Consider the following 230,686-nt stretch of genomic DNA (forward strand, 5'->3'; position numbering starts at 1 on the left):
GCATCGGCATCTAGTTCACGCAGTTGCGCACGTGCTTCTTCGACTGTATCGCATCGCATCCCTGCACAGAGGTCTTCGGTCAGTTCGCGCTGAGTTTCACGCAGTTTCGACAGTTCCCCTGCTCGCGTGAGCGCATCGCGCGCTTCGGCCCAATCTTCGACTCCAAAGTGACGGGAAAATTCGACGGTCCGATTACGATGAATCTCGGCTTCCTCTTCCAACTCCGAGAGGGCTTGTGTGGCCGTTGTCAAACGATCTGTGAGGTTGGCTCGCTGATCTTCGCGGCTCTCCGCTGCGCGCTGTCGCCGGGTGATGTCACGCCACAGATCAGTCGCTGGCAGATCGGTAGGCATTTCGAGGCGAACCGCCAAATCGCAAGCCTCTTGTTCAAACCTTTCGCGGTTGGATTGCATGGTTGTTATCCGGTGGGTCAGTTCACCGATGCGGCCCTGATGTTCACGCAGCCGTTCGAGCTCTTCGAGGATCGCACGCATCTCGTCGACAGCGGGCGGCGCGTCGGCCATCCAAGTGTCGGCACAGGCGGCTTCCCACTTTACCTGCCATTCGGCGCGCGCGTCGTCTGCCTCTAGTTTGTTGCGCTCACGTCTGGTCAGGTTCTGGCGGGCCTCGGCCTCGGTCTCGCTCAAAGCCTCAACCTTAGACACCTGGTCCAAGAGAGATTGGGCGGTTTCAAGAGCTAGGGCCAGGCTCGTATCTTTGGGTATTTCGCGGCCCGCCTGTGCAAAAGCGTTCGAAACATCCAAACGCGCCTGGGCGACGACCTGCACGCGCCTGGCAAGATCGCGCGCCTTGTCATCGTGCTTGACCAGGGCATCCTGTGCTATGTCGAGCTTGTCGAGCCAAGCGCGGAAAGTTGGCAGGTCGATGTCGGTAGGGAGAGCGGGGGAGACGTTGGCAGCGATTCCGGCAAGCCGTTTCGCCAGGTTTTTGCGCCGTTCTCTGGCCTCGGCCGATTTCACTTTTGCAGCGTCGACTTGTTGTTGGGCTTCGACCAACGCACGCTCGGCCTCGGCTGTCTTTTCGGCATGGGCGCGCTGATCCGCAAGGGTGGCAGTCACTTGGTCGTCGAGGCGCATCGCAACTTCAAAGCGCTCTGCCGTTTCATCCGTCAGATTCGCACGGTGGTGCGACCATTCGAATTCCCGACGTGTTCGCACTTGAGCTGCCTCTTCCAGAGTAACCACGGCAGTTGTTCCGATTGCATCGCGTCGAGCGAGAGCTTGGGTCACAGACTGTTCTAGTTGCTCCAGCCAATCATCCGCCCGGTCGACCGCCCTATCAGCCTCGGCGATTTCCGCGTCCAGTTGCTCAAGAGTGGCGCCGTCTGGCGGAGTCAAACTCGCCAGTTCATCGTTGTTTCCCGTCCAGGGTGAAAGCGCAGACAGGGCCGAATTCAAACGTGCTTCCGTCTCTTCAAGCTCGGTGCTTACACGATCGTGTGCGCCTACAGGATCGTCGCGGCGAAGGTTTTGCACCAACCCGGCCAGCCCACCCAAATCTGACACGCTGCCTCCAGCCTCACGTAAACGCCGTTCAGCGCGCTCGAGGTCATCTTTAGCACGCTGCAATTCTCCAGTCGCGGAATCGCTCGCGGTTTCCACACCAGAACATTTTTCGATCAGCGCGCGCAGGCGCCCCAGGGTTCTTGCCTCGGGCAACAGCGTGGTCGGATCCGCTCCAACTTGCCCAAGTCGAGACAGGCAATCATTGACTGCTCCGGCCTTAGCTTCGAGCTCTCCGCGCCGTTTGGGTAAGTCCTCCACGGCGGTGTCATGGGCCGATTTCAACTGTTCCGCCGCCTCGATGTCCTCGCGCGCATTCAGAACCGGCCCGTCGGATGGGAGATCCTTTAATTCGGCTATCAACCTTGCCACAGTCTTTTTCGCGGCCTCAAGTTGGGTGGCAAGGGCGGTCTCCCTGCGGTCAAGTTCGGGAAGCTCGGCAAGCCATCCCTCTGGAGGTTCTGGTAGTGAACCGTAACTGGCGATCTCCGCCTCCAGACGGTCCAGCCGCGGCAAAAGCGGTAGTGCTGCGATGTGGCGGTCGGTCTCGATTACATCGGTCTGTGCAGCTTCTGCCGCCTCGCGCGCCTTTTGCCAGGCATCTTTGGTCCGATCGCATTCAGTCGATAGGCGAGCATACTCGGAAGCAGCAGTGTCCAATTCCTTAATCTGCCTTCCCAAGTCGTCGTAGGCGGCACAAAGATCGCGTAACGCACCCTTGCGTCCGGTTCTGTTCAGGAACCCCTCCGACTCTGCATTCAATTCGTCCAACTGCGCCGCCAAATCGGTCATCCCGGCGCTTGCCTGAAACAGCAACTCACCGAGATCCCCCTTGCTGGCGAGGATGCTTTCGCCTCCTTCGTCCAGGGTTTGCCGATTCAGCGAGAACATCGCTGCATAGGATGTGCGGTCGAGTCCTCGCAGACCGCCATGCAACAATGCTTCACCTAGCGGTTTACCGCTGGCGTCAAGCAAAGAATTGTCACGTTTCTTTACCCGAAGCAGTTCATGCGTCTGCCCGTTGATGTCTAGCACGACCCCCAACTGCATTGACGGGTAAGGGTGAAGAAAGTCCATGCTGCTTCGAACAGAGATCTGGAACAGCATGTCCAGCCAGCCTTCAAGCAGGGTGGATTTTCCGGCCTCGTTTGCACCGTAGATCACGTGCAGGTCGGGGCTTCCGGGTGTTGGAACGGGAAACGACAGGCTCAGATCAGTGAACTTGCCAAAACGTGTGAGGTCGAGCCGGTTCAACCGCATTGTTCAGCCACCGGTCTCTTCGAGGCGCGCAAGCACTTCCATTGCACCTTGCTGCATCGCATCGACAATAGTTGCGGCCGTTTCTTCCTCGCTATCACCCAGGAGCCCTCGCAACTCGCGCGGAAGATATTTTAGAAGTCGTTCCACGTCTTCCAAAACAGCCGGATCATTCGGGGGAAGACTTCGCTGAGCGATGATCTGAGCTAATTCCTCTACCGCGCCTCCAGTGGACGCATTGCTTGCGGCGGACAACGCAAGCTCGATCTTGTCGATCCAAAGTGACCCGATCGGCTCGGTGACATTCTGTGCTTCCGCGAGTAGAAGGTCGAGGTCACGTCCCGCTCGCCAGGCCAGTGGTGTCGTTCCAGTCAGCACAGGCCGGACAATCAGATGTTCGGCAGCATGTTCCCGCCGTGCCGAGCGCAAAGCATGCTTCAGTGCCTCGGTAAGGTCAGGCCAGTCAGACAATTGGTGGCAGTCCACCTCGAGCCGTTCGAACTGGGCCACCGCGATGTGACGCTCCTCCAGCTCGACCGAACCGTCATCGGCGACAGAAACTAGCGTCACCGACTTGTTGCCTGCCTCGCCGATGTCGCGCCCCTGAGGAATTCCTGGCATGACGACAGTTGTTGTGCCGGCGTCAACAGATCTTTGGTGGATGTGTCCCAGCGCCCAATAGTCGAACGCGGTAGCTTTTAGGTCGGCCAGCGTGCAAGGTGCGTATGGATCATGTCCCTGAGCCCCGCCGAGGGACGTATGCAACATTCCGATATTGAAAGCCCCCATCACCGGCGCCCCAAAACGGTCCAACAGAGTTTTTGGTGCATGGGGGTCACGAAATGAAACCCCGTGAACAGCAATTGAATGATCGTTCCAGTAAGTCTCGACGACCTGGGCTTTGCCTGGGAAAACCGTCACGTTTTCCGGCAGGGCCAGCTCACGCGTGATCTTAGATGCCGCATCGTGGTTGCCGCGGATAATGAAAACCGGAATGCCCGCTGCGTCTAAGCGCTCCATCTCTAGAGCGAGGAACCGAGCAGTTTTCATTGATGTTTGACTGCCGTCATACAGGTCGCCGGCAATCAGCAGCGCCTGGACATCTTCAGACTCGCACAGATCGACCATCCGCCTGAATGTGGTTCGTGTCGCGTTCCCGACTACTTCGGCCAGTGCTTCGTCGCGCATGGCTAGAGACTTTAGCGGTGAGTCCAGATGAATATCTGCAGTGTGAACGAACCGGAAGGCCAACATATTTCCCCAATAAACACTAAACCTATGAGAGAAATTGAAACCACGACGTCGTGACCGTCAAGGCGGAAGTATTGAGCTCGCTTTCTGTTAACGAGAATACGGGAACACAAACGACGTATCGTTTCCCTCGGAATCCCCAATCATCCCTTCGCTATATCGAAAACATGCAGTGAGTGCTGCGTCAATTCTGAGAGGATAGCGATGACAAAGAAACCGCACTTAGACACCCGGATGGCGATGTATGTCGAACGGAGGGTGCTCGAGCTGAAACCTACCAAGAGCCAGGCTGAGATAGCCGCGCAGGCTGGATACACCAACGCCAACATGATCACGATGATCAAGCAGGGGAGCTCCAAGGTGGCCTTGGATCGCGTTCCGGCCCTGGCGCACGCTCTGGAAGCAGATCCGGCCTTCATGATGCGGCTCGCCCTGGAGCAGGCAATTGGCCGGACGGCAGCCGAGGCAGTCGTGGAGGTATTCGGGGAGCCCGTCACAGCGAATGAAGTCGGCTGGTTGCAAGTGATCCGCGAGGCTTCCAACAACACCGATCCCAGGCTGACGAGCAGGTCACAGGCTGCGATCAACGCGATCTTTGGGAGATAGAAACCATGCGTGACAAGAATGACGATCTGACACCCAACGAACGCGCCTGGCTGCGCTTTCTGCGCGATGTTAGCAATGACAGCGATCCCGGCATTACCCTGCGCCGGGTGCAGCTATTGCGGCGCCTATGCGTGCCTCGGAGAGCTTGATGAAAACGCATAGCATGACAGCGGTAAGGAATGGTTGAAGTGCTGAGCTTCGTCGGATCCCTCTAGAAACATGAAAATTGTTAGTGATGTTCTAGTTGACGGTCACGAAAACGAGTTCCGGCAAAACCACCTCCCATGCATCGCGGCGGAGCGTATGGTGGAAGGCTTCACCTGAGTCCTCTTTGCTCCATTTAAGGATGGCGGCGATTTCACCCCTCTCAAACCGGGTATTTGGCGGCGGTGCGAAGGATCTGGACATGCGGCTTAGCACTTGCCCCTTTTCGTTGTGCAGCAGCCAACGGTCGCCGTCCTTTTCCAATACTACTGCATCGCCAACACGTGCCTCATTGATCGCGGTTAGTGAGGAGTGGGCCGGATGCAGGCGTCCAGCAAAGGAAAGATCAACCATCCGTGCCTCAGCTGCTTGAAAAAAACGGCGGGGACCTGGCAACGCCTTCATGTCGGGTGTCACGCGACGGGTCAGAACCGAAGGTGCTTCTGTTGGTAGGTATTCGTGGTTGTCGTTGCTCATCACGGCCAAGCTGCGGCGAGCACGCGTCATGGCGACGTAGAAAAGTCGGCGGGGGGCGTCCTGATCTTCTGCTTTAGAGGGACGCTCCCATCCACCATCTAGGATGATCACATCGTCAAACTCCAACCCCTTCGCACGGTGAGCCGTGAGTAGCTTCAGACCTCGCTGTTCGTTCCAGCTATCTCGCGCCCATTCTGCGAACCATTCGACTATGTCTGGGACAGGCAAGCTTCGCGAGCCGACTTCGCGTGCCAGAAGGCCTAGTCCTTCTCCAATTCGGTTGGTCCACAGCGAGGGAGGAATTGTGTTCAGCACTTCGGTCAATTGTTCGAGCGAATAAAGTTCTGTGGGGGTCTCGCGTAGGGCTTTGACAAATGCCTGTATCTCGCGCATCCGCCAGAGGCTAGGCATGTTTTCGTTGGCCATTTCGACAGGTATGCCGAGGTTTTCGGCAAAGTCGCGCACTGGTATCAACTTGCGCCAATCGCGTGATATAATCGCGGCGCGTGACCACGTCCAATCGGGGTCGAGACGAGAGAGGCGGATCAACTCGTCTAGCGCAGCTTTAGCCTGCTCGTCGTTCCCAGCAGGGCACTCAAGGATCTGCACACGGCCCTTAGCGACTGGATCCAATTTGGCCAGAGATCCACCGGCGTCAGCCTTTGTCCGGGCCTGATCCACGGCAATATCATGGCCAAGTTTCATGCGAGCGGCTGCCCCTGCGATCACCGCATTGGCAGTGGCGATGATGTGGCCGGTGGAGCGGTAGTTCTCGGTCAGAAATGTAGGTTTTGCGGCGTAGTCCTGTTCGAACTGTCGGATGTAACGGATAGAGGCGCCAGAGAACGCATAAATGTTCTGATCGTCATCACCCACTGCAAAGAGACTGAGCCGCAGGTCTGGATCGTCCAGTGTGCGTCCCGCAACGGCGGCGATCAGCGCATATTCGTCGGGTCCGATATCCTGATACTCGTCGACCAAGATCCAGCGATAGCCTTGTATCAGCGTCTCGCGCAGTGCTTCGGCCTCTTGTTTGCCCAGGCCATCGCCGCGCAGCAAGGCGCTGGCCTGTTGCAACAGGCCTTTGAAATCGGGATTTTCATTCGCTTGCTTGCCAGTGAAACTGGCGCCGACCAGTCGCATCGCTAACGAATGCACAGTCGAGACGGTGACGAATGCCGCATCATCCCCGACCAAGCGGCGCAAGCGTTCACGGATTTCAGCGGCGGCATGGCGGTTGTAGGCCAGAACGAGGATGCCGCGCGGATCCTCGCGCTTGATCCGAAGAAGATAGGCAATGCGGTGGACCAGAACGCGCGTCTTGCCCGAACCTGGACCTGCCAAGACCAGCACGTTGGTTTGCTCGCGGTCGTCGCGCACGATCTGCTGCTGCACCGGGTTGCCCAGATCGTCGACAATGGCTTTGTAGGTGGCACCAGTGGCCTGACGGCGGAACTCGGTCCCGCGTCCAGGCATCCATCGGCGCATGAAGGCGTCCTGTTCCAGCACGAAATAGTCATCTGCCAGACGCTGCGCCGTCCCGATGTTTTCCAGCCCCTTTTCCGCATAGGCAGCCATCACATGGGTCTGGATGGTCTGCTCGGTGTAGTGCTCCTCAAGTGGGGCGAAATGCTGGACGGTGAAACCACCCCCCTTGGGGCTTAGATGCATCGTCATGGCAGGGCGGAAGACAGAGAGTCCGCGACCCAGCGTGAGCACCTGCTGTTCGTGCTGCCACAGAAGTGCCCGGTCCATTAGGCGGTTCGGGTCTTTCACGGCGCTGCGCAACAAGGTGTCGCCTGTGATGGCCGACAGCATCGCACCAAGCGTGGTTTCAACTTGAATGTCTTTGCCGCGTGTGCCTTTGGGAACAAGCGACAGAAGATGCGACAGCAGGCGCTGCGCGCCCTGACGGCGCAACTCCGCAGTTTGTGCGATCACGTTCCACGACCGCTGAAGCCGCACAAGGATGCTTCCACGTGCCGATTTGCGTAAGGACAAGTTGCCCCGACCCCCCTCCATGTCACGCCCATCCTGTGCCATGCCACGCACCAGAGCCTCGACAAGATCGGGACGCACCTCGCCATGACCGCGGTGTCGCAATTCCTGGCAGGCGGCGGACAGGTTGAGGGGTATCGGTTCGGTCTGATCGGCGTCGGGGGCCATTTCGCGCATCAGGGCGATCAGGTCTTCTTCAAGCCGCGCGGCCTGTTCCAGCCGCGCCTGTGAGGCATCGGCCACGCCAGAATGCACGAAGATGGTGATGTTGGTGTCGTCGCTGGCAAGCCCGAGCGCCTCCAGATCGGTCAGCGCTTTGCGCAACGCAGCGGTGGAGAGCCCGCTTGCGCCGGCCAAACTGTCGGTGGAAACGCCTTCACCGACGGGCGCGTTTACGATATGGCGAAGGATTGCCAGAAACTGTTTGCGCCGTGCGCCGGAGATGTCAGCCTTTCCAAGTATCGCGGCTGCCGTCTCCAGGTCGCGCACAAGGAGCGAGGCAGGATAGACCTGAACATTGTTCTCTTCGCGCCGTAGCAGGCTAGCCTCCTCGAGCCAGGCGATGGCAGTCTTGACGCGTGTGTCGTCGGTGGTGCTTTCGCGCTGAAACTCACGATCTTTTTCTTCGCGCACGATTTCACCCGGCGTGGCGACGATTCTGCCTTCGTCTCGCGTGCGCACATCGAGCCGGCGGAGTGCCTTGAGGATCGCGCCGATCTCATGCCGCGCAAGGCGAGAGCGGGCGGAAAGGCTGAACTGTTTCTCGACATCTTCGTTGTTGAACAAGAGCACGCAGTTGGCGGGATCGCGATCGCGTCCGGCCCGGCCTGCCTCCTGCATGTAGTTTTCCAAGGACCCTGGCACATCTCCGTGCACCACCAAGCGGATGTCGGGCTTGTCGATGCCCATGCCAAAGGCATTCGTGGCCGCGATCACGCGCAACTCGCCGAGGCGAAACTGTTCCTGGATCTCGCGCTTTTCTTCGGGAGGGAGACCAGCGTGGAACCGTTCGGCGCTGACACCCTGTTGTTTCAGGAACTCGGCCACGCGTTCCGTCGCGCTGCGGGTCGCGCAGTAGACCACGGCGCCCGAGACCCCAGATGCCGGCAAGCCCTCTTCGATCGCATCCAGTATGTCTGCCAATTTGGTCGAACGCTGCGTTTCGCGCACCGAAAAAGAGAGGTTCGTCCGCGAGGCGCCCCCGTCAAGCAGGGTAAGGTCCAGATCCAGCCGTGTTTTGAAGTGCTCCCGTATATCGCGCACCACCTCGGGTTTGGCAGTGGCGGTCAGGCAGAGGATCGGAGCCGGGGCTTCGTCAGAGCTTTCTTTGATGAACCGGCTGACGTAACGATAGTCGGGTCGGAAATCATGCCCCCATTTCGAAATGCAATGTGCCTCGTCCAGCACCCAAAGCCCGATCTCGCGTTGAGCAAGAACGCTGCGAACCGAGGTGCTGCGAAGCTGTTCTGGCGAAATCAACAGGATCGCGGCATCACCCAGTCGCACCTTGTCCAGCGCGTCGTGCCGTTCGGGCAAGGACAGAAGCCCATTGATCGTGACGGCCGAGGATATGCCGACTCTCGCAAGCCCCTGCACCTGATCTGCCATGAGCGCGACAAGGGGCGAGATAACGATGGTCAGCGCACCGGTTTTGTCGAACCGCGACAGGGCAGGAATTTGATAACAGACGGACTTGCCGGTGCCGGTGGGCAGGATCCCCAGAACGCTTTTGCCTGCCATCGCGTCGGCGACGATGCGTTCCTGAAGTGGCTGGCCGAATTCGTCCATGGGTTCGGGGCGGAAGGAAGGAAACCCAAACCAGCGGTCCAGGGCGCGTTTGGGATCGTTGTTCTCGACACACCATTGGCATGAGGCATCGTCGCAGGCGGTCTCTCGAAGGTGACGCACGATCAGCGAAGCCTCGCGGAACTGCATGCGGACCCAGGGCGGCATGACACTGTCGCCACCCGCTACGGAAATCCACGAAAGAGCATAGGCCATGGGCCACGCCAGGTTGGGGTTTTCCAACCGTTCGAGGGTTTGTTTCAGACGATGCACACACACCTGCCCTTCCAGGAGGCGACGGATTGCAGCAAAGGCGTCACGTTCATCGGGCTTGCGAGTGCCGCGCACATGGTCGAACAATGCATCAAACCCTCCACTGCGAGGCAGGCGGGTCGAGAGGAAATGATAGGCGGTCAGCGCGTCAGGTGCGGCTGTCTTGAGCTTTCCAAACGCCTCAATCTGGTCTTGCAGCACCTTGAACACCAGACGTGCGTCTTCTTCGGGGTCGTTGACATGGCCCGATTGCAGCCGCCCGTCGTAATAGTGCTTGACGAGGTGGTGATAGGGGTTGCGCGGGAAGGCCAAGGGGTTGAGCCAGAGCGTGTCGATTGGCGCTTCAGCCAAAGCTGCGAAGTTGGGCGCGGCAGCGGCGAGATGAGGCAGGTCATGGTGCAGTATGTTGTGACCAAGGACATGGTCGAACCCGTCGCAATAGGCTCCGAGCTGCGATAGCGTTGTGGTTGAGGCGTTCTTTTCGACCAAGGCTGGCCGGGAGTCCTCAAGCGTTGTGGCGGCGAACGCGAATATTCTGGCGGAGGTAGGATCAACCTCCAGATCAATCGAAACGCAGCGCGCAAGAAAACGCGAAGTGTTCTGCTGACCGTTCATTGGCATTGCCCGTGTGTTCTCTTTTTCCTTTTTGTCCTTGATGGTTACTGGATTAATGGCCGGAAAGGAATGTTTTTCAGGTTGGTTAGCTCGACGTCGATTTGGCGTAACCACAATCCTTGGACGCGTTTTGTTCGATCCATGACCTATGAGGATAGGAGCATTGCTGAGGCAACTGGCGTGCAGGCGATGGTCCGCGCTGGCAGCAACTATATAAGGGCAACTATATAAGGGAATGTGTTTACTTGGCTAAAGATGGCCAAAGGCGACACGCTGATGTTGACGGCAAAGCCACTATGGCAGCATCAATGCTGTTCGAGAGACGGACAGGGTTTCGATGAACATGCGTAGGCGAGGAATGGCTGAGCCTACGTGCCTCGCCGAATCCCTGCTCGACGTTTACATCGGGTTGACAGACCTTTACATGAGTAAAAAAGTCGGAAACCTTTGAGGCTCGAAAATGGGTGATTTTGCCTCGATTTGGGACTTCGACGTTTACCCTATGTTTACATAAAGTTGACAGATCTGGCTCCAAAACCACGTTTTTCCAGAAAAATGTAAACGTCTGAGACGCGCGAAACCAAGAAATCAAGGGCTTGGCGCATCAGCGTATCGACGCCGGGGCTGTTGATTTCCGCTGAGAAGTGAGCCGGTAAGCCAGATAATTTTCACTGAGAATTGACCCATGTGAGCACATTGCCCCGACGTTTTCGTTTGGGGAGATTTGGAGTGATCGACATGGGATTTTTGAGTGTCATACGACGCTGGGCATTGCGTGACAAAATGCCAATTCGCGAGATTTCACGGCGCACGGGGCTGTCTCGCAACACCATCAAAAAGTATCTACGCGAAGGCGCTGTAGAACCGAAGTTCAAGACACCGCCGCGTTCTAGCAAATTGGATCCGTATGCGGATCGGTTGTCTGCCTGGCTGCTCGCCCAGACACGCAAGCCCCGCAAGGAGCGGCGCACGGTGAAGCAGATGCATGCTGATCTGGTGAAGCTGGGTTATGAAGGATCCTATGGCCGTGTTGCCGCATTCGCGCGGACGTGGCGGTCAGATCGGCACCGTGCGGAACAGACGACGGGACGCGGAACTTACGTGCCGCTGGTATTCCAGCCGGGTGAAGCGTTCCAGTTCGACTGGAGCGAAGACTGGGCCAATATCGGTGGAGATCGGGTCAAGCTTCAGGTCGCCCATATCAAACTCTCACACAGCCGGGCTTTCCTCGTGCGAGCCTATCCGTTGCAAGCGCATGAGATGCTGTTTGACGCCCATTGGCATGCGTTCCGCGTGTTTGGTGGCGTTCCCGGCCGCGGGATTTACGATAATATGAAGACGGCCGTGGACCGTGTGGGCCGAGGCAAGCAGCGTGACATCAATGCCCGCTTCAAGGCCATGGCCAGCCATTATGTTTTTGAACCAGAGTTCTGCAACCCTGCTGCGGGTTGGGAGAAAGGTCAGGTCGAGAAGAACGTCCGCGATGCGCGCAACCGGCTGTGGCAGGTCATGCCCATCTTCAAGGATCTGGGCGAGCTGAACCAATGGCTTGAGGATCGCTGTGTCGCCCTATGGGCCGAGACAAAGCACCGGGAATTGCCGGGTACTGTTGCTGATGCATGGGAAGCTGAGAAGCCCACGTTGATGGCGCTGCCGCCCGCCTTCGATGGATTTGTCGAACACAGCAAACGGGTATCGCCGACATGCCTGGTGACCTTCGAACGCAACCGGTACAGCGTGCCGGCCAGCTTTGCCAACCAGCGTATCAGCCTGCATGTCTACCCCGAACGTCTGGTCATCGTGGCTGAGGGCCAAACCGTTTGTTCACATGAGCGGATCATAGAGCGGTCACATCGCAAGCCTGGCAGAGTGGTCTACGATTGGCGTCACTATTTGGCAGTCATCCAACGTAAACCGGGTGCTCTGCGTAACGGTGCGCCGTTCACAGAGATGCCAGATGCCTTCCGTCGACTCCAGGATCATATGCTCCGCAAAGAGGGTGGTGACAGGGAAATGGTCGATATCCTGTCACTGGTTTTGCATCACGACGAGGACGCAGTTCTACGCGCCGTAGAATTGGCGTTGGAAGCCGGGGTTCCTACCAAGACGCATATCCTGAACCTGCTGCACCGCTTGATTGACAAGAAGCAAACAGACCTTCCAGAGATCGACCCACCAGATGCGCTGGCTTTGGAAACGACCCCGAAGGCAAACGTGGACCGCTACGATGATCTGAGACAAACCGGGAGAAGCGCCATGCGTCATGATCCAGCAGGAGCTTCCGTCGTGATCATGCTGCGCAGCCTCAAGCTGTATGGCATGGCAAATGCAGTAGAGGATCTGGTCGCTCAGGGCGCGCCCGCCTTCGAGACCGCAACACCGATGCTGTCTCAGCTTCTCAAAGCTGAGATCGCTGAGCGGGAGGTGCGGTCAATCGCCTATCACACCAAGGTGGCGCGCTTCCCCTCTTACAAAGACCTCGCAGGCTTCGACTTCAAATCCAGTGAGATCAACGAGGCCACTGTCCGGCAATTGCACCGCGGAGAGTTCATGGAAAATGCAGAGAACGTTGTCCTGATCGGCGGCCCCGGTACTGGCAAGAGCCACATCGCGACTGCCATCGGCGTTCAGGCCATCGAACATCACAGGCGTAAAGTCCGCTTCTATTCGACAGTGGAACTGGTCAATGCGCTGGAGCAGGAAAAGGTGCTAGGCAAAACCGGGAAGATGGCTGAGATGATGACCAAGGTCGACTTGGTCATTCTCGACGAGCTCGGCTACCTGCCATTCAGCTCATCCGGCGGCGCACTGCTATTCCACCTGCTCAGCAAGCTCTATGAGCGCACCAGCGTCATCATCACAACCAACCTCAGCTTCTCTGAATGGGCGCAGGTCTTCGGGGATGCAAAGATGACAACAGCTCTCCTCGACCGCCTCACGCACCGCTGCCACATCCTCGAAACCGGTAACGACAGCTACCGCTTCAAGGCAAGTTCTGAAGCAAGGAAAACGAGAAAGGAAACGCCAACATTGACCACAACATAAACGCTGAGACATAAACAAAGGTGGGTCAAATCTCGGTGAAAATACCGGGTCACTTCTCAGCGGAAATCAACACCCCAGAAGACTGGCCCGAAGCGGCAATACAAGGCCTCACTGCCTTCTGGGAAGCACGGATCGCGCGACAGAAAGAAATCGACGCTTCCATCGCCGCCAAGGCCGACTACGAGTTTCTCTATGACAAACCCTATGAGGACAAAAAGCGCGTTCGTGTTGCCGGGCCGTTTACTGTCGAAAGCCTCTCACCCCACCGCACGCAGGCTGTAAACGAACATGGAGAGTTAGTCGACGAGGTCGACGCGTCCCAAGGCAAGCGCGCCTCTGATGCGTCTGAGGCTGACAACTACCGGGCCGCCATCCTTGAGAACCTCAAGAAGGCCGGGGTGCAACAGGTGGATAAAACCGATAGAGTGGAGTTCACCTCTCTCCAGCCCTGGCCTGGAGAATGGTTGGCTGCAGAGGGCCGATACCTTGAAGGCGACACAGAGCGCAAGGCTGGCATTCTGATCGGCCCAGAATACGGCACCCTGCAACGCGCCGACCTTACCGCCGCTGCGCGCGAGGCCGTGGATGCGGGGTTCGACATCCTGATCACCTGTGCCTTCAACTATGACGCCCATACTGCCGAGTTCCGCAAGCTGGGCCGCCTGCCGATCCTGCAAGCTCGGATGAATCCTGATCTGCACATGTCCGATGATCTTAAGGCAGGAGGCGGCAACCTGTTTGTTGTGTTCGGCGAGCCTGACATCGAGGTGAAAGAAGAAGGCGATAAACTGCGGATCGAGCTGCTGGGCGTGGACATCTTCAAGCCAGCGACTGGCCAAGTGGTGTCGTCCGAGCCGGACGACATCGCCTGTTGGTTCATCGACACGGACTATAACGAGGAATCCTTCTTCGTCCGACATGCCTATTTTCCGGGCGCGGACATCCCCTACAAGCAGCTAAAGACGACCCTGAAGGGAGAGATCGACGAGGAGGCTTGGGACAGCCTGAAACGCACCGTGTCGCGCCCCTTCGCGCGCCCCAAGTCCGGGCGTGTGGCGGTCAAGGTCATCAACCATCTCGGAGATGAGGTGATGAAGGTGCTGGGAGTTTAGAAATGAGTGGAGGTGGTTACCGAGGTGGCTCGACCGTTTTACGTGTGGGAAAAGGAAGTAAGATTTCGCCTCGCGACAGAAGCGATCGAATTGAGGACATTCTCGATGACCGCAGGGCGGGTGTGAAACCTGGTGGTCGACGCCCAAAGAAGAAGAATGCAACATTGAGCGACGACGCTCCCGGCCTACATGTGCTTTCGCCCGAAGAGCGTTGGTCGGTAATGGAGAAGGTTCGAAAGTCGCGACAGATATCGGAAGTCAGAAAGGCTGAGAAGGAGCGCCTTGACCGCAAGCGACGGGATGAGGCCTTCACCAAATTCGTTGCGGACATGCAAAAGCGCGAGCCCGAATGACCCACCGCATCGCCGATACCTTTTACGACGCACTCACCAAGCTGACTCACCAAGAGCAAAAGCAGGTCAAGACGGCCGCGTTCGATTTTCAGATGGATCCGAGCCTGCCTGGCCTGTCGATGCACCGGGTCGACCGCGCTCGAGACCCGGATTTCTGGACTGCGCGTGTTAACCGCGACATCCGGATGGTTATCCATAAGAAAGACGGGCAAGCCCTTCTGGCTTGGGTCGGCCACCATGATGCGGCATACCGTTGGGCCGAGACGAGAAGGATTGAGAGCCATCCCCGCACAGGTGCCATCCAGATCGTCGAAGCACGAGAAACGGTCGAAGAGGTTGTTGTTCAGCGTTACGTCGAGAAAGCTGTTGAATTGCCGAGGCCATTGGCTGAGCAGGACGATGATACACTCCTGTCCTGGGGTGTGCCGATGGACTGGCTGGATACCGTGAGGGATGTGACTGAGGATACCGTGCTCGACATTGCTGGGCGGCTGCCAACCGAGGCGGCGAATGCTATCCTCTCGGCTGCCGTTGGTGAGACACCTACGCCGGCCGCCGTGTCCGCAAACGGAGCGGATCCATGGGCTCACCCCGATACGATGCGCCGTTTCCGCGTCCTGGAAAACGTCGAGGAGCTTCAGGCTGCCCTGGATGCGCCGTGGGAAAAATGGGCTGTCTTCCTACATCCCGCTCAACAGGAATATGTAGATCGCGACTTCAATGGCCCTGCTCGTGTGATTGGTTCGGCCGGAACTGGCAAGACTGTCGTTGCGCTCCACCGCGCGGCACGTTTGGCGGAAGACACTGACTCGAAGGTCTTGCTGACGACATTCAACCGCAAGCTCGCGGACAACCTTCGAGACAAAATCCCGCAGGTGGCGTCGCCGGATGCCATGAAACGCATCGTTGTAGAGGCGCTGCCAGTGCTAATTGCTCGACTGCATCACGAGGCCTTCGGAAATAGCGAGATTGTCGATGAGACATCTTTGCGCCACTTCCTAGTTGAAGCGTCTGTTAACTTGGGAATGTTAGTTGATCCAGATTTCCTGTTCGACGAATGGACTTTGGTAGTCGATGCATGGGACATCCGCACGCAAGAGGCCTACCGCGAACTGCCACGCCTTGGGCGAAAAGTCCGAGTGGCAGCGTCGCGCCGGGACGCCCTCTGGAAAGTTTTTGAAGCCGTCCGCGAGCGGCTTGCGCGGGAGTCCGTAACAACCGAGGCACAGCTTGCCCATGAGCTCTCCGAATTCGGAGCTCTACCCTTCGACCACGTTCTTGTTGACGAAGCGCAGGATATCTCAGTTGCAGAACTGAAGCTGCTTGGTCGCCAGGTCGGCAACAAACCGAACGGTTTGTTTTTCGCCGGTGATATAGGTCAGCGCATATTCCGTGCACCGTTCCCCTGGACGGCGGCTGGTATTGAATTAAGAGGGCGTTCTCGCAGTCTGAAGGTGAATTACCGAACGTCACATCAGATAAGGTGCCAAAGCGACAGGCTGCTTCCCGAAACATTGGTCGAGGCAGACGGCAATGAAGAGTGTAGGACCGGTGTCACCTCGGTATTCGATGGTCCCGTGCCAATTTTCCGTTCTTTCGCCAATTCCGATGCTGAACTTGAAGCGCTTGTCCAATGGGTGCGTGGTCGGCTGTCAGACGACGACGTGCCGCCTTCCGAATTTGCAGTATTGCTGAGAAACGAAATTGGTGCGGAACGTTACGCCGCAGCCTTGTCGGAAGAGAATGTGCAAATCATGCTGATGCATGATGCAAAAGGTGCTGAGTATCGTGCTGTAGCGATCGGCGCGTTAAACGACGGAATAATCCCGGACGAGAGACGGTTGCTATCTGCAAAAGACGAGGCACAACTAGACGAAGTTATGAACACTGAACGGCACCTTCTGTATGTAGCGGCAACACGGGCTCGGGATCACCTTTGGATGTCAGGTGTTGAGCCGGTGTCCGAGTTCTTGGTCGATCTTTTGGAGGAGTGAACTCATGCCATGTCTTCAGAATGGACGCATTCGGTGGCTTAGGAGGCGAGGTTAGAGGGGCAACAATCACTTCTAGTGAACGATTTCAAAACACTCTTCTCTACTTGTGCGTGAAGCTTATCTTTACTCGCAAACGGCACGTTTTTTAACAAACTAAGAAGAACGAATGTATACCCGACAGCTTCCGCCGTAGTCTGCTCCAAGGTGTAAGTCTTGAAGTATTTACTATCTCGACTGGAAATTCTTTTATTTCATTTCAATAAGTTATGAATTTTATTGAAATCTTAGGCGCATCCCTCGTCGCGATCGCTATAGAGTAAATGATTTTGCCAAAATGAAGGAGCGCACTTTGTCCCCGCCGTATACCCCCAAGACACTCGCAGAGCGCTGGAGCTGCAGTTCTGAAACTGTGCGTCAGCTCTGCAAATCCGGCCAGCTCGGATATTTCAGAGTTCAACGCCAGTTTCGCATCCCCGCGCACAAAGTAGAGGAATTTGAGCAGTGCAGGAATACAACATCGGTCGACTCAACAACCGCTTCGTCGTTGTCTGGTATGAGGAAGATGGACGCAGACGCAGGTATCGTCTTGACGCGGACACCCTCGAAAGTGCGGAGGCCGAAGCCCGTGACGTCCTCCTCGCCCAGACAGCCGGAAAGGATGAACTGACCGTTGCAGCGATTTGGAATGCTTATAGCGTGACAGTCGAGGGCCGGCCGGTGCACGAAAGCATGCAATACACTGGCCGTTCTGTGCTGCCTTGGTTTGGAGCATTTCGTCCGGAACAGATAAGCGTGCGGGACTGTAAAGCCTACATAGCCGATCGGCGGCAGGCTGGTATTCAGGACGGCACAATCTGGACACAGCTTGGCAAGCTAAGGACCTGTTTGAATTGGGCTGAGAAGACCGGGCTGATTGATAGGGCTCCCTACATCGAGCGCCCCAGCAAACCGGCTCCCAAGGAGAGGTACCTGACGCGCCAGGAGATTTCACAGCTCCTGGCGGTCGACTGCGCACCGCACATCAAGCTGGCTATATGGCTGATGCTGTCGACGGCGGCCAGGGTAACGGCTGTGTTAGAACTCACATGGTATCGGGTCGACTTCGAACGCCGCCAAATCAATCTCCGCACTGGCGACGGGCAGAGGAAGGGCAGGGCCATCGTCCCCATGACCGAGAGCCTGTATGCTGCGCTTTTGAACGCCCGAAAGGCCGCATTATCTGACCATGTCGTGGAGTGGGCCAGTGGACCGGTAAAGTCGATCAAAAAGGGGTTCAAGGCAGCAGCAGTCGCGGCGGGCCTGCCTGATGTGTCACCACATGTGCTGCGGCACACAGCTGCAGTTCATATGGCGGAGGCCGGCACTCCGATGGATGAGATCGCTCAGTTTCTCGGTCATTCAGACTCTCGGATCACTGCGTCCGTTTATGCACGCTATAGCCCGGAGCACCTGCGTAAAGCTGCCAAGGCGTTGGAGTTCGAATGAAGCTCAGGTTCAACGAACCTCGGATCACTGTCTTGAAAACAACAAAGGCGCCCTTGGGCGCCTTGATTTACTGGTCGGAGTGAGAGGATTCGAACCTCCGGCCCCTGCCTCCCGAAGACAGTGCTCTACCAGGCTGAGCTACACTCCGACCGTGGCGGGTGATCTATACGGGGCTTTTCCGATGCGCAAGAGGATTTTGAGAAGCGGTCATCTGAATCTTCCGTCTTTGAACCGGTATCGGATGGGCTAAGCAGGCCACGCGACTCTCATGGCAGCGGATTCGTTTTGTACAGACGGATCTTGGTGCCTCCGTGGTCTACCACCGGACCGGGTGCCAGAAAAGGCAGACGGGTCGCCCGAGCCAGGGCCGGGGCGCTGGTGACCACCCCGACACGCCATCCGCGAAACCGGGTCATCAGAGACTTACCCAAGACGCCGTAGACAGAGCGCAGACGCTTTTCATCTCCAATTCGCGCCCCGTAGGGAGGGTTCACAATGACCAGCCCGGCGGGTCCCGCAGGGGGTTTGATGTCACTGACGGAAAGCTGTTGAAATCGAGTATTGGCGTTTACCTGCGCTCTCTCTGCATTGGCTGTCGCGGCTTCGATTGCTCCGGCGTTGCGGTCTGAGCCGCAGAATGTAAGAGAACATTCAGCGACGTTTGACTCGCTGCGCATGTCTTGCCAGCGGTCAGGGTCGAAGCCCGCCAGATTTTCGAACGCAAAGCTGCGGGTCCGACCGGGGTGCAGCCCCAGGGCAATCTCGGCGGCTTCGATCACGAAAGTACCCGAGCCGCACATCGGGTCCAACACCGGTTCAGTGCCGCTAAACCCGCAGTCTCGTAGAAACATGGCTGCCATCGTTTCGCGCATTGGCGCTTTGGCAATTGCCTCTTTGTGGCTGCGCTTGTGCAATAGCTCTCCCGAACTGTCGACCGATATCGTGCAGATGTCTTTTTCGATTCTCAGCAGGATCCTGATTTCGGCGTCGGAAGATATCGGAACACCCAGAGATTCTGATATCGCATGCTCAATTCTCTGCCGCGCGGCACCGGCGTGATAAATTCTGGATTTGCGGCTGGTGGCCTCGACTTTGACCGGAACATTGGGCCGCAGGAACTCGCCCCACGGAAATTTGCGCGCGCGTTTGTCCAATTGGGCCAGATGCACGGCTGGAAAACTGCCCAGACGCACCAGGACCTTATTTGCGCCGCGCAAGGTCAGGTTGGCGCGCCAGACCTCGGTCCATGAGCCACGGCAGGTGACACCCCCAGGCATCGTTTTGACCTGAGCGAATCCGTTGGATTGCGCCTCGGCACCGAGGGGGGCTTCAAGACCCGGAGTGGCTACAAGAAAGATTTCGAAGTCTGTGTCTTTTTCCATTCCGGTTGCTTACACTGGAAGCTCAGCGAGCGCGACACGCAATTTTGGGCCGTTTTTTTAGCCAGCTTAATGGAAAAACTCCAAGATTTTGCGGTTTGAACTTAACTTTTGGCGGTAACAGGTTTGCGTTTACGGGCATCCGCGCGTAAAGGGTCCGTGATCAGAATTACGCCTGCGGATTTTGGACCCAATCTGACGCTTTTGCGATGGGCACCTGAAAAAACCGCGTTATTGCATGACCCCGTAAGGGTGTCAGCAAGGCTGGCGCAGGAAAGAGGCTTGGAAGAACGTAGCGGCATGCAAACTTTCAAACTGAAAAAAGGGTTGGACCTGCCGGTAGAGGGCGCTCCCGACCAAACCATTCGTCCGGGTCCGGAATACTCGACCGTTGGCGTTCTGGGTGGGGATTACATTGGCCTGAAACCTAAGATGCTGGTGCAGGAAGGTGATAGTGTCGAGCGAGGTTCACCGCTCTTTTGTCACAAGGATGCACCTGACGCTGTGATGGTTGCGCCGGTCACCGGCAGGGTCGTCGCCATCAACCGCGGTGCCCGCCGGGTGTTGCAAAGCGTCGTTATCGAAGTGTCCGACGCCAATGACATGGGCTTGGATTTTTCGGGTGTGGGCGATGTGGACAGCGCCGAGGGCGTGACTGCCAAACTGTGCGCCGCTGGACTGTGGACTTCATTCCGCACGCGACCTTATTCGAAAATGCCGGAACCCGGTGTCAAACCGAACGCGATTTTCGTGACAGCCATGGACAGTGACCCATTGGCGGCTGATGCCGCCACGATCATTGCCGAAGCGCCCGAGGCCTTTGCCTCTGGGTTGGCCGCGGTCAGCAAGCTAACCGAAGGCAAGACCTATATTTGCCAGAAACAAGGTGACACGATCCCCGGCGCGGATGTTGCCGGTGTCGAGGCCGTGGCGTTTTCGGGTCCACATCCATCGGGCCTGGCAGGAACCCATATTCACTTCCTCGAACCGATTGCAGGGGAAAAGCAGGTCTGGACCATCGGTTTTCAAGACGTCATCGCGATTGGTCGCTTAATGCAGACCGGGCATCTTGACCCGAACGTTGTGATCGCCTTGACTGGACCCGGTGCGCGTCAGCCGCGCTTGATCCGCACCGTGATGGGCGCGTCCACGGACGACTTGACACGGGATGAGGTAAATGTGGACGGAACGCCCCGCATTATCTCGGGTTCGATCCTGTCGGGTAAACATGCCGACGGACCGACCGCATATCTGGGGAGGTTTGCCCGTCAAATCTGTATCATCCGAGAGGATCACGATCAGATTCCGATGGGCTGGATCCGACCAATGCCTTCCAAGTATTCCGTCCAGCCTGTATTGGGCTCGGCTTTTTCCAGAAAACTCTATGCTTTCACGTCCAACCTGAACGGTGGCCGCCGCGCAATGGTACCAACAGGCGTGTTCGAAGAGTTGATGCCACAGGACTATCTGCCCACACAATTGATTCGGGCGTTGTTGGTGATGGATACGGATACGGCTCAGGCACTGGGAGCGCTTGAGCTGGACGAAGAGGATCTGGGCCTTGTGGGCTTTGCCTGTCCGGCGAAATACGAATACGGGCTGGCGCTACGCGACTGCCTGAACAAGATTGAAAAGGAGGGCTGATCCGAATGGGATTGCGTAACTTCTTTGACCGGATCGAGCCGAACTTTACCAAGGGCGGCAAGTACGAGAAGCTTTTTCCGATCTACGAGATGGTGGAAAGCTTCATCTACACTCCGAAAACCGTAACCACCGTTGCTCCTCATGCGCGGTCTTATGTAGATATGAAGCGGATCATGACATATGTCGTGATTGCCACTATTCCTTGCATCCTGTGGGGAATGTGGAACACCGGTTATCAGGCAAATTCGGCCATTGCCGCGCTTGGCCCAGAGTCGGCAACCGGCTGGCGAATTGCAATTCTTCAGGTTTTTGGCATTTCGCTTAGTCCGGACAGCATCTTTGCCAATGTCATGCACGGGCTCATGTACTTCCTGCCGATCTATGTCGTCACGTTGGTGGCAGGCGGTATTTTCGAGGTCATTTTCGCAACGGTCCGCGGGCATGAGGTGAATGAAGGCTTTCTTGTCACTTCGATGCTTTACGCCCTGATCATGCCAGCAACTACGCCTCTGTGGCAGGTTGCCCTGGGAATTATTTTTGGTGTCGTGATCGGCAAAGAGGTTTTCGGTGGCACTGGTAAGAACTTCCTCAACCCTGCCTTGGTGGGGCGGGCGTTTTTGTATTTTGCCTATCCCGCGCAGATGTCGGGCGATGCCGTGTGGACCCCGGTCGACGGGTTTTCCGGTGCGACGGCTCTGGCTGTGTCGGCTGCCGAAGGCTATCAGGCGCTGGCCGCTGACGGTATCACCTGGTGGAGCGCGTTTTATGGCACCATCCAAGGCAGTATAGGGGAAACCTCGACGCTGGCCTGCATCATCGGTCTAGCCTTCCTGCTGATCACCAAGATCGCCAACTATCGGCTGATTGTGGGATGTCTGGCAGGCACAATAGCGTTCACCTGGCTGCTGAACCTGATCGGGTCCGAGACGAACCCGATGTTCGCTATGCCCTGGTACTGGCATGTCGTATTGGGTGGTTACGCCTTTGGTCTGGCTTTCATGGTGACCGAGCCGGTCTCGGCCAGCCACACCAATGCCGGTCGCTATGTCTATGGCGCCCTGATTGGTGTCATGGTTGTGTTAATACGTGTGATCAACCCAGCCTTTCCCGAAGGTATGATGCTGGCCATACTGTTCGGCAACGTCTTTGCACCGCTGATCGATTATTTTGTCGTTCAGGCCAACATCAAACGGAGGGCGCGTCGCCATGTCTGATACGCAACCCCCTGAACGCAAGGGCGTGATTGCCCGGTTTCTGGCGGCCTCACCAGATTCAGTTGGCAAAACAATCTTTATTGCTGTTGCGGTCTGTCTCGTTGCCTCGATGATCGTGTCGGCCGCCGCGGTCAGCCTGCGCCCGGTGCAGGAGGCCAACAAGCTGAAGGACAAGCAGGTCAATATCCTGCAGGTGGCGGGGGTGTATGAACCCGGCGTCAATGTCACCGAAGCATTTGCCGCATTCGAGCCGCATGTGCTGGACCTGGCAACGGGCGATTTTGTGGACGATCAGTTCGAGCCGGCCACCTTTGACGATTTGGCCGCTGCCGGCGATCCGGACCTGAGCGTCGCGCTTGACGACGATCCCGCAGGCATTGGTCGCAAGGCAAAGTATCGGGTCATCTATCTGCTGCGCGACGACAGCGGAGCGTTGGACAAGGTGATCCTGCCGCTGCATGGCTATGGGTTGTGGTCTACGCTCTACGGCTTCATCGCGCTGGAAAAGAACGGCAACGACATTTTCGGCCTGCAATTCTATCAGCATGGTGAGACACCGGGTTTGGGTGCTGAGGTGGACAACCCGCGCTGGAAGACGTTGTGGAACGGCAAGAAGCTGCGCGACGACGCGGGAGTGTTGCAGATCACCGTCGCCAAGTCGCAGCCTGCGGCCGGGCCCGACTATTACATCGACGCCCTGGCAGGTGCGACCCTGACCACTGTCGGTGTCGACAACCTGGTGAGATTCTGGATGGGCGATGCGGGTTACGCGCCGTTCCTGGCCAAACTGCAAGCAGGAGAGATCTGATGTCGCAGACCAAGAAAGAGCTGTTGGTCGACCCCCTTGTCGACAACAACCCGATCACCCTGCAGGTGCTGGGCATCTGTTCAGCTTTGGCGGTGACTTCGTCGTTGCAGGTGGCCTTTGTCATGGCGCTGGCGGTGACCTTTGTGACTGCGTTTTCGTCGATGTTCATTTCGATTTTGCGCAATCAGATTCCCGGTTCGATCCGAATCATCGTGCAGATGGTGATCATCGCCTCGCTAGTGATTTTGGTGGATCAGATCCTCAAGGCTTATGCCTTTCAGATTTCCAAGACCCTGTCGGTGTTTGTCGGCCTGATTATCACCAACTGTATCGTTATGGGCCGAGCCGAGGCATTCGCCATGAAAAACCCGCCGGTAGCGTCGTTCATCGACGGTTTTGGCAACGGCATGGGCTATGGCCTGATCCTGATGCTGGTGGGCATCATCCGGGAGTTGTTTGGATCGGGCAGCCTGTTCGGCGTGACAATCCTGCAAACGGTCAATAATGGCGGTTGGTACGTACCCAACGGCCTGTTGCTGCTGCCACCTTCGGCGTTTTTCGTGATCGGCCTGCTGATCTGGGCTTTCCGCACGTGGAAGCCGAACCAGGTAGAAGAACGTGAATACAAGATCCAGCAGGTAGAGGCGCACTGATGGAAGGGCTTATCTCTCTGGCCGTGAAGGCCGTCTTTATCGAAAACCTTGCGCTCAGCTTTTTCCTTGGCATGTGTACCTTCATCGCCGTGTCGAAAAAGATTTCGACTGCCATCGGCCTGGGAATATCGGTCATGGTGGTGCAGGCCATCACCGTGCCCGCCAACAACCTGTTGCTGTCCTTCCTGCTGAAACCGGGCGCATTGGCATGGGCCGGGTTCCCGGATGTGGATCTGACCTTTCTCGGGCTGATTTCCTATATCGGCGTGATCGCAGCGATGGTTCAGATCCTCGAAATGATTCTCGATAAGTATTTCCCGCCGCTCTACAACGCGCTGGGGATCTTCCTGCCTTTGATCACTGTGAACTGTGCCATTCTAGGTGGTTCGCTGTTCATGGTCGAACGGGATTATAACTTTGCCGAGGCGACCACCTATGGCATCTCATCCGGCTTCGGTTGGGCGTTGGCGATCACCGCGATGGCGGGCGTGCGCGAAAAGCTCAAATACTCGGATGTGCCGGACGGGCTTCAGGGGCTGGGCATCACATTTATCACCGCCGGGCTGATGGCGATGGCCTTTATGTCCTTCTCAGGCGTGAAACTGTAAGGGGGGCGAGAGAATGGAAACCTTTTCGCTCGGCGTTGTCCTGTTCACCCTGATTGTTCTGGCGCTGGTGGCCATCATTATGGCTGCTCGGTCAAAGTTGGTGTCAACCGGCAACGTCAACATCACCATCAACGGTGAAAAGACTATCTCGGTTCCGGCGGGTGGCAAACTGCTGCAAACATTGGCGGCCGAAAAACTGTTTGTTCCGTCAGCCTGCGGTGGTGGTGGTACCTGTGCCCAGTGCCGCGTGAAAGTGCATTCGGGTGGCGGTTCGATCCTGCCGACCGAAGAAAGTCACATTACAAAGCGCGAAGCCTCCTGTGGCGACCGTCTGTCCTGTCAGGTGGCGGTCAAGCAGGACATGGAAATCGAAGTTCCAGAAGAGGTCTTCGGCGTCAAGAAATGGGAATGCACCGTTCGCTCGAACGACAACGTTGCGACCTTTATCAAGGCCCTTACTCTGGACCTGCCCGAAGGAGAGGACGTGAAATTCCGTGCCGGGGGCTACATCCAGATCGAAGCGCCCGCTCATCAGTTGAAATACACCGATTTCGACGTGCAGGAAGAATACCGCGAGGATTGGGATCGCTTCAATCTGTGGCAATATGAGTCGGTTGTGACACAACCGATCGAACGCGCCTATTCGATGGCCAACTATCCGGATGAAAAGGGCATGATCATGCTTAACGTCCGGGTAGCTTCACCGCCTCCGGGCTCAGAAGGAATTCCGCCGGGCCAGATGTCGTCCTACATCTTCAACCTGAAGCCGGGCGATAAAGTTACTATTTCGGGTCCATTTGGCGAGTTTTTCGCGCGTGAAACCAAGAAGGAAATGGTCTTCATCGGTGGTGGCGCCGGCATGGCACCGATGCGCAGCCACATCTTTGACCAGCTCAAACGCCTTGAGAACCGCGACCGCAAGATCAGTTTTTGGTACGGCGCACGATCCAAGAAAGAGATGTTCTTTGTCGAGGACTTCGATCAGCTGGCGGAAGAGTTCGACAATTTCGAATGGCACGTCGCTCTGTCGGACGCCCAGCCCGAGGATGAATGGAAAGGCTATACCGGCTTCATCCACAACGTTCTGTTCGAAGAATACCTCAAGAACCACCCGGCACCTGAGGATTGCGAATACTACATGTGTGGACCGCCAATCATGAACCAGTCGGTTATCAACATGCTGCTGGATCTGGGCGTGGATCGAGAAGATATCATGCTCGACGATTTTGGCGGGTAAATAATGAAACCGGCACTGAGTGCGCCGGTTTTTTCATTCCGGCACCAGGTCGACCTATTTTGCGTAATAGTCCCGATACCAGGCGACGAATTGGGCAATGCCGTCCTTCAAGTCGGTCTGCGGGCGATAATTCGTCAGCTGCTGCAACAGCCGATTGTCAGCCCAGGTGGCATGAACATCGCCCATCTGCATTGGCATGAAGTTTTTGACCGCTTTCTGGCCAACAGCCTCTTCGATGGCTTCTATGAAATCCATCAGACGCACCTTGTCTCCGTTGCCAATGTTGACGATGCGGTACGGTGCAACTGGCGACAAGCTGTCACCGTCTTCGATATCCGCGCGGCTGATCGGGCGAACCGGTGGAACATCGATCAGCAACCTGATCCCGCGCACAAGGTCTTCTACATGCGTGAAGTCGCGATACATATCGCCATGATTGTAGATGTCTATTGGTCTGCCATCCAGTATCGCAGCGACGAACTTGAAATAGGCCAGATCGGGGCGCCCCCAAGTGCCGTAAACGGTGAAAAACCGAAACATCGTGGTCGGCAAATCCCACAGATGGGCATAGGAATGCCCCATCGCCTCATTCGCCTTTTTGGTGGCGGAATAGATCGTCAGTTGGGTGTCGGCTTTTTCTGTTTCGATGAACGGCATGTCTTCGTTTGCACCATAGATCGATGAGGTCGACGCCATCAAAAGATGTTCCACCTTATGCTGACGCGCAATTTCCATCACATTGAACGTGCCCACAACGTTCGACTCGATATAGCTGCGGGGATATTCAAGGCTGTGCCGCACGCCAGCCTGCGCGGCCAGATGTACGATGACATCGGGCTGAAACTCCTCAGCGACCTGCACAAGCCGATCAAAGTTTTCCAAACGGTCTTCAGTTGCCGTAAATCCTGAGGTTTGAAGCAGTATCTGATGTCGACGCTGTTTCAGGGTCACATCATAATAGTCGGTCATCCCGTCGTAGCCGTGTACCTGAAACCCTTCTGCCAAAAGCAACTTGGCCAGATGGAATCCGATGAACCCGGCAGAACCTGTAATCAATACTCGTTTCATAAAACCCTCAGAACTCACTGCAAATTCACCGCTGGCTGGAAGGCTGATCCTATCATCAGATCAACTGCTTGCGAACATCCTGCGGGCATATCGGACAATCTAAGGCTCGTGGTCAACACTTTGCCTATTCAAACAGTTGTTGATTGCGACCACCGAGCGGGGCGGGTAGGGATCAAATGCCATGATGAAAGACTGGATCAGACGGCGGTTCCAATCCGCGGCGAGGGAAAGCTCCAATGCGATGCCATGCGACGTGGCACCAGCAGAAAAAGTGACAGCTGTCGGCGATATTCACGGTCGTCTTGATCTGCTTCAGGCGGTTTTGCCACGACTCGACGATCAAAGCCCGCTGGTTTTTCTGGGCGATTACATCGACCGGGGGGCATACAGCGCGCAGGTACTGCGGCATTTGCATCACCTGAGTGAAGCGTCAGACGGGCGGGTGCAATGCTTGCTTGGCAATCACGAAGAGATGCTGCTGCAATTTGTAAACGACCCGGAACGCTACGCCAGGCTTTGGTTTCATAACGGTGGAGCGGAAACTCTGGCATCTTTCGGCCTCGTATGTCCCGACGAGTTGCACAGTGGCAAGCATCTGCCTGAACTGGCAGAGCGTCTGCGGCACAAGATGGGCGACAGCTTGCTGGACTGGCTTGCAAATCTGCCGCTGACCTGGACCAGCGGCAACGTCACCTTTGTCCACGCGGCGCTTGATCCGCGGCAATCCATTCAATCCCAGGATCGCCAAATCTGTCTATGGGGTCATCCGATGTTTCCACGGCTTGCACGCAGCGACGCGCAATGGGTTGTACACGGTCATACAATTGTAAACCAACCCCGGGTTAAAAACCGGGTTGTGTCGATTGATACCGGTGCCTTTGCCTCGGGCAGATTAACTGCCGTTGAATTAGACAGCGGTAGCATCGGGTTTCTTTCCACCGGTTGAAACTAGCCTACGATCATCTGCTTCATGCGAAGCGCTTCATACTCCAATTCCCTCAGGCGGAAATGCACTACGTCACCGATAGTGATGACACCGCACAAATTGCCATCACGCAGAACCGGCATATGGCGGAAACGTCCCTCGGTCATGGTCTTCAGCACGTCATTCAGCGTATCCTCGGGCATGCAGGCTTTTACATCTCTGGTCATCAGGTCTTCGACCGACTGTGGCAGAGTCTGTCCCGGCGTATCGGCCATGCGCCTCACGATGTCGCGTTCCGACAAAATTCCTTTCAATGCCCCGTTCTGATCGGTCACCAGAACAGCACCAATTCGCTTGTCCTTGAGCGTGTTCACTACCGAATGGATGGTATCATTAGGTCGCACCGAGAACACCGCATCCCCTTTACCCTCAAGCAGTTTGGCCACGGTCGTCTGCGAATGCGACAGGTTTGATTCCGCTGATTGGCTGTAGGTTGTCTTGTCAGCCTTGTCACCGCGCGACGGCGACTGATAAGAAGTTGGGGCCATGAGCAATCTCCTTATGGTTCTTGCAAAGTCTTTCCCTTTCACTTTAGCGCAGCTAAACGACCTGTATAGGGTGCAATTGCACGAGTTGGCCAAACGCAGGTCAGCAGAGGGAGCTTAAGCCTTTGAATGAACTCTATCTTACGCCCCCGGTTGCCGCGCTGATCTTCTTTGTGGCTGTTGTGTGCGGTCACAACTTTCGTATGGCGTGGAAGCAACAGAAGCCCGGGTGGCGGAAACGCGCGTGGTTGTTCGGAATTCCGGCTGGAACTGGTCTTCTGCTGTTGGGTTTCCTTCCATTGAAACTGTAATGCCAATTTGACTCTGGCGGGGACCGCTGTCATATGCCGGGCACAGAATGTCCCGGAGAACGCCCAATGCGTCTTTTGCCCGTACTGGCCTTTTTCACCCTTCTTTCAGGCTGTCTTTTTGACAAGGAACCCGAAGAAGTTCGTCTGTCCGGCGAGACAATGGGCACGACCTACAATATCACCGCAATTGGCGAGGACCTTGACAAAGACGCACTGGCCGCGGCCGTCAGTGATAAGTTGGCAGCAGTGAATGCCAAGATGTCCAACTGGGATCCGAACTCGGAAGTTTCTGTTTTTTCCGCATCGACCAGCACAGATCCGATGCCTGTGTCCAACGAACTCGCGCTGGTTCTTTCGGCAGCGAACGAAGTGCACTCGAAATCCGGTGGCATTTTCGACGTAACCCTCGGCCCTCTGATCGAACTTTGGGGTTTTGGCCCACGCAAGCCCGAAGACCCGGTGCCATCAGATGGGGATATCAACGCCGCGCTGAATGGTGTAGGTCAAGAACGCCTGCTAGCGCTCGATACGGATGCTGGTACGCTTGCCAAGTCAAACGCCAGTGTAGGCATTAACCTGTCCGCGATTGCAAAAGGCTATGGAATTGACGCTGTTGTGGAAACCTTGCAGGCCGCTGGCATCGAAAACTATCTGGTTGAAATTGGCGGCGATCTTGTGGCCAAAGGTAAGAATGACAAGGGCGAAGCGTGGCTCATTGGTATCGAAAAACCTGAAACGGGTTCGCAAACCATCCAGTTGATCATTTCTTTGGATGACAGGGGCATGGCCAGTTCGGGCGATTACAGGAATTTCTTTGAAAAAGATGGTGTGCGATATTCGCATATCATCGATCCGACAACAGGCCGTCCGATCACGCACCGCACCACTTCGGTCACCGTGCTGGCCGAAAACGCGATGATGGCCGATGCCTGGGCAACAGCCATGCTGGCCTTGGGGCAGGAAAAAGGGCTAGCTCTGGCAGAGGAGCATAAACTTGCAGTGTATTTCATCTCGCGGGATGTGACAGGCGGCGAAGATGCCTATATCACTGCCCATAGCACAGCGTTCAAAGACGCGCTGGGATCGAACTGACTGTTGGAGCTGAGATGAGTACCTTTATTCTGGCCTTCATTCTTCTCGCTCTCGTCATGGTGGGCATGTCATTGGGTGTCATGCTGATGGGCAAGACCATCAAAGGCAGCTGCGGTGGTCTAAACGCGATCTCGGGCGCGGATAAATGCGTTGTTTGCCAAAAAGACATCGACCCCGACAGCCCACTGCGCGACAAGCTGCAATGCAAACGTGCCAAGAAGATGCTGGAGCAAATGGACCGCCAGGCCTGACGCTGGTTTTGCTTCGCTCTGCGGATAGAAATGGCTAACTAGGTCCTCGTGACTTGTGGGGAAGGGCGTCAACTTGGCCAAGGCAAGAAACATCCTGTTCATCATGTTCGACCAGCTGCGATGGGATTATCTGAGCTGTTACGGCCATCCGCATCTGCATACCCCAAATATCGATCGTCTGGCAGCCAAAGGCGTGCGCTTCAACCGCGCCTATATCCAATCACCGATCTGCGGCAGCTCCCGCATGTCCACTTATACCGGGCGCTATGTGCATTCTCACGGGGCGTCGTGGAACGGAATTCCGTTGAAAGTCGGTGAGATTACAATGGGCGATCACCTGCGTAAGGCGGGGATGGATTGCTGGCTGGTTGGCAAAACTCATATGCGTGCAGATGCCGAAGGGATGGCGAGGTTGGGCTTGGAGCCTGACAGCCTGATCGGGGCCCGCGTCGCCGAATGTGGGTTCGACGTGTACGAACGGGATGACGGTATGCTGCCCGAAGGTCCGGATGGGTATTATGACCCGGAAGGGGCAAAGGAATACAACAAATTCCTAAAGGCCAAAGGGTATGAGAGCGACAATCCCTGGCATGACTTTGCCAATTCCGGGCTGGATGCGAATGGCAACGTTCTGTCAGGCTGGTTTCTGAAGAATTCACCCGAAGCCGCTAATATTGCCGAGGAAGACAGCGAAACGCCCTATCTGACCGGTCGCGGGATAGAGTTCATGGAAACGCATGATGGCCCGTGGTGCTGTCATCTGAGTTTTATCAAGCCGCATTGGCCGTACATCGTACCGGACCCATACGCCTCGATGTATGGACCGGAACATGTGCTGCCTGTGGTGCGATCCGAGGCGGAACGTCAGAATGCGCATCCCGTGCTTAAAGCCTTCATGGACACAAATATCGGCCAGACCTTTTCGCGGCAGGACGTACGTGAGGCGGTTATCCCGGCCTATATGGGGCTGATCAAGCAAGCAGATGACCAGATAGGCCGCCTGTTGGACTGGATGGAGAGAACCGGGCGGATGGAAAACACGATGATCGTGTTGACATCAGACCATGGTGATTTTCTGGGCGATCACTGGATGGGGGAAAAGACCTTCTTCCACAACGCCTCCACCAAGGTGCCGTTGATCATCTATGACCCGTCGCCCGAGGCGGACGCGACACGCGGTACCGTCAGCGATGCGCTTGTGGAATCCATCGACCTTGCACCGACCTTTGTCGATGCGGCTGGCGGGGAAGTGGCGACGCATATTCTGGAAGGTCACTCCCTGTTGCCTATTCTCTATGGGGAGAAGGACGCATTGCCACGCGATGTGGTGATCTGCGAATATGACTACTCGGCTTCACCAATCGCAAATGTTTTGGACGTGTCGGTCCGCGATGCGGTGATGTTCATGGCCGCAAGCAAGAAATGGAAACTGATCCATTGTGAAGGTGGGTACCGGCCAATCCTGTTCGATCTGGAAAACGACCCTGATGAGTTGAACGACCTGGGTGACAGCGCGGAGCATGCCGGTATGATCGCTGAAATGTACGAGCACCTGTTCGCCTGGACGCGGCGGGCGTCACAACGCACAACCCGGTCCGAGCAGCAATTGATTGAAATGCGAACCAAAAGCCGGGGCAGGGGTGTTGTTCTGGGCGTCTATGATGAAAACGATGCGCCGTTGGACCTGACCGTCAAATACCGCAATCGCAAGGCGCGCCCTTTCCAGAGCTATCTAAAAGACTAACACACTCTGTGTCGGTTAAAATTGTTCATCATTGCAAAGGTGGTTCACCCGTTGAAGTCCAAAGGATAGAAGGTGACCCAAGAGCAGAAAACGGAGTACATCAATGGCCACCCCCAAACCTGTTGTCCTGTGCATTCTTGATGGTTGGGGCCTGTCCGAGGACACAAAAGCCAACGCACCCTATCTGGCAAACACGCCGACGTTTGACGCGATCCTGTCTGAGTGCCCGCATTCAACCCTGATCACCCACGGCCCCGATGTGGGTCTGCCAAGCGGACAGATGGGAAATTCAGAGGTCGGGCACACCAATATCGGTGCAGGGCGTGTGGTCGCCATGGATCTGGGCCAGATTGATCTTTCCATTGAAGACCGGACTTTCTTCGAAAACGAAGCGCTGCAAGCTTTCATCGCCAGCGTCAAATCCTCTGGCGGCACTGCGCATCTGATGGGGTTGATCTCGGATGGTGGGGTGCATGGTCATCTGAACCATATCGTTGCCGCAACCACTGCCATAACGGATGCCGGTGTCCCGGTTGCACTACACGCAGTGACGGACGGGCGTGATGTCGCGCCAAGGTCAGCTCTGACTTACATCGCTGAGTTGGAAGAACGCTTGCCCGAAAACGCACGCATCGTCACCGTAAGCGGGCGGTACTTTGCCATGGATCGCGACAATCGCTGGGAGCGTGTCAGTGAAGCGTATGCTGCAATTGTCAACGGGCAGGGCCGAACAGCAAGCAGTTCCCATGGCGCGGTTGATCACGCCTATAACCAGTCCGAATCTGACGAGTTCGTCACACCAACCGTATTAACGGGGTATGACGGTATTAACGATGGCGATGGTTTCTTTTGCCTGAACTTTCGCGCCGACCGTGCCCGTGAAATTCTGCGCGCCATCGGAGAGCCAGGATTTTCCGAGTTTGCGACAGGACCGCGCCCGAAGCTTTCAGCTCTGCTGGGCATGGTCGAATATTCTGACGGGCACAATGCTTACATGACCACGGTTTTTCCAAAGCGCTCGATTGTGAATACTCTGGGCGAATGGGTCGCCAAGCAAGGGCTTCGGCAGTTTAGACTGGCTGAAACCGAGAAGTACCCGCATGTTACGTTCTTTCTGAATGGCGGTAAGGAGACGCCCGAACTAGGCGAGGATCGCTTTATGCCGAGCTCGCCGAAAGTGGCGACCTACGATCTACAGCCCGAAATGTCGGCCGCAAAGGTTACGGAGAAATTTATCGAAGCCATCGAAGGAGGGTATGACTTGATTGTTACAAATTATGCCAATCCCGATATGGTTGGCCATACAGGTGATCTGAATGCTGCGATCAAAGCATGTGAAGCCGTCGATGAGGGGTTGGCGCAAGTTATTGCGGCTCTTGAAAAGGTCAAGGGAGCGATGATTATCACGGCCGATCACGGTAATTGCGAAGTCATGGTTGATCCTGTGACCGGTGGTCCGCATACGGCCCATACGCTTAATCCTGTTCCCATAGCGCTGGTTGGCGGGCCAGAAGGTGCTGTATTGCGCCAAGGACGTTTGTCCGATCTCGCCCCGACCCTGCTTGAACTGATGGGTTTGCCTAAACCCATGGAAATGACCGGGGAAAGCCTGCTGTCATGAAACCGGCTGCTCTGGCAGTGTGTCTGTTTTTGGCCTTGCCGGCGCTGGCCCAGCCAGACGCTTCCAAGGCTGCTTTGGATGCAGCGCAGATGCTCGAACAGGCGTCCATCGCGTTATCCGAAGCCGAAAGTGCCCGGGACCGGGTCAATGCTCTTACGGAGACGATCCATGCCTATGAGGCCGGGTTGGGTGCGATGCGGGTGGGATTGCGCCAAGCGGCTACCCGCGAGGCGCAACTGAGTGCCGACTTGCGGACGCGCGAAAAGGAAATCCGGCGATTGCTCGGTGTTCTGCAAACCATTGAAACGACTGAACCACCCGTTTTGATGTTACATCCCGCCGGCCCGTTGGGGGCTGCCCGCGCGGGTATTATGCTGTCCGAGGTCACCCCCGGCCTGAACGCCAGCGCGCAGGAACTGGCGCAGGAGCTAAATGAAGTGCAGACATTGCGTGTCTTGCAGCAAAAGGCCTCGGAAACTTTGACAGAGGGTCTGACGGGCGTTCAGGCGGCCCGCACCCGTCTGAGCGAGGCAATCGCCGACCGCACGGATTTGCCCCGCCGTTTCGTGGAAGACCCGGTACGTACGGCCATTCTGATCTCGTCGACCGAAACACTGGATGGTTTTGCAAGTGGTCTGTCCGAGATCTCGGAGGGAGAGATCCTCGACAGCAATGCCAGCGTCTTGGACAGGAAAGGCCGGATATCAATGCCGGTACAGGGCATCTTGCTGCACAAGGCGGGTGAAACGGACGCCGCTGGTGTCACGCGCCCCGGCCTGATCGTGGGGACACGCCCGCGCGCCTTGGTCACATCGCCAACCGCTGCGACAATTCGCTATCGCGGGCCGCTGCTGGACCTGGGGAACCTGATAATACTTGAACCTCAATCGGGACTTTTGTTCGTATTTTCCGGTTTGCAGGAGGTCTATGGCCGGACCGGTCAGGTGATCCCAGAGGGCACACCAGTTGGTCTGATGCCCGGTGAAATGCCGGAAATCGGCGCAATTTTGTCAACAAGCAGTGATGGCACTGGAACTGACCGCTCAGAAACGCTCTATATAGAGGTAAGAGAAGACAATCGCCCCGTGGACCCGGAATCGTGGTTTCGGACCGACAAGGATGGATAAACGCGTATGAAGAAATTTGTGGTGGCCGGTCTGGCTGGAACTGTGGCAGGAATTCTTGCAACAACTCAGATCGCAGGACCCCTGCTGGCGCAGGAGGCCGAGAACAAGGCAAGCGTCTATGAACAGCTGGATTTGTTCGGCGACATTTTCGAACGTATTCGCGCCCAGTATGTCGAAGAGGTTGAGCCCGAAGAACTGATCGAGGCGGCCATTGACGGCATGTTGACATCGCTTGATCCGCATTCGAGTTATCTTTCTCCTGACGACGCCGAACAGATGCGCGTGCAGACCCGGGGTGAGTTTGGTGGGTTGGGTATCGAAGTCACGCAGGAAGAAGGCTTTGTCAAAGTCGTCTCACCTATTGACGATACCCCCGCCGACGCAGCCGGAATCGAAGCCGGGGATTTCATTACCCATGTGGACGGCGAAAGTATTCTGGGCCTGACGCTGGACAAAGCGGTTGACCTGATGCGCGGCCCGGTCGGATCCGAAATTATCATCACCGTCGTACGCGAGGGTGAGCCTGATCCCTTCGATGTCACTATTATCCGTGATACAATCAAGTTGACCGCTGTGCGCGCACGGACCGAAGGCACCAGTGTCGTGCTGCGTGTAACCACGTTCAACGACCAGACCTTCCCGAACCTGCAGGAAGGATTGCAGGAACAGATTGCCGAAGCGGGTGGCATCGACAAGGTGAACGGTTTTGTTCTGGACCTGCGCAACAACCCAGGCGGCCTGTTGACTCAGGCGATCAAAGTCTCGGATGCGTTCCTGAACGAAGGCGAAATTGTTTCCACGCGCGGCCGCGACCCGAATGAGGGTGAGCGGTTCAACGCCACCCCCGGGGATCTGGCTGAAGGCAAGCCAATTGTGGTGCTGATCAATGGCGGCTCGGCCTCGGCATCCGAGATTGTGGCCGGTGCATTGCAGGATCATCGCCGCGCTATCGTTGTGGGCACCAAGAGCTTTGGCAAAGGATCCGTGCAGACGGTCATGCCGCTGCGCGGCGACGGCGCTATGCGCCTGACCACATCGCGCTATTACACGCCATCAGGACGATCAATCCAGGCTCTTGGCGTCAGCCCGGACATCATTGTTGAACAGCCTCGCCCTGCACCTGCAGAAGAAGAGGAAGAGAGCAACGGGCGTACCCGGTCCGAAGCTGACTTGCGCGGCAGTCTGAACAATGACAGCCTGAGCGAGGATGAAATCCGCCAGATCGAGGAAGATCGTGCAAGGGCCGAAGCAACCGCTGAGCTGAGGAAAGAGGATTATCAACTGGCATATGCCATAGACATCCTCAAAGGCTTGTCAGCGTTCACCCCGCACGGGCCGTCCCAATAACCAAACCAATGGGTCGCGTACCACGCGGCCCTTTTCTTTCTGTCTCGCGAGATTTCATTTCATCATCCAGCAGCGCAATCTGAAGGCGTCGCGCAGAGAGCGCATAACCGAATGGATGATCCGATTTCGCAAGCGTTTCAGCCGTCTCCGCGGCTTACCCGTCGGAAAGCGCGTTTCAGCATATCCAACTCCGCGCGCAAAAGGTCCACTTCCGCCCTGAGATCATCGGCGGCGGGCTCTCCTGCTATTATGGAGAAACTCCCAAGTTTATCGACACTGCCTGCGTCGACTATGACGAAGCTGTGCACGCCTTCGGACAGGGCTGTGACGGGTACCGGAACATACAGATTCCATCCGTTGTCTGTAGGTGAAAGCTCAACTCCCTCCAGAGCTTTGCCCAGATATCGAACCTCCAACTCTGGTTGCCGCTCGGCCTCAACATGACCGTGCCAAATACCGTTTTCGAACCGAATGAAGGTCAGGGATGTTTGTGTCATCTTTGATCGTCTCACAAGTCGGCGCGATGGAAACGGCAAAACGTAAGGTCTCGCACACTCATACGGTTCATTTCCGGTTTTTCGAAAATAAGATCCAGCCAGATCTTTTCGATCCTGCGTTCATTCAGGGGCAGGTGAGCCAAGTCAAACTCAACTGCGTTCACGGCGTCAGAAGGGTTCAGTTGCCGCAAAACCTGCTCCATGTTGGGTCCGTGCTGAACATTGAGACGTGCGAACACACCCGATGGTTTTTCGCAGTCAATCAGGGTTTCTAACCGGATCAGATGCTCGCGTGTCAGGTCACGGGCGGCCTCACGCGGCAAGTCGATCGATACTGACAGGAACGACCCCTCGAAACCAAAGACCTCTACCTCCAGACTGAACGGAGCCAGATCACTTGCCCCCCGGTTGCGGATTTGCCGCACGACGATTTCGGTCAATGGGCAGTCGTGAAACAAGCTGACCTGATCGTCCATAACCGTTCTACGGGGAACAGAGGCCATGCCGGATTGCAACAACGGTGCGCGCCAAAGTCCGGGCCGCCAGCTCCAGTCGGTACCGACAGGCCGGTGAAACTGAGTTGATCCTATTTTTGGGCGGAGCAAACGCGCATCCGCCAGTTGGATCAGGCGATCCAGTTGTCCACGCAGACTGCGTGCCTGATCGCGTTTCAATCGCAACTCGGCTTGCGCCGAATCTGGCGCCTGCCGCACAGCCCGGCTCCAGCGGCCGAGCGTCCGGCGATGAATATAGCGATCCAGAATCCTGCGCATGGTCTCTTCGTCCGATAATGTCCTTCTTTAGTCAAAGAAATGAGTAGGAATAAACCCGCAATCACAAAAACACTACTTGAGCGCTACGTTTTCTGGTTGGTGGGTAAGCGTAAAAAAGATAGGTGCCGGATTGGGGGGCTGATGCCGTCAATTCTTGCAATACGTCGGGTCAGTGCTTACCGTCTGTTTCCTAAAAATGGGTTACCCCAGAACAGCCAAACATCAGTTAAGCTATCGATAAGGCCAGGCTATGGAGCCCACATTATTTTCTTTTATTTGGAAGTATTCGAAAAAACAGCAACTTGTCCTGTTGCTGCTAACGGTCCTGTCCTTCCCTTTTCTATATGCGTCGCTGGAGCTGCCGAAACAAATCATCAATGACGCTATTGGTGCGCCGGGCGACACGGTGACAGTCTGGGGCATCACAGTGTCTCAAGTTCAGTATCTGATGATACTGTGCTTTCTATTTCTGGCCACTGTGATCGCCAGTGGTTTGATGAAGATGCGCATCAATACGATGAAAGGCATCTTGTCCGAACGTATGCTGCGCCGTCTTCGCTATACCCTGATTCAACGCTCGATGCGGTTCCCAAAGTCCTATTTCGCGACCACCAGCCAAGGAGAGCTGGTCTCGATGATCACATCCGAGGCCGAGCCGATGGGCGGCTTGATGGGGGATGCGATTGCGCAACCGGTGTTTCAGTTCGGCCAAATGATGACAATCGTCACCTTTCTGTTCATGCAAAGCCTCTGGTTTGGTCTGGCAAGCATCGCGCTGATCCCGCTTCAGGCCTGGTTGATCCCCAAGTTGCAACGCCAGATCAATTTGCTGAACAAGGACCGTATTCAGGAGGTTCGGCGCCTGAGCTCGGAAATCGGGGAAAGCGCGGCGGGCATCAGCGACCTGCGCACGAATGGCGGCTGGCGGTATCGTCTGGCACAGTTCAGCCATAGGCTGGGAACCTTGTTCGAGATCCGGTTCAAGATCTACAAAAAGAAATTCTTTATGAAGTTCCTGAACAATCTGATCACTCAGATGACGCCTTTTTTGTTTTATTCGGTGGGCGGATACCTGGCGATCACGGGCGAGGTGACAGTAGGTGCATTGGTTGCCGCGTTGGGCGCGTACAAAGACCTTAGCGGGCCCTGGAAAGACCTTCTGACCTACTACAACCAGGTACAGGATATGTCCCTGCGATGGGAAGTGGTTACTGAAAGATTTGCCCCGGACAACATGATTCCCGAAGAGCTGTTCATCGGTGAGCCGGAAACCATTCCGCATCTGACCGGTGATATCGAATTGCGCAATGTGACCGTACGCGATGGCGATGGCAAAACCATTCTAGAGGATATTGATCTGACTATCCCACGTGGCGCGCGTGTGGCGATTCAATCCACCCATGCGTCGGAACGCAGTGCATTGGGCCAGTTGCTGACCCGCGAGGTTCTGCCTGTTCAGGGCGATGTGATCATAGCTGGCCACAGGCTGGACGAATTGCACCAATCAGTTATCGCGGCCCGGATCGGTTATGCCTATTCACGCCCGTATCTGTTTGACGGGACTTTGGGCGATAACCTCATGATGTCATTGCGCACCCATCCACAGCACGAGGCAGATGCCATAAGAACCCCGTCCCGTCGTCAGATCGAGTCTGTTCGGGCCGGTAACCCACCAGACTCGCTGGAAGATGAGTGGATCGATCCGGGACTGGCCGGTCTGGACGATATTGATGGAATACGTGATTGGTGGTTCCAACTGGTGGAAGCCATGGGGATTGACGAGTTCATGTTCCGGCGCACTCTGCGCACCCAGTTTGATCCAGAGATACACCCGATACTGGCACAGGAAATAGTCAGGCTGAGAGACTCCATCGCTGAACGGTTGAAGGCAAAAGGACTGGATCGGTATGTTTATCGGTTCGATCCCAACCAGTTCAACCCGGCTGTCCCGCTTGGGGGAAACCTGTTGTTCGCGGCACCGTCGCGCGACATCTCTCCAGACATTCTGGCTGGCGACGCGCGGTTTGTACAATTGCTCAGCACCCATGATCTTGCAGATGACGCGATCAGCATATCGAATGCCGTCATGGATACTCTTGGCAAGACATTTGGGCGGGATGGGGCTGACCATCCCCTGTTTCTGCGGCTTGGCATGTCCAAGGACATGTATCATCGGCTGCTTGACATCCAGGACCGGCGCAAAGCCAAAGGGAATGCTGCGCTGAGCGATCAGGAGCGCGCCTTGCTACTGACAGTGCCTTTCCTTCTGACCGCAGAACAGATCGGTCCTGATTTCCCAGAGGAATACAAGGAAAAAATCCTTGCTATCCGCAAGACCCAGGCTGAACGGTTGCGTGGTGCAATGGACGGTTTGTTCATGTCTGTGGCGCCTGACATCTATGTGCCGCGCCTGACCGTGATGGAAAACGCGATCTATGGCCGGATATCTTTGATGGCAGGTGCCCATGCCGAAGATATCGAAGACATCGTTGCAGAGGCCATGAACGAAGCCGGTCTGCGCCGTCGAGCAGCGGCCATTATTTATGACCTTCCGTCCGGGCTGGGCGGCAACAACCTTCCAACTGTGTTTCAGGAGCGTGCCGCTTTTTCGCGCGCAGGCATCAAACGCCCCGACATTCTGATCCTGGACAAGGCGTTGGCCAGCCACGACTCGGAAAGCCGGTTGCGCACGCGCCTGAAACTGCGGGAGTTGCTGCCCGATTCCATCATGATTTTCATGGAGGATCATTTTGCGCACCCCGAAGCCTATGACTTGTTTGTAGAAATAAAGGATGGACGGATCGACGGCGTCTCGCGGAGCAGGCCAGCGCATGAGGACAGCACTTCGGACGATCTGAGCCGGAAACTCGAGATCCTGTCAGCAACGCAGCTGTTTTCTGGCTTGGATGGCCGAAACCAGCGGCTGCTGGCGTTTTCGGCGCAATGGTACGAGGCCAGCGCCGGACAAGTCATCTTTTCCCGCGGTCAGGCGCCGGATGCGGCCTATTTGTGCATTTCAGGACAGGCCAAACTGGATTGGTCCAACGAGGATGGAACGAAACGGACAATCTCGATCATAGAACCCGGACGGCTCATCGGCGACCTGTCCATCATTACAGGGGAACCACGGCAGCTGGATCTGGTCGCGACGGAAGATAGCAGCTTCTTGCGTATCGGCGCAGAAGAGCTGCGTGCCGTTGTTGAAAGCGATGCTTCGGTCGCTATGCAGTTGCTGCAGACGGTTGCAGGGTATCTGACGACGCTCTCGAACAGGATCAGCGTGACCCAGAACGCCGAAGACATGTTTCCGCCCGTGACAGATGAAACGGCGCAGGAAGGTATTGGTAAGAATGCCTAGAGCGTATTCGGCTCATGCGCGTTTGGTCGAAACAGCCCGCGCCAGACCCGAACTCTGGCGTCTTTTGCTGGGGCTGGCATTGATCGCCGCGCTGGTCAGCGTTTTGAACCTGGTGTTTTTTACCGTGATCACGGGGTTGGGCCCAGCGAAGTGGGGTCAGGAACTTTTGCAAGGCAACACACCTTTGGCGCTGCTTCTGATGCTGGCCAGTTTCGGGTTCATCATTCTTGGCGTGGCAGTGGCCGCGCGTCAGCTTCAGCACCGATCTTTGCGATCAATTTTTGGCCAACGGGGTCTGGTTGCGGCCCAATTTCTGAAAGTGCTGAAAGCCCTGCTTATCTTGGGCGCCGTCGGTGTCTTGCTGCCGCCCTACGGCTTGGGGGAATCTCTGTCAAAGAATCTGCCATTTTCAACTTGGCTCTTGTTGCTTCCGGTCTCGGTATTGGTTGTCCTGATTCAGACCAGCGCCGAAGAAGTTCTGTTTCGAGGGTACATTCAGCAAGCTCTTGCAGCCAGGTTTCAATCGCCCGTCATTTGGATGGGGGTTCCGTCTGTTTTGTTTGCCGCCGGCCACTACACACCGGAACTGGAAGGAGAAAATGCAATTCTGTTTGTGCTTTGGGCATTAATATTTGGGTTGTTTGCATCCGATCTCACAGCGCGATCAGGCACATTGGGGCCAGCTATCGCCTTGCATTTCTTCAATAACATCATCGCATTATTGTTCATTTCTTTGCCAGATAACTTGAGTGGGCTGGCGCTTTTCTTGCTTCCCTTCGATGCATCTGACGCCGAACGGCTTCGTCCCTGGCTGATGGTGGATTTGGCTGTGATGTTCGTATGCTGGCTGGCAGCGCGGCTTGCGCTCAGGCGTTGATTGCATTTCTTCCCGTGGCGTCTTATTTGACGTCAACACCGCACAAGCCAAGGTTCCGACATGAACTGGATCACAAACTACGTCCGCCCCCGGATCAACTCGATCTTCTCTCGCCGCGAAGTGCCCGAAAACCTCTGGCAGAAATGTGACGAGTGCGGAACGATGCTGTTTCATCGTGAACTTGCGGAAAATCAGAACGTCTGTACCCAATGTGACCATCACATGGCGATTACCCCACGCGAGCGATTCAATCACCTGTTCGACGGCGGTATTTTCACTGAGGTTGCAGTGCCAGCCCCCAAAGACGATCCCTTGCATTTCCGCGACCAGAAGAAATATCCCGAGCGTATGCGAGCGGCGCAGAAAAAGACCGGCGAAAAAGAGGCGATGCTGGTTGTCAAAGGAGAAATCGGGCGCACGCCTATCGTTGCAGCAGCGCAGGATTTTTCCTTCATGGGCGGATCAATGGGCATGTATGTGGGCAACGCGATCATCGCGGCCGCTCAAGAAGCGGTTAAGCTAAAGCGCCCACTGATCCTGTTCTCGGCAGCTGGTGGTGCGCGGATGCAGGAAGGCATACTCAGCCTGATGCAAATGCCGCGCACAACCGTAGCCGTCGAAATGCTGAAAGAAGCGAATTTGCCCTATATCGTTGTGCTGACCCATCCCACCACCGGTGGTGTGACGGCGTCATATGCGATGTTGGGCGATGTCCACATCTCTGAACCGAACGCGTTGATCTGCTTTGCCGGTCCCCGAGTTATCGAGCAGACGATTCGCGAAAAGTTGCCCGACGGCTTCCAGCGGGCCGAGTACCTGCTGGATCACGGGATGCTGGACCGTGTCACCAAACGTACCGAGATGCGCGACGAACTGATCACCATCACCCGGATGCTGATGAACCAACCGCCGGCGATCAAAGGTGATCTGCCAGCACCGATCCCGGATGAAACGGCCAAGGTCGCGCAGGCCGAAGAGACCGGAAAAAAATGAACACCAAGACATCTGACGCCATACTCGACCGGATGATGGCGCTGCACCCCAAGATCATTGATTTGACCTTGGACCGCGTCTGGCGATTGCTGGCCGCTTTGGACAACCCGCAGCTCAAGCTGCCTCCAGTTATCCATATTGCCGGAACCAACGGTAAAGGCTCGACCCAGGCCATGATCCGGGCGGGCTTGGAAGGGGCAGGGCGTTCCGTTCATGCCTACACTTCGCCCCATCTAGCGCGATTTCACGAACGTATCCGGTTGGCGGGCGAACTGATTTCGGAACCCGGCCTGACCGCGGTTCTGGATGAGTGCTACGCGGCGAATGGCGGCGAGAACATCACGTATTTCGAGATCACAACCTGCGCCGCCTTGCTGGCCTTCTCTCGCTGCAAAGCAGATTACACTCTGCTCGAGGTCGGTCTGGGCGGACGGCTTGACGCGACAAATGTGATTGATGAACCGGCGGTGACAGTCATTACGCCGGTTTCAATCGATCATGAACAGTATCTGGGCGACACCCTGGGAAAGATTGCCGCCGAAAAGGCGGGCATTATCAAACCTGGTGTGCCATGCATCGTCGGCCCGCAAGAAGACGAGGCGCTGGAGGTGATCGAGTACACAGCCGCCCGGTTGGGCGCACCGCTGCTTGTACATGGCCAGCATTGGCACGTTCATGAAGAAAACGGGCGCTTGATCTATCAGGACGAAACCGGGCTGCGTGATCTGCCGCTACCCAACCTGCTGGGTGCACATCAGTTCCAGAATGCCGGTGCCGCCTTAGCGGTTCTGCGTCATCTTTCAATGGGTGACGCGGCCTACGAGGCTGCCGTATCCAATGCCGATTGGCCTGCGCGTATGCAACGTCTCAAAACCGGCCCGCTGACCGAGCAAGCCCCTCAGGTCGAACTGTGGCTGGATGGAGGGCATAACGCGGCCGCAGGTATCGCGCTGGCCGATGTGCTGGCGAAAATGCCGAAACGTCCCACGCATTTAATCTGCGGTATGCTCAACACGAAAGACGTGACTGGGTATCTCGCGCCACTGTCCAGACAGGTTGCAAGTCTGACTGCCGTCTCCATACCGGGCGAGGCGGCCACGCTCAGCGCCGATGAAACCGCCGCCGCCGCCGCCAAAGTTGGCTTGCCCTCTTCGGTCGCTGCAAGCGTTTCGGATGCGTTGAAGGCAATCACGGATCAAGACCCACAGGCGCGTGTCCTGATCTGCGGCTCCCTTTATCTTGCCGGAAACATCCTGCGAGAAAACGGTTAAGCTTCATCTTTTCGCAAATACTCCGGGGGAGGCGTGCGCAGCGCGACGGGGGCAGAGCCCCCTACTTCCCCCAGTTCTGGTCCTGCATTTCCCGCAGGCGCGACGCAGTACGCTCAAACTCAAAGGTGCCTTCACCTTCGACATACAACATCTCGGGCTCTGCCGCAGCCGAGCAGATCAACCGAACTTTTGCCTCGTAGAGCGCATCAATCAGGATGACAAAGCGCTTGGCTTCGTTGAAGTTATTTCTCGACAGACGGGGGATGTCCTCAAGCACCAGCACTTTAATTGCTTCTGCGATAGCCAGATAGTCTGCCGGTCCCAGCATCCGGCCGCACAGGTCATAGAACGAAGCCCGTGCAACACCATTGCGAAATGCGGGCAGTTCGACAGCGCGGCCTTTGACCTGCAATATCAACGGATCGGCAGGACCGCCTGCAAGATCTTTCCAGACATCCCGTATTTTCTGCCGCGCTTCGGGCCCGATGGGTGTAAAATAGACCGGAGCACCCTCTAGTCTGTTCTGACGGTAATCCGTGGGCGATACCAGTTCCCATACCTGCAACTGGTCTTTGATATGGGCAATAAAAGGCAAGAATAATTGCCGGTTCAACCCATCCTTATACAGCTCGTCCGGATGCCTGTTCGACGTGGTCACAACAACAACGCCACCCTCGTGCAGCAGGTCAAACAAGCGGCCAACGATCATCGCATCCGTAATGTCAGTGATCTGCATCTCGTCGAAGGCCAGCAGGCGGACGGATTTCACAACCTCTCTCGCCACAGGTGCCAGAGCATCTTCGACGTTCTCTTTTCGGGCCTTGTGCATTCCGGCATGGATTTCCTGCATGAAGGCATGAAAGTGAACGCGCCGTGCGGGGATTTCACCCAGCGTGTCGACGAACATGTCCATCAGCATCGATTTGCCGCGTCCGACGCCGCCCCACAGGTACAGGCCTTTGGGCGTTGGCGGAGCCTTGCGGAAAAACCCTCGTTTTACCGGCTCGGCCAGTGCCGCGCGGATGCGATCAAACTGGGGCAAAACGGCTTCTTGAGCGTCGTCGCGCGTCAGAGTTCCATCCGCAACGCGGGCTTCGTAAAGCGAAATCAGATCCGTCATGACCCAGAGCCTTACCCGTGACCCAGCGCGTTGAAAAGATGCCATTTCCCTGACGTATCAAAATTGCTTATCCGTGACCGCAAATCTGTTGAATTGACGCGATCCGTAAATGCAGTACGGTCCGTCGGACCAAACTACCCGAGGTCGCTATGCCGCAATCCACCCGCATGTTGAACCCGATCCTGTTCGTTGGATGCATCATCATAACGGTCAGTTTTGCCGTGCGCGCGTCTTTCGGCGTGTTTCAGATTCCGATTGCCAGCGAATTTGGCTGGCTGCGCACGGATTTCTCATTGGCGATCGCCATCCAGAATCTGGCTTGGGGCATCGGTCAACCGATCTTTGCAGCTATCGCTGAGAAAGTAGGAGACCGAAAGGCCATTGTCCTCGGTGCCTTGACCTATGCTGCTGGTCTGGTTCTGTCGGCCTGGTCCGTCACACCGCTTGAGCATCAGGTTTATGCGTGGCTGGTGGGGTTTGGCATTGCCGGAACCGGGTTCGGCGTGGTTTTGGCTGTGGTCGGTCGCGCGTCCTCTGATGAAAATCGGTCCATGTCGCTGGCCGTCGTTACAGCTGCGGGCAGTTTCGGACAGGTTCTGGGCGCGCCGACGGCTGAGTGGCTACTGTCATTCCTGCCCTGGCAACAGGTCTTCGTCGTGTTTGCCGCTGCGATTCTAGCGCTTGTATTGACCTTGCCCTTCATGCGGGCGCCTCAACCAGCTTCAAAGGCAGAGTTGCAAGAAAGCATGGGAGAAATTCTGGGAAAGGCGTTCCGAGATCCTTCTTACGCTTTGATATTTATTGGATTTTTCAGCTGCGGTTACCAGCTGGGATTTATCACGGCTCACTTCCCCGCATTCGTGACCGAAATGTGCGGCCCGATCCAACCCGGCAGCGTGCTGCATTCCATCGGCATCACATCCACGTCCGCACTTGGCGCGGTATCGATTTCACTGATTGGTTTGGCCAATATCGCCGGGACCCTTTTGGCGGGCTGGGCTGGCAATCATTTTCCCAAGAAATATCTGCTGGCCTCGGTCTATGCCGGTCGGACACTTGCTGCGGCATTGTTCATCGTTTTCCCGATAACGCCGCTGTCCGTCATTACATTCTCGCTGGTGATGGGATCGCTTTGGTTGGCCACCGTTCCGCTCACGTCGGGTCTTGTCGCGCACCTCTATGGTTTGCGTTACATGGGAACACTCTATGGCATAATCTTCTTCAGCCATCAGGTTGGCAGCTTCCTGGGCGTATGGCTGGGGGGGCGTATGTATGACCAGTATGGTGACTATGCCCTGGTCTGGTGGATCGGTGTGGCAATTGGGGCCTTCAGCGCCATCGTTCATCTACCGATCCGAGAGAACCGTCTGGCAGTCCCCGCCTGAGGTAACGTTTCGCGCTCGATCTACGTGCGCGCGCCAGCGGTAATGCCGTGTGGGGTGTTAATCTAGCCGACTCGGTCCGGAAACAATCCGGCAAGGCCTTCGGCCGAGGCGGCACAGACGCCACGCTCGGTGATAAGCCCCGTCACTAGCCGGTTGGGTGTGACATCAAAGGCAGGATTGCCACCTTCCGCCCCGTTCGGGGTGACGCGAACATCGGCAATATCCCCCTGTCCATCCACGCCCATGACATGGGTCACTTCTTTTGTATCACGTTCCTCGATCGGTATTTCCCTCACTCCATCCCGAACCGTCCAGTCAATCGTGGGTGAGGGCAGGGCGACATAAAACGGAACCCCGTTGTCCCGCGCCGCCAAGGCTTTCAGGTAGGTGCCGATTTTATTGCAGACATCGCCTTGTGCCGTGGTCCGGTCTGTACCGGTGATGACTGCGTCAACCAAACCATGTTGCATTAGGTGACCACCTGCATTGTCCACGATGTAACGATGGGGAATGCCGTGTTCACCAAGCTCCCAAGATGTCAGCGCCCCCTGATTTCGTGGCCGGGTCTCATCCACCCAGACATGAAGCGGAATGCCCGCGTCATGCGCATGATACATTGGGCTTGTCGCCGTTCCCCAATCCACCGTTGCCAGCCATCCGGCGTTGCAATGCGTCAATAGCCGCACCGGTTCACCTGCAGGCTTTCGGGCTGCAATATCTTTGATCAGTTGCAGCCCATGGCGACCTATCGATGCATTGATCTCGACATCTTCGTCTGCAACTTCCTGTGCCAGTGCCCAGGCCCGTTCAGCGCGATCACTTGGGGCAAGTGGCATCAGCGCGTCGCGGCATCTGTCCAATGCCCATCGCAGGTTGATAGCCGTTGGCCGGGTCGCGTGCAATACGTCATATGCGGCGTCGAACGAAGCGTCAGAGCTGTCACGGGACATCTGTTCGGCAATTCCAAACGCGGCTGTTGCACCAATCAGTGGCGCACCCCTGACCCACATGTCGCGGATCGCTGTCGCAAATTCATCCAGCGTTTTCAGGGTAACCACCCGAAAGTCATGGGGCAGCCATCGCTGGTCGATAATCCGAACCTCACCTGCCGATTTGTCCCACCAAATTGACCGGTAATGAGCACCCTGTACTTTCATAATTCGGTCTCCGTTTGCGAATAGCCTGATCAGAAGTCTTTCGCAGCCTGCGTTCTTTCAGCGGGCTTGTAAACGGGCGTTTCTGGTTGCAGGCTCGCATTTTAGCTTGCCGATGATTGCACTTATCCTCGGGTCGCTGCGCGAAGTTCCCGCTCTAACGCATCCAGAAACCTTGAACGATCTGCTTTGCTGAATGGTCGGCCGCCGCCTCCGGCCCCCAGCGGATTGGCGGCCCGCAGGTCAGCCATCAAATCACGCATTGCCAATTGCTGGCCTATGTTCGCTGCCGTAAAAGCTTCGCCGTTCGGGCGCAAAACTTGGGCACCCGCTGCGACGCATTTCGCGGCCAGAGGGATATCGGAGGTAACAACTACATCCCCTGCGCCACAGCGCTCTGCAATCCATTTGTCCGCTTCATCAGCACCTTCCGAGACCACGATGACCTGTACAAGCGGGTTTGCTGACGTTCGAAGACCGCCATTCGACACCAGTGCCATAGGCACCTTGTGTCGCGTAGCAACCCGTTCGGCCTCGGCCTTTACAGGGCAGGCATCGCCATCGACATAGAGCGTTGTCACGCCTTTTTGGCCTCTTTTTCCTCCGGTTCTGCAGGTTTCTTCCGCACCTTGAATTCCTCCGGGATCGGCATCCGGTTGAAAGCATCCAGCCCGGCGATCTTGTAAGCCTCGGCCAGAGTTGGATAGTTGAACGTGTTCTGAACGAAGTAATCGACAGTGCCCTTCAGGTTAAGCACCGCCTGAGCGATGTGGATCAGTTCAGTCGCACCTTCGCCCACAATCTGCACACCCAAGACACGGCGGGTCTTCAGCGAAAACAGCATCTTCAGCATGCCGTGTTCCAGCCCCATGATATGCCCGCGCGAGGTTTCGCGGAATCGGGCCACGCCGACCTCATACGGAATGCCACGTTCCTGAAGTTCTTCCTCGGACATGCCGCAGGTGGAAATTTCGGGAACCGAGTAGATACCATATGGGTACCACGGGCTTTCCGGCAGTGTAGGTGTCTCGAGCGCATGGCAGGCAGCCACACGCCCTTGCTGTAATGAAGTCGAGGCCAGCGAAGGGTGACCGATCACATCCCCGGTCGCGTAGATATGCGGAACCGCGGTCTGATATGTCTTGCGGTCTACCTTGATCCGATTGCGGTGATCGGTTTCCAGTCCAACTGAATCCAGATTGAGTTTCGATGTTGCGCCCATGCGCCCGGCTGCAAACAGCAGCATTTCCGCCCGCACGTGGCGCCCGTTTTCAAGGGTCACTTCCACATGCTCGCCCGCATCTTCAATCTTTTCGACAGCCGATCCCAACCGCAGATCAACACCGTTTTCGCGGATTTGATGGGTGAAATCATGGATCAAGCGGCTATCGATGAAATCCAGAAACGTATCCCGCGGCTCGATCAGCGTAACCCGAACGTCCAGCGCCGAGAACATCGTGGCGTATTCGACGCCAATGACCCCGGCACCGATAACAACCAGTGAACGCGGAATTTCTGCCATTTCCAGAAATTCGTCGCCATCGACCACTGTCTTGCCGTTGAACGGAACGTAATCGGGGCGATAAGTCTTGGTTCCTGTCGCAATCAAAAACTTGGCGGCTGTTATTCGGGTAGTCTCGCCAGCATCAGTGGCGACTTCCACTTCGTGCGGTCCAATGAACCTTGCCAGACCGTTCAACGTATCGACATGGTTCCGGTTGAATTGATGTTCCAGCACGTCGACCTCGTGATCAAGGGTCATGTGCAGGCGGGCTTTGAGATCTTCGGCGCGGATCTGGTCCTTGACCCGATAGGAACGGCCATAAAAGCTGCGCTCGCGCCAGCCCGACAGATTCAGAACCGTTTCACGCAATGTCTTGGATGGGATAGTTCCGGTGTGAACGGATACTCCACCAAAACGGTCTTTGCGGTCGATCACCAGAACCCGTCGCTTGAGCTTGCCAGCCTGAATGGCAGCGGAACGCCCCGAAGGCCCGGATCCGATGATGACCAGATCATAGTCGTATTTGCTCATACCTCAGTCTCCGTACAGCGCTTCGGCGTGAAAAACGATGTGGTCTTCCATGAAGGTGGATACGAAGAAGTACGAATGGTCATACCCTGGCTGGAGGCGGAAGGTTGCTTGCTGGCGACGCTCAGCGATGGCTTGGGCAAGCGTTTCGGGGCGCAGCAGGTCAATGAACTGATCATTGCTGCCCGTATCGATCAGGACGGGACCGTCGAAACCGGTTTCCTTCATTAACAGGGAAGCATCGTGTTTGGCCCAAAGGGATTTATCATCCCCCAGATACGCGCCAAGCTGTTTGCGCCCCCAGTCTGCACCCGTCGGGTTCGAGATGGGCGCAAAGGCCGAAACCGAGCGGTACCGTCCCGGAAGGTTCATGGCCAGTGTCAATGCACCATGCCCGCCCATGGAATGACCGGTTATGGCCTGTCGCTCGCTATCGATGGCAAAGTTCTCGAACAGCAAGGCGGGCAATTCGTCGGCAATGTAATCCAACATCCGAAAATGCGGTGCCCAAGGCTCCTGCGTGGCATTCACGTAAAACCCAGCGCCCTGGCCCAAATCGTAGTCGTCGTGATCCGCAACACCTTCACCGCGTGGCGAAGTGTCGGGAAACACCACTGCAATGCCCTGTTCCGCAGCCCACGCCTGTGCGCCGGCTTTTGTCATCGCGTTTTCATGAGTGCAGGTCAGACCAGACAGATACCACAATATCGGAACCGGGCCATCTTTCGCCTCGGTCGGAAGAAAAAGGCCAAACGTCATGTCGCATTGGCATGCCGACGAAGCATGGCGATACACGCCTTGCACTCCGCCGAAACAGGCATTTTCCGAAAGGGTTTCCATCAGGCATCGTCCTTATTCTAGAGTCGCAACATGGCTAACGATCCACGGACCCGGCGTAAAGTCCGAGTGCCTTTGGTGTGAGTATTTTTAAAAAGGTGAAGGTCAGGGAGTTCCTAGAGTCGCAATAACAAGCGGTATTGTTACAATGCTGACGAGCGTCGACAGCAAAATAGCAGCCGAGGCACGCTGTGGGGCAATGCCGTAATGCGCGGCCAACATATAGACATTTCCTGCTACGGGCAGAGCGGACGCCGCAATTGCAATGCTTGCCGGGAATGTTTCGACCGGGATCAGCCAGATCAGGGCGATTGCCACGAAAAGCGGGTGGAGCACCAGCTTGCAGAAACTCAACCAGGCTGCGATCTGAATTCTTTCTGCGGATTTGCCAGTCAGGGACGCGCCGATTGCAAAAAGCGCTCCGGGGGTAGCGGCACCACCGAGAATGGTCAGAAAGCTGTTCAGCGGATCGGGAACCGGGATTTGCAGGGATGACCAGACGAGCCCGGCAGAGATCGAGACAATCATCGGGTTCTTGAGCAGACCCATTCCAATCAGTTTGAAAGTGGCTGGCGTCAGCCTTCCGTCACGCCCACCGTTGATCAGGATCACGATCAGAGACGAGAATACAACCAGATCTACGGTCAGAACCAGCATGACCGGGCCAATAGCTGCTTCGGTGAACAGCACCGCGAGCATTGGCAGGCCAAGAAAGCCAACGTTTCCAATGGCAGCGCACTGTGCTTCAACCGCCGAAGTCGGCACATCAAGGCTGCGAATCCACGCTACGCAAGTGGCTATGCCATAAACAGCGGCGGTGCCTATGAGGTAACCGAAGATCAGTCTTGCGTTAAAAATCTCTGCAAAGGGCAGGGTCGCCGCAAATCGAAAAAGCATTGCCGATAGTGCGAAGAAGAATACGAACTTGGTCAGATATGCGGTTGCTTCGGCCGTAAAGAACCGTGTGCGCCCAGCCCAAAAGCCAAGGCCGATGATCGCAAAAAAGGGAAGTGTACGCAAAAAGATATCGGCCATGGGCCAAGTCCTAACACGGTTTGAAACTGTCGCAAGAGACCTGCGGCACAATTAGAGCATTGTCAGATATTAGAGAAATACGAGAATCCTTGTACCTGAACCGAACGGTTTATAAACTGTATCAGGTATTGCTCGAGGAGATGACATGACCCAGACCGCCACCATCCTGCGCACAGGCCGAAAGTTCGATCAGGTTTTGCGCGGGGCCCGAGAGGTTTTCATGGCGGATGGATTCGAGGGCGCAAGCGTGGATGATATTGCCCGCGCGGCTGGAGTATCAAAAGCAACCTTGTACAGCTATTTCCCGGACAAGCGTCTTTTGTTCATGGAAGTTGCGCAAACGGAATGCTGCCTGATGGCTGAACGGATCATCGCGATGATTGACGAGACCAAACCCGCCCGCGACGTGCTGATGATCGCGGCCACACAATTGACGGCGTTTCTGGTTTCAGATTTCGCGCAGCAAGTTTTCCGGATTTGTGTTGCCGAACGGGACCGGTTTCCGGAACTTGGCCGCGCATTTTACGAAGCGGGGCCGCAAAATGGCCAGCGTCAAATGGCGGAATATCTTGAAAAAGCCGTGGCCAAAGGTGAGTTGGCGATTGAAGATGTTTATATCGCGGCTGAGCAGTTCTCCGAGCTTTGCAAGGTAAGAATCTGGACCCGGGCCGCATTTGGAATTCAGAATTCGTTCAGCAAAGAAGAAATCACCGAAGTGGCGACACAAGCCGTGGATATGTTTCTTGCCCGTTATGGGGTCTGATCCGATTAAGAAATGGCCCATGTCCGGGTAAAGGACACAGGCCATTGCTCACACACCAGAACACTCGATGCAGTTCAGCTTAATGCAATAAGTCTTTTCAAACTCTTTATTTGTCAGAGCGTTGGCGTGGCTTGGGACCCAACGTTGGTCGGAAAGAAAAGCAAATCAGTGTTCGAGTTTGTTGCCCAGCTTGGTGCGCTTCAGCGCGTTAACAGCAGGCCAAGCCAGAAAGCGAACCAGCACAGAGCAAGGCTGATCAGAATATTGCCTGCTGCCAAAAACATTGTGCGTTCGCGGTGAAGCTCGAGCGATTGGTAGGCAAAGCTGGAGAAGGTTGTAAAACCGCCGCAAAACCCGAAAACAAGACGTTTTTGGTCCTCGGCTATGTCTACAGGACCTCCCAAATACCCCACCCAGATCCCAAGCAACAAGCTGCCCAACACGTTTACGAGCAAGGTTGCTAGTGGCAAGTCGTGCCGAATTTTCAGCGCCAGCCAATGGCGCATCACGGCCCCCAGACCTCCACCCAACGCGAACATGGAATGAAGATACAATTCGCTCATGACGGCGACTTTTCAGAGTGAAAATGACGACCAAGGCTTTCGCCAATCAGCGCGGCCGCAAGGCCAAATGAAACTTCCAGCCCGATTGCCAGGGACGTTACCCATAGGCCGCCTTCGGTCATACGTTCAAGATCAGCAACAAAAGATGAGAAGGTCGACAATCCGCCGCAAAATCCAACGGCGCTAAGATGCAGAACATGCGCGTGCACCTTATGGCGCACGGAATACAGCCAGCCCAGAACAAAACAGGCGATCACGTTGATGCCGAAAGTCGAAGTTAGAAAGCTGAGGCCGGGGATTTCTAGTGCAAACGCCTCACGCATCAACGACCCAAGCGCCCCACCGACGAAGACGGACAGAAACATCACGCTTTTTCGTTCACGCAAGAGATAGGATTGTGTACTTGGCAAGGATCGGCCCTTTGTCGTCCGGTTCGCGTGATTTATCCGCTGGATGCACTGGGTTCAACATTTGGGCGGTTCGTAACACGATTTCACGTTTTCGTCCCTATGCAGACATTTTACCGCTGACACTTGAAATAAAATTTCAATCTGTTTCACGTTGAGTTCTGACAGCATGGCTCATCAGCCCGATAAAAACACAAGGAGTTTGGAACATGATTGTACGCAGAATTTTCTTTTTTCTAAGCTGTGTCTGTCTGCCAGTGGTTCTGATCCTTGGGTTCTTCTGGTCGCCTGCCCATTGGCTTCTGATCATTTTGGTGCCGTACGCGATCATCGGTCTTTATGATGTTTTGACGACCAGGCACAACGTCCTGAACAACTATCCGGTTCTTGGCCATTTCCGGTACATGTTGGAATTTGTAAGTCCGGAAATTCGCCAATACTTCGTGGAAACCAACGAAAGTGGACGGCCTTTCAACAGAATTGTCCGAGGGCTGGTTTATTCTCGGGCCAAGGGGCAGGTGGACACACAGGCGTTCGGCACGCAATACGACATTACCGAAACCGGGTATCATCGCGCCAACCACTCACTTGCCCCCAAACATGTAGACAAAAGTGAAGAACGCATATTGCTGGGCGGTCCACAATGTACGCAACCATACAGCGCCTCGCGTCTTAATGTGTCTGCCATGAGCTTTGGCGCGCTCAGCGCCAACGCCATCCGCGCGCTGAACGGAGGAGCCAAGGATGGGGGGTTCGCGCATAACACCGGAGAGGGCGGTCTGTCACCGCATCACCTGGCTGAAGGCGGAGACATCATCTGGCAGATCGGGACGGGTTATTTCGGGTGCCGGACCCCGGCTGGTGGATTTGACAAGGACAAGTTTGCCGAAAAGGCAAGAAAGGACGTGGTCAAGGCTATTGAGATCAAGCTGTCACAAGGTGCAAAGCCCGCCCATGGCGGTGTTCTGCCTGCTGCCAAAGTTGATGCTGAGATTGCCGAGATACGTGGTGTGCCAGAACATCAGGATGTGATTTCTCCGCCCACCCACAGCGCATTCGATGGGCCCACGGGTTTGATGCATTTTGTCCAGCACCTGCGGGAAATGTCAGGTGGCAAACCTGTCGGTTTCAAACTGTGCATCGGCAGGCCGTCCGAGTTCATGGCGATCTGCAAAGCAATGCTTGAAACGGGTATCTTGCCGGATTTCATCACGATTGACGGGGCAGAAGGGGGCACAGGCGCAGCCCCGGTGGAATTTACCAACCGGTTGGGTATGCCCCTGAACGAAGCCTTGATCTTTGTCAGCAACTGTTTGCGCGGTGTCGGAGTGCGTGACAAGATTCGGATCATCTGCTCCGGCAAAGTGGCGACCGGTTATGACATGGTCGAGAAGTTGGCGCTTGGTGCAGACATGTGCAACTCGGCGCGCGCGATGATGTTTGCGGTTGGTTGCATCCAGGCATTGCATTGCAACACAAACCGTTGCCCATCAGGGGTGGCTACACAAGATCCCATCCGCGGGCGCGCCGTGAATGTGCCGCAGAAACGTCGGCGTGTTCATCGCTATCACGATGCCACGCTGGAAAGTTTCCGCGAGCTTTTGGGCGCCATGGGCAAGGAAAAAGCATCCGAGTTACATCCCCGTGATATCTTGCGCCGCACTGCGGACGAGCATGAGCGCAGCTATGCCGAACTTTATACCTATCTGGAGGATGGCGCCTTGTTAAAGGACGACATTCCCGAAGAATTTGCAGATGATTGGAACCGAGCTTCGGCTGCACAATTCTGAAAACCACATTGGGTAGAGCAATGTTTGGTCATGTGAAAGCGCGTCTGTAATTGCCCGCTTTTTCCACCGTCTTATGCGGCTTTCGTTATCTGGGAATGGATCGCGGGTTGTTTGCCACGTGGGTATTGATCTTGCGAATGCTCCATTCTACAGAATCTCGCATCGCGCGCCCCAAAGCCAGATCAAACGCGTTGATCAGATCGGGTGTCTGATCGCTTGCCGCCACGACGTTTTCCTGGAACGAGCTGGACGCAATGATCTTGTCTTCGTATTCGTCGATCACCTTGATGTTAATACGAACTTCGACGCGAATTTTGGTTCCATTCTCGGTGTCTTCGATCACGACCCCCTGAAACTCTCGAAGGTCCGGGGCAATTACGTAATCGGCTCGCAGACCAACGGTTGAGCGTCCAACAGCTGCGACTTTGCCCGAGTTCTCAAAGCTTTCGACCAATAGGGTTTGAACGATCAAGGGCGCGCGATCCACCCAGCGGGCGCGGGGCAAATATTGAACCTGCAACGCGGTAGGTTGAATGGCAATCTGATCCGTGTTCACTGCGGCAGTTGCCGTCGGTTCCTGAACGACGATCTGCTTTTCAATCCTGGGCAGCGCTGAGGAAAAAGTGCTTTTAGGGGTCAGCAGATACAAGTCATTCGGTTTCGCCGCTTGTTTCAACGTGCCCAGACCAGCACAGCCGCCAAACAACACGACCATCAGCATTGCAAGTGCAGGCTTGATCATTGACGGAACTCCGATGCTTGGGTGCCCAGAAGGAAACGTGCCGGATCGCGTTCAACTTTGTCTACGAGGCGATCCAGACTGATAACAAGACGCTGGGATTCTTCGATAAAACGAACAAACTGAGGCAACCCGACACGCAGGAAGTCTGACACTTGTCGGCGGTTGCTCTGCACGATTTCGTCGATGGTTCCCAGCAATTCGGACGCGGAATTTGACGCGCTCAGGACGTCGTCCGAGATCTGATCGATCTTTTCCGTTATGCCCGCGACGGTTTCGGTCACCTGATTGGCCGCCTTCCGGACATCTTCCGCAACAGGTGCCACGTCTTCCTCCATGACACGATTTGCAGAGTCAAAAGCGGCTTCTGCCGAAGCCAACGCCCCCTTGGCGGACTCCATCGCCGTAGTAATCGAGCCAAGCGCCGTATTGGCGTTCAGAACGGTTTCGTTCACAATTCCAAGGGTAACGCTGCCTTCATCAGACAAAACGGTCAACCGTTCAGCCAGTTGCGAGCCTCGCTCGATGAAAGGCTTCACGTCCTGCTGCAAAATGCGGTCCGCCGTCTGAAGAGTTGTTTTAGCTTCGTCCAGCGCGGTCTTGGCGGACCCGGAAGCCGTTTTGACGGCTTCCAATGTTTCCGTACCGGTTTCGAGCGTTGTTTGAGCAGTTTCGATCAGTGGGTCCAGCCGCTTTGAAAACGCGCCAATATCCTGCGCAGCGCTGCCGATGTCATTTGCCACGGATTCAAAACTTGTCAGTGTATTGTCCAGTTTACCTGTGGCCGAAGCAAGATTGTCCAGAATACCGCTCACAGCTTCCCGGTTTTTATCATCGACGACTTTGTTCAGGTTCTCCAAAAGCGTTACGGCTTCATCCAGAACTTTTGGCGCGCCTTCGAACAGGGATTGAATTGTGCTTCGTTTGCTCTTGATAATGCTCTTTTGTGGCAATCGTTCGGCGTTAGCGGACCCCCCTGTCAGTTCGACATAACCAACACCAGTCACACCAAGTGACTGAAGCTGTGCGATTGTATCATTGGTTATCGGAATGTCTGCGTCCACTTCGATCCGCACGCGAACCTTTGACGGATCATTATCATCCAGTTGCAAGGAAACGACCTGCCCGACCGGCAGGCCGTTGAAGTTCACGCCGCTGGCTGCCGACAGACCTGCGACATTGTCAAATAGTACATCGTAATAAGCGTATTGGCGCGTGATCTCAAACTTGGCGAGCCACAGGAAAAAGCCGAATGCGCCCAGCAACCCTGCAAGAGTAAACGCGCCGATCAGGATGTAGTTCGCCCGGGTTTCCATTGCTTTTACCTGTTTTGCCCCTTCTGTTGCGCCGCGCGGGCGCGGGGGCCTGTGAAGTATTCCTGTACCCAAGGATGGTCGACCTTGGTCATGTCCTCAATCGGACCTTCAACCAGTACGCGCTTTTCTGCAAGCACTGCAACGCGGTCGCAGATCGCGTAAAGACTGTCCAAATCATGGGTGACCATGAAAACGGTCAACCCAAGTGCCTGCTGTAACTCACCGATCAGTTCATCATACGCGGCTGCGCCGATCGGGTCCAATCCTGCGGTTGGTTCGTCCAGAAAAACGATCTCGGGGTCAAGGGCCAGCGCCCGAGCCAGCGCAGCGCGCTTGCGCATGCCACCCGACAGTTCTGACGGAAACTTGCCGCAACTCAGCTGTGGCAGACCCACGAGGCTAATCTTCAATGCACCCAGAGACTCCATTAGTTTTTCGCTGAGACCTGTGTGTTCCCGCAACGGAGCCATCACGTTTTGCAGCACGGTCAATGACGAAAACAGTGCCCCGTCCTGAAAGGCAACACCCCAGCGGCGTTCGATCCTGCGGCGGTCATCCTCTGGGCCATTCAGAAGATCGACGCCCAGCACCTCGATTTCTCCGGCGGCGGGTTTGTTCAGCCCTACGATAGTTCTGAGTAATACGGATTTACCGGTGCCCGACCCGCCAACGATTCCCAGAACTTCTCCCTTCCAGACATCAAGATTCAGGTTTTCGTGTACCACCTGGGTACCGAACTGAGTTCGGAGCCCGCTTACACGAATGACAGCCTCACGGTCTTTAGTTGTGGCGACTGATGGCTGTGGTGTATCCCCGGTCATGTCATATTCCGATCTCTGAGAAGAAGATCGAAAACAAAGCGTCGATTGCGATCACCATGAAAATGGATTGAACAACTGATGCTGTCGTACGTTGACCGACACTTTGGGCGGACCCTTTGACCTGCATTGCCTGCCAGCAGGCAATAACGCCAATAACGAGCGCAAAGAACGGAGCTTTGATAAGACCGACCGCCAATTGCCAGACGTCGGTGTTTTCCTTCAAGCGAGTAAGAAACATGCCGGGGCTTACACCCAGGTCGATCCAGCTCATCAATGCGCCACCAAACAGACCCGCGATATCGGCGACAAAACCCAGTAAGGGCAACATGATCAACAAGGCCAAAACGCGGGGAATGACCAGAACTTCGATCGGGTCCAGACCCAGTGTTCGCATTGCGTCGATTTCTTCCTGCACTTTCATCGAACCGATAGATGCGGTGAATGCAGAACCCGAGCGCCCGGCAACAATAATTGCCGTCAACAATATGCCCAATTCACGCAGAACCGAGATCGAGATCAGTTCGACAACGAATATCTCAGCTCCAAATTGCTTCAACTGGGTTGCGCCCTGAAAGGCCAGTACTACACCGATCAGAAATCCCATAAGGGCCACGATTGGCAGTGCTTTGAACCCGGTCTCTTCCATGTGTGTGACCAGCGCTGCCTTGCGCAGTCGCCATGGCATGACAATGGTACGAAACAGCCGATGCAGTGTCAGACCCAGAAATTCGAGGATGGAAAGCGTATCCCGCCAGGCACCTACGGTGATGTGACCCATCTGTGCGATCAAATCCAACAGACTTCGCGGTTTATCAAGTTCACCGGGTTCGTCGGGTATGCTGCGGGTTACAGTATCTATCAGAGTGGCATGTGCCGGTTTCACCCCTTGAAATTCAAGTGTTGCACCTTGCGACGTGAAGCGTTTGCCAAGGTCCGCGATCAGCCAGGCACCGCCGGTATCCAGAGCTTCGACCTCGGACAGATCGAGAACAAGCCTGTCTCCGGTTGGGCGGACAGAGGCAAAACCTTGTTCAACGGTTTGCAGCGATTGCGTGAGCAGCTCTCCGGATATGCGTACACGAGTACCGCTGGAATCGTGTTCTGAGATTATCGAAGGCTGCGTCATGAGGTCATGTGAAGTGAAACATTCAATGACCGCAATGGCTTTGTGCCATTGAACATCTTTTTGCCGCGCCGGATGGCCTTGACGTCACGCCGACCGTCGCATTGAAACTATGCTGAACAGGTGCTTGCCAGAAGTTATCGCGCAGCGATTTTGCCGGGATAATACGCCTTTGTCCGACCGACAAATCGGTTGCGCTATGGCGGGAAGCAATACACATTCCGCGTTGTTTGTTACGGCGCGGAATCGGAGAAGTCGGTATGCATCAGACCAAGAACGTCTTGTTTGTCATCATCGATCAACTCAGAGCGGATTGCCTGTCCGGGGCCTTGGCAGACCATGTGAACCTTCCGAATTTGCGGGCTTTTATGGATGAGGCCGTGACTTTTACCCGCCATTTCTCGGTCACCAATCCCTGCGGTCCCTCGCGTGCATCGATTCTGACCGGCCAATATGCGATGAATCATCGGTCGGTTAGAAACGGAACGCCGTTGCGACACGATACCCCGAACATTGCCACGGAAATGCGCAAAGCTGGTTACTTGCCAATGTTGTTTGGATACACAGATACCTCCGCCGATCCGCGCGTCCATGATCCCAATGACCCTGACCTCAAGTCTTACGAACAGTCGATGACCGGGTTCGTTGAAGTTGTCGAAATGCGCCTTGAAGAATCATATCCATGGCAAGCCCATCTGATGAAAAAGGGGTATCAGTTCGAAAAGTACTGGGACGTCTACAAGCCCGTTTCGCCCGATCGTGGACACCCGCGGCTGAATGATCCCGCGCTGTATCGGGCAGAAGACAGCGATACAGCCTTTCTGACCGATGCCTTTCTGGACGGAATCGCGCCTCATCGTGGAAAGGGTTGGTTCGCCCATTTGACTTATATCCGCCCGCATCCGCCGTTGGTCGCACCGGCCCCCTACAATGACATGTATGACCCGGCGGACATCCCTCTGCCGCACTGCTTGCCGAGCGCAGCAGCAGAAAAAGCGCTTCATCCGTTCTTCGGACCAAAGCTGGATACCTATAGCGCGAAAAAATTCGTTCACGGTTTTGATGACGTTGAACCTACGGACGAAAACAATCGCACTTTGCGTGCTATATATCTTGGCCTGGCAACAGAGGTTGATCACCACATCGGTCGTGTTGTCCAGTACCTGAAGGACAGCGGGCAATACGACGATACACTGCTGGTTATCACCGCCGATCATGGTGAAATGCTGGGGGATCGACACAGCTGGGGCAAGATGACGGTCTACGATGCGGCGTATCACACACCGCTGATGATCCGTTTGCCCGGGAATGAAGCTATGGCGGGAAGCAAGATCACCGTTCCAACCGAGTCTGTGGATGTCACACCAACCATATTGGACTGGATTGGACAGGCTGTTCCGAACGCTATGGATGGACGGTCCTTGCTGCCATTGTTGCGGGGTAATATCCCAGACGATTGGCGCGACTATTCTTTCAGCGAACTTGATTTCTCAGAACCTGAAAACCCGACGTTATGGCAGCAAGAATTGGGGACCGGTAACAGCGACTCGTGTTTGGGAATATTGCGGGATGAACGGTTCACCCTGGTCGAGTTCGCTGCCGACCTGCCCCCGATCCTGTTCGACCATCAAGGTAAGGGCGAATTCGAGAATGTCGCGGAGAATCCGGATTTTGCAACAGATCTCGCACGGTTAGGCCGACAGATGTTGCGCCACCGGATGAAAAATATGGACCACACATTGTCCTTGCACTCGATCACAACTGAAGGCGCAAAATCCTGTCCCAGATACACATCTTAGAACGCGGTTTATTGTCAACGTTCATCTATTCTGGCTGTACCGGACGCTCGGTCACGGGCGGGTTTGTCGAAGTATTTTGCTTTGTGCACTCCCGGATTGCAAAAAGCAATTGAACGAAGACAGGGTCCGAAACGCCTCACCTCAATTCCACTACCCGTGCATGGTTTCAGATGCTAGGCATGAGCCGAGGAGAAGACGAAGTTGGACATAACGGAAAAGCGTATCAAGGCGATGACGACCGCCGGGCTGAACCTGATAGGTCAGGCGCTTTCCATTTATGACAGCAAATTGCAACTGGTGCTCAGCAATCGCCGTTTCCAGGAAATGTTCGGTTTGCCGGACGAGCTTGTTCAAAGGGGTGCTTTGTTTCGGGATACGATCCACTTTCTTGCCAGCCGCGGTGAGTATGGCGACGATGAAAGTGTCGAGGAAATGGTCAATCTGCGCGTCCAGCAAGCCTTGGCGTTTGAGCCTCACTACATGGAGCGCGTGCGTCCCAATGGGCAGGTTGTTTCAATTGAAGGCGCACCGCTGCCACAAGGCGGGTGGGTCGCGGTCTACACCGATATCACCGGAACGCGGCGGGCGGAAAACCTGTTGCGCGCGCGGTCTGAGGAACTGTCGGAACAGTTGCTGAGCCACGCGGAAGAACTGTCCGCAACCAACCGCAAACTTGCGGCCACGATCGCGGCGCTGGAAGAGGCCAAGCGGGAATTGACCGAAATCGAAGCTCGCACACGTATGGTGACCGAGATGATGCCGGCTCATATTGCGCATTTGGACAGCGACGGCCGATACGATTACTCGAACCGTCGCCTGAGCGCCGTCATGCCTGGGCGTCCGTCCGATATTCTGGGGCTTCACATTTCTGAAGCGCTGGGTGCGACCGCCTTTGAACGGGTTAAGGCCCAATTGTTTAAGGCCTATAGCGGAGAGCCGTCGGTTTTCGAGTTCACCGAAGATCAGGATTCCCGACGCATCCGGGTTTCGTTTACGCCGGATGGGGCAGGGGGTGTGTACGTGATGTCGGTGGACATCACCGAAGAGACACAGGCACGCGTTGCATTACAGCAAACCCGCCGCCGGGCGATGGCAGCCCAGATGACCAGCGGGCTTGCCCATGACTTTTCCAATCTGCTCACTATCATCCTGGGGATGCAGTCCCGCCTCGACAAGATGGATTTGCCGGATGGCGCTCAGGAACTTGTGGCCGCAACTCAACAAACCGCGCGCCGGGGCGGGCAGCTGCTGAACCGGATCGCCGACATGACTGGAAACCGAACGCCGCAACCGCAGGCAACGGACATCGGGGGATTGTTGGAAGACCTGAGGATTCTGGCGACACCCTCACTGCCTCGCGGTGTGGGCCTGTCCGTCGTAAACACCTTGCCAAAACAAACATTGATGCTTGATCCGGGTATGGTTCAGGATGCGCTTTTGAATTTGGTCCTGAATGCCCGGGATGCCTGCGGGAGCACGGGTCAAATCACAATCAGTGCACATGCCATAGGTGAGATCTGGATCGAAGTCACGGTTTCCGACACCGGGCCGGGGTTTTCACCCGAGGCGCTAGAAAAGGCACTTAACCCGTTTTTCACAACAAAAGGGAGCGACGGGTCAGGACTGGGGCTGCCGATGGTTTATGATACGGTCAAGCTTGCCGGTGGCGATCTGAATCTAAGAAATACACCATCTGGGGCCTCAGTTGTCATGCGTTTGCCTTTTCGGCCCGCTCCTCCGGCTCAGGGTGGATTGGTACTGTTGGTTGAAGACAGCGAAGACCTGCGCGGGCAGTTTAGGGACATGCTGGTGGATTTGGGCTTTACTGTCATTGAAGCAAATTCAGTTGATGAAGCACTGGCCTTGATATCGAGTGTGAAGGACATTTCGCTGGTCTTGTCGGATATCCGTCTGGAAGGACACGGTACAGGCTTGGACATCCTTGAACAGTTGAAACCGGGGTTGCCGCTTATCCTTATGACATCTCTGCCAAATTCAGATCCGCTGCATCAACGGGCGCTTGCCCTGGCACCTGTTTTGCGTAAACCGTTCTCACAGGCTCAATTGTCTGCTCTGATCCAAACCGAGGCCGCCTGATGTCGCAACCACTGGTGACCATTCTCGACGACGAACCCGAGATACGGCGCATTCTGACGGATGCACTGGAGGATGCCGGTTTCCGGACGCAGAGTTTTTCCCGTGCCAGAGAGTTTGAAGCAGCCCTTAATCGAGTAACCCCTGATGTTTGCCTTGTGGACCTGTCTTTACCAGATACCGACGGGCTGGCGCTAGTTCATCGCTTGGCGCTGGAACAGGGTGCAGCAGTGATCATTATTTCCGGCCGGGCACAGGTTCAGGACCGTGTGACAGGACTGGAGTTGGGCGCGGATGACTATATTACCAAGCCGTTTGACCCGACAGAAGTCGTTGCCCGGGTGCGGGCCAGGTTGCGCGCGCCGCGCGGTCGGACATCACAATCGGACAGGGCAGAATTCAACGGCTGGATTGCGCATTTTGATCGGTATGTTCTGGAAGACGGGTCAGGGACTGAAACACCTTTCAGCCATGCTGAAGGCGAGGTTTTGCGTCTGTTTCTGGAAAGCCCCAAGCGGCTGATCAGCAGGGGGCAGATGCAGGAGTCCTTGGGCGGTGCAGCGGGCGACAGCTTTGATCGTGCTATGGATGTCAGAATCTCCAGGTTGCGTACGAAACTTGGTGAAGATCCAAAGAATCCGCGCCTGATCAAAACGATTTACGGTGCCGGGTATATTTTCCTGGGGGATGTCGACTGGAAATAGTGACGCTCTGGTGGCCAGAGTGTAAACCTGAGTTTCTTTTGTTCCCCTCCGCGTCAGGAGATGTTGATGCAAAATACTGTAAGCATCTGAAAAAAGATATTTTAGTCTTCTCACTTACTCACGCAAAGCTTGATCTTTAATCTTCACGACAGGTTCCAGCAGATACTCCAATACGGATTTTCTACCTGACAAAATGTCAACCTCTGCGATCATGCCGGGTATGATTTCCACCGCGACACCACTTCCGTCGAGCATGGTGTTGCTCGTGCGAATTTCCACAACGAACACCTCTTCGTCGTTCCGCTCTGAACGTGTGACGGTATCGGCGCCAATCCGTACGATTTCACCATCCAGCGCCCCGTATCGCGCAAAATCATAAGCCGTGATCTTTACCTTTACGGGCTGTCCAGCACGCAAAAATGCAATATCTTCGGGCTTTACGTAAGCCTCGACCAATAGTGTATCGTCCAGGGGAACAATCTCGACAAGGTCTTCGCCACTTCGCGCCAAACCTCCAATGGTGGTTCGGTGGATGCGATTAACGATACCGCGAACCGGAGAGCGAACCTGCGCTCGTGCAGCGCGGTCGCGTAGGGCAGGCAAGGCTGGTTGCAAGGCCGCCAGTTCCGCAGTTACAATTGCCAATTCAGTAAGCGCCGCACTTCGAAATCGGCTATGAGCAGCCAGAATCCGATCATCGATTTCATCCAAACCAGTTTGCAACCTGTTGGTCACGGCTTCGGCCCGGACCTTGCGACCGCGCCACTCGGCTTCGCTACGCCGCAACGCCAGCAATGTTGTCGCAGGTTCCATTTGCCTCTCAACAAGCGGAGCAATGATCGCACGCTCCTCCCCAAGTACATCTAGGGTTTCATCTGCCGTCACCTGATCCACTACACCTTCTTCGTGTTCTCGCTGCTTTTGTTCACGCTGACGTTCCAAAATTGCGATTTCTGCCGCCAGCTCTGCTTGCCGACCCTGATACAATGCAGTTTCCGAACGCACGACACTGGGTGCACCTTCCATCAGCTGCGCATCGAAACTTAATTGTGTTCCATCAATTTCTGCCTGCAGGCGTTTAGCACGGGCTTGCAGCCCGAAAACGCGCTGTTGTTCCTGGCTAAGTTGGCTGTCGATTTGTGTGGCGTCCAATTCCATCAACAATGCCCCTTTGTCGACCAACTGGCCTTCGCGCACATGGAGCGACCGCAACACGCCGGGCTCGGCAGCATCGATCACCTGTATGTCGCCCGAAGGCACGATCCGCCCTTCGACGCGCGTTACGTCATCCAACTCGGTCAAATGTGCCCACAACCCGGCCGAGACAATACAGGACAGGATCAACAGCAAGAGCAATGAACCACGAACGGGGGACCGCCCCTGCATTTCGTGCGCCAACTTCGCCAGATCAGGATGCTGCGACATTCAAGTGCCTCCCTTTCTGGCGCATGTGCTGCGTCAGCAAGCTCTTGGGTCCATCAGCTGCGATTTTTCCGTTTTCCAGAACGATAACCCTGTCCACAAGCTCCAGCAGACTGGTTCTGTGCGTTACAATGACCAGGGTTGATCCGGAGGTTGACGCACTCAGGCGTTGAACCAGTTGGGCTTCGGTTTTGACGTCCATCGCACTGGTTGGCTCATCAAAAAGCAAAACCGGAGGTCGCCCGACAAGTGCCCGTGCCAGGGCGATTGCCTGCCGTTGCCCACCGGAAAGCCCCTCACCGCGTTCCGCGAGTTGAAGGTCATAGCCCGACGGATGGCTGTTCACGAATTCTTCGACACCGGCAATACGACCGGCTTCGACGATGTCGCAATCTCTGGGTCGGACTGCGCCGCTGGCGATATTCTCCCGGACAGACCCCGAAAAAAGCCAGACATCCTGCAGGACAGATCCAATATTGCGCCGCAAGTCACCTGGGTCGATCTGACGTATGTCGAGCCCATCGATCATGACCGAGCCTACTCGTGGTGTGTAAAGCCCCAATAGCAGGCGCGCAATCGTGCTTTTCCCGCATCCGATTTGACCTAGAATTGCGACTTTCTCACCAGGCTTTATGGTGAATGACACGCCTCGCAGGGTATCTTCGCTTTGGTCAGAATACGAAAAATACACGTTATTAAAGGCAATTGCCCCTTTGAAATCAGATCGGGTCAGCCATGTGCGCCCCGCCGGGCGTTCGCTTTCTGCGTGCATTAGCGCATTGAGGTTGCGATAGGCGCACCTGGCCTGATTTACGCGGGTCAAAGTCTGCGCCAGTTGACCCAGAGGGGCCAACGCCCGACCGGTCAACATTACCGAAGCCACCAGCGCACCCATGCTGGCTTGCCCGTTTGTAATCAGAAAAACACCAAGAAATACGACAAGCACTTGTGCGGCCTGTTGGGTGAATCCGGTCAGGTTCAGGGCAAATTGCGTGACAGTCCGGCTTCGCGCACCATGCGCTGATTGCTGTTCGATGGCCTGTTCCCATCGTGCGCGCATTTTTCGGCCTGCTGCCGTTGTTTTAATGGTTTCAAGTCCCGAGACAGCCTCAACCAGAACTGATTGCTTGGACTGCCCGTCGGACAAGCTTCGTTCCGCCATCCTTGATAAAATTGGTTGCACCGCCAAACCTGTCAGGAGCACCACCGGTACGGCCAGTGCAGGGATCAAAGCCAGTTGTCCGCCTACCAGAAAAATCGCCAGGATAAACAATCCAATGAACGGCAGGTCGACAACGGCCACCAGCGTCGCGGATGTAAAGAACTCTCGCAGAGTTTCAAATTCGCGAATGGTGCTGGTCATGGCACCGGTAGACCCCGTGCGCGATTTCATCTGGATGTTCAGCAACTGGTCGAAAATGCGCCGGCCCATCAACAAGTCGGCTTTCTGCCCGGCCATGTCGATAAATCCCGCCCGCAGCAACTTGAGGGCAAAGTCAAAACACAGTGCCAACGCCACACCCACGGTCAAAGCGATCAGCGACTCCGTAGCTTCGTTGGGCAATACCCGGTCATAGACCACCATGATGAATACGGACGTGGACAAACCAAGAAGATTTGCCAGCGCCGCTGCTAGCGCGACCTGAAAGTATGACCACCGGTTTGCGGTTAGTGCGTTCCAGAACCAGTGACCGCCATGTGAAGCGGCCCCCCCCAATGTTTCACCGTCGTGATGGCGCCGGAACAGGATTGCATAACCGGTATAGCAGGTTGCCAGCCTGTCTTCGGAAATCTCACCGACACCTTCACCTAGCTCTGGGTCGAAGACCAATAAAGTACCCTTCTGCCTTCGTCCGTGAAAGACAACGGCTCTACCCTCTGCCAACAGCAACAGGGTGGGTGTCAGATTGTTATCCAAGTCGGAAAGGCGCTTTGCCCCATACCCCGCCTGCATGCCCGCCTTTTGCGCGAGGGTGAGAATGTCCCGTATTGTCAGATCCCCTTCTGCGCCACTTTGCGTCGCGTGCAGCGCCGCGAGACTCAATGGCCGTTCAAGTGCCGACGAGATATTCAACAGACAGGCTTCAAACGGTGTAAGCAGCGAAGCATTGGGGGCAGGGTCGGATGCGTTCATTGCGTATTGCCCCAGTCGCCCAATGAAACCCCGAGCAGGTCGAGTATGTCCCCGGTCAGGCTTAGGGCTGCATAATTGGTCAGAAAGTAGCTCTGTTCCGCAAGGATCAAACGTTCCTGAGCATTAACGTAGTCCCGCTGTGCATCCAGAATTTCAATGAGGCTACGACGACCGATCGAAAATTGTTCGCGGGAAGCTACGACATTTTCCGCGTTAGCCTCCACGGCAATCCGGGCTTCTCGTAACCGATCGGCACCCGCTTTTTGATCCGAACGGATAAAACCCAATTCTCGCGTTATTTCGCGGATAAGCTGCTCGCGCGCAAACTCGGTCTCTTTGACCAGCGATTCCGCCGCTGCTATTGCAGCGCGGCGCTGGCCGGTGCTGTCCAGCTCGTAATTGAAAGAAAGATCCACTCCAAAGTTCGCGTCACGATTGTTATTCTGGTTCGCGAATGCGGCGACCCTGACATCAGGGCTGCGACGCGCATGCGCTGCGGACCATTCAGCCTTGGCAGCAAGCAGGCTTGCATCGGACCGCCGAACCTGAGGGCTGTTCATTATGATCTGCATGTCACTTCTTTCCAGTCCAGGTGCCGGAACTGGTGCAGAAAGAGCGCCGGGCTCATCCCCGAAAACCTCGCGGAATCGCGCTTCGGCGCGGTCTGTTCGCGCATGCGCATCAGCCAGTTTTGTGCGCGCATCGGACATGCGCGACCGGGCTGCCAGAACGTCGGCACTCGAACCGACACCGTTTTCAGTTCGGTCGGTTATCTGGCGAACAAGCTCTTCATGTGTTAGAACATTCTGTGCTGCGATGCTTCGAATCTTTCGTTGATCGAGGACAAGTACATAGGTCTCGATAGCTGCGAGAGCAGTGGATGAGGCTGTTTGAATCTGATCGCCTCTGCTTTCCAAGACACGTGCCCGCGCAGCGGTCAGATCCCCTGAGGACGCCCCTCCGTCATAGACCAATTGTGAAACCCTCACATACGGCGATACATCCGCTACATCTGAGGCAATCCTTTCAGATCGTGCGTTTAGCCCCAGCGAAATCTCCGGGAGAAAAGCGCCTTCAGCTGCGTCTTGTTTGGCTTTCGCGATGCCCATTCTGGATTTGACTTGCGCCAGGTTGGGGCTGTTCTCGACCGCCTTTTTCACCCGCTGCCCGAAGGCGCTGTGGCTGAGTGTTTCTGATGGTTTTGTTGCCCTGGCACCGGCTGTTTGGGCTGCAAAGGACATCGCAACTGGCGTCAAATCGGGCGGGCGGGTGCAGGCGGAAATCGAGACCAAAAGCAGACTGAGCGTGACAAGATGCAGTGAATACTCATTAAATCGCATACTGATCCTCCTGCCACCGATGGTCCAGCAGGCTTTCTTTTTGTTGGGCGGCGGCCAGCGCTTCTAGAAAATCTGAAGCATCAGATCGTACGCTTGGCGACGACCTTTTAACCAATTGTTCGGCGCGCAATTGAGCGGTCGTTAGCCACGAAAAATGGGTCAAGGAAACTTGGTGGGCATATATGAGGCGCAGGCCACCGTTCATGGCGAGCAATGACAGATGCGCTGAAGGAACTTGCTGCAAGGCAACCACGTTGACACCAAAGTAACCGTCGAGGCTTTCGTCCGTTTGTGCGCAGGCGAGTGGAGAAAAAAGCCCCATACCGGCTATCGTACGGCACAACTGATTTGTGTTCTCCAGTGATGCTGTGAGAGTGCGAAAGAACGCTTGGACTTTTTGCAGTTCCGGCCCCAACTCTCCGGTTTTGTCAAAGAACGGCTCATCTTCGGGGTTGTCGGTAACCAAGTCCAAGCTTTCGTTGACAAGCAAGTCAAACTTCCCCTCACCGATTTTATCGTGAAGTTCAGGTGGCAGGAATTGAAACGGTGCACATCGCAGTGCAGAAGGAACATAGCTTGCACGCCAATCCCCTTCCGCTGACACGAATGGCGTCGGTTTGTCTGGTGTCACCGATAAGATTGCGACGGGGTAAAATCCCCGGTCGGATTTCAAAAATGCGATTGGAAAAGTGGCTGCTGCCTGAAGGATCTCTGCCTCTGCCACCGGGCAGTCGACCTTATCGCGCGCGAATTCGAACGACGTGTAACGTTTCCAGAACCGATGACCATGTCGTAATCGTGTGATTGGGGTTAAGCCATTCTGTGCCATAACTGCCTCAGGAAAATGATGGGCGCCAATTTGTTTCGAAGCCGCGTCAGGCGGTCGCGCCGGTTGGGTCGGTGTGTATGATGTTGTCCGCGGTCAAGCCGCTGAGATCGCCCAAACCATGGAAAGTGGCGAGGGTTTCGACGTTGGCGTCGCCTGGTGTCACGAAATCAACTTTGATCAGAACACTGTCCGTTCCGTCCGTTGCCATCACATAGAGCTCATCACCTGTAGATGCCCCGGCAAGGCTTTCTACAGCCGTTTCGAGTGTAACGGCATTGAGGTCCGCAAGAACGGTATCGAGGCCTACAAATCCAGTATCTATGCCCAATGTGCCACCGACAGAAAGCAGTTCGAAACCCGTACCATCACCGCGGAGCGTGGCGACATTCAGTCCGCTGAACATTAGGGCGTCGGTTACATCTGCTGCAGACCCAATTGTGAAGCCGGTTATGCTGTCTACGCCATTGATGTTCGGGTTGGCTTCAAAGACAACGACGTCCCGCCCGGCTTCGGTGATGTCAATACTATCATTGCCACCACCGCCGCGAATGATTGTATCCGTGTTTGCCGCGGTTAGGATGTCATTGCCATTGGTGCCAAACTGAATTGCAACAGGGCCACCTTCAGGTGATTTTATCGTTAACTCAATGGGTTGAGCAGCGTCCTGTATTGTCATCGTGAAGGTGACAAGAGGTTGGGACAAATCAGTAAAAACAGTCGCCGCCCCAGCGAAGTTGATGATGTCACCTGCGCCTGGGTTTGCCAGGAACAAATCAAACGCGCTGTGTTCCGTGTCTGATCCGATGTCGAATGTGGCAACGGCTGAGTCGAACTCAAGCTCCGCTGAAAAAGCCAGGCCACCAGAGATGTCACGATTTGCATCGGCATAAATGGCAAACGTAACGGTTGACCCACTGCGTCCGACCTCAGAGATCACGTAGACAGCTGGCTCATGAGCAACCGCCTGATCCGATACAGGCAAGGGATCTGGTCCCCCTGCAACAGTTGCCTGGGCAGAGAAAATAAGATCATCCCCAGCCTCTATGGCGGCGAAATCTGACGACGCGACAGCCAGTGTCCAGGATCCGTCAGCGGTTACTGTCGCGCTACCGACGGAACTGCCGTTCAGCAAGACATCCACGGTCTGGCCGTTTGAAAGCCCGGCAGAGGAACCGCTGACAGTAATGCCTGACGCCTTGGCGTCGGCAAGGGCCACCGCGTTGTTCACGCCGATATCGTCCAGCATCAGAACAGGCCGAAAGTCCGTCGTTACCGAACTGCTTGCCGCAACCGAGCTGTTGCCGGCAATATCGTCAACTGTTGCGGTGATGGTGTGGTTTGTTCCGTCGGACAGCGCGCCTAGGTCGCTGGCTGGCACAGTGATCGCCCAGGTTCCGCCCGATGCAATACCGGTATAGGTTTGCCCGGCAAACGTGACAGGCACTGTTTGGCCATCTTCCGAGGTCGTCGTGCCTGAAATTGTCAGGTCTGTAGCTTGTTCCGTTACATCCAATACGGAGCCAACCGGCAAACTGTCGATCGTGATTGCTGGCGCCGTAAAATCGGTTGTAAAACTTGTCGAGGTTTGGTTGCCATTCCCAGCCGCGTCGGAAACAGAAGCCGTGACGTGGTAGGTGCTCGCATCCTGAAGCCCTGATAGCTCCGCCGATGTGGCTGTGTAGGTCCAGACACCACCGGTTACCGTTGCGGTACCGCTTATATCTACTGTTCCGTCTGCGCGCGCGACCTCCACGGTAATGACCGTTCCATCCTGAGCGTCTGAGGTTCCCGAGACAATCAGGTCGGTACCTTGCTCAGCAGCGTTCATAACAGTGCCGTCAGAAATACCGGTTATTCCCAGGGTAGGGGGTGTGAAATCGGTCGTGAAACTGTTGCTGGCCTGTGACGCCGGATTTCCTGCGGCATCCGAAACGTCAGCCGTGACCGTCACGGTGGCGGCATCAGAGAGGGCCGCAAGGTCGGCAACAGGGACAACTGAGCTCCAAGACCCTCCGGCTGCTGTAGCACTGTAAGATTGACCGTTCAAAGTGACGGTCACGACTTGACCGTCTTCGGCCGACGTTGCGCCCGATATTGTCAGGTCCACCGCCTGTTCGGCAGCATTCATGAATGCGCCGGTCGAGAATGTGTCGATGCTGAGGGTTGGTGCTGTGACGTCTTTCAATAGTGTCACATCAGCCTGAGGGGCTGTCAGCCCGTTTGCGTCGCTGACGTCTGCGGTGATCTGAAAGCTGCCTCCGTCGGCCAAAGATGCCAGATCACCCGCTGGGACTGTTACAGTCCATGTTCCGCCCGTCACTGTTGAGGTATATGTTTGGCCATCCAGTGTGACGGTGACTTGCTGACCATCTTCGACATTGGCGGTTGTCCCGCTTATAGCCAAGCTTGCCGCGGCTTCAGCAGCATTGAGAACTGCGCCGACGGAAAGCGGAGATATCGAAATTGAGGGGCCGGTCAGGTCCACAGGTACAGTAACAAGAATCGGCGCGGCCGGGTTGCCAGCGATATCCTCGACCGCCACAACAATTGCAGCAGGTGTTCCGGTGGATAGACTACCGAGGTCGGAATTGGGGATCGTGACAGTCCAGTTTCCGCCTGTCGCAGCACCAGTGTACACCTGACCGTCGAACGTGACGATGATGGTTTGCCCGTCCTCGGCCGTGGTGGAACCCGTTAAGGTTAAGTCACCAGCCACATCAATCAGGTCAATTGATCCACCCGCAACTGGATCCAGAGAAACACTTGGCGCGGTGAAATCCGTATCAAAGCTTCCGCTGGCCTGTGCGGCCGGGTTTCCAGCCGCGTCAGTCACGTCTGCCGTTACATTTACGATTGCGCCGTCAGGCAAGGCGCTAAGGTCAGCCGCCGGGACGGTTACGCTCCACTGTCCACCGGAAACCGTACCGGAATAGCTTTGCCCGTTCAGTGAAACCGTTACGATTTGCCCGTCTTCAGCATCAGTTACACCGGTGACCGTCAGGTCGGTGGCCTGTTCGGCCAGGTTGAGTACCGGCCCGTCAGAAAATCCGGTGATTGACAGGCTTGGCGGGACCGTATCGATGTCAAACTGAACGGATTGTGTCGACAGCTCAGCCCCCGACCCATCCAGGTTCCTGATGGTCACCGTCGACACCCCCTGTGGAAGCGCGCTGGCCTCGGCGGCTGTCAGAGAGATGCTCCAACTGCCATCGGGGTTGGGTGTCACGGTTTTGACCAGTGACCCTATTGTGACTTCGATAGTCGCAGTCCCTTCGGGAGCGATGGCGTTGGTGCTGACATTGTTCAGTGCAGTGGATTGCAGCTCTGCGAGGTTGAGGCTTGTGTATGTCGGCATGGGTTCGGATACGACGGGGCTGTCTTCACCGCCACCGCCGCCACCTCCTGCGGCCGCAGCCGCCCCGGCCAGACCCAATCCGCCCAACGCCGCGCCGGCCCCACTGATGCCGCCTGCGGACGCGCCTGCTTCCACAGCGCTGAACTGGGCAATCTCCTGAACCACATTCTCAGCGATCATGATGGCACCGCTGTCCAGGATCTGGACGTTTTCAGCCGCCACAATCATTGTGCGGCCATCGGCCATTTTTAGAAGAACATCGCCATTCTTCAACAACTTGACAGAGCGAACGCCTGGAATGGTTTCCGCGAATTGAAAAGCATACAGTTCTTCAATTGTGGCTTGTGATAACGCGGGCAAGGCCATCAAAGTTGAAATCAACCCACCGGCAGCGCCGCGCCCTGCCCAGCGACCAAGTTTTCCATCGATCCACTTACGAATGTGTTGCTTGCGGTCCGTTTCCGAAGGTTCAGCCGCCGGACGGTTGTTGAACTCTGGTGCTTTGGTCATCTTACCCTCACATGTGGTTTCCGCGATCACCGAAAAGGAAGACATGTCGCGCTGATAACGGCTGGTCCATCTGTCTTTCCCACTGGTTACTGTTGCGATCGAAAGTGAAAAATTGAGTTAATCTGAAACCGAACTTCTCGTTTTCACCACAATTCCGCTTTTGTTTCGGTCCGTGCATCAGGTCATCTTTTGGTCAAGGCCAGGGGTGGCGCAGGAGGTGTGGCTGAGATGCTTCAATTCGAAGGTGTGGTGGCAACGGGGAGCGCGGCGCTCGATTCAGGTATCGGCGATACGGCTTTAAAAACGTTTAACGGAACCACGTATCTTTATACCGTCACCGGACCGGGCGGCGGCGTCGCGGTCTGGAGGCTGGTCGAGGGCGCGATGCCTCAACTGGTCGACACGGAATATTACAGCGGCACAATCACGTTTCACGTTGGTCGCAGTGGCACACCAATAGCGCTGGCGGGAACCGAACAACTTGTACTGGATGTGAATATGGCGGTCGGGTTGGTCGGATATGACCTAAACCCGGATGGTACCCTGGACACCCTTACGGAAACCGGATCTCTGACAGGAGGCGGAGATATCTCGGCCATTGTTCAAGTGTCGATCGGACCCATGGATGTTCTAGCAATGGCTCATGAAGAAACGGGTCAAATTGGGACATATCTTGTTAATCCAGACGGAACGCTGAGCCTTGCTGGCCTTGTTGCAGGCTTTAGTGGCGCGATGCAGACGTTGCGCGCAGGAACAGACCATTTCCTGATCTCAAGTGATGCGGCCAGCAATACAGTCTCAACTTATCGGGTCGACAGCATTTCGGGTCAGTTGACCGAGATTGACAACAGTTCGGCCCTCGGAACCCTTGGAATCTCTAACCCGACAGCCATCGAAACGACCGAAGCCTACGGCAAGTCCTGGGTAATCGTGGCGGGTGCAGGCAGCAACTCGCTCAGCGTGCTTCAATTTAACGCTGACGGCAGCCTGAGCGCCACAGACCATATTCTGGATTCGCTCACGACCCGCTTTGAATCCGTGCAGGACCTTGAGGTCGTGGACATCAACGGGCGCGTATTCGTCGTGGTGGGTGGCGGCGACGATGGGCTTACATTGTTCACGCTGACACCGGAAGGCCAGCTGGTCTATCTGGACAGTTTCGCCGACACTTTGACTAGTGGATTGCAGAATGTCGAATCGCTGAGCATTGCACATGTCGGCAATGAGTTGCAGATTCTGGTTACGTCGGAACAAGACGCTGGAGTCACTGTTATTTCGGTTCCTGTCGATGATCTGGGGATCGTGGACAAAGGGTTTGGAACAGTGTCGGGGACGACCTCAGACGACATGCTGAGCGGCAGTATTCTGGATACCACCCTGATTGGCGGAGATGGCGATGACATACTGATAGCTGGAACAGGTGCTACGACTATGTCAGGTGGAGCAGGGGCCGACATTTTCGTGATGCAGTCGGGCAGCGGTCTGACCACGATCACGGATTTTCAACCGGGTGTGGACCGTCTGGACATGTTCGACTATTTGCTGTTGCGGTCCCCTCAGCAACTGACCTTTACCAGCACCACTCAAGGGGCGCGGATAGACTATCGGGGCGAGGTGGTGCAGGTTCAGTCAGCTTCGGGTGGAACGCTGACCAGTACCGATATTTTCGGGGCCGGGTTTGAAGGCCCCGATCACATCCCGGTTGATTTCGGTGATTTCGGCGGTTTGACGCCCGACAGTTCGGATGGCGTGCTTGGGCCAATCACTGTGGACAGCCAATCTGCAAATCCCGGATTGTCGGATGCAGAGATCAAGTTCACTCCTGACGGTGGTGGCACGGTATCTGTCACGGCTGACGATCAGGGGCAATTTGATTTGGACCTTCCAGATGGCACTTTCCCCGGAAGACTGGACGTCGTCAAACATTATTCAACGGCGAGCAAAGAGATCGACGCCCTGGATGCCTTGCAAGTGTTACGCATTTCGGTTGGCCTCGATCCGACATGGGGACCTGCCGATGCGGAAAACCTGATCGCGGCGGATATCAATCAAGATGGAACCATCAATGCCCTGGATGCACTGGCGATCTTGCAGGTGGCCGTTGGGCAAACCACTGCGCATGAACCTCAATGGGTCTTTTTGGATTCAGATGCGGACTTGTCGGGAATTACAAAAAGCAACGTTGATTATCAGACTGGAATGGATGTTGTTGCCATAGACGGCGTGATAACCGCCGATATGACGTCCATATTGCTCGGCAACCTCGAAGCGGCATGAATTGAATTGAACGGTACTGCAACTCAGTCATTGCAAGCCTTCCGCTTGGACCGCAATGTTGGCCCTAGATACACAAACACAAAAGGACAGGCCATGAATCGTCTTTCGGAACGCAGAGCTTTTGCCATCGCGGTCTGTGAAGAAGCTGGGGTGATTGCCGAGAAATACTTCTTGGACAGGAGTAATCTGGTCATCGATCAAAAAGGTGCTCAGGACTGGGTGAGTGAGGCGGACAAAAACGTCGAAACCTTCATTCGCCAAAAGATCATGGATGCCTGGCCGCAAGACGGGATATTTGGCGAAGAACACGGCGCTGCCACCGGTGAGAGCGGGTTTGACTGGGTGATTGATCCAATTGATGGAACTACGAATTTCGTCAATGGCATACCGGTATGGACGATTGTTCTGGCCGGTGTCACCGAAGGGCGCACTGCGGTCGGTGTGATCCGGGATCCGAATATGGACGAAACCTTTGTGGCAACACGTGGAGAGGGCGCGACACTGAACGGTTCACCGATACACGTGGCCTCTGGGGTTGCTCTTCAGGACGGGACGGTTTCTGTGGGGTATTCGAACCGGATCGAAACTCGCCACGTCGTGCCGGTGGTCGCAGCGCTGATCGAGCGCGGTTCCATGTTTCACAGAAACGCCAGTGGTGCATTGTCATTGGCCTATGTCGCAGCCGGGCGACTTCTGGGTTATGTGGAAGAACACATGAACGCTTGGGATTGTCTGGCTGGGCAATTGTTGGTTACGGAAGCGGGTGGTGTTGTCGAAGATCAAGACGCCGACGCGATGATCCGCGACGGTGGGCGTGTGATCGTCGGAACGCCAGATGTATTTGAAAGCTTGCTGGAAATCGCAGAGAACGCTTGGGGTGCTTAACGTCTAGGCCATTGATAACCAAGTGGAATAAGGTCGTAGATTTGTCAGGCTTGCCTGCCAATAATGGCCTTGTGACGGTTGATCGTACTGGCGGTTAATCGGATTTCCAGAAAGTTCACACCACAACAATGTACCGACCGCGCCATGTGTAACGATTGCGAGGTCTCCGGCTCCATGGGCACGAATGATCTCCGACACTGCACGACGAATGCGCCTCTGAGCATCGGCCGCAGTTTCCCAACCGCGAAAGCTAATGTTCGGCTGGGCAAAGAATGCGTCGGCGGCCGCCTCGAACTTTTCCCGTGGCAGGAAACCTGTGGCACTCCGATCATTCTCGCCAAGATCCGGGTGGAAATATAAGGGCAACCCCAAGGGCGCAGCCAGAATCTCACCAGTGTCGCGAGCCTTTCGTTCGCTGCTGGCCCAGATATGGCTGACATTGGCCATAGCTTCACTGGCGGCAAAGGATGCGGCGCGCCAGCGACCTGTCGTGCTCAGACCCCATTCCGTAATGGGGGTATCCGGATCAATAACGACCTCGGGGTGAGTAATGATCAGTAAATCCGGCACCTAGTCAGGCAGAAGTACCGGTCCTTTGCCGGCAAACCCCATCCTGATTTCAGTACCCGGTGCAAGCGGTGCATCAACATCGTCGTGGACCGCAAAAACCTGACCAAATGCGCCGGTCAGTGTGTATTCCATCCGCACGCCAACATAGGTTGCCTTGGCCACTGTAGCGGCGATTCCGTCATCAGAACCAATCACAAGGCGCGATGGTCGTACAGCGATGGTCGCGGGCCCATTTGTCAAACCGCGACGCGGCAGAGTGTGGCGGTAACCTTCGATCTCGATTGTTGCCGTATCATCGTCGGTTGCAATGATTTGACAGTTGAGCAGGTTTGCCTCGCCTATGAAATCGGCAACAAACCGGTCATTCGGGGCGTCATAAAGCTCGCGAGGTGTACCCATCTGAGCGATCGCGGCGTTCCGCATCACGACGATCTCGTCAGAGACGGCCAGGGCCTCTTCCTGATCGTGGGTGACATAGACAACCGTTAATCCAAGGTCTTGCTGGATGGCCCGGATATCCTCGCGCACCTGGCGTCGCAGCTTGGCATCGAGGTTGGATAGCGGCTCGTCAAACAGCAGAACCTGTGGTTCAAGAACCAGCGCACGCGCGACGGCGACACGTTGTTGCTGACCACCCGAGAGTTCGGAGGGAAGGCGATTGTCGAACCCCTTGAGCCCTACCAGTTGCAAGCCATGCAAGGCGCGGCTCCGAGCCTCATCCTTTGCAAAGCCCGAGAATGTGAGGCCGTACATCACGTTCTCCAGCACGCTCATGTGGGGAAACAGCGCGTATGATTGAAACACCATTGATACGTCGCGATCTGTTGCGGGCAGTTTGGTGACGTCCCGGTCGCCAATCATAATCTTGCCAGAGCTTGCCATTTCTAACCCGGCGATCATGCGCAACGTCGTTGTTTTCCCACAGCCTGACGGACCAAGCAGCGTGACCAGTTTTTCCGCTTCGACATGAAGGTTAATGTTATCAACAGCCACAACGTTTTTGCCGAACACTTTCGACACGTTCTCGAACCGTACCGGCGCGGCCTTGGATTGCAGGCTCATGTCAAAATCTCCTAAACATTGGTGCGTGACTGCGTCATTCGACGCCCGATCTGAGTGCGACCAACGATCAGCTGCATCAACGCAACAACTGCCAGCATCACGAAGATCAGCGTCGTCGAATACGCAATGGCTAGACCATAGTCGTTATTCTCGACCCGCCCGATAATATAGCTGGTTGCCATGTCGTATTCGGCACTGACCAGAAAGATCACAGCCGAGATCGCCGTCATCGCGCGAACAAAACTGTAAACAAGTGCGGCCAGTATCGCGGGGCGTAGCAGCGGCAGAATGATACGACGAAATGTCTGCCACGAGTTTGCACCAAGGGTCAGCGACGATTCATCAAGACTGCGGTCAAGTTGCGACATGCTGGCGATGCCCGCACGGACCCCAACCGGCATGTTGCGGAATATGAAGCTGATAACAAGGATAACGCCTGTGCCGGTTATTTCGATTGGCGGAACGTTGAAGGCAAGAATATAGCTGACACCAATCACCGTACCGGGGATAGCAAAGGACAGCATGGTTCCAAACTCGAAAGCGTTCTTTCCTGCAAAGTTCTGCCGGGTCAACAGGTAAGCCGTTACCAGCCCAACCGCCGCCGTCAGAGGTGCAGCAATTGCCGCAATGGTTATGGTGGTCCAGAAGCTGTCCCAAGCGGCGCCGGTCCAACGAATGCCCTCTTCTTCAAATCGTACAGAGAATGCAGTGACGTAGTGCTTTAGGGTCAGGGAGTTATTGACACCCCAAAGCTCGACCACACTGCCGTAGATGATCATTGCATAGACAATGATCGTGAACACCGCCCAGCCAAGGGCGAATACCAGCACGGGAACAGAAAGGCCTGTCGGCATCAAAGGGTGCACGCCTGCGTCGCCTTTGCCTGTTACGGTTGTATAGCTTTTCTTACCCAGCCAAACACGCTGTGCGTAAAAGGCCGAAAGGGTGAAAAACAGCAATACCATGGCCAGAACGGCGGCCCGTCCTTGGTCGTATTGTGCCCCTACGATGGCAAAGAAAATCTCAGTCGATAGAACGTCGAAATTCCCACCCAGAACAAGTGGGTTTCCGAAGTCGGCCATACTTTCGATGAAGCCCAAAAGAAATGCATTGGCAAGTCCGGGGCGCATCAGGGGCAGGGACACTGTCCTGAACGTTTGCCACCTGCTGGCGCGGAGAGTCTGGGCCGCTTCCTCCATAGATGGCGAGACGCCTTCCACCACGCCGATTAGAACGAGGAATGCAATAGGTGTGAACGCAAGGGCCTGTGCGATGAATATACCTGGCATTCCGTACAGCCAGCGCGTTGGCTGCGTGCCGAACAGATCGGCGACGAACCGTGTGACTGAGCCTGACAGGCCAAAAAGCAGGATCAGCGCAAGCCCAATCACAAATGGCGGGGTGATGATCGGAAGAACAGTCAAAGCCCGCAACAGGCGTTTGTAGCGAAAGCCCGAGCGGGTCACGACCAGTGCAAAGCACAAACCCAGGGCAGTCGTGACGAAGCCAACCAGGATGGCAAGAAACAGTGAGTTCCATGCCGCGCCACACCTGGCACCATAAAAACACCCCAACCCCCAAAGCCGGCCATCAAAGAACTTTGAGAAGAAGACAGCAATCGAATATGCGCCATCTTCAGTGACGAAAGCAGCGAACAGCATCTTGGCGATCGGAAAAAAGACAAAGACGGTGACGATGGTAATCACACCGCCAATCGCACTGACAACAAAGACGTCACCGTTGATGGCACCTCTTGCCGCAATGCCTTGGGTCAACAGGAACAGAAAGCTTGATGCGCAAATCATTGCACCATAGCCCATGCCGAATTGGCGATCGCCAAGTTCACCAAAATAGGCTGCCAACCAATTGAAATTGAAACCCCGGATGCCAATCCCAAAGCCCTGTGCAATCAACCAGCCGAAGCCGAGTGCACCGGAAAGGATCAGAACACGGGCATAGAGCGGGTCAGATTTCGCTCGTTTCAACACCAGAAGGGGTAAGGTCAGGGCGATCAACAGTGGGGCCAGCCAAAGCTTCTCACCCTGTGCGATCAGAAATGCAGCGGGGGCATAATCTTCGTCAAACGGGTAGCCGTCAAAAAGCCATTCGAATGACCACAGGCCGCCGTCGACCATATACCACGGCAGCAGGCAAAACCCGACCCACCCGGCGATGACCCAAAAGATCAGAACCGGGCGGGTCTTTTTTGAAGTCCGGTCAATCATTTACTGCGGCAGAACCGAAACCTCTTCGTCCCATTTCTGCAACAGACGTTTCCGTTCGTCTGAGGAACCATACTTTTTGAAGTCATAGTCAATCAGCTTGATCTGACTCATGTCAGGCGCGCTTTCCGATGTTTCTGCGCTCTTGTTCGATGGCACCTGAAACGCGCTGACCTGAAGAGCAAGGTTCTGCGCCTCGGGCGACAGCGCCCAGTCATAGAACTTCTTCGCCTCTTCCTCGTTGCGGGCGCCTTCAATTATGGACATCGAGCCAATTTCGTATCCCGTACCCTCGCATGGCGCGACTACCTTGATCGGGAAACCCGATACGGCCTGGTTTACCGCGTCATGCATGAAGACGATGCCAATCGTGTTCTCGCCACGACCGGCTGCTTTGATTGGTGCCGATCCGGATTTGGTATACTGGTTGATATTCGAATGCAGGCCTTTCATGAACTCAAAACCTTCATCCTCGCCAAAGATCTGCACCATCGAGGCCAGCGTCGTATAGGCCGTACCAGACGAGTTCGGGTTGGCCATCTGAACGTGGCCCTTGTATTCAGGCTTTAGCAGGTCTTTCCAACAGGCGGGTTCGGGCAGGTTGTTGGCCGCCAGCAGGTCTGCGTTATAGCCATACCCAAGTGCGCCGGAATAGATACCTATCGTTCTGTTTCCGGCACTTTCGGCCTGGGAAATCGCCCAATCATGAAGCTGGTCGCGCATTGGCGACAAGTATTCCATTGTCAGGCCCTCTTCAGCGGCCTGCAAATGCGGGTCACCCGTGCCGCCCCACCACACGTCTCCTTTTGGGTTCGAACTTTCGGCGCGAATTTGTGCAAAGGTTTCACCTGACGACTTACGCGTCATGTTGACGTCGATGCCCGTCGCATCTTCGAAACTGCGCGCCATGAGTTGGCACCAGTCTTCCTGCGCGGAGCAATAGAGTGCCAGCTTGTCTGCCTGCGCTGCCGACACAGACGCGGCTATTGCAATCAGCGACCCGACGGCCGTGGATGTAATTTTTTTCATTATTCTTCCTCCCTTTGGTTATTGCGCACCCAGTATCTATTGTTTTGTCAGGCGCTTTCTCATCCAGCTTTTCGAAGCTTGTTAATGACTGACTGGGCGTTCTGATTGCCCGTCAGATTTTTCAGAATACTTGAGAGATCTCTTTCTTCCACCAGCTTTGCCGCTTTCCCTGGTGAAAACCAGTGACGCGTCCGTTCGTCCCGTTCTTTCCAACGCCGTTTCAGTTTTTCAACTACCATTGGATAGAGGGTTACGCGGCAACGAACGCTATTCGCGCCCTCAAAGCGTTTGTCATAGAAAAAATGACCAACTGGCTGTTTCGAGATTGCCCCGACTGCACCTGCTTCTTCCAGTGCTTCAATTTCGGCGGCATGCCAGGGTTTCTTTCCTTCCATCAACCAACCTTTTGGGATGACCCACCGTCCTGTATCGCGCGAAGTCACCATCAGAACACGCAGCTTTCCATCACTGTCCCAGCGCATCGGAAGTGCTGCAATCTGGTCTGTTATGTTGCCGTCGCTCATGCTGCCCTCAATGACACGGTATCAAAAGCGCACCCAGAATAACCTTCAGTCGTTAATGGTGGTCCTTGGGTTTTCACTTTGAAACGGTTCAATTCACACATTCTTGCCTTGCGCTTTAGACTCTTCCGAATTGTCACAACCTACTGAGGGTTATGCAACAAAAATTATTGCATTATGCCCGAAATCCCACAAAGGTGGGGCTTGAAACCTGATTGGGTTGTTGGATGTCCAAAACGAAAATACGTGCCAAAACGATTGAAAAGGGTCGGGGTAGGGTAAAGAAATCCGACCGGCGCCAGCAAATACTGCTGGAGTTGAAGCTTCGCCCGCACGTTCGCATCAATGAATTGGCCCAGCGTTTCAACGTCTCTAACGAGACGGTGCGCAGGGATTTTGACGCCCTGTCGAATGACGGCCTGATCGCACGCGCGCACGGAGGGGCATCTGCCCCGGCACAAGGGCATTATCCAGGTCTGGACGAGCGAGCCAACGCGCGGATTGAGGAACGCGAACGCATAGGTATCAGCGCGGCGGGGTTGGTACGCGATGGTGAAACGGTCATGATCGATTCCGGTTCGACCACAATCGAAATGGCCCGTGCATTGGCCTATCTCGGCACTCCTTGCACAGTGATTACGAATTCTATTCCGGTGGCAATGACCCTCGGCCATGGGGCTGCCGAGGTTTTGCTTTGTCCAGGAGAATATCTGGCAACCGAATCTGCGACGATTGGAACCGAAACGCTGGAATTCCTGTCTCGGTTCAATGTCGACAGATGCATGATCGGCTCGTCGGGTTTTTCGGTTGAAGGCCCTTCAGAAACCGTGCGCGGTTTTGCGGCTGTCAAAAGAATGATGCTGACGCGCGCAGCAAATCGACATCTTTTAATCGATTCAGGGAAATTTGGCCGTAAAGGCCTGTCTCAGGTCGGAGACCTGACCAGCCTGGATTCCATAGTTTCCGACACGAAACCAACAGGAGAATTGCTTAACGCGATCAACGGTGCCGAGGTTGATGTTCTCGTCGCCCCGTAAACACTGAAACGAATGACGAACAGCGGACTGCAAAAAGACCGCGCATGACTGGGAGGAAAACATGAAGATAGACATCAGATTATTGATTGGGGCATCGGCAATTTCGCTTATGTCGCTTTCCGGCACAGCTTCGGCGCAAGATTGCCCGAGGGGTGATCTGGACGAGCGATTTTGCGACGTGGATGGGGATTTGATTGCGGATATCCCCACTGATCCCAATGAGTGGATTGATCCTGACACCTTGATTTTTGCGTATACACCGGTTGAGGATCCGGCGGTCTACCGGGATGCTTGGGTTGAGTTCATTGACCATCTTGAAAGTGTAACTGGCAAAAATGCCCAGATATTTCCAGTTCAATCGAACGCGGCGCAAATTGAGGCTATGCGCTCTGGACGTTTGCATATTTCGGGTTTCAACACTGGATCTAACCCTTTGGCAGTGAATTGTGCCGGTTTCCGCCCATTTACAATTATGGCGTCGGAAGATGGACATTTCGGCTACGAGATGGAATTGATCACATTTCCAGGATCAGGTGTGGAGTCGGTAGAAGACATCAAGGGCGGTAAGCTTGCTTTCTCGTCGCCCACGTCGAATTCGGGTTTCAAAGCGCCATCTGCTATCCTGAAGGGTGAGTATGACATGCTTGCAGATCGTGATTTTGAACCAGTCTTCTCAGGCAAGCACGACAATACTGTTCTCGGTGTGGCCAACAAGGATTATCCTGCAGGTGCTGTCGCCAATTCTGTGATGCAGCGTATGATCGCACGAGATGTTATCAGTGCTGATCAAGTTGTGTCGATCTACAAGTCTCAAACCTTCCCGACTACTGGTTTCGGCACTGTTTACAACCTTCCGCCCGAGCTTCAGGACAAGATTAAAGAGGCCTTCTTCACGTTTGATTGGGAAGGAACCGCGTTACAGGCAGAGTTCTCCAAGTCCAACGAGGCCCAGTTTATCGATATGAACTACAAGGACTTTTGGGACGTCATTCGGAAAATTGACGCGGCAAACGGCGTCTCCTACGCCTGCCAATAAGCCTTGGTCAATCCGGCGGGCCTGAATAGGCCCGCTAATCACCCTAATCGGGGGCAATTTATGCTGCGTCTTCAAAAGCTAACAAAAACCTACAAGACCGGAGATCAGGCACTGAAGGCCGTCGATCTTGAGGTTCCCAAAGGGCAGGTGCTTGCACTGATCGGACCCTCGGGCGCGGGTAAATCGACCATGATCCGCTGCATAAACCGCTTGGTTGAGCCCACAAGCGGCGGTGTTCTTCTGGACGACATGGATCTGACCAAACTCGGCTCGGGTGCGTTGCGGAAAGCACGCCGCGAAATGGGTATGATCTTTCAGGAATATGCCCTAGTCGAACGCCTCACCGTGATGGAAAACGTATTGTCCGGTCGGTTGGGGTATGTCGGTTTCTGGCGCAGCTTTCTGCGGCGGTATCCGCAGTCCGATGTGGACGAGGCTTTCCGCCTGCTGGACCGGGTGGGACTGTTGCACATGGCTGACAAACGCGCGGACGAGTTGTCGGGTGGTCAACGCCAAAGGGTCGGTATCTGCCGCGCTCTGATCCAGAACCCAAAGTTGTTGCTGGTCGATGAACCGACCGCGTCGCTGGATCCGAAGACCAGTCGTCAGATCATGCGGTTGATCACCGAACTGTGTCAGGAACGCGGGCTGGCAGCCATCATCAACATCCATGACGTGGCGTTGGCCCAGATGTTCGTTCCCCGTGTCGTAGGCCTCCGCTTTGGCGAAATCGTGTTTGATGGTCTCCCAACAGGGCTCACCCCGGAAAAGCTGACCGAGATTTACGGCGAGGAAGACTGGGAAGCGACCATCGAAAAAGTGGATGAGGATGAAGATGTCGAGGCAGCAGAATGAGCCATCGAGAACTTGACGATATGCTGGGAAAAGGCTGGCGCAAACCGGCCTTTATCAAAAACACGTTGCTGCGCAGGGCATTGATACTGGGGTTCTTCGCTTACTTGATTGCGGCTTTCATGACCATCGATGTTGATTGGGGAAGGGTCTATGAGGGGCTGGACAGGGGATGGGCGTTCGTCCTTGCCTTTACAAGCCCGGATTTCATTTCACGGTGGTCAGATATCTGGGCCGGCCTTCTGGAAAGCATTGTGATGACCGTGGCCGCGTCGGTTGTTGGTATCCTGATTTCGATCCCGATTGGATTGGGTGCTGCACGTAATATCGCCCCGTTGCCAATCTACATAATTTGCCGCGGCATTGTCGCGTTAAGCCGGGCACTGCAGGAAATTATCGTTGCTATTTTGCTTGTGGCCATTTTCGGATTTGGCCCGCTGGCAGGATTTCTGACGCTGTCCTTCGCGACAATTGGATTTCTTTCCAAGCTCTTGGCTGAAGATATCGAGGCGATGGACAAAGTTCAGGCAGAGGCGATCCAGGCCTCTGGTGCAAGATGGCTGCAATGGATCAACTACGGGGTTCAGCCTCAGATCATGCCTAGGCTTGTGGGTCTTTCCATGTACCGGATCGATATCAATTTCCGGGAAAGCGCTATTCTCGGGCTGGTGGGGGCAGGCGGCATTGGCGCGACACTGAACACTGCTTTTGATCGATATGAATATGACACGGCAGCCGCCATTCTGATCCTTATCATCGGGATCGTCATGGCCCTTGAATACCTTTCGGGGATTATCCGCGCGAGGGTTCAGTAATGCCTGTTCTTGAACGCGACGATACAAAAATCTGGCGCAGGCGGACGACGGGCCAAAGCCTGGTTCGCTGGTTTGGCTGGCTTTTGGGCGTAGCGATTTTTGTCTACTGTTGGCAGCTCATTTCAGAATCGACAACCTGGTTTTTTGTCTGGGACGCGCCCCGTATCGCCAACGATATATGGACCCGAGCAACGCCGCCCAAATGGGACTATATCACCCAGTTGGGTCGCCCGATCTGGGATACCCTGAACATTGCTACTCTGGGCACGATCATCGCTCTGTGCTTGGCTGTACCTGTTGCCTTTTTGGCGGCCCGCAACACTACTCCGTCGGCGTTGTTCATCCGCCCCATTGCCTTGTTGGTCATTGTCTCGACCCGCTCAATCAACTCGCTGATCTGGGCGCTGCTATTGATCGCTATCATTGGACCGGGCGTGTTCGCAGGTGTCATAGCAATCGCCATCCGTTCAATCGGGTTCTGCGCTAAACTTCTTTACGAAGCGATTGAAGAGATTGATCACGGTCAGGTCGAGGCGATCACAGCCACCGGTGCTTCGCGGTGGCAAGTCATGGCGTATGGGATCGTTCCGCAAATCCTGCCAGCATTTGCCGGAATTGCAGTCTTTCGTTGGGATATCAACATTCGCGAGTCCACAGTGCTTGGGCTGGTTGGCGCCGGTGGCATCGGGTTGCAGCTTTCGGCCTCGCTTAACGTTCTGGCGTGGCCGCAAGTGAGCCTGATCCTAATTGTAATTCTTTTTGCGGTCATGATCAGCGAGTGGGTTTCGGCAAAAGTACGAGGAGCGATCATTTGACCGGATTCTCAGCGCAAGAGGCTTTCAAGGCTTACGAAGCCGTCCGGCACCGCCTTCCAGATATAGAACCGAACAACGTGAGCTATCGTCGTATCGAGACTCTTTCCGAAATTATGGATGAGTTTGACGTGTTTCTTCTGGATGCGTTCGGGGTTCTTAATATAGGCGACACGGCGATCCCCGAAACGCCCGAACGGATCAAGTCACTGAAGGCTGCGGGCAAACGTGTCTTGGTGGTGTCGAATGCCGCTGGGTTTCCCCACGCCACGCTGTTGGAGAAATACACCAGACTGGGATATGACTTCGCGCCGCAGGATGTGATCACCAGTCGGGCTACGTTGCTGTCCGGGCTGAATGGCCAACGTGGGCTGCATTGGGGTTTGATGGCGACACCCAGCGCCGGTCTTCGCGACTTGGAAGGTTTGAAATTAACCTATCTGGAAGATGACCCGCAGCCCTATGAATCTGTTGATGGTTTTCTGATGATCGGGTCAGCCGCCTGGACCGAAGCCCGGCAGGCGATGTTGGAGGTGGCATTGCTAAGCCGTCCCCGCCCGGTATTGGTGGGCAACCCGGATATCGTTGCCCCGCGCGAGTACGGCTTTTCCAAAGAACCAGGTCTTTTCGCACACCGTTTGGCCGACCGGACAGGTGTAGCCCCGCAATTTTATGGAAAGCCATTCGGCAATATCTATGATCTTGCTTTTCAGCGACTTGGGCCTGTCAACAAATCCCGCGTTCTGATGGTGGGTGACAGTTTGCATACTGACATTCTGGGCGCGCGTCATGCCGGAGTGGCTTCGGCACTTGTCTCGGATTTTGGATTCTTCGCCGGGCATGATGTCGAGGAAGCGATCAAACAGGCAGCGATCGTGCCGGATTTTGTTGTGACCCGACCTTGAGAATTTGAAGTAATGCGAATTGTAGGAGGAGTGTGAGCGATAGTTGAACTGCGACTCCTATTGCCTTCGAGGGTAGGGAGATCGAGCCAACTCTGCCATCATCCTTTCTCTGAACACTTCGGCTGGCGTTTTCCATCCGAGGCATTTGCGGGGCGTGTTGTTGAGGCGGTCACAGATCATTTTCAGTTCATGATCTGTGACCGCCGTGATGTCCCGCTTTCTCGGCAGCCACCTTCGGACCCGCCGATTGGTGTTTTCGACCGTGCCTTTCTGCCACGGAGAGCAGGGATCACAGAACCACGTCTGCGTTCCGATCTCGGCCTGAAGATGTGGCCAGCTGACGAACTCGGTGCCGCGGTCGAATGTGATGGATTTCCGGGCTAGGTGGGGCAGGTCGCGAACCGCTTTCATGATCTTGCCCATGACCGGCTTCGTGCGCTTGTTCGGGTTCTTCAGCAACACCGTAAACCGGCTGACGCGTTCGATCAGGGATGCCACGTTCGACTGCCCAAGGCTCTGTTTGAATAGCATCAAATCTCCCTCCCAGTGGCCGAACTGGCGGCGATGCGCCACGTCATCGGGACGGAACAGGATGCTGACATCGCGGTCGAACTTGGGTGCCTGACGCTTTCTGGCACGGCGGGGACGGCGATACTTGCGGTGGTTTGGCAGGTACCACCAGAGTTCCTGGCCATGCCTTCTTTCGAGTAGATATAGCGATAGATGGTTTCCTGGCAGACCCTGAGTTTGGCACCCTCATAGATCATCCGGTTGCCGATCTGTTCAGGCGTCCAGCCATGCTTGAGTCGCTCGACAACTTTCCTGAGCAAATGCGGATAGCGGATCAGCTTGCGTTGCCGGGCGCGCCGATCGGCCGCCATCAGATGGGCGGCGGCACCATAGTAGCCGTCACATTTGGGCATGCATTCATCGCTGAAAAAGTTTCGTTTGATCTCACGATGGATCGTGGCCTTTGAGCGCTTCAGCACACGCGCCATCTCGCGAACAGGGACCTTTGCATGTCGCCAGCGTTCGATTCTGCGGCGTTCCTCAATGCTCAGTTGGGTGTAAACAGCTCCCATGGCACAATCTCCTCATTAGATAACTCATTGTTTTCTAATAGGAGTCGCACTTGAAGGTAGCGCACACCCTAATAGTCGAATTTAGCGCATAATGATGATTATGTTACTTGTACGGAGACGCATCCAGTCGGCGAATTTTACCTAACCGAGGTAATACTCACAGTCACGGAAACTCGAAACTGGTTCTTCCGCATCCTAACAATCTAGAACTCAATGCTAAGGGTCACTTTCGAGAACTCAAACCATCTCAGGCTGGAAACACCGCTGTTTTCTTGACTGTTCCATAAACAAAGCTGGTGTCGATCGAAGCTATCCCGCCGATCGGGTGAATTCGGTTTCGAATAAAGTCTTCGTATGCTTCGAGGTCCGATACCAATACCCGCAACTGGTAATCCATTGCGCCGGTCAGCACGTGGCATTCTAGAACTTCATCGATCATCCGAACGCGTTTTTCGAATTTCTGCACATCTGTTTCATTGTGCCGCTCAAGCCGGATGCGGACAAAGACGGTTATAGCCATCCCGTATGCAGCAGCGTCCACATCGGCACTGTATCCCTTGATGACACCGCTGGCCTCAAGGTTTTTGACCCGCCGCAAACACGGTGAAGGAGACAGATTGACCTCATCAGCAAGATCCTGGTTCGTCATACGCCCATCTCGCTGTAACGCTCGAATGATTTGCCTGTCCTTGGCGTCCATCTTATCTCCATTTTTTAGCATAATATGCCAATGTAGGTCCTCAACGTGGCATTATTCGCAACCCATTGCTCAAAGTAAAGGCGCAAAGTGATAACGACTTAGATCAGGAGCCCACCGTGACCCACACAACCGGATTTGCCACTCGCGCCATTCATCATGCCTACAACCCATTTGAAAATGATGGTGCACTGACCCCGCCCCTCCACTTGACCTCAACCTTCTCCTTCGAAACCGCAGAGGCAGGCGGTGAAATGTTTGCTGGCGAGCGCGCAGGTCATATCTATAGCCGGATATCGAACCCTACTTGTGACCTTCTTGAAAAGCGTATTGCCGTGCTGGAAGGTGCCGAGGCTGGGCTCGCGCTCTCCAGTGGGATGGGCGCAATTACCGCCGTACTTTGGACCCTGTTGTCGCCAGGTGACGAAGTCATTGTCGACAAAACACTCTATGGCTGCACATTCGCTTTCATGCGCCACGGTCTGGCAAAATGGGGTGTCACTATTACCCATGTTGACATGACGGACCCCGCGAACCTGAAAGCCGCTGTTTCCGAAAAAACCCGTGTCGTCTACTTCGAAACCCCAGCCAATCCAAACATGCGCTTGGTGGATATCGCCGCCAGTTCAGAGATCGCGCATTCTGTTGGTGCGCAGGTTGTAGTCGACAATACATATGCCAGCCCCTATCTGACCCGCCCGATCGAGCACGGCGCGGACATCGTCCTTCACTCCGCCACCAAATATCTGGGCGGGCATGGCGATGTGGTCGCGGGTCTTGTGGTCGGAACCGCCGAGCAGATTTCTGAGATCCGGCTTGTCGGCATGAAGGACATGACAGGCGCAGTGATGGCACCATTCAACGCAATGCTGATCCTGCGTGGGCTGAAGACACTGAACCTGCGACTGGATCGCCACTGTGCGTCCGCCAAGGTTGTTGCCGATTACCTTCAGGCACACCCTGCCGTCAGTGAGGTGTATTTCCCGGGGCTTGAGAGTTTTGCCCAGCACGATGTCGCACGACGCCAGATGTCGCAGCCGGGGGCCATGATCGCCTTTGAAATCAAGTCTGGCCTGTCCGGTGGCATCAAGTTCATGAACCGCCTGAACATGATCCAGCGCGCCGTGTCCTTGGGGGACGCAGAAACCCTAATCCAGCACCCGGCATCCATGACCCATTCGACGTATACTGCGGAAGAACGAGCAGAACATGGAATCAGCGATGGCCTGATCCGACTTTCCGTCGGGTTGGAAGACGTTGAAGATATCCTTGCAGATTTAGAGCAAGCTTTGCCCTACCCTGCCCGCAGTGCCGCCTGAGTCCCGGAGACCACCATGCCGTATGATCCCAACCAGTTGAAAATCGTTGAACAGCGTCTGCTGTGGCTGTCGCATTGGATGATCCACCATGCCAACCATATCCGGCCCAAGGTTGATGGGATAAAGGTCGGTGGTCATCAAGCGTCGTCTGCGTCGATGGTTTCGATCATGACTGCGCTCTACTTTTCGGCTTTACGGCCCGAAGATCGGGTTGCGGTAAAACCGCATGCGTCACCGATTTTCCACGCGATGCAGTACCTCATGGGCAACCAGACCCGCGAGAAGATGGAAAACTTTCGCGGGTTTGGTGGCGTGCAAAGCTATCCCAGCCGGACAAAGGACATCGATGATGTCGACTTCGCGACAGGTTCGGTAGGTTTGGGTGTCGCGATCACCTCGTTTGCTTCGATCATTCAGGACTACGTCAAGGCCAAAAACTGGGGGGCAGATGCCCCGATGGGGCGAATGGTGGCGCTTGTAGGCGACGCTGAACTGGATGAAGGCAACGTATACGAGGCATTGCAGGAAGGCTGGAAAAATGGCCTGCGCAACACGTGGTGGATTATCGACTACAACCGGCAGTCACTTGATGGCATCGTTCGTGAAGGGTTGTTCGAACGGATCGAGAAAATCTTTGATGCCTTCGGATGGGATGTTGTGCGCGTGAAGCACGGCGTGTTGCAGCGTGCGGCCTTCAAAGAACCTGGCGGCGATCGGCTGCGAGACTGGATTGATGCCTGCTCGAACCAGGAATACTCGGCCCTGACGTTCATGGGCGGCGAGGTTTGGCGAAAGCGCCTCATGGACGATCTTGGGGATCAGGGGGATGTGACGGCGCTGATCGAGCGGCGCACAGATGCCGAACTCGCTGCATTGATGGAAAACCTCGGCGGCAACTGCGTTGAGACCATGGCCCAAACCTTTGCTGCCATCGAACATGACCGCCCTACTTGTTTCTTGGCCTACACGATCAAGGGATGGGGTACGCCAATTGCGGGCCACAAGGACAACCACGGTGGGCTGATGAACAACAGCCAGTTCGTCGCGTGGCAAGAACACATGGGCGTGCCTGCCGGTGAGGAATGGGAGCCACTTGCGGCAGTGCAGGACCCGGAAGCGCTGAAAGACTTTCTGTCGAAAGTTTCCTTCTTTGCCAAAGGTCCGCGACGCTATTTCGATGACAAGCTGGATGTTCCATCTATTGACATCGACACAAGCCGCGAAATCTCGACCCAAATGGCTTTCGGCAAGATTTTGGATGACTTGTCGAAGGGCGACAGTCAATTGGCCGAGCGTATCCTGACGACGTCTCCTGATGTCACAGGCACAACAAACCTTGGCCCGTGGGTAAACCGGCGCAAACTGTTTGCCAGATCCGAGCAAGCCGACGCTTTTATTGAACACCGTATCCCCTCGACGGCAAAATGGGAATTTACTCCTGAAGGGCAACATATCGAGCTTGGTATTGCCGAGATGAACCTCATGTTGCTTTTGGGCGTTGCGGGCCTTTCGCATTCCCTGTTCGGCAAGCGGCTTATCCCGATCGGTACTGTGTATGACCCCTTTGTCAGCCGCGGCCTCGATGCACTCAATTATGCTTGTTATCAGGATGCGCGCTTTATGCTGGTCGGCACGCCTTCGGGCATTACGCTGGCCCCAGAAGGCGGCGCACATCAATCCATTGGCACACCGTTGATCGGGATGAGCCAGGACGGTCTGGCGGCCTTTGAGCCAGCCTTTGCCGATGAACTGGCCGTGATCATGGAATGGGCCTTTGATTATCTTCAGCGCGACGGCGAAGGGCAGCCGGACGAACGCACCTGGCTGCGTGACGAAACAGGCGGTTCGGTTTATCTGCGCTTGACGACAAACCCGATTGAACAGCCTGGCAAACGCGTGGACGATGAGTTCCGTCAAGGTGCCATTGATGGTGCATACTGGTTGCGGAGGCCGGGCCCGAATTGCGAGGTCGTAATCGCTTATCAAGGGGCCGTTGCACCCGAAGCGATCAAAGCCGCTGGCGTGATCGGCGAAGGACGCAAAGACATCGGAGTGCTGGCGGTGACTTCAGCAGATCGGCTAAACGCCGGGTGGACGGCAGCGCAACGGGCGCGTTCGCGCGGCAATCAAACGGCTCGGTCCCACATCGAAACTTTGATGTCCGGTCTGCCGCGCCACTGCAAGCTGGTTACCGTGATTGACGGACACCCCGCGACATTGTCTTGGCTGGGTGCCGTACAGGGACATCAGACCATCCCATTAGGGGTCGAACATTTTGGCCAGACAGGGACAATCGGCGACCTCTATCGGCACCATAGCATTGACGCGGACGCTATCCTGGAGAAGGTGAACGGTCTGACCCATGGCAAGGCTTTGCTTCGCACATGAGCGGCGGTATTGGGCGTCGCAGCTAGGGCCTTACCCTCAGGGTAATTGGGCCCTTTGTGCAGGCGCTCCCTTGGGTTCGAAACCCGGAACGAAAGGCACCTTGTTCGAGCCAAACTTTTGGGATCTGAGAATAAATGCCGTTCAGGTGGAAAACCGCCTTGGCTTGGATGCACTGGATGACATTCTGACCACAGATGTCGACGGCGTATTTATCGGTCCGTCAGATTTGGCCGCGGATATGGGCCACATCGGCAATGCTGGCCACCCCGACGTGGTCGAAGCGGTTTTGGACGCGTTGTCAAGGATCGTGGCAGCGGGCAAGGCAGCGGGCATCCTAACGTTGGACCCCGTGATGCAGCGCAAGTGTCTGGATCTTGGGGTTACGTTCCTGGCCACGAATATCGACGTAACACTTTTTGCCAAGTCTATGCGCGGGGCGGCCGAAACTGCGTTGGAAATGTTGCCAGACCAGTGCGCGTCTGGAAATGCGCGAACAGAAATGGCCAGCAAGTATCTTCAGCAGTTATGCAAGCACTGGTCCCACAAAGGGCAAGTCGAATTTGGCGCAACTGAAGGAAACGTTTCGTTTGAAAACCGGCGCGCGGTTGCGATGAAAGCGACGGACGAAGGGCTGGAAATAGTTGCTTCAGTCGGCCCACGTGAGGATTTGAACTTTTGGATGGGTGTTATAGAGGACCACCTGAAACGCTTTGCGTTTCGCGAGGAGTTCGAGGTTGTTTGGAATGCATAGCGCTGGAATGCAAGGGCAACCGAGCGCGCCCGGGACTTTCGGACACCGCCGCAGGCTACGATTTGTAGTCTGCGGGTATTCGACAAGATCCTGCACCGGATTCTGACTCGGGTAAAACAAGCCGCAACTGCGGATTTTCCAAACCTAAAGCGGCATCATCCTCGACAAACGTCCTGACAGCGGAAACAGACAGGCTTGCAACGAGTGGTAGATGTCCGGCTTGCCGTCAAAAATAGATGTCACTACAGCCCCTGCCCCATCCACTGCTGGAAACCAGCCGCCATGTCGATGATCCACAAGTGTTTCACTCGCATAGGTCCAGAGCTTTCTGTACCACTCCTCGTCTTCTGGCCTTCTGTCTAGCGCGATCAGAGCGGCAACCGCCCCTATGGCTTCGGTGATGGGCCACCAGAACCGCGAAGCATTGGCAACGCGACCATCAAAATCAAGAGTATAGGCCAACCCGCCGCCAGGCAGCCACGCATCATTCAAAGCCTGCGCAATCAAGCGGCGCGCCCTGTACGGAGCATTGGGGTTCGTTCGGCCTGACAAATCCCAATGCTGAAGCTGAAGCCGACCCAATTCGAACGAATGCCCCGGCGTTGTTCCGTAAGGTCTGAACATCGGGTCACCCGCATAATCCCGGTTGATCTGCCAATCAGACGAATAGTGTTCGGGAAGCCGCCAGTTTTCACCGGGTGCAATTTTGCCAATGAAGAAGTCCAGAATGCGACCGGCGCGGGACAGGAAGATTTCGTCTCCTGTGGCTTCAAAGGCGGCCAGCATTGCCTCAACGCCGTGCATATTTGCATTCATTCCGCGATATGTGGAAAACGGCGTCCAATCCCTGTTCCATTCATCGCGAAACAGGCCTGCTTCTTCGTCCCAGAAGTGTTTTTCCAGAACACTTTGGACATCTGTCATTAGCTTGTCTGCATCCGGGTGACCCGCCAGTTTCGCACTTGCCGAGGCAAGAAGGACAAAGACGTGCCCATAGGCAAGCTTGCGGTCATCCTTGATCTGATCCCCATCCAACGCCCAGAGATATCCGCCGTGGTCGCGATCTCGGTGATGGCTATCGAGATATGTCATGCCGTGATCAATGATCCGTTCAGCACCTTGGAAACCGGACAGAAGTCCTAATGCATAAGAATGAACCAACCGGGTCGTCGTGTGCAGCTCCTGCGGCTTGCCGGGCAACGGGCGGCCATCGTGACCAAGTGTATAGAACCCGGGCTCATCCCGGCAGCTCGCGCTGAAGAACGTAAGTTGCCGCATGGCCTGATTCATCAACCAATCGCGATGTCTTGACGTTTCAACCCAAAACCCGGCTTCGGACTGCGACCCCGGCAGCAATAGCTGGTTATCGTTCATCTAAATATCCCGCGGATGGAGTTTTATCGCATGCGGCGAAGCCCAATCTTCCAAATTATCCACCATCTCAGCAAGCCCGTCTCAACGCTGTACCATCCGAAGCAAACAGATGTGCATTCTGCGCTTGAATGCGCAAACCGAGGCGATCCCCGGATTTCACGGGGATATTGCCATGCTTGCGCACCATCATGGGGCCGATCCCCTCAGCATTGACGTAAATGTTCGTGTCCGACCCGAGATGTTCCACAACATCCGCCACGGCCGACAGGTCACCGGTGCCGTTGTCCACAACATCGATATGTTCCGGCCTTACACCCAGTTCTTTCGCCTGAGCGGTAAGGGGTTGATCGAGTATCCTGATTTCAACCCCATTCCCGACATTCACACCTGTTTCGGTTCCCAATACAGGCACAACATTCATGGTGGGTGAGCCGATAAACTGGGCAACAAATTTGTTGGCCGGCCTTTCATAAAGCTCGAGCGGACTGCCGACTTGCTGGATATCCCCTGCGTTGAGAACAACGATCCGATCTGCCAGCGTCAACGCTTCGACCTGATCATGGGTCACATAGATCATGGTCGCACCTAGTTTTTGATGAAGCCGCGCTATCTCCAGCCGCATCTCGACACGCAGAGCCGCATCAAGGTTTGACAATGGCTCGTCAAACAGAAATGCGCGTGGGTCTCGGATGATGGCCCGCCCCATGGCAACCCGCTGACGTTGACCTCCTGAAAGGGCCTTGGGCAAGCGATCCGTCAATTTGGTCAACCCCAGCGTCTCTGCCGCCTGGGCGACCTTTGATATGCGTTCAGCCACCGGAGTTTTGCGGATTTCCATTGAGAAGCCCATGTTCCGAGCGACATCCATATGCGGATAGAGAGCGTAGGACTGGAACACCATCGCGATGTCCCGATCCCTTGGCCTCACATCATTCATGCGCTCGCCATCGATCAGAAAGTCGCCGCTTGATATCGGTTCAAGACCAGCAACCATACGCAGCAAAGTGGACTTGCCGCAGCCTGACGGGCCGACCAGAACGATGAACTCACCATCCTGAATCTCAAGGTTGATGTTGCGCAGGACCTCGACGGATCCATAGCGTTTTGCAACATCACGAAGTTCGATACGTGCCATGATCTGGCCTCCTATCCTTTGACCGCGCCGGACGTGAGGCCCTGCACGAGATAGCGTTGAATGAAGATGAAAAAGAGGCAACTTGGGATCAGAGCCAGCACGCCAGCCGCCATCATTTGCCCCCAATCGACCGAGAATTTGGAAACAAATGTCAACAAGCCAACCGGGAATGTCATCGCGTCGTTCTTCGAGATCAGCATCAACGCAAACAAGAGCTCGGACCACGCGGCAGTAAAGACAAACCCAAGCGTCGCCCCTAACCCGGGCAATGTCAGCGGGAACACCACTTTGCGCAGCGCCTGAAACCGTGTACAGCCATCCATCATCGCCGCATCTTCCAGATCTTTGGGTATGCCATCAAAAAATGACTGCATCAGGAATGTTGCAAAGGGGATGTTGAACGCAGTGTAGACCACGATAAGGCTTGTCAGCGAATTCAGCAGCCCCAGGTCCGCGATGATCTTGTAGATGGGTGCGATGATCATCAGCAGGGGGAACATCTGGGTGACTAGCATCAAGGCGATGATGATGCGTTTGCCCGCAAAAACGAAGCGGGAAAAGGCATAACCCGCCCCAGCCGCGAACAAGGTCGTAAAGAACGCCGCGCCCAGCGACACCACAAGAGAGTTCCGGAAATAGGCCACAAAATCGGTCTGAAAGATAACCGTTTTGAAGTTTGAAAAGGTCACCTCGCTTGGAAACAGGCGGGTGCCCTCTGAAAAGATCAGTGCGTCCGGCGTCAACCCGATCTTGAGCAACCAATAAAGCGGGAACAACGCAAAGATCAGATAGAACGCAAGTGCCGCGTATTTACCCACAACCAGCAGGGGGTTGGGTTTCCTGACAGCTGACATGGTCAACTCCTCAAATCTTGACCAGCTTCTTGCGAAGCCAGAGCAGGATAACGGCGTAAATCAGAAGGATCAGCAACAGCGCCACAGCAATGGTTGACGCGTAGCCGAAGTCCAATTTGCGAAAAGCGGTGGTGAATATGTAGGTCGACAGGATTTGCGTCGAATTGGCAGGCCCGCCGCCGGTCATCACATAGATCAGGTCGGCGAAATTGGCGATCCAGATCGTCCTCAGCATCACGGTGATCGCGATCATCGGAGCAAGGAACGGCAACGTGATCTTGGTGAAGGTCTGCCAGGGGGTCGCGCCATCGACTTCTGCGGCCTCATAAAGCTCACCGGGTATCGATTGCAAAGCCGCCAGCAGTGTGATCGCAAAGAACGGTACGCCGAACCAGATATTTGCAGTGATCGGGCCCCATATTGCAAGCTTAGGATCGCCAAGGATATTGTAGGGCTCTGACAGAATGCCAAGGGCGGCCAGCCAATGCGGTAGCGGGCCGATGACAGGGTTAAAAAGCCACGCCCATGTCAGCGCGGAAAGGAAGGTCGGGACAGCCCAGGGTAGGAAAACAAGCGCCTGAAAAAGTTTCTTTCCATAGAACTGCGTATTCAAAAGCATGGCAAGGCCAAGGCCAAGCAGAAACTGGAACGTTATCGACCAAAAGGTCCAGAACAGCGTGTTCTCCATCGCGATCCAGAACTTGCGGTCTCGCCACAGGTCAACGTAGTTTTCAAACCCGATCCAACCAGACGCAAAAGGCTTTAACAGCTCAATGGATTGGAACGAATATGAGATTCCGATGATTAGCGGAACCATGATCACCGCACCGATCAAAAGAATTGCGGGCGACAAATAGAAAAAAGGCTCGACCATGTATTGCAGGTAGAGCGAGCGTCGTGCCCGGGTTTCCCCGGGCCTGACAGTTTTCTGAATGCGCGAAATCACTGTTTTGCCTTCCACTTGGCATGCTCGTCGGTGAGGAACTCTGCCCACTCGTCCGCGACGTCCTGCGCACTGCGCTGTCCCAACAGGGCTTCCTGACTGGTTTCCAGCAGAAGTGTGCTGCCAAAATAGCCCCACTGCTCCAGGTTGGTTGGCATTGTTGTCGGCACATATTGCTCGCCGTTCAGTTCCTCAAACCAGCCTTTGAATTGCTCGGTCTGGAAATGAGGATCCTGATCAGCGCCTTTGTGGATCGGAATGACGCCAACGCGTTTTGCCCACGTGGCGTTGGCTTCGGGCGTCGACAAGGCCGCAACCAGATCAAAGGCTTCGTCTTCATGTTCAGTCGCATTGAAGATCGACCAGCCTGCGAACCCAATGGTCGGGAAAGCTTTGCCCGAAGGCCCAACAGGCATCGGAATGACCGCGAAATCTTCGGCAGGCATCCGCTCGGCAATAGCGATCAGTGCGTCCGGGTCCTGATCGAGGAATGCACAGGTGCCGGAATAGAAGCCGGCCACGATCTCGTTAAAGCCCCAACTGACGGCATCCTTGGGCGCATACCCGTTCTGATACATATCGATCATGAACTGGATACCTTCGACCGAGCCGGGCTCGTTGATGCGGCTGACACCGTCTTCTGTGAAGAACTCGTTGGTGCCGTTCATGGCCGCCGCGAACATGATCCAGCCATTTGTTCCACCGGGACCACCGCGCAAACAGTATCCATACTTGCCCTCAAGCTCGGACACCGCGGCCGAGGCTGCCTTGAACTCCTCCATCGTAGTCGGGGGAGCGTCGATACCCGCTTCGGCCAGCAGTTTCTTGTTGTAGAACATCGCCCGCAGGTAGAAGCCGTACGGGATCATATAAAGGTCACCCGCCTGGCTGCCCATGGCGACTGTCTTGTCAGTCAGAGAAGCCCCGTGTTCCCATCCGGCGACATGATCCTTGAGACTGACCAGCTGATCGGACCCGGCATAGAGGGCCTGCCAGGTGTCGGGCATTTCAACCACATCCGGGATGTCGCCTCCTGCCACCATTGTTGCCAGCTTTTCGAACGCGTTACCCCAAGGTAGCGATACAATCTCGACAGTGACGTCGGGGTTATTGGCTTCGAATTCATCAACCAGTCCCTGAAGCACCTCTGTACGCTCGGGGCTTGTAATAACCTCGACCAGTTTCAGTGTGGTCTCGGCATAAGACGCCGAACCCATGAACACGGCCGCAGCCGTCATTCCAGCTAGTAGTTTTTTCATGTTTTCCTCCTGTTGATTTTATTGAGCGAACAGTTCTAAGCCGTGCTTTCGGCGAGAGCCGAAGCAAAATCGGCCCATAGATCTTCCGCCGACTCGAGCCCCAAACTCAGGCGCACAAGATTGGGTGAGACCCCAAATTTATGCATTGAGTTCTGTTCGCCAGCCTGAGCAAGCCCGACGCGCGCAGGCAGGATCAGACTTTCGAAGCCACCCCAGCTCACACCGAGGCGAAATAGGTTCAAGGCATCAGAAAGTTTTGCGATGTCGACACTGTCATCAAACTCAACCGACATAAGACCGGACCGCCCGGTCAACCCGGGCACGTCGTTGGCACCGGGTGAGTTGACCCGCCTGACCTGCGGAACAGTGGCCAGGCGATCAACAAACGTGTTGGCCGTTGCTTGATGCTGCATCATGCGTGCGTTCAGCGTGCGCAGGCCGCGCGTCAGCAGGAAGGCCTCAAAAGGTGCCAGTTTGGCGCCAAGCAAAGGAAGTGTCAGATCACGGATGCGGGCGATATGGTCCCGGGAGGCAACCACCACGCCCGCAACCGTGTCCGAGTGCCCCGAAATGTATTTCGAGGCCGAGTGGATGACGATGTCGATGCCCAATGAGAGGGGGCGTTGGAACACCGGGCTTGCCCATGAATTATCGATCATCGTCAACACATTGTGGCGTCTGGCATGCTCTGCGACGCGACGCAGATCCATCGCCTCAAAAACGATCGATCCGGGGCTCTCCAGATAGGCAACCGTTACATCGGCAAGCAGATCGGGGTCGTTCTCGAAACGCTCCGGCGCATGGTAGTCGATATGCACCCCGAACGGGCGCAGGATGCGCTCCATGAACCGGAATGAATCCGGATAGACGTGTTCGACGCAGGCAATCCGGTCACCGGGTTTGACAAATGCCAGCAGCGTTGAGGAAATGGCCGCCATCCCGGAAGCAAATGCAACGGCAGCCTGACCTTGTTCGGCTTCAGCCATGAGCGTTTCAAACGCGGCGACGGTCGGGTTTTCCACGCGCGTGTAGATGGCTGTTTCTGATCTTCCGGCCATCCGGTCTTCAAAACTCTGATAATTGTCAAAGGTGAATAGTGAGGTTTGAACAATAGGAGGCGTGACCGAACCTGCCTCTTCCGGGAAGATAGTTGCAAGACGCGTTGCAAGGTCTCTGTAATCAGACATTCTGACTTTCCATGATTTCTAGGACTTCTGCTTCGACCATGTCCATGATCTCGCCGATAATACGCGCGGCTTCATCTGCACGGCCTGCGACAACTGCTTCAGCCAGCTGCGCATGTATTGGAATTGAGGCTTGACCCAAGTGTGGTTGGCCGAATGGGGTGTCATATACTTCGTGAAATGCTTTCTGAATTTGCCGTATCAACTGCCCGAAAAGTGGGTTTCCGCACGCTTCATGCAGTGCCGCGTGAAACCGGTAGTCGGCCGGTCGCCAATCCTCACCCGCAGAATGAACAGCTATGAGCTCGGCAACGCGGGCCGAAATCAAAAGCCGCTGCGCGTCTGAGCAATTCAATGCAGCCAACCTTGCAGCCTCGATTTCCAGTGGCCGGCGCACGGCGTGTGTCCGCAAAAGGCTTTCGGCTTCGAGCTTCAGCGTGAGTGGGAGATGGATCGTGTTGGCAGATACCTCGGCTGCCAAACGCGTCCCTGCTTTCTTGTTCCGCACAACGATGCCCATGTTCTGCCAACTTGTCAGGGCCTCGCGAACCTTCGCCCGTCCGATTCCAAGCTGATTTGCAATTTCGATCTCTGGCGGCAGGCGATCGCCTACTTTCAAACCTTCCGCTTCGATCATTCCAGAGAGAGCTTCCAGAACGTCCCGGCCACTGCTGCCAGCCGGTAGCACCTTCAAGGTGTTGCCGACACTCTCAGCTTTTTCCTTTAGGGGCGTTCTTTTGACCACGTGCGACTTCTCCGATTCGTGTTTCATTCACTTCTACATTTAATGTAGGACAAAATAAACAATAATGTCCGACAATATAACAACACTTGCCATCCCTACAGATAAAGTCGAAAAAATTTGGTCTCGGTCATTTCGCGGCCGGATCGATACAGCCTTCCTCGCCTGCGGCTTGTTGGCGGGTTGTGGTCTTTGCGTGACCGTCTTTCTTGCTGTATTCCGCCCGAATTGCCGTTATCCTGAAGCGCCCGCCTAACGGTGCCCATAATCGCCGTTAGGTTTTTTTGTCAGCTACGGCTGAATAGTGCTTCTTTACGCCAAGGACCCGCGGTTTCTTGCCCAAAAAAAGATGTGCAAACTTGGCAAGGCTGATCTAACTTTTTAAGTGCGGGGTCGCATCTCCGAATAATATGGATTTAAAACATTGAAACCTGAACACCGCGTATCCGCGGCCCCCCGACATGAACTGCGCAATGTGCGCAATCAGGGGATCGCGTTCCTTGCTTTGGCGTTCTTGTTCAGCATTTTTGTGAACCTGCTTATGCTGACAGGCCCATTGTTTATGTTGCAGGTGTATGACCGGGTATTGGGCTCGCGTGCGGTGGAAACACTGACAGCGTTGTTTTTGTTGGTGGCGTTGCTTTATGCGCTGATGGCGATGCTGGATTTTGCCCGCGGACGCATCGTTGCCCGGTTCGGCGCACGGTTCCAGTCACAGTTGGATGAGCGCGTCTTCGAAGCAACGCTGCGGCGTTCACTTATGCCGCAAATACGATCTGCCCCGGCGACGGCCTTGCGTGATCTGGAATCCATTCGAAACCTGTGTTCGTCCCCCGTTCTGCTGGCGGTGATGGATATACCATGGACGCCTGTTTTTCTGGGCGCGATTTTCCTGTTTCATCCCCTGCTGGGTTGGCTGGCCGTGACAAGCGGTGTTCTACTTGTCGTGATTGCACTGCTCAATCAGGCGCTGACCAGCAGGAAAGTCGCCGAGGCACAATCTGCAGCGGCGCGGGCAAACGCCTTTGCGGAACATGCGAGACAAGCGGCAGAGGTTGTGCGCTCTCAAGGTATGCAGGCGGACGTGACAAAGCGGTGGTTGGACCAGCGTTCGAATGCCTTACGCCAAACCATTTCTGCCAGCGATTGGACAGGCAGTTTTACATCTCTGACCAAGTCGCTACGACTGTTTCTTCAATCTGCAATGCTTGCCTTGGGCGCGTGGCTGGTTCTGCAAAATGAAATGACACCGGGCGCGATGATTGCGGGCTCAATCCTTTTGGGTCGGGCCCTCGCCCCGGTCGAACAAGCGGTTGGCCAATGGGGCATGATCGAACGTGCGCGAACAGCCTGGACTTCCCTCAGCCGGTTTTTGGATCAGACCCCACCCGAAGAGCAGCGGATCCGCTTGCCCATCCCGAAGGCGCAGCTGGAAGCAAAATCGCTGACTGTCATTCCCCCTGGGGCAACAACGCCAACGTTGCGGAACGTCAATCTGAAACTGCAACCGGGCAAGGCGCTGGGTGTCATCGGCAAAAGCGGGTCGGGAAAGACGACACTGGCCAAGGCGTTGCTGGGGCTTTGGAATCCGGCAGCCGGGGAAATTCGGCTGGGTGGTGCCACTCTGGATCAATATGACTCCAGCGATTTGGGCAGCCATATCGGATATTTGCCGCAGCAGGTTACCCTATTTAACGGAACGGTGGCCGAGAACATCGCCCGGATGTCGGAGAACCCGGATTCCGAAGCGGTGGTGGCCGCGGCCAAAAAAGCCAATGCACACGACCTGATCCTGTCTTTGGAGAAAGGTTATGGCACCTTCCTTGAAGGCAATGACAGTCAGTTGTCAGGTGGACAGAAACAGCGCATCGCTCTGGCCCGCGCCCTCTATGGCGACCCTGTTCTGCTTATTCTGGACGAACCAAACTCGGCACTGGACGCGGATGGCACCGAAGCCTTGAACGCGGCCGTGAGGGGGCTCAAGGCGGCAGGCAAAGCCGCCATCATCATGACACACCGTCCGCAGGCCATTTCGGAATGTGACGATCTGGCCGTTGTTGAAAAAGGACAAGTGGTCAGGTTCGGTAGTCGTGACGAGGTTCTCGGCGCAATGGTGCAGAATGCGGGCGCGATTAAGCGCAAGCTTAGCCCCGTAGGTGAATAATGGCAAAAAACACGACCAAGAAGCAGGCGCAGGCCTGGAGTATGAGAATCCCCGCCCTGGTAGGATTCGCCGCACTTGCCATTTTGGTCGGCGGACTGGGCCTTTGGGCAGTGAAGACACGCCTAGCTGGTGCGATCGTATCCTCAGGCGTGATCGAGGTACAAAGCAACCGTCAGGTGGTCGAACACCCTGATGGCGGCGTTGTTGGCGAAATCTTTGTACGCGATGGTGATGTGGTCGCCTCGGGCGAGATGTTGCTGAGACTGGATGATACTTTCCTATTGTCCGAACAGACGATTGTGGAAGCGCAGCTTTTCGAACTTCTGGTCCGGCGTGCCCGGCTTCAGGCCGAACGCGACGGGCTTTCGTCGCAAGAGCTGTCGGCGCAGTTGCACGAGGTACAGGAGGAATACAGCATTGATCCCGACCTGATTGTAGGGCAACAAAACTTGTTCGACGCGCGGGTGGAAACAATGTCCAAGCAGCACGAACAACTGAAAAAGCAGTTGGTTCAGATCGAAAGTGAGATCGAAGGCACACAAGCCCAACTCGTTTCCCTGCGCCGTCAGGTTGAGTTGATCGAGGATGAGCTGGAAGACCAGCAAAGCCTGTTGAAACGTGGATTGACCCAAACCAGTCGCGTGCTGGCCCTGCAACGGGAAGAAGCCAGCCTGACAGGTGAAATAGGTCGACTGGAAGCCGCTGTCGCCCGCCTCAAAGGGCAGATCGCATCAACCGAGATCCAGATCGTTGAACTGACTGCAACCCGCCGGGAGGAGGCGATTACCACTTTGCGAGACGTACAGGCGCAAATTGCTGAACTTTCGGAACGCCGACTGTCCCTGTCCGAGCGGATGGCACGTTTGGACATCCGCGCACCTGTCAACGGAACCGTTTACGGCAGTCAGGTCTTTGCCCTGCAGTCGGTGATTCAGCCGGGCGAACCCATGATGTATGTGGTCCCACAGGATACGCCATTGCTGGTCGCCGCGCGTGTGGACGCAATCCATGTGGATCAGCTGCACGTGGGTCAACCTGTCGCTCTGCGATTTCCGGCCTTCAATCAGCGCGAAACACCTGAATTGGACGGGCAGGTCAAAAACGTGTCTGCCGACACTTTCACGGATGAACAGTCCGGCTTCACTTTCTACCGCGCCGAGGTGATTATGAATGATGGTGAAATGGACCGTCTCAACGGTCAGGAACTTTTGCCGGGTATGCCTGTTGAGACACTGATCAAAACCGATGAGCGCACTCCGTTGTCCTATCTTGTCAAGCCGCTGGCCGATTACTTCAATCGTGCATTTAGGGAATAACGGCAGGGCTATCTCTGGATTACCGCGCTTTCCCATTCGGCCAGAAACCGGCGGCGTTTTAATCTGTCCAAAAACGTCATCAACGCTGGATCCAGCCCGATCGTTTCACGTTCTTCGTCCGTGTCATAAGGTGCCAAAGGCGGGAGGGTATGGCTGCCACCTGCCCGGCTGGATTGACTGGATACAAGGTGACGGACAAAAGACGCGGCAAATTCAGGTACGGGTGTACCTTCAAGCACCATCGCCGTGCGCATCATGGTCGTCTGAAAATCCGACGGCAGAATAACCTCAAGCGTATCCTTGTGCCCGGCGCGCGCATCCGCGTAGCTGCCAAGTACATTGTAGGCGACGGCGATCTCGCCTTTAACAAGGTCGTCAATCATGTCACCCGAACAGCAGTACAGACGCACATCCAAACCGCCCATGACTTCCATCAGACGCCAGAACGTTTCTGACGCACGGGCATCCTGCGTCGCAAACAGATACCCTAGACCGGACTGGCGGATGTCATAAGTTCCCACCCGGCCCCGAAAACTGTCTGGTCGCATTCGAAGTGCTTCGATCAGTTGCTGTCGGGTCTCCGGGATAGGCGCGCCGGAAAAGGCGGCACGGTTGATCACGATGGTCGCGGGCTCGAACGTGAAGGCGAAAAGACTGCGATGCCACTGCGCCCAGGACGGCAGAGATATGTCATCGATCACGCGTCCATATCCGTCATTGGCCAGTTTCAGTTGCAGGTCCATAGCGCTGGAAATGACAATATCGAAATCTTCCGGTGCGGCACGCACGATTCGATCGATGTCGGCAGTACCCGTCACCATATACTCGACAGAAATGTCAGGGTTCTCCTTGATAAAACCGGAAATCATAGGCTCAAACAAAAACGTATCCGTGCTCGAGATGACCCGAATATGCGCCTCGTCTGCTTCGGCGTTGAATACTTGCCGATCCTCCCAGATTTGCGCCAGTGTGACAGCAGGAAACCAAAGGAAGACTAAAGCGATAATGTAACGCAAGCGCCGCCTCCCTGCCTGTTGGACAAGTCAAGCGTTCCACCATGCGCTGTTGCAACGTCCCGCGCGATGGTCAGGCCCAGACCGGACCCGATGGTGCCACTTGCGTTCTTACCCCGTTCGAAACGGCGCGTGAGAGTGTCAATTTCGTTTATGGGGAACCCCGTGCCACGATCTTTTACCCGGATTTGAACCCGTGGTTCCGAAGTGACTTCGATGCGAACAGAACTGTCGGCCGGAGCATATTTCAGTGCATTGTCAATCATGTTGCGTACGGCGTTTTGAATGAGGATGGGGTCACCTGAATACATGACCTGTGGGTCGCCACAAAGCGACAGTGACAGGTCCTTCATCTCGGCAATTGGTGTTAGGCGCTGCACAAGGTCACGGACCAAGGCGTTCAGGTCTATGTCTTCCCGCTCAAGATGATCAGCCCGGAACGTGATCATTGCGTGATCCAACAGCTGACCAGCTGCACGTGAGCTTTCGTCAATGGCGCGCACCATCGAACGCAGCGCCTCGCGGTTTTCTTCTTTTTCAACTCTTTGCAAAGTGGCATCAGCATATGACCTGACAGTGGCAAGCGGGGTGCGAACGCGGTGAGCCGCTTCGGCGATAAAATCTTCTGACTGGCTCAGTGACTGATCAAGCCGACCCATCAATGAGTTCAGTGAAGCAACCAAAGGGGCCATTTCGCGGGGTACCGGCTTTTTGAACGGGCTCAAGTCCTGTGGGCCACGGCGGGTGACAGAGGTTGTCAACCTGTTCAACTGCCCGATGGTCGAGGACGTCGCCCAAAAGGAAAGAGCGGCGGCAAGGGCAAAGAACCCTACGCCCAGAATCGCCGCATTGCGCGAAATCTGGTCCAGAGTCTCCGCCAACGCGTCTTGTGTTTGCCCCAGCGCGACTACGAGCTCGGTTTGCTTATCCAATCCCACCAAAGTCCGGCTGGCACTGACCTGACGAATGGTTTCACCGCGAATCTGACTGAACCTAAAAAGCGACTTGCCGTCATGCGGTCCAATGGTCGGTGGAAAATCCTCGTATCCAGACAGAAACGACCCGTCCTGAAAGATAGAATAGAAGATCCTGTCGTCCGCAGGGGTGCTTAGCATCGCGAAGGCCGCATACGGGATATCGACCTCCAACACGCCTTCCCGCAAAGCGGCCGCATCGAGGATAGAGGCCACTGATGCGCCAAGTATGTTGTCTTGCCCCTGTAGCGCGACCTGCGCAGCATAGTTTCGCACTGCGACAAACAGCAGGAACGCAAGTATGGCCGCGCCACCGATCAGTGTCAGAACCAGCCTGTTCCGCAGTGATCCTGACACATTGGGATCAGGAGGCATGATCCAACCTGTATCCCAGCCCACGCAAGGTGGTGATCTTCAGGTCCGAGGGTTCCAGATGCTTGCGCAAGCGGCCCACATAAACTTCGATCGCGTTATCAGAGACATCATCATCATAAGAAAACAGCCGGTCGGTTAGTTTTTGTTTCGAAAAAACCTGACCAGGTGCGCTAATGAACAATTCCAGCAGGCGCAGTTCACGGTTACGCAGCGACACGGTCTCGTCACCCACCGTCAGATGGCCTGCCAGAGGGTCGAATACGATGCCGCCGACTTCTATCGTTGTCTTCGTATTCCCAGACTTGCGGCGCAGAACAGCGCGGCAGCGCGCTTCAAGTTCGGCATGATCAAACGGTTTGGTGACATAGTCGTCAGCGCCCAGATCAAGCGAGCCGATTCGATCAGAAACCTGACTGCGGGCCGTCAAAACGATTACTGGCGTGTCCAAATGGCTCGCGCGATGCCGCTTGAGGAAATCGCGACCGTCCCCATCCGGCAGCATGATATCCAGCAGGATCAGATCGTATTCCTGAGTTTCAACAAAGGCAGTTGCATCGCCTAATGTGGACGCGTTATCAACCACATGCCCGTCCAACCTCATGCGGGAACTGATCGCGTTTGCGAGGTCTAGATTGTCTTCGACAAGCAGAAATTTCATCGGGCTTTAATACTATTCTCGCGCGTGACAGGTTGATGTCAGGTTGGTGTGTTTTTGTTCTTCCCAATCTGAGCCGCCATGCGGCCCGTTGTCAAATGGGAGGACATCATGACAACTTTCGCACTGGGCCGTCGCGCCCTGATCGCAGCTGTTGCTGCTGTAGGTCTTGCAGGACCCGTTCTGGCTGAAGACCAGCTGGTGGACAGCATCCACTTTCTGATCCCCGGCGGCGCCGGTGGTGGTTGGGACGGTACCGCTCGCGGCACCGGCGAAGCGCTTACCAACGCCGGTCTTGTGGGCACCGCGTCTTATGAAAATATGTCAGGCGGTGGCGGCGGCAAAGCCATCGGCTATCTGATTGAAAACGCCGACAGCAACCACGGGACGTTGATGGTAAACTCCACGCCTATCGTGATCCGTTCTTTGACTGGCGTGTTTCCACACAACTTTCGCGACCTGACGTTGGTGTCGGGCACGATTGGAGATTACGCAGCAATTGTTGTCGGCAAAGACAGCCCTATCAACTCTATGAGTGATCTGCTTGCTGCCTTCGACGCCGACCCGGGCAACACGGCCATTGGCGGTGGCTCGGTTCCCGGTGGCATGGACCACCTGGTCGCAGCAATGGTGATGGAAGCCGCTGGGAAGGATGCGCTTGGCGTGAAATACATCCCATATGATGCAGGTGGCAAAGCCATGGCTGCCCTTCTGTCCGGTGAGATCGCAGCCCTGTCTACGGGTTTTTCGGAGGCCGTCGATTTGGCCAACGCAGGTGAAGTCAAGATCATTGGCGTTACATCGGCAGATCGTGTTGACGCCGCCCCAGACGCGATGACCATGAAAGAACAAGGCATCGACACCACCTTTGTGAACTGGCGTGGCTTCTTCGCGGCCCCGGGCCTGCCCGAGGACAAGCTTGCAGCCTATCAGGCCGCGATTGCAAAGATGTACGACACCCCGGAATGGGAAGAGGTTCGTGCACGCAACGGTTGGGTGAACATCCACAACTCGGGCGATGATTTCCGGTCATTTCTTGAGCAGCAGGAACAACAGATCGGTGATCTGATGAAAAAGCTGGGCTTCCTCTGAATACTACTTTGGCAGAGCGGTAACCCGCTCTGCCATCTCTGACGACCAAAAAAGGAGGGGGTCCCATGGCGCTGGATCGCTGGATCGCGCTCATTCTTCTGGGTGTTTGTATAACATATGGCTACGCCGCTTGGTTCACGATGGACAGTAGTCTGCCTCCTTTCATGCAAAGAAATCCCATCTGGCCAAGCACTTTTCCCAAAGTGCTGTCGATTCTGGGCATCATCACGGCCACGATCATTCTGCTGGGCTTTGAAAAGGCTGAACCCAGCGAACCTGAAATCGATTATCGGCGGTTGGGCGATTACCATCTTGGTCAGGCGATCATGCTGCTAGTTCTGATGGGCGTCTACGCATTGTGCCTGCGCCCTGTTGGGTTTCTGATCTCAACCTCGGCCTTCCTGATCTTAGGATCATTTATATTGGGCGAACGCAAATGGCATCTCATGTTTCTCGTCGCCCTGATTGCCACCGGTACAGTCTGGTATCTGGTTCAGGAAGTCCTTGGCATTTACATGCGCCCCTTGCCCGGCATTTTCGGAGGCTGACATGCTTGAAGGACTTCTGATTGGCCTGCAAACGGCATTCTCACTGCAAAACCTGCTGATGGTCGTCGCAGGCTGTCTGATCGGCACATTCATCGGAATGCTTCCGGGTCTGGGCCCGATGTCGATCATCGCCATCATGATCCCGGTGGCAATTTCCATGGGTGACCCGTCGGCCGCGCTGATCCTGCTGGCCGGCGTGTATTATGGCGCCATTTTTGGTGGCTCGACCTCTTCTATTCTGCTGAATGCCCCGGGGGTCGCGGGTACCGTCGCGTCCAGCTTTGACGGCTACCCGATGGCCCGTCAGGGCAAAGCGGGCAAAGCTTTGACCATTGCCGCAATCGCGAGCTTTGCAGGTGGCACGTTCGGTGCGTTGCTGTTGATGGTCTTCGCTCCTGCCCTGTCCTCTGTTGCGTTGCTTTTCCACTCTGCCGAGTATTTCGCGCTGATGGTTGTCGGCTTGTCCGCCATTGCCGCTTTCGCGGGAACAGGTCAGGTTGCCAAGGCTATCATAATGACAATCCTTGGATTGATTATGGCAACCGTCGGCGAAGGCGCGCTGTTCAACATGCCCCGCTTCACAATGGGCATCATGGATTTGCAGTCGGGTTTTGGCTTTATCACACTTGCAATGGCCATGTTCGCCTTACCCGAAGCTCTGTTTCTTGTTCTCAAACCCAAGGACCTTAAGGGCGAAGAAGGCGAAATCAAGGACCTGCGCATAAGCAGGGAGGAAGCCAAAGCCATTGCTCCGGTGATTGGCCGCCAGTCTATCCAAGGGTTTTTCATCGGCGTTCTGCCGGGTGCCGGTGCAACGATTGCCAGTTTTCTGGGCTATGCGGTCGAGCGTAACATCGCCCCAAAGGCCGAGCAGGACGAATTCGGCAAAGGGTCAATCAAAGGGCTGGCCGCGCCTGAAACAGCAAACAACGCCGCCTGTACCGGCTCGTTCGTGCCGCTGCTGACCCTGGGCATTCCCGGATCGGGTACGACGGCGATCTTGCTTGGCGCATTGATTGCGCTGAACGTGACGCCGGGCCCACGCCTTATGCTGGACGAGCCGCAGATCTTTTGGGCGGTCATCATGTCCATGTTCATAGGCAATCTGGTGCTTCTGATCCTGAATCTGCCGCTGATCCCCTACATTGCCAAAGTTCTCTCGGTGCCGCGCAACTATCTGATCCCCTTTATTTTGTTCTTTACTCTGATGGGGGCCTATATCGGGCAGAACAATGCAACCGAACTGCTGATACTGGTAGGTTTTGGGGTATGCGCAACGGCGTTGAAATTTGCCGATTACCCACTGGCACCACTGCTGATCGGTTTCATCCTCGGCGGCATGATGGAAGACAACTTCTCACGGTCCATGCAGTTGTACGATGGCATCGCCTTTATCTGGGAACGCCCGATGACGCTGGGTCTGCTGGTTATCGCGGCGCTTCTGGTGCTCCTGCCCAGCTACCGCGCGCGCCGTGCACAGGCCCGGGCGGAAGGGGTTGCCGAAGGTGACTGACCCGCTGGCGGGAATACGGGTTCTCGATCTGACCAATGTCCTCGCGGGTCCGTATTGCTGCTACCAACTGGCATTGATGGGTGCCGACGTGATCAAGGTCGAACGCCCCGATGGTGGCGACCTTGCTCGCGTTCTGGGAGCCGATCCTGCCAGAAACAAGGCGGGGATGGGGATCAGTTTTCTGGCGCAGAATGCCGGGAAAAAATCTGTCACGCTGGACATGAAATCGGAAAAGGGCAAGGCGCTGCTGAAACGCCTTGTCCAGTCAGCCGATGTTCTGGTGGAAAACTTCCGGCCCGGAGTAATGGATCGTCTTGGTCTTGGTTATGAAGTTCTGCGCAACGTCAATCCCAACCTGATCTATTGCGCCATCAGCGGGTTCGGGCAGGATGGCCCCCGGCGCGGCGATCCGGCTTATGACCAGATTGTACAGGGTATCAGCGGCGTGATGTCAATCACCGGCGCCCCCGACACGGCACCGTATCGCGTCGGCTATCCGTTGGCGGACACGGTCGGGGGGATGACGGCCGCCTTTGCAGTCGCGGCGGCATTGAACGCCAACCCGCGCGGCACCTACCTGGATGTTGCGATGTCCGAAGCCGTTATTTCGACAATGGGTTGGGTCGTTTCAAATTTTCTGGTCGGTGGCGTAACGCCCGGAGCGCATGGGAATGAGAACACGAGCTCGGCCCCCTCAGGTACATTTGCCACGCTGGACAGCCCGATCAACATCGCGGCCAATCGGGACGAGCAATGGCAGGCACTTGCCCGCTGTCTGGGGCGGGATGATCTTCTGGACAACGCCGATTACGCAACGCGCGAAGACCGCAAAAGAAACCGCCACGCCTTACGTACAGAACTGGAACGAACCCTGAAAACGAAGGCTGCGGCCGAATGGGTGAGTGAATTAAACGCTTTGGGTGTTCCAGCTGGGCAAGTTCTGACCGTACCAGAGGCCCTTGCAGACCCGCAACTTTACGATCGCGGTCTGATTGGCTCTTTACAGGTTCACGGCGAACAGATGCAGCTTGCAGGTAGTCCCGTCGTAATGGATGGCACCCGGCGAATGCCGCAAATCGCGCCACCAAATCTTGGGGCCGACAACAAGGCAGTGTGGTCTGAAATCGGATTGACCGACGCGGAAATCGACGCGCTGCGCAGAGAGGGGATCATATGAACGATGTGTCAGATTGGTGGGCAACATCCATCATCGATATGGAACCTGGCCGGATCGACCTGCGCGGAGAGCCGATTCAAAACCTGATCGGACGCCTTGGTTTCGCGGAGATGATCTGGTTCATGGTACGCGGCGACCACCCATCAAAAGCGCAGTCCCGATTGTTCGAAGCCGCGCTGGTCGCGGCAGTCGACCACGGTCCGCAGGCCCCATCGATTGCGACCGCGCGCATGGCGGTGACCTGTGGCCTGCCTCTTAACAACGCGATGGCGAGCGCCGTGAACATGTTGGGCGACATTCATGGAGGGGCTGGCGAGCAGGCCGTGGAGCTCTACCACTTTGTGGGCCTTTACCCTGGCACTTTAGAGCAGGCAATCAATGCGAGGATCGAAAGCCACGGAAAGATACTTCCGGGTTTTGGTCACAGGTTTCACACACCCACAGACCCTCGTGCGCCGCGCCTGATGGAACTGGTCGCCGAAGCGGTGAAAACCGGTGCTTGCGATGGGCAGGTCATGCGCATTGCGCAGCAGATCGAGGCAGAGCTTGCGCGGCGTAAGGGCAAACCCGTCCCGATGAACATCGATGGCGCAACCGCAGTTATTTATGCCGAGCTTGGGTTTGCGCCACCATTGGCGCGCGGCCTTTTCTGCCTGTCCCGATCAGTGGGTATTCTGGCACATGCCTGGGAGCAGATGCAGCAAGGTGGTCGCAACAAAGGGCCGACCCCACCCTCGTATCGCTGGACGTACCAGCCGGGCTAAGCACTTTTCCGATGGGATCGATTTGTCAACAGATCTGCGGCAGCACGGGCAATAACCAGCTCTTCGTTTGTCGGAATAACCATGGCCACCACTCGGGACAGATCTGTCGAGATGATCCGATCATTGTCCGCGTTGGCATCGGGATCCAGTTCAATCCCCAGCCACCCCATTCCGGAACATACCCTGTCGCGTACAAGACGCGAGTTTTCTCCGATACCACCAGTGAAGATCAGGGCATCAATACCGCCCAATATTGCGGCCATTGCCCCAAGTTCGCGGCGGATGCGGAAAGTGAAATAGCTGATGGCCTGTCGGCTTTCACGGGTATCTGCTTTTTCAAGAGTGCGCATGTCGCTTGAAAGTCCGGACAGACCCAGCAAACCTGATTTGCGAAATAGAAGGTCGGAAATCTCTGAGGCGCTCAACCCTTCCTGATCCATCAGATACAACAAAACACCTGGATCGAGCTGACCGCAACGTGATCCCATTGGCAGCCCGTCCAACGACGAAAACCCCATGGTCGAACCGACGGATCGCCCCCCGATCATGGCACACATCGACGCACCGTTACCCAGGTGCGCGACCACAACCCGCCCCGCGTGCAAAAGTGGCGCGGTTTTGGCCAAATGGTCCGAAATGTACTCATAACTAAGCCCGTGAAAACCATAGCGCCGGACGCCTTTGTCGTAATACTCGCGCGGCAGAGCGAATACGTCGTTCTCCCAGGGGTGATTGCGATGAAAGGCCGTGTCAAAACAGGCAATCTGGGCGGCATTTGGAAAGCGTTCCATAGCTGCCTTGACGCCAGCCAGGTTGTGCGGCTGGTGCAGAGGTGCATACGGAGAGAGCTTGTCCAACTCCTCCAAAGCAGCGGCGGTCAACGGCAACGGCGTATCGATCTCAGGTCCGCCGTGAACAATACGATGCCCAACCGCGGTGACCTCGCAACTGGGGAAGGCACGTGACAACAGGTTCAGTACCCAGTCCAGGGCGGCGGCGTGATCGTGAATATCTCCTGCCGTGCCATTCGCCAGAACTCCACCGCCAGATGACCGCGCCTTGACGGTTGGCTCAGGCTCGCCGATCCGCTCGACCACACCGGTGCACACCATGATTGGATCGTCTTCTGTCACTTCGAACAGGCCGAACTTCATCGAAGACGATCCGGCATTCAGTGTCACGACATGTGTCATGCATACCCTCTGGTTTACGAAAAGGTGAAGCTCAGGAAGTTTACAGATCCGCCTTGGGCCAAGGTTGTGCTTCAGACGTTATACAAGAGACTACGAACCAGCCCACCGCGACAACCCCGGTCTTTTCGAACTTTCAAGAAAGAAAAGATCAATCAGCCCAGCCGTTTCTGTAGCGCCAACATCACCTTCATTCCGGTCGTCCTAGTCGTAATCATGGATTGAACCACCTGCAAGACACTAAGCTGACGCCCCACAAAACGCGGTTTCAAGAAGGTAGCGCACTTCATCACGCGTCGTTTTGCGATCACGCGCGACGATGTCCGCCGCCACTTTGTTTTCGCATGGTCAACCCAATGCGCTTTCTCGGGACATCAACATCGACAACACGTACTTTAACCACCTGCCCGGTCTTAACCACGTCATGCGGATCTTTGACAAACCGGTCTGCCAGCTGGCTGACATGAACAAGCCCATCCTGATGCACGCCGATATCCACAAAAGCGCCAAAAGCCGCGACGTTGGTGACTGTGCCTTCCAAAACCATTCCGGGTTTCAGATCGGTGATTTCTTCGATACCATCGGTGAATGATGCGGTGACGAAACTGGGTCTGGGGTCGCGTCCGGGCTTTTCAAGTTCGGCAAAGATGTCCCGAACCGTCGGCAGGCCGAAATCCTGAGTTACAAATTGTTCCGCCCGCAACCCCTTTAACGCGCCATTATGGCCCATGATGTTTCGGATATCACGGCCGCAGGCGGCAACAACCCGGCGCGCAATGTCATAGGCTTCGGGATGTACCGAAGACGCATCCAGCGGCTCGGAACCGTCCCTGATACGCAGGAAGCCGGCACATTGTTCGAACGCGCGCGGTCCTAGGCGGGCGACGGACAGCAAATCCTTCCGCGATAGGAAGGGCCCATTCAAATCGCGGTGGGTGACAATCGCTTCGGCTTGCGCTGGCCCCAGACCTGATACGCGTGACAGCAAAGGCGCGGACGCTGTGTTCAGATCGACCCCGACAGCATTCACCACATCCTCGATCGCGGAATCCAGAGACTGTGACAGGCGATGCTGATCCACATCATGCTGATACTGGCCGACACCAATGGATTTCGGTTCGATTTTAACAAGCTCGGCCAAAGGGTCCTGCAATCGGCGCGCAATCGAGACCGCACCACGTAGCGAGACATCCAGATCCGGAAACTCGCGCGCAGCCAGTTCAGAAGCGGAATAGACCGAAGCCCCAGCTTCTGACACCACCACTTTTGTTGGTGCTTTCACCGTCTTGGGTAGTAGAGCAAGAGTGTCTGCAACCAATTTTTCGGTTTCACGGCTGGCAGTCCCGTTCCCGATTGCGATCAGTTCGATCTGATGAGCAGATATCAGATTGAGGATACTGGCCTGTGCACCACGCAAATCATTCTTCGGCTGAAATGGGTAAAAGGTGTCAGTGGCAACGACCTTGCCGGTCGCATCAACGACAGCAGCCTTTACGCCCGTACGAATGCCCGGATCCAGACCCAATGTCGCCTTGGCACCTGCCGGCGCGGCAAACAGCAGGTCTTTGAGGTTTCGCGAGAAGACCTGAATGGCTTCGTCCTGCGCCCGGCTGCGCAGATCAGCCATCAGTTCGACCATCATGGACAGCGAAAGCTTTACCCGCCATGTCCAGCCCGCGACTTTGCGCAACCATGCGTCTGCCGGCCCCGTGCCACGTGTCTGTAGATGAGCGGCAACAATCGTCTCGGCCCGCGCGGCACCAAATTCCGGTTCAGGCGCGATATCCAGCGTGACGATGCCCTCTTTGGATGCCCGCAGCATCGCCAATGCCCGATGCGACGGCACGTCTGCCCACAATTCGGCATGGTCAAAGTAGTCGCTGAACTTTGCGCCGTCCTTTTCCTTGCCTTCGATGACCTTTGCGCTGAGCAGAGCCTCGCGCTGCATGAAGCTGCGCAATTCGCCCAGCAGTGCGGCGTTTTCCGTCAGCCGCTCGGTCAAAATGTCCCGCGCGCCGTTCAATGCATCCCGGGTCGTCGTTACCGCCTCGGTGAGGTACGCCGCGGCCAATGTTTCAGGGTCGCAGTTGCGGTCCGCCAGAATAGCGTCAACCAAAGGTTCAAGCCCATTTTCGCGCGCAATCATCGCCTTGGTGCGCCGTTTTGGCTTGTATGGCAGATAAATGTCTTCCAACTGCGCTTTGGTTTCGGCACGTGCTATGGATTGGCTCAGATCTTCTGTCAGTTTACCCTGATCCTTGATCGAGTTCAGGACGGTCTCACGCCGCGCTTCAAGCTCGCGCAGATAGGTCAGCCGCTCGGACAGCAGACGCAACTGGGTGTCGTCCAATCCTCCGGTTGCTTCTTTTCGATACCGGGCGACAAAAGGCACGGTTGCTCCGTCGTCCAGTAGCTTGATCGCGGCACCGACCTGCTCGGATCGTGCATTAATCTCGGTGGCGATGGTGCGGGCGATACGGTCCAATGGGGCCTCCTGAAACGACGCTGGAAGAACTTCTTAACCAGCTGTTTCGGCAAGGGGAAGACCCTTGGTTCAATCTGAACCGGTCACAGATTGACGCCGCTCAGTTGCGGCGTGCAATCGACGATTCCAGCGTTGAGCGCAGTAGTTGCGCATCTAGCGGTTTGTAGAGCAAAGGCAGATTGGCGCGCTTGCAACGCTCGGCCAGTTCAGGTGATCGGTTGGCCGAGATAATGCAGCCGGGCAGAGGGCCAAACTCGTGCGTCAGGGCATGTATCGCGTCGACACCGGTTCTATCGTGATTTAACTGAAAATCGGCAACTATTGCGTCAGGCAGAATGTCAATTTCACGAAGTAGATTGATTGCTTCGTCTTCGCTTTCGCTCTCCAGAACCTCGACCCCCCAGGATTCGATGGTCATGGTCAGTGCACTACGGAGGTTTTCATCATTCTCAATCAACAATACGACCGTGTTACCAAGGACCTTGGAGCCCGGATCGTGGGCCGCAGGGCCGCTGCTGCAAATGGTCTGCTCTTCCTGCGCCAACGGCACTTCGACCGAGAATCCAGTTCCTTTGCCTACTTCGGAATACAGCTGGATTGGATGTTGCAACAGCCCACAGGCGCGCTCCACGATTGCAAGGCCCAATCCCATACCCTCTGCGGCGCTGGCATCAGAATGCAGGCGCTGAAATTCCTGAAAGACGAGGTCTCTTTGGTCTGACGCGATACCGATACCTGTATCCCAGACCTGCAAGGCAATTGCGCCTTTGCGACGCCGCACACCGACCAGAACCTTTCCAACCTCGGTATACCTGATCGCGTTCGAAAGCAGGTTCTGCAAAATCCGACGCAAATAGCTGGCGTCGCTGGTCACGCGCGCGTTCGTGTCAACAAAAGACAGCTCAAGCCCTTTTGCCTGCGCCACCGGGCGAAACGCATCTTCCATCTGCGAAAACAGCGTACTCACTGTTATGGTCGACAAATGCGCGGTGGCCCGCCCTGAATCAAGTTTCGAGATATCCAGCAGCGCTTCCAGAATGTGTTCAACACTGTTCAGCGCACTTTCAGCCTTTCCTGCAACGGTTCTTGCGTCGTCTTTGTCCAGACCGCTGCCCAGCGATGCAACATAAAGCTTTGCCGCTGACAGAGGTTGCAACAGGTCGTGACTGGCCGCTGCCACAAATCGCGACTTGGATGCGTTTGCACGCTCGGCCTCGTTCAAAGCGTCAGCCAGTTCCATCGTGCGCGATGTTACGCGCTGTTCCAGCAATTCTTTGGCCTCATATAAGGCCTGGGCGGATTTTCGTTCTGCGGTTACATCGGTGAAGGATATCACAAAACCGCGGTCGGGCATTTCCTGCGCAAAAACAGAAAGTATCTTCGACCTTCCACGGTGCATCTGAAATTGCAGAGGACGGCGATAGGTTTGCCGCGTCACCCAGTTCAGAAGATCGGCTTCCGTTACCCCCTTCTGGAACCTGATGTTCGCGCCAAGGCGATTGGACAGCGATTCAAACCGGGTTCCCGTCTGAAACTGTGCGATTGGAATGGCCAGCAACTCGCTAGCGCGGTTGTTCCACCCGATCAGACGGTGTTTGTTGTCAAAAATGCAAACGCCCTGTTCAATATGTTCAAGCGTTGCGCGGATCAGCCTGGCCTTGTCATCCAGTATCCGGTCACGCTCCTGCCGTTCGATCCGCATGATATCGGTCACATCGGTTTGCAGAATAACAGTGCCGCCATCCGGCGTGCGGTGTTCGGACACTTGTGACCACCGATTGCCAACAAGCCGGACGTTGAACACCACATGATCGTCCGTGTGCCGATCCAGGCGGCTTTTGGCCCAGTCTGTCGGTGTCATTGTTTCAGGCAGGGACAGAAACCCTGATCGGCTGACCAGTTCGACATATTCGGCAAAGCTCAATCCCGGGCTCAGCCGCTCCTGAATGTCGGGCATATGCAGACCAAAACGGCTGTTACACAGCACCAGTTTTTCGTCGCGATTGAAAAGGGCAAACCCCTCTTGCACCGTTTCGATTGCATTGGCCAGATCCGCGCGTGCGGCTTCGGTGTCCTTGTTCGCCTGTGCCAATCTGGCATTGGAATCGTTCAGCAATTCAAGGGCACGTTCCAGATCATTCGTCCGGGCGCGGACCTCTTGTTCAAGCACGGCCGCACGCTGAAACTGCGCATAAGCTGCGCCTGACGCATCGGTGGATTCTTCTACCCGACGCATCAGCGCTTCGGCGATCTTGCGAAGTTTCTCGTTCTGGCGGTCAACCGAGTCCGACGGGTCAGTAAGATGCTCGATCATGCGTTACTCTTTCTCGGGCGGATAAATCGCAACACCCGTCAGAGTTTGGTTCACATGGATAGAGTTGTACTGCTCTCCGTAAGTTGAAAATCCGACAACGTGATTGCGGGCCAGAATGTCCGAGATTTCGCGTGTCTTTTGCTTTTCCTGCGCTTCCAGTCGGCGGAGAATGCAATCACAGCCCAGAATTGTGTCGGGTTGCCGTTTCTCGGTCAGAAGGCCGATTTCTTCCTCAAGGTGCTCTACCATGTCCCTTGGTTCGGCCAGCGTCAGCACAAGCCCTTCATCAATGGCCGAGAAAAAGACAAGGTCCCCGTTGCCCGCCACCTGCTGAATGGCGCGGACGTGATGCTGCCCACCAATCTGCACAACAACGGGGTGCGCCGCAAAGGTGAATGTCGTCAGTTGTTCCGGATCCTTGCCAAGGATACGGGCGTACTCGCGGGCGGCGGGCTCGGCATTGATCTCCTCAACGATGCGTTTTGCCGGATCCGCCTTGGTTACGACCATACGCCGGGTCGTTGGAACCAGATGATCAGTTTTGAACACCTTGATCGGGCACCGCGTACGAACCTGAGTCAGTATGGCAGCATTGCTCAGTGCCTTGCCCTGATGCAGCACATAGGTACGCCCGAACCGGGTTCCATCACCGGCCGATCCGCCAAACAATGGCACCGGCCCCAAGCCGACGGCCAACTCGGAGGTCAACGCATCCTCTTTGGTCGACAATCCGTCGATCATCAGGAACGTAAACTCATGGCTCCAGTCGGGCGCCGTGACCATCATGGCATTTCGGTTGTGGATCATCTCGTTGATGATGCTTTCCGCCTCAAAATCGTTCAGATCGGAAACTAGGACCGTACGCGTGTCGAAATGGGATTGCGGGAGGCCGATTGCGACGATCTGGTCTTCGCAATAACCGCTATCCGCAAGTTCTCCGGCGGTGGTGCAGCCAACCACCGGCGTAGGCGCAAACACCTGCTCGGCTTTGGCAATGACCGCAGCGGCGTCCGCGTTCGGACTGACGAACAATATCACCAGCGCAAGTGGCTCAGCCCCGATTTGACGTTCGAGCACCCCAAGCGCCTGCCCGGTGTCGTAACGCACGAAAGCCGTTTTGACGATGCCTGTTGCACCGGTCCGGGCTGTCGCCCACCCGACTGCTTGGTCCATCGAGCCTCCTCCCTAAAGCGCGACGATGTGGTGAGAGTATGACGCTTAGCCTTGGTCTTGCAAGACGCTGGCAAACGAAGCTTTCTTTGCAATCAGAACGGCTTGCGTCCGGCTTTGCACACCCAGTTTCCGCATGATTGCCGTGACATGCGCTTTGACCGTGGGTTCCGCAATGGACAGGTCATAGGCAATCTGCTTGTTCAGTTTACCTTCGCAGATCAGTTGCAGGATGCGGGCTTGCTGATTTGTCAGTGTCGCAAGCCGATTGACCGCGCCGGCGTGTTCATCCTCTTCAACATTGATCAGAACGCATCCTTCGGGCACAAAAACTTTGCCGGAATGCACTGTCTCGAATGCCAGGCGAAACACATCGCGTTGGCTATGCTTGGGTACATAACCCGATGCACCCGCCTGAATCACCTGACTGACAACGCGATTATCCGTCATCGAGGACACCACAATAACCGGGGCATTCGCAGCAGCCTTCAGACGGACAAGGCCGTCCAGCCCTTCCACATCCGGCAGGTTGAGGTCCAGCATGACCGCGTCCGGTTTCAGCCCCCCTGATAGAAGTTCCATCGCGCCTTCCAGTCGGTCTGCGGTATGGATTTCGCCGATCTGCGCCACGCTTTGCAAGGTCATCGACAGCGCGTCGCAAAACAGGGGGTGGTCATCGACGATCAGCACTTTCTCGAAGCCAGACCTTACAATAGAGTCAGCAAGCATTTGGTATTGCCTTTTTTCAATCAGATTGTCCCCAGCTTACCCAATTCTAACAACGAAAGTAATCTGCGCCTACTGGCCCAAAGTCGTACATAAGATCGGCGCGGCGACACCTACACCCAAGGTCTAATAGGCAGGGCGAATAACACCGCGTAGCGTAAGCAAAAACACCTGGAGAAGAGAAATGGAGCTTAGTGACAGCCGCGTCATCGCCGCGCCGCGATCCAAGGTCTGGGACGCGCTATTGTCGGTTGAGGTTCTGAAAGAATGCGTTCCGGGATGTCAGGAAATGACGGGCTCGGTCGATGACGGGTTCGAAGCGACGGTGGTGCAGAAAGTTGGCCCCGTCAAAGCGACCTTCAAAGGGGCTGTTACCCTTTCTGATATCGTAACGCTTGAAAGCGTGAAGCTCTCGGGTGAAGGTAAGGGTGGGGCTGCGGGTTTTGCCAAGGGTGCGGCCGATGTCAGTTTGTCTGATGTGCCCGAAGGTACTCTGCTGACCTATACCGTCGACGCACGTGTCGGTGGCAAGCTGGCCCAGCTTGGCAGCCGAGTCATTGATGGCGTCGCCAGAAAAATGGCCGACCGGTTCTTTGAAAACTTTCAGAACGCGGTCGAACCGGAAAAAACGCCCGATCCGGAAACATCGGATCAGGTTCAAGCCGAACCTTCGGCCGAGGATAAAGGCGGCGAAGCAAAAAAAGGTTGGTTCAAGCGCGTATTGGGCGGTTGAACCGTTGGAATTCAGGGAGGAGAAAGTCATGAAAATTTCTATGACCGTGAACGGCAAGGCCGTATGCGGCGAGGTTGAGGGCCGGACATTACTGTCCGGCTTTCTGCGCGAGCAACTGTCATTGACGGGCACGCATGTCGGCTGTGATACGGCCCAGTGCGGCGCTTGCGTTGTACATGTGAACGGCCAGGCCGTGAAGTCGTGCAATATGTTGGCGGTCGAAGCCGACGGCGCTGATGTTGGCACCATCGAAGGTCAGGCAAATGCGGACGGTTCGCTGAACGTGATCCAGCAAGCCTTTCAGGATCATCACGGCCTTCAATGCGGGTTCTGTACACCGGGTATGGTGATGAGCGCCGCAGCGCTGCTGAAAGACAACCCTCGCCCATCTGAGGCCGAAATCCGGAAATACCTGGAAGGCAACCTGTGCCGCTGCACAGGGTACCACAATATCGTCAAGGCGATCATGGCCGCCTCTGGCCAGGACGTCGGCAGTATCGCCGCGGAATGATGCCGCTGCGGGCGTAAATGTTGCGCCCGTGGGACAAGTGAAGGGTGCAACAGCATCCGTTTATGGGAGGAGAACAAGCAATGCCCAAAGACAGTGGCATCGGAGCCAGCTCCAAGCGGCGCGAGGACGTCCGCTTTCTGACCGGAGCAGGCAACTACACCGACGACATCAATGTACGTGGCCAGGCTTACGTATATTTCCTGCGGTCCGACATCGCGCATGGGCGGATCAATTCTGTGGATACATCAACGGCCGAGGGTATGCCCGGCGTGGTCAGGATATTCACCGGCAAAGACTTTGAAGGCGTGGGCGGAATGCCCTGTGGCTGGGAAGTGACCGACAAGCACGGCGCACCGATGCAGGAACCGCCACATCCCATTCTAGCACAGGGCAAGGTGCGCCATGTGGGCGATCCCATTGCCGCCGTGGTGGCTGACAGCCTGGAACAGGCCCGTGACGCGGCTGAGGCTATTGATCTGGATATCGAGGAACTGCCCGCCGTGATCGACATGAAATCCGCCGCGCAGGAAGGCGCGACGCTGGTTCATGACGATCTGAAAAACAACATCTGCTACGACTGGCAGCTGGGTGAGGCCGACGACGCAAAGGTGAACGACGTCTTTGCCAACGCGGCGCACGTTACCAAGCTGGATCTGGTGAACAACCGGCTGGTCGCCAACCCGATGGAACCGCGCGTGGCCGTGGCGGAATACAGCCGGGGCACGGATGAATATACGCTCTATACCACTTCGCAGAACCCGCATGTCATCCGCTTGTTGATGTGCGCCTTCGTTCTGGGTTTGCCGGAACATAAAGTCCGCGTCGTGGCCCCGGATGTGGGTGGTGGATTTGGCACCAAGATATTCCACTATGCGGAAGAAGCGTTCTGCACCTTTGCCGCCAAGGCCTGCAACCGCCCCGTCAAGTGGACCGCCAGCCGGTCCGAGGCGTTCATGTCGGATGCGCAGGGTCGTGACCATGTCAGCACGATTGAGCTGGCTCTGGATGCGGATAACAACTTCATCGGCCTGCGGACCAACACCTACGCCAATCTGGGCGCTTATCTTTCGACCTTCTCCAGCTCGGTGCCGACGTGGCTGCACGGGACGCTGATGGCGGGCAACTATAAGACCCCGGTCATTCAGGTAAATGTGAAGGCGATGTTCACGAACACGGTGCCGGTGGATGCCTATCGCGGCGCTGGCCGCCCCGAAGCAACCTTCCAGCTGGAACGTGTCATCGACAAGGCCGCCCGCGAGTTGGGTGTGGATCCGATCGCCCTGCGTCGCCAGAACTTTGTCACGCAGTTCCCCTATGACACGCCAGTGGCGCTGACTTACGACACCGGGGACTACAACGGGACAATGGACAAGCTTGAGGCTGCTGCCGATCTGGCAGGCTTTGCCGCCCGCCGTGTAAAAAGCGAGGCCAACGGAAAGCTGCGGGGCCTGGGTGTCAACTGCTATATCGAGGCCTGCGGTATCGCGCCGTCGAACATCGTTGGCATGCTGGGGGCCCGGGCGGGTCTTTATGATGCCGCGACCGTTCGGGTTAATGCCACCGGTTCGATCAGCGTCATGGTCGGCGCGCACAGCCATGGTCAGGGGCATGAGACGGCCTTCCCGCAGGTTGTGGCCGACATGATCGGCATCGACGAGTCGATGGTCGAGATCGTGCATGGTGACACCTCGAAGATCCCGTTCGGCATGGGCACCTATGGCTCACGCTCGCTGGCGGTCTGCGGCTCGGCGATGGTTAAGGCGACCGAAAAAGTGATCGACAAGGCCAAGAAGATCGCCGCCCACCTGTTGGAAGCGTCCGAGGCGGATATCGAGCTGAAGGACGGTCAGTTCAGTGTTGCGGGGACCGACAAGTCGGTGGCATGGGGGGATGTGACCCTCACGGCTTATGTCCCGCACAACTATCCGCTGGAAGTTGAACCGGGACTGGAAGAAACCGCGTTTTATGACCCGGCCAACTTTACTTTCCCGGCAGGGGCTTATGCATGTGAGGTCGAGGTTGATCCGGACACAGGTCAGGTCACGATTGAGAAGTTCACGGCTGCGGATGACTTTGGCAATATCGTCAATCCGATGATCGTTGATGGACAAGTGCATGGCGGTATTGGTCAGGGCATCGGTCAGGCCTTGCTTGAAAACTGTGCCTATGACGAGAATGGCCAACTGCTGAGCGCGTCCTTCATGGACTACGCGATGCCACGCGCTGATGACGTCCCGTTCTACAGCGTCGATCATTCAAGCCAAACACCCTGTACACACAATCCGCTTGGTGTGAAGGGTTGCGGCGAGGCCGGAGCGATCGGTTCGCCGCCGGCGGTGGTAAACGCGGTTCTGGACGCACTGAATTCGGGCGGAAAGGCTGTTGATCATATCGACATGCCGATGAGCCCGTCACGCGTTTGGACTGCGATGCATGGTTGAGAGGTTGGGGTGCGAGGGGCCAGCCCCTCGCGCTCCCTGGGATATTTATAGCCAGATGAAGGGCGGATCAGCGCCTTTCGGAAAGGAAGAACGAAATGTACAATTTCGAGTTTGAGAAGCCCTCGACCATTGCTGACGCGGTTGCAGCATTGGCAGCAGAGGATGCGCAGGCGTTGGGAGGCGGGCAAACCCTGATCCCGACATTGAAACAGCGATTGGCGGCTCCGTCCAAACTGGTGTCGATGGGCGGCATTGCCGAGATGCAAGGCGTCTGCGTTGATGATGACGGCTCGGTCTCTGTTGGGGGTGCAACACCTCACGCTGTCGTTGCTCGCGACGCTGCAGGATCTTATCCCGCGCTGGCGGCATTGGCTGGACAAATTGGCGACCCGGCAGTGCGCAATCGCGGAACCATCGGTGGTTCGGTTGCGAACAATGACCCGGCTGCCTGCTATCCGGCGGGTGTGCTGGGATCGGGCGCAACCGTGGTGACCAACGCGCGTCAAATTGCGGCAGATGACTTTTTTCAGGGCATGTTCACCACAGCCCTGGATGAAGGAGAGATCATCACCTCGATCCGCTTTCCGGTTCCGCAGGCGGCAAGCTATCAAAAATTCCTGCAACCAGCATCGCGGTTTGCACTTGTTGGGGTATATCTGGCCCGTTTCACGGACGGCGTGCGCGTGGCGGTGACCGGCGCAAGTGAGGATGGCGTCTTCCGTTGGAGCGAAGCCGAGCAGGCGCTGAACAAGGAGTTTCGCCCGGACGCCTTGATGGACCTTCGGATTAACCCCGCCAACATGATCGCTGATTTACATGGCAGCAAGAAATACCGGGCGCATCTTGTGTCGGTCATGACCAAACGCGCCGTGGAAGCCTGCATGTAGGCATTTCACGACAAGATGCTCAAAAGCCCCGGTTTTTACTGGGGCTTTTTCGTTGAGATATGGTTTTGATGTCTCACCAAGGTCGGGCTGGCCAGCACTTTTCCGTTGTTTGAGGGTCGTGGCCAGTGTCTGCGCAAAATGAAATCAGGCCGCCCATTTCCGGGCGGCCTGATCAAGTCATAAACTAAGCTTTCGCTTTATTCGGCGGCTTGTGCACCTGTAGCGGCGTGTTTGTCACGCTGGCTGTCGCGGAACAAAGCTTTGGCCAGAGCAATACACATCAGACCCATCACAGCAGTAAAGGGCAATGCACCGATGATCATCGCGTTTCGCAGCGCATCCATCGGGTTGTTTTCACCGGCTGCGAGGATCAGAGCGCCGATCACAGCCGTCAGGATGACACCCCAGATGATGCGGTGCTTGATGCCCGTCTCCTGGCTGCCACCCGACATGATGGTGTTCATCACGAGAATGCCCGAGTCTGCCGACGTGACGAGGAATGTCATGATCAGGATCACGCACATCACGTTCAACATTGACAGCAGACCACCGTCAATCATGTAAGATAGTGTCACGAACAGCTTGTTGGTGTTCGATGCGCCGATGATTGCACCTTCTGCAGCGCCTGCCAGTTCCAGATCAATCGCAGTTCCTCCCAGAACAGTCATCCACGCAAAGCACACCAAAGCCGGGGCGAACACACAGCCTACGATGAACTCGCGGACAGAGCGTCCTTTCGAAATGCGCGCGAGGAACAGGCCCACGAAGGGCGAGAACGCGATCCACCAGGCCCAGTAGAACGTGGTCCAACCCGACTGCCAGCCGAACTGACGCCCCTGCTCACCCGCCGCATAAACGGCTGCCAGGGTTGCTTCATCCAACTCGGCTGCAGCCCCTTCCAGGCCGCTCTTGAAACCGTCAAAGCTGCCCCACGCATTGGTGGCTCCGCCCATCAAATCATTGGCATGGGCTTGTGCTTCGGCAGGCAAAGCCGCAGCGAAGGCTTCAACTGACAATGGACCATAGGCGTTGAAGCTGAGCGACAGGATATGCAGGATATAGTCGACCATTGCCGTGCCATAAGTGGTCATGGCAAAGACGAACGAGCCGAAGACGATAAATGTGCCCAACAGGATGATCGACAATACGAGGTTCAGGTTCGACAGGTATTTAACACCACGACCAACGCCTGATACGGCCGAAATAATCGACAGACTCATGATGATGACCAGACCGGCGATCAAACCTACTTTGCTTGGGGTTGGAACTTCGCCACCCAGATCCATGACCCATTCCATACCGGTGATGGCATAAAGCCCGTCGATGAACTGGCTGACACCATAGCCGATGGTGACGGAAACACCGAGGATCGTCGCAACAACACCCAGAACGTCAACCACATGGCCGAAGAAGCCATTGACGAAGCGGCCAAACAGAGGCGTCAGCGCCGAACGGATGGTGAGAGGCATGTCGCGGGTATAAGCGTAATATGCCAGCGACAAACCGGTCACCACATAGATGGCCCAAGCGTGAAACCCGTAGTGCAAGAAGGTATAGCGGTAAGCCGACTGCAGTGCTTCGGGTGTATTTCCAACGACCGCCTCGGATACGACTTCGGGGTTCGAACCCCACAGCCCCAACGGTTCTGCGGTTGCAAAAACCATCAGACCAACACCCAAGCCGGCGCCGAACATCATGGAGAACCATGAGAAGTTTGAAAACTCGGGCTTTTCACCGGGTGTTCCCATCACACGGCGACCCGTGGACGGAATAGCGGCGACAACGGCCAGAAAAACGAGGAACAACCCGACAATGACAATGTAGAAGCTGTTGAAAAGCTCAAGCAGCCGCCCGTTCAGGCTGCCAAGCGTGCCGTTTGCATTTGCAGGGAATACCAATGCCCACAGAACCAGCGCGACCATGATGGCCTTGCTGATCAGGGCAATTGGGACGCTGTAGTTTTCATAAAAACCGGCATCCGCCGTCTTTATCTCAACGTCCGTGAATGGATCGGGTATCGACATATTGCGTTTTCCTCCGTGTGTTCGCCGTTTCTTGTTCTTTGGATTTCTGCTTGGGGTGCACCGCGCGGGACGGCGTAAACAAACATGCCCAATGCACCAAACGATCAGCGAGTTGACTGCAACTCAGCTGAGATTTACGGGGAAGACCACACACCATGTGGGATCGCCCACCGCTCTTTTCCTCCCGGATTGTTCTCGCTTGCAAAAGCTGTTGGCTCGAAGTGGCAAGTCTGTCTGCCGTTGAACCTGGTTGCAGCTTCGCAAGAAGTGGTTGCGCCCTTCAATTCGGGGAAACCTATGACAGAGGTTAGGGCAGCTCACCCAAGATTCCGACACATATGCAACTTGAAACGACGCTCACGGGTACTCGAAACAGATGTTAGCGAGAACAAGTAAAGGGCATGAATGTGGCTCCTTCTACAGTTTCAATACCAGTTTACCCGACTTGGCCCGCGAAACGCATGTGCACAGGAACTCATGCGTTTCCTGCTCTTGCGGGGTAAGTATACCGTCGCGATGATCAACTTCGCCGGAAACGACATCAACGATACAGGTTCCGCAAAGCCCTTCGGAGCAGCCGAAATCAACCTGCACACCATTGGCCTGCAAAACCTCCAGAATGGATTGGTCCTTGCCAACGGGATAGATCGCACCGGTCGACTGGATCTCGATCTGGAAATCGGCGTTCGGGGCGTGTTCAATGTCCGACGCGGCGGCAAACCGTTCAAAGTGTATCGCGCCGCCGCGCAGCAAGGCACCAGCTTCCAATACCGCATTCAGCATCGGTTCAGGGCCGCAGGTATAAACGTCTGCGCCCATCGGCATCGATTGCATGACCGATCTCAGGTCGAACACCCCGTCTGTGTTATCACAATGCAAATGATACCATTCATCCAGTCCAAGCGCCCGGAATTGTGCATCCATCGCCGCGTATTCTTTTGATCGAACAAGATAATAGACACGAAAATCCTGCCCTCGGTTCAGCAGCTCACGTGCCATTGCAACCAGTGGAGTGGCCCCGATGCCGCCTGCGATCAAAGTGACGTGCCGATCATGGCTTTCAAGTTTGAAGTGGTTGCGGGGGCCGCCGATTTCCACGGTCGCGCCCTCTTGCAGGTCATGCATCGCCAGTGAACCGCCTCGCCCCTTGTCTTCGCGTTTGACGGCCACGTTGATCAGGCGTCCATCCTGGCTCCAGCTCCACAGCGAGTATTGCCGTATCAGACCGTCTTCAAGATGGATGTCCACATGCGCTCCGGGCTCGAGGCTGGTGAAGCGCCCGCTTTCGATCTCGAAACAGAAGTCGGAGGTGTCGGGGCTGAGCGGCGTTTTTCGCACAAGGCGGGCGACTTGAGTATCCATCACTTGTCCTGTTCGGTCTCACGTGGCGTACATTCTGCGTCGTTCAGCAAACAACAGGAAAAAAGATAGATTTCAATTGCAAAATTTCTAACATTCGGGTGAATTGAGCTCACCCAGAGTTCAAAAGCCAACAAACCTCCATGTCTCGACGCCACTACAACCTTCCCCCTCTTACGACTTTATCGGCCTTTGAAGCCGCCGCTCGGCATCTCAGCTTCAAGGAAGCCGCGAGTGAGCTTTCCGTGACGCCGGGTGCCGTCAGTCATCAGATTAAGGCGCTGGAAGGTGAGCTGGGCGCGGCACTTTTTGTCCGAAAGCACCGCGGTGTGGAACTGACCGAGGATGGGCAAGACCTGTTTGAGGCACTCGGCGCTTCGTTCAGGCAGATTTCAAAGGTACTTGAAAAGATTCGCAGCAACGATGTCGAGAACCACGTAACCGTTGGGTCAACCACTGCCGTCGCCGCACTTTGGCTGTCGCCGTCTGTCATCCGGTTCTGGCAGGATTATCCGCACGTGAAAGTGAACCAGATGGCGCAGGACAAGGCGTTCACGGACCGGCCGGATATCGACTTGTTCATCCGCTATGGCCGGGACGCGAACGCGCAACTCACGCACACGAAACTGTATCGCGATATCCTGACACCCGTTTGCAGCCCCCAGATGGCCGCGGACCTTAAAGGGGCCAGTCTTGAAGACCTCGTGCAGCGGCGGCTGATCCATCTTGAAACGCAGGACAGTACCTGGACGACCTGGTCATCCTGGTTCCACGACCTCGGGTTTTCTGGGGTTGTTCCGGTGGAATCGCGGGTGAACAGCTATGCGCTTGCCCTTCAGGTGGCGCGTAAAGGGGCGGGTCTTGCGCTGGGGTGGAAACGTCTGGTCCAGCCCATGCTCGCATCAGGGAAACTCGTCGCATTAGAGGAATTCAGCCTACCCGCCCCGGATGATTTCTATCTTGTCGGTCGTCCGGACGATCAGCTTTCGGAAGGAGCGCTGGCTCTCAAGAATTGGTTGCTTACCGAACTGTCTGAAGGTTCGGTTTAGCCTGCCTCAATTTGCCATTAGGTTTTTTAGTATTGAACGTGGGCGGCCTCGGCCGCCAATGGATGCAGCGATAAACTCATTCAAATCACTCAGGAGTGGCCGATGAACAAGCACGCACCGCTTTCGTCTGTTCTGACACCGGTAAACACCGCAAAGGGTCTGCCGAACGAGCATTATATTGATCCCGCAGTTTTTGCCGAAGAACGGGATGCGGTCTTGTTTGCGAACTGGTCCGGCATCGGCTTTGGCAAAGACATTCCAGAGGCGGGAGATGCGTATCCGATCGATTTCCTGGGTGTGCCGCTGTTGATGGTACGCGATCGCGACGGTCAGATCGGCGTGTTCCAGAACACCTGTCGCCACCGCGGCATGATTTTGGTCGACAAGCCGCAAAAAATCCGCGGCGCGATCCGCTGCCCCTATCACAGCTGGTGCTATGGCTTGAATGGTGAACTGCGGACTGCCCCTCATGTCGGGGGCCCTGGGCAAAACACCCATGAGGATCTAGATTTCGCCGAGTTGGGCCTTATCCGCATCCGCTCGTATGTCTGGCGGGATGTTGTCTTTGTCAATGTCAGCGGCGATGCTCCGGAATTCGAAAATGTCCATGGCGAGTTGATGGAACGCTGGAAAGAATTCGATCAACCAATGTATCACGGTGGCGCTGGCGCATCGGTTTATCTTGAGTTGAACTCGAACTGGAAACTGGCTGTTGAGAACTACTGCGAAAGCTATCACCTGCCTTGGGTTCATCCCGGCCTGAACAGCTATTCGCGTCTGGAAGATCACTACAACATCAACGAACTGGGCAAGTATTCGGGTCAGGGCACCTATGTCTACCGCCAGTTCGAGGGTCACGATGGCGAAAAGCTGGATGATTTCGAGAACCTGAGTGAGCAGTGGACTGACGGCGCGGAATATATCGTCGTTTACCCGAATACCCTGCTGGGTGTTCAGCGTGACCACGGCTTTGCTTTCCTCATCGATCCGATCACGCATGAGCGTTCGAACGAACGGATTGAGCTCTACTACGCCAAAAAACCCGAAGACGCGCCCGAACACGAAGCACTGCGTGCCAAGAACGCGCAACTGTGGAAGACGGTGTTCGAGGAAGACGTCTTTGTGGTTGAAGGCATGCAGAAAGGCCGTCACGGCGTGAAATTCGATGGCGGTCGTTTCTCGCCCGCGATGGACGGCCCGACCCATTGTTTTCACCATTGGGTGGCCACGCAGATCGAAAAAGCCCGCGCTGAAGCGTAAGCAATCCTGAAAAGTCGATCTGGTCAGGCCTGACTGACCAGATCGCAGGTCGGTTGCAAACACTATAGACGGGACGGCGTTGCCGTCTTTTCTTTAGTATTGGGCAGCCGGTGTGAAATCGCTGAAAGGATCACAGTGGATCTGAACGAACTCGATAAACAACTCTTGCGAGCCCATACGGAAAAAGATGTACCCGCATTGATCCGGCTTTATCACCAAGCGGCGACTCTGGCCGAACAACGTCAGGATCATGAAGCCTCGTGTTTTTACCTGACCCACGCATTTGTGTTTGCGTTGGAATATGGCGCGCCGGAAGCAGATGAGTTGAACCTAAAGCTGTTTGAACGTGGCCGCGCACACCGATTGACGTTCTGACGAATTCGTTTGCTTAAGCGTATTGCGCCGTCAGGCATTCTCCAAATTTGAGTTTAGCTGACTTCATTCGATCTCGAATTTTGTCGACATTGTCGATGGGTCAGTCTTCATGAAAGAACAAGCGCGAACGAAAACGCGCGAGATAGCCAAAATGCGAAACGAAGCTCAGGCCGTGGTCATCGGCGGAGGAGTGATCGGGTGCTCGATCCTGTATCATTTGACCAAACTGGGATGGTCCGATGTAGTTCTGTTGGAGCGGGACGAGCTGACCTCGGGGTCAACCTGGCACGCAGCCGCCAACATTCACGGATTGCACGACAGTACCAATATCAGCCGCATCCAGCATTACACGATGAGCCTGTATAAAGCGCTGGAAGCTGAAACCGGTCAAAGCTGCGGCGTATTCCAGCCCGGCTCGCTATACCTGGCCCAGACAGAAGAGCGCGAACATCAGCTGAAGCTACAGGCCGCAAAGGCCAGACTGTATGGCATGAATTTCTATGAGATCAGCATCGAAGAAGCCCAAAAGCTAAACCCGCTGGTCAATTACGACGGCATCCGTTGCGTGATGTTCGAGCCCGATGGCGGCAATGTGGACCCGTCGGGCGTGACCAACGCCTATGCGGTCGGCGCACGTCAACGCGGGGCGCAGATTCACCGTTTCACGCCGGTCACTGCAACCGAGCAGCAGGAGGATGGCAGCTGGATCGTCAGAACGCCAAAAGGTGACATCAGGACACGCTGGGTGGTGAACGCAGCGGGCCTGTGGGGGCGCGAGGTTGCGGCACTGGCCGGAATCGAACTGCCGCTGCAACCTACAGAGCACCAGTATTTCGTAACCGAATCCATGGCTGATGTGAAAAGCCACGGCACCCGTCTGCCATCTGTGTCAGACCGGGATGGCGAGTATTACCTGCGTCAGGAAGGCAACGGCCTGCTGGTCGGCGCTTATGAGAAAGATATGAGGTTCTGGGCCGAAGAAGGCACGCCGCTGGATTTTGCCCACGATCTGTTCCCTGATGATCTGGAACGGATCGAAGAGAACATGATGAACGCCATCGAACGCCTGCCTGCGGTTGGTGAAGCCGGGATCAAGCGTGTCATCAACGGCCCGATGATCTGGTCGCCGGATTCAAATGTTCTGATGGGGCCGGTGCCTGAGGTCGACGGCTATTTCTGCTGCAACGGGATCATCCCCGGCTTCTCGCAATCGGGCGGCATGGGCCTGATGGCGGCGCAGTGGATCATCGAGGGTGAAATGGAATACGACATGTTCGCCTGGGATCTGGCGCGTTTTGACAGCTGGGCCACCAAGGCGTTCACCAAAGCGCGCGTGGCAGATCAATACAGTCATAGGTTCGCGATCCATTTCCCCAATGAAGAACGCAGCGCCGGTCGTCCGGCACGGGTTCGCCCGATCTATGAGGCGCAGAAAGCCATGGGTGCGGTTTTTGGCCTGAACGCCGGTTGGGAACATCCGCTGTGGTTTGCCGCAACGCCCGGCACCAAAGACACCAACGGCTTTACCCGTCAGAACTGGTGGGGACCGGTAGGTGAAGAATGCAGGATGCTGCGCGGCCGTGCCGGGATCATCGATATCTCGAACTTCGCCAAATATGTCTGCAAGGGTCCGGGTGCAGCAGACTGGCTGAATGCCGTCTTTGCAAACACCATGCCGAAAACCGTTGGTCGGTCCTGTCTGACCCCACTGATTTCAAAACGCGGCGGTATTGCAGGCGACTTTACCGTCACCCGCGTGGCTGATGACGAGTTCTGGGTGATTGGTTCGGGCATGGCAGAACGGTATCACAAACGCTTTTTCAAACAGGTTCCGCTACCTGAAGGTACCACTTTCGAAAGCAAAACCGAAGCGATGTGCGGCTTTAACGTGGCCGGCCCCAGGTCCCGCGACATCCTGCAACGTCTGACCAACACATCGCTCGCAACCGAAGATTTCCCGTTCATGCGGTCCGCCAAGATCGAGCTGGCGGGAGTTCAGGTTCTTGCCCTGCGCGTCTCCTTTACTGGCGACCTGGGGTGGGAGCTGCATTGCGCCACCCAAGATCAGGCACGGCTGTACAATGCCTTGCTTGCGGCAGGCAAAGAGTTCGGGGCTGGCCCTGTTGGCAGCCGGGCACTGATGTCTATGCGGGTCGAAAAGGGCTATGGGTCTTGGAGCCGCGAATACAGCCCGGAATATTGGCCGCATGAAGTGGGTCTTGATCGCCTCTGCAAATTCGAAAAGGACTTCCTCAACAAGGCGGCTGCGCAGAAAGTGTTACAGAACCCGGCCCGGGAACACCTGGTGGTTCTACACCTGAACGAAGCGGATGTGACAGCATCTAACGCGGATGCAACAGGTGGCGAGCCGATCTTCAAGAACGGTGAAGGGATCGGCCGAGTGACCTCGGGCACCTATGGCTACACTGTCGGAATGTCGTTGGCCTTGGGATATGTAAAAAACGCCCAGCTAGGTGATGAGGTCGAGGTTATGGTTCTGGGGCGACCGCACAGGGCCACAATCCTGCATGAACCGCCCTTTGATGCCGCGGGAAAAGCGCTTAGGGCTTAAAACAGCAATAGTTCAAGGCCTTGTCCTTCGGGGTATACCGCCACCTCTGCCGGGATGATCGCCAATCCATCCGCTTGCGCAAGCAAAGCAACACGACCACTGTAGGACGGTTCCATCAGACGCAATCGGGGCCGTCCGTCCGGTGTATGACTGTCAATCTGAACCGGGCGATATTCCTGACGGCCCGCGGTGCGGTGCAAGGGTTCCGACAGAACTGCCTGTACGGCTGCCTGTGGGGTGTGGAGCAGACCGGCACGGCGCGCCATCATCTGCGATCCGATTATCTGCCAAGTTACAAAAGCAGAAACCGGGTTGCCCGGAAGGCCGATGTAAAGTGCACGGCCACGCCGACCAAACATGATGGGCTTACCCGGTTTCATTGCGACTTTCATCACATCCGTCACGCCACCGATCTCGGTGAACAGACGCGGCATATGATCTTCATCGCCGACAGAAACACCACCGGTCGTGATGATCAGGTCAGAGGTTTCAGTCGCGTCCAGCAAGACCTGTTTCAAAAGCTCGGGGTCATCTTCAACTTGCCCCCGGTCCGTGAGTTCAATCCAGGGCTTCTGCAACAGCGCAAGCAGCATGTAACGGTTCGAGTTATAGATCTGCCCCGGGCCAAGGGGCTCACCCGGTTGGCGCAACTCACTGCCGGTTGAAAAGATCGCAACCTTCAGCTTGCGGAGAACCACGACCTCGCCATACCCGGCGGATGCAAGGGCTGCCACCTCGCGCGGGCCAATCTCGCAGCCGCGCCGCAGGATCGACGCTCCGGCATGAAGGTCTTCACCGGCACGCCGGATATGTTGCCCGGGCTTTGGACGGCGGCTGAAGCGAATTTGCCCCTCTACAACATCACAATCTTCCTGCATGACGATGGCGTCGTAATCAGAAGGAACAGGCGCTCCGGTAAAAATCCTCACCGCGCTGCCGACAGGTGCAGCATGAGACCCGCTGTCCCCCGCTGCGATGCGACCCTCCACCGGCATCTGGAACAGGTCGTCATCGCCAAGATCTGCGGTTCGAACCGCATAACCATCCATTGCCGAATTGTCGAAAGCGGGCATATCGACCTTGCTGAAACAGTCGCGGGCCAATATTCGCCCTATTGCAGCGGCCAAAGGCAGCGTTTCCGTTTCTGTGATCGGATCAGCAGCGGACAGGCCACGGTGCAGGGCCTCATCCACGCTCAGATACATATGCGCGTGTCGATCACAGCCGCATCCATCAGCCATATCCAGCCTCCAACTCTGCGAACATATCTTCCACCCATTCTAAGGTGGGCTAGGTTCGCTCAACCGACACGACATCCGCGGTACTGTCATTGACATAGGTCACGTGTCACCGTGTGGCGCGCTTCGAAACCACGGGTTGGCTGGCTAATCGCGACTTAGTATACAGTGGCTTCTCGGATGGCTCTCAGGCCGGGATCAGCTCTTCCTGATATGCAAACAGCGCCGGTTGCCCACCCGTATGCAACAGCACAACCTTCTGACCCTGTTGAATGGTGCCGTTTTCACGTAATTCCAACAAACCCGCAAATGTTTTGGCCGAGTAGACCGGATCCAGATAAATACCCTCGGCGCGCGCCATCAGTGCAAGCGCCTTCCGTGTGGACGGGCCTATCCGCCCATATCCAGGAGGTAATGCGCCGTCCCATGTGAGGATGTCTTTCATGACCAGAGCCGGGTCAAACTCCATCATACCCGCCAACCGTTCCAATACCTTTTGCAACCGCGCATGTTGCTGGCGACGGTCGCGGCGAACGCAGATGCCGTAAACAGGTGCCGTGTTGCCAGTCAGACGCAGCCCGGCCAGAAACCCGCCGTGGGTCGAACCGCTGCCGGATGGCACCACTGCGACGTCGAAATCGGCGATCTGATCCAGTAGTTCGGCAGCCCCGGCCACATAACCCAACGCCCCCAAGGGCGGATGATCGATGCCCAAGTGAATTACATATGGCTTTCGGCCTTCAGCGATCAGCTGATCTGCCCGCACGTGAAGGGCATTGTCGGCCCCGGCCTCGTCTTCTCCGGTATGGTAGTGCATGTGCTCGGCACCCAGAATCCGGGCCAGAAGAACATTCCCCGAGGAATAATAGTGCTCTCCCATATCGGGCACACGCTCTTCCAGTTGAAGTACGGCCTCCATCCCAAGCTTCGACGCAGCCATGGCAGCCGTGCGCACGAAATTGGACTGCACAGCGCCGGTGATCAGAATGGTGTCTGCCCCCTGTTTCTGTGCCTCACCCATATAGAACTCAAGCTGCCGGGTTTTGTTGCCGCCAAAGCTCAACCCTGTCAGATCATCCCGTTTGATCCACAATTCCAGACCAAGCTGGTCGGACAGACGATCAAGCCGTTCGACCGGCGTAGCAGCTGTCATCAGTCTCGCGCGGGGATAACCGGCTAGTTTCTGTTCAATCGTCATGTCTGCGTTCCATCACCTCACCCATTCAGGATCGCGCCGGATAGGGCATATCCAGCAAGAATAGTAAGGATAGTGATTGCCGGAAAGATCGCAGACCGGAAATGGCCAGTTTACTGCCCAGAGAAACAGCCACATGGCACTATTTCTCGCTCGGGTCGCTTTCCGCGTAATTCCGTAATACATCCATGTCTGCAATTTCCGCGTGGTTTCGGTTGATCTTCACCCCGACTGGTTTCAACCTCGAAAACGCTCGGCTCAGGCTTTCGGGTTTCATCCCCAGACGTCCGGCGATCAGCATCTTGTCATACGGCAGTTCAACTTCGCACTGGCCGGCATCGCTATCACACAGATTCAGCAGGAATTCTGCGACACGCTGCGCACCTGTCTGGGCCTTGAGCTGTTCGAGCTGCGCCACAAGGGAATGCAGGTGCGTGAATGTGGCCGCCAGAATCGACACGCAGATTTCCGGATCTTGCTTCATCAGCGACAGCAGCACCGGACTTGGAATGTGCATGATCTCGCAAGGAGATACCGCCTCGGCCGAAACGGGATAGGGCACATTGCGCAGCGCAACGGCTTCACCAAAGCTTTCACCGCGCGTGAAAACACTCACCACGGCTTCGGCACCGGTCGGGGAAATGCGAAACAGCTTGACCCAACCAGCCAGTACAACATGTACGGCCCTGGCTTCTTCCTCTTGCAGAAAGATCGTCTCGCCCCGGTCGTATTGCCGCCAGACGGCCTGACGCAGCAGAGTATCGACATGTTGCTCTGGCAGGCTTCGCAAGAGCAGTGACTGCCGTGCAACTATCTTTTGTGCCTCGTGTGACAAGAAGGCAGCCCCTTATTCGTCCGTTCCGGGAACACCCCCGGATGATCAACCCCGTGACATGCTATGCCAAAGCCAGCGCGGGGGTGCCACCCTTTTCTCGGTCTCCAACTTGACTATTGTCATGTAAGGGCGCGAACCATTGGCATAGGTTCAACGAAATTTCAGTTATCCGGGGAGCACGCCAGATGGACTTCGAGCGATTTTTCAGCCACAGCCTCGACACTTTGAAAGACGAAGGCAACTACCGGATTTTCATCGACCTGCAACGCCGCTGTGGCGCGTTTCCGAACGCGCGCCAAACCGACGGACCGGTCCAGCGGGATGTGCGGATCTGGTGCTCCAATGACTATCTGGGCATGGGGCAGCACCCTTCGGTGGTCTCTGCCATGCACGACGCACTGGAACGCTGTGGAGCAGGCGCTGGCGGTACGCGCAATATCTCGGGCACCACGCATGATCACGTTCTGCTTGAGGCTGAGCTGGCCGATCTGCATGGGAAAGAAGCGGCATTGCTGTTCACTTCGGGATATGTGTCGAACTGGGCTGCTTTGGGGACATTGGCCGCGCGAATTCCCGGGCTGATCGTGTTTTCTGATGCGCTCAACCACGCCTCGATGATCGAAGGTATCCGGCATTCGCGTGCCCAGAAGGTGATTTGGAAACATAACGACCTGGCGGATTTGGACGCCAAACTGGCCGCAGCTGATCCCAACGCACCCAAGATGATCGCCTTTGAATCGGTTTATTCCATGGATGGCGATATCGCCCCCATCAAGGAAATCTGCGATCTGGCGGACAAGTACGGCGCGATGACCTATCTGGACGAGGTTCATGCCGTCGGCCTTTACGGCCCGCACGGGGGCGGAATTGCCGAACGCGAAGGATTGATGGATCGCCTGACGGTCATCGAAGGCACGTTGGGCAAAGCGTTCGGCGTGGTTGGTGGGTATATCGCAGCCTCAGCCGCGCTGTGTGATTTTGTCCGCAGCTTTGCCAGTGGCTTCATCTTCACCACTGCCCTACCCCCATCGATTGCAGCCGGCGCCGCCGCATCGATCCGGCATTTGAAGCATTCAAGTGCCGAGCGTGAATTGCAAAAAACCCGTGTGGCGCAGGTACGCGCCCTTTTGGATGCAGAAGGCATTCCGCATTTGACCAACCCCAGCCATATCATCCCGGTGATGGTTGGCGACCCGGTGAAGTGCAAATTCATTTCGGACACGCTGCTTGAGGAGTTTGGCATCTACATTCAGCCGATCAACTATCCCACAGTTCCAAAAGGAACCGAGCGCCTGCGGATCACACCGTCACCCGTTCATACGGACGAGGATATCGATCATCTGGTGGGCGCATTGTCGGCGCTGTGGCAGCGCTGTCAGATCGCGCGGATGCCAATGGCCGCACAATAACCTAAGCGTCCCTTTGCTTGGTAACCTGCCGCCCCTTTTGGGGCGGCTTTTTTCAGATCAGGTAAAGTGCGAAGATCACGGCAGAGAACCCCGTCAAAACTATGGTGAAACCCCGCAGCCAGCCCGGGCTTTCAGCCAGGTCCAGATATCGGGCCAGGATCACACGGGCTTTGATCAAGGCAAGGAGCAGGATACCACCTGCAATGAGTTCGCCAGGCGTTTTCATCAGGGTTAAAAGCGTTGAGGCCAGACTGAGTGCCAGAAGCACCAGCCATGCGCTGGTGAGCGAGTTCGGACGCCTCCGGCGGGAGTATTTTGCAAAAGATGAAATTGCCGACATCTTGGTTATCCCAGAAGATAAATAACGGGAAACAGTAGGATCCAGACCAGGTCAACCATGTGCCAGAACTGTGCGCCCGCCTCGATGTTACGAGGATCATCGCGCCACGCGACCAGCAGCAGAATGCCCACCCCGGCCAGAACATGCGCCGCGTGAAACCCCGTCAACAGGTAGTAGAACATGAAAAACGGGTGGGTTTCATAGGTAATGCCTTGCCCCGCCTTCCCAGCGTATTCCACGCTTTTGACAACCAGGAATGCAATCCCAAGTACAGCCGCACCTGTCAGGGCCAGCCTGGCCTTGAACCGGAATGCTGCGCGGCGCCAGTTCAGGGCCTGTGCGGCCAGATAACCAGATGTGACCAGTATTGCAGTATTGAAGGCTGCCCCTGTTCGATAAAGATGCGATTGCGCCTCGGCAAAGCCTGCGGGGTCGGTCAGGCGAACGCCCATGAACGCGATCAGCCCGGCACCAAAAACCAGCAGCTCACTGATAATCAGAACCCACATCAGCAATTCGCCCGGAAGCTCGTCGATGAAAGAAGTTTCGCTCATGCTCCGACCAGTTGGCGGTAGATCTGCGGTAGGGCCATGGTCAAGCGGTGTGGGTCAGGAATAACCGCAAACCCACCCTGTCCGAACATGCGCGGGAACCAGCTTTTGCCGGTTTTGTCGATGGTGACGCCAAAAACCGATTGCCCGGCGCGGCGTGCCTCGCGCACGGCCATGCAGGTGTCTTCAATACCGTGGCGCCCTTCGTAATGGTCAAGGTCATTGGGTTTGCCATCGGTGATCACCAGCAACAGGCGGCGTTTGCGGGTCTGACTTGCCAGATCCTTTGAACAGTGGCGGATCGCGGCCCCAAGCCGTGTGTAATGACCGGGTCGCAGCGATGCGATACGTTGTTCAACTTTGGCACCCATCGGCTCATCAAACCGCTTGCATCGCTGGATATAGACGCGCTGGCGTTTCAGCGAACTGAAGGCATGAATGGCGAAATCGTCGCCGCAGGCGTTCAGGCCCCAGGCCAAAGCGGCCAGAGCTTCACGTTCAATGTCGATCACGGCGCGACCGGTTACGGCACTTTCAGTGGAACGGCTGACATCCAGCAGGATCGAGACTGCCAGGTCGCGCGCCTCGGGGCGGGATTGTTGCCAAATGCGGTCGTTGCTTTCGCCACTGGCCATGCGGTCAGTTTCGGCGCGCACGGCGGCTTCGATATCCAGCTGGTCACCATCCAGATGGCCGCGTGTCATCACACGACCGGGGCGCAGCGCCTCGAACTGGCGTTTGACCGCGCGGATGCGGCGAGCGGTGGCTGGGTCCTTGCCAAACGCGGCAGCATCGTCGCGGATATCTGCATCCGACAGCAGGACGTTGACGTGATCTGGCAGATACCGGCCCGAGCGCACGTCCCATTCGGGATAGAGGATGCGGCCGGACAGACGCTCGCGATTCACATCCTCGGGTGCCAGATCAAGGTGCAGCTTCAGCCGCGTTGGGGGGGCTTTTGATATCTGACCAAGGCCAATCTCTTCCTGATCATCGGCCGCTTTCTTGGCGTTGTCGGGATCGTCATCGTCGATGCGGCGGTTGATGTTCAGGAACTCGGCCCAGCTGAGGATGGCTTCGAACTTGTGCAGGATGAAACTGTCGCTGCGCTCGGCTTGATCCGATTTGCGACGGCGGGCGCGGTGGGTTTTCTCACCGGATTCCTCGGGCAGACCTTCGGTTTCGGGGTTTTCCACCTCGTTATGTTCGGAAAAGCCAACCGCGCGCAGTTCGGGCCATAGGGGAACCGGGCGCATAGGCTGATAGCCGCGGGGGGCGATCAGGTCCTCGTCCAGTGTCAGAAGCTGCTCGGCTTTCGCCGACAGCGGTTGAGGGTCACACAGCCTATGTTGGATAAGTTCTTCGACTGCCGCCTCAACCGGTGGCAGGTTGGGGATATCGCGCTGATGCAGCACGCCCTTGCAAAGCTCGGTGTAAAGCGGACGCAGGCCGGGGGCGTCGTCCAGGGTCGCATCAACCATGCTCTGTGCGGCGATCAGTGCGCGCAAGTCGGCGCGCAGCGGATCGTCTTCATCAATTCGCGTTCCGGCATGGGCAGCCGCAGCGGCCAGCCAGACATACAGCGCGCCGTTTGCTTCGCGGGCTGGAAAAACCGCCAGCCGGTCCGGTAGGCGCAGAACTTCACCGTCGAACGAGGCGCGTGGCATCAGTTCTGCCTCTGTCACCAGACGACGACGCCAACCCAGACGGTGGTGTGAAACCTCGGGCGAGACCGGGCGCAACTCTACGCCCGGACCACCGCCCAGCCCTCGGAAGAGGACGGCCAGCCGCCCCGCGACCTCAGAGAGGTCGACCGCGGCTCCAACGTGCACCAGGGGTGCATCGAGGCGGCTGGCAAGGGTGTGCCACAGTTTCCCGATCGTTTCTTCGGGTTCCCATGGCTCAAAATCGATCTTGACCATCGGCCGGCCTCACCCAAAGACAGCCGTAACAAGATCGAGGAGCCCGCGTTTGATATCCTCGTCATCTGTCAGAGGTTCGATCATGGCGGCAAGGATGGCGCGGTCGGTGGACATGCCTTGTGCGATCAGTGTCGCGGCATAAACAACCAGTCGGGTGGAAACGCCTTCCTCAAGATCCTGACCCTTGAGCCCGCGCAGCTTACCCGCCAGCCGCACCAGCGGCTTGCAACGTTCCAGCGGCAGACCGCTTTCCTGTGCAACCACTTCGGCTTCCATCTGCGCGGACGGGAAATCGAACTCCAAAGAGATGAAGCGTTGCCGAGTCGAAGGTTTCAGGGTTTTCAGGATATTCTGGTAACCGGGGTTGTACGACGCCACCAGCATGAAGCCAGGTGCGGCCTCAAGCTCTTCGCCGGTGCGGTCGATTGGCAGGATGCGCCGGTCATCGGTCAGCGGGTGCAGAACGACAGTGACGTCTTTACGGGCCTCAACCACCTCGTCGAGGTAGCAAATCGCCCCTTCACGCACTGCGCGGGTGAGGGGGCCATCGACCCAGACGGTTTCCCCGCCTTTCAGCAGATAACGGCCAATCAGGTCGGCAGCCGCCAGATCATCATGGCAGGCGACGGTATAAAGCGGGCGGCCAAGTTTTGCGGCCATGTGGGCCACAAAGCGGGTCTTTCCGCAGCCCGTCGGACCTTTCAGCAGAACTGGCAAGTCGTTGTTATAAGCCGCGGTGAACACATCGCATTCATCGCCTTGGGGCAGGTAGAAGGGGGCGTTTGCCGCCCCCTCTTTCAGTTTTATGGAGCCATCCATATCCATTACTCCGCGGGGGTTTCAGCGGCGCCGGGTTCAATAACTTCTTTCCGGGGAACCCAGATCGAATAGATGAACAGCAGCGCACCAAGGACCACGACGATACCGGAACCCAGACGCATCCAGTAGAAGATTGCGATCTGGTCTTGTACGTCCATGAAGTAATCTCCGACCACACGTTGCATGTGCGTCTGCACGGTTCCGCCGAAGGTCAGCACGAAGGTCATAAAGACCATACCGCTGGTCATCAGCCAGAACGATCCCATGTTCAGCACCTGATTGTAAGGATCACGGTTCTTGAGGATCGGCATCGCATAGCTGAAGATCGCCAGGTTGAGGCAGACATAGGCACCGTAGAAGGCCAGGTGACCGTGGGCCGCAGTGATCTGTGTGCCGTGGGTATAATAGTTCACCCCGTGCAGCGTATGCAGGAAGCCCCAGACGCCGGCACCAAAGAAGGCAAGCGTTGCACATCCCAGAGACCATAGCAGAGCGGCCTTGTTGGGATGGTCACGACGGCCCTTCCAGACCATGACGAAGGCAAAGGCCATCATTGCGAAGAACGGGATCACCTCGAGGCTTGAGAAGATCGACCCAATCCACTGCCAGTAACCGGGGGTACCGATCCAATAGTAGTGGTGACCTGTTCCAAGAATGCCCGAGAACAGCGCGGCGGCGACAATGACATAGAGCCATTTTTCAACCACCTCACGGTCCACACCAGTCAGCTTCAGCATCAGGTAGGCCAGAATTGAGGCCATGATCAGTTCCCACACACCTTCGACCCACAGGTGGACAACATACCACCAGTATTGCTTGTCCAGGGACAGGTTGCCCGGGTTGTAGAAGGCAAACAGGAACAGCAGCGCCAGACCCCACAGGCCCAACAACAGGATATTGGTGATTGCAGTCTTCTTGCCCTTCAGAACGGTCATCGACACGTTGTAAAGGAACATCAGCGCGGCGACGACGATACCGGCCTTGACCCATTTGGGTTGCTCAAGGAACTCGCGCCCTTCTTTGCCCAGCAGCCAGTTGCCTTCGAACAGGTTGAAGACATAGGTCAGAACCACGCCCAACGTACCGACCACAAGGATGATCAGCTGCAGATACGCCAACTTGGGCGAATGGATTTCACGCTCGGCTTCTTCCGGAATAAGGAAGTAGGCTGCACCGAAGAAGCCCAGTATCAACCAGACGATCAGCGCGTTGGTGTGCAGCATCCGCACGATGTTGAACGGCAGAAGCTCGCTCAGGAAGTTCGGGAATACATAGATGAAGCCGGCCAGCAGGCCGCCGATCACCTGTATCGCGAACAGTGCCATGGCTACCGCAAAGTAGGCATAGGCGATTTTTTGGGATTCGTATTTCATTGCTCCATTCCCCTTCTCAGCCAGCCTCGTTGGGCGGCCAGTCCTGAGCGTCGATATTGTCCGTCCAGATCAGGAAGTTGGTCAGATCCCGGATCTCTTCGTCGCTGAGGTTGAATTGCGGCATCTGCCGACGACCGGGAATGCCGGTGGGTTGTGCCTCCATCCAGCCCTTGAGAGATTCAAAGGCCGATTCCGGGTCGTCCAACACGCCCCAACGTGTCATCACATTGCCGACCTCAGGGGCAAAGTACGCCCCTTCGCCAAGGATCGTGTGGCAGTTGATACAGGCGTGTTTTTCCCAAACATGTTTACCCCGAACCACACTTTCGTCGAGCTTCGCGGCATTTTCAGAATTGACGATATACAGGTGTGAATGGGCTGATAGAGCCAGAAAGATGAGGATGAAGAACAGTGACCCGCCATAGAAAATATTGCGAGCCATGCTCTTTGTCATGACTTCTCGCATCGCGCTCTCCTTTGCGCAGATTAGCTAGTGCAGGCAACATGACGTGCAGGTCACAGGGCTGCCTTAACGAAAGTCAAGACTTCTAAAGTATCCTCAGGAACGAGATCAGACATCCGCAAACAGCGAAAATAACGAAATGACCTTGGGATTGCCTTTAAATCTGAGGCAATTGTGAACACTTTCGCGTCGACTTTTTGACATGAAGGACGTATTCAACCACCTGAGAAAAAGGTGAAAAATTCCGTTTCAAAGATTGATGGGTGAAAATGGCGAACTATTCCTATATCGGTTATACCCCTGGTGTAATCACGGTGAATACGATTGGGCCGGACACGGTTACGTTGGATGTCAATTTTGATCCCGACACGGATCGTCGTTTGTTTAGTGTGACTGACGCAGCCGGTGGTTTTATTCAAAACGGAGGTGGAGCACCTGTTGTCGATACAGGGGATGTTTTCAACGGTGACCGCTTTGACGACGAAGACGGCGATGACCTGACGCAGACCGGTACTATCACCACCCTCGATGGTTCGACCACCTTTTTAAGCGGCCCAATATACTTAGAAGAATCGTACGTGCTGTCCAAACCAGGCGGAGGCACAATTACTGTATATCGCGTCGAAGTTGACGGCATATTGGGCGGCTATATTACCTCTGAACCTCTTGTGCCCGGCACGACCTACTCGATGAACATCGTGAATGTCACGCCGACCAATGCCCCCGACACAACTGACCCTGCTGCCATCATTGACGTGCCGTGCTTTGCTGCTGGAACACTTATCATGACGCCAGAAGGTCCGATACCCATCGAGGATCTGAAGGTGGGTGACATGGTCGTCACTGCCGACAATGGACCGCAACACATACGTTGGATCGGAACGCGAAACCTATCGCATGAAGAGCTGGTGAAAAAACCCAAGCTGCTACCAATCCTCATCAAGGCCGGGGCCTTGGGGAGTGACTTGCCAAAACGCGACCTGCTTGTTTCGCCACAGCACCGCATACTGGTTCGATCCCGAATCGCCGTCAGAATGTTCGACGCAGAGGAAATCCTGGTCCCCGCTCGTATTCTTGTCGCCAGCCCTGGTATCAGCGTTGCAGATGACACCGTGTCAGTCACATATCTCCATCTTTTGTTCGACCGCCATGAAATCATCTACGCAGAAGGTGCCCCGTCAGAAAGCCTTTTTGTCGGCGCACAGGCTCTGTCCAGCGTTCCCCCAGAAGCAAGGGCGGAAATCTTCGACCTGTTTCCGGAACTAGAGACCCCAATGTACGTTCCTCAAGCTGTGCGGCACATACCTGAAAACGGAAGACGCGCTCGTGCGCTCGTGTCCCGCCATGTAAAGAACGAACGCCCCTTGATATTCTGAATAGTAATACGCGGTTAAGGTTCCGTGTCAGCCGTGCTTCGCTGCGCGCGGGCCTGTCAGCGCGGGCCACATGGCAAACAGGTACAACCCGATTGCGGCAATCCATAACCCGTCAGCCGTCAGCATGGCCGTCATATATCCACCTGCCAGCCCGGACCCCAACCAGCGGACCAAAGCCGCCGCCGCCATCAGCCCGTATCCGACCGCCATTGGCGACGGTGCAACAAGGGGCCGGCCGCTGTGGCCAAGGGCGGCGCGGCTCATGACGGCAAGGGTCATGCCACCAACGCACCCGATCCCCAAAATGTGAAGCGCGCCGATCTCATTACCATATCCGATGACGGCAGACCCCCACAGCAACAACCCAAGGGCCAGCATCATCAGGCCCAGGTGCAAAGCAATCAGGATCGGCTGCCGCAGCGCCCAACCCGCTCTCCACCGTGCCATGCGCATCAGTTGGGCGCCGCCCAGCAGCAACGCGCAGATACCCGCCAAGGAAACACTGCCCAAGGTCAGCACCAACAACGGCAGCATAAGGGCAAGCGCCATCACGGCCTTTTCCAGCACCGCGTTTGAAACCGGCCACAAGGCTTCGGGCACACCGTCGCGTTTCATTGCATTGCGCGTAAAGGCCGGTGTGATACGCCCCCCCAGTATCGCTATCATTGAACACAAGGTCAGTAGCCCTGCACGAACTCCGGTATTCAGCGTGTCTGTGGTGAGTCCAATCCATTCCAGATGAACCATCAGGTTGGCCAACCATACCAAACTCAGAAGATACAGAAATATCATGTTCTGTGGCTTGGGCCTGCGTACCAGCTGGCTGGCAATTTTCAGGACAAGAATTGGAACAAAGCTCAGATCGATAATTGCGACGGTAGTCGGAGAGAGCGACCCTGATAACCACACAGCCAGCCGCCCCGCCATCCAGATCAGCGCTACGACTGTGACAAAACGCGCCCGCACTTCGGGCGTCCCGGTCCAGTTCGGAACTGCCGTCAGAAAGAACCCACCCAGCGCTGCTGTTGCATAGCCAAAAATCATCTCATGGGCATGCCACATGACCGGGGGCATTCCATAACTTTGCTCGTCATAAGGTAAAAGCCCATCCAGTGAGGCCAGCCAAATACCCCAGGCGACACCAGCAAATACGCCATAAAGACCGGCGGAAAGGAAAAATACCCGAAATCCTTCGCTGAAAATGCGCGATATTGCAGATGACATGCCTGCTCTCCATGGCCCATCTCGTCATTCAACAAGCAGTACCGTCCGACGGGATTGAGGCACTTAACCGAAATCAAGACGTAAAAACATGTGCGAAAAAAACAGGTTTTATTGCTGAAATCTGCACCTGGTTTTTGTCCAAAGAGCGAAGTTAGCGCCGCGCCCGTTGACTTTGGTCAAGGATGACAATCCCGTGATGGATCAGTCTCCGCATTGCCTCACCACGCAAATGGAGAGTGATCATGTCACTTGGAATCAGCTACAACAAGACCGGCCGCGCTTTTGGGGTCGGATTGGCAATGTTGTTGGGCAGCGTCGCTGCTCCAGCTTTTGCCGACGAGCCAACACTTAGCGACGAAGCCTTTGAAGCTTCGAAACAACTGTACTTTGAACAATGTGCAGGCTGCCACGGGGTTTTGCGCAAAGGCGCTACCGGTAAAAACCTGGAACCGCATTGGAAGAAGACCGCAGCCGACGGCACCGTAACCGAAGGCGGCACCCTGAAACTGGGTCAGGAACGCCTTGAGAAAATCATCGCCTGGGGAACTGAAGGCGGGATGAACAACTTCTCGGACATCATGTCTGAGCAGGAAATCAAGGATATGGCGACATACATCATGATGGAGGCCCCAAAGCCGCCTGAAATGTCGCTGGAACAGATGAAGGCAACCCGCAAGGTCTACGTCGAAGAAGCGGACTATCCGACCGAACCGCTGCACGGCCGCAACTGGGAAAACTTCTTTGTCGTCATCGAACGTGACGTCGGCAAGGTTGCAGTCATTGACGGCGACACGAAAGAAGTGCTGACGCATATTCCGACCGGCTATGCCGTGCACGTCCTGAAGGCTTCGGAGCATCACAACATCACCGAACCCGAAACGCCGGGCCGTTTCTGGTATACAATGGGCCGTGACGGCAAGATGACCAAGATTGACCTCTGGCAAACGCCGGACAAGATGCTGGTTTCGGAAGTCAAGATCGCCTATGACGCGCGCGATGTCGCCGTGTCCGGTGACGGCAAATACGTCATCGGCGGTGGGTACTGGCCGCCTCACTTTGCGATCGTTGACGCGCAGACCATGGAGCCGGTCAAAGTCGTATCGACCCGTGGCACCAACGTAGATGGCGAGTATGTGGAAGAAGCCCGTGTGGCCGCTATCTACACCACGCCGAACGAACCCACCTGGATCGTTGCCGTGAAAGAGCTGGGGCAGCTCTGGCAGGTTGACTACACAGACCTCGACAACTTGCGGATCGACAAGATCAACTCGGCCAAGTTCCTGCATGACGGGTTCTTCGACCCGACAGGCCGGTACTTCCAAATCGCGGCTAACGCATCGAACAAGATGGTCGTTGTCGATACTGAAACGCACAAGCTTGAGGCGATGATCGACACCGCTGCTCTGCCGCACCCCGGTCCGGGCGCCAACTGGATTGACCCGAATTGCGGACCTGTGGCGGGTACAACCCACCTGGGTGTCGGTACCGTGACAGTCTGGGGCAACGACCCAGAAGGTCACCCGGATCAGGCCTGGAAAACCTGTTACGAGGTGGAAACCGACGGCCCCGGCCTGTTTGTCCGCACCCACCCGAACTCGGATTACATCTGGGCTGATCAGACCAAACACCCCGAGCCGGAAATTCAGCAATCGGTTCAGGTCATCTCGAAAGAGACCGGCGAGATCGTGAAAACCATCCAGATCACCGAAGACGAAGGCAGTGCCGCTGTTCACTTCGAATTCAACGCCGATGGTACCGAGGTCTGGGTTTCCAAGTGGAACCTGTCGGACTCGAAGGAACCCAACGGTCAGATAGTGATCTTCGACGCCAAGACATTGGAAGAGATCGGTCGGATTGACGGACTTTACGCCCCGACCGGCAAATTCAATGTCTACAACCGGTCGAACCACGTCACCTGACGGGTTCGCAACCTAAACCGGAAAGGGCGGGCCCCTCGCCCGCCCTTTCCTCGTTTGACAGATCCGCCAAACTCACCGGCCTGCCACCTAAGGCCAGACAAGACAGCCAAAACGGAGCCCGGATATGACTTCCGAACCGGATAAGAAAAAACCGATCTGGCGCCGGTATTTCCTGTGGGGAATGCCCGTGGCCGGTATTGCTGCGGCTTTCGCCGCCGGCATCATCTTCTGGGGTGGGTTCAACACCGCCATGGAAGCCACGAATACCAAGGAATTCTGTGTCTCGTGCCACGAGATGCGAGATTTTGTTTATGCGGAATACCAGGGCACGATCCACGACGTGAACCGGTCAGGCGTTGGTGCGGTCTGCTCGGACTGTCACGTGCCCAAGGACTGGACCCACAAAATCATCCGCAAAATAAAAGCCTCGAAAGAGCTTTATGGAAAGATGGTCGGCACCATCAACACCCGCGAGAAATTCGAAGCCAAGCGCATTCATCTTGCCATGAATGAGTGGGAGAGGATGAAATCGACGGACTCGCGTGAATGTCGAAACTGCCATGACTTTGAATCGATGATGCCCGAATTCCAGCGTCCCCGTGCGCGTCAGCAGCACCTGAACGCAATGGAAACCGGTCAGACCTGTATCGACTGCCACAAGGGCATTGCCCACTCGAACATCCGAGATCGCGCAACCGACGAGTATCTGGAGGAGCTTGAGGCGCCAAATCCGGCTTTCATCCGACAAATACCGCCAGAATACCTTGCCAGTCTTGAGCGGATCGAAGCCAAGGAAGCTGCCGAGGCCGAAGCTGAGAAAGCTGCAAAGAAAGCCCAGCAGGAGGCCGTTCAGGCCCAGATTGCAGCAGCAGTTGACGCGGCTGTCGCGGAAGAGCGGGCAACGGCTGCAACCGATGGTTCGACAACACCTGCCGGCAGTGAAAGCGGCGATGTCGGTGGCAACATCGACTGGAATGCGGTGGCCAGTGCGGACCTGAAACTGTTCTATCCGGGCCAGGCGTCATTTGAATGGGTGCAGAACGGAAAAACCCATGGCGGGGCCCGTCCGCTGACCAAAGGTGGCGATCAATGTTCGACCTGTCATGCCAAGGAATTGGATGCGATTGGTAACAAGATCGTTGCCGGTGGCGAGCTGGAACCCACTCCGATCCCCGGCAAACGCGGTGTGATCGACGCAACCGTTCAGGCGGCACATGATGGCGAAAACCTGTACATCCGTCTGCAATGGCCGGATTCAGGGCACAACCCTGCTCCGTTTGTTGATGGCGGCAAAATGGACCCCAAAAACCAAATCAAGGTCGCAATGATGATCACCGGAACCGGCATCGAGCTGGGCGATCAGGTCGGGTGCTGGGCGTCGTGCCACGCCGACAACACCTACATGCCCTTTGCGCCTGAGGCGGATGCAATTGCCGCAAACGGGGATGTTTCCGGTCGCCTGACCGCTCAGGACACCGTGACCAAGTACCTCAGCGAAAGCCGCACCGAGATCGAAATCAAAGGCAGGGGCGGCAAGGCTTTGGGCGGTTGGGACAAGTTGCAGGCCGCAGAACAGATCGAACAGTATCTGGCTGATGGCACCTATCTTGACCTGATGCGTGTCTACGCGGACGGCAGCGCCACAAATGGCTATCTGCTGGAACAGCGTGTAGTCAATGATGGTGAGATCGCGGCCTCGGCAAACCTGTCAGGTGGCGTGTGGACTGTTGTCTTCACACGTCCGCTGAACTCGGGCGCGCCGGGCGACATTCCACTGGAGGCTGGCCGGACCTATACCGTCGGTTTTGCCATTCATGACGATTTCGCCAACGCAAGGTTCCATCACGTGACGCTGAACACCAGCCTTGCGCTGGATGATGACAGCGCGCTTATCAACGTGGTCAAGCAATAACAGTTTGGGGCCGGTTCACCCGGCCCCAAACACCTTGGAAAGGAGACATGGACCATGAAACCCCACCGCCTTCTTCCCGCGCTGCTGCTCCTTGCCGCGCCAGCCTGGTCAGATGAAACCGCCGAAATCTGTGCTGAAGCCGAAGAGCGTTATGTCGAGCTGTTCGGACACCCCTCGGCCTCGGTCGAGGACGCCAAGGTGGTTTTGATGTACAACTACAATTTCTGCCCGGTCGAACTGACCGTAAAGGCAGGTACAACTGTCCGATGGGTGAACGTCGACAAGCGCACCAGCCACAGTGTGTTGCTGAAAGACGGTAGCGAACCCGAAAGCGACCGGCTGTTCCCGGAAGAAACGGTTGAAATAACCTTCCTGACACCGGGCCCTCAGGATTATCTCTGCGGGCCCCATTGGGAGACACAGAACATGATCGGGATGATCACTGTCGAGCCCTGATCTGAGCTATTCCTACAGACTGAAAACGGAGCGCGGGCGCAAATCCCGCGCTCCTTAACTTATGTCAAGGAGGTTGGTTTTCGATTGCGCCAATCTGCCCTCATGACACGCCCGGCCTACCCAGCAACGTCCCGCAAAAGCATTGGACTCGCGCAGGAAACCCCGGGTTTCGAAGACATTCAGACCCAGCGAGTTTGAACATGAGCGGTAAGGTTTTTCTGATAGGTGCAGGCCCCGGCGACCCTGAACTAATGACGCTGCGTGCCCTGCGAATGCTGCAGGAAGCAGATGTGGTGGTCTATGACAGACTGGTGTCTGCCGACATCCTGAATCTGCACGCCGAAGGCGCGCGGCTGATCCCTGTTGGGAAAGCGCCCAAATGCCACACCGTCCCACAGGACCGGATCAACGAAATCCTTCTGGAAGAGGCCAGCGCAGGTCACACGGTCGCCCGTCTGAAAGGTGGCGATCCGATGATCTTTGGCCGCGGCTCGGAAGAAGCCGCTTATCTGATGGCCCATGGCGTGGCGGTCGAATACGCACCGGGGATAACGGCGGCGCAGGGCGCGTCCTGCTCGACCGGCGTGCCGCTGACCCATCGCGGTCTGGCCACCTCGGTTCAATATGTCACCGGACACCGGCAGGCAGACAAAGTGCTGGATCTGGACTGGAAACGCCTGGCCGACCCGGACACGACCTTGGTGGTCTATATGGGTGTGGCCAACATCGGCCAGATCGCCATGGGGCTGATGACCGAAAACCTGCCGGGATCGACGCCGGTTCTGGCCATCGGAAATGCAACGACACCTAATGAAAGCCGCCTGGTTTCACGGCTGGACCAATTGGCCAACGACGTGCGCACCTCCGGGCTGAAGGCGCCAACGCTTTTCATCATCGGCAAGGTTGTTTCACTTTATGCCGAACAGCCCGTGGCGGACATTCTGGAACGGGCCCATGGCTAAGCTGGGGTGCAGAAAACATGTGCCGTGCCCCGCGCCGAACAGAAATGTGCCTGGCCGCACGGGGTGGGTCGCCCGAACCTTTCTGACAACTGCGGTTCTGGCTGCAACGTCCGCATTTGCTGCCGATGTTATTGATCCCAACGCACTGAAAAGACTTGTGCATCAGGATTGCGGTTCGTGCCATGGGCTGTCGCTGAAAGGCGGCCTGGGGCCCGATCTGCGCTCGAAAACACTGGAGCATTATGACGCGGAGGTTTTGACCGGCGTCATCCTTGACGGCATCCCCGATACGGCGATGCCCCCGTGGCGGCCTCTGATCAGCGAAGAAGAGGCCGAATGGATTGCCCGATACCTGCTGGAACAGGAGGCACGATGAAATACCTTATCCTCAGCCTTGCGGCGACATTGATGATGACCGCGGCCCAGGCCGAGCCGATGGCGACAGGAGACCTTGGGCTGGTGATCGAACGTGCCAGCGGATCGGTCCTGTTGGTGGACCAGTCCGACCGTGCCGCTCTGGCCCGGATAGAAGGATTGGGCGACCTGTCCCACGCCTCGTTGGTCTATTCACCGGATGAACGTTTTGCCTTTGTCTTTGGCCGCGACGGTGGATTGACCAAGGTTGACATTGTCACCCGCCAGATCGTGAACCGCGTTGTGCAGTCCGGAAACGCCATTGGCGGCGCGATCTCGGACGATGGTACGCTTGTGGCGGTATCGAATTACGAACCCGGCGGTGTGCGCGTGTTTGATGCGCAAACGCTGGAGATGGTGGCTGACATTCCCACTGGCAGCAAAACGATTGGTTTGGTCGACGCGCCGGGCCGCCGCTTCGTTTTCACCATGTGGGACACGGGCGAAACATGGATCGCGGATTTTGCACGGGGGGCGCCCGAGATCACCAGGATCACCGATATCGGCAAGAACCCCTATGACGCGCTAATCACTGCCAATGGCCGCACCTATATCGCCGGCCTGTTTGGCGAGGATGGCCTGACCGCGCTTGACCTGTGGTCCGACAACCCGGAACCGATCCGCGTTCTGCCCGGCTATGGCCGTGGTCAGGAGGAAATGCCGGTCTACAAGATGCCCCATCTGGAAGGTTGGGCGCTGACAGGGTCCGAATTCGTCTTGCCCGCCGTTGGCCACCATGAGGTTTTGTGGGTAGACGCCGCCACTCTGACCGAGACCGGACGCACACAAACCCACGGACAGCCGGTCTTTGCCATGGCCCGCCCGGACGGGCGACAGGTCTGGGTTAACTTTGCCCACCCGCTGAACGATACCATTCAGGTCATCGATACTGTCAGCAAACAAATTATTCACGAATTCAAGCCCGGCCCGGCCGTTTTGCACATGGAGTTCACACCACGCGGGCACGAAGTCTGGATCAGTGTGCGCGATGCGAACAAGGTCATGGTTTATGACACGCGTAGTTTCGAAAAACTGCGTGAGATCGAGGCCGAAAGCCCGTCAGGCATCTTCTTTACCGCGCGTGCGCACAAAACGGGTCTGTAAGTCATGCAACACATTACAGACCCGATCGACCGCCGCTTGCTGGATGAATTTCAGCGCGATTTCCCGGTAATCGAACGCCCGTTTCAGGTTCTTGGAAACGCAGTTGGGCTTGACGAAAGCGAAGTCATCCACCGCCTGACCAGAATGCGCACCACGGGCCGTATCACGCGGGTTGGCGCAACCATTACACCCGGCGTGGTGACGGCCAGTACTCTGGCGGCAGTCTCCGTCCCGGAGGAGCGGCTGGAGGAGGTCGCCGCCCTGATCGACGCCGAACCGGGTGTAAACCACAATTATCAGCGCGAGGACGCCTGGAACCTCTGGTTCGTCGCAACCGGCCCTGATCGGGCACATGTGAATGATACCCTCACACGGATCAGCCGGGTCACCGGGCTGCGTGTTCTGGATTTGCGGCTGGTGCGCCCTTTCAACGTTGATCTCGGGTTCCGCATGATCGGCGGGGTCAAAACCGTGCCCACAGCACGTCAGGTGGATGCGTCTGCGATGCGCGAGGGTGATCGGTGTCTGCTGCAGACGCTGAGCTCGGGTTTGTCTCTGGTCGCCGAACCTTATGCAGATTTGGCACATTCACTGAACCGGGACGTTGATGATGTGATGGCGCGAGTCATCGCGTTGCATACTGCCGGTATCATTTCGCGGCTGGGCGTCATCGTACGTCACCGGGCTCTTGGCTGGTCGGCCAATGCGATGGTTGTCTGGGACTTGCCAGCAGAGCAGATCGACATCGCCGGCCCCGCTTTGGCGGCTTTCCCCGGAGTGACCTTGTGTTACGAGCGCAACCCGGTGCCCGATGTGTGGCCATATCGCCTGTATTCCATGATCCACGCGCGGTCCCGCAGCGAAGCTTTGGACGTACTGGCCCGTGCGACGACCCTGTCCGAACTGACAGGTGCACGGAACAAGGTTCTGTTCTCTACCCGCTGTTTCAAGCAGACCGGTGCCCTGATTCAAACCAAAGAGGTCGCCGCATGACGCTGGACCAAACTGACCGTGCGATCCTGAACCGTATGCAGGACGATCTGCCACTGGTTTCACATCCTTACGCAACAGTCGCCAAAGAACTTGACCTGTCCGAGGCCGAATTGCTGGCGCGCCTGACGCGCATGAAAGAGACACGCGTCATCACACGTTTTGGGCCGTTCTTCGATGCCGCTGCAATGGGCGGTGCCTTCTGCCTCTGCGCGATGGCCGTTCCAGCCGGAGAATTTGAAGCCGTCGTGACCAAAGTCAATGCACATCCCGAGGTTGCCCATAATTATGAACGCACGCACCGGCTGAACATGTGGTTCGTACTGGCCACTGAAACGCCCGAAGGCATCAGGGCCACAGCCGATGCAATCGAACGGGAAACGGGGATCGAGGTTCTTTGTTTCCCCAAACTTCAGGAATTCTACATCGGCTTTCGGGTGGCGGCATGATCGACGCAACAGACAGACTGATTATCCAAGCGCTACAGGGCGGATTGCCTCTGGTTTCTGCCCCATATGCTCAGGTTGCTGATGATCTGGGGATGCAGGAAGCCGATCTGCTTGAGAGGCTGTCAGCCCTCAAAGCGCGCGGCGTAATCCGCCGCATCGCGGCCGCCCCCAACCACTACAAGCTGGGCATGACCTCAAACGGTATGACTGTCTGGGATGTCGAAGATGACCGCATCGCCGAATTGGGCGCCCAGATCGGTGCTCTACCCTTTGTCACCCATTGCTATGAACGCCCGCGCGCCCTGCCCGACTGGCCCTACAATCTGTTTGCCATGGTTCACGGATCGGATCGGGATGAAGTCGAGGAAAAACGCGCCCAGATCACTATGATCCTGGGTGATGCCTGCCGGGCCAAGGATATCCTCTATTCCACGCGCATCCTGAAAAAGACCGGGCTGCGCCTGAAAAAGAAAGGCTGAGACGATGTTCCGCCTGACCGAATACATGCACCAGCTGGTCAAACCGACCCCGGTGCGAAAACGTCGCCCCGGTCCTGTGAAACCGGTTGTAATCTGGAACCTGACGCGGCGCTGCAATCTGAAGTGTCGTCATTGCTACACCGTCTCGGCGGATGTTGCGTTCCCGGGCGAGCTCAGCCACGAGCAAGCCATGGTAACCCTTGAGGATCTGGGCCAGTTTCGCGTCCCGGCCCTGATCCTCTCGGGTGGAGAACCACTGGACAGGTTCGATTTCTTCGACATTGCCAAACGTGCGCGCGACATTGTGCCGATGCTGGCGCTGTCGACCAACGGGACACGCATTCATGATGAAACAGCCGACATGATTGCCGACGTTGGTTTCAACTACGTTGGCATCTCGTTGGATGGGATCGGGGCCACGAATGACTGGTTCCGCGGTGTTGAAGGGGCTTTTGCCGACGCCCTGCGCGGTGTGCGCGAATGCAAGAGGCGCGGCATCAAGGTTGGCTTGCGGTTCTGCCTGACCGAAGGCACGCAGCATCACCTGCCGGACCTGCTTCAGCTATGCGATGACGAGGGCGTCGACAAGTTTTACCTGTCGCACCTGGTTTATGCCGGGCGTGGTGACAAGAACCGCGGTGAAGATGCCGAGCATCAGCGCACCCGCAAGGGAATGGATCTGCTGTTGGAGCGCGCGTGGGAGGCTGCCTCGGGCGGTCGCCCGCTGGATATCGTGACTGGCAACAATGACGCAGATGCGGGGTATTTCCTGAACTGGATTCGCACGCATTTCGACGCTGACAAGGCTGCGCATGTCCGCGAGCATCTGGCCGCTTGGGGAGGAAATTCCAGCGGTTTGGGTGTGGCCAATATCGATAATCTGGGCCGGGTCCATCCTGACACCTACTGGTCTGATTACACAGTCGGCAACGTTAAGACGACATCGTTTTCCGAACTTTGGACCAGCGACGATCCGATGCTGGCCATGCTGCGCACGCGTCCGCGCCCCCTCAAGGGGCGCTGTGGAGCCTGTGAGCTAAAGGATGTCTGCGGTGGCAACACCCGCATCCGGGCCCTGCAACTGACCGGTGATCCCTGGGCCGAAGATCCGGCCTGTTACCTGACAAACGAAGAAATCGGTGTTGACGACGCAGGTGAGCGCCTGCGGGTCACGCCGTTCCGGGGGAAAAGCCATGATCCGGCGCATCAGTTCTTTTGATCCTGTCTGCTCTGAGCCTTCGACATGGGCGCCAGAGACACGTAACGGAGCCTCCGGCGGGAGTATTTTTGAAAAGATGAAGGTCGTATTGATGTGTTCTGTACTGGGCGCCGGTGGTGCCTGGGCGGATGCACCAACGGACTATGCCGAGCATTGTGCGTCCTGCCACGGTGAAAACCGCCTGGGCGGTGTGGGCCCGGCACTGATCCCAGAGACGCTGCAGCGCATGCGTGGGCCGCGTATCGCGGCGGTGATTGCGGAAGGGCGCGCGGCGACGCAAATGCCTGCTTTCTCGCACGAACTCGATGCTTTGCAGATTGAAGAGCTGGCCGGCTGGTTGAAATCACCGCTGGAAACCGACCCCGAATGGGGCGAGGCCCATATCATGGACAGCCGCACGCTGGATGACGGTTATTTCCCGGTTGATGCGCCAGTGTGGTCAAGTGACCCGATGAACATCACCCTGGTGGTCGAAACCGGGGATCATCATGTCAGCGTGCTGGATGGTGACACGTTTGAGGTTTTGGACCGGTTCGAGACACCCTTCGCGGTTCACGGCGGGCCGAAGTTCAGCCCGGATGGGCGTTACGTTTTCATCATGTCCCGGGATGGCTGGGTTCAGAAATACGACATCTGGGCCCTGCAACAGGTGGGGCGCGTACGGGCGGGGCTTAACAGCCGAAACATCGCAATGTCCGGTGACGGCAAGTGGCTGGCCGTTGCGAATTATCTGCCAAACAGTCTGACCCTGCTGTCGACCGAAGACCTGTCGGTGGCAAAAGTCATTGCGATCAAAGGAAAAGCGGGGAAATCCAGCCGCGTATCCGCAGTGTATCAGGCCCCCCCGCGCGAGAGCTTTGTTCTGGCGCTCAAGGATGTTCCCGAGATCTGGGAGGTCTTCTACGGAGCCAACCCGCCGCAATCCGGGCTGGGTCACGACTTTCGCATCGAAGGGCAGTTCAAGAACCCCGATCCTTTCCCGGTGCGCAAGATCACAACGCCCGACTATCTGGACGATTTCTTTTTCGATCAAAGCTATGAATACGTCATGGGTGCCGCGCGCGATGGCAAGGGCGGACAGGTGATCGACCTTGTTATTGGGCACAAGGTGGCCGATCTGGACTTGCCGGGGATGCCGCATCTGGGCTCGGGGATTACGTGGAAACATGGCGATACGACCGTTATGGCCACACCGCATCTCACCGACGGCACGGTGTCGGTGATCGACATGGAGACTTGGGAAACCGTCAAGCGGATCAAGACCGAAGGGCCGGGCTTCTTCATGCGGAGCCACGAAAATTCGCCTTACGTCTGGGCCGATGTCTTCTTTGGCCCCAACAAGGATGCCATGCATGTGATCGACAAGCAAAGCCTTGAAATCGTAAGAACTTTGCGCCCTGCCCCGGGCAAGACCGTGGCACATGTCGAGTTCACAAAGGATGGCCGCCACGCGCTTGTATCAATCTGGGAAGATGACGGCGCGGTGATCGTTTATGATGCGCAGACGCTGGAAGAAGTGCGCCGCCTGCCGATGCGAAAACCGTCTGGGAAGTACAATGTCTGGAACAAAATCACCTTCTCGGAAGGCACCAGCCACTGAAGGCAAATGGCCGGTCTGGAAACTGGCCATTCTGCTTTATCCAGCCACCATGTTGACCGTGGCCATCAACCTGTTTCTGGCCGGGCTGATCCTGCATAGTGCCGGTTTCGGCGTGATTGGACCGGTTCCGGCAATCCTTTGGTCAATACCTTTAGGCATACCCGCGTCCTGGTTGGCGGGGCGATGGGTGCGTGGGTTGATGGACGAAGCGGACGGCTGACGGGAAATTCCAAAGGCCTGACGAAAGTCAAGTATCGGACAGGGAAAACCGCCTACGACTCGGGAAAGAATACCGAGTTGGATTCTCCATGCCTGCCTTTAACTCCTTCCACACCCTCCCTGTTCGCGCATCACGCGCGGCGTGTGGACTGGCAGGCATTTTCCTTCTGTTGTTGCAAATGCTTGGCCCGGTTCTGGCGAGTCCCGGTGAGAGCATGTGGGTGGAGATCTGCTCGGAGGCGGGCGCGGTCTGGGTTCAAGTTGACCTTGAAGAAGAAGGCGACAACGATCCAACCGCGCCCTGCCCGAAATGCGCGGACTGTGCGCTTTGTGCGGTGACGGTGTCAGCACCGATGCCGGGCGCTTTGCTGCCCGCAAGCGTCGGAAATGTTCAAAATGTACGCTTTGAACATGGGGGGCAGTGCATTTTGTACAGCCCCAAACACCTGTGGCCCGAAACCCGGGGACCCCCGTTCACGACCCAAGAAGAATCTGAACGCGCCCCGCGCGCGTCCATGGCGTCCACCCAATTGATCGGAGGTGCGCCGTGGTCATAAGTCGCGCAATCCATTTCCTTCTGGCCCTCGTTCTGTCCTTCGGTGTTGCAATCAGTGCGCGCGCCGACAGTCTTGCCAGCTTTCTTCCTGACATCGATCCGGCTGACCTGGCCCCGGGTGCCGACGCGTTTGGCCCGGTACGCAGCGACGTGAAGGTTGCCCCGGTCCTTCGGGGTGCCGAGACCATCGCGTGGGCTTTTCTGACTTCGGACTTTGTCGGCACGACCGGATATTCCGGCAAACCCATTCACGTGGTTGCCGCCATCGACGCGGATGCTGTTCTGACCGGTGTTCAGCTGGTCAAGCATTCCGAACCCATCGTGCTGATCGGCATTCCCAATTCCCGGATGGTTGAACTGACCGAAGGCTATGCGGGCCTTGACCTGAAACGAGAGGCCGAGACCGGGGGTGAGGGGCATGACCTAGACATTATCTCGGGTGCGACCGTGACGATCATGGTGATCGATGACAGCCTTGTGCGCGGAGGGATCAAAGTGGCCCGCGCGCTGGGGTTGGGCGGATTGTCTCCGGTACAGGCTGGCGGGCCGCAGCGCGAAGTTGATATGGCGCAGGATGCGGTTTACGACTGGACCACATTGTCTGGAGACGGCTCGGTCCGGCGGATGACACTGGATGTCGGGCAGGTCAATGCCGCCTTTGAAGCCACCGGGGATCAGCGCGCGATCAAGCGCCCCGAACCGGGCGAGCCGGATGACACCTTCATCGACATGCACATGGCGCTTGTTTCGGTGCCATCGATCGGCAAGTCGCTGCTGGGTGAGGCTGAATACCAGAACCTGACCAACTGGCTGGACGAGGGCGAACAGGCCATTCTGGTACTGGGGCGCGGGGCCTATAGTTTCAAGGGATCGGGCTATGTCCGGGGTGGGATCTTTGACCGGATTCAGCTGATCCAGGGCGACAGCTCGGTGCGGTTCTTCGACAAGCAGCAGCGCCGTCTGGGTGAGGTTGCCGCGCCAGATGCCCCCAGCTTTACCGAACTGGATATCTTCAAGATCCCCGCTGATGCCGAGTTTGACCCGGCCGAGCCGTTCCGCCTGCAATTGCTGGTGCAGCGTGCCGTCGGGGCGGTTGAAAAGACCTTTCTGACCTTCGATCTGGGATACAAGCTGCCGGAACAGTACCTGTTGCCAGTCACCACCCCATCGGTTGTGGATGATGCAACCGGCGAAGCGGCCGCCAAGGCGGCCCTGTGGCAGCGCATCTGGAAGGATCGCACCGTCGAGATCGCCGGGCTTGGTGTCATGCTGCTGGTGCTGACGGCCACGTTCTTCTTCCAGTTCCACGCCACGATGAATGCGCGCGTCTTTTACTGGTTCCGCATCGGGTACCTGACGATGACCCTGTTCTTCATCGGCTGGTATGCCAATGCACAGCTGAGCGTGGTGAACCTGATGGCGCTGGCGGGCAGTTTGCGCACGGGGTTCTCGTGGGACGCGTTCCTGCTGGATCCGCTGGTCTTTATCCAGTGGTTTGCCGTGGCCGCCGCCCTGTTGTTCTGGGGTCGCGGAGCCTATTGCGGCTGGCTGTGCCCGTTTGGCGCGCTTCAGGAGCTGACCAATAAGATCGCACGGGCGTTTAAAGTGCCGCAATGGACTTTGCCCTGGGGTCTGAACGAGCGGCTCTGGCCTGCGAAATACATGATCTTTTTGGGTCTTTTTGGTCTGAGTTTCGTGTCGATCCCGCTGGCCGAGCAATATGCCGAGATCGAGCCGTTCAAGACCGCGATCATTCTGAAATTCATGCGCGACTGGCCGTTTGTGGTCTTTGCGCTGGTCCTGCTGGGGATCGGGCTGTTCATCGAACGGTTCTATTGCCGCTATCTTTGCCCGCTGGGCGGAGCGCTGGCGATCCCTGCCCGTATCCGCATGTTCGACTGGCTGCGCCGCTACAACGATTGTGGCACGCCCTGTCAGACCTGCGCCAATGAATGCCCCGTTCAGGCGATCCACCCCACCGGTGAGATCAATCCGAACGAGTGCGTCACCTGCCTGCATTGTCAGGTGCTCTATCAGTCCGAGGACAAATGTCCCGTCGTTATCCGCCAACTGAAACGGCGGGCCAAGACCGGGTCGGTCACACCTAAGACCCCCCTCGGGCAACCACCGGCGAACCATCCAAACGCCAAACCGAAAACCGTTTCCTAAAAGGAGGAACGACCATGTCGGACCAAGAAAACAAACTGAACATCACGCGCCGCGGTATGCTGGGGGCCACTGCCACCGGTGCCGTCATCGCCGGGACCGGTCTGGGATCGACCCTGATGACCGCGAAAGAGGCCAGCGCTGCCGCCAAGCAGCATCTGGAGCCGGGCGAGCTGGACGAATATTACGGCTTCTGGTCGTCGGGCCAGACCGGCGAACTGCGCATTCTAGGCGTGCCGTCCATGCGCGAGCTGATGCGGGTGCCGGTGTTCAACCGCTGCTCGGCCACGGGCTGGGGCCAGACCAACGAGTCGCTGAAGGTTCTGACCGAGGGCCTGCTGCCTGAAACCAAGGAGTTCCTGGCTGCAAACGGCAAGGTCACCTATGACAACGGCGACCTGCACCACCCGCATATGTCGTTCACCGACGGCACATATGATGGCCGTTATCTGTTCATGAACGACAAGGCCAACACCCGCGTGGCCCGTGTGCGCTGTGACGTGATGAAATGCGACAAGATCATCGAGATCCCGAACGCGCATGACATCCACGGCCTGCGTCCGCAGAAATTCCCGCGCACCGGCTATGTCTTTGCCAACGGTGAGCACGAGGCCCCGCTGGTCAATGACGGCCAGATCCTTGATGATCCGTCACAATATGTGAACATCTTTACGGCCATCGACGGCGACACCATGGAAGTTGCATGGCAGGTGATGGTGTCGGGTAACCTCGATAACACCGACTGCGACTATCAGGGCAAATACGCCTTCTCGACCTCGTATAACTCGGAAATGGGTATGAACCTGGCCGAGATGACCGAGAACGAGCTGGACCATGTGGTCGTGTTCAACCTCAAAGGAATCGAAGAGGCCGTAGCGGCCGGGAACTATCAGGAACTGAACGGCGTCAAGGTCGTGGACGGGCGTAAAGAGGCGGGTGGAAACCTGACCCGGTACATCCCGATCCCGAACTCGCCACACGGTGTGAACGCAGCGCCTGACAAGAAACACATCATGATCAACGGCAAGCTGTCGCCGACCGTGTCCGTAATCGATGTGGAAAAGGTCGATGCACTGTTCAGCGAAAACGCCGATCCGCGTTCCGCTGTTGTCGCCGAGCCGCAGCTGGGTCTTGGCCCGCTTCACACGGCGTTCGACGGCAAGGGCAACGCTTATACCACCCTGTTCCTGGACAGCCAGGTGGTGAAGTGGGACATCGCCAAGGCGATCGAGGCCTATGCGGGTGCTGATGTTGACCCGATCATCGACAAGGTCGACGTGCATTACCAGCCGGGCCACAACTCGACCTCGATGGGTGAAACTGCCGAAGCCGATGGCAAGTGGCTGATTTCGATGAATAAATTCTCGAAAGACCGCTTCCTGAACGTAGGCCCGCTGAAGCCCGAAAATGAGCAGCTGATCGATATTTCCGGCGACAAGATGAAGGTGGTCCATGACGGCCCGACCTTTGCCGAGCCGCATGACTCGATCATTGTTCACCGGTCCAAGGTGAACCCGGTGAATGTCTGGGACCGCAACGACCCAATGTGGGAAGAGGCGCGCGCGCAGGCTGCCGCTGACGGCGTCGATCTGGACGAAGGTGCCGAGGAACCGATCCGGGACGGCAACAAGGTGCGGGTCTACATGACCTCGACCGCGCCCGTGTTCAGCATGGAGAAGTTCACCGTCAAACAGGGTGACGAAGTGACCGTTTATGTCACCAACCTGGATGACGTGGACGATGTGACCCACGGCTTCTGCCTGTCGAACTTCGGTATCGCGATGGAAGTTGCACCGCAGGCCACGGCCTCGGTCACGTTCATTGCCGACCGTCCGGGCGTGCACTGGTTCTATTGCCAGTGGTTCTGCCACGCGCTGCACATGGAGATGCGCGGCCGGATGTTTGTTGAGCCGCGGAGCGCATAAACATGCGTTGGCCCCTGCTCATACCGCTCCTGCTCGGCTCGCCCCTTTGGGCGGCGGACTGGGATGTGCCCAACCGGGCGGGGGCCATCAACGAGATACTGGCGCAGGCGGCGGATGGGGACACCCTTCGCCTGAGCCCCGGCGATTACGTCGAGCAGTTGGTTCTGGACCGGCCCGTGACCCTCGACGGGCTGGGACAGGCCACCATCGACGGACAAGGCCAAGGCAGCGTGATCACAGTGACCGGGCCGGGCGTGACCCTGCGCGGGCTTACGGTGATCGGATCAGGCTCGGATCATGACGGGATCGACAGCGGCATCCAGCTGACCAAGACGGCGCGCGCGCCGGTGGTCGAGGATAACGTGCTGCTGGGCAATCTTTACGGCATCGACATACACGGTGCGAAGGACAGCATCGTACGACGCAACCGGATTGAAGGGCGGCAGGATCGCCACATGAACGCGCGTGGCAATGGTGTCTATGTCTGGAACGCGCCGGGTGCGGTGGTTGAAGGCAATGACATCCGCTATGGCCGCGACGGGATCTTTGTGAACTCGTCCAAGAAGAACACCTTTACCGGCAACCTGTTCCGCGATCTGCGGTTTGCCGTTCACTACATGTATGCCGATGACTCGGTCGTCAGCGACAACGTCTCGATCGGCAACGATCTGGGCTATGCGGTGATGTTCACGACCAACGTGCGGGTCGCCAACAATGTCTCGATCGGGGACCGCGAACATGGCGTGATGCTGAATTACGCCAACAAGAGCGTCATCACCGGCAATGTGGTGAAAGGTGCCAAGGAAAAATGCACCTTCCTCTATAACTCGAACAAGAACGAATTCACCGACAACTGGTTTGAGGGATGCGGCATCGGTATCCACTTTACCGCTGGCAGTGAACGCAACCGCATCGTTGGCAATTCATTCATCGGCAACCGGACGCAGGTGAAATACGTCTCGACCAAGTGGGTCGAGTGGTCCGAAGACGGCCGCGGCAACTACTGGTCCGATTTTGCCGCCTATGATGTGGATGGCAACGGCATCGCCGATGTCCCCTATCGACCCAATGACAGTATGGACCATGTGCTGTGGACCCAACCCGCAGCCAAATTGCTGCTCGGCTCGCCTGCCGTACAGCTGGTACGCTGGTCGCAATCGGCCTTCCCGGCACTGTTGCCGGGGGGTGTGATGGACAGCAACCCATTGATGCAAGCCCCTGAACCCCCAGCTATGAAAAAGGTGCCTCATGACGGATAAGGCCCTGTCAATTGACCATGTCAGCAAGAACCGGGGGAAAACCTGCGTTCTTGACGATATCACCCTATCCCTTGCCCCCGGTCAGCGCGTGGCGCTGCTGGGCCATAACGGCGCGGGAAAGTCGACCCTGATCAAGTCCATCCTTGGCCTGACGCCCATTCGGGACGGGGCCATTCGGATCGGGGACGCCACCCCTGGCAGCGCGCAGGCGCGACGGGATACGGCGTATCTGCCCGAGGCGGTCTCGTTTCACCCGGCGTTGACCGGGCGCGAGCAGCTGACACTGTTTGCGAAACTGTCCGGGTCAAAAGCCGATGTGCCCGGCCTGTTGGAGCGCGTTGGTCTGAGCGACGCATTGGATCGCCGGATCGGGGCTTATTCCAAGGGGATGCGGCAACGTCTGGGGCTGGCGCAGGTGCTGCTGGGACAGCCGAAAGTGGCGCTGCTGGATGAGCCGACATCCGGCCTGGACCCGATCTCGCGGCAGGACCTTTATGCCATCATTGATGAATTGGCCGCGCAGGGTACCGCCGTGCTGATTGCCAGCCATGCTTTGACCGAGGTTGAGGCGCGCACCGACCGGATCGCCATCATGCGCAAGGGTCGGATGGTCGCCGATGACACGCTGAACAACCTCTCGGCGCTGGCCGGGCTGCCGATCCGGCTGAAGGTGCGTGCCAGCGCCAATGCGGATGCCCTGGCCGCCGAACTGGGCGGCAACCGGATCAACGGCGCGTCCGTCGAGCTGCTCTGCACACCCGAAGACAAGATGGAGGCCCTGCGCCGGATCGCCGGGTTAGGCGATGCGGTGGCGGATGTGGAAATGACACCGCCCAAGCTGGAGGATCTTTATCGCCACTATGCACAGGAGGAGAGGACATGACCCGCTTCCTTGCCATCACCCGAACTGAAATGCTGATCCTGCGTCGCAACCGCTGGCTGTTGGTTGCCACGCTGATCATGGTGCTGTTCGCCTTGGCGCTGACCTTTGCGGGCAGTGCGCCCACCGGTACATTGGGTGTCGATATGCTGACCGTATCGGTCGCGTCGATGACCACGTTGTCGGTCTATCTTGCGCCTTTGCTGGCGCTGATGATTTCCTTCGATGCCATCGCGGGCGATGTGGACCGGGGCAGCCTGTCGCTGCTGCTGTCCTATCCGGCCGGGCGCGGGGAAATCCTGTTGGGCAAGTTCTGCGCCCATCTGGCCGCGCTGGCCTTTGCCATGACCGTCGGTTTTGGCACCGCAGGTGCGGTAGCCGCGTACTTTGGTGGTGCGGGGCCGGAAAGCCTGATGGCGCTGGTGCGACTTGTCCTGACCTCGATCCTGCTGGGCGCCGTGTTTCTGGCGCTTGGATACCTGCTGTCCGCTTTGGCGAGGGGCGCCACGGCGGCGGCGGGTCTGTCGGCCGGGCTTTGGCTGGTTTTTGTCGTCCTTTATGATCTGGGCCTGTTGGGGGCCGTCGTCATGGACAAGGGCGGCGCCTTCACCCAATCCGTCTTTCCATGGGTGATGGTGGCCAACCCGGCCGACGCTTTCCGTTTGTGGAACATCGCCGCGACCGAGGGTGTTGCTATGGCTTCGGGCATGACCGGGGCCGCACAGGCCCTGCCGGTCTGGGCCGCGCCCGCGTCGCTGCTGATCTGGCCGGTGCTGGGCTTTGCCCTTGCAAGGTTGGCTTTCCGGAGGGTTGAGCCATGAGACGTCTTGCCCTGATCGCATTGCTCGCACTGGCGGCCTGCAAGGAAGAGCTGGCCGAGACCCCCGATCCGGTCGACCTGACACCCGATGCGCTGAGCTATTTCTGCCAGATGAATGTCGCCGAGCATGGCGGCCCCAAGGGGCAGGTTCATCTGGAAGGCTATCCGGCCCCGCTTTTCTTTGCACAGGTGCGGGACATGGTGGCCTATCTGAAAAGCCCCGAGCGCGATGCGGATATCACGGCCATCTATGTCAGCGATATGGGCGTTGCGCCAAGCTGGCGGCAGCCGGGGATTTCGAACTGGATCGCTGCGGATGGTGCGACTTTTGTCGTCGGCGCTGACGTGGCCGGCGGCATGGGCGCGCGCGAAGTGGTGCCTTTTGCCGATCCTGCCGATGCCCAGGTTTTCGCGGATACCTATGGCGGGACCGCGATGCGCCTGCCCGACATTCCTGATGCCGAAGTGCTTGGCCCGGTCGATCTTGATCTGAAGTTGGAGACCCCCGTATGATCGCCCTGTCCCGTCGCCGATTTCTGATCATTTCGGCCGCCTGTGCGGCCTCCCCGGCCATGGCCTTTGACACGCACTGGCGCGGCACCGCCCTTGGGGCTGCGGCCAGCCTGCGGCTGGTTGGGCTGACGGATGCCGAGGCCGCACCGATCATCACCGCCGTCGAGGGTGAGGTGACCCGGCTGGAGGATATCTTCAGCCTGTACCGTCCGCAGTCACAGCTGAGCCGCCTGAACCGCGACGGTGTTTTGACCGAACCCGCGCCTGAGCTATTGAATGTGCTGAGCCTGAGCAGTGCGCTGCATCAGGCATCCGGCGGCGCATTCGACCCCAGCATTCAGCCCCTGTGGTATGCCTTGGCAACAGGCGCTGGCCCCGAAGATCTGGCTGCCGCCCGCGCTGCTGTGGGCTGGGAACGGGTGTCTTTCGATGCCGCGTCGGTGCAACTGCCGGTGCCGGGTCAGTCGGCCCTGACGCTGAACGGTATCGCCCAGGGAGCGATCACGGATCGGATCGCTGCGCTGCTGCGTGGCTTTGGCCTGCGTGATGTTCTGGTCGACATGGGAGAGGTTGCCGCCTTGGGTGTGCGTGGCGACGGCACGCCCTGGAAAGCCGGGTTGGCCGCGCCGGACCAGCGGGTTTTGAAACGGGTCGCGCTGCGTGACCGCGCGGTCGCGACATCATCGTCGCTGGGGACGCAGCTGGGACAGGGTTTGGGCCACATCATCACCCCGGACGGGCCTGCAAACCGGGACAGAACGGTTTCGGTTTCTGCCCCTGACGCGGTGATCGCAGATGGGCTGTCTACTGCGATATGCGCGGCGCCCGAAAGCCAAGTAGCTGAAATCTTGAGATATTTTATCGGAGCCCGTGTCGAGCTGAATGTATGACGCATGGTCGCAAATCTCAGGTGGGTCAGGAAAATTCACCAAGAACATGATATTCGCGAAAAACATGATATAGGTCAATTCGTGCGCTGCTTCGCGCAGTTAGGAAGTAAGGACGCGAACCAATCTATCCACACTCGAGTCGCCAGCCATGAGCCAGTTGACCAGCAGACGCGCTTTTCTGAGCGCACGTATCCTACGGGAGGATCCTGATGCGATCCGACCGCCGGGCGCGGGCGTGACAGGCTTTGCCGATCTGTGCACAGGCTGTGAAGACTGCGCCGGGGCCTGCCCGGAAGACATCATCACATTCGACGACAGCGGCTTTCCGGTTCTGGATCTTTCCGCAGGCGGCTGCACCTTATGCGGTGCATGTGCCGAGGTTTGCCCGACCCCGGCGCTGTTGCCCGAGCGTGTGGCCGAGTGGCCGTGGCGCGCACGGATCGAGGCCGCAAGCTGTCTGTCGATGAACGGGGTGAGCTGCCGCCTGTGCCAGGACACTTGCGAACAGGAAGCCATCCGCTTTCGCCTGCAACTGGGCGGGCGGGCTGAACCGGCGCTTGAAACCGAAACCTGTATCGGATGCGGCACATGTTCTGCCGCGTGCCCTGCCGGGGCCATCACGATGCACCGCCCCGTCCCTTTGCACCCGGAGGTGACCCAATGAATATCTGTGGCTGTCTTGTCCACATCGCCCCCGATCACACCGACGCCGCGCGCGCGGCGATAACCGGCACCGATGGCGTCGAGCTTCATGCGGAGGCCGAGGATGGCCGGTTCGTCGTGGTTGTCGAGGATACAGCCGACCGGCTGGCCTCGGAAACCATCATGGATCTGCACCAGATCCCCGGCGTGATCTCATTGTCGCTGACCTATCACCATTTCGAAGATCCCGCGGAGGCTGCTCCGCGTCCTGATGCTCCAAGCCAACCGTCCAGCAGGAGGCCCATGCAATGACCATCTCTGAATCCCGTCGTACATTCCTGAAAGCGTCCGCAGCGGCTGCCACGGCCTCGGCTGCCGGCATCCCACTGGCCGCTGGTTCGGCCAGCGCTCAGGCCGCCGCGCCTGATATCCGCTGGGACAAGGCCGCCTGCCGGTTCTGCGGTACGGGCTGTTCGGTTCTGGTGGGCACCAAGGATGGCCGCGTAGTCGCAACGCAGGGCGACCCGGATGCGCCGGTCAACCGGGGTCTGAACTGTATCAAGGGCTATTTCCTGTCCAAGATCATGTATGGCAAGGACCGCCTGACCACGCCGCTTTTGCGCAAAACCAACGGCGAATATGACAAGAATGGCGAGTTTGAACCGGTCAGCTGGGACGAAGCCTTTGACGTCATGGCTGCCAAGTGGAAAGAGGCGCTGGCCAAGAAAGGCCCGACCAGCGTGGGCATGTTCGGTTCCGGTCAGTGGACCGTCTGGGAAGGTTATGCGGCGGCCAAGATGATGAAGGCCGGGTTCCGGTCGAACAACATCGACCCCAACGCGCGTCACTGCATGGCGTCGGCCGTGGTCGGCTTTATCCGCACCTTCGGCATCGACGAGCCTATGGGCTGCTATGACGACCTTGAGCACGCGGATACGTTTGTTCTGTGGGGGTCGAACATGGCCGAGATGCACCCGATCCTGTGGTCGCGTCTGACCGATACGCGCCTGACCAAGCCGGGATGCGAAGTGCATGTTCTGTCGACCTTCGAGCACCGCTCGTTCGAGCTGGCCGACAATGGCATGGTGTTCAACCCGCAGACCGATCTGGCGATCCTGAACTATATCGCCAATTACATCATCCAGAATGGCGCGGTGAACGAAGAGTTCGTCAAGAACCACGTCAATATCACCAAAACAGCCACCGATATCGGTTATGGCCTGCGCGACAATCATCCGCTGCAACAAGAGGCCGCGAACCCCAATGTCGGCAAGATGGAACCGATCAGCTTTGAGGAATATGCCGAGGCGGTATCGGAATACACGCTGGAATACACTTCAGAACTGTCCGGTGTTCCGGCGGACAAGCTGGAGCGTCTGGCCCAGCAATATGCCGACCCGAACCGCAAGGTCATGAGCCTGTGGACCATGGGGTTCAACCAGCATACCCGCGGGTCGTGGGTGAACTCGTTGATGTACAACGTGCACCTGCTGGTGGGCAAGATTTCCGAGCCCGGAAACTCGCCCTTCTCGCTGACCGGTCAGCCGTCGGCCTGCGGAACCGCGCGTGAGGTTGGCACCTTTGCCCACCGTCTGCCCGCCGACATGGTTGTCATGAATGACGAGCACCGCAAGATTTGTGAAACCGCCTGGAACGTGCCTGCGGGTACCATTCCGGCCAAGCCCGGCTTTCACGCCGTGCTGCAGCACCGCAAGCTGAAGGATGGCGACCTGAACGCCTATTGGGTGCAGTGCAACAACAACATGCAGGCCGCACCGAACATCAACGAAGAAGGCTATCCCGGGTATCGCAACCCCGAAAACTTCATCACCGTATCAGACCCCTACCCGACCGTCACGGCCGTGTCCGCCGACCTGATCCTGCCTACCGCCATGTGGGTCGAGAAGGAAGGTGCCTATGGCAACGCGGAACGCCGTACCCAGTTCTGGCGGCAGCAGGTCAAGGCACCCGGCGAGGCCAAGTCGGACATGTGGCAGGTGATGGAATTCTCGAAACGCTTTACAGTCGAAGAGGTTTGGGGCGAAGAGTTGCTGGCCACCATGCCAGAGCATCGCGGCAAGACCATGTACGAGGTTCTGTTCGCCAATGGCAGCGTCGACAAGTTCCCGCTGTCGGAAACGGCCGAGGGCTTTGACAACGACGAATCCGAGCATTTCGGGTTCTACGTTCAGAAGGGTCTGTTCGAGGAATATGCCAACTTCGGGCGCGGCCACGCGCACGATCTGGCTCCGTTTGAAACCTATCACCAAGCCCGTGGCCTGCGCTGGCCGGTCGTGGATGGCAAGGAAACGCTGTATCGTTTCCGCGAAGGCTATGACCCTTATGTGCCCGAAGGTGCGGGCGTGAAGTTCTATGGCAAGAAGGATGGCAAGGCGAGCATCATCTTTGCGCCTTACGAACCTGCGGCCGAGGAACCGGATGCCGAATATGATCTGTGGCTGTGCACCGGTCGTGTGCTGGAACACTGGCATTCGGGGTCGATGACACGCCGTGTGCCAGAGCTGCACCGCGCCTACCCGGCGGCTGTGGTTTACATGCATCCGCAGGACGCCAAGGATCGGGATCTGCGCCGGGGTCAGGAGATTGTTCTGTCCACCCGTCGAGGCGAGGTCACCAGCCGGGTTGAGACCCGTGGGCGCAACAAGGTGCCGCGCGGTCTGGTGTTCATGCCGTGGTTTGATGAAGGCCAGCTGACCAACAAGCTGACGCTGGACGCGACCTGCCCGCTGTCGAAAGAGACCGACTTCAAGAAATGCGCCTGCAAGGTCGAGCGCGCATAGGCAACAAGGATCGTACGGGTAAATCCTCATGTCTTTTGCCGACAAACCCCTTTCGCCGCAGCGGCGCCGGTTCCTGCAGGATTCGGCGCGGGCGGCGGGCGGCTGCGTGGTCGCCGGGACGGTGCTGGCCTATCTGGCCCGCGACGCCCGCGCCCTGCCAGCCGAGGCTTTGCGCCCGCCCGGCGCGCTGCCGGAAAAGGAGTTTCTGTCGGCCTGCATCCGCTGTGGATTATGCGTGCGGGATTGCCCATACGATACGCTGAAACTGGCCGAGTTGGGCTTGGACGCGGTGGCGACGGGAACACCCTTTTTCACCGCCCGGGATATTCCCTGTGAGATGTGCGACGACATCCCTTGTGTCGCCGCATGTCCGACCGGGGCACTGGACCCCGCGTTGGACAATATCGACGATGCGAAGATGGGGGTCGCGGTTCTGGTCGATCAGGAGAACTGCCTGAACTTCCTCGGGTTGCGCTGCGATGTCTGTTACCGCGTCTGCCCCGTCATCGACGAGGCGATCACACTGGACACCACGCACAACACCCGGTCGGGCCATCACGCGATGTTCATCCCGACCGTCCACGCCGACCGCTGCACCGGCTGCGGCATGTGCGAGAAAAGCTGTGTTCTGCCCGATGCCGCCATCAAGGTGCTGCCTGCCCGGCTGGCGCGGGGCAGTTCGGCAGAGCATTACCGCAAGGGTTGGGAAGAAAAGGCCGCGAAAGGCGCGCCGGTGGTCGAGGGGATCATCGATCTGCCGGACCGTTTGCCCGGACCGGGCACGGACAATCTGGTCACGCCCGGCGGCTTTGCTCCGGGATATGATCTGCCGGGGGTGGGACAATGAGCGCCCGCACAGATATGCCCACAGGTCACGAGGCCATCGCCAGCAAGGGCTGGATCGGCGCGCATCGCTATCTGCTGCTGCGCCGTGCAAGCCAGCTGTTCTTTCTGGTTCTGTTTCTGCTGGGCCCATGGTTCGGCATCTGGATCGTTCAGGGCACGCTGGCCGGGTCGCTGACGCTGGACGTGCTGCCTTTGACCGATCCGTTCATCCTGTTGCAGAGCATGGTTGCAGGCCACTGGCCTGAGGTGACGGCACTGATCGGCGGGGCGATCGTTCTGGTGATCTACGCGCTGATCGGCGGGCGGGTCTATTGTTCCTGGGTCTGCCCGATCAATCCGGTGACGGATGCGGCCAACTGGCTGCATCGCAAGCTGGACCTGCCGAAGGGCTGGCAACCAAAGCGCGGCACGCGCCTGTGGATTCTGGCAACCGTCCTGCTTGTTTCGGGTCTGAGCGGCATGATCGCGTGGGAACTGATCAACCCGATCACCATGCTGCATCGCGGGCTGGTCTTTGGAATGGGCTTTGTCTGGGCCCTGATCGCCGCCATCTTTGTCTTTGACGTCTTCGTCTCGCGCCACGGATGGTGCGGGCACCTGTGCCCGGTGGGCGCGTTCTATGGCCTGATCGGAGCAAAAAGCCTGCTGCGGATCAGCGCCACAAACCGCGCCGCCTGCGATGACTGCATGGATTGTTACGCGATCTGCCCTGAAAATCAGGTGATCTCGCCCGCGCTGAAGGGCAAACCGGGAAGTACCCCGCTGATCCTGTCACCCGACTGCACGAATTGTGGCCGCTGCATCGATGTCTGCGCGGTCGACGTCTTTACCTTTACTCACCGGTTCGACGACCACGTCGTCCAACCTTTCGATCCAGTTGCCGCGCCCGAGCCGCGCGCCGCCAGACCTATCTAGGGGAGTGCCAAGATGAAAAAATCGATCGTTACAGGCGGAATTGCCCTTCTACCCGTATTATTGCTGAGCGGTTGGGCCGTCGCGCAATCTGCTCAGGTTGAATCCCTGCGCGGTGCGGACGTGGATGAGCCGGTGCCGCTGGACCAGATCCACCGCAATGTCGAAGGGCGGCAGCAGCGCAATTACCGGCAGCAACCGCCATTGATCCCGCATTCGGTTGAACAGTACCAGATCGACATCCGTACCAACCAGTGCCTGTCCTGCCATGACTGGACCAAAGCCGGTGACCGCAACGCACCGACGCTGTCGATGACCCATTATCTGGACCGCGAAGGCCGCGAACTGGATCGGATCGCCGGAACCCGGTATTTCTGCAACCAGTGCCACGTACCGCAGGCCGACGCCCCGCCGCTGGTCGACAACGTGTTCCAGCCCTCCGCCGGCAATTGATCCAACGCAAGACTGAAAGGAGCACCGACATGGCCGACTCCCCTGAAAACCGCGGCTTGCTTGGTCGCCTCTGGAACGCGATCTGGACGCCGACGGTGCTGTTCAGTTCAGGCTTTCTTGTCCTGGCCGGATTTCTGGCCGGTATCCTGTTCTGGGGTGGATTTCACTGGACCCTTGAGCTGACGAATACCGAAGAATTCTGTACTTCGTGCCACACGATGGAAACGAACCTGGGCGAATATCGCGAAACGGTCCATTACAACAACCATTCCGGCGTTCGTGCGATCTGTTCCGACTGCCACGTGCCGGATGAATGGAGCCACAAGATCAAAGCCAAGATCATGGCCGTCAAAGACGTCTATCATGAGCTGGCCGGAACCATCAGCACACCCGAGCAATACGAGGCGCATCGCCTGAGCATGGCTTCGGCCGTGTGGAAGAAGATGAAGGAATCGGACAGCCGTGAATGCCGCAACTGTCATAACTTCGACTACATGGACTTTACCATTCAGGAAACACGGGCCGCGTCGGAACACCAGCGCGCCATTGACACCGGCATGACATGTATCGACTGCCATCAGGGCATCGCGCATAATCTGCCCGCAAACTATCTGGAACAGTACCAGAAAATAAGCGAGGCCGTGGAGGGCGAGGTTCTGCAGGAACATGCATCCGCCTCTGGCGACGACATTCGCGCGTTTCTGAACAACAGCTCGAATTGATGTGGGGACGGACATGCTAGACTTACTTGGAACAATCGGCGCCAATGTCCTGGGCCTGCCCGGCATACTAGGGCTGGCGCTTGGAATGATGACCCGCAAGCTGTGGTTGGGCGCGGCACTGGGGGCCGTTGTCGGCATGCTGGAAACGCTGGTTTTTGCGGGCTTTCAGTTTGCTCATGTGGAAGCGGTGGAACTGGGCATCTCGATTCTGGTCGGGCTTTGCGCGGGCAGCCTTGGCACTGCCATCCGCCTGAAAGGCGCAACCGTCTGAAGAAGACACCGGTTCTGCCCATTTGGTGGAACCGGTATCCTGCCGGGTCACGTTTCCAGCGCCAAAGCGGGTGCTTGTGTCGCACGCGACGCGACTATTGACGTAGGGGAAGCGGTTAAGGCGCGCGGCAGTGTCGAAAATCGGCAGGATCTGATTTTCGCATTTCCACAACTTCGATAAAAGCGCACGAGGCCCTAGCGCCTATGGGAAAACACCCTTCCCCATTACGCGCGGCAAGGCAGCATGCCGGGCCCAGTTTTGCGCGTGAAAAATCAATATGAAACTGAAAGCCAATGATTTGACACGAAAAACTCAAAGTGGAGTGGAATTTCAACCCTACATCTGTCACAGCAGATAACAAGTTAACAATGGTGTCCCTGCGTCATGTGGATTGAACGTAAATTCCTCTCTATTTTTGCTTATACAAATACAATATGTTTTGAGGGGAGTAAGGGGAGAAGGAAAATGGGCGGGGGCGCAGAACGATGACGGGGGTCCTTGAGGCATCGCCGCGTATCTCAAAAGTTCTTCGACTGGCTGATCTGGAAAACCATGCCACCCTGTTTCGGCAGGAAGGCGTGGATGATGATATTCTGGACGAGTTGACAGATCCCGAACTGCGCGATCTGGGGCTAACGGTTGGCGAAAGAAAGCGGTTTCGCAAGGCGCAGGCCCGTCTGAAATCTGAGGAGGCATCGACCCGGCAGGAGCTTAGGTCCGAAGCCGAGCGGCGACAGCTTACGCTGGTTTTCTGCGATCTCGTGGGGTCCACGCAGCTGGCCCAGCGGTATGACCCGGAAGACCTGATGCAGATCATGAACCTGTATCTGGATACGGCGATCGGCACCCTGAAACAGCATGGCTGTCACCTGGCCTACAGGCAGGGTGACGGGATCATGGTCTATTTCGGATATCCAAAAGCCATGGAGGACGATGCCGAACGCGCCGTTCGCGCCGTGCTGGAGACCATTGAAGCCGTACAAAACCTTGAAAACAGGTTTGGCGAAAAGCTGGATCTGCGGGCGGGAATTGCCACCGGTATGGTCGTTGTGGGGGTGGTCTCGTCAACAAGTCTTGGGTCGCAGGACTTTCTGGTCGGTGAAACCGCGAACCTCGCATCCCGCCTGCAAGGTCTGGCCGAGCCGGGCGAGGTGGTCGTCTCCGCAGAGACGTGGCGGTTGACACAGGGCGCCTTCGAATTCGAGCCCCGTGGCAGCCACAACCTGAAAGGATTTGACAATCAGCGCACGGTCTATCGCGCCATTTCCGAAAGCGTCGCGGCCAGCCGGTTCGATGCGCGTGTCGGACAGTCAGCTGTTGATCTTGTCGCCCGGGGCGACGATCTTTCAGTCCTGACGCAGCTTTGGAAAGATGCACAGGCGGGGTCCGGCAGGTTTGCGTTTGTCGGCGGCGCTGCAGGCATTGGCAAGTCGCGGCTGATCAAGTCCCTGTCTGAAACAATTGGCGTCAAACCCTTTACGTTGCAGTGTATTCCGCATCTGGCCAGCCTTCCGCTTCATCCGATCGTGGGAGAGTTGAGGCGGGTTTCAGGAGACAAGTCCGATGATAGCATCCGAGGCGCGATTTCCGACTTTGTTCAGGCCGCCTCTCGTCTGAGCGACGCGGATTTGCCTGTTCTTCTGGATATGGCCGGGGTCGAAACGGGCGCAGCGCCGGATCCGGACCCCCTGAAGAAGGCCCGCAAGTCGCTGGACGTGTTGTTGCGCAGCATTGGCAGCCTGTGCGACAGGCGCGGCACCTTGCTGCTGGTGGTGGAGGACGTGCACTGGGCTGACGCAACCACGCTGGACGTGCTGGAGGCGCTGGCATCAGGACTGGACGGGTTCCCGATACTGGTGGTCCTGTCGCATCGCCCTGAATATGAGCCGCCAGAACATTACGAAGGCCGCGCGGCGCGCATCGATCTGACGCCTCTGGCCAGCAGTGAAGCCTCGGAACTGGTCCGGCGCGTGGCTGAGCCGTACAGTTTGCCGGTCATCCTGATCAGGCAGATTGTCGAGAAAGCCGATGGCGTGCCGCTTTACATCGAAGAGATGACCAAGGCGGTTCTGGACCAGCTGCCGCAAGATGCGCCGATCAACGCCGAGGTTCTGGATGCCCTGAGTATCCCCGCAACCCTTCAGGATTCGTTGATGTCGCGTCTTGACCGGATGGAAAACGCCAAGCCCATTGCGCAGCTTGGGTCTGTTATCGGGCGCAGTTTCACCTCGGCGATGATCCAGGCGGTGGCGCAGGAAGACATGGATGTGGAAAGCGCGCTGATGCAGCTGATGGCGGCTGGCGTTGTGCTGATCACGGGCGAAGCCGGAACGGCCACCTATACGTTCAACCACGCGCTGGTTCAGGATACGGCCTATAACTCGCTGCTGCGCGAAGACCGGCAGAAGGTTCACCTGAAAATCGCACGGGCCTTGCTGGCCGGACATAACGCATTCGGAAGCCCCGCCCCCGATACCGTGGCGCATCACTGTGACCATGGCGGGTTGAAGGATGAGGCGGTGTCCAACTGGTTTACGGCAGGCGAACAAGCCCTGTCGCGGTTGGCGAACCTGCCTGCGATCTCGGCCTTTCGCGCGGCCCTGCGCAATATCGGAACGATGCCCGCCAATGCCGAGCGTGACGGGTTCGAGCTTCGGGTGCAGATGAATATCCTGCCGGCTTACATGGCGATTTATGGATGGTCCTCCGATCAGGTCGGAGAGACAGCCGCCCGCGCGATGGAGCTTGCCCATGCCTTGGGCGATGGCGAAACCCTTTTTGCGGCCACCTTCTGCCGCTGGACCAATTTCTTTGTCGCGGGCCAGATGAACCGCGCAATGGAGATGGGACAAGCCCTGGACGCGATGGCCGGTATGAGCGGCGACACTGTTCCCAACGTGCTGGCAGCCCGCGCGCTGAGCTTTACGCATTACTTCCGTGGGGAATTTGCGGATTGCGAGCAGCAGCTTGACCGTGCCTTTGCCCTGATCACGCCCGAGCTGGACATGGCCATGATGCCAATGACCCAGTCCTCGACCACGGCGTCATTGCTGGCCATTCAGGGGTGCCTGCTGTGGCAGCAGGGCAAGTTCGATGAGGCGGAGGCCGCACGTCTGAAAGCCATCGACGTCAGCCGGGCATTGAACCACGCACCCAACCTTGTCTACATCATGGGCGCGTGCAGCATGTTCCTGCCCTACGCAGGCGAATGGGACCGGCTGGACGTGACCATGAAGGAAGCCCGCAAGATCGCCGACGAGGAAGGGTTCCTGTATCTTCACGCCATGCAGGATATCTACATGGGTCTTGCGCAGGCGGGAAAAGGCGACATCGAGGGCGTTCCGGCCCATATCGAAGCGTGCATGAACCTGATCTCAAAGTCTGGTGGAAACTTTACTTTTCCGCAGAATCAGATTGTTCTGTCTGAGTTGATGATCGATCAGGGGGATATTGATCAGGCCCTGGACCGGCTGGAAACCGTGTGTACCCCCGGTTGGGAACGAGGAGAAACGCTGAACAAACCGGAATATCACCGCGTGCGGGCCAAGGCCTTTGCTGCCAAGGGTGATCGGGACAGCGCGATTGCCGAGGTTGAACTGGCATTGGCGCTTGCCCGCGAATGTGGTGCCGTTGTTCAGGAACAACGCGCCGGGGCACTACTGGACAGTTTGACGAAAGCCGAATGAACGAGACGGACTGCCCGGCCAAACAGGGCAGCATCACCAAGAGGGATTTACAATGACCGATGCATTGGATTGGAACACCGAACAGTGGAATGCCGTTAACAAGGCCGTCCATGATGAGGCGCTGCGCGCGCGGGTGGCTGCGAGTTTTCTGCCGCTTTATGGGCCGCTGCCAGCGGACACGCAATCTGTTCCCCTGAACAAGCTGGGTCTGATTGACAACGCGTCAGGCGCGGCCAAACGTCTGGAAGTAAATGATTATGACACCCTGCGGCTGACGACGGTTTCCGTCAACGTCTACCTGAAAGGCGCGCAGGTGGCTGATCCGGAACTGGCCGCGGCCATGATCATGTTCCGCCGGGCCGCCGCCGTCGTGGCCAAGGTTGAGGATGACATCATTTTCAACGGCCAGCCGGGCACCGGCGAAGCGCCCAGACATGCCGGTGGCGCACCTGCCGATCTGCCGCCGATCTACACCGTCAGCGGGGGCGGTAAATATCCGGGGCTGTTGGAGGCTGGCGAAGGTCAGTCCATATCGATCAACGGGAAGAAAAAGCCCTGTTCCGGCCCCGAGGTTTTCGAGGCCGTGGTCGCGGGCATCAATAAACTGGAAGCGCACGGATACCTTGGGCCTTTTGCCTGCGTGATGGGCAATGGGCTGTTTCAGGCCGTGACCACGCCGATTGAGAACTCGATGGTGCTGCCGCGTGACAGTATTCTTCCGTTCCTTGACGGCCCGCTGCTGCGATCGGGCACCCTGCCCGCAAACAAGGCTGCACTTGTATCGCTGCAAGGTGCGCCGGTCGAGATTGTCGTGCCTTCGGATATCGCGGTGAAATATCTGCAAACCTCGTCTGACGGCGAACATATCTTCCGCGTTCAGCAGAAATTCCATCTGAGGATCAAGGAAGCACAGGCGATCTGCACCATCACGTGCTGACCGGAGATCTGGTCATGGGGGAGTTTACAGACCGGGGCGTGACATTGCGTTGGTCCGAGCTGATCAACGAAAATGGGCTTAATCGGGTGCTGATCGAAGCCGGACCCGCCGTGTCTTCGCATGACGTGGTGCGCGTGATCTGTTCCGAAGATGGCGGCCCCGAGCGCGCCATTCGCGGCTGGCCCTTGCAATGCGACCCCAAGACCGGGTTTCAGCGGTTTGCAGCCATGCTGCCATCTGTGACCCAGGAAAAGACATTGACCTGGCGACCGGTGCTGACGACCGGTGGTCGCGAATATGATCCCGGCCGCGGAAAGGCCCCCGAACCTGCGCCGCCACGCCCGGCAAAGGCAATCACGCAAGTGCCCGCGCTGGAACATGTGGGCAGGTTTGTGGTGCCGTTCAACGACGAGTTCTATCCTTCGGGTGAAACGCCCGACGGTATCTGGCTGCATTTCGGGATCAAAAACGGCGGAACGGTTGACGGGCCTCATCTGAAGGGGACGATCGATCCGCTGGGGGGCGACTGGATGCGCGTGCGGTCCGACGGTGTGGGGCTTTTGCACGCCCGAGCGCTTATTCAACCGGTTGAAGGAGGCGCGCCGATCCTGTTTGAAGATACCGGCGTGTGTGACTTTGGGCCGGATGGGTATGCGGGGCTGGCGAAGGGCAATCTGCCCGCCTCGGCCCCGGTCCGGCTGGCACCGCGATACCTGACATCAAACCCGAATTATGCCTGGATGAACAGGTTGCAGGGTTTCGGCGTCGGGGAAGCAAGCCTGTCCGATATCACCCTGCGCTTTGACGTCTATTCCGCGAAAGGAACATCCGATGGCTGAAAAGGTTGTCATACTGGGCGGTGGCGTGGCCGGAATGAGCGCCGCGCATGAGCTGATCGAGCGCGGGTACGAGGTCGAGATTCACGAGCGCCAGCTGATCCCCGGCGGCAAGGCACGCAGCATCCCCGTGATGAAGGGCGAAGGCGATCACGGGTCCAAGGCGAAACACATCAAGGCGCTTGAAAAATGGGCCGAGATGGACGGTGCCAGTTATCCCCCCGGTGTGAAACGCCCCTGGCTGCCCGGCGAGCACGGGTTCCGGTTCTTTCCGAATTTCTACCGCCATATCACCGATACGATGGCACGCACGCCCTATTATGGCAAAGGCACCTGTTACGATAATCTGGTATCCACCACTCAGGTTCTGGTCAGCCAGTTCGATGACCCAGGCATCATCGTTCCCGAACGGTTTCCCCGCACGCTGAAAGACGTGGCCGACGTGCTCAAGACGGTTGCATTCACGCTCTCGCCACGGGACCAGATTGCCTATGAGGATGTCGAACATTTCATCGCCTGCATGTGGCGCATCGCGACATCCTGCAAGGAGCGCCGGTTCGATGAATATGAACGCATCGGGTGGTGGGATTTCATCGGTGCCGAGCAGCGCTCGGAAGCGTATCAGAAGTTTCTGGCCATTGGCCTGACCCGTTCGCTGGTGGCCGCGAAGGCGACAACTGCCAGTACAAAGACCGTGGGCGACATTGCGGTTCAACTTCAGCTGGGTATCGCGACGCCCGAGCCACATGGCAACCGGTTGTTGAACGGCCCCACCAACCTTGTCTGGATACAGCCGTGGCTGGATTACCTCAAAAGCAAGGGGGTCGTGTACAAGTTCAACTCAAAGGTCACGGGCATCGACTGCCAGGATGGCCGCATCGTCAGCGCGACGGTTGAACAGGATGGCGAAGAAAAGCAGGTCATCGGGGATTGGTTCATCAGTGCGATGCCGATCGAACGGATCGCGCCGCTGATCACCCCTGCGATGACGGCAATCGACCCGTCTCTGGCCAAGCTGCCCCTGCTGGCCGAAGACGTGCAATGGATGAACGGAATTCAGTTCTACCTGACCAAGGATGTTGAACTGACCCATGGCCATGTCATTTTCATTGACAGCCCCTGGGCCCTGACCGCGGTTTCACAAAAGCAGTTCTGGTCGGCCATCAACTTTGAAAACTGGGCAGAAGGCAAGACCAAGGGCCTGCTTTCAATAGATATCTCGGAATGGGACAAGCCGGGGCTGAACGGAAAAACCGCGCGTGATTGTAGCCGCGAGGAGATTGCGCACGAGGTTTGGGAACAGCTCAAGCGCAGCGTCAACGTGGATGGCCAGACCGTCCTGCGCGACGAGGACATGCATTACTGGTTCCTTGATCCGGATATTGTGCAGGATCCCAACGACCCCAAGCGCCAAACCAATGTGGAGCCGCTGTTGGTCAACCGCATCAACAGCTGGCGGTTGCGCCCTGAGGCGGCCACGTTGATCCCGAATTTCATGCTGGCATCGGATTATGTGCGCACCTACACCGACCTTGCCACCATGGAAGGGGCAAACGAAGCGGCACGCCGGGCGGTCAACGCCATCCTGCAACGCGGCGGATCAAAAGCTGAGCCCTGCCAGATCTGGGACCTGCACGAGCCGGATATCCTGAAACCGCTGCGCGCCTATGATTTTGCCCGTTATCAGGCCGGCCTGCCCTGGGACAACCGGTTTGCGGTTGCGGTCGAAGCCGCGCTGAGGATGGGACAGGATGCAGTGGGTGTTGAGCGTGGCGGCGAAGGGCCGCTTGCCGTCATTGCGAAACCGGTTACGGAATATTCAAAACCCGGCGGGATTACCGAAGACCCTGCGATTGCGGACGCGTTGCGCATGATTTGCCCTCCGAAAGAGCTGTTTGACCTTATGGTGGCCTACGAGCCGACCGCTGATCTTCCGATCCCGGGAGAGGAGATTGCAGAGGATGTTGCCTTTGATCTGGGCCGGGACAGCGGCCAGTCGGGGGTGTTGTCCAAAGCCTTGCCGCTGACGGATTCTCCTTTGTCCGCAACCGGAACCAACCTTGCCGAAACGGGCAGGAACGAGACCAAAACCCGTGTGATCATCACCCAGAAGGGATGACCCTGTGGCCACTGGCACAGCACATCTGGATCCTGCGGCACAGCAGGATTTTCTGAAAACGCTGACCTCATACGGGGATCGCGCCCGAGAGACGCTTTTGCAGCTGTTGCCGACGGGCGAGCCGCAGGCTTATCTGTACGGGCCGATGCGGGATTACATCGAAACCTCGGGCAAGGGGTTGCGGCCCGCGCTGTTGCTGGCCACCTGCGAGGCTTTCGGCGGTGACAGCGAAAACGCACGGGTGTCTGCCGCCGTTCTTGAACTGCTGCACAACGCGTTTCTGATCCATGACGATATCGAGGATCAAAGCGATTTCAGGCGCGGGCGCGCGTGTATGCACAAGCGTCTTGGGGTCCCTTTGGCCATCAATACCGGTGACGGGATGCAATCGCTGGCCCTGCGCCTGTTGCGCCAGAACCTTGGGCCACTTGGCCCTGAAACCGGCATGCGCGTGGTGGACGAGTTTGATCATCTGTTGCAGCAGTCCATTGAAGGTCAGGCACTGGAGCTTGGCTGGATACGGGACAACCGGCTGAACGTGGATGCATCGGATTATCTGATGATGTGTCTGAAAAAGACCTGTTGGTACAGCTTCATTCACCCCATGCGCATCGGGGCGCTGATTGCCCGACCGCATGATGTCGCGTCCGGGGTGTTGAACCTGGACGATTTCAACGCGTTTGGGTTTTTTCTGGGCGCCGCGTTTCAGATACAGGATGACGTTCTGAACCTCGTGGGCTCGCAGGACAAATATGGCAAAGAGATCGGCGGGGACATTTACGAAGGCAAACGCACGCTGATGCTGGGTCGGCTTAGCTTGCAGGCGGACGAGCCCGAAAAAGCACGCCTGTCGGATATGCTGTCAAACCCGCGCGACAGCCGCTCGACGCAGGATGTGGGCTGGGTTCTGGATCGCATGGATCACTATGGCTGCATCAGATATGCGCAGGACGCGGCCAATGACTTGCTGGCCTCGGCCCGTCAGGAGTTTGCGCAGGTTTTTGCGGCCACCGAAGAAGTACCCCGCGCGTTTCTGGGCCATTTCATGGACTACCTCGTAACCCGTCAGGTTTGAGCGTTCGCGACCTCATACATCACGAGGATCGAAGTTTGCACTGTACCCGTGCAGGCAATCCGGCCGTGATATTCGCCGGGATCGGCAAGGTCCGGCACGGTTACAATGACGGCAACATCCGTTGACTCGCCGGGGTTTAGCTGGATTTGCGGGGGGACAACATTAACCCGGTTTGCCGGAAGAGTGTCGCCGTTCCGGTTGATCAGGTCACCCGGTTCGAACTGTAATGCGACAGGCCCGCCACCGTTTGGTGCGTCAAAGGACAGCAATATGGTCGCGGTGCCGCCGGGGTGGCAAGTTTTGCGGCACGCAAATGGCCCCTCAAGCGGCTGTTTCGTGCCCCGTTCAGCCCCAAGCACGCGGCGTGCGATATCCGAGATCGGTTGCGCGTCCGGCTGCGGAGCGATCGGGCTGACCGGAAGCGGCGTGCTAACGTATGGTTTTCGTTCGAAATAAGGCATACCCAACTGTGCACCTGTGGCGCGGATCAGTAAATGGGAAATTTACCGGATCCGCGCGACAAACACACCGTGTTTCTATTTACCTTTCCAGACCGGGTCACGTTTTTCAGCAAATGCACGCGCGCCTTCAAGCTGGTCCTCACTGGAATAGAGGACATCCACGCTGCGCAATTGCCGTTTGGTGATGCGGTTCATGGCGTCCTGAAACTTGGCGTCTTCAGCATCGCGCACGATTTCCTTGATGGCCGCATAGACCAGCGGCGGCCCTGACGCCAGCAGGCGGGCGAGTTCCCACGTGCGGTCCATCAGCTGATCAGCGGCAATAATCTCATTCACCAGACCCCAGCGGTTGGCTTCTTCGGCATCAAACCAGCGGCCTGTCAGCAGCAGCTCCATCGCGATGTGATAGGGGATGCGCTTGGGCAACCTGACGCTGGCGGCATCCGCAACAGTGCCCGAGCGGATTTCCGGCAAGGCAAAAGTGGCGTGATCAGCGGCAAGAATCATGTCCGCGGACAAGGCCAGCTCCAGCCCGCCACCGCAGGCGATACCGTTGACGGCGGCAATCACGGGCTTGTTCAGGTCGCGCAGCTCTTGCAGGCCTCCGAACCCACCGACGCCGTAATCTCCGTCCACCGCGTCGCCGTCGGCGGCAGCTTTCAGATCCCAGCCGGGGCAAAAGAATTTTTCGCCCGCACCGGTCAGGATGGCCACGCGCAGGTCCGGGTCGTCGCGGAATTCAGCAAAGACCTCGCCCATTCTGCGGCTGGTGATCAGATCAATCGCGTTTGCCTTGGGGCGGTCCAGCGTGACCTCGAGGATTGAACCATCGCGGCGGGTTTTGATCGGGTCCATATCTCAGGCCTTTCTTATCAGGGCGTCCACGGCAACAGCCTTATCCGGCGTGCACAGGAGCGGGTTAATCTCGACCTCGCCAAGCGTGTCGGCATTTTGCATGACATAGGTCTGAACGGCCTCGACCGCGGCAACAATCGCATCCATATCAGCCGCCGGTTGACCGCGATAGCCCGCCAGCAGCGGGGCGATCTTCAATTGACCGAGGGCGGAGCGGATGTCTCCGGGCGGGCTGGGTACCAGCAAGGATACCGTGTCGCGCAGCAGTTCGGTCAGCACGCCCCCTGCCCCAAGGGTCAGAACAAACCCATGCGCAGGGTCACGCACCACGCCAATCAGAAGTTCGGCAACGGTTCCGGTGACCATCTCTTCGATCAGGATGTCTTCGGTGCCGATATCAGCCGCGACAGCCGCGACGTCGCCGGCCCGGATGCCCAGCCGAACGGCGCTGTGTTCGGATTTATGTGCAAGCCCGACACCCTTGACGGCAAAAGGGCCTTCCATCTGGTCCGCTGCGGCACGGGCAGCTTCCGCGCCCCGCACCGTCCGGTTTTGCGGGATGCGTAGGCCGCATTCCGCCAGCGCCGCCTTCGAGGCGCCTTCGGTCAGGATTTGGGTTGGTTCCATCATACCCGGCTGCAAAACGGGCGTTGCGGATGGGGCCTTGACCTGCCCTGCGGCGCGGGTCGCAGACAGCGCCTCGCGCAGGCCCATCAAGGGTACAACACCCCCGGCCATCAGCTGTTGTGCGATGTCTTCCGGTAAAAGCTCCGGCAAGGTGGCGACAATCGCGAACCGGGCGCCGGTTTCTGCCCGTACGTTCAACGCTGCCTGCGTTGCGCAGGCCCAATCGGTGGAGTCGGTGGTCGGGTAGTCGACGATCGAGAATGTCATGTCGATATCGTCGCCCGTCATGCCCGACCAAGCCCGCGTCATCGCCAGTTCGTCACGCCAGATATAGGTGTGATAATCCAGCGGGTTGTTCAGCGCGACCATGGGCCCGAGCGCGCTGCGCAGGCGGGTCAGCTTTTCACCGCTCAGCCGTGGAAATTGCAGCCCAGTGCCAACGGCCATATCGGCAATCAGGCTCGCCTCGCCCCCCGAACAGCTGATCGAGGCGATGTTGCCCCCCGGCAGCGGCCCGTAGCAGTGCAACAGTTTGAGTGTTTCAAGGAAGTCAGGCAGCGCCGAAAGGCGTGGAATGCCAAGCCGGTCAAGCAGCGCCTGCGCCCCGGCATCGCTGCCCGCCAGTGACGCGGTATGGGAAACGGTTGCCGCCTGCGCCTGTTCCGATGCGCCGACCTTGAGGGCAACCAGCGGGACGCCTTTTGCATGGGCTTTGGCGGCCAGTGCTTCCCATTCGCGGATGTTCTTGAAGCCTTCGATATGCAGGCCCACTGCGGTCACGCGCGGGTCATCGATCAGGGCCGAGGCGATCTGCGCCTGACTGGTCTGAGCCATATTTCCGCAGGTCACCATATAGGCAATCGGCAGCCCGCGTTTCTGCATGGTCAGGTTGATCGAGATGTTCGAGCTTTGCGTCAGGATCGCCACGCCCTTGTCGACGGGCACAACCCCGTGCTGATCCGGCCACAGCAATGCCCCGTCCAGCGCGTTGATGAAGCCATAGCAGTTCGGGCCCAGAATGGGCATGTCACCGGCCGCGTTGATCAGTTGATCCTGCAAATCCCCGCCGGTGTCGTCCTCGGCCACGGCTTCGGAAAAGCCCGAGGCGAAGCAGACAGCGCCACCCGCACCCATGCTGGACAGGACTTGAACCGCTTCAACCGTGGCGTGGCGGTTGATGCCGATGAAAACCGCGTCAGGTGCGTCGGGCAGGTCTTCGATATGGCCATAAACCTTGTGGCCCGAAATGTCAGAAGCCTTGGGATGGACCGGCCAGATCTGACCAGCATATCCCATGCGTTCGGATTGCAGAATAACCTGTTGGCACCATGCACCGCCGCCAATGACAGCGATGGATTTCGGGCGCAACAGCCGGGTCAGGTCTTTGGTCATGGTCAGGCGCCCAGCGGACGCAGAAGATCGCGGCTGATGATGTGGCGCTGAATCTCGCTCGTGCCGTCCCAGATCCGTTCGACCCGGGCGTCGCGCCAAAACCGTTCGATCGGGAAATCATCCATCAGGCCCATGCCGCCGAAGATTTGCAGCGTCGTGTCGGTGACCCGCGCCAATGCCTCGGAGGCATAGAGCTTGGCCGAGGCGATCTCGCGGTTTGCGGGCAGGTTCTGATCCAGACGCCAAGCGGCGGCAAGGGTCAGCCAGTCGGCGGCGTCAATCTCGGTGATCATGTCGGCAATCTGAAAGCCCACACCCTGAAACTTGCCGATGGGCTGGCCGAATTGCTTGCGCTCGGCGGCGTAGTTCAGCGCATAATCAAAGCAGCGCCGAGCGCGCCCGACCGAGAAGGCCGCAACCGTCAGCCGGGTCGCGTAGAGCCATTCGTTCATCACGGCAAAGCCGCCATCGACCTCGCCCAGAACCTGCGCATCGGACAGTCGGCAATTATCGAAATACAGGATACAGTTTTTATAGCCCCTGTGGCTGACGGACCTGTAGCCGTCGCGCACTTCAAAGCCCGGTGTGCCGCGATCCACTAGGAAGGTGGTGATGCGTTTTTTGGGGCCTTTCGGGGTCTCATCCACGCCGGTGGCAACGAATACAATGAAGAAATCCGCGTGTTCCGCGCCCGAGATGAAATGTTTCGAACCGTTGACGACCCAGTCGCCACCGTCGCGCACTGCCTGACATTTCATGCCGCGCACGTCCGATCCGGCATCCGGTTCAGTCATCGCCAGCGCGTCCATCTTTTCCCCGCGCACTGCGGGCAGCAGATAGCGTTCGCGCTGTTCGTCGTTGCAGGCCATGAGGATGTTCTGCGGGCGGCCAAAGAAATGCGTCAGCGCCATCGACCCACGGCCCAGTTCACGCTCGACCAGTGTAAAATCCAGATGCGACAGGCCCGCGCCGCCCACTTCTTCGGGGAAGTTGCAAGCATAGAACCCCAGATCGATACATTTCTGCTTGATCTCATTGCCAAGCTCCAGCGGGACCGTTCCGCTGCGTTCTACCGCGTCTTCATACGGGTAGATTTCTTTTTCTACAAAGCTGCGGACCGTCGAGACGATCATGTCCTGTTCTTCTGTCAGACCAAACTGCATGGCGCGGATTCCCTGGATCGGTGGTTGACCAACCAAACGCCATAGCTCATGGTCGCGGCATGCAGAGATAGATCAGTTTCATGCCAAATTCGAAAATATTATCGCAGCAGTACAATGTCCTGCTGTTCAACGGGTTCTCGAACCATTGCCTTGCGAACATGGTCGAACCGTTGCGGGCGGCGAACACCCTGTCGCGGCAGGCGTTATATGCGTGGCGCTTCTGTTCGCTTGACGGCAACCCTGTTCAAAGCTCAAGCGGCCTTGTCGTCACCCCGAACGGGGCCATCGGCGATCAACAGGGGGATTTTCTTGTTGTCATGCCGTCATATGGATACCTGAAGCTGGATACGCGGTCGACCATGCGTGCCGTGCTGGCAGCGGCCAAGAAACACAAGCATCTGGCCGGGCTGGATACGGGAAGCTGGCTGCTTGCCAGTGCCGGATTGCTGGATGACCACAGGGCGACCATTCATTGGGACGAGTTTTCGCGGTTCGAGGAAAGGTTTCCGGCGGTGGAGGCCGTGCGGGAAAGGTTTGTCATTGATGGCAACCGTCTGACCTGTTCCGGGGCCATGGCCGCCTTTGATCTGGCCTTGACCCTGATCCGCCGGGATCACGGCCCGCTGCTGGCGATGGAGGTCGAGCACCTGTTCATGAGCCGGAACGGGCGTGGCCATTATGACCTGCCTCTGAAATCCGAGGACACGCTGGTCAATCGGGCGCTGACTGTCATGCAGGCGCATCTTGAAGCACCGCTGTCTGTCCGGAGTGTGGCCCGGAAAATCGGATGTTCGCAAAAACGGCTTGAAACGCGTGTTCAGGCGGAACTGAAAACAACTCCGCAAGCGCTGTATCGGCGTCTGCGCCTGAACCGCGCACGCAATCTGGCCGAGGATACGGAACAATCCATCGCCGAGATCGCGGGGCGCTGTGGATACGAAAACGCCAGTGCCATGACCCGTGCGTTCAAGGCCGAGTTCGGTCAGACGCCGACCGCATTTCGGAACGGAAACCTGTCGAGGCCGTGAACCGGGATTGGCGGGGTGCCGGTTTCAGGTGTCGAACTCGGAAACATCCCTTGCTTTTGTCGTAGCGATTTAAGGCAGCATCCGTTTGCTGGTCAAAATGTGACAAGCGTTTTAGGGAGGCAATTTTCGCGAAACGCGGACAGCTGATTTACGTTAGCGCCGTAGTCCGCCCGTCAAAGCGCTGGAGAATATGCGTGGACAGTGCGCCCACGCAAGTCAGGTTTGGTGCGGGCGATCAGGCCGCAGCGATCTGGCTTGCCTTTTCAACCAGCACTTCGGCCTGACGGATCGAGGCATAGTCGATCAGACGGCCATCCAGAGACACGGCGCCTTTCCCATCCGCCTCGGCCTCGGCCATGGCGACCAGAATACGCCGTGCCTTGGTGACTTCGGCATCCGAGGGTGACATCACCTCATTGGCCAGCGCGATCTGGCTGGGGTGGATGGCCCATTTCCCCTCGCATCCCAAAACAGCGGCGCGTTTGGCCGCGGCCTTGTAACCGTCGGGATCCTGAAAATCGCCAAAAGGCCCATCAATCGGACGCAGCCCGTTGGCGCGCGCCGCAACCACCATGCGGGCAAGTGCATAGTGCCACATGTCGCCCCAGTGGTTAAGGCGGCCTCCGTCGGCATCCGGGTCGGTCAGAACCGAATAGTCCGGGTTCACGCCCCCGATGATTGTGGTTCGCGCGCGCGTCGAAGCGGCATAATCCGCGACACCAAAATGAAGGCTTTCATTGCGCTTTGATGCGGCCGCGATCGCGCTGACATTCTGCATACCAAGCGCGGTTTCGATGATGTGTTCGAACCCGATCCGTTTCTTGTATCCCTTGGCGTCTTCGATCTGGGTCACCAGCATGTCGACCGCATACACATCTGCGGCTGTCCCGACTTTTGGGATCATGATCAGGTCCAGACGCTGGCCCGCCTGTTCGACGACATCCACGACATCCCGGTACATGTAATGGGTATCCAGACCATTGATCCGCACCGACATGGTCTTGTTGCCCCAGTCGATTTCGTTCAGCGCCTGAATGATGTTCCTGCGCGCCTGTTCCTTTTCATCGGGCGCGACGGCGTCTTCCAGATCGAGAAAGATGACATCCACGTCCGATTTCGCGGCCTTCTCAAACATTCCGGGCTGGCTGCCGGGCACGGCAAGCTCGCTGCGGTTCAGGCGGGCGGGGGCTTGTTCAATTGGGTGAAAGCTCATGGTTGGGACCTTTCGGCTTACAGGTTCGGGTAGATGGGGAAGCGGTTGCAGAGATCTGCGACCTGGGCGCGGACGCGGGCTTCGACTTCGGAGTTGCCGTCTTCGCCGTTGGCTGCCAGGCCGTCGACCACTTCGATGATCCAGTCGGCGATCTGGCGGAATTCGGTCTCGCCAAAGCCGCGGGTGGTGCCGGCGGGGCTGCCCAGGCGGATGCCCGACGTGATGGTCGGCTTTTCCGGGTCAAACGGCACGCCGTTCTTGTTGCAGGTGATATGCGCCCGGCCCAGGGCCTTTTCGGTGGCGTTGCCCTTGACGCCCTTGGGGCGCAGGTCAACCAGCACCACATGGGTGTCAGTGCCGTGGGTCACGGTGTCGAGCCCGCCCTTGATCAGCTGATCGCTGAGCGCCTGCGCATTGGTCACGACCTGCTGGATATAGCTTTTGAACTCGGGGCGCAGCGCCTCGCCAAAGGCCACGGCCTTGGCCGCGATCACATGCATCAGCGGGCCGCCCTGAATGCCGGGGAAGATCGCCGAATTCACTTTCTTAGCGATATCTTCATCATTGGTCAGGATCATGCCCCCACGTGGGCCGCGCAGGGTCTTGTGTGTGGTGGTGGTCGCCACATGCGCGTAGGGGAACGGGCTGGGATGCTCGCCTGCCGCAACCAGACCGGCGAAATGCGCCATGTCCACGTGCAGATAGGCGCCGACCATGTCGGCGATCTCGCGCATGCGGGCAAAGTCGATCTGACGCGGGATGGCCGAACCGCCCGCGATGATCAGCTTGGGGTTATGCTCTTTCGCCAGCGCCTCGACCTGATCATAGTCCAGCATGTTGTCCTGCTGGCGCACGCCGTATTGCACGGCGTTGAACCACTTGCCCGACTGGTTGGGTCGCGCGCCGTGGGTCAGGTGGCCACCGGCATCCAGGCTCATGCCCAGAATGGTGTCGCCGGGCTGGATCAGCGCCTGGAACACGCCCTGGTTGGCCTGGCTGCCCGAGTTCGGCTGCACATTGGCAAAGCCACAGCCAAACAGCTGCTTGGCGCGGTCGATGGCCAGATTCTCGGCGATATCAACAAACTCGCAGCCCCCGTAATAGCGCCGGCCCGGGTAGCCTTCGGCATATTTGTTGGTCATCACCGAACCCTGCGCCTCCATCACGGCGGCAGAGACGATGTTCTCGGACGCAATCAGCTCGATCTCGTCGCGCTGACGACCCAGCTCAGACCGGATCGAGCCAAAAAGCTCAGGATCGCGGTCCGACAAGGACTGGGTGAAAAATCCGTTTGTTCGATGCGGGGCGTTCACAGTTTTGATCTCCTGAAAATGGTTAGCCGGTCCAGCCAAGACCAGCGGAAATGGCGTTCATGGATTGCAGCAGGGGCACGGGAACTGACCCTGCCTGCGGTTCGTTGCGGGCGTGTTGCAGCAGTTCGACCTGAAGAGCATGAATGCGGGCCAATTCGGCCTGTTTGCGGTCAAACCTCTCGCAAAGGCGGGGAAAGCGATGGCCGATGACCTGACCACCTGTCAGAAACCGGGTCGCTTTGCAGGCACTATCGTATTCCGCCTTGATTACCTGCGATACACGTTGGCGGATCTCGATATCAGAGACCAATTCGCCATACTGCGCTGCGATTTCCATATCCGCCTGATAGAGCGATTTTTCCATCTCATCGACGGCGAGGCGGAACAGGCGGGAGTGTCGAAACATGTCGTGCAACACGTCATCACCGCGCGCGCCGCGAAACTTGCGAAAACTGGCCATGGCGGTGCCGAACCCGTACCAACCAGTGATCAGGTGGCGGTTCTGCGACCACGCAAAGACCCATGGAATGGCCCGCAGGTCGTCCAGACTGGCCGCGCCGAACCGACGGGTCGGACGGGACCCCATTTTCAGGCGGGCAAGTTCTTGGACAGGGCTAGCCTGCTGGAAATAGTCCAGAAAACCCGGCATCTGCAAAAGCGAGACATAAGCTGTCTGTGACAACTCTGACAAAGCATCCAATGCGTCATCGAATTCAGGCCGTGAAGGCGCCTCGTCAGGGGTCGCCGTATGGCGCATCGTGCTTGACAGCAACAACTCCAGATGCGCCGCAGCCGTGCCCCGGTTGGCATATTTGGCCGAAACCACCTCGCCCTGTTCGGTCACGCGCAACCGCCCGGCAACTGTTCCGCTGGGTTGCGCGGCGATGGCGCGCCCGGTCGGTGCACCGCCCCGGCTGACCGAGCCACCGCGACCATGGAAAAACGTGGCCTTGAAACCTTGCGAGGCCAGCGCCGAGACGATCCGGCGTTGGGCGCGCTCCAACTCCCATGTTGAGCAGAAATAGCCCCCGTCCTTGCCGCTGTCCGAATATCCCAGCATCACCTCGATTACTCTACCGTCGGTTTTGAGGCTGCGACGGGCAAGCGGAACAGCCAAAACGTCGAGCAGGATCGATGGGGCATTTCGCAAATCGGCAATTGTCTCGAACAATGGGACTACCGAAAGATCAAGAGTTTCAGACCCAAACCCGGCATAGCGGGCCAATAGGTAGATGCCGAGAATATCGTCGGCCGAACGGGTCATGGACAGGATGAAGGGCCCTATTGCTTTGGGGTCCGGTCCCGATCGCACACCATAGACCAGAGCCAGAAGGGCAAGCAATTCCCGCGCCTGATCGCTTAACGCGTCGCGGTTTTGATAGGGCAGGTTCTGATCGGCCAGTTCGGTTCGCAAGCGGGCAGACCATTCGACCGTGCCGTAAACCGGCACCTGTCCGTTATGCGACCAGATTTCGGCCAGAACGTCGGTTGTGACGGTCGAATTCTGGCGAATGTCCAGCGTTGTGGTCCGGAACCCGAAAACCGAAGCGGCCCGGCGCAACGGACGGATGTGCTGCCGCGCCAGAATATCCGCGTTGACCGCACATAAAGCGGTATCAAGTGTGTCGAGATCGCCCACGAATTGCGAGATGTGATCATATCCGCTGTTTGTCAGCCGATAGCGAATGGCATTGAGTGCTTGCCGGAACGGTTCGTTCCGATTGCGGCCATCGACCGGAGCCTGGTCGACTATCGCTTGTACTTGCGTCCTGACAGGTTCAGGTAAAGGCAATATCAGCGCGCTGATGCTCAACCTTTTTGCGGCACGCTCAAGAGCTTGACGATAAAGGTCCAGAACTGTTTCGCGTCCGCGTTTCAGCGCCAATGCGGTTATCTCGGTCGTGACATTCGGGTTGCCATCCCGGTCGCCACCGATCCAGCTGTGAAAGCGGATATCAGGAGTTTCACTCGGCGTACGTCCCAGCACTTGCAGGCAGGCCTGATCGAATCGGCCCATAACCTGCGGGACAGCATCAAAGATTGCATCGCGGAAGAACTGAAACCCCCATTCGATCTCGTCGTGCAGGCTTGGGCGCGACAGGCGAAGTTCGCCTGTCAGCCACAAGAGATCAATCTCTCCTTCCAGACCATTCAGCAATTCGGCGTGTTCTGTCGGGGTCCAGCGTTGCGTTTCAAGACTGACGAGGTTGCGGTAGATACGCCGGTGAATTTCCAGAACCGTAACCCGCTTGGCTTCGGTCGGGTGCGCGGTCAGAGTGGGACCGGTACACAGGTCAGCGGTCAGCTTTTCAACCTGGCTATAGGTCAGGGACAAGTCTGTCAGGGCTTCGGCAAAACCGCCGTCTACCGTTTCTGCGCCGTTTTGGGTTTCGGTCAGTCGACGGTCCCGAACCTCGGCATTTTCATCGATGATGCACAACAGTTGGAACCAGATAGAAAGGGCCTGCAAATACGGCGTTGCCTCGGGTCCCGTGGGTATGGGTTGCAGCGGCGTGGCCTCGGCCCATGCCGCCACGTGTGGTGCCCGTTTCAGCAATATGTTCCGCCACAACGCCCGCAATTCCGAGCGCAACCCTTCGGCATAGCCCGAGGGGTTGGGGGTGGGCTGCATATTCGGGGCCAGCGCTTGCATCAGATCACGCGGTCCCGGGGTTCGCGGCCTTCAAAGAAATCATTCAGGTTATCGAGAACCCGAAACCCCATCGCCTCGCGCGCTTCGCGGGTGGCGCTGCCCAGATGCGGGAGCATCACGAGGTTGTCGCATTGCAGCAGGTCCGGGCTGATACGGGGTTCACCATCGAACACGTCCAGCGCGGCCCCGCCGATCATCTCGAACATCAGCGCCTGTATCAGCGCCCATTCGTCGATCACCTCACCGCGCGCGGTGTTGATCAGAAAGGCGTCGGGCTTCATCAGGCCCAGTCTGCGCGCGTTGATCAGATGCCGGTTTTCAGCCCCGCCGGGGCAATGCAGCGAGACGAAGTCGCATTGCGGCAGCAAGTCGTCAATCGAGGCCACCTGCGTTGCATTGCACCTGGCCAGCACATCCGGCGCTATCTGACTGCGGTTGTAGACGAGGATGTCCATACCAAAGCCATGATGCGCACGGCGGGCCATCTCTTGCCCGATGCGGCCATAGCCGATAATGCCCAGCGTTTTGCCGCTGACCTTGGTTCCAACCAGATGCGTGGGCCGCCATCCGGTCCAGGTGCCGGACCGCAGCTCGCGCTCACCTTCGCCCGCGCGCCGCGCCACCATCAGCAGCAGGGTCATGGCGATATCGGCGGTGCATTCGGACAGAACATCGGGCGTGTTGGTCACGGTCATGCCCAGCTCACGCGCCGAAGGTTCGCAGATGTGGCTGTATCCGACACCGTAATTGGCCAGTATTTTGGTCTGCGCACCAGGGACGTCCATTGCCTCGGCGCTCAGTATGTCCGTTACAGTTGGCAGCACCGCGTCATAAGTTTTCAAGGCTTGCCGGATTTCGGCCGGGGACATGGGTTTGTCCCCGGTGTTCAGAACAGCGTTGTAATTCTCGGCCAGCTGCGCCTCGACGGCGGCAGGCCAGCGACGGGTCACAAGAACCGAGGGTTTGACCATCACGCGGCCTCCATCACACGGGCAATTGTTTCACCGATCACAGCGGGGTTTTCGGCAACGGTCACCCCGGCGGCGGACAGGATCTCGACCTTCTCGCTGGCGCTTTCGCCAAAGGCCGAGATGATCGCACCCGCGTGGCCCATCGTGCGGCCTTTCGGGGCGGTCAGACCCGCGACATAGGCAATCACCGGTTTGGTGATGTGGTCGCGGATGTATTCCGCTGCTTCAGCTTCCTGCGGGCCACCGATCTCGCCGATCATGGCGATGACATGGGTGTCCTCGTCCTTTTCGAAGCGCTTAAGGATGTCCTTAAAGGATGACCCGTTGATCGGGTCGCCACCAATCCCGACACTGGTCGAGACACCGATGCCGCGTTCTTTCAGTTGCGCCGCAGCCTCATAGCCCAGCGTGCCCGAGCGGCCGATAATGCCGACATGGCCGGGCAGATAGATGTGACCCGGCATGATGCCCAGCAACGCCTTTCCGGGCGAGATCGTACCGGCACAGTTCGGCCCGGTCAGCACCATGCGTTTCTCTTTCGGATAGCGGTACATGTACCGCTTCACCCGGATCATGTCCTGCGCCGGAATCCCGTCGGTGATACAGACGCAGTAGCGGATACCGGCATCTGCGGCTTCCATGATTGAATCAGCCGCAAATGGCGGGGGTACGAAAACAAGGCTGGCATCCGCGCCGGTCGCCTCGACAGCCTGTTTGACGGTGTCAAAGACCGGAACACCCTCGACGGTTTCCCCACCCTTGCCGGGTACGACACCGCCCACGACATTGGTGCCATAGTTCAACATGTCCTTGGTATGAAACCGAGCCATGCGGCCGGTAATGCCCTGCACGATGACGCGCGAGTCACGGTCGAGAAGAATGCTCATTTCACAGCCCTCATCTTGGTGCCTTGAGTAAGGTCGTTTTTCCATGCGCCAACAGCGCGTTCTGCCGCCTCCATCAGCGTTGAGGCGCGAATGATCGGCAGGCCGGATTTGGCCAGAATCTTCTGGCCCTCTTCGACATTTGTCCCAGCCAGCCGCACAACGACGGGCAGGTCGAGGTCAAGTTCCCGCAGGGCCTGAACGACACCCTCGGCCACCCAGTCGCAGCGGTTGATACCGGCGAAGATGTTGACCAGAATGGCCTGAACATTGTCGTCCGACAGGACCAGACGAAATGCCTTGGCCACACGTTCTGGCGAAGCCCCGCCCCCGATGTCGAGGAAGTTTGCAGGCTCGCCACCGGCCAGCTTGATCGTGTCCATCGTGGCCATCGCCAGACCGGCACCGTTGACGATGCAGCCGATATTTCCGTCCAGCCCGACATAGGACAATCCGCGGTCGGCCGCGCGGCTTTCGCGCGGGTCTTCCTGGCTTTTGTCACGCAGTTCAGAGATTTGCGGATGGCGGAACAGGGCGTTGTCGTCAAAGCTCATCTTGGCGTCAAGCGCCAGCACCCGGTCGTCACCCGTGATGACCAACGGGTTGATCTCGACCATTGTCGCGTCCAGCTCGCTAAAGGCGGCGTAGCAGCCTTGCAATGTACGCACCATTTGCTGGATCAGCCTGGGTTCAAGCCCCAGATTGAATGCGATCTCGCGCGCTTGAAACTCCTGAAGCCCAACCGCCGGCTCCACGATGGAGCGGACGATGCTTTCCGGGCGGTCAGCCGAGATATCCTCGATCTCCATCCCGCCCTCGGACGAGGCCACGATCATCACCCTTTGGCTGGACCGGTCGAGGACAAAACCCAGATAGATCTCGCGATCAATCGGCACGGCGGCTTCGACATAGACGCGATAGATGCCTTTGCCTTCGGGGCCGGTCTGGTGCGTGACCAGCTTGCGGCCAAACAGATCATCGCAGGCCTGATAGATTTCGTTTTCGGTGTTGCACAGCTTGACCCCTCCGGCCTTGCCGCGACCGCCTGCATGGACCTGCGCCTTGACGATCCATTTGTCACCGCCCAGCTCACGCGCCCGATAGGCCGCTTGTTCCGGACTGTAGGCCAGTGCGCCGGATGGTATGGCGACACCGAAATTCGAAAGAATTTCCTTTGCCTGGTATTCGTGAATATCCATCTGATCCGCTCCTGTTTATGCAGCGATTGAGGTGCCGTAACGGCTTTCCAGCAGGTCTTCGATTGCGTCTTGGTCGACCGTTCCGCCCAGCTCTCGGATGGCTTCGGCGAACAGGCGCACAATCCGGCTGACGGCGTCGCGGTTCAATTGGTTGAGGATGCCGATGCGCACCTGCACGGGTTCGCTGAGCGTCGGCCAGATGCCAAACCCACGCGCGCGGCAGTTCTGGACCAGTTCCATCTCGCGGCCAGCCAGTTCCGGGGGCAGGTTCAGCACGATCAGGCTGGGCATGTCGGAGGTGACCTCGCAGCCCATTTCGGTGACGGCGTCCCGCAGAACCTTCTCGTGCGTCTTGTACGACGCGGACCGCTTGGCCAGACCTTCCTGAAGGGTCAGGCGCAGGGATTCATGGAAGGCCGCAACGGCGTAGCCCGAATGGGTGCGGTGATAGGTGCCCTTTTCAACATCCTGCCCATCGACAATGCCCCAATGGCGGGCCTCAAAGATGGGATTGTGCACATAGGTATAGGCGCCGGTGGTTCTGAGTGACGCGATATAGGCGTCGGTAAAGCTGACTGGGGCATAGGTCAGCGGCAGGCAACACAGACCTTTCTGCGGGCAGGACGCCCATCCGGCGATACCTGGAAAATCGTCTATCGAGAAGTCATCGACGCCCAGAGACGACACCGCATCGATCAGACCCATCGCGCCATGACGTTCGCACGCGTCGGAAAATCCGCGCAGGTCATTGATGCGACCCGATCCGGTTTCCCAATGCGCCATGAAAGCCCATTTCGGTTTGTGCTGCGCAAGTGTCGCCTCGACCAGATCACCGGTGACCGGCTGGCCGTGCGGAACCTCGATCACGGTGACGCTGGCAGCCTGAGGCGCCATCGGGTTGGCGGCATGTTCTTCAGGCGTCGCCGCCTTGATCCGCAGGGTCAGCGCGTCGATCCCCGAGAATGTGCCGTTGGCAAAAGCAACGACTTTGTCGCCTGGCATGACAGCTGAAAACATGGTGTCCAGGGCGCTCCAACCGGTGCCGGCAACAGCAAAGGTATAGGCGTTTTGGGTACCCCAGATTTTCCGCAGCATGTGCTTGCATTCGACCATCCCCCTAAGGACGTCCCCCTGCATGTGATCGGCAACGCCTGCATTGGCAAAGGCCTTGAGGACGCGGGCATCCGTGTTACCCGGCCCCGGCCCCGCAGCGAGGGTCTGAGGGATTTCGAGCGGAGGGAAAATCTGAAAAGTCATGGTCTGGCATCCTCGGCTGTTGGCCGGGCATTGCGGCCCGTTGTGTCAAGTTACCGAGCAGGAAACGCGAGCTTGCCTTATGACGCAACGTAACTTACTACTGCTTTTGGATGGCTAATAGGGTGGGGCAATACCTACCCATTTTGGTAAAAGTACGAAGGTATACAAAGAAATGCCCTATCCTTATGGGTAGGTTTTTCCAAAATCGGGGCAAAATCATATGGTTGAGACACCGAACAAACCTATCGACATCATGCTGGCGGACGGCAACCCGCTGGTTCTGTCGGCCATGTCCGAAATATTCGAGCGGGACCCCCGATTCTCGCTGATGGCCACGTCAGCAACGGCCGAAGGGTTTCTGGGAACGGTGATGCGGGTTCCCGTTCAGGTCGGTGTCGTCGACTGGACACTTCCGGTTTTGGGGGCCGCTAAACTGATCGAGGTTCTGCGCGATCAGCCCAACGCCCCGCGCTTTGTCGTTTATGGCGACACTGGCGGCGATGTCCCGCGATTGGCGATGCAGGCGGGTGCGGCTGGATTTGCCGCCCGCACGGGCGAGGTTGAGGGTCTGCTGGAAACCTGCGCCAAAGTGGCAGCGGGTAAGATGGTATTCCCGTTCATCGATATCCGGAAGATGCAACAGGACCCAATCCAGAGCCTGTCGCGTAAGGAACGCGCAATTCTGGAGGCGCTGGCCCAGGGAATGTCGAACCGGGATTTGTCAAAGGAACTTCAGATTTCGACCAACACGGTCAAGTTCCACCTGTCCAACATCTATGAAAAGCTGAGTGTCAAAAACCGCACGCAGGCCATTGCGTATTTCTATTCCTCTCAGCAGTCGCGAAACTAGACCAAAGGCGATCTGGGTTCTGGTGTTTCCCGACAGGTTTTTCCTCTGGCCCTGACTAATTCTGGATACCGTCAGCGGCAAGAGACACTACGCTTGCCCTGAGCGCTTTGCCGCGCGTTGCAGCGGGTACAACCCTGCGTTGCTTCCGCGAATCCCCCAGACATGTTACCTTGGGTCACCTTTAATGATTTGACTTATTTTTCTGACATCTCGTTTTTTCAGCTCTTTCTCGAGAGGTGACGTTCATGTCCGACTCCAGCAGTGAGCCCCCGCGCATAACGCTGTCCCTACCAAATCTTCGGCCAAACCCATCGATATCAGCGGAAATTTCCGGCACTGTCGCGGCTGGTGCGCAAGCTGTTGAAGATCTGAAGCGGGTTGAGGCGGAAAAGCTCAAGGCATTGCGCCGTGGCGTCGGAATTGAGCTGTCCACAGAAGTGATCAACGATCTGGTCGACCGGCGTGTTCAGTCGACAGGCGCGGTTTTTCGCCAGCTTGCAACCATTCGCGAAGATCTGGCCGGAGGCTTTCTGGGGGCGGTCGTTCACACCCTTGCCCCGAAACTGCGGGGGGAACTGATCAACCCGGACGGGACCCCTGCCGAACGTGTGATCGTCGAGGTCCTGCGCCCCACCTTTAACGCCAATGAAGGGATCGACAACGCGGATTTCTCGTGGGCTGTCAAAGCCGCCGTCACGGACGCGCGCGGGATCTTCTCGCTTGATCTGCCCAATCTTCGCCTGCCACAGAACGGCCTGCGGTTGCGGATCAGGGGTCAAAACACCACCCTGACAGAAGCCGTGCCGCGCGTTGACGCGCTGGACGGCGAAATGGGCCTTGTGGTGCTGGATCGCACGCTCCTGCCTTTGCAGCGTTCGATCGTCGGCGAGCTGGCCGATATCTTGCCTGTGGATCCCGAGGATGCTGAAGAAAACATATCCGATTTCACCGGTTCGCAGGCCCCTATCGTGCTGGGCGAGGGCGATTGCGCGTCGGAGTACCGAACCGAAGGCGGCACGGTTTCACGGCGGCGCTATTCGGTTTTGTACCGGCTGATTGATCCCCTCGTCGGGCCCAAGAATATCGTTCGAACGCGCCCCATAGGTGGGGGCCGCTTTGTGACGACTATCCCGGGCACAGCCTTTGCTCAGGCCAATCTGTCAGCCGAAACGCTTCTGGCGGCGTTTAACAATGACGGGGGTGATTGGGATTTTCGAGACCGGATTCCGATTGACGAACCCATTGATATTGAAGACTTCTTTGAAGATCTTGAGGAACGGCCTCAGGATGTGCCCAAAGCGTCGAGCCTTGCGCTTGGGTATATTGCCAAGATGCGGTCGACGGCTGTCCACGCTGGCATGTCTTTGGGTCGGCTGGTCTATTCCCTACCGCTTGCCCCCGGAGAAGAGCAGCGGATTGTCGTGTCGGAACAGCGCGAAACACTGAGCGTACGTGAACGAGAGAGCCTGACATTTGAAGAACAACAGGAATTCGAGGAAGCCCGCGACACGTCCTTTGACAGTACGTTTGAAAGCGCGCTGGATGAGGTAATTCAGGGTACGTCTTCGTTTTCGACCCGCGCTTTTTCAAAGAGCTTCGGGGGCGCAGGTGGCGTTGGTGGCGGCCTGTTCGGAGGCATCGGGGCCATCGTCGGCGGCGTGGGCTTCAGCGGTGCACGGTCCAGTTCGAATTCTTCCGGCAATTCGTCCAACACGCAGAACACATCGCGCGATTTTCTGTCCGACACGCATGAGACATTCTCTGCCGCGCTTGAACGGGCGGCTTCGGTCAAGCGCAACTCGGCACGGACCAGTGTGCGCACAGCAACTGCGACGGATCGGCGAACGGCCACAACGAAATTCGTGGCCAACCGCAATCATTGCCACGCAATGACCATGCAATGGTTCGAAGTCCTGCGCGACTTTTCCTTGGAAACGCGTATCGAGGGCGTGCAGTTGGTGGTCTTTGTGCCCATGCAACTCATCCGCTTCCGCCGTCTGGGGCAAGGCGATCAGTTGCCGGGCAATGTCACCCGGTCCGGATTGCTGAGCCGGTACAAGGTCATCCTGCGCCATGCCGAAGTGTTCCGGCGCGTGTTCCGAAACCGCCGCAGATTCCGCAGCGCACTGAAGCTGCTGGAAGAGTTTTATGCGGACAAGGACGCAACACCGCAGAACGCGCCCGGTGTCGCACAGGACATCGTCAGTTTCGAGGCGCAGGGCACGTTCATGCCCAATGATGACATTTCTGTTGTGATTTTCACGCAGGATGGCGACCGGGTCGGACCTGTGCCGCTGACCGGATCGCCGATAGACATCGACAACCTGCATGACCTGCCAGCGGAAACACGCGAGAACCTGCTTGTCCGGCTGGCTGATGCGCGGCGTGATCCGACCAAGCGCCGGACCTATACCGGGTCTGTGGCTTTGCCCCGTTCGGTCGAGCGGTCGGATATCGCCCGTGTCGAGCTGCGCAGGCGGACGGGCTCGTTTGCCTATTCGTTCTACACTGGTCCGGATCCCATCAACATTTTCAACATCTGGGAACATCTGGCCAATCTGGAAGACGCTGACGATCTGGACCGGGCCACCCGCAATATCAACCGCAGCCTTCGCACTACCATCTCGGGCTCGGACTTTGACGATCTGGTGGGTCCGCCCATGGTCAGTGAGTTCGAGGCGCGTATGAATGAAAACGCCCAGACCGTTGTTGATGACAATACGTTCCAGGCGTTGCCTGCCACCCTGCCCTATTCCGTGCAGGAGGTGCCGGACGTTCTGTCACGCCGGGATCTGCGCCGCATCGAAGAGATGTACCAGCATGTTGTGGCCAACACCGTTCGCTATTCCCGCGTGATCTGGGCCAGCATGACGGACGAAGAACGTGCGATCCTGCTGGAACGCTTCACCATCGGGGTACCGGAAGGCGGGCTGGACGATGCCTCAAGCGAGATATCGCTGCTCAGCACCGTCCAGAACAAGGTGTTGGGGTTCTATGGCAATGCCATGATCATGCCCTTCTCGATCCCGCCCGATCTGGCCGACCGGATGGAGATGCGGACCGGTGATATTCAGGACAGCCTGCTGGCCTTCCACCGTGAGGATTTCAGGCCACCGCGCCGCACGATTTCACTGCCGACCAGGGGCCTGTTGGGCGAGGCCGTTCTGGGCCGCTGCAATTCCTGCGAGATGATCGACCATCGCCGCTTCTGGAACTGGCAGGACAGCCCGACACCGCCACCGGTTGGCGACGCGCCGGTCCTGCCTGCTGACAGTGACGCCATCTTTGGTACACGTGCGCCGTCAGACCTGCCGAACAACCAGCCTTCGAACACGCTGACCATTGCAGGGGGCGACATTGGCACCGGACAGGCTGTGCCCACGTCGCAACTGGCCGAAATCCTCAAGGCCGCGCCTGATCTTGCGCGGGCGGGAACCGATCTTACGGGCCTGAAGGAACTGCAAGCCCAGCTTGCGCTTGAAACGCAATCGGTCGCTGCGGGGCGAGACAAGGCCATCGACACGGCAACGGATCTGACGAAAGAACTGGTTGGAAAGGCCACGGAACTTGCGGGTAAAGGTCAGGAAATCGCTGCCGCCCGCAAAGAGGAAGAGGCCAAGAAAGCCGCCGCTGACAAAAAGGCGTTCGATGCCAGCAACGCCGACAAGATCAAGGGGTTTGAGGATATCGCCAAGAACGCCTCGGGTGTCGCCGCATTGATTGGCGGACAGGCAGACGGCAACCGGGCAGCCTTTACGCAAAACCTGTTCAAGGATTTCCCCGGCGGGGCTGCGGCTTTGGCCAACCCGTCCAACACACTGCTTCTGGCCAAGCTTTTCGGGGCCTTCACCAAGGCGAACGCGGATGCCGATGACGGCAGCGCGACCAAGGCTGGCAGCCAGTCGGTGCTGGATTTCCTCAATGGCCTGAACGCCCCTGCGGAGGACGACAATGAGTGACACGAGCACAAATGTGACGGACAAACCGGGAATTGATGAAAGCCTTGCCGAGGCGATCATCAACATTCTTGAAACGACCAACTCTCCGGCGATCCAGCGCGCCCGTGAGGTGATTGCCCATAGGCTGGCCATTGCGGGCGATATTGCCCCTTCGCGCATCCCTGCGCCGCGCAACATCACCGAGATCGGCGGCTATATCAATCTGCTGAGCGAGTATGGTGAGGCCGAACAGCGCGCTCGCATGATCGCGGCCGCTTTGGGTATCGCGGGACCGCAGATTTCGCTGCCGCAACCGGGTGCCGTTCCGCCGATGTCTTTCATCACCCGCGACGGTGCAAGGCCCGTTGGTCCGCAGCAGGCCAGTTTCCCGCTGAGCTATACGATCCGCAGTGATTTCGTTCCGGCCTTCGACAATGCGTTGCAGGAGATCGCGATACGTGGCGGTGCGGTGCCGATCCTGACACCTGTCAGGGTCCTTCCGGCCGCCGGATCAGGCCCGGTGACCGACGGCATCGCACAGCTGGCTTTGATCGGTCGAACCCTCAGCCTGGCACCGACCGCGGCGCTGCATGCCGTGGCCACCGACCCGCTGTCGCTCAGCCGTCCGACTGCGGGTGGCGGGTTCGAGGTTCTGGCACGGGTCATCGACGCCGCCGCCCCGATTGCCGGGACCATCGCGGCGGCAGACTGGACAAGCTGGGAATGCGATGCTGCTGCCTGTTCCGAGGTTGACAGCAACGATGCGCGCTTTGCCCTTTCGCCGATCCTGAATGCGGCCGGTTGGCACCAGGCGGCTGATCCCGGCAATCCCACCAGCCTGTCCGATCCCGGCAGCTGGGCCGCGTGGCAGAACATCACCGGGCTTGTACCCGGCGTCACGCGGTTCGCGGATGAGCTGCAATTGCTGTACCCTGCCGAGATGCTCATCACCTCGCCGGTTTTCAATCAACTGGACAATGTCTGGACGGGAAGCACCTTTGCCGCGCCATAGGACCCCCTCTGCATCCGCAACAAAGTGATTTGGCGGCACTTGGCTTTTGGAGTTACGCTTGAACAGGAGGGGTGCCATGCGAAACCCGGAACGTTTCGAAAAATTCTACTTTGCCAAAGTTGGCATGGGCGAAGCCTGCGGTTGCGCCGAGCGCATCATCGACGTTTTCGAGTTCAACCGAAAAGGTGGCGCGCAGTCGAAACACCCGGTGAAACAGGACCGTCGCAGACGCCTATCGTTTCGCGCATGGGCAGTCAGATATGGGCTTATGAGCCGAAAGCGGAACAGCTGAACACGTATTGGTCCTGTCAGACAGCAACCAGTTTTCCGTCTCGCAAATCCAGCGCATCCGGTGCCAGTTCGGCGCGGAAGGCCGGGGAATGGCTAACAAGAAGGATCGCTTGCGGCAATGCCCGGAGGATTTCCAGCAGCCGGGCCTCGTTCCGTGGGTCCAGCGCGTTGGTGGGTTCATCAAGCAGCAGAACCTCGGGCTCCATCGCCAGAACGGTCGCCAGCGTAACCAGCCGTTTTTCACCCCCTGACAATTTGTGGGTGATGCGGTTCTTCAGATGCATCAGGTCCAGATCACCTAATACGTTTTCAACGATGGCAAGTGCTTCGTCGCGTGTTCTGCCCAGGTTGAGCGGGCCAAAGGCGATATCCTCGGCGACGGTCGGGCAGAACAACTGATCATCCGCATCCTGAAACACAAGGCCCACCCGGCGGCGCACGTCGTGAAAATCAGCCTCATGCACCCTTTGCTGACCAAAGATCCTGACCGTGCCGGACTGTGCGCGCTGCAAGCCAAGCGTAATGCGCAGCAAGGTCGATTTTCCTGCCCCGTTCGGGCCCGTCAGCGACAAGCGTTGACCAGCGGACAGGCTGAGGCTGGCACCGTCAAGAACGGGTGGCTGACCGGCGTAGGCAAAGCAGATTTCTTCAAGCGCAATCAGTGTCATGCCAAATCCAGTATGATCAGACCCGCGCAAAGAGCACCAAGACCTGCGGCAAAAACGATGTCCCTTCGGGTCAGGGTAAAGTCCTGAAGCAACAGCATACGGCCTGAAAACCCCCGGCATTTCATCGCATCAAGAATGCGTTCGGATCTTTCGATCGCGCGCACCAGCATCATGCCCACGAGATAGCCAAAGCTGCGATAGGTGTGCCAGTTTGTTGCCGGGCGAAAGCCGCGCACTTTCATGGCCGCGCGCAGGCGCAGGTATTCTTCCCGCAGAACCTCGATATATCGGATGGTGAACATCAAAAGGTGAACCAGCTTTTCGGGGCAGCGCAGGCGGTGCAGGGCGTGGCCAAGCGTGACCGGCTCCATCGTGCCGACCAGCACCATAATGGACAGGATGACCGCGTTGGCCGTCAAGGCGATCTCGACCGCTTTCCAGAAGCCCTGCCAGCTTGCGGGAAACCCCCAGAGCGTAAACATCGGGTCGCCGGGCATGGAGAATGGCAACAACACCAGCATGAACAGGATGAACCCGTCCATCATGGCCATGCGTTTCAATGTCTTCCGCCAGGGCAGACGCGACGCGGCAAGAAGCGAAAGGGACACCGCCAGAGCCGCGCACAGCGCTGTCAGCGAGGACACCGCCACTGTCACCACCGCGAAGACAACCGCCATAACGATCCGCATCCTAGGATCAAGCGGGTTGATCGCGCCGCGCCGCTGCGCGCCCGCTTTGACCAGCGTGCTTTCCTGTTGTCCCAGAACATGCGCCATCAGGCCGCCAGCTTGCGGCGTGCCGCAAAGTAAAAGCCCAGACCAAACAGACCGACAATATATCCGATCCCACCCAGAACAGTTTGCAGATCATTTTGTTCGCGGTAAGCCGCGATTTCCCGACGCAGCGGGCGCAGCTCATCCCGCACGGCCCTGGCAATGACCTGTTGTTGTTCAGTGCTGAGCACCGCCGCTGTCTGGGCAGGTGCGTTTGTTGGCGGGGTATCAGGTTCCGCTTCAACGCCCATGATCCGGGCGACATCCGCAGCGGGCATGGTGACCTCGGCCACATGTCCGGCACCAAGGTTTGCAAAGAATGTATGGGCCACCGGCGCGTTTGGCGTGTAGATAAAAAACCCGTCTACATCTGTTACGATACGGCCCAGCTCGGCTCCGTCCGGGCCGTTGACGATGACCTCGGTATCGCTTGCCATGTCGCCGTTGGAAAAGCCGATTTCGCCTTCGATGGCGTCACCGGATTTAAACACTCCGGCTATGACCTTATGCGCCAAGGCAGGTAGGGGTGCGCAGCACAGCGCCAGAATGATTGCCAGATACCTCATGCGACCGCTCGTTTGACAAACAGCTCGGGCTTGACCTTGCGCGCCAGCAAAACCGCGAACCCGGTCAGGATCGCCTCAATCGCCATGACAGGAATATGTGCAAAGAAAACAATCTTAGCCGCAGGCAGGAAGGCATCCCCGGACAAGGCCAGTGAAAACGCAACCATGCCGGTTGTGGCGGCAATGGCAAAGGCACCGCCGACCCCGCCCCATATCGCACCTTGCAGCGGTGAGCCGCGGGCGATCAGGCGGCTAAAGATCAGTCCGGCCAGAACCGCGGGCAACGCGATGTTCAGGGTGTTGATCCCCAATACCGTCAACCCGCCAAAGCCAAAGAAGACGGCTTGCAGCAAAAGCCCGACGAACAGGGCCGGGAATGCGGCCCACCCCAGCAAAAGCCCGGCCATACCGTTGAGGATCAGGTGCACCGACGACGGACCAATAGGAACATGGATCAGCGATGCCACGAAAAAGCTGGCTGACAGCACCCCCGCAGTGGGGATGCGATCAAGATCCAGCGACCTGAGGCCCATGGCAATTCCACCCGCCGCAGCGACGGCACCGCCGATCACAACCGGGTTGGACAAGGCTCCGTCAACGATATGCATCTACGGTTACTCCAAATCCCAGGCGCGGATCCAGATGACCGCGTCCTGGCTGAGTTCTTTGCCGTTGTGTTCGGTCACGGGACCGGCGCCGAGCGCTGCAAAACCCCAATATCCGGCTTTCGGAACGCCGAACGTGAAATACCCGTTATCATCCGAAGTTGCGACCAATGCACCACCCGGCAACGGCGAGACGGTCGGGGCCGAAGCAGCCGTGCTTTCCATGTCCGGTTCTGCGGCCATGTACTCGATCTCGATCTCGGCACCCGCAACCGGTTGGCCTTCGGCCATAACCCGACCCGTAAAGGTCGAACCCGCGATGATGTTGGTCGGTTTGTTGAGCGGGATGATCTCAACCGGCAAGCCCACCGGGTTCATCCAGTCGGTCGGCAGTTCGTTGCGGTTCAGGAATGCCTTGGCGATCTGCTGGATATAGATATCCTCGGATTCCTCATAATAGGGCTGGGGAACTGTCACCAGCACATAGTCGCCCGACCGTTTGACGGGAACATAACCCTTGAATGCCGCGCCTTCGTTTTCGCCGCCGGTGAAACGCACGGGTTCCAGAGTGTCCAGCAGGTCGGTTTTCTGACCGTTGTGGATCACGTAGAATTCCTGCGGCTTGTCCAGATCCATGACATGCCCGTTCGAGAACGGATGCCAGAAGATCAGCTTGACCGGAACATTCCCCGGTGCGTCGATCATGGTGTCAGAGGTGTATTCCAGCAGGAAATGCGCATTTGCCATCGCTGGAAGCGCCATCGCCACAGCGGCTGCAGAAAGCAGCTTGGTCATCAATAGTCGTCCTTGTCCCATCGTACCAACCCCGGTACGAGATGCGTTTTGACTGCGGGGACGTCCAAGCCGAGCTGCTTTTTCAAGCATCCTGCTCCGACGCACATCCCGTCGCCGATTAGGAGTGCCTTTGTCAAAGGCACATGTCCGGCAGGTATCCTGACTTGCGGGTCAAAGCGTTGGGCTGGCCTTCCCGGATTAACTCCAGTGGCACTTCAGCCCTGCTCGCCGCTTACAGTTGCGGGTGCAGTTGCGGAATTGGGCCAAAGCCCGCACCGCATTCCCTATTGATTCCAGAGCACGCCCCGGAACCGGACATGCCGAGCGGCTTGCCAGACTTCTTCAGCATCCGTCAACGATCAATTGCGCTGGCTGTCAAAAAGTTCAGCGGGCAATGCCCTTTTTCCGGTTGATCCGCTTTGGATACAGGTCGGGGTTTTTCGGGGATGAACCTACCCTTCGAGCAGGTATCTTTCCGACAATGGCAAACTGGCCGCCCCCAATGACCGGGCATCCGGGCCCGCCGCCCCTGCCAGCACCAAGGGCCGTTCAAGCCCGGTCAGGTTCATATGGGATAGTTTGAGCTCAACCCTTTCCACCAGCCGCGCCTTGATATCAGCAGGCATCCAGCCATCAATCTTGACACATTCGAAATCGATCAGGCTGCAAGAAGAGACGATGGCATGGGCGATTCCGTACGCCGCCTGGTTCAGCCAATTCTCAAGGTGGGTTTCCGGTACGTCCCAATGCCGTGTCGTTTCCCAGATTGAGCCGGCTGTTTCGGCATTCCCACCAACTGCGCGCTCCAGCACATAAAGACTGGCGACATCTATCAATGGTTTCACTCCGCCTGCGTCGTCCGGCACAGGCAATGGACCAAGCGCACCGGCATTTCCCCGCCCTGAAAAGATGGAGCCGTTCAGAACCACCCCGCCTCCGATGAAGAAGCCGACATAGAAATACAGGAAATCTCGTGGGCCTTCTGCAGGGCCAAACACCAGCTCGGCACCGCAGGCCGCGGTTGCGTCGTTCTGCAAAAATACCGGCACGTCATAGCTTGCGGCTAGCGCGCCTTTCAGGTCCGCGTCACGCCACGGATCCATTTTTTCCTGAGGAACCTGCAATGTTTGTGCCCAGTCCCAAAGGTAGAACGGCATGGCAATCCCAAGGCCCGCGATTCTGCTGCGCGCCTCGGGCGACATTGACGCCATCACTTTGTCGAGGCTTTCTGTGGAAAAGCTCAATGTCGCCTCGGGCGTCGGAAAATCATAGGTCCGCCGCTCGCGGTGCCTGACGTTGCCAAGAAAATCCGTCAGCACCAGTTCGGTACTACGCCGCCCGACTTTGAGCCCAAAGAAATACGCGCCGTCCGGGTTCAGGCGCATGGGAACCGATGGCTGCCCGACTTTTCCCCGGATCGGTTCGCCCCGCAACAGCAACCCATCGTTCTCCAACTGGCGCATGATGACCGAGACCGTCTGCGCCGACAGGCCGGTCATGCGCGCGATTTCAGATTTTGCGAGGGCCTGATGGCGCCGGACCAGTGACAGGACAAGCCGTTCATTTCGGGCCCGCATTCCACTTTGGTTGGTGCCGCGCATGTCTGGCTCGCGTACGCCAGTAGTATTGCCCAGAGAGTTCATTGCAGACACGGCCATCCCCTTCATGACGACAATGTAAAAACCCTTCCTTTCTGTCAATAATAAATAAGAGTGATTTATTTATTGACTCGAAATTCGAATCTTGTGATGGTTTTCACGTTCGATCGGGCCGGTTTTCGCCCGATCAAACGTATGCCCGGACGGGCATTGGGAAAACTGGGAGGACTACCGATGAAACTTGCGAAACTTGCAGGCGCCACGGCGCTGGCGGTTACGGCCATGGCAAGCAGTGCAATGGCCGAAGGTGAAACCGTTTGCCTGATCACCAAGACGGATACCAACCCTTTCTTTGTTAAAATGAGAGAGGGTGCCACAGCCAAAGCCGAAGAGCTTGGCATGAAGCTGAAAGCCTTTGCCGGCAAAGTCGACGGAGACCACGAAACTCAGGTTCAGGCCATTGAAACCTGCATTCTGGATGGCGCAAAGGGTATCCTGCTGACCGCGTCGGATACGTCGTCTATCGTTCCAGCGGTGCAGCAGGCCCGCGATGCCGGGCTGCTGGTGATTGCGCTGGACACCCCACTTGAGCCTATCGACTCGGCCGACGCGACCTTTGCCACGGACAATTTCCTTGCGGGGCTTCTGATCGGACAATGGGCAAAAGCCACGCTGGGAGATGCGGCAAATGACGCCAAAATCGCCACGTTGGACCTTGCGGTCAGCCAGCCCACTGTGGATGTGCTTCGCAATCAAGGGTTCCTGCAGGGGTTCGGTGTTGATCTGGCCGATCCGAACGTGATTGGCGATGAAAACGACCCGCGTCTTGTTGGTAGCGATGTCACCGCTGGCAACGAAGAAGGCGGTCGTCGCGCCATGGAGAACCTGCTGGCCAAAGACCCGACGATCAACGTGGTGCACACCATCAACGAACCGGCGGCAGCGGGCGCTTATGAAGCGCTTAAGGCTATCGGGCGCGAAAATGACGTGTTGATCGTTTCCGTCGATGGCGGCTGCCCCGGCGTGCAGAACGTGGCGGACGGCGTCATCGGTGCAACATCACAGCAATACCCGCTGCTGATGGCATCGCTGGGCGTTGAGGCCGTCAAGAAATGGGCGGACGAAGGCGTGAAGCCCGAGAACACACCCGGTAAGGACTTTTTTGACACCGGTGTGGCGCTTGTGACGGATAAGGCCGCCGACGGCGTCGAGTCCATCTCGGTTCAGGAAGGCATGGACCTCTGCTGGGGTTAAGCTGAATGTTTGGAAGGCCGCTGCGCGGCCTTCCACTTATCAAAACCACCCACACGCCTGAAACCTTGCTAAAGTCGTCATAAACCTGACGCTTTGGGGGAAGTTCTATGTCCGATTCTTCACGACAAGCTGACGATTTCGAAACCGCCGCAAAAGGCAGCCCGGAGCAAGTCGCCGAGTTTGACGATCACCAACGCGGATTTGTCGGGACGGTTCAGCATTTTCTGCATGTGAACCCGTCGCTGGTCCCGCTGATTGTCCTTGTCGCTGCCATCGTCATCTTTGGTGTCTTATTAGGCCCCAAGTTCTTTTCGCCCTTTGCGCTGACATTGATCCTTCAGCAGGTTCAGATCGTCGGGATTGTGGCCGCGGCACAAAGCCTTGTGATCCTGACCGCAGGCATCGACCTGAGTGTTGGGGCCATCATGGTGATGTCGTCGGTTGTGATGGGGCAGTTTACCTTCCGCTATGGAATGCCGCCTTCGGTTGCGATTGTGTGCGGCCTTGCTGTTGGCTCGGCAATCGGGGCCTTGAACGGGTTTCTGGTCAGTCGCATCAAGCTGCCACCTTTCATCGTCACCCTTGGCATGTGGCAAATCGTTCTTGCGGCGAATTTTCTTTATTCACAAAACGAAACGATCCGGTCGCAGGAGATCGAGGAACACGCCGCCATCCTGCAACTGTTTGGTGCCAAGTTTAACGTGGGCGGGGCGGTGTTTACCGTCGGGGTGGTCTTCATGCTGGCGCTGATCCTCGTCCTTGCATACGCGCTGCGGCACACGGCCTGGGGCAGGCATGTCTATGCCGTCGGGGATGACCCCGAAGCGGCAGAGCTGTCCGGTGTCAACGTACACCGCACGCTGATATCCGTGTACATGCTGTCCGGCCTGATCTGCGCCTTTGCGGGCTGGGCCCTGATTGGCCGGATCGGGTCGGTTTCGCCAACCTCGGGGCAGCTGGCCAACATTGAAAGCATCACGGCGGTCGTGATCGGGGGGATATCTCTGTTTGGCGGTCGCGGGTCTATTCTGGGGTCCCTGTTCGGTGCCCTGATCGTGGGCGTCTTTACGCTTGGGCTGCGGTTGTTGGGCGCGGATGCACAATGGACGTTCCTGCTGATCGGCATCCTTATCATCGCAGCGGTCGCGGTCGACCAGTGGATCAGAAAGGTGGCAGCCTGATGGAACCCATTCTCAAAGGACGGAACCTTGTGAAACGCTATGGCAAGGTGACTGCGCTGGATCACTGCGACTTCGATCTGATGCCGGGTGAGATTCTGGCGGTGATCGGCGACAATGGCGCGGGCAAGTCGACGCTGATCAAGGCTGTGTCGGGCGCGGTGGCGCCGGACGAAGGCGAGGTCTGGCTGGAAGGTCAAAAGGTGAATTTCCATTCCCCGATCGACGCGCGTGAAGCCGGTATTGAAACCGTGTACCAGACGCTTGCCATGTCCCCTGCCCTGTCGATTGCGGACAATATGTTCATGGGGCGGGAAATTCGGCGCAAAGGACCGCTCGGGTCGTGGCTTCGCATGCTTGACCGTCCGGCGATGGAAAAATTCGCCCGCGAAAAGCTGAGCGAACTGGGTCTGATGACGATCCAGAATATCAATCAGGCGGTCGAAACCCTGTCGGGTGGACAACGCCAGGGCGTTGCAGTGGCACGTGCGGCGGCGTTCGGGTCCAAGGTCATCATTCTGGACGAACCGACAGCAGCACTGGGCGTCAAAGAAAGCCGCAGGGTCCTTGAACTGATCCAGGATGTGAAATCGCGTGGTATCCCAATCATCCTGATCAGCCACAACATGCCTCATGTTTTTGAAGTCGCAGACCGAATTCACGTGCACCGGCTGGGAAAACGCCTGTGTGTGATTGACCCCAAAGACTATTCGATGTCCGACGCCGTGGCGTTTATGACCGGGGCCAAGGACGCACCGCCCGAGGATCAGGCCGCATGACCGGTGGCGGCACCGCCCCTGACGTTCTGGCCGACCGTATCGTCGACGCCGTTGAGGCGCTGCCGCCGGCCCGGCACCGGCAACTTGTTGCGATTGCCGGGCCACCCGGATCCGGGAAAAGCACCGTTGCCAGCCTTGCCACGGCCGAACTGAACCGGCGCGGCGTGTCAGCAGGGCTTGTGCCAATGGACGGTTTTCACTTTGACAACGCGATCCTGAAGGAACGCGGGCTTTTCCCCCGCAAGGGCGCGCCTGAAACCTTCGATCTTGCCGGGTTTCATGCCTTGCTTGTGCGTTTGCGCACCGAAGATGAAGTTGCAATTCCGGGCTTCGACCGAAAGCTTGATCTGGCAATCGCTGCCCGATCAATGATCTCTCCTAATCAGCGGGTCGTTCTGGTTGAAGGCAATTACCTTTTGCTGGATGAACCGGGCTGGGTGGGCCTTCATCCCCTATGGGCGCTCAAGGTGTTTCTGGGCGTCGATCTGGCAACACTGGAATCCCGGCTCACCGACCGTTGGGTTGGGTTTGGGCTGGACAAACAGGCCGCAAGAGAGCGGGCGCTTTCAAACGACATTCCGAATGCCGAGCGGGTGATCCGGAACTCGGTACAAGGCGACCTGAACCTGTGACGGATGAGGGCGGGTCTGGCAGCCCGCCCGTGTCACCAGTCTAGTAGGTGGGCGGCACAAGACCGGCCTGAAACCACTTCACGAAAGATACGATAGAAAACACGGGCAGCCCTGTGGCCCGCTGAATATCGGGCGCGTAGGGGCACATATTCGTGCATTCCAGCACGATCGCGCCAAGATCGGGGTGTTCCGATGTCAGGGCCATGGCGGCTTCTACATTGTCTTTGCGGGCCTTTTCCACATCAAGGCCAAGCTCATTTCCAAGGATCGCGCGGGTGAACTCCGCCCCGCCTTCGGTTGTGCCGATGGGTGTGTCCAATGGAACATTGGCGGCCAGCAAATGGTCTTGGGTCAGAGTAGAGGCTGATATGGTCAGAACCCCGGCGCGTTTTCCCGCTGGCAGGATGCGGTTGACCATTTCAACCTGCATCAAGGACGATGTGGCCACCGGAACAGGCACAGCCTGGGCCAGTTCTTTTTGGAACAGGGACAGAAACCCGCAATTGGTGGTAATCCCGTCGACACCATCTTTGACAAGCTCCTGCGCCGCGTTGATGAACACGTCGAGCATGCCTTCGGCTTTGCGCCGGACCACCCGATCCGGCGAGGCATCGCGCACAATGCGGTAGTGAACCGGAAAGGGCCAGGTCTGCGCGTTGCCCATATCGCCGGGAATGCGGGGAAAGCGGGCATCCAGCATCAGAATGCCGACAGACGCGCCGTAGATGGATTTTCCGCCCTGCGCGATCATCCCTCAACCTCCTCGATGATACGGGTCGAAATATCGTCCGACCCTTCCATGTAGATGTTCGAAATCCCGTGACGCACGGCATCCTGCACCTGATCCATGCGTTTGGAGATATGGGCAGCCAGAACCCGTGCCGCCTCATCCGCGTTCCGGTCCATCAAAGCCTGCATGACGCGTTTGTGTTCGTCCTTTGAGCGTTGCACGCGGTCCAGGCTCATGGAAATCCAACGGATATAGCGGATACGGTCGTTGATCCGCGTCAGGGTTTGCAACAGTTCCATATTCCCCGACAGCTTCGCGATACCCAAATGAAACGCCTCATCCCGGTTGACGGCTTCTTCGACAGTCAGACCGGTGATGTCGATGCCCGTTGCGTAAAGCTCGTCCCGCAGCAATTGCAGGTCGTGGTCCGATGCCTTGGCACAGGCCGCACGCGCCGCCGCTGTTTCGATGATCTGGCGCAGTTCGAACAGGTCGAACACGCTTTGCGCGTCCAGCGGGCGGCAGAAAAAGCCTTGTCCGGGGCGGAAGTCGAAAAGCCGTTCGGCGACCAGACGGTTCAACGCCTCGCGCAGCGGGGTGCGGCTGACGCCCAGATCCCTGGACAACGCCACTTCGTTCAGGCGGTCGCCGGGGCGCAGGCGAAACGAAACCGCCATCGCCTTGACCTGATCATAGATATCATCGACGCGCGGACCCGCCATTACCCCTGCCCTACTTCGTTTGAATCACAGGTGCCACACGCTGAGCTTGAAATCAATATACAAAACTGTATACAGAACTGAGTACAGTTTTGACACAAGGGACTCGCGACCATGACAGGGACAAATTTTCTGACCGGAGCCGAAGCCATGGTGCGTATGCTCGAAGCGCATGGTGTGACGCATATGTTTGGCCTGTGCGGCGATACCACTTTACCCTTTTATGATGCCCTTGCCCGGATGGATCACGGCATTCAGCACATCCTGACACGGGACGAGAGGCACGCGGCCTATATGGCGGATGGCTATGCCCGCGTCACCGGCAAGCCCGGCGTGTGCGAGGGCCCGTCCGGCGGTGGTGCGACCTATATCTTGCCCGGAGTGGTCGAGGCCAACGAAAGCTCGGTTCCGATTCTGGCGATCACGTCGGATGTGGCAACAACCAGCCGCGGCAAATACCCTTTGACCGAACTGGATCAGCCTGCGCTGTTCCGGCCTCTGGCCAAATGGAACACATCCCTCGACGACGCCGCGCGGCTTCCGGCCATGGTTCGGGCCGCCTTCAGGGCGATGACGACCGGCACGCCCGGTGCGACGCATCTGGCGCTGCCGTTTGACACGCAGAAGGGGCAGGTAGACGAGGCTGAAATCTGGGCGGATGACAGGCACCGCAGCTATCCCGCTGAACGGGCCGCACCTGACCCGGACGCCATCGAAGCAGCGGCTGCCATTCTTGCAGGGGCCAAATCCGCGGTTGCGGTCTGTGGTGGCGGGCCGGTTTTGTCCCGGGCGACCGATGCGCTGCGCCGGGTTGCAGGCCTGCTGGACATGCCCGTGGCCACAACCGTGTCGGGTCAGGGGTCCATTGCCGAGACCGACCCGCTTGCCCTGGGTGTTGTCGGGTCGAACGGGGGTATCCCGGCAACCCGCGCCGTCGTGGATCAGGCCGATGTCGTTTTGTTCATTGGCTGCCGCGCCGGTTCGGTCACAACGGAACGGTGGAGAAGCCCCGGACGCAACACCACGATCATCCATATCGACAGCGATCCGATGGTGATCGGCGCCAATTACCAGACCGAAGTGGCGATCTGCGCCGATGCCCGTCTGGCGCTGGAGGCTTTGGCGCAAGCACTGGAAGACCGGCAGGGCCTGACCAGCCAAGGCGGAACAGCCAAGGCCCGCGCCGCATGGGAGGCCAAGATGGCCGCGTTCGCCCCCCTGGCCGCAAGTCGCGAGACACCGATCCGGCCCGAGGCCGTCATGGCGTCCCTGATGGACATTCTGGATGACGACGCGATTGTCGTCGCCGACCCCGGCACCCCCTGCCCCTATTTCAGCGCATATTACCGCTGGCGGAAACCGGGGCGCCATTTCATCACCAACCGGGCACATGGGGCGCTGGGGTATTCGCTGGGCGCGGCCATGGGGGCACATGTCGGGCGGCCATCGGTTAAAACCCTGTCGGTCATGGGCGATGGCTCGTTCGGGTTCACCTGCGGCGAGTTTGAAACGATGGTCCGGCACAATATGCCAATCACTTCGATCGTCTTCTCGAACTCAGTCTTCGGATGGATCAAGGCTGGCCAGAAAGTGGGATTTGGTCAGCGCTATTACAATGTTGATTTCAACCGGACAGACCACGCCGCTGTTGCGGCCGCCTTTGGCGTCAAATCCTGGACCGTCAAAGACCCCGAGGATCTGCCGCGCGTGCTGAAACAGGCGATTGAGCATGACGGCCCAACACTTGTCGACATTCACTCACAGCCGCTTCACGAAGCGGCCGCGCCGGTCTCGGAATGGGTCGCGTAAGCGGCAATTGACGGGGTCAACTGGGCCAGAAATTCCTGGGCAATCGTGGACAAAGGGCGGCCCTTGGCCGTGATGATCGCGAGATCCAGCATGACTGGCGGCGCAAATGGGCGGGTCTGATACCCGCTCTCGTCGTCAAAGGTCACAGTAAAGGGGTCGATCATCGCGACCCCCATACCCTGTTTTACAAAGCTCAGCAGGTTTTCGGACAGATGGGTGTGTATCTGGGTACGCCATGTGTGGCCGGATGCCTGAAAGATGTCGCGAGTCCGGCGATGGGTCTGGTGTTCCGGCCCCATCACGATGAAGGGTTCGTTTTCCAAAATCTCTGGCGTCAGTACGTCGTGCTCGGCCAAGGGACTGCCCTCAGGAAAAGTCGCGAGCGTTTCAAACTGAAACTCCTGATAGTTCAGTGTGTCATGCAGAATGGGCATCTCGACGATACCGATTTCAAACAGGCCCGAGATGACCCATTCCTGAATCTTGGACGAATATTGCGACTGAAAGCTGACAGACAGGTTCGGACGCGTTTTGGCAAAACACGCGATCTCGCGGGGCATGAAGCCAAAGGACAACAGGTGAGGCGCGGCAACCTGCAATTGACCGGGATGTTTGTTCTGCAAATCGGTTACGGCCTGCGCCACGTGGTCCAGCCCGCGCACGACCGTGTCGACCTCGCGAAATAGCATCTCGGCCTCAGGGGTTGGCAGCAATCGGCCTTTGGTCCGTTCGAACAGAGGCAGACGAGCCTCGCGCTCGAGCTGTGCCAGAAGGTTGCTGATGCCGGGTTGCGATATCCCAAGAACCGAGGCCGCGCCGGTTACGGTTCCGGTTTCCATGATGGCATGAAAGGCCTGAAGCTGGCGAAAGCGTAGGGACAACGATTGCTACATCACTTTTTCTGATGAACTTACGAAAATATAGTATTTGAAATGATAGCCCGGTCAAGGCAGGCTTTCCCCATCGACAGGGGGTGAAATGAGCAATCTGGCACAGAAAATCATCGGCTATGACCTGTGGCACCTTGAACTGCCGGTCACATCCCGCCGGGATCACGGCATCGGATCGGTTGAAGGCGTTTGCGAAGTCGTCATCCTGCGCCTGACATCCGAGGATGGCACGCAGGGGTATGGCGAGGCGTCGCCCTGGTCGGTATTCACCGGAACACCCGAAGCGAGTTTTGCGGCACTGGACCGTTATCTGCGCCCTCACGTTCTTGGGGCATGCGTTGGGGATCGGGCCGCCATCATGGCGCGTGCGGCTTATGCCGTGGCACATTGCACCGAAGCCAAGGCCGCGCTGGAAACCGCACTGTTGGATCTGGCAGGCCGGATCAGCGGTGTTCCGGTCTGGTCCTTGCTGGGTGGTCGCTTCCGCGACAGCATTCCGCTGAGTTGTTCCATCGCAAATCCCGACTTTGCCCAGGACGTCGATCTGTTGGCGCGCCTGCGTGAGGATGGTGTTCGGATTGTCAAACTCAAGACCGGGTTCAAGGATCACGCCTTCGACATCATGCGGCTGGAGTATCTTGCCCAGAACTACCCGGAGTTCTCGGTCCGCGTGGACTATAATCAAGGGCTCAGCATTGATGATGCGCCATCGCAGGTGCGGGACGTCGCTCAGTTCAAACCGGACTTCATTGAACAACCTGTCCGCGCCCATCAGTATGGCATGATGGCAAAGCTGCGGCAGATGACAGATGTTCCCCTTCTGGCCGACGAAAGCGTCTTTGGCCCCGAAGATATGGAGCGCGCAGCTCGCGAAGGGATCTGCGACGGAGTTTCAGTGAAGATCATGAAGTCAGGCGGCCTGACCCGCGGGCAGACGGTTGCGCGCATCGCTGCGGCCCATGGCCTGACGGCCTATGGTGGTGACATGTTCGAGGCTGGACTGGCCCACTTGGCGGGCACGCACATGATTGCCGCGACACCGGAAATCTCTCTGGGCTGCGAATTCTATCAGGCGTCCTATTTCCTGAAAGAGGACATTCTGGAGCAGCCATTTCAGGTAAAGGACGGTCAGGTATGCGTGCCTCAGGACCCCGGACTTGGCGGCAGACCTGACCTGACCAAACTGAATCATTATGCGGTTGCCAAGGCGGTGACAGAATGACGGACAAGAAAACCATAGCCATCATAGGGGCCGGAATTGTCGGCGTGTCGACTGCGGTCTGGTTGCAGCGGGATGGTCACGCCGTGATCCTGATCGACAAGGCAGGCCCTGCCGAAGGTACCTCGCACGGCAATGGTGGGGTTTTGGCCTCGTGTTCGATCGTTCCGGTCACCGTTCCCGGATTGCTGGGCAAAGCGCCGAAGATGCTGCTCAGCCCCTCGCAACCCTTGTTCCTGAAATGGGGATATTTACCAAAACTTCTTCCGTGGCTTTGGAAATACCTCCGTCACGCCAACGCCGCCGACGTCGAGAGGATCGCCGCAGCACTGTCATCCATCGTTGGCGACAGTCTGAATGACCACAAGGCGCTGGCGGCCGGAACGGGTGCGGAAAAGTGGCTGGTTCCGTCAGATTACCTGTTTCTTTACAGGGATCGCGCGCATTTTGAGGAAGATGCATTTGGTTGGGATATCCGGCGCAGGAACGGGTTTCAGTGGGACGAATTGGAAGGTCACGCCTTCCATGAATATGACCCGGTTTACAGTCAGGGCATCGGGTTTGCCGCCCGGCTTTCGGATCATGGCCACATCACCGACCCCGGCCGGTACGTGAAAGACCTTGCCGCGCATGTTGAGGCGAATGGAGGTCGTTTCATACGTGCAAACGTCGAAGACGTGGTTCGGGAAAACGGGCATGTCACAGGGGTTCGGGCCTCTGGCGAGACCATTGCTTGTGACGCGGCCGTTGTCACGGCCGGGATCTGGTCGGGCCCATTGGCAAAGCGCTTGGGAGTTTCTGTTCCCCTTGAAAGCGAACGTGGTTATCATCTTGAATTGGTAAAGCCTTCCGCGATGCCGCGTAGCCCGGTTATGGTTGTCTCGGGCAAGTTCGTTGCGACACCGATGGATGGGCGCATACGCTTGGCGGGCATTGTCGAGTTCGGAGGGCTGGATGCGCCGCCCTCGCGCGCGCCGTTCGAGTTGATGCGCAAAAATGCCCGGGCGGCGTTCCCGGGCGTGACATGGAAGGAGGAAGTGGAATGGATGGGGCACAGGCCCGCCCCGGCTGACTCGATCCCGGTTATTGGCGAAGTGCCCGGTATCAAAGGGGCCTATACGGGCTTCGGGCATCACCATATCGGCCTGACAGGCGGGCCGAAAACCGGGCGCCTTCTGGCGCAGATGATTGCGGGCAGAACGCCAAATGTCGACATGAGCGTCTACGCGCCGTCACGATACGCGAAATAACAAACAAAGCGGTGAGAAACGCCGGTGTTTCCAAATTCAACAGGGAGAAGAATCATGAAGAAATTGACGAACCTTCTGGCGGCAACTGCGCTGACCGCCACCGCCGCGGCACCCGCCATGGCCGAAAAATGGGACATGCCGATGGCCTATGCGGCCTCAAACTTCCACTCGGCCACGGGCGCGGAATTTGCCAAATGCGTCACCACCGGCACCGGCGGTGAGATTGAAATCGTCACGCACCCATCCGGCTCGCTGTTCAAGGGCGGCGACATCAAACGCGCAATCCAGACAGGGCAGGCCCCGATTGGTGAGCGGTTGTTGTCCGGGCATCAGAACGAAAACGCATTGTTCGGGTTTGATTCCATCCCGTTTCTTGCGACCTCATTCGACGACAGCGCAAAGCTTTGGGAAGCGGCCAAACCTTCGATCGAAAACCTGCTGGCCGAGCAAAACCTGACGCTGCTTTATGCGGTACCGTGGCCTCCGCAAGGTCTGTATTTCAAAGATGAGGTAAACTCGGTCGCCGAGATGAAGGGCATCAAGTTCCGCTCGTACAACAACGCCACTTCACGGCTGGCCGAGTTGACCGGGATGCTGCCGGTTACCATCGAAGCGGCTGAAATCAGTCAGGCTTTTGCAACGGGCGTGGCGGATTCGATGATATCGTCGGGTTCGACCGGGTATGACCGCAAGGTTTGGGAAAGCCTGAACTTTTTCTACGAGGTCGACGCCTGGCTGCCGCGCAATTACGTGATGGTCAATTCCGACGTCTGGTCTGGTGTATCCGATGCCAACAAGAACGTCATCAAAGGCTGTGCTGAGCTGGCGGAATATGCCGGGAACTGGCGTGCCAAGGAATACACCGGCTTTACCTTGCAAGGCCTGCGGGATGGCGGCATGACCGTTGGCCCGGCATCGGATCAGATGGTGAAGGAATTGAAAGAAATCGGTGTGACCATGACCAATGAATGGCTAGAGGCCGCCGGGGACCAAGGCAAGGCCATCGTCGACGCGTTCCACGCGTCTCAGTGATCCTTACCGGACGGGCGGCGGCATATCCTGCCGCCCGTTTCAAATCCAATCAGAACACAGCGGGGACGGCATGGCAGTTTTGCGAGGGCTTCGGTCCGTATTGGATTTCATTTATCTGGCAGCAGGGGTTCTGGCGGCGATCAGCCTGATTGCCATATTGCTGCTGATCGTGGTGCAGATGCTGGCCCGCTGGACCGGCGAAGTGTTTCCCGGCGCACCGGACTATGCCGGTTATGCGATGGCTGCCGCCTCTTTTCTGGCGTTTGCCAACGCGCTGAACCGGGGCAGCCACATCCGTGTATCGATCCTGCTGAACGCAGTGCCGGACGGGGTTCGGCGCATTCTTGAAGTCTGGTGCTTTGGAATCGCTACCGCCGTCATGTGGTATTTCTGCTGGTATGCCTATCGCTTTGTCTACTGGAGCTGGAAGTTCAACGATGTCAGTCAGGGACAGGATAGAACCGCCCTTTGGATCCCTCAATCCGCGATGCTGATCGGTGCCGTGATCCTTGCCATCGCCCTGACGGATCACCTGATCCACGTCCTGTTCCGCGGTGAACACCGCATCGTCCGCGATCTGGCCGATCAGAGCCACGGAGAGTAAACGCATGGAAAACCTGGCTGTTATCATCCTCTTCCTCTTTGTGCTTTTTACCTTGTTGGGCACCGGTGTGTGGGTCGGACTGGCCCTGATGGGTGTCGCCTGGGTCGGGATGGAGCTGTTCACGACACGCCCCGTGGGCGATGTCATGATAACGACCATCTGGTCGGCATCGTCCTCGTGGACCCTGACCGCCCTGCCGATGTTCATCTGGATGGGCGAGATCCTGTACCGAACGCGATTGTCCGAGGACATGTTCAAGGGGTTGTCGCCCTGGATGGCCCCCCTGCCCGGTGGTCTGGTGCATACGAATATCGTTGGATGTACTGTCTTTGCCGCTGTCTCGGGGTCGTCGGCGGCAACCCTGACGACCGTCGGAAAAATGTCGATCCCCGAGTTGCGCAAGCGCAATTACCCCGAGCGGATGATCATAGGAACATTGACCGGTGCCGCAACATTGGGGCTGATGATCCCACCCTCTCTGACTCTGATCGTATACGGGGTGACGATCAATGAATCGATCACCAAGCTGTTCTTCGCCGGTATCCTCCCCGGCCTTGTTCTTGCGGCAATGTTCATGGGATATGTCGCGCTGTATTCCAAGCTGGGTAAGGACTGGAACCCGAACGACGAAAGCAAGCTGAGCTTTTCTGAGAAAGTCAAAAACTCACGCTTTCTGCTGCCTGTGATCCTGCTGATCACCGTTGTCATCGGATCGATGTATCTGGGCTATGCTACCGCGACCGAAGCCGCCGCTTTCGGCGTGATTGGCGGGCTTTTGCTGGCCGCCGGTCAAGGGTCGCTGACCTGGAAGACGTTTACCGAAAGCCTGATGGGGGCCACGCGCACCAGTGCGATGATCGCCCTGATTCTTGCGGGGGCGGCCTTTCTGTCGCTGTCGATGGGGTTCACCGGCCTGCCGCGCGGACTGGCCGACCTGATCGCCGGATGGGACCTGACACGGTTCGAGCTGCTGATGGTCTTGCTGGTATTCTACATCATTCTGGGATGCTTTCTGGACGGGATATCCTCGGTCGTGTTGACGATGGCCGTGGTTGAACCGATGATCCGTGACGCCGGGATCGACCTGATCTGGTTCGGCATCTTCATCGTGGTTGTTGTCGAGATGGCACAGATCACGCCGCCGATCGGGTTCAACCTGTTCGTGATGCAGGGCATGACAAACCACGAGATGAGCTACATCGCGCGTGCAGCGATCCCGATGTTCCTGATCATGGTATTGATGGTTTTCATCCTCATCTGGTTCCCGGATCTGGCGACCTGGCTGCCGGAAAATCTGCGCCAAGGCCCGGGTGGGTAGAACAGCCTTGAACCCGTTACATCTGGCGGCGCGTCATGGCCCTCATGTACTGATCGCCGGGCTGGCGGCTGGCCTTCTGCTGCCGTCTCTGGCCGAGCCGATGCGAAACCTGCTGCCGCCACTGGTCGTGTTGTTGCTGTTCGTCACGGTCCTCAGGATGAACCCTGAAACCATTCTCGGGTCGCTGAGCGATCTGCAAAAGGTCGCATTCACGGTCATCGGGTTTCAATTCGTTATGCCACTGATCGTGCTGGCCATCGGGTTCGCGGGCGGATGGACTGGAACGCCTGTCCTTTTGTCCCTGCTGATCATGGCGGCGGCCCCGTCCATTTCAGGCAGTCCCAATATGTGCCTGATGATGGGCCATCCGCCTGAACACGCGATGCGGCTGATGGTTGTGGGTACGGCGCTGTTGCCGCTGACCGCGTTGCCGGTATTTCTGCTCATGCCTGAACTGGGGGATATTCAATCTGTCGTGCGGGCCGGGTTGCACTTGCTGCTGACCATCGTAACTGCAACCGGTACCGCCATCGTCATACGGCGCACAGTTCTGCGCGCACCTTCACCCGCAACGCTGCTGAACCTCGAAGGGTTGGGAACGCTCACCCTGGCCGTCTTTGTCATCGGGCTGATGCCATCGGTCAGCGCCACGGCCCTGAACAATCCCGCCATTGCAACCTTCTGGATCGCGCTCGCCTGTCTGGCCAATTTCGGGGCACAAGCCGTTGCATTTCACCTGAGCCGAAACCGGCTCCCCGCAGACAAATCTACCGCGATATCGATCATCGCGGGAAACCGGAACATCGCCATTTTCTTTGTTGCCCTGCCACCTGATGTCACCGCCCCGATCATGGCATTCATCGGCGCGTATCAGATCCCGATGTACCTGACGCCCATGATCATGCGACGCCTTTACCGCAAGAACCACCTTCCCGCGTAACGGCTTCTGCGCTTCAGATCACCTAGTGGGTCTTAGGTGCAATCCCGGATCACAAAGTGCTTCGTCGTTTCCTCAATGACTTCCCAATAGCCGCGAAACCCATTCGGGATCAGAAAACTCGCCCCGTCGCGAAAATCCTGACGGTTGCCGTCTTCGTGGATCAAAGCGCAATGGCCTTTGACAATATAGCAATATTCGTCCTTGTCCGTGAACGCATGCCATTTTCCGGGCGTCGAGGTCCATGTGCCCGCAGACAACTTGCCGTCCGGACTGGTAAAATGCACCCCGATCTGGTGATGCGGATCGCCTTCGACAACGCGGTCCGGAAGATCGGCCAGGCGCCGTTCGCTGCTTGTTGCGGGCGCACCGAAGAGATTGAGGACCTGGGGTGTCATGACATCATACCTTCCTGCTGAGCGTGTGTTTCAAAGCAGCACGACCCTCCCGTCTGCGCGTTGAGGGCCCCTTTGGTGATGCGGGGGTCGTTGCCTTCGCTGAGGGCGATTATGGGACGGGTGGCCGGAGCGTTTTGCCGCAACAGCTCGACGGGTGTCAGGGTCATGTGCTCCGGCCTCGTCCTGGGGTTAAGCGCCCTGCGCTTTCATGTCATCGGCGCTGATGCCGGCGACTGCGACGGGTTTTTTCATCGCGTCGCGGCGGAAAGGCTCGCCAAGCTCCTGGTTGATCAGGGCCTCGATCAGCGTGGTGATGCCGTTCTTCTGGTCCTCGATTGCCTGGTTCAGCGCCGCGGTCAGCTCGTCCTGGGTGCGCGCGACAACGCCTTTCAGGCCACAGGCCTGCGCGATACCGGCATAAGACACCTTGGTGTCCAGCTCGGTGCCCACGAAGTTGTCGTCGAACCACAGGGTCGAGTTGCGCTTTCCGCGCCCCACTGGTAGTTGCGGAACACGATCTGGGTCACGGCGGGCCATTCCTCGCGGCCGATCGCGGTCAACTCGTTCACCGCGATGCCAAAGGCACCGTCACCGGCAAAGCCCACAACCGGAACATCCGGGCAGCCGATCTTGGCACCGACGACGGCGGGCAGGCCATAGCCGCAGGGGCCGAACAGGCCCGGCGCCAGGTATTTGCGCCCCTCTTCAAACGACGGATAGGCGTTGCCGATGGCGCAGTTGTTGCCGATGTCCGAGCTGATGATCGCCTCTTTCGGCAGTGCCGCCTGAATGGCGCGCCACGCCATGCGCGGGCTCATCCAGTCGGGCTTGGCCGCGCGGGCACGCTGGTTCCAGGTGGTGCCCGGATCGTCATCCTCGTGGGTCATCGAGGTCAGTTCCTGCGCCCAGGCCGATTTCTTCTGCGCGATGCGCTCTTTGCGCTCCTTGCGGCCTTCGTCACCGGCTGTGTCGCTCAGCTGGGCCAGAATGCCCTTTGCCACCTTGGCGGCGTCGCCGATGATACCGACGCTGACAGCTTTGGTCAGGCCGATACGGTCGGGGTTGATGTCAACCTGGATGATCTTGGCATCCGCGGGCCAGTAGTTGATGCCATAGCCCGGCAGGGTCGAGAACGGGTTCAGACGGGTGCCGAGGCACAGGACAACATCCGCCTCGCTGATCAGCTCCATCCCCGCTTTCGAACCGTTATAGCCCAGCGGACCGGCAAACAGCGGGTGGCTGCCCGGGAAGGCGTCATTGTGCTGGTAGCCGACGCAGACCGGCGCATCCAGACGCTCGGCCAGCGCTTTCGACGCCTCGATGCCGCCTTCGGCCAGAACCACACCGGCGCCGTTCAGAATGACAGGGTTCCTGGCGTTCGACAGCAGCTCGGCCGCCTGGGCCACGGCGGTTTCGCCGCCCGAGGGGCGCTCGAACTCGACAATGGCGGGCAGGTCGATATCGACAACCTGGGTCCACATGTCGCGCGGGATGTTCAGCTGCGCCGGGGCGCTGGCGCGCTTGGCCTGCATGATCACACGGTTCAGAACCTCGCAGACGCGGGTCGGGTCGCGGACCTCTTCCTGATAGGCAACCATATCCTCGAACAGCTTCATCTGCTCGACTTCCTGGAAGCCCCCCTGACCGATGGTCTTGTTGGCCGCCTGCGGGGTCACCAGCAGAAGCGGCGTGTGGTTCCAGTAGGCAGTCTTGACGGCGGTCACAAAGTTGGTGATGCCCGGGCCGTTCTGCGCAATCATCATCGACATCTTGCCGGTGGCACGGGTGTAGCCATCCGCCATCATCCCCGCGCTGCCCTCATGCGCACAGTCCCAGAACATGATCCCAGCCTTCGGAAACAGGTCCGAAATCGGCATCATCGCCGAGCCAATGATCCCAAACGCATGCTCAATTCCATGCATCTGCAAAACCTTAACAAAGGCCTCTTCCGTCGTCATCTTCATAGGGGTGTTTCCTTATCTTCAGAACGCTAAAGCGTTGGTAAATTACAGTATTTCGTCTCTGAGGTAATAGCCGACATAGGCTATGCGCTGACCCAGACGGCGGAAGGGTGTCAGGATGCCGTGACTCGGCAGCGGGGACGTGAAGATCGGCAGGGCAAAGGCCTTGTCTTTCTTGCCCGCGATCAGCTGTGCCATACGACGCCCGGCCTGAGCCGAGTACATCACGCCGTTGCCACCATATCCCATCGCGTAGAACACGCGCTGTTGCGGGTCCGGCTGGAAGATACGCGGCATCATATCGTGGCTGACATCGACCCAGCCCCACCAGGAGTAATCGAGGTTGATATCCGTCAGCGCCGGGAACTTTCGGGCGAGGCCCTTTTTCAGAAGCTCCAGGTGTTTTTCGTTCTCGGCGTCTCGTCCTGTTACCGCGCTGCGGCTGCCGATCTGCATCCGGTTGTCAGGCAATAAACGATAATAATGGCGCAGGGTGCGCGTGTCCGTCAGGGGCGATTTGGTCTGAATGCCACACTCATCCAGTTCGGCCTGGGTTAGGGGCCGTGTCACCATCGAGTTGGACAGGATAGGCATCAGGCGGTGCTTTGTGCGCGTGTTCAGACCCGGCGGGGTATAGCCCGCGGTTGCCAAGGCCACCGTTTTGGCGCGGACGATGCCGCCCGGTGTGCGCAGGTGATGCACGCCGTTCTTCGTCTGCCATCCCATGACCGGGCTGCCGGTGTGAATTTTCACCCCCAGACGACGCGCCATGTTGACGTAGCCGAACGCCAGTTTACCCGCATGGATGCAGGTCCCGTCAGGTTCCCACATGGCACCTGCGGCCTCCATATCGCGCACGTGCTTTTCATGCAGCTCTTCCCGAGAGAGGATGCGCGAGCCGTAGCCGAACACATCGTTGAGCAGCTTGCTCTCTTTCTTGAGGGACGGCATGACCTTGTCGCGATGCGCGATGTAGTAGTGGCCGCCTGGCTGCGGGTCGCAATCGATATCATCCGACGCAATCAGATCGTTGAACAGCTGAAACGCTTCTGTGACCTCGGCATGCATGCGCTTGGCCACGTCCGTTCCCCACCGTTCGATCCATTGCGAACGCTTGAGCCGCCCGGATGAGATCTGGGCCTGCCCGCCATTGCGGGTGGAGCAGCCCCATGAGACGGTATTTGCTTCTAAAACAACGGCTTGAATGCCGTGTTCCTTGGCAAGATGGATGGCGGTGGACAGGCCGGTATACCCCGATCCGATCACCACCACATCTGCATCCATATCGCTGGACACAGGTCCATCATCGGCCGGAGGTGTTCCGGCCGTTCCAATCCAATACGTGGGCGCGTGGTCGCGATTGTGACCCGGACCCGCATCAATGATCGGGTCATATTTGGGGTCATAACTGGCCTTGGGCCAGTGACGCGGGATGCTGTTATCCACCATTCTTGTTTTTCTCCGAGGCTGCGCGCAGGGCGGCGGATCAGGCTTTGAACATCGGGCGAGCTTTGCGAAGCGCCTGTTTTACAATGATTTTACCGTCACGAACGGTGAACAGATCCGCACCTTCGGCTTCGATCCGCATTCCGTTTGCGTCGGTTCCCGAGAAGGTCCACTCGGATACGGCACGATCACCGTGGACAAAGTGGCTGTGATGATCCCAATGGGCGTCTTTCATGCCTGCCCAGACGCCCGAAAACGCAGCGGCGATGGCTTCGGCACCTTCAACCTTGTTGCCGTATTTCTCGTCGCCGGCCACGGTGTAGAACACGCAGTCGTCGGCGAAGTGGGTCATCACCCCGTCGATGTCGTGGCGGTTAAACGCGTCAAACGTATCCGCCAGGTCCTGCGCGGTCAGGGTTTTGTTCATTTTGTACTTCCTTGTCAGTGGGGTTGTTACATTTCGTCCGGGTTCGGAACGATCAGTGTCGGGATCCTCGAGCGCCGCAAAACGCGTTTTGCGACCGTGCCCAGGAAGGTGTGCGAAAAGCCGTGGTCATGCGCGCCCAATACGATCAGGTCGCAACCCAGTTCGACCGAGCGGCGCAGGATCACTTCGGCGGGATGGCCGTCAGTCACCTCGACCGAGGTGACCTGATCGCGAATTTTCCCGTCGTCGCCGTCGAACTGCGCCCAGAATTTGGCTTGCCGTTCGGCCAGAACCTTGCGCACCATCTCGTGACGACGCTCAATCGCGGTCTTGCGGGTCTCTTCGTTCATGATGAATATTTCCATCGTGATCTTGGCGTCTTCCGACAGGGGTTCGTTCACATGCAGCACGTGAATTTCCGCCCCGGTGGCCTGCGCGATGCTTGCGGCATGGCGCATGGCGTGACCCGAGTTTTCGGACAGGTCGGTGGCAAACAGGATGTTGGTGACCATCTGTTTCATGTCGTCATCCTTTCAGATCAGTAGCCAAACAGCCGTGGGAGCCACAGCGACAGTTCAGGGAAGAAGGCGATGATGAAGATCGCCACCGTGTTGGCCGCCGCAAAAGGCAGCGCGCGAAGCGAGATCTGTTCGATCGAGATGTTCGAGATACCGGATGCGATGAACAGGTTCTCGCCCAATGGTGGCGTCTGGAACCCGATGCCCAGCGTACAGACCATCACCACGCCAAAATGGATCGGGTCGATACCCACCGAATAGGCCACCGGCAGCATCACCGGAACCAGGATCAGGATGGTGGCCAGTGTTTCCATGAACATGCCGACGAACAGCAGGAAGAAGATGATCAGCGCCCAGATCACATAGAGGTTGTCGGTAAAGCTGAGCATCCCTTCTGCGATGATTGCCGGGATCTGGTTTTCCACCAGCAGACGACCAAACACCGTTGCTGTGAACAGGATCAGCAGAACGCGGCCGGTTAGCCATGTGGTGGCTTCAAGCGACTGGAACAGCGACTGCCAGGTCAGTTCGCGATAGATGACAACACCCACGAACAGGGTGTAGAAGATCGCGACGATTGCAGCCTCGGTCGGGGTGAAGAAGCCGGTATAGATACCGCCCAGGATCACCAGCGGAGCCATCAGCGACCAGAACCCGCGATACATCTCGCACCCGACATTGCGGATCGACCAGCCCTCGGCGACGCCTTTGTAGCCGCGCTTTTTCGACATGAAATAGTTCAGGATCAGCAGGCTTGTGGCGATCAGGAAGGCGGGTACGAACCCGGCAATGAACAGTTTCGAAATCGAAACCGACTGGAAGGTGCCGAATTTTTCGACCGCTTCGGGCGGCGGGGCCATACCGAGCGCGGCAATGCCGAAGATCACCATCGGGATGGAGGGAGGAATGATAATCCCGAGGCCGCCAGAGGACGCAGTGATCGCCGAGGCATAGCCGCGCTCATAGCCGCGGTCGATCATCGCCGGGATCATCAGCATCCCAACAGCCGCGGTTGTTGCCGGGCCCGAGCCCGAGATGGCACCAAAGAACAGGCAGGCCATGACCGTTGCGGCCGAAATACCACCGGTAAAAGGACCGGCCAGACTTTCGGCAACGTTGATCAGGCGTTTTGAGATACCGGCGGCCTCCATCAGGGCCCCGGCAAGGATAAAGGCTGGCAGCGCCATCAGCGGGAACGAGCCCACGGATGTAAAGGCGATCTGCACGAATTTGATCGGGTTGTCGCCCAGATAGAGAAACGAGATCAGCGATGCGACACCCAGCGCCACCGTGATCGGCGCGCCAATGAGCAGCAAGAACAGAAATGATCCAAACAGGACCGTGACGATTTCGGATTCCATGGTTACCCCTCCCGGTCTCAGTGGTCTTTGGCCGCTTCGGCAGCGGCCTTGATCTCGTCCAGATCGATCTGGTCGGGATCGTGAATGTCCTCGCCTTTGACAAGGCGGCGGTAATTCACCTGAATGATGCGGAAGGTCATCAGCGCAAAAGCGATGGGCAGCACCATGTAGATATACTTCATCTCGATGCCCAGTGTCTGGGATTTCCAGAACTTGTTCATCTTGTTGAAAACAAAGTCTGTCGCCAGATAGAGGAAGTAGACATTGAAGAAGAGCCAGAAGAGATCGGCAAAGGCTTCGACATATTTGATCGACCCGTCAGGCAGGAATTTGAACTGGAACGTCACGCGGTTATGCGCCCCTTTCAGGGCGGCGTAACTTGCACCGAAATAGACGAACCATACGAACATGTAGACCGAGAGTTCTTCGATCCAGCTGACCGAAAAGCCGAAGACTTCGCGCGCGATGATCTGCACGAACAAAAGGCAGACAAAGCCGGATAAGAGTATCCGGCAGATGACACTTTCTATGTTGTCCAGAAATTTCCAGAACATGTGGTTTCACTCCTCCCTGAGATGAGAAGAGCGCCGTGGCGCTCTTCCCGGTATCGCTCTGCGGCGATTATGGCTGCACCGGCTCGCGGCCGATGGCTTCAAGAACGGTGTTCAGTTTTTCGACGCCACCGATGGAGTCGTAGAACTGGGGCCATACGGCACCGGTCGCCAGTTCGATGAACTCGGCTTCGTCGTTTTCGGGATCGATGATCTCCATGCCTTTGGCGGTCAGCTCTTCCTTGATGGCGGCTTCGGAATCCCGCAGGAACTGAGCGGATGCCAGGGTGGCTTCCTGTCCTGCTTCAAGGAGGATTGCCTGATCTTCTGCGGACAGGTCCTGGAAGACCGCTTCTGAAACGATCAGCGGTTCAATCGAGAAGATGTAGCGCAGGTTGGTGACATGGTCCTGAACCTCGTAGAACTTCATCGCGTTGATGGTCAGGTAAGGGTTGTCCTGCCCGTCGACCACCTTGGTTTGCAGACCGGTGAAGGTTTCCGACCATGCCATAGGCGTCGGGTTGATGCCCCATGCCTTGTAGGTTTCGATCATGATCTCGTTCTTAGGAACGCGGATGACCAGATCCTGAAGGTCAGCAACCGATTTGACCGGTTTTTTCGAGTTGGTCAGGCGGCGGAAACCGGTATAGGTCCAGCCGATGATGCGCACGCCGGCATCACGGATGGTGTTTTCGACCAGTTCCTGACCGATTGGGCCCTGGGTCAGCTTTTCGGCATCTTCCAGGCTGAGGATAACGTAAGGCAGCGTGAAAACACCGACCGAAGGCGAGAACGGCGTGATGTTGTTGATCGCCAGCAGAGACATATCCAGCGTTCCGATCGCCGCCTCGTTCACGGTGTCCTGTTCGGACCCCAGCTGACCGTTCAGGAACAGCGTTGCGGTATGTGCACCGCCCGATTTCTCTTCCAGCGCCTTGACGAAGGCGATGCCCAGAGCTTCCTGTGCGCTTCCTGCGCTATCGCCCACCGCGATCTTGAAGTTCTTCGCATCAGCCGTGCCCGCAACCATCAGTGCAGCAACGGAAACGGCGGCGCTGATGGTGCCAAGCTTTTTGATAAATGACATGGATGTCCTCCCATTTGTCGTGTTTCGAGGTGCGCGATGGCCTGGGGAGAAGGTGGCCAGTCCGATTCTGCCTCGGCCACAAGAGGCTATCTTGCCAACATGGTTTCGTCGTTGTTAATATTTGCGCGAAAGGTTTCACAAATGTCGAACTTTTAATATGAGGCAGAACCCACTGGCCACCCGCATTGGGGATACGGACATCCGCCTTCTTCGGGTTTTCAAAACCGTTGCGGAAAGCGGCGGGTTTTCAGCGGCGGAAAATGAGCTCAACATCGGGAAATCAACAATCTCGAAACACATATCGGATCTGGAGCTTCGGCTGGATCTGAAGCTGTGCAACCGTGGCCCGGCGGGTTTTTCCCTGACTGAAGACGGCGAGAAAGTGCTGGCCGCGACTGAAGACCTGCTGATTTCGGTTTCTCAGTTCAGAACAGAAGTCAACGAGATCAAGCAGCAACTGGCAGGAAGTATCCGCGTGGCGCTGTTCGATCAGTGTACCACGAACCCCGAAGCGCGCCTTGCGCGCGCCATTCACAGCTTCAACGAAGCCGCCCCTGCCATCCAGATCGAGTTGTCGATTGAACCGCCTAACGTCATTGAGACCATGGTTATCAGCGGGCAGCTGGATGTCGGGATCATCGCCCTGCACCGCCCCTCGGCAAGCCT

General features: G+C 57.2%; 194 protein-coding genes, 1 tRNA gene, 4 pseudogenes and 1 riboswitch (2 of these 200 only partly in view). Of the genes and pseudogenes, 110 read left to right on the top strand and 89 right to left on the bottom strand.

Annotation, left to right across the window (positions count from 1 at the left end):
* Both ACR3FC_RS17210 and ACR3FC_RS17215 read right to left on the bottom strand, forming a co-directional pair.
* Positions 1-2,783 carry the 5' portion of an AAA family ATPase gene (locus tag ACR3FC_RS17210; RefSeq protein ID WP_480477146.1) on the bottom strand. Its footprint begins 661 nt before the window's first position, so the window shows 2,783 of its 3,444 coding nt (coding positions 1-2,783); the start codon lies at positions 2,781-2,783; the stop codon falls past the left edge of the window.
* Between the two features lie 3 nt (positions 2,784-2,786).
* Positions 2,787-4,034, bottom strand: coding sequence for a metallophosphoesterase family protein (locus ACR3FC_RS17215; protein ID WP_480477148.1), 1,248 nt, complete (start codon positions 4,032-4,034; stop codon positions 2,787-2,789).
* A gap of 201 nt (positions 4,035-4,235) precedes the next feature.
* On the opposite strand from ACR3FC_RS17215, the gene ACR3FC_RS17220 reads away from it, so the two are divergent.
* Positions 4,236-4,637: an XRE family transcriptional regulator gene (locus ACR3FC_RS17220; RefSeq protein ID WP_480477150.1), complete on the top strand. Its 402-nt coding sequence runs from the start codon at positions 4,236-4,238 to the stop codon at positions 4,635-4,637.
* A 5-nt stretch (positions 4,638-4,642) separates the two neighbouring features.
* Positions 4,643-4,786, top strand: a complete 144-nt coding sequence (locus tag ACR3FC_RS17225) for a hypothetical protein (protein WP_480477152.1) — start codon at positions 4,643-4,645, stop codon at positions 4,784-4,786.
* Positions 4,787-4,877: 91 nt separating this feature from the next.
* On the opposite strand, the gene ACR3FC_RS17230 is transcribed toward ACR3FC_RS17225, so the two are convergent.
* Positions 4,878-9,989, bottom strand: a complete 5,112-nt coding sequence (locus ACR3FC_RS17230) for a RecQ family ATP-dependent DNA helicase (protein ID WP_480477154.1) — start codon at positions 9,987-9,989, stop codon at positions 4,878-4,880.
* A 738-nt stretch (positions 9,990-10,727) separates the two neighbouring features.
* On the opposite strand from ACR3FC_RS17230, the pseudogene istA reads away from it, so the two are divergent.
* From istA to ACR3FC_RS17265, 7 genes and pseudogenes are all read left to right on the top strand, one after another.
* Positions 10,728-12,248: pseudogene (gene istA, locus ACR3FC_RS17235) on the top strand (IS21 family transposase); the annotation flags it as partial.
* Positions 12,246-13,034 carry an IS21-like element helper ATPase IstB gene (istB, locus tag ACR3FC_RS17240; RefSeq protein WP_480474839.1) on the top strand — a complete coding sequence of 263 codons (789 nt, stop codon included), beginning with the start codon at positions 12,246-12,248 and terminating at the stop codon, positions 13,032-13,034. The pseudogene istA and the gene istB, both read left to right, overlap by 3 nt.
* A gap of 20 nt (positions 13,035-13,054) precedes the next feature.
* Positions 13,055-14,146: a hypothetical protein gene (locus ACR3FC_RS17245; protein ID WP_480477156.1), complete on the top strand. Its 1,092-nt coding sequence runs from the start codon at positions 13,055-13,057 to the stop codon at positions 14,144-14,146.
* 2 nt (positions 14,147-14,148) lie between these two features.
* Positions 14,149-14,499: a hypothetical protein gene (locus ACR3FC_RS17250; protein WP_480477158.1), complete on the top strand. Its 351-nt coding sequence runs from the start codon at positions 14,149-14,151 to the stop codon at positions 14,497-14,499.
* Positions 14,496-16,493, top strand: coding sequence for a UvrD-helicase domain-containing protein (locus ACR3FC_RS17255; RefSeq protein WP_480477160.1), 1,998 nt, complete (start codon positions 14,496-14,498; stop codon positions 16,491-16,493). The genes ACR3FC_RS17250 and ACR3FC_RS17255 overlap by 4 nt, the downstream gene beginning before the upstream one ends.
* A gap of 334 nt (positions 16,494-16,827) precedes the next feature.
* Positions 16,828-16,977 (top strand): annotated as a pseudogene (locus ACR3FC_RS17260) (MerR family transcriptional regulator); the annotation flags it as partial.
* A 17-nt stretch (positions 16,978-16,994) separates the two neighbouring features.
* Complete coding sequence (locus tag ACR3FC_RS17265) at positions 16,995-17,978, top strand: tyrosine-type recombinase/integrase (protein WP_480477162.1); 984 nt, start codon at positions 16,995-16,997, stop codon at positions 17,976-17,978.
* 71 nt (positions 17,979-18,049) lie between these two features.
* Here ACR3FC_RS17265 and ACR3FC_RS17270 read toward each other — a convergent pair.
* Both ACR3FC_RS17270 and ACR3FC_RS17275 read right to left on the bottom strand, forming a co-directional pair.
* Positions 18,050-18,126: transfer RNA gene (locus ACR3FC_RS17270), tRNA-Pro, on the bottom strand.
* Positions 18,127-18,244: 118 nt separating this feature from the next.
* Complete coding sequence (locus ACR3FC_RS17275) at positions 18,245-19,360, bottom strand: THUMP domain-containing class I SAM-dependent RNA methyltransferase (protein ID WP_480477164.1); 1,116 nt, start codon at positions 19,358-19,360, stop codon at positions 18,245-18,247.
* 297 nt (positions 19,361-19,657) lie between these two features.
* Between ACR3FC_RS17275 and ACR3FC_RS17280 the strand changes: the two genes are divergently transcribed.
* The 6 genes from ACR3FC_RS17280 to nqrF are packed head-to-tail and all read left to right on the top strand — an operon-like array spanning position 19,658 to position 25,521.
* A complete protein-coding gene (locus tag ACR3FC_RS17280) occupies positions 19,658-21,001 on the top strand; it encodes a Na(+)-translocating NADH-quinone reductase subunit A (protein WP_480477166.1) in 1,344 nt (447 codons plus the stop codon).
* A 5-nt stretch (positions 21,002-21,006) separates the two neighbouring features.
* Positions 21,007-22,215, top strand: a complete 1,209-nt coding sequence (locus ACR3FC_RS17285; RefSeq protein WP_480477168.1) for an NADH:ubiquinone reductase (Na(+)-transporting) subunit B — start codon at positions 21,007-21,009, stop codon at positions 22,213-22,215.
* A complete protein-coding gene (locus ACR3FC_RS17290; protein ID WP_480477170.1) occupies positions 22,208-23,023 on the top strand; it encodes a Na(+)-translocating NADH-quinone reductase subunit C in 816 nt (271 codons plus the stop codon). Before ACR3FC_RS17285 ends, ACR3FC_RS17290 begins: the two co-directional genes overlap by 8 nt.
* Positions 23,023-23,676 carry an NADH:ubiquinone reductase (Na(+)-transporting) subunit D gene (locus tag ACR3FC_RS17295; RefSeq protein WP_480477172.1) on the top strand — a complete coding sequence of 218 codons (654 nt, stop codon included), beginning with the start codon at positions 23,023-23,025 and terminating at the stop codon, positions 23,674-23,676. The genes ACR3FC_RS17290 and ACR3FC_RS17295 overlap by 1 nt, the downstream gene beginning before the upstream one ends.
* Positions 23,676-24,284 (top strand): NADH:ubiquinone reductase (Na(+)-transporting) subunit E, encoded by a 609-nt coding sequence (gene nqrE, locus ACR3FC_RS17300; protein WP_209507136.1) that lies wholly within the window; start codon positions 23,676-23,678, stop codon positions 24,282-24,284. Before ACR3FC_RS17295 ends, nqrE begins: the two co-directional genes overlap by 1 nt.
* A gap of 13 nt (positions 24,285-24,297) precedes the next feature.
* The gene (gene nqrF, locus ACR3FC_RS17305) at positions 24,298-25,521 is read left to right on the top strand and encodes an NADH:ubiquinone reductase (Na(+)-transporting) subunit F (protein ID WP_480477174.1); all 1,224 of its coding nucleotides are present in this window, start codon (positions 24,298-24,300) and stop codon (positions 25,519-25,521) included.
* A 54-nt stretch (positions 25,522-25,575) separates the two neighbouring features.
* On the opposite strand, the gene ACR3FC_RS17310 is transcribed toward nqrF, so the two are convergent.
* Complete coding sequence (locus tag ACR3FC_RS17310; protein WP_480477176.1) at positions 25,576-26,589, bottom strand: NAD-dependent epimerase/dehydratase family protein; 1,014 nt, start codon at positions 26,587-26,589, stop codon at positions 25,576-25,578.
* 181 nt (positions 26,590-26,770) lie between these two features.
* Between ACR3FC_RS17310 and ACR3FC_RS17315 the strand changes: the two genes are divergently transcribed.
* Entirely contained in the window at positions 26,771-27,535 is a 765-nt protein-coding gene (locus ACR3FC_RS17315) for a metallophosphoesterase family protein (protein ID WP_480477178.1), read from the top strand.
* Positions 27,536-27,537: 2 nt separating this feature from the next.
* Here ACR3FC_RS17315 and ACR3FC_RS17320 read toward each other — a convergent pair whose 3' ends face one another.
* Positions 27,538-28,062 carry a CBS domain-containing protein gene (locus ACR3FC_RS17320; RefSeq protein WP_480477180.1) on the bottom strand — a complete coding sequence of 175 codons (525 nt, stop codon included), beginning with the start codon at positions 28,060-28,062 and terminating at the stop codon, positions 27,538-27,540.
* A 122-nt stretch (positions 28,063-28,184) separates the two neighbouring features.
* On the opposite strand from ACR3FC_RS17320, the gene ACR3FC_RS17325 reads away from it, so the two are divergent.
* The 7 genes from ACR3FC_RS17325 (at position 28,185) to ACR3FC_RS17355 (ending at position 35,552) form a co-directional block, all read left to right on the top strand.
* Positions 28,185-28,370, top strand: a complete 186-nt coding sequence (locus tag ACR3FC_RS17325; protein ID WP_480477181.1) for a hypothetical protein — start codon at positions 28,185-28,187, stop codon at positions 28,368-28,370.
* A gap of 66 nt (positions 28,371-28,436) precedes the next feature.
* A complete protein-coding gene (locus ACR3FC_RS17330; RefSeq protein ID WP_480477184.1) occupies positions 28,437-29,462 on the top strand; it encodes an FAD:protein FMN transferase in 1,026 nt (341 codons plus the stop codon).
* Between the two features lie 14 nt (positions 29,463-29,476).
* Positions 29,477-29,713: a (Na+)-NQR maturation NqrM gene (gene nqrM / locus ACR3FC_RS17335; RefSeq protein WP_267366293.1), complete on the top strand. Its 237-nt coding sequence runs from the start codon at positions 29,477-29,479 to the stop codon at positions 29,711-29,713.
* Between the two features lie 73 nt (positions 29,714-29,786).
* A complete protein-coding gene (locus tag ACR3FC_RS17340) occupies positions 29,787-31,457 on the top strand; it encodes a sulfatase-like hydrolase/transferase (protein ID WP_480477186.1) in 1,671 nt (556 codons plus the stop codon).
* Positions 31,458-31,560: 103 nt separating this feature from the next.
* Complete coding sequence (gene gpmI, locus ACR3FC_RS17345) at positions 31,561-33,078, top strand: 2,3-bisphosphoglycerate-independent phosphoglycerate mutase (RefSeq protein WP_480477188.1); 1,518 nt, start codon at positions 31,561-31,563, stop codon at positions 33,076-33,078.
* Positions 33,075-34,205, top strand: coding sequence for a murein hydrolase activator EnvC family protein (locus ACR3FC_RS17350; RefSeq protein ID WP_480477190.1), 1,131 nt, complete (start codon positions 33,075-33,077; stop codon positions 34,203-34,205). The genes gpmI and ACR3FC_RS17350 overlap by 4 nt, the downstream gene beginning before the upstream one ends.
* Before the next feature lie 6 nt (positions 34,206-34,211).
* Positions 34,212-35,552, top strand: a complete 1,341-nt coding sequence (locus ACR3FC_RS17355) for a S41 family peptidase (protein ID WP_209507125.1) — start codon at positions 34,212-34,214, stop codon at positions 35,550-35,552.
* 137 nt (positions 35,553-35,689) lie between these two features.
* Here the strand turns inward: ACR3FC_RS17355 and ACR3FC_RS17360 are convergent, their stop codons facing one another.
* Together ACR3FC_RS17360 and ACR3FC_RS17365 are read right to left on the bottom strand one after the other, a co-directional pair.
* Entirely contained in the window at positions 35,690-36,049 is a 360-nt protein-coding gene (locus tag ACR3FC_RS17360; RefSeq protein ID WP_480477192.1) for a hypothetical protein, read from the bottom strand.
* An 11-nt stretch (positions 36,050-36,060) separates the two neighbouring features.
* The gene (locus ACR3FC_RS17365) at positions 36,061-36,822 is read right to left on the bottom strand and encodes a DUF6478 family protein (RefSeq protein WP_480477194.1); all 762 of its coding nucleotides are present in this window, start codon (positions 36,820-36,822) and stop codon (positions 36,061-36,063) included.
* Between the two features lie 250 nt (positions 36,823-37,072).
* On the opposite strand from ACR3FC_RS17365, the gene ACR3FC_RS17370 reads away from it, so the two are divergent.
* The 4 genes from ACR3FC_RS17370 to ACR3FC_RS17385 all read left to right on the top strand — a co-directional run bounded on the left by ACR3FC_RS17370 (position 37,073) and on the right by ACR3FC_RS17385 (position 43,321).
* On the top strand, positions 37,073-40,180 hold the full coding sequence (locus ACR3FC_RS17370) for an ABC transporter transmembrane domain-containing protein (RefSeq protein ID WP_480477196.1): 3,108 nt from the start codon (positions 37,073-37,075) through the stop codon (positions 40,178-40,180).
* Between the two features lie 79 nt (positions 40,181-40,259).
* A complete protein-coding gene (locus ACR3FC_RS17375; RefSeq protein WP_480477198.1) occupies positions 40,260-41,057 on the top strand; it encodes a CPBP family intramembrane glutamic endopeptidase in 798 nt (265 codons plus the stop codon).
* A 60-nt stretch (positions 41,058-41,117) separates the two neighbouring features.
* The gene (gene accD, locus ACR3FC_RS17380) at positions 41,118-42,050 is read left to right on the top strand and encodes an acetyl-CoA carboxylase, carboxyltransferase subunit beta (RefSeq protein WP_480477200.1); all 933 of its coding nucleotides are present in this window, start codon (positions 41,118-41,120) and stop codon (positions 42,048-42,050) included.
* Positions 42,047-43,321: a bifunctional folylpolyglutamate synthase/dihydrofolate synthase gene (locus ACR3FC_RS17385; protein WP_480477202.1), complete on the top strand. Its 1,275-nt coding sequence runs from the start codon at positions 42,047-42,049 to the stop codon at positions 43,319-43,321. The genes accD and ACR3FC_RS17385 overlap by 4 nt, the downstream gene beginning before the upstream one ends.
* 61 nt (positions 43,322-43,382) lie before the next feature.
* Here the strand turns inward: ACR3FC_RS17385 and zapE are convergent, their stop codons facing one another.
* Positions 43,383-44,441: a cell division protein ZapE gene (gene zapE, locus ACR3FC_RS17390; protein ID WP_480477204.1), complete on the bottom strand. Its 1,059-nt coding sequence runs from the start codon at positions 44,439-44,441 to the stop codon at positions 43,383-43,385.
* A 149-nt stretch (positions 44,442-44,590) separates the two neighbouring features.
* On the opposite strand from zapE, the gene ACR3FC_RS17395 reads away from it, so the two are divergent.
* Complete coding sequence (locus ACR3FC_RS17395; RefSeq protein ID WP_480477206.1) at positions 44,591-45,826, top strand: MFS transporter; 1,236 nt, start codon at positions 44,591-44,593, stop codon at positions 45,824-45,826.
* A gap of 62 nt (positions 45,827-45,888) precedes the next feature.
* Here the strand turns inward: ACR3FC_RS17395 and mtnA are convergent, their stop codons facing one another.
* The 5 genes from mtnA to ACR3FC_RS17420 all read right to left on the bottom strand — a co-directional run bounded on the left by mtnA (position 45,889) and on the right by ACR3FC_RS17420 (position 50,884).
* Positions 45,889-46,983, bottom strand: coding sequence for an S-methyl-5-thioribose-1-phosphate isomerase (gene mtnA, locus ACR3FC_RS17400; protein WP_480477208.1), 1,095 nt, complete (start codon positions 46,981-46,983; stop codon positions 45,889-45,891).
* A 122-nt stretch (positions 46,984-47,105) separates the two neighbouring features.
* Positions 47,106-47,561, bottom strand: a complete 456-nt coding sequence (locus ACR3FC_RS17405) for a YaiI/YqxD family protein (protein WP_480477210.1) — start codon at positions 47,559-47,561, stop codon at positions 47,106-47,108.
* Complete coding sequence (gene sthA / locus ACR3FC_RS17410) at positions 47,558-49,015, bottom strand: Si-specific NAD(P)(+) transhydrogenase (protein WP_480477212.1); 1,458 nt, start codon at positions 49,013-49,015, stop codon at positions 47,558-47,560. The genes ACR3FC_RS17405 and sthA overlap by 4 nt, the downstream gene beginning before the upstream one ends.
* A 3-nt stretch (positions 49,016-49,018) precedes the next feature.
* The gene (gene fghA, locus ACR3FC_RS17415; RefSeq protein ID WP_480477214.1) at positions 49,019-49,852 is read right to left on the bottom strand and encodes an S-formylglutathione hydrolase; all 834 of its coding nucleotides are present in this window, start codon (positions 49,850-49,852) and stop codon (positions 49,019-49,021) included.
* A gap of 102 nt (positions 49,853-49,954) precedes the next feature.
* Positions 49,955-50,884, bottom strand: a complete 930-nt coding sequence (locus ACR3FC_RS17420) for an AEC family transporter (RefSeq protein ID WP_480477216.1) — start codon at positions 50,882-50,884, stop codon at positions 49,955-49,957.
* A 145-nt stretch (positions 50,885-51,029) separates the two neighbouring features.
* Here ACR3FC_RS17420 and ACR3FC_RS17425 point away from each other — a divergent pair, with 145 nt between their 5' ends.
* The gene (locus ACR3FC_RS17425) at positions 51,030-51,647 is read left to right on the top strand and encodes a TetR/AcrR family transcriptional regulator (protein WP_480477218.1); all 618 of its coding nucleotides are present in this window, start codon (positions 51,030-51,032) and stop codon (positions 51,645-51,647) included.
* 200 nt (positions 51,648-51,847) lie between these two features.
* Here the strand turns inward: ACR3FC_RS17425 and crcB are convergent, their stop codons facing one another.
* Both crcB and ACR3FC_RS17435 read right to left on the bottom strand, forming a co-directional pair.
* A complete protein-coding gene (crcB, locus tag ACR3FC_RS17430) occupies positions 51,848-52,210 on the bottom strand; it encodes a fluoride efflux transporter CrcB (RefSeq protein WP_480477220.1) in 363 nt (120 codons plus the stop codon).
* A complete protein-coding gene (locus ACR3FC_RS17435) occupies positions 52,207-52,575 on the bottom strand; it encodes a fluoride efflux transporter FluC (RefSeq protein ID WP_480477222.1) in 369 nt (122 codons plus the stop codon). Before ACR3FC_RS17435 ends, crcB begins: the two co-directional genes overlap by 4 nt.
* Positions 52,576-52,826: 251 nt before the next feature.
* Here ACR3FC_RS17435 and ACR3FC_RS17440 point away from each other — a divergent pair, with 251 nt between their 5' ends.
* On the top strand, positions 52,827-54,407 hold the full coding sequence (locus ACR3FC_RS17440) for an FMN-binding glutamate synthase family protein (protein ID WP_480477224.1): 1,581 nt from the start codon (positions 52,827-52,829) through the stop codon (positions 54,405-54,407).
* Positions 54,408-54,492: 85 nt separating this feature from the next.
* Here ACR3FC_RS17440 and ACR3FC_RS17445 read toward each other — a convergent pair whose 3' ends face one another.
* From ACR3FC_RS17445 to ACR3FC_RS17460, 4 genes are read right to left on the bottom strand one after another with little or no spacing between them, the layout of a single operon-like run.
* Positions 54,493-55,149: an ABC-type transport auxiliary lipoprotein family protein gene (locus ACR3FC_RS17445; protein ID WP_480477226.1), complete on the bottom strand. Its 657-nt coding sequence runs from the start codon at positions 55,147-55,149 to the stop codon at positions 54,493-54,495.
* Positions 55,146-56,462, bottom strand: a complete 1,317-nt coding sequence (locus ACR3FC_RS17450; RefSeq protein ID WP_480477228.1) for an MlaD family protein — start codon at positions 56,460-56,462, stop codon at positions 55,146-55,148. The genes ACR3FC_RS17445 and ACR3FC_RS17450 overlap by 4 nt, the downstream gene beginning before the upstream one ends.
* A gap of 5 nt (positions 56,463-56,467) precedes the next feature.
* Positions 56,468-57,283: an ABC transporter ATP-binding protein gene (locus ACR3FC_RS17455; protein ID WP_480477230.1), complete on the bottom strand. Its 816-nt coding sequence runs from the start codon at positions 57,281-57,283 to the stop codon at positions 56,468-56,470.
* A 1-nt stretch (position 57,284) separates the two neighbouring features.
* Positions 57,285-58,409 (bottom strand): ABC transporter permease, encoded by a 1,125-nt coding sequence (locus ACR3FC_RS17460; RefSeq protein ID WP_480477232.1) that lies wholly within the window; start codon positions 58,407-58,409, stop codon positions 57,285-57,287.
* A 257-nt stretch (positions 58,410-58,666) separates the two neighbouring features.
* On the opposite strand from ACR3FC_RS17460, the gene ACR3FC_RS17465 reads away from it, so the two are divergent.
* From ACR3FC_RS17465 to ACR3FC_RS17475, 3 genes are all read left to right on the top strand, one after another.
* On the top strand, positions 58,667-60,205 hold the full coding sequence (locus tag ACR3FC_RS17465; protein ID WP_480477234.1) for an alkaline phosphatase family protein: 1,539 nt from the start codon (positions 58,667-58,669) through the stop codon (positions 60,203-60,205).
* 201 nt (positions 60,206-60,406) lie between these two features.
* Positions 60,407-62,302 carry a PAS-domain containing protein gene (locus tag ACR3FC_RS17470; protein WP_480477236.1) on the top strand — a complete coding sequence of 632 codons (1,896 nt, stop codon included), beginning with the start codon at positions 60,407-60,409 and terminating at the stop codon, positions 62,300-62,302.
* A complete protein-coding gene (locus ACR3FC_RS17475; protein WP_480477238.1) occupies positions 62,302-63,003 on the top strand; it encodes a response regulator transcription factor in 702 nt (233 codons plus the stop codon). Before ACR3FC_RS17470 ends, ACR3FC_RS17475 begins: the two co-directional genes overlap by 1 nt.
* Before the next feature lie 114 nt (positions 63,004-63,117).
* Here the strand turns inward: ACR3FC_RS17475 and ACR3FC_RS17480 are convergent, their stop codons facing one another.
* The 5 genes from ACR3FC_RS17480 to ACR3FC_RS17500 are packed head-to-tail and all read right to left on the bottom strand — an operon-like array spanning position 63,118 to position 72,593.
* A complete protein-coding gene (locus tag ACR3FC_RS17480) occupies positions 63,118-64,428 on the bottom strand; it encodes an HlyD family type I secretion periplasmic adaptor subunit (protein WP_480477240.1) in 1,311 nt (436 codons plus the stop codon).
* A complete protein-coding gene (locus tag ACR3FC_RS17485) occupies positions 64,412-66,559 on the bottom strand; it encodes a type I secretion system permease/ATPase (protein ID WP_480477242.1) in 2,148 nt (715 codons plus the stop codon). Before ACR3FC_RS17485 ends, ACR3FC_RS17480 begins: the two co-directional genes overlap by 17 nt.
* Positions 66,556-67,899 carry a TolC family protein gene (locus tag ACR3FC_RS17490; RefSeq protein WP_480477244.1) on the bottom strand — a complete coding sequence of 448 codons (1,344 nt, stop codon included), beginning with the start codon at positions 67,897-67,899 and terminating at the stop codon, positions 66,556-66,558. The genes ACR3FC_RS17485 and ACR3FC_RS17490 overlap by 4 nt, the downstream gene beginning before the upstream one ends.
* Positions 67,889-68,728, bottom strand: a complete 840-nt coding sequence (locus ACR3FC_RS17495; protein WP_480477246.1) for a SapC family protein — start codon at positions 68,726-68,728, stop codon at positions 67,889-67,891. Before ACR3FC_RS17495 ends, ACR3FC_RS17490 begins: the two co-directional genes overlap by 11 nt.
* 46 nt (positions 68,729-68,774) lie before the next feature.
* Complete coding sequence (locus ACR3FC_RS17500) at positions 68,775-72,593, bottom strand: Ig-like domain-containing protein (protein WP_480477248.1); 3,819 nt, start codon at positions 72,591-72,593, stop codon at positions 68,775-68,777.
* Positions 72,594-72,821: 228 nt separating this feature from the next.
* Between ACR3FC_RS17500 and ACR3FC_RS17505 the strand changes: the two genes are divergently transcribed.
* Together ACR3FC_RS17505 and ACR3FC_RS17510 are read left to right on the top strand one after the other, a co-directional pair.
* The gene (locus tag ACR3FC_RS17505; RefSeq protein WP_480477250.1) at positions 72,822-74,870 is read left to right on the top strand and encodes a dockerin type I domain-containing protein; all 2,049 of its coding nucleotides are present in this window, start codon (positions 72,822-72,824) and stop codon (positions 74,868-74,870) included.
* Between the two features lie 93 nt (positions 74,871-74,963).
* On the top strand, positions 74,964-75,755 hold the full coding sequence (locus tag ACR3FC_RS17510) for an inositol monophosphatase family protein (RefSeq protein ID WP_480477252.1): 792 nt from the start codon (positions 74,964-74,966) through the stop codon (positions 75,753-75,755).
* Between the two features lie 3 nt (positions 75,756-75,758).
* Here ACR3FC_RS17510 and ACR3FC_RS17515 read toward each other — a convergent pair whose 3' ends face one another.
* Genes ACR3FC_RS17515 through ACR3FC_RS17535 form a run of 5 tightly spaced genes read right to left on the bottom strand, consistent with a single transcriptional unit; the run spans position 75,759 to position 81,162 of the window.
* Positions 75,759-76,325 carry a histidine phosphatase family protein gene (locus tag ACR3FC_RS17515; RefSeq protein WP_480477254.1) on the bottom strand — a complete coding sequence of 189 codons (567 nt, stop codon included), beginning with the start codon at positions 76,323-76,325 and terminating at the stop codon, positions 75,759-75,761.
* Positions 76,326-77,387 (bottom strand): ABC transporter ATP-binding protein, encoded by a 1,062-nt coding sequence (locus ACR3FC_RS17520; RefSeq protein WP_480477256.1) that lies wholly within the window; start codon positions 77,385-77,387, stop codon positions 76,326-76,328. It abuts the gene before it with no gap.
* An 11-nt stretch (positions 77,388-77,398) separates the two neighbouring features.
* Positions 77,399-79,612 carry an ABC transporter permease gene (locus ACR3FC_RS17525; RefSeq protein ID WP_480477258.1) on the bottom strand — a complete coding sequence of 738 codons (2,214 nt, stop codon included), beginning with the start codon at positions 79,610-79,612 and terminating at the stop codon, positions 77,399-77,401.
* Positions 79,613-80,638 carry an ABC transporter substrate-binding protein gene (locus ACR3FC_RS17530; RefSeq protein ID WP_480477260.1) on the bottom strand — a complete coding sequence of 342 codons (1,026 nt, stop codon included), beginning with the start codon at positions 80,636-80,638 and terminating at the stop codon, positions 79,613-79,615.
* A gap of 59 nt (positions 80,639-80,697) precedes the next feature.
* The gene (locus tag ACR3FC_RS17535) at positions 80,698-81,162 is read right to left on the bottom strand and encodes an NUDIX hydrolase (RefSeq protein WP_480477262.1); all 465 of its coding nucleotides are present in this window, start codon (positions 81,160-81,162) and stop codon (positions 80,698-80,700) included.
* A 224-nt stretch (positions 81,163-81,386) separates the two neighbouring features.
* Between ACR3FC_RS17535 and ACR3FC_RS17540 the strand changes: the two genes are divergently transcribed.
* From ACR3FC_RS17540 to ACR3FC_RS17565, 6 genes are all read left to right on the top strand, one after another.
* A complete protein-coding gene (locus ACR3FC_RS17540) occupies positions 81,387-82,196 on the top strand; it encodes a DeoR/GlpR family DNA-binding transcription regulator (protein WP_480477264.1) in 810 nt (269 codons plus the stop codon).
* A gap of 61 nt (positions 82,197-82,257) precedes the next feature.
* On the top strand, positions 82,258-83,232 hold the full coding sequence (gene phnD / locus ACR3FC_RS17545; RefSeq protein ID WP_480477266.1) for a phosphate/phosphite/phosphonate ABC transporter substrate-binding protein: 975 nt from the start codon (positions 82,258-82,260) through the stop codon (positions 83,230-83,232).
* 60 nt (positions 83,233-83,292) lie between these two features.
* Positions 83,293-84,087 carry a phosphonate ABC transporter ATP-binding protein gene (gene phnC / locus ACR3FC_RS17550; RefSeq protein WP_480477268.1) on the top strand — a complete coding sequence of 265 codons (795 nt, stop codon included), beginning with the start codon at positions 83,293-83,295 and terminating at the stop codon, positions 84,085-84,087.
* On the top strand, positions 84,084-84,899 hold the full coding sequence (phnE, locus tag ACR3FC_RS17555; RefSeq protein ID WP_480477270.1) for a phosphonate ABC transporter, permease protein PhnE: 816 nt from the start codon (positions 84,084-84,086) through the stop codon (positions 84,897-84,899). The genes phnC and phnE (ACR3FC_RS17555) overlap by 4 nt, the downstream gene beginning before the upstream one ends.
* A complete protein-coding gene (gene phnE / locus ACR3FC_RS17560) occupies positions 84,899-85,714 on the top strand; it encodes a phosphonate ABC transporter, permease protein PhnE (RefSeq protein ID WP_480477272.1) in 816 nt (271 codons plus the stop codon). Before phnE (ACR3FC_RS17555) ends, phnE (ACR3FC_RS17560) begins: the two co-directional genes overlap by 1 nt.
* Entirely contained in the window at positions 85,711-86,616 is a 906-nt protein-coding gene (locus tag ACR3FC_RS17565; RefSeq protein WP_480477274.1) for an HAD-IIA family hydrolase, read from the top strand. The genes phnE (ACR3FC_RS17560) and ACR3FC_RS17565 overlap by 4 nt, the downstream gene beginning before the upstream one ends.
* A 57-nt stretch (positions 86,617-86,673) precedes the next feature.
* On the opposite strand, the pseudogene ACR3FC_RS17570 reads toward ACR3FC_RS17565, so the two are convergent.
* Together ACR3FC_RS17570 and ACR3FC_RS17575 are read right to left on the bottom strand one after the other, a co-directional pair.
* Positions 86,674-87,698: pseudogene (locus ACR3FC_RS17570) on the bottom strand (IS30 family transposase).
* Positions 87,699-87,945: 247 nt separating this feature from the next.
* Positions 87,946-88,398 carry an Lrp/AsnC family transcriptional regulator gene (locus ACR3FC_RS17575; RefSeq protein ID WP_209507088.1) on the bottom strand — a complete coding sequence of 151 codons (453 nt, stop codon included), beginning with the start codon at positions 88,396-88,398 and terminating at the stop codon, positions 87,946-87,948.
* Positions 88,399-88,514: 116 nt separating this feature from the next.
* On the opposite strand from ACR3FC_RS17575, the gene ACR3FC_RS17580 reads away from it, so the two are divergent.
* The 3 genes from ACR3FC_RS17580 (at position 88,515) to ACR3FC_RS17590 (ending at position 92,853) form a co-directional block, all read left to right on the top strand.
* Positions 88,515-89,714: a methionine gamma-lyase gene (locus tag ACR3FC_RS17580; protein ID WP_480477276.1), complete on the top strand. Its 1,200-nt coding sequence runs from the start codon at positions 88,515-88,517 to the stop codon at positions 89,712-89,714.
* A 15-nt stretch (positions 89,715-89,729) separates the two neighbouring features.
* Positions 89,730-92,102 carry a 1-deoxy-D-xylulose-5-phosphate synthase N-terminal domain-containing protein gene (locus ACR3FC_RS17585; protein WP_480477278.1) on the top strand — a complete coding sequence of 791 codons (2,373 nt, stop codon included), beginning with the start codon at positions 89,730-89,732 and terminating at the stop codon, positions 92,100-92,102.
* 100 nt (positions 92,103-92,202) lie between these two features.
* Positions 92,203-92,853, top strand: coding sequence for an aldolase/citrate lyase family protein (locus tag ACR3FC_RS17590; RefSeq protein ID WP_480477280.1), 651 nt, complete (start codon positions 92,203-92,205; stop codon positions 92,851-92,853).
* Between the two features lie 144 nt (positions 92,854-92,997).
* Here the strand turns inward: ACR3FC_RS17590 and ACR3FC_RS17595 are convergent, their stop codons facing one another.
* From ACR3FC_RS17595 to ACR3FC_RS17625, 7 genes are all read right to left on the bottom strand, one after another.
* Positions 92,998-94,227: an AGE family epimerase/isomerase gene (locus ACR3FC_RS17595; RefSeq protein WP_480477282.1), complete on the bottom strand. Its 1,230-nt coding sequence runs from the start codon at positions 94,225-94,227 to the stop codon at positions 92,998-93,000.
* Positions 94,228-94,294: 67 nt separating this feature from the next.
* The gene (locus ACR3FC_RS17600; protein ID WP_480477284.1) at positions 94,295-95,362 is read right to left on the bottom strand and encodes an ABC transporter ATP-binding protein; all 1,068 of its coding nucleotides are present in this window, start codon (positions 95,360-95,362) and stop codon (positions 94,295-94,297) included.
* Between the two features lie 11 nt (positions 95,363-95,373).
* The gene (locus tag ACR3FC_RS17605) at positions 95,374-96,216 is read right to left on the bottom strand and encodes a carbohydrate ABC transporter permease (protein ID WP_480477286.1); all 843 of its coding nucleotides are present in this window, start codon (positions 96,214-96,216) and stop codon (positions 95,374-95,376) included.
* A 10-nt stretch (positions 96,217-96,226) separates the two neighbouring features.
* The gene (locus ACR3FC_RS17610) at positions 96,227-97,177 is read right to left on the bottom strand and encodes a carbohydrate ABC transporter permease (protein ID WP_480477288.1); all 951 of its coding nucleotides are present in this window, start codon (positions 97,175-97,177) and stop codon (positions 96,227-96,229) included.
* A complete protein-coding gene (locus ACR3FC_RS17615; protein WP_480477290.1) occupies positions 97,159-98,418 on the bottom strand; it encodes an ABC transporter substrate-binding protein in 1,260 nt (419 codons plus the stop codon). Before ACR3FC_RS17615 ends, ACR3FC_RS17610 begins: the two co-directional genes overlap by 19 nt.
* 35 nt (positions 98,419-98,453) lie before the next feature.
* Positions 98,454-99,605 carry an aminotransferase class I/II-fold pyridoxal phosphate-dependent enzyme gene (locus tag ACR3FC_RS17620; RefSeq protein ID WP_480477292.1) on the bottom strand — a complete coding sequence of 384 codons (1,152 nt, stop codon included), beginning with the start codon at positions 99,603-99,605 and terminating at the stop codon, positions 98,454-98,456.
* On the bottom strand, positions 99,598-100,374 hold the full coding sequence (locus ACR3FC_RS17625; RefSeq protein ID WP_480477294.1) for a FadR/GntR family transcriptional regulator: 777 nt from the start codon (positions 100,372-100,374) through the stop codon (positions 99,598-99,600). Before ACR3FC_RS17625 ends, ACR3FC_RS17620 begins: the two co-directional genes overlap by 8 nt.
* 394 nt (positions 100,375-100,768) lie before the next feature.
* Between ACR3FC_RS17625 and ACR3FC_RS17630 the strand changes: the two genes are divergently transcribed.
* Both ACR3FC_RS17630 and ACR3FC_RS17635 read left to right on the top strand, forming a co-directional pair.
* Complete coding sequence (locus ACR3FC_RS17630; protein ID WP_480477296.1) at positions 100,769-102,508, top strand: type I secretion system permease/ATPase; 1,740 nt, start codon at positions 100,769-100,771, stop codon at positions 102,506-102,508.
* Positions 102,508-103,824: an HlyD family type I secretion periplasmic adaptor subunit gene (locus tag ACR3FC_RS17635; RefSeq protein ID WP_480477298.1), complete on the top strand. Its 1,317-nt coding sequence runs from the start codon at positions 102,508-102,510 to the stop codon at positions 103,822-103,824. The genes ACR3FC_RS17630 and ACR3FC_RS17635 overlap by 1 nt, the downstream gene beginning before the upstream one ends.
* Positions 103,825-103,832: 8 nt before the next feature.
* On the opposite strand, the gene ACR3FC_RS17640 is transcribed toward ACR3FC_RS17635, so the two are convergent.
* From ACR3FC_RS17640 to ACR3FC_RS17650, 3 genes are read right to left on the bottom strand one after another with little or no spacing between them, the layout of a single operon-like run.
* Positions 103,833-104,840, bottom strand: a complete 1,008-nt coding sequence (locus tag ACR3FC_RS17640; protein ID WP_480477300.1) for an ABC transporter substrate-binding protein — start codon at positions 104,838-104,840, stop codon at positions 103,833-103,835.
* On the bottom strand, positions 104,819-106,186 hold the full coding sequence (locus tag ACR3FC_RS17645; protein ID WP_480477302.1) for a sensor histidine kinase: 1,368 nt from the start codon (positions 106,184-106,186) through the stop codon (positions 104,819-104,821). The genes ACR3FC_RS17640 and ACR3FC_RS17645 overlap by 22 nt, the downstream gene beginning before the upstream one ends.
* On the bottom strand, positions 106,176-106,844 hold the full coding sequence (locus tag ACR3FC_RS17650) for a response regulator transcription factor (RefSeq protein WP_267366073.1): 669 nt from the start codon (positions 106,842-106,844) through the stop codon (positions 106,176-106,178). The genes ACR3FC_RS17645 and ACR3FC_RS17650 overlap by 11 nt, the downstream gene beginning before the upstream one ends.
* Positions 106,845-106,952: 108 nt before the next feature.
* On the opposite strand from ACR3FC_RS17650, the gene ACR3FC_RS17655 reads away from it, so the two are divergent.
* The 5 genes from ACR3FC_RS17655 (at position 106,953) to ACR3FC_RS17675 (ending at position 111,935) form a co-directional block, all read left to right on the top strand.
* On the top strand, positions 106,953-107,933 hold the full coding sequence (locus ACR3FC_RS17655; RefSeq protein ID WP_480477304.1) for a tripartite tricarboxylate transporter substrate binding protein: 981 nt from the start codon (positions 106,953-106,955) through the stop codon (positions 107,931-107,933).
* A gap of 65 nt (positions 107,934-107,998) precedes the next feature.
* A complete protein-coding gene (locus ACR3FC_RS17660) occupies positions 107,999-108,481 on the top strand; it encodes a tripartite tricarboxylate transporter TctB family protein (protein WP_480477306.1) in 483 nt (160 codons plus the stop codon).
* Position 108,482: 1 nt separating this feature from the next.
* Positions 108,483-109,994, top strand: a complete 1,512-nt coding sequence (locus ACR3FC_RS17665; protein WP_480477308.1) for a tripartite tricarboxylate transporter permease — start codon at positions 108,483-108,485, stop codon at positions 109,992-109,994.
* Positions 109,987-111,171 (top strand): CaiB/BaiF CoA transferase family protein, encoded by a 1,185-nt coding sequence (locus ACR3FC_RS17670; protein WP_480477311.1) that lies wholly within the window; start codon positions 109,987-109,989, stop codon positions 111,169-111,171. The genes ACR3FC_RS17665 and ACR3FC_RS17670 overlap by 8 nt, the downstream gene beginning before the upstream one ends.
* Positions 111,168-111,935 (top strand): citryl-CoA lyase, encoded by a 768-nt coding sequence (locus ACR3FC_RS17675; RefSeq protein ID WP_480477313.1) that lies wholly within the window; start codon positions 111,168-111,170, stop codon positions 111,933-111,935. Before ACR3FC_RS17670 ends, ACR3FC_RS17675 begins: the two co-directional genes overlap by 4 nt.
* Here ACR3FC_RS17675 and ACR3FC_RS17680 read toward each other — a convergent pair.
* From ACR3FC_RS17680 to ACR3FC_RS17700, 5 genes are all read right to left on the bottom strand, one after another.
* Positions 111,932-113,128: an acetate/propionate family kinase gene (locus tag ACR3FC_RS17680; RefSeq protein WP_480477315.1), complete on the bottom strand. Its 1,197-nt coding sequence runs from the start codon at positions 113,126-113,128 to the stop codon at positions 111,932-111,934. The genes ACR3FC_RS17675 and ACR3FC_RS17680 overlap by 4 nt on opposite strands.
* A 304-nt stretch (positions 113,129-113,432) precedes the next feature.
* The gene (locus ACR3FC_RS17685; protein WP_480477317.1) at positions 113,433-115,610 is read right to left on the bottom strand and encodes a Tex family protein; all 2,178 of its coding nucleotides are present in this window, start codon (positions 115,608-115,610) and stop codon (positions 113,433-113,435) included.
* A 100-nt stretch (positions 115,611-115,710) separates the two neighbouring features.
* A complete protein-coding gene (locus tag ACR3FC_RS17690) occupies positions 115,711-117,924 on the bottom strand; it encodes a hybrid sensor histidine kinase/response regulator (protein WP_480477319.1) in 2,214 nt (737 codons plus the stop codon).
* 3 nt (positions 117,925-117,927) lie between these two features.
* Positions 117,928-119,097: an FIST N-terminal domain-containing protein gene (locus ACR3FC_RS17695; RefSeq protein WP_480477321.1), complete on the bottom strand. Its 1,170-nt coding sequence runs from the start codon at positions 119,095-119,097 to the stop codon at positions 117,928-117,930.
* A gap of 45 nt (positions 119,098-119,142) precedes the next feature.
* Positions 119,143-119,823: a response regulator gene (locus ACR3FC_RS17700; RefSeq protein WP_480477323.1), complete on the bottom strand. Its 681-nt coding sequence runs from the start codon at positions 119,821-119,823 to the stop codon at positions 119,143-119,145.
* A gap of 181 nt (positions 119,824-120,004) precedes the next feature.
* Between ACR3FC_RS17700 and ACR3FC_RS17705 the strand changes: the two genes are divergently transcribed.
* The 4 genes from ACR3FC_RS17705 to ACR3FC_RS17720 all read left to right on the top strand — a co-directional run bounded on the left by ACR3FC_RS17705 (position 120,005) and on the right by ACR3FC_RS17720 (position 124,392).
* The gene (locus ACR3FC_RS17705; protein ID WP_480477325.1) at positions 120,005-120,553 is read left to right on the top strand and encodes an SRPBCC family protein; all 549 of its coding nucleotides are present in this window, start codon (positions 120,005-120,007) and stop codon (positions 120,551-120,553) included.
* A 28-nt stretch (positions 120,554-120,581) separates the two neighbouring features.
* Positions 120,582-121,064 (top strand): (2Fe-2S)-binding protein, encoded by a 483-nt coding sequence (locus ACR3FC_RS17710; protein ID WP_480477327.1) that lies wholly within the window; start codon positions 120,582-120,584, stop codon positions 121,062-121,064.
* Positions 121,065-121,144: 80 nt separating this feature from the next.
* Positions 121,145-123,505, top strand: coding sequence for a xanthine dehydrogenase family protein molybdopterin-binding subunit (locus ACR3FC_RS17715; RefSeq protein ID WP_480477329.1), 2,361 nt, complete (start codon positions 121,145-121,147; stop codon positions 123,503-123,505).
* A 95-nt stretch (positions 123,506-123,600) separates the two neighbouring features.
* The gene (locus tag ACR3FC_RS17720; RefSeq protein ID WP_480477331.1) at positions 123,601-124,392 is read left to right on the top strand and encodes an FAD binding domain-containing protein; all 792 of its coding nucleotides are present in this window, start codon (positions 123,601-123,603) and stop codon (positions 124,390-124,392) included.
* A 197-nt stretch (positions 124,393-124,589) separates the two neighbouring features.
* On the opposite strand, the gene ACR3FC_RS17725 is transcribed toward ACR3FC_RS17720, so the two are convergent.
* Both ACR3FC_RS17725 and ACR3FC_RS17730 read right to left on the bottom strand, forming a co-directional pair.
* Positions 124,590-126,416 carry a BCCT family transporter gene (locus ACR3FC_RS17725; RefSeq protein WP_480477333.1) on the bottom strand — a complete coding sequence of 609 codons (1,827 nt, stop codon included), beginning with the start codon at positions 126,414-126,416 and terminating at the stop codon, positions 124,590-124,592.
* Positions 126,417-126,833: 417 nt separating this feature from the next.
* Complete coding sequence (locus ACR3FC_RS17730; RefSeq protein WP_480477335.1) at positions 126,834-127,778, bottom strand: PDR/VanB family oxidoreductase; 945 nt, start codon at positions 127,776-127,778, stop codon at positions 126,834-126,836.
* 140 nt (positions 127,779-127,918) lie between these two features.
* On the opposite strand from ACR3FC_RS17730, the gene ACR3FC_RS17735 reads away from it, so the two are divergent.
* The 4 genes from ACR3FC_RS17735 to ACR3FC_RS17750 all read left to right on the top strand — a co-directional run bounded on the left by ACR3FC_RS17735 (position 127,919) and on the right by ACR3FC_RS17750 (position 133,031).
* The gene (locus ACR3FC_RS17735; protein ID WP_480477337.1) at positions 127,919-128,824 is read left to right on the top strand and encodes a LysR substrate-binding domain-containing protein; all 906 of its coding nucleotides are present in this window, start codon (positions 127,919-127,921) and stop codon (positions 128,822-128,824) included.
* Between the two features lie 102 nt (positions 128,825-128,926).
* Positions 128,927-130,084 carry an aromatic ring-hydroxylating oxygenase subunit alpha gene (locus ACR3FC_RS17740; RefSeq protein WP_480477339.1) on the top strand — a complete coding sequence of 386 codons (1,158 nt, stop codon included), beginning with the start codon at positions 128,927-128,929 and terminating at the stop codon, positions 130,082-130,084.
* A gap of 135 nt (positions 130,085-130,219) precedes the next feature.
* Positions 130,220-130,459 (top strand): hypothetical protein, encoded by a 240-nt coding sequence (locus ACR3FC_RS17745; protein WP_480477341.1) that lies wholly within the window; start codon positions 130,220-130,222, stop codon positions 130,457-130,459.
* A gap of 151 nt (positions 130,460-130,610) precedes the next feature.
* Positions 130,611-133,031, top strand: a complete 2,421-nt coding sequence (locus tag ACR3FC_RS17750) for a GcvT family protein (protein WP_480477343.1) — start codon at positions 130,611-130,613, stop codon at positions 133,029-133,031.
* On the opposite strand, the gene ACR3FC_RS17755 is transcribed toward ACR3FC_RS17750, so the two are convergent.
* The 3 genes from ACR3FC_RS17755 to ACR3FC_RS17765 all read right to left on the bottom strand — a co-directional run bounded on the left by ACR3FC_RS17755 (position 133,028) and on the right by ACR3FC_RS17765 (position 136,299).
* Positions 133,028-134,272: a molybdopterin molybdotransferase MoeA gene (locus ACR3FC_RS17755; protein WP_480477345.1), complete on the bottom strand. Its 1,245-nt coding sequence runs from the start codon at positions 134,270-134,272 to the stop codon at positions 133,028-133,030. The two genes, ACR3FC_RS17750 and ACR3FC_RS17755, sit on opposite strands and share 4 nt — an antisense overlap.
* 184 nt (positions 134,273-134,456) lie before the next feature.
* Positions 134,457-135,467 carry a D-cysteine desulfhydrase family protein gene (locus ACR3FC_RS17760; RefSeq protein WP_480477347.1) on the bottom strand — a complete coding sequence of 337 codons (1,011 nt, stop codon included), beginning with the start codon at positions 135,465-135,467 and terminating at the stop codon, positions 134,457-134,459.
* Between the two features lie 139 nt (positions 135,468-135,606).
* Positions 135,607-136,299, bottom strand: coding sequence for a Crp/Fnr family transcriptional regulator (locus tag ACR3FC_RS17765; protein ID WP_480477349.1), 693 nt, complete (start codon positions 136,297-136,299; stop codon positions 135,607-135,609).
* Between the two features lie 185 nt (positions 136,300-136,484).
* Between ACR3FC_RS17765 and hemA the strand changes: the two genes are divergently transcribed.
* On the top strand, positions 136,485-137,708 hold the full coding sequence (hemA, locus tag ACR3FC_RS17770; protein ID WP_480477351.1) for a 5-aminolevulinate synthase: 1,224 nt from the start codon (positions 136,485-136,487) through the stop codon (positions 137,706-137,708).
* 52 nt (positions 137,709-137,760) lie between these two features.
* Here the strand turns inward: hemA and ACR3FC_RS17775 are convergent, their stop codons facing one another.
* The 6 genes from ACR3FC_RS17775 to ACR3FC_RS17800 are packed head-to-tail and all read right to left on the bottom strand — an operon-like array spanning position 137,761 to position 143,179.
* Positions 137,761-138,048, bottom strand: a complete 288-nt coding sequence (locus ACR3FC_RS17775; protein ID WP_480477353.1) for a cytochrome C oxidase subunit IV family protein — start codon at positions 138,046-138,048, stop codon at positions 137,761-137,763.
* Between the two features lie 5 nt (positions 138,049-138,053).
* Positions 138,054-138,602 carry a cytochrome c oxidase subunit 3 gene (locus tag ACR3FC_RS17780; RefSeq protein ID WP_480477355.1) on the bottom strand — a complete coding sequence of 183 codons (549 nt, stop codon included), beginning with the start codon at positions 138,600-138,602 and terminating at the stop codon, positions 138,054-138,056.
* Positions 138,599-140,521: a nitric oxide reductase activation protein NorD gene (locus ACR3FC_RS17785; protein WP_480477357.1), complete on the bottom strand. Its 1,923-nt coding sequence runs from the start codon at positions 140,519-140,521 to the stop codon at positions 138,599-138,601. Before ACR3FC_RS17785 ends, ACR3FC_RS17780 begins: the two co-directional genes overlap by 4 nt.
* A 9-nt stretch (positions 140,522-140,530) precedes the next feature.
* Complete coding sequence (locus tag ACR3FC_RS17790; protein WP_480477359.1) at positions 140,531-141,340, bottom strand: AAA family ATPase; 810 nt, start codon at positions 141,338-141,340, stop codon at positions 140,531-140,533.
* A 5-nt stretch (positions 141,341-141,345) separates the two neighbouring features.
* Positions 141,346-142,713: a cbb3-type cytochrome c oxidase subunit I gene (locus ACR3FC_RS17795; RefSeq protein WP_480477361.1), complete on the bottom strand. Its 1,368-nt coding sequence runs from the start codon at positions 142,711-142,713 to the stop codon at positions 141,346-141,348.
* 16 nt (positions 142,714-142,729) lie between these two features.
* On the bottom strand, positions 142,730-143,179 hold the full coding sequence (locus tag ACR3FC_RS17800) for a c-type cytochrome (RefSeq protein ID WP_209597154.1): 450 nt from the start codon (positions 143,177-143,179) through the stop codon (positions 142,730-142,732).
* A gap of 266 nt (positions 143,180-143,445) precedes the next feature.
* On the opposite strand from ACR3FC_RS17800, the gene ACR3FC_RS17805 reads away from it, so the two are divergent.
* Positions 143,446-144,552 (top strand): Hint domain-containing protein, encoded by a 1,107-nt coding sequence (locus tag ACR3FC_RS17805; RefSeq protein WP_480477363.1) that lies wholly within the window; start codon positions 143,446-143,448, stop codon positions 144,550-144,552.
* Positions 144,553-144,579: 27 nt separating this feature from the next.
* Here ACR3FC_RS17805 and ACR3FC_RS17810 read toward each other — a convergent pair whose 3' ends face one another.
* Positions 144,580-145,776 (bottom strand): NnrS family protein, encoded by a 1,197-nt coding sequence (locus ACR3FC_RS17810; protein ID WP_480477365.1) that lies wholly within the window; start codon positions 145,774-145,776, stop codon positions 144,580-144,582.
* A gap of 242 nt (positions 145,777-146,018) precedes the next feature.
* On the opposite strand from ACR3FC_RS17810, the gene ACR3FC_RS17815 reads away from it, so the two are divergent.
* From ACR3FC_RS17815 to ACR3FC_RS17970, 32 genes are all read left to right on the top strand, one after another.
* A complete protein-coding gene (locus ACR3FC_RS17815; protein WP_480477367.1) occupies positions 146,019-147,695 on the top strand; it encodes a cytochrome D1 domain-containing protein in 1,677 nt (558 codons plus the stop codon).
* A 124-nt stretch (positions 147,696-147,819) separates the two neighbouring features.
* A complete protein-coding gene (locus ACR3FC_RS17820; protein ID WP_480477369.1) occupies positions 147,820-149,607 on the top strand; it encodes a NapC/NirT family cytochrome c in 1,788 nt (595 codons plus the stop codon).
* Between the two features lie 54 nt (positions 149,608-149,661).
* Positions 149,662-150,063: a cupredoxin domain-containing protein gene (locus ACR3FC_RS17825; RefSeq protein ID WP_480477371.1), complete on the top strand. Its 402-nt coding sequence runs from the start codon at positions 149,662-149,664 to the stop codon at positions 150,061-150,063.
* Between the two features lie 200 nt (positions 150,064-150,263).
* Positions 150,264-151,025: a uroporphyrinogen-III C-methyltransferase gene (cobA, locus tag ACR3FC_RS17830; protein WP_480477373.1), complete on the top strand. Its 762-nt coding sequence runs from the start codon at positions 150,264-150,266 to the stop codon at positions 151,023-151,025.
* 46 nt (positions 151,026-151,071) lie between these two features.
* Positions 151,072-151,401, top strand: coding sequence for a c-type cytochrome (locus ACR3FC_RS17835; protein ID WP_480477375.1), 330 nt, complete (start codon positions 151,072-151,074; stop codon positions 151,399-151,401).
* On the top strand, positions 151,398-152,543 hold the full coding sequence (locus tag ACR3FC_RS17840) for a cytochrome D1 domain-containing protein (protein WP_480477377.1): 1,146 nt from the start codon (positions 151,398-151,400) through the stop codon (positions 152,541-152,543). The genes ACR3FC_RS17835 and ACR3FC_RS17840 overlap by 4 nt, the downstream gene beginning before the upstream one ends.
* A gap of 3 nt (positions 152,544-152,546) precedes the next feature.
* On the top strand, positions 152,547-153,536 hold the full coding sequence (ahbB, locus tag ACR3FC_RS17845) for a siroheme decarboxylase subunit beta (protein WP_480477379.1): 990 nt from the start codon (positions 152,547-152,549) through the stop codon (positions 153,534-153,536).
* A complete protein-coding gene (locus tag ACR3FC_RS17850) occupies positions 153,533-153,982 on the top strand; it encodes an Lrp/AsnC family transcriptional regulator (RefSeq protein WP_480477381.1) in 450 nt (149 codons plus the stop codon). Before ahbB (ACR3FC_RS17845) ends, ACR3FC_RS17850 begins: the two co-directional genes overlap by 4 nt.
* Positions 153,979-154,461, top strand: a complete 483-nt coding sequence (gene ahbB / locus ACR3FC_RS17855; RefSeq protein ID WP_480477383.1) for a siroheme decarboxylase subunit beta — start codon at positions 153,979-153,981, stop codon at positions 154,459-154,461. The genes ACR3FC_RS17850 and ahbB (ACR3FC_RS17855) overlap by 4 nt, the downstream gene beginning before the upstream one ends.
* Positions 154,462-154,465: 4 nt before the next feature.
* Positions 154,466-155,680: a heme d1 biosynthesis radical SAM protein NirJ gene (nirJ, locus tag ACR3FC_RS17860; RefSeq protein WP_480477385.1), complete on the top strand. Its 1,215-nt coding sequence runs from the start codon at positions 154,466-154,468 to the stop codon at positions 155,678-155,680.
* A gap of 76 nt (positions 155,681-155,756) precedes the next feature.
* Positions 155,757-157,280, top strand: a complete 1,524-nt coding sequence (locus ACR3FC_RS17865) for a cytochrome D1 domain-containing protein (protein WP_480477387.1) — start codon at positions 155,757-155,759, stop codon at positions 157,278-157,280.
* On the top strand, positions 157,237-157,500 hold the full coding sequence (locus ACR3FC_RS17870) for a hypothetical protein (protein WP_209507042.1): 264 nt from the start codon (positions 157,237-157,239) through the stop codon (positions 157,498-157,500). Before ACR3FC_RS17865 ends, ACR3FC_RS17870 begins: the two co-directional genes overlap by 44 nt.
* Before the next feature lie 546 nt (positions 157,501-158,046).
* Entirely contained in the window at positions 158,047-160,224 is a 2,178-nt protein-coding gene (locus tag ACR3FC_RS17875) for a 4Fe-4S binding protein (protein WP_480477389.1), read from the top strand.
* 14 nt (positions 160,225-160,238) lie between these two features.
* On the top strand, positions 160,239-162,146 hold the full coding sequence (nosZ, locus tag ACR3FC_RS17880; protein WP_480477391.1) for a TAT-dependent nitrous-oxide reductase: 1,908 nt from the start codon (positions 160,239-160,241) through the stop codon (positions 162,144-162,146).
* A gap of 2 nt (positions 162,147-162,148) precedes the next feature.
* Positions 162,149-163,405 (top strand): nitrous oxide reductase family maturation protein NosD, encoded by a 1,257-nt coding sequence (locus tag ACR3FC_RS17885; protein WP_480477393.1) that lies wholly within the window; start codon positions 162,149-162,151, stop codon positions 163,403-163,405.
* The gene (locus ACR3FC_RS17890) at positions 163,395-164,288 is read left to right on the top strand and encodes an ABC transporter ATP-binding protein (protein ID WP_480477395.1); all 894 of its coding nucleotides are present in this window, start codon (positions 163,395-163,397) and stop codon (positions 164,286-164,288) included. Before ACR3FC_RS17885 ends, ACR3FC_RS17890 begins: the two co-directional genes overlap by 11 nt.
* Positions 164,285-165,106 (top strand): ABC transporter permease, encoded by an 822-nt coding sequence (locus tag ACR3FC_RS17895; protein ID WP_480477397.1) that lies wholly within the window; start codon positions 164,285-164,287, stop codon positions 165,104-165,106. Before ACR3FC_RS17890 ends, ACR3FC_RS17895 begins: the two co-directional genes overlap by 4 nt.
* Positions 165,103-165,618 carry a nitrous oxide reductase accessory protein NosL gene (locus ACR3FC_RS17900; protein WP_480477399.1) on the top strand — a complete coding sequence of 172 codons (516 nt, stop codon included), beginning with the start codon at positions 165,103-165,105 and terminating at the stop codon, positions 165,616-165,618. Before ACR3FC_RS17895 ends, ACR3FC_RS17900 begins: the two co-directional genes overlap by 4 nt.
* Complete coding sequence (locus ACR3FC_RS17905; protein WP_480477401.1) at positions 165,615-166,508, top strand: FAD:protein FMN transferase; 894 nt, start codon at positions 165,615-165,617, stop codon at positions 166,506-166,508. Before ACR3FC_RS17900 ends, ACR3FC_RS17905 begins: the two co-directional genes overlap by 4 nt.
* 148 nt (positions 166,509-166,656) lie before the next feature.
* Positions 166,657-167,172, top strand: coding sequence for a ferredoxin-type protein NapF (gene napF / locus ACR3FC_RS17910; RefSeq protein WP_480477403.1), 516 nt, complete (start codon positions 166,657-166,659; stop codon positions 167,170-167,172).
* Complete coding sequence (locus ACR3FC_RS17915) at positions 167,169-167,462, top strand: chaperone NapD (protein WP_480477405.1); 294 nt, start codon at positions 167,169-167,171, stop codon at positions 167,460-167,462. Before napF ends, ACR3FC_RS17915 begins: the two co-directional genes overlap by 4 nt.
* Entirely contained in the window at positions 167,459-169,951 is a 2,493-nt protein-coding gene (gene napA / locus ACR3FC_RS17920; RefSeq protein ID WP_480477407.1) for a nitrate reductase catalytic subunit NapA, read from the top strand. Before ACR3FC_RS17915 ends, napA begins: the two co-directional genes overlap by 4 nt.
* 28 nt (positions 169,952-169,979) lie before the next feature.
* Entirely contained in the window at positions 169,980-170,798 is an 819-nt protein-coding gene (gene napG, locus ACR3FC_RS17925; RefSeq protein ID WP_480477409.1) for a ferredoxin-type protein NapG, read from the top strand.
* Entirely contained in the window at positions 170,795-171,712 is a 918-nt protein-coding gene (gene napH, locus ACR3FC_RS17930) for a quinol dehydrogenase ferredoxin subunit NapH (protein ID WP_480477411.1), read from the top strand. Before napG ends, napH begins: the two co-directional genes overlap by 4 nt.
* A gap of 12 nt (positions 171,713-171,724) precedes the next feature.
* Positions 171,725-172,162 carry a nitrate reductase cytochrome c-type subunit gene (locus ACR3FC_RS17935; RefSeq protein ID WP_480477413.1) on the top strand — a complete coding sequence of 146 codons (438 nt, stop codon included), beginning with the start codon at positions 171,725-171,727 and terminating at the stop codon, positions 172,160-172,162.
* Between the two features lie 29 nt (positions 172,163-172,191).
* Positions 172,192-172,884 carry a NapC/NirT family cytochrome c gene (locus ACR3FC_RS17940; protein WP_480477415.1) on the top strand — a complete coding sequence of 231 codons (693 nt, stop codon included), beginning with the start codon at positions 172,192-172,194 and terminating at the stop codon, positions 172,882-172,884.
* Between the two features lie 13 nt (positions 172,885-172,897).
* Positions 172,898-173,155: a hypothetical protein gene (locus ACR3FC_RS17945; RefSeq protein WP_480477417.1), complete on the top strand. Its 258-nt coding sequence runs from the start codon at positions 172,898-172,900 to the stop codon at positions 173,153-173,155.
* 485 nt (positions 173,156-173,640) lie between these two features.
* Complete coding sequence (locus ACR3FC_RS17950) at positions 173,641-176,841, top strand: adenylate/guanylate cyclase domain-containing protein (protein ID WP_480477419.1); 3,201 nt, start codon at positions 173,641-173,643, stop codon at positions 176,839-176,841.
* 52 nt (positions 176,842-176,893) lie between these two features.
* Entirely contained in the window at positions 176,894-177,778 is an 885-nt protein-coding gene (locus tag ACR3FC_RS17955; protein ID WP_480477421.1) for an encapsulin, read from the top strand.
* A gap of 14 nt (positions 177,779-177,792) precedes the next feature.
* Positions 177,793-178,617: a DUF3237 domain-containing protein gene (locus tag ACR3FC_RS17960; RefSeq protein ID WP_480477423.1), complete on the top strand. Its 825-nt coding sequence runs from the start codon at positions 177,793-177,795 to the stop codon at positions 178,615-178,617.
* Positions 178,610-180,733, top strand: a complete 2,124-nt coding sequence (locus ACR3FC_RS17965) for a hydroxysqualene dehydroxylase (RefSeq protein WP_480477425.1) — start codon at positions 178,610-178,612, stop codon at positions 180,731-180,733. Before ACR3FC_RS17960 ends, ACR3FC_RS17965 begins: the two co-directional genes overlap by 8 nt.
* 4 nt (positions 180,734-180,737) lie before the next feature.
* On the top strand, positions 180,738-181,808 hold the full coding sequence (locus ACR3FC_RS17970) for a polyprenyl synthetase family protein (protein ID WP_480477427.1): 1,071 nt from the start codon (positions 180,738-180,740) through the stop codon (positions 181,806-181,808).
* Here the strand turns inward: ACR3FC_RS17970 and ACR3FC_RS17975 are convergent.
* The 4 genes from ACR3FC_RS17975 to ACR3FC_RS17990 all read right to left on the bottom strand — a co-directional run bounded on the left by ACR3FC_RS17975 (position 181,799) and on the right by ACR3FC_RS17990 (position 186,306).
* Complete coding sequence (locus ACR3FC_RS17975; protein ID WP_480477429.1) at positions 181,799-182,269, bottom strand: hypothetical protein; 471 nt, start codon at positions 182,267-182,269, stop codon at positions 181,799-181,801. The genes ACR3FC_RS17970 and ACR3FC_RS17975 overlap by 10 nt on opposite strands.
* 75 nt (positions 182,270-182,344) lie before the next feature.
* Positions 182,345-183,124, bottom strand: coding sequence for a carnitinyl-CoA dehydratase (locus tag ACR3FC_RS17980; protein WP_480477431.1), 780 nt, complete (start codon positions 183,122-183,124; stop codon positions 182,345-182,347).
* Between the two features lie 3 nt (positions 183,125-183,127).
* Complete coding sequence (locus tag ACR3FC_RS17985) at positions 183,128-185,143, bottom strand: acetate--CoA ligase family protein (protein WP_480477433.1); 2,016 nt, start codon at positions 185,141-185,143, stop codon at positions 183,128-183,130.
* A gap of 2 nt (positions 185,144-185,145) precedes the next feature.
* A complete protein-coding gene (locus tag ACR3FC_RS17990) occupies positions 185,146-186,306 on the bottom strand; it encodes an acyl-CoA dehydrogenase family protein (protein WP_480477435.1) in 1,161 nt (386 codons plus the stop codon).
* 80 nt (positions 186,307-186,386) lie between these two features.
* Here ACR3FC_RS17990 and ACR3FC_RS17995 point away from each other — a divergent pair, with 80 nt between their 5' ends.
* A complete protein-coding gene (locus ACR3FC_RS17995; RefSeq protein ID WP_480477438.1) occupies positions 186,387-187,334 on the top strand; it encodes a GlxA family transcriptional regulator in 948 nt (315 codons plus the stop codon).
* A 235-nt stretch (positions 187,335-187,569) separates the two neighbouring features.
* On the opposite strand, the gene ACR3FC_RS18000 is transcribed toward ACR3FC_RS17995, so the two are convergent.
* From ACR3FC_RS18000 to ACR3FC_RS18030, 7 genes are read right to left on the bottom strand one after another with little or no spacing between them, the layout of a single operon-like run.
* Positions 187,570-188,547, bottom strand: a complete 978-nt coding sequence (locus ACR3FC_RS18000; RefSeq protein ID WP_480477440.1) for an HpcH/HpaI aldolase/citrate lyase family protein — start codon at positions 188,545-188,547, stop codon at positions 187,570-187,572.
* 17 nt (positions 188,548-188,564) lie between these two features.
* The gene (gene glyA, locus ACR3FC_RS18005) at positions 188,565-189,860 is read right to left on the bottom strand and encodes a serine hydroxymethyltransferase (RefSeq protein WP_480477442.1); all 1,296 of its coding nucleotides are present in this window, start codon (positions 189,858-189,860) and stop codon (positions 188,565-188,567) included.
* Between the two features lie 22 nt (positions 189,861-189,882).
* Entirely contained in the window at positions 189,883-192,513 is a 2,631-nt protein-coding gene (locus ACR3FC_RS18010) for a phosphoenolpyruvate carboxylase (RefSeq protein WP_480477444.1), read from the bottom strand.
* The gene (locus ACR3FC_RS18015) at positions 192,513-193,484 is read right to left on the bottom strand and encodes a 2-hydroxyacid dehydrogenase (RefSeq protein ID WP_480477446.1); all 972 of its coding nucleotides are present in this window, start codon (positions 193,482-193,484) and stop codon (positions 192,513-192,515) included. Before ACR3FC_RS18015 ends, ACR3FC_RS18010 begins: the two co-directional genes overlap by 1 nt.
* Positions 193,484-194,371: a succinate--CoA ligase subunit alpha gene (sucD, locus tag ACR3FC_RS18020; protein ID WP_480477448.1), complete on the bottom strand. Its 888-nt coding sequence runs from the start codon at positions 194,369-194,371 to the stop codon at positions 193,484-193,486. The genes ACR3FC_RS18015 and sucD overlap by 1 nt, the downstream gene beginning before the upstream one ends.
* Positions 194,368-195,567 carry a malate--CoA ligase subunit beta gene (locus ACR3FC_RS18025; protein WP_209508189.1) on the bottom strand — a complete coding sequence of 400 codons (1,200 nt, stop codon included), beginning with the start codon at positions 195,565-195,567 and terminating at the stop codon, positions 194,368-194,370. Before ACR3FC_RS18025 ends, sucD begins: the two co-directional genes overlap by 4 nt.
* A gap of 15 nt (positions 195,568-195,582) precedes the next feature.
* Entirely contained in the window at positions 195,583-196,824 is a 1,242-nt protein-coding gene (locus tag ACR3FC_RS18030) for a pyridoxal-phosphate-dependent aminotransferase family protein (RefSeq protein ID WP_480477451.1), read from the bottom strand.
* Between the two features lie 220 nt (positions 196,825-197,044).
* On the opposite strand from ACR3FC_RS18030, the gene ACR3FC_RS18035 reads away from it, so the two are divergent.
* The 4 genes from ACR3FC_RS18035 (at position 197,045) to ACR3FC_RS18050 (ending at position 202,916) form a co-directional block, all read left to right on the top strand.
* Positions 197,045-197,674 carry a response regulator transcription factor gene (locus ACR3FC_RS18035; protein WP_267365646.1) on the top strand — a complete coding sequence of 210 codons (630 nt, stop codon included), beginning with the start codon at positions 197,045-197,047 and terminating at the stop codon, positions 197,672-197,674.
* Between the two features lie 245 nt (positions 197,675-197,919).
* Positions 197,920-201,633: a hypothetical protein gene (locus ACR3FC_RS18040; protein ID WP_480477453.1), complete on the top strand. Its 3,714-nt coding sequence runs from the start codon at positions 197,920-197,922 to the stop codon at positions 201,631-201,633.
* On the top strand, positions 201,626-202,624 hold the full coding sequence (locus tag ACR3FC_RS18045; RefSeq protein WP_480477455.1) for a hypothetical protein: 999 nt from the start codon (positions 201,626-201,628) through the stop codon (positions 202,622-202,624). Before ACR3FC_RS18040 ends, ACR3FC_RS18045 begins: the two co-directional genes overlap by 8 nt.
* A gap of 76 nt (positions 202,625-202,700) precedes the next feature.
* The gene (locus ACR3FC_RS18050) at positions 202,701-202,916 is read left to right on the top strand and encodes a hypothetical protein (RefSeq protein ID WP_480477457.1); all 216 of its coding nucleotides are present in this window, start codon (positions 202,701-202,703) and stop codon (positions 202,914-202,916) included.
* Between the two features lie 16 nt (positions 202,917-202,932).
* Here the strand turns inward: ACR3FC_RS18050 and ACR3FC_RS18055 are convergent, their stop codons facing one another.
* The 6 genes from ACR3FC_RS18055 to ACR3FC_RS18080 all read right to left on the bottom strand — a co-directional run bounded on the left by ACR3FC_RS18055 (position 202,933) and on the right by ACR3FC_RS18080 (position 207,965).
* The gene (locus ACR3FC_RS18055; RefSeq protein ID WP_480477459.1) at positions 202,933-203,583 is read right to left on the bottom strand and encodes an energy-coupling factor ABC transporter ATP-binding protein; all 651 of its coding nucleotides are present in this window, start codon (positions 203,581-203,583) and stop codon (positions 202,933-202,935) included.
* Positions 203,580-204,359 (bottom strand): cobalt ECF transporter T component CbiQ, encoded by a 780-nt coding sequence (gene cbiQ / locus ACR3FC_RS18060; protein ID WP_480477461.1) that lies wholly within the window; start codon positions 204,357-204,359, stop codon positions 203,580-203,582. Before cbiQ ends, ACR3FC_RS18055 begins: the two co-directional genes overlap by 4 nt.
* Positions 204,359-204,922, bottom strand: a complete 564-nt coding sequence (locus ACR3FC_RS18065) for a cobalt ABC transporter permease (RefSeq protein ID WP_480477463.1) — start codon at positions 204,920-204,922, stop codon at positions 204,359-204,361. The genes cbiQ and ACR3FC_RS18065 overlap by 1 nt, the downstream gene beginning before the upstream one ends.
* Positions 204,919-205,530 carry a cobalt transporter CbiM gene (cbiM, locus tag ACR3FC_RS18070; RefSeq protein ID WP_480477465.1) on the bottom strand — a complete coding sequence of 204 codons (612 nt, stop codon included), beginning with the start codon at positions 205,528-205,530 and terminating at the stop codon, positions 204,919-204,921. The genes ACR3FC_RS18065 and cbiM overlap by 4 nt, the downstream gene beginning before the upstream one ends.
* A 6-nt stretch (positions 205,531-205,536) precedes the next feature.
* Entirely contained in the window at positions 205,537-206,322 is a 786-nt protein-coding gene (locus ACR3FC_RS18075; protein ID WP_480477467.1) for a DUF4198 domain-containing protein, read from the bottom strand.
* Between the two features lie 132 nt (positions 206,323-206,454).
* A riboswitch (cobalamin riboswitch) is annotated at positions 206,455-206,653 on the bottom strand.
* Positions 206,654-206,774: 121 nt separating this feature from the next.
* Positions 206,775-207,965 carry an ROK family transcriptional regulator gene (locus ACR3FC_RS18080; protein WP_480478195.1) on the bottom strand — a complete coding sequence of 397 codons (1,191 nt, stop codon included), beginning with the start codon at positions 207,963-207,965 and terminating at the stop codon, positions 206,775-206,777.
* A 189-nt stretch (positions 207,966-208,154) separates the two neighbouring features.
* On the opposite strand from ACR3FC_RS18080, the gene ACR3FC_RS18085 reads away from it, so the two are divergent.
* From ACR3FC_RS18085 to ACR3FC_RS18100, 4 genes are all read left to right on the top strand, one after another.
* Positions 208,155-209,174, top strand: coding sequence for a substrate-binding domain-containing protein (locus ACR3FC_RS18085; RefSeq protein WP_480477469.1), 1,020 nt, complete (start codon positions 208,155-208,157; stop codon positions 209,172-209,174).
* Positions 209,175-209,281: 107 nt separating this feature from the next.
* Complete coding sequence (locus tag ACR3FC_RS18090; protein ID WP_209508213.1) at positions 209,282-210,355, top strand: ABC transporter permease; 1,074 nt, start codon at positions 209,282-209,284, stop codon at positions 210,353-210,355.
* Positions 210,355-211,131, top strand: a complete 777-nt coding sequence (locus ACR3FC_RS18095; RefSeq protein ID WP_480477471.1) for an ATP-binding cassette domain-containing protein — start codon at positions 210,355-210,357, stop codon at positions 211,129-211,131. Before ACR3FC_RS18090 ends, ACR3FC_RS18095 begins: the two co-directional genes overlap by 1 nt.
* On the top strand, positions 211,128-211,763 hold the full coding sequence (locus ACR3FC_RS18100; RefSeq protein ID WP_480477473.1) for a nucleoside/nucleotide kinase family protein: 636 nt from the start codon (positions 211,128-211,130) through the stop codon (positions 211,761-211,763). The genes ACR3FC_RS18095 and ACR3FC_RS18100 overlap by 4 nt, the downstream gene beginning before the upstream one ends.
* Positions 211,764-211,803: 40 nt before the next feature.
* Here the strand turns inward: ACR3FC_RS18100 and ACR3FC_RS18105 are convergent, their stop codons facing one another.
* Positions 211,804-212,514 (bottom strand): aspartate/glutamate racemase family protein, encoded by a 711-nt coding sequence (locus tag ACR3FC_RS18105; protein WP_480477475.1) that lies wholly within the window; start codon positions 212,512-212,514, stop codon positions 211,804-211,806.
* Positions 212,511-213,215 (bottom strand): GntR family transcriptional regulator, encoded by a 705-nt coding sequence (locus tag ACR3FC_RS18110; protein ID WP_480477477.1) that lies wholly within the window; start codon positions 213,213-213,215, stop codon positions 212,511-212,513. Before ACR3FC_RS18110 ends, ACR3FC_RS18105 begins: the two co-directional genes overlap by 4 nt.
* 111 nt (positions 213,216-213,326) lie before the next feature.
* Between ACR3FC_RS18110 and ACR3FC_RS18115 the strand changes: the two genes are divergently transcribed.
* A complete protein-coding gene (locus ACR3FC_RS18115) occupies positions 213,327-215,021 on the top strand; it encodes a thiamine pyrophosphate-binding protein (protein WP_480477479.1) in 1,695 nt (564 codons plus the stop codon).
* On the opposite strand, the gene ACR3FC_RS18120 is transcribed toward ACR3FC_RS18115, so the two are convergent.
* Positions 214,982-215,902: a LysR family transcriptional regulator gene (locus ACR3FC_RS18120; protein ID WP_480477481.1), complete on the bottom strand. Its 921-nt coding sequence runs from the start codon at positions 215,900-215,902 to the stop codon at positions 214,982-214,984. The two genes, ACR3FC_RS18115 and ACR3FC_RS18120, sit on opposite strands and share 40 nt — an antisense overlap.
* A 97-nt stretch (positions 215,903-215,999) precedes the next feature.
* Between ACR3FC_RS18120 and ACR3FC_RS18125 the strand changes: the two genes are divergently transcribed.
* The 6 genes from ACR3FC_RS18125 to ACR3FC_RS18150 all read left to right on the top strand — a co-directional run bounded on the left by ACR3FC_RS18125 (position 216,000) and on the right by ACR3FC_RS18150 (position 222,274).
* The gene (locus tag ACR3FC_RS18125) at positions 216,000-217,133 is read left to right on the top strand and encodes an enolase C-terminal domain-like protein (RefSeq protein WP_480477483.1); all 1,134 of its coding nucleotides are present in this window, start codon (positions 216,000-216,002) and stop codon (positions 217,131-217,133) included.
* Positions 217,130-218,380 (top strand): NAD(P)/FAD-dependent oxidoreductase, encoded by a 1,251-nt coding sequence (locus ACR3FC_RS18130; protein WP_480477485.1) that lies wholly within the window; start codon positions 217,130-217,132, stop codon positions 218,378-218,380. Before ACR3FC_RS18125 ends, ACR3FC_RS18130 begins: the two co-directional genes overlap by 4 nt.
* Positions 218,381-218,434: 54 nt before the next feature.
* Positions 218,435-219,412: a TRAP transporter substrate-binding protein gene (locus ACR3FC_RS18135; protein WP_480477487.1), complete on the top strand. Its 978-nt coding sequence runs from the start codon at positions 218,435-218,437 to the stop codon at positions 219,410-219,412.
* A 70-nt stretch (positions 219,413-219,482) separates the two neighbouring features.
* The gene (locus tag ACR3FC_RS18140; RefSeq protein ID WP_480477489.1) at positions 219,483-220,016 is read left to right on the top strand and encodes a TRAP transporter small permease; all 534 of its coding nucleotides are present in this window, start codon (positions 219,483-219,485) and stop codon (positions 220,014-220,016) included.
* A 4-nt stretch (positions 220,017-220,020) separates the two neighbouring features.
* Positions 220,021-221,334, top strand: coding sequence for a TRAP transporter large permease (locus ACR3FC_RS18145; protein WP_480477491.1), 1,314 nt, complete (start codon positions 220,021-220,023; stop codon positions 221,332-221,334).
* A 7-nt stretch (positions 221,335-221,341) separates the two neighbouring features.
* Positions 221,342-222,274, top strand: coding sequence for a hypothetical protein (locus ACR3FC_RS18150; RefSeq protein WP_480477493.1), 933 nt, complete (start codon positions 221,342-221,344; stop codon positions 222,272-222,274).
* 32 nt (positions 222,275-222,306) lie between these two features.
* Here ACR3FC_RS18150 and ACR3FC_RS18155 read toward each other — a convergent pair whose 3' ends face one another.
* From ACR3FC_RS18155 to ACR3FC_RS18195, 9 genes and pseudogenes are all read right to left on the bottom strand, one after another.
* The gene (locus tag ACR3FC_RS18155; RefSeq protein WP_480477495.1) at positions 222,307-222,669 is read right to left on the bottom strand and encodes a cupin domain-containing protein; all 363 of its coding nucleotides are present in this window, start codon (positions 222,667-222,669) and stop codon (positions 222,307-222,309) included.
* A complete protein-coding gene (locus ACR3FC_RS18160; protein WP_480477497.1) occupies positions 222,666-222,836 on the bottom strand; it encodes a hypothetical protein in 171 nt (56 codons plus the stop codon). Before ACR3FC_RS18160 ends, ACR3FC_RS18155 begins: the two co-directional genes overlap by 4 nt.
* Positions 222,837-222,858: 22 nt before the next feature.
* Positions 222,859-224,633 (bottom strand): annotated as a pseudogene (gene xsc, locus ACR3FC_RS18165) (sulfoacetaldehyde acetyltransferase).
* 42 nt (positions 224,634-224,675) lie between these two features.
* Positions 224,676-226,079 carry an NAD(P)/FAD-dependent oxidoreductase gene (locus ACR3FC_RS18170; RefSeq protein ID WP_267366012.1) on the bottom strand — a complete coding sequence of 468 codons (1,404 nt, stop codon included), beginning with the start codon at positions 226,077-226,079 and terminating at the stop codon, positions 224,676-224,678.
* A 37-nt stretch (positions 226,080-226,116) separates the two neighbouring features.
* Positions 226,117-226,503 (bottom strand): nuclear transport factor 2 family protein, encoded by a 387-nt coding sequence (locus ACR3FC_RS18175; protein WP_480477499.1) that lies wholly within the window; start codon positions 226,501-226,503, stop codon positions 226,117-226,119.
* A gap of 26 nt (positions 226,504-226,529) precedes the next feature.
* Complete coding sequence (locus ACR3FC_RS18180) at positions 226,530-227,024, bottom strand: universal stress protein (protein ID WP_209507926.1); 495 nt, start codon at positions 227,022-227,024, stop codon at positions 226,530-226,532.
* 17 nt (positions 227,025-227,041) lie between these two features.
* Positions 227,042-228,382, bottom strand: coding sequence for a TRAP transporter large permease (locus ACR3FC_RS18185; RefSeq protein ID WP_480477501.1), 1,341 nt, complete (start codon positions 228,380-228,382; stop codon positions 227,042-227,044).
* Positions 228,383-228,399: 17 nt separating this feature from the next.
* The gene (locus tag ACR3FC_RS18190; RefSeq protein ID WP_480477503.1) at positions 228,400-228,936 is read right to left on the bottom strand and encodes a TRAP transporter small permease; all 537 of its coding nucleotides are present in this window, start codon (positions 228,934-228,936) and stop codon (positions 228,400-228,402) included.
* A 67-nt stretch (positions 228,937-229,003) separates the two neighbouring features.
* The gene (locus ACR3FC_RS18195; protein ID WP_480477505.1) at positions 229,004-230,020 is read right to left on the bottom strand and encodes a TRAP transporter substrate-binding protein; all 1,017 of its coding nucleotides are present in this window, start codon (positions 230,018-230,020) and stop codon (positions 229,004-229,006) included.
* A 157-nt stretch (positions 230,021-230,177) separates the two neighbouring features.
* Between ACR3FC_RS18195 and ACR3FC_RS18200 the strand changes: the two genes are divergently transcribed.
* Positions 230,178-230,686, top strand: partial view of a LysR family transcriptional regulator gene (locus ACR3FC_RS18200; protein WP_480477507.1) — the 5' portion only. It continues 418 nt past the right edge of the window; only the first 509 of its 927 coding nucleotides appear in the window; the start codon lies at positions 230,178-230,180; its stop codon lies beyond the right edge, outside the window.

It is taken from the genome of Ruegeria sp. AF3 (genome assembly GCF_056536285.1).

Bases quoted from the DNA above. Each gene is read 5' to 3' on its own strand.
- ACR3FC_RS17215 (WP_480477148.1), bottom strand. From the start codon at position 4,034: ATGTTGGCCTTCCGGTTCGTTCACACTGCAGATATTCATCTGGACTCA.
- ACR3FC_RS17220 (WP_480477150.1), top strand. From the start codon at position 4,236: ATGACAAAGAAACCGCACTTAGACACCCGGATGGCGATGTATGTCGAA.
- ACR3FC_RS17225 (WP_480477152.1), top strand. From the start codon at position 4,643: ATGCGTGACAAGAATGACGATCTGACACCCAACGAACGCGCCTGGCTG.
- ACR3FC_RS17230 (WP_480477154.1), bottom strand. From the start codon at position 9,989: ATGAACGGTCAGCAGAACACTTCGCGTTTTCTTGCGCGCTGCGTTTCG.
- istB (WP_480474839.1), top strand. From the start codon at position 12,246: ATGCGTCATGATCCAGCAGGAGCTTCCGTCGTGATCATGCTGCGCAGC.
- ACR3FC_RS17250 (WP_480477158.1), top strand. From the start codon at position 14,149: ATGAGTGGAGGTGGTTACCGAGGTGGCTCGACCGTTTTACGTGTGGGA.
- ACR3FC_RS17255 (WP_480477160.1), top strand. From the start codon at position 14,496: ATGACCCACCGCATCGCCGATACCTTTTACGACGCACTCACCAAGCTG.
- ACR3FC_RS17275 (WP_480477164.1), bottom strand. From the start codon at position 19,360: ATGGAAAAAGACACAGACTTCGAAATCTTTCTTGTAGCCACTCCGGGT.
- ACR3FC_RS17280 (WP_480477166.1), top strand. From the start codon at position 19,658: ATGCAAACTTTCAAACTGAAAAAAGGGTTGGACCTGCCGGTAGAGGGC.
- ACR3FC_RS17285 (WP_480477168.1), top strand. From the start codon at position 21,007: ATGGGATTGCGTAACTTCTTTGACCGGATCGAGCCGAACTTTACCAAG.
- ACR3FC_RS17290 (WP_480477170.1), top strand. From the start codon at position 22,208: ATGTCTGATACGCAACCCCCTGAACGCAAGGGCGTGATTGCCCGGTTT.
- ACR3FC_RS17295 (WP_480477172.1), top strand. From the start codon at position 23,023: ATGTCGCAGACCAAGAAAGAGCTGTTGGTCGACCCCCTTGTCGACAAC.
- nqrE (WP_209507136.1), top strand. From the start codon at position 23,676: ATGGAAGGGCTTATCTCTCTGGCCGTGAAGGCCGTCTTTATCGAAAAC.
- nqrF (WP_480477174.1), top strand. From the start codon at position 24,298: ATGGAAACCTTTTCGCTCGGCGTTGTCCTGTTCACCCTGATTGTTCTG.
- ACR3FC_RS17310 (WP_480477176.1), bottom strand. From the start codon at position 26,589: ATGAAACGAGTATTGATTACAGGTTCTGCCGGGTTCATCGGATTCCAT.
- ACR3FC_RS17315 (WP_480477178.1), top strand. From the start codon at position 26,771: ATGATGAAAGACTGGATCAGACGGCGGTTCCAATCCGCGGCGAGGGAA.
- ACR3FC_RS17320 (WP_480477180.1), bottom strand. From the start codon at position 28,062: ATGGCCCCAACTTCTTATCAGTCGCCGTCGCGCGGTGACAAGGCTGAC.
- ACR3FC_RS17330 (WP_480477184.1), top strand. From the start codon at position 28,437: ATGCGTCTTTTGCCCGTACTGGCCTTTTTCACCCTTCTTTCAGGCTGT.
- nqrM (WP_267366293.1), top strand. From the start codon at position 29,477: ATGAGTACCTTTATTCTGGCCTTCATTCTTCTCGCTCTCGTCATGGTG.
- gpmI (WP_480477188.1), top strand. From the start codon at position 31,561: ATGGCCACCCCCAAACCTGTTGTCCTGTGCATTCTTGATGGTTGGGGC.
- ACR3FC_RS17350 (WP_480477190.1), top strand. From the start codon at position 33,075: ATGAAACCGGCTGCTCTGGCAGTGTGTCTGTTTTTGGCCTTGCCGGCG.
- ACR3FC_RS17355 (WP_209507125.1), top strand. From the start codon at position 34,212: ATGAAGAAATTTGTGGTGGCCGGTCTGGCTGGAACTGTGGCAGGAATT.
- ACR3FC_RS17360 (WP_480477192.1), bottom strand. From the start codon at position 36,049: ATGACACAAACATCCCTGACCTTCATTCGGTTCGAAAACGGTATTTGG.
- ACR3FC_RS17365 (WP_480477194.1), bottom strand. From the start codon at position 36,822: ATGCGCAGGATTCTGGATCGCTATATTCATCGCCGGACGCTCGGCCGC.
- ACR3FC_RS17370 (WP_480477196.1), top strand. From the start codon at position 37,073: ATGGAGCCCACATTATTTTCTTTTATTTGGAAGTATTCGAAAAAACAG.
- accD (WP_480477200.1), top strand. From the start codon at position 41,118: ATGAACTGGATCACAAACTACGTCCGCCCCCGGATCAACTCGATCTTC.
- ACR3FC_RS17385 (WP_480477202.1), top strand. From the start codon at position 42,047: ATGAACACCAAGACATCTGACGCCATACTCGACCGGATGATGGCGCTG.
- zapE (WP_480477204.1), bottom strand. From the start codon at position 44,441: ATGACGGATCTGATTTCGCTTTACGAAGCCCGCGTTGCGGATGGAACT.
- ACR3FC_RS17395 (WP_480477206.1), top strand. From the start codon at position 44,591: ATGCCGCAATCCACCCGCATGTTGAACCCGATCCTGTTCGTTGGATGC.
- mtnA (WP_480477208.1), bottom strand. From the start codon at position 46,983: ATGAAAGTACAGGGTGCTCATTACCGGTCAATTTGGTGGGACAAATCG.
- sthA (WP_480477212.1), bottom strand. From the start codon at position 49,015: ATGAGCAAATACGACTATGATCTGGTCATCATCGGATCCGGGCCTTCG.
- fghA (WP_480477214.1), bottom strand. From the start codon at position 49,852: ATGGAAACCCTTTCGGAAAATGCCTGTTTCGGCGGAGTGCAAGGCGTG.
- ACR3FC_RS17420 (WP_480477216.1), bottom strand. From the start codon at position 50,884: ATGGCCGATATCTTTTTGCGTACACTTCCCTTTTTTGCGATCATCGGC.
- ACR3FC_RS17425 (WP_480477218.1), top strand. From the start codon at position 51,030: ATGACCCAGACCGCCACCATCCTGCGCACAGGCCGAAAGTTCGATCAG.
- crcB (WP_480477220.1), bottom strand. From the start codon at position 52,210: ATGAGCGAATTGTATCTTCATTCCATGTTCGCGTTGGGTGGAGGTCTG.
- ACR3FC_RS17435 (WP_480477222.1), bottom strand. From the start codon at position 52,575: ATGTTTCTGTCCGTCTTCGTCGGTGGGGCGCTTGGGTCGTTGATGCGT.
- ACR3FC_RS17440 (WP_480477224.1), top strand. From the start codon at position 52,827: ATGATTGTACGCAGAATTTTCTTTTTTCTAAGCTGTGTCTGTCTGCCA.
- ACR3FC_RS17445 (WP_480477226.1), bottom strand. From the start codon at position 55,149: ATGATCAAGCCTGCACTTGCAATGCTGATGGTCGTGTTGTTTGGCGGC.
- ACR3FC_RS17450 (WP_480477228.1), bottom strand. From the start codon at position 56,462: ATGGAAACCCGGGCGAACTACATCCTGATCGGCGCGTTTACTCTTGCA.
- ACR3FC_RS17455 (WP_480477230.1), bottom strand. From the start codon at position 57,283: ATGACCGGGGATACACCACAGCCATCAGTCGCCACAACTAAAGACCGT.
- ACR3FC_RS17460 (WP_480477232.1), bottom strand. From the start codon at position 58,409: ATGACGCAGCCTTCGATAATCTCAGAACACGATTCCAGCGGTACTCGT.
- ACR3FC_RS17465 (WP_480477234.1), top strand. From the start codon at position 58,667: ATGCATCAGACCAAGAACGTCTTGTTTGTCATCATCGATCAACTCAGA.
- ACR3FC_RS17475 (WP_480477238.1), top strand. From the start codon at position 62,302: ATGTCGCAACCACTGGTGACCATTCTCGACGACGAACCCGAGATACGG.
- ACR3FC_RS17480 (WP_480477240.1), bottom strand. From the start codon at position 64,428: ATGTCGCAGCATCCTGATCTGGCGAAGTTGGCGCACGAAATGCAGGGG.
- ACR3FC_RS17485 (WP_480477242.1), bottom strand. From the start codon at position 66,559: ATGAACGCATCCGACCCTGCCCCCAATGCTTCGCTGCTTACACCGTTT.
- ACR3FC_RS17490 (WP_480477244.1), bottom strand. From the start codon at position 67,899: ATGCGATTTAATGAGTATTCACTGCATCTTGTCACGCTCAGTCTGCTT.
- ACR3FC_RS17495 (WP_480477246.1), bottom strand. From the start codon at position 68,728: ATGGCACAGAATGGCTTAACCCCAATCACACGATTACGACATGGTCAT.
- ACR3FC_RS17500 (WP_480477248.1), bottom strand. From the start codon at position 72,593: ATGACCAAAGCACCAGAGTTCAACAACCGTCCGGCGGCTGAACCTTCG.
- ACR3FC_RS17505 (WP_480477250.1), top strand. From the start codon at position 72,822: ATGCTTCAATTCGAAGGTGTGGTGGCAACGGGGAGCGCGGCGCTCGAT.
- ACR3FC_RS17510 (WP_480477252.1), top strand. From the start codon at position 74,964: ATGAATCGTCTTTCGGAACGCAGAGCTTTTGCCATCGCGGTCTGTGAA.
- ACR3FC_RS17520 (WP_480477256.1), bottom strand. From the start codon at position 77,387: ATGAGCCTGCAATCCAAGGCCGCGCCGGTACGGTTCGAGAACGTGTCG.
- ACR3FC_RS17525 (WP_480477258.1), bottom strand. From the start codon at position 79,612: ATGATTGACCGGACTTCAAAAAAGACCCGCCCGGTTCTGATCTTTTGG.
- ACR3FC_RS17530 (WP_480477260.1), bottom strand. From the start codon at position 80,638: ATGAAAAAAATTACATCCACGGCCGTCGGGTCGCTGATTGCAATAGCC.
- ACR3FC_RS17535 (WP_480477262.1), bottom strand. From the start codon at position 81,162: ATGAGCGACGGCAACATAACAGACCAGATTGCAGCACTTCCGATGCGC.
- ACR3FC_RS17540 (WP_480477264.1), top strand. From the start codon at position 81,387: ATGTCCAAAACGAAAATACGTGCCAAAACGATTGAAAAGGGTCGGGGT.
- phnD (WP_480477266.1), top strand. From the start codon at position 82,258: ATGAAGATAGACATCAGATTATTGATTGGGGCATCGGCAATTTCGCTT.
- phnC (WP_480477268.1), top strand. From the start codon at position 83,293: ATGCTGCGTCTTCAAAAGCTAACAAAAACCTACAAGACCGGAGATCAG.
- phnE (WP_480477270.1), top strand. From the start codon at position 84,084: ATGAGCCATCGAGAACTTGACGATATGCTGGGAAAAGGCTGGCGCAAA.
- phnE (WP_480477272.1), top strand. From the start codon at position 84,899: ATGCCTGTTCTTGAACGCGACGATACAAAAATCTGGCGCAGGCGGACG.
- ACR3FC_RS17575 (WP_209507088.1), bottom strand. From the start codon at position 88,398: ATGGACGCCAAGGACAGGCAAATCATTCGAGCGTTACAGCGAGATGGG.
- ACR3FC_RS17585 (WP_480477278.1), top strand. From the start codon at position 89,730: ATGCCGTATGATCCCAACCAGTTGAAAATCGTTGAACAGCGTCTGCTG.
- ACR3FC_RS17595 (WP_480477282.1), bottom strand. From the start codon at position 94,227: ATGAACGATAACCAGCTATTGCTGCCGGGGTCGCAGTCCGAAGCCGGG.
- ACR3FC_RS17600 (WP_480477284.1), bottom strand. From the start codon at position 95,362: ATGGCACGTATCGAACTTCGTGATGTTGCAAAACGCTATGGATCCGTC.
- ACR3FC_RS17605 (WP_480477286.1), bottom strand. From the start codon at position 96,216: ATGTCAGCTGTCAGGAAACCCAACCCCCTGCTGGTTGTGGGTAAATAC.
- ACR3FC_RS17615 (WP_480477290.1), bottom strand. From the start codon at position 98,418: ATGAAAAAACTACTAGCTGGAATGACGGCTGCGGCCGTGTTCATGGGT.
- ACR3FC_RS17620 (WP_480477292.1), bottom strand. From the start codon at position 99,605: ATGTCTGATTACAGAGACCTTGCAACGCGTCTTGCAACTATCTTCCCG.
- ACR3FC_RS17625 (WP_480477294.1), bottom strand. From the start codon at position 100,374: ATGAAACACGAATCGGAGAAGTCGCACGTGGTCAAAAGAACGCCCCTA.
- ACR3FC_RS17635 (WP_480477298.1), top strand. From the start codon at position 102,508: ATGGCAAAAAACACGACCAAGAAGCAGGCGCAGGCCTGGAGTATGAGA.
- ACR3FC_RS17645 (WP_480477302.1), bottom strand. From the start codon at position 106,186: ATGCCTCCTGATCCCAATGTGTCAGGATCACTGCGGAACAGGCTGGTT.
- ACR3FC_RS17650 (WP_267366073.1), bottom strand. From the start codon at position 106,844: ATGAAATTTCTGCTTGTCGAAGACAATCTAGACCTCGCAAACGCGATC.
- ACR3FC_RS17655 (WP_480477304.1), top strand. From the start codon at position 106,953: ATGACAACTTTCGCACTGGGCCGTCGCGCCCTGATCGCAGCTGTTGCT.
- ACR3FC_RS17660 (WP_480477306.1), top strand. From the start codon at position 107,999: ATGGCGCTGGATCGCTGGATCGCGCTCATTCTTCTGGGTGTTTGTATA.
- ACR3FC_RS17665 (WP_480477308.1), top strand. From the start codon at position 108,483: ATGCTTGAAGGACTTCTGATTGGCCTGCAAACGGCATTCTCACTGCAA.
- ACR3FC_RS17675 (WP_480477313.1), top strand. From the start codon at position 111,168: ATGAACGATGTGTCAGATTGGTGGGCAACATCCATCATCGATATGGAA.
- ACR3FC_RS17680 (WP_480477315.1), bottom strand. From the start codon at position 113,128: ATGACACATGTCGTGACACTGAATGCCGGATCGTCTTCGATGAAGTTC.
- ACR3FC_RS17690 (WP_480477319.1), bottom strand. From the start codon at position 117,924: ATGATCGAGCATCTTACTGACCCGTCGGACTCGGTTGACCGCCAGAAC.
- ACR3FC_RS17695 (WP_480477321.1), bottom strand. From the start codon at position 119,097: ATGGACCAAGCAGTCGGGTGGGCGACAGCCCGGACCGGTGCAACAGGC.
- ACR3FC_RS17700 (WP_480477323.1), bottom strand. From the start codon at position 119,823: ATGCTTGCTGACTCTATTGTAAGGTCTGGCTTCGAGAAAGTGCTGATC.
- ACR3FC_RS17705 (WP_480477325.1), top strand. From the start codon at position 120,005: ATGGAGCTTAGTGACAGCCGCGTCATCGCCGCGCCGCGATCCAAGGTC.
- ACR3FC_RS17710 (WP_480477327.1), top strand. From the start codon at position 120,582: ATGAAAATTTCTATGACCGTGAACGGCAAGGCCGTATGCGGCGAGGTT.
- ACR3FC_RS17715 (WP_480477329.1), top strand. From the start codon at position 121,145: ATGCCCAAAGACAGTGGCATCGGAGCCAGCTCCAAGCGGCGCGAGGAC.
- ACR3FC_RS17720 (WP_480477331.1), top strand. From the start codon at position 123,601: ATGTACAATTTCGAGTTTGAGAAGCCCTCGACCATTGCTGACGCGGTT.
- ACR3FC_RS17725 (WP_480477333.1), bottom strand. From the start codon at position 126,416: ATGTCGATACCCGATCCATTCACGGACGTTGAGATAAAGACGGCGGAT.
- ACR3FC_RS17730 (WP_480477335.1), bottom strand. From the start codon at position 127,778: ATGGATACTCAAGTCGCCCGCCTTGTGCGAAAAACGCCGCTCAGCCCC.
- ACR3FC_RS17735 (WP_480477337.1), top strand. From the start codon at position 127,919: ATGTCTCGACGCCACTACAACCTTCCCCCTCTTACGACTTTATCGGCC.
- ACR3FC_RS17740 (WP_480477339.1), top strand. From the start codon at position 128,927: ATGAACAAGCACGCACCGCTTTCGTCTGTTCTGACACCGGTAAACACC.
- ACR3FC_RS17750 (WP_480477343.1), top strand. From the start codon at position 130,611: ATGCGAAACGAAGCTCAGGCCGTGGTCATCGGCGGAGGAGTGATCGGG.
- ACR3FC_RS17755 (WP_480477345.1), bottom strand. From the start codon at position 134,272: ATGGCTGATGGATGCGGCTGTGATCGACACGCGCATATGTATCTGAGC.
- ACR3FC_RS17760 (WP_480477347.1), bottom strand. From the start codon at position 135,467: ATGACGATTGAACAGAAACTAGCCGGTTATCCCCGCGCGAGACTGATG.
- hemA (WP_480477351.1), top strand. From the start codon at position 136,485: ATGGACTTCGAGCGATTTTTCAGCCACAGCCTCGACACTTTGAAAGAC.
- ACR3FC_RS17775 (WP_480477353.1), bottom strand. From the start codon at position 138,048: ATGTCGGCAATTTCATCTTTTGCAAAATACTCCCGCCGGAGGCGTCCG.
- ACR3FC_RS17780 (WP_480477355.1), bottom strand. From the start codon at position 138,602: ATGAGCGAAACTTCTTTCATCGACGAGCTTCCGGGCGAATTGCTGATG.
- ACR3FC_RS17785 (WP_480477357.1), bottom strand. From the start codon at position 140,521: ATGGTCAAGATCGATTTTGAGCCATGGGAACCCGAAGAAACGATCGGG.
- ACR3FC_RS17790 (WP_480477359.1), bottom strand. From the start codon at position 141,340: ATGGATGGCTCCATAAAACTGAAAGAGGGGGCGGCAAACGCCCCCTTC.
- ACR3FC_RS17795 (WP_480477361.1), bottom strand. From the start codon at position 142,713: ATGAAATACGAATCCCAAAAAATCGCCTATGCCTACTTTGCGGTAGCC.
- ACR3FC_RS17800 (WP_209597154.1), bottom strand. From the start codon at position 143,179: ATGCGAGAAGTCATGACAAAGAGCATGGCTCGCAATATTTTCTATGGC.
- ACR3FC_RS17805 (WP_480477363.1), top strand. From the start codon at position 143,446: ATGGCGAACTATTCCTATATCGGTTATACCCCTGGTGTAATCACGGTG.
- ACR3FC_RS17810 (WP_480477365.1), bottom strand. From the start codon at position 145,776: ATGTCATCTGCAATATCGCGCATTTTCAGCGAAGGATTTCGGGTATTT.
- ACR3FC_RS17815 (WP_480477367.1), top strand. From the start codon at position 146,019: ATGTCACTTGGAATCAGCTACAACAAGACCGGCCGCGCTTTTGGGGTC.
- ACR3FC_RS17820 (WP_480477369.1), top strand. From the start codon at position 147,820: ATGACTTCCGAACCGGATAAGAAAAAACCGATCTGGCGCCGGTATTTC.
- ACR3FC_RS17825 (WP_480477371.1), top strand. From the start codon at position 149,662: ATGAAACCCCACCGCCTTCTTCCCGCGCTGCTGCTCCTTGCCGCGCCA.
- cobA (WP_480477373.1), top strand. From the start codon at position 150,264: ATGAGCGGTAAGGTTTTTCTGATAGGTGCAGGCCCCGGCGACCCTGAA.
- ACR3FC_RS17840 (WP_480477377.1), top strand. From the start codon at position 151,398: ATGAAATACCTTATCCTCAGCCTTGCGGCGACATTGATGATGACCGCG.
- ahbB (WP_480477379.1), top strand. From the start codon at position 152,547: ATGCAACACATTACAGACCCGATCGACCGCCGCTTGCTGGATGAATTT.
- ACR3FC_RS17850 (WP_480477381.1), top strand. From the start codon at position 153,533: ATGACGCTGGACCAAACTGACCGTGCGATCCTGAACCGTATGCAGGAC.
- ahbB (WP_480477383.1), top strand. From the start codon at position 153,979: ATGATCGACGCAACAGACAGACTGATTATCCAAGCGCTACAGGGCGGA.
- nirJ (WP_480477385.1), top strand. From the start codon at position 154,466: ATGTTCCGCCTGACCGAATACATGCACCAGCTGGTCAAACCGACCCCG.
- ACR3FC_RS17865 (WP_480477387.1), top strand. From the start codon at position 155,757: ATGAAGGTCGTATTGATGTGTTCTGTACTGGGCGCCGGTGGTGCCTGG.
- ACR3FC_RS17870 (WP_209507042.1), top strand. From the start codon at position 157,237: ATGTCTGGAACAAAATCACCTTCTCGGAAGGCACCAGCCACTGAAGGC.
- nosZ (WP_480477391.1), top strand. From the start codon at position 160,239: ATGTCGGACCAAGAAAACAAACTGAACATCACGCGCCGCGGTATGCTG.
- ACR3FC_RS17885 (WP_480477393.1), top strand. From the start codon at position 162,149: ATGCGTTGGCCCCTGCTCATACCGCTCCTGCTCGGCTCGCCCCTTTGG.
- ACR3FC_RS17890 (WP_480477395.1), top strand. From the start codon at position 163,395: ATGACGGATAAGGCCCTGTCAATTGACCATGTCAGCAAGAACCGGGGG.
- ACR3FC_RS17895 (WP_480477397.1), top strand. From the start codon at position 164,285: ATGACCCGCTTCCTTGCCATCACCCGAACTGAAATGCTGATCCTGCGT.
- ACR3FC_RS17900 (WP_480477399.1), top strand. From the start codon at position 165,103: ATGAGACGTCTTGCCCTGATCGCATTGCTCGCACTGGCGGCCTGCAAG.
- ACR3FC_RS17905 (WP_480477401.1), top strand. From the start codon at position 165,615: ATGATCGCCCTGTCCCGTCGCCGATTTCTGATCATTTCGGCCGCCTGT.
- napF (WP_480477403.1), top strand. From the start codon at position 166,657: ATGAGCCAGTTGACCAGCAGACGCGCTTTTCTGAGCGCACGTATCCTA.
- ACR3FC_RS17915 (WP_480477405.1), top strand. From the start codon at position 167,169: ATGAATATCTGTGGCTGTCTTGTCCACATCGCCCCCGATCACACCGAC.
- napA (WP_480477407.1), top strand. From the start codon at position 167,459: ATGACCATCTCTGAATCCCGTCGTACATTCCTGAAAGCGTCCGCAGCG.
- napG (WP_480477409.1), top strand. From the start codon at position 169,980: ATGTCTTTTGCCGACAAACCCCTTTCGCCGCAGCGGCGCCGGTTCCTG.
- napH (WP_480477411.1), top strand. From the start codon at position 170,795: ATGAGCGCCCGCACAGATATGCCCACAGGTCACGAGGCCATCGCCAGC.
- ACR3FC_RS17935 (WP_480477413.1), top strand. From the start codon at position 171,725: ATGAAAAAATCGATCGTTACAGGCGGAATTGCCCTTCTACCCGTATTA.
- ACR3FC_RS17940 (WP_480477415.1), top strand. From the start codon at position 172,192: ATGGCCGACTCCCCTGAAAACCGCGGCTTGCTTGGTCGCCTCTGGAAC.
- ACR3FC_RS17945 (WP_480477417.1), top strand. From the start codon at position 172,898: ATGCTAGACTTACTTGGAACAATCGGCGCCAATGTCCTGGGCCTGCCC.
- ACR3FC_RS17950 (WP_480477419.1), top strand. From the start codon at position 173,641: ATGACGGGGGTCCTTGAGGCATCGCCGCGTATCTCAAAAGTTCTTCGA.
- ACR3FC_RS17955 (WP_480477421.1), top strand. From the start codon at position 176,894: ATGACCGATGCATTGGATTGGAACACCGAACAGTGGAATGCCGTTAAC.
- ACR3FC_RS17960 (WP_480477423.1), top strand. From the start codon at position 177,793: ATGGGGGAGTTTACAGACCGGGGCGTGACATTGCGTTGGTCCGAGCTG.
- ACR3FC_RS17965 (WP_480477425.1), top strand. From the start codon at position 178,610: ATGGCTGAAAAGGTTGTCATACTGGGCGGTGGCGTGGCCGGAATGAGC.
- ACR3FC_RS17975 (WP_480477429.1), bottom strand. From the start codon at position 182,269: ATGCCTTATTTCGAACGAAAACCATACGTTAGCACGCCGCTTCCGGTC.
- ACR3FC_RS17980 (WP_480477431.1), bottom strand. From the start codon at position 183,124: ATGGACCCGATCAAAACCCGCCGCGATGGTTCAATCCTCGAGGTCACG.
- ACR3FC_RS17985 (WP_480477433.1), bottom strand. From the start codon at position 185,143: ATGACCAAAGACCTGACCCGGCTGTTGCGCCCGAAATCCATCGCTGTC.
- ACR3FC_RS17990 (WP_480477435.1), bottom strand. From the start codon at position 186,306: ATGCAGTTTGGTCTGACAGAAGAACAGGACATGATCGTCTCGACGGTC.
- ACR3FC_RS17995 (WP_480477438.1), top strand. From the start codon at position 186,387: ATGCCAAATTCGAAAATATTATCGCAGCAGTACAATGTCCTGCTGTTC.
- ACR3FC_RS18000 (WP_480477440.1), bottom strand. From the start codon at position 188,547: ATGAGCTTTCACCCAATTGAACAAGCCCCCGCCCGCCTGAACCGCAGC.
- ACR3FC_RS18010 (WP_480477444.1), bottom strand. From the start codon at position 192,513: ATGCAAGCGCTGGCCCCGAATATGCAGCCCACCCCCAACCCCTCGGGC.
- ACR3FC_RS18015 (WP_480477446.1), bottom strand. From the start codon at position 193,484: ATGGTCAAACCCTCGGTTCTTGTGACCCGTCGCTGGCCTGCCGCCGTC.
- sucD (WP_480477448.1), bottom strand. From the start codon at position 194,371: ATGAGCATTCTTCTCGACCGTGACTCGCGCGTCATCGTGCAGGGCATT.
- ACR3FC_RS18025 (WP_209508189.1), bottom strand. From the start codon at position 195,567: ATGGATATTCACGAATACCAGGCAAAGGAAATTCTTTCGAATTTCGGT.
- ACR3FC_RS18030 (WP_480477451.1), bottom strand. From the start codon at position 196,824: ATGACTTTTCAGATTTTCCCTCCGCTCGAAATCCCTCAGACCCTCGCT.
- ACR3FC_RS18035 (WP_267365646.1), top strand. From the start codon at position 197,045: ATGGTTGAGACACCGAACAAACCTATCGACATCATGCTGGCGGACGGC.
- ACR3FC_RS18040 (WP_480477453.1), top strand. From the start codon at position 197,920: ATGTCCGACTCCAGCAGTGAGCCCCCGCGCATAACGCTGTCCCTACCA.
- ACR3FC_RS18045 (WP_480477455.1), top strand. From the start codon at position 201,626: ATGAGTGACACGAGCACAAATGTGACGGACAAACCGGGAATTGATGAA.
- ACR3FC_RS18050 (WP_480477457.1), top strand. From the start codon at position 202,701: ATGCGAAACCCGGAACGTTTCGAAAAATTCTACTTTGCCAAAGTTGGC.
- ACR3FC_RS18055 (WP_480477459.1), bottom strand. From the start codon at position 203,583: ATGACACTGATTGCGCTTGAAGAAATCTGCTTTGCCTACGCCGGTCAG.
- cbiQ (WP_480477461.1), bottom strand. From the start codon at position 204,359: ATGGCGCATGTTCTGGGACAACAGGAAAGCACGCTGGTCAAAGCGGGC.
- ACR3FC_RS18065 (WP_480477463.1), bottom strand. From the start codon at position 204,922: ATGAGGTATCTGGCAATCATTCTGGCGCTGTGCTGCGCACCCCTACCT.
- cbiM (WP_480477465.1), bottom strand. From the start codon at position 205,530: ATGCATATCGTTGACGGAGCCTTGTCCAACCCGGTTGTGATCGGCGGT.
- ACR3FC_RS18075 (WP_480477467.1), bottom strand. From the start codon at position 206,322: ATGACCAAGCTGCTTTCTGCAGCCGCTGTGGCGATGGCGCTTCCAGCG.
- ACR3FC_RS18080 (WP_480478195.1), bottom strand. From the start codon at position 207,965: ATGAACTCTCTGGGCAATACTACTGGCGTACGCGAGCCAGACATGCGC.
- ACR3FC_RS18085 (WP_480477469.1), top strand. From the start codon at position 208,155: ATGAAACTTGCGAAACTTGCAGGCGCCACGGCGCTGGCGGTTACGGCC.
- ACR3FC_RS18090 (WP_209508213.1), top strand. From the start codon at position 209,282: ATGTCCGATTCTTCACGACAAGCTGACGATTTCGAAACCGCCGCAAAA.
- ACR3FC_RS18095 (WP_480477471.1), top strand. From the start codon at position 210,355: ATGGAACCCATTCTCAAAGGACGGAACCTTGTGAAACGCTATGGCAAG.
- ACR3FC_RS18100 (WP_480477473.1), top strand. From the start codon at position 211,128: ATGACCGGTGGCGGCACCGCCCCTGACGTTCTGGCCGACCGTATCGTC.
- ACR3FC_RS18105 (WP_480477475.1), bottom strand. From the start codon at position 212,514: ATGATCGCGCAGGGCGGAAAATCCATCTACGGCGCGTCTGTCGGCATT.
- ACR3FC_RS18110 (WP_480477477.1), bottom strand. From the start codon at position 213,215: ATGGCGGGTCCGCGCGTCGATGATATCTATGATCAGGTCAAGGCGATG.
- ACR3FC_RS18115 (WP_480477479.1), top strand. From the start codon at position 213,327: ATGACAGGGACAAATTTTCTGACCGGAGCCGAAGCCATGGTGCGTATG.
- ACR3FC_RS18125 (WP_480477483.1), top strand. From the start codon at position 216,000: ATGAGCAATCTGGCACAGAAAATCATCGGCTATGACCTGTGGCACCTT.
- ACR3FC_RS18130 (WP_480477485.1), top strand. From the start codon at position 217,130: ATGACGGACAAGAAAACCATAGCCATCATAGGGGCCGGAATTGTCGGC.
- ACR3FC_RS18135 (WP_480477487.1), top strand. From the start codon at position 218,435: ATGAAGAAATTGACGAACCTTCTGGCGGCAACTGCGCTGACCGCCACC.
- ACR3FC_RS18140 (WP_480477489.1), top strand. From the start codon at position 219,483: ATGGCAGTTTTGCGAGGGCTTCGGTCCGTATTGGATTTCATTTATCTG.
- ACR3FC_RS18145 (WP_480477491.1), top strand. From the start codon at position 220,021: ATGGAAAACCTGGCTGTTATCATCCTCTTCCTCTTTGTGCTTTTTACC.
- ACR3FC_RS18155 (WP_480477495.1), bottom strand. From the start codon at position 222,669: ATGACACCCCAGGTCCTCAATCTCTTCGGTGCGCCCGCAACAAGCAGC.
- ACR3FC_RS18160 (WP_480477497.1), bottom strand. From the start codon at position 222,836: ATGACCCTGACACCCGTCGAGCTGTTGCGGCAAAACGCTCCGGCCACC.
- ACR3FC_RS18170 (WP_267366012.1), bottom strand. From the start codon at position 226,079: ATGGTGGATAACAGCATCCCGCGTCACTGGCCCAAGGCCAGTTATGAC.
- ACR3FC_RS18175 (WP_480477499.1), bottom strand. From the start codon at position 226,503: ATGAACAAAACCCTGACCGCGCAGGACCTGGCGGATACGTTTGACGCG.
- ACR3FC_RS18180 (WP_209507926.1), bottom strand. From the start codon at position 227,024: ATGAAACAGATGGTCACCAACATCCTGTTTGCCACCGACCTGTCCGAA.
- ACR3FC_RS18185 (WP_480477501.1), bottom strand. From the start codon at position 228,382: ATGGAATCCGAAATCGTCACGGTCCTGTTTGGATCATTTCTGTTCTTG.
- ACR3FC_RS18190 (WP_480477503.1), bottom strand. From the start codon at position 228,936: ATGTTCTGGAAATTTCTGGACAACATAGAAAGTGTCATCTGCCGGATA.
- ACR3FC_RS18195 (WP_480477505.1), bottom strand. From the start codon at position 230,020: ATGTCATTTATCAAAAAGCTTGGCACCATCAGCGCCGCCGTTTCCGTT.